The 199,288-nt window shown below is 37.8% G+C and carries 167 protein-coding genes and 2 pseudogenes; 63 read left to right on the forward strand and 106 right to left on the reverse strand.

Features of this window, described 5'->3' with window-relative positions:
* Positions 1 to 333: 333 nt before the first annotated feature.
* On the forward strand, positions 334 to 957 hold the full coding sequence (locus N9R04_RS01070) for a C39 family peptidase (protein ID WP_262853718.1): 624 nt from the start codon (positions 334 to 336) through the stop codon (positions 955 to 957).
* Positions 958 to 1,063: 106 nt separating this feature from the next.
* On the opposite strand, the gene N9R04_RS01075 is transcribed toward N9R04_RS01070, so the two are convergent.
* Both N9R04_RS01075 and N9R04_RS01080 read right to left on the reverse strand, forming a co-directional pair.
* On the reverse strand, positions 1,064 to 1,873 hold the full coding sequence (locus N9R04_RS01075) for a metallophosphoesterase (protein ID WP_262853720.1): 810 nt from the start codon (positions 1,871 to 1,873) through the stop codon (positions 1,064 to 1,066).
* Between the two features lie 346 nt (positions 1,874 to 2,219).
* Positions 2,220 to 2,387 (reverse strand): hypothetical protein, encoded by a 168-nt coding sequence (locus N9R04_RS01080; protein WP_262853721.1) that lies wholly within the window; start codon positions 2,385 to 2,387, stop codon positions 2,220 to 2,222.
* Between the two features lie 365 nt (positions 2,388 to 2,752).
* On the opposite strand from N9R04_RS01080, the gene N9R04_RS01085 reads away from it, so the two are divergent.
* The gene (locus tag N9R04_RS01085; protein WP_262853722.1) at positions 2,753 to 4,777 is read left to right on the forward strand and encodes a cation:proton antiporter; all 2,025 of its coding nucleotides are present in this window, start codon (positions 2,753 to 2,755) and stop codon (positions 4,775 to 4,777) included.
* A 283-nt stretch (positions 4,778 to 5,060) separates the two neighbouring features.
* The gene (gene yidC, locus N9R04_RS01090; protein WP_262853723.1) at positions 5,061 to 5,861 is read left to right on the forward strand and encodes a membrane protein insertase YidC; all 801 of its coding nucleotides are present in this window, start codon (positions 5,061 to 5,063) and stop codon (positions 5,859 to 5,861) included.
* Between the two features lie 619 nt (positions 5,862 to 6,480).
* On the opposite strand, the gene N9R04_RS01095 is transcribed toward yidC, so the two are convergent.
* Positions 6,481 to 6,975: a DUF1440 domain-containing protein gene (locus N9R04_RS01095; RefSeq protein WP_262853724.1), complete on the reverse strand. Its 495-nt coding sequence runs from the start codon at positions 6,973 to 6,975 to the stop codon at positions 6,481 to 6,483.
* Positions 6,976 to 7,708: 733 nt separating this feature from the next.
* Positions 7,709 to 9,091 (reverse strand): MFS transporter, encoded by a 1,383-nt coding sequence (locus N9R04_RS01100; protein ID WP_262854336.1) that lies wholly within the window; start codon positions 9,089 to 9,091, stop codon positions 7,709 to 7,711.
* Between the two features lie 836 nt (positions 9,092 to 9,927).
* Here N9R04_RS01100 and N9R04_RS01105 point away from each other — a divergent pair.
* From N9R04_RS01105 to lrgB, 4 genes are all read left to right on the forward strand, one after another.
* Entirely contained in the window at positions 9,928 to 11,685 is a 1,758-nt protein-coding gene (locus N9R04_RS01105) for a sensor histidine kinase (protein WP_262854341.1), read from the forward strand.
* Between the two features lie 3 nt (positions 11,686 to 11,688).
* Positions 11,689 to 12,450, forward strand: coding sequence for a response regulator transcription factor LytR (locus N9R04_RS01110; protein WP_262853725.1), 762 nt, complete (start codon positions 11,689 to 11,691; stop codon positions 12,448 to 12,450).
* Positions 12,451 to 12,569: 119 nt separating this feature from the next.
* The gene (lrgA, locus tag N9R04_RS01115) at positions 12,570 to 13,016 is read left to right on the forward strand and encodes an antiholin-like murein hydrolase modulator LrgA (RefSeq protein WP_262853726.1); all 447 of its coding nucleotides are present in this window, start codon (positions 12,570 to 12,572) and stop codon (positions 13,014 to 13,016) included.
* Entirely contained in the window at positions 13,016 to 13,723 is a 708-nt protein-coding gene (gene lrgB, locus N9R04_RS01120; protein ID WP_306439781.1) for an antiholin-like protein LrgB, read from the forward strand. The genes lrgA and lrgB overlap by 1 nt, the downstream gene beginning before the upstream one ends.
* 304 nt (positions 13,724 to 14,027) lie before the next feature.
* Here lrgB and N9R04_RS01125 read toward each other — a convergent pair whose 3' ends face one another.
* The 6 genes from N9R04_RS01125 to N9R04_RS01150 all read right to left on the reverse strand — a co-directional run bounded on the left by N9R04_RS01125 (position 14,028) and on the right by N9R04_RS01150 (position 19,160).
* A complete protein-coding gene (locus N9R04_RS01125; protein WP_262853727.1) occupies positions 14,028 to 14,798 on the reverse strand; it encodes an alpha/beta hydrolase in 771 nt (256 codons plus the stop codon).
* 19 nt (positions 14,799 to 14,817) lie between these two features.
* Complete coding sequence (locus tag N9R04_RS01130) at positions 14,818 to 15,498, reverse strand: ABC transporter permease (protein WP_262853730.1); 681 nt, start codon at positions 15,496 to 15,498, stop codon at positions 14,818 to 14,820.
* A complete protein-coding gene (locus N9R04_RS01135) occupies positions 15,498 to 16,436 on the reverse strand; it encodes an osmoprotectant ABC transporter substrate-binding protein (RefSeq protein ID WP_262853732.1) in 939 nt (312 codons plus the stop codon). Before N9R04_RS01135 ends, N9R04_RS01130 begins: the two co-directional genes overlap by 1 nt.
* Positions 16,437 to 16,452: 16 nt before the next feature.
* On the reverse strand, positions 16,453 to 17,088 hold the full coding sequence (locus tag N9R04_RS01140) for an ABC transporter permease (protein WP_262853734.1): 636 nt from the start codon (positions 17,086 to 17,088) through the stop codon (positions 16,453 to 16,455).
* Entirely contained in the window at positions 17,085 to 18,266 is a 1,182-nt protein-coding gene (locus N9R04_RS01145; RefSeq protein ID WP_262853735.1) for a betaine/proline/choline family ABC transporter ATP-binding protein, read from the reverse strand. The genes N9R04_RS01140 and N9R04_RS01145 overlap by 4 nt, the downstream gene beginning before the upstream one ends.
* Before the next feature lie 336 nt (positions 18,267 to 18,602).
* On the reverse strand, positions 18,603 to 19,160 hold the full coding sequence (locus N9R04_RS01150) for a YdeI/OmpD-associated family protein (protein WP_262853737.1): 558 nt from the start codon (positions 19,158 to 19,160) through the stop codon (positions 18,603 to 18,605).
* A gap of 438 nt (positions 19,161 to 19,598) precedes the next feature.
* Here N9R04_RS01150 and N9R04_RS01155 point away from each other — a divergent pair, with 438 nt between their 5' ends.
* Positions 19,599 to 20,969 carry a CitMHS family transporter gene (locus N9R04_RS01155; protein ID WP_262853739.1) on the forward strand — a complete coding sequence of 457 codons (1,371 nt, stop codon included), beginning with the start codon at positions 19,599 to 19,601 and terminating at the stop codon, positions 20,967 to 20,969.
* A gap of 192 nt (positions 20,970 to 21,161) precedes the next feature.
* On the opposite strand, the gene N9R04_RS01160 is transcribed toward N9R04_RS01155, so the two are convergent.
* From N9R04_RS01160 to N9R04_RS01180, 5 genes are all read right to left on the reverse strand, one after another.
* On the reverse strand, positions 21,162 to 22,343 hold the full coding sequence (locus tag N9R04_RS01160; RefSeq protein ID WP_262853741.1) for an MFS transporter: 1,182 nt from the start codon (positions 22,341 to 22,343) through the stop codon (positions 21,162 to 21,164).
* A gap of 107 nt (positions 22,344 to 22,450) precedes the next feature.
* Positions 22,451 to 23,209 carry an ABC transporter permease gene (locus tag N9R04_RS01165; RefSeq protein WP_262853742.1) on the reverse strand — a complete coding sequence of 253 codons (759 nt, stop codon included), beginning with the start codon at positions 23,207 to 23,209 and terminating at the stop codon, positions 22,451 to 22,453.
* Positions 23,206 to 23,856: an ABC transporter ATP-binding protein gene (locus N9R04_RS01170; RefSeq protein WP_262853744.1), complete on the reverse strand. Its 651-nt coding sequence runs from the start codon at positions 23,854 to 23,856 to the stop codon at positions 23,206 to 23,208. Before N9R04_RS01170 ends, N9R04_RS01165 begins: the two co-directional genes overlap by 4 nt.
* Before the next feature lie 666 nt (positions 23,857 to 24,522).
* Positions 24,523 to 25,302 carry a CPBP family intramembrane glutamic endopeptidase gene (locus N9R04_RS01175; RefSeq protein WP_262853745.1) on the reverse strand — a complete coding sequence of 260 codons (780 nt, stop codon included), beginning with the start codon at positions 25,300 to 25,302 and terminating at the stop codon, positions 24,523 to 24,525.
* Between the two features lie 246 nt (positions 25,303 to 25,548).
* The gene (locus tag N9R04_RS01180) at positions 25,549 to 26,370 is read right to left on the reverse strand and encodes an SDR family oxidoreductase (RefSeq protein WP_262853747.1); all 822 of its coding nucleotides are present in this window, start codon (positions 26,368 to 26,370) and stop codon (positions 25,549 to 25,551) included.
* 211 nt (positions 26,371 to 26,581) lie between these two features.
* Here N9R04_RS01180 and N9R04_RS01185 point away from each other — a divergent pair, with 211 nt between their 5' ends.
* Complete coding sequence (locus N9R04_RS01185) at positions 26,582 to 28,120, forward strand: AbgT family transporter (protein WP_262853751.1); 1,539 nt, start codon at positions 26,582 to 26,584, stop codon at positions 28,118 to 28,120.
* A gap of 333 nt (positions 28,121 to 28,453) precedes the next feature.
* On the opposite strand, the gene N9R04_RS01190 is transcribed toward N9R04_RS01185, so the two are convergent.
* The 3 genes from N9R04_RS01190 to N9R04_RS01200 form a co-directional block, all read right to left on the reverse strand.
* A complete protein-coding gene (locus tag N9R04_RS01190; protein WP_262853757.1) occupies positions 28,454 to 29,272 on the reverse strand; it encodes a hypothetical protein in 819 nt (272 codons plus the stop codon).
* A 195-nt stretch (positions 29,273 to 29,467) separates the two neighbouring features.
* On the reverse strand, positions 29,468 to 30,169 hold the full coding sequence (locus N9R04_RS01195; protein ID WP_262853763.1) for an SDR family oxidoreductase: 702 nt from the start codon (positions 30,167 to 30,169) through the stop codon (positions 29,468 to 29,470).
* A gap of 21 nt (positions 30,170 to 30,190) precedes the next feature.
* Positions 30,191 to 30,622 (reverse strand): GNAT family N-acetyltransferase, encoded by a 432-nt coding sequence (locus N9R04_RS01200; protein WP_262853768.1) that lies wholly within the window; start codon positions 30,620 to 30,622, stop codon positions 30,191 to 30,193.
* Positions 30,623 to 30,928: 306 nt separating this feature from the next.
* Here N9R04_RS01200 and N9R04_RS01205 point away from each other — a divergent pair, with 306 nt between their 5' ends.
* Complete coding sequence (locus N9R04_RS01205) at positions 30,929 to 31,198, forward strand: DUF1413 domain-containing protein (protein ID WP_262853772.1); 270 nt, start codon at positions 30,929 to 30,931, stop codon at positions 31,196 to 31,198.
* An 838-nt stretch (positions 31,199 to 32,036) separates the two neighbouring features.
* On the opposite strand, the gene N9R04_RS01210 is transcribed toward N9R04_RS01205, so the two are convergent.
* Both N9R04_RS01210 and N9R04_RS01215 read right to left on the reverse strand, forming a co-directional pair.
* A complete protein-coding gene (locus N9R04_RS01210; RefSeq protein WP_262853776.1) occupies positions 32,037 to 32,783 on the reverse strand; it encodes a helix-turn-helix domain-containing protein in 747 nt (248 codons plus the stop codon).
* Between the two features lie 200 nt (positions 32,784 to 32,983).
* Positions 32,984 to 33,400 (reverse strand): DUF2188 domain-containing protein, encoded by a 417-nt coding sequence (locus N9R04_RS01215; RefSeq protein ID WP_262853779.1) that lies wholly within the window; start codon positions 33,398 to 33,400, stop codon positions 32,984 to 32,986.
* 173 nt (positions 33,401 to 33,573) lie between these two features.
* Here N9R04_RS01215 and N9R04_RS01220 point away from each other — a divergent pair, with 173 nt between their 5' ends.
* Together N9R04_RS01220 and N9R04_RS01225 are read left to right on the forward strand one after the other, a co-directional pair.
* Positions 33,574 to 34,749, forward strand: a complete 1,176-nt coding sequence (locus N9R04_RS01220; protein ID WP_262853785.1) for a hypothetical protein — start codon at positions 33,574 to 33,576, stop codon at positions 34,747 to 34,749.
* Complete coding sequence (locus N9R04_RS01225) at positions 34,742 to 35,923, forward strand: 5,10-methylene-tetrahydrofolate dehydrogenase (protein ID WP_262853789.1); 1,182 nt, start codon at positions 34,742 to 34,744, stop codon at positions 35,921 to 35,923. Before N9R04_RS01220 ends, N9R04_RS01225 begins: the two co-directional genes overlap by 8 nt.
* Before the next feature lie 450 nt (positions 35,924 to 36,373).
* Here N9R04_RS01225 and N9R04_RS01230 read toward each other — a convergent pair whose 3' ends face one another.
* The 3 genes from N9R04_RS01230 to N9R04_RS01240 all read right to left on the reverse strand — a co-directional run bounded on the left by N9R04_RS01230 (position 36,374) and on the right by N9R04_RS01240 (position 40,787).
* A complete protein-coding gene (locus N9R04_RS01230; protein WP_262854347.1) occupies positions 36,374 to 38,260 on the reverse strand; it encodes an FUSC family protein in 1,887 nt (628 codons plus the stop codon).
* Between the two features lie 360 nt (positions 38,261 to 38,620).
* On the reverse strand, positions 38,621 to 39,316 hold the full coding sequence (budA, locus tag N9R04_RS01235; protein WP_262853794.1) for an acetolactate decarboxylase: 696 nt from the start codon (positions 39,314 to 39,316) through the stop codon (positions 38,621 to 38,623).
* A gap of 187 nt (positions 39,317 to 39,503) precedes the next feature.
* Positions 39,504 to 40,787: a pyruvate MFS transporter gene (locus N9R04_RS01240; RefSeq protein ID WP_262853800.1), complete on the reverse strand. Its 1,284-nt coding sequence runs from the start codon at positions 40,785 to 40,787 to the stop codon at positions 39,504 to 39,506.
* Between the two features lie 334 nt (positions 40,788 to 41,121).
* Between N9R04_RS01240 and uptA the strand changes: the two genes are divergently transcribed.
* Positions 41,122 to 41,730 (forward strand): undecaprenyl phosphate transporter UptA, encoded by a 609-nt coding sequence (uptA, locus tag N9R04_RS01245; RefSeq protein ID WP_262853804.1) that lies wholly within the window; start codon positions 41,122 to 41,124, stop codon positions 41,728 to 41,730.
* A 1,073-nt stretch (positions 41,731 to 42,803) separates the two neighbouring features.
* Here uptA and N9R04_RS01250 read toward each other — a convergent pair.
* From N9R04_RS01250 to N9R04_RS01270, 5 genes are all read right to left on the reverse strand, one after another.
* Complete coding sequence (locus tag N9R04_RS01250; protein WP_262853808.1) at positions 42,804 to 43,433, reverse strand: ABC-2 transporter permease; 630 nt, start codon at positions 43,431 to 43,433, stop codon at positions 42,804 to 42,806.
* Positions 43,430 to 44,284 carry an ATP-binding cassette domain-containing protein gene (locus tag N9R04_RS01255; protein ID WP_262853811.1) on the reverse strand — a complete coding sequence of 285 codons (855 nt, stop codon included), beginning with the start codon at positions 44,282 to 44,284 and terminating at the stop codon, positions 43,430 to 43,432. Before N9R04_RS01255 ends, N9R04_RS01250 begins: the two co-directional genes overlap by 4 nt.
* A gap of 333 nt (positions 44,285 to 44,617) precedes the next feature.
* Positions 44,618 to 44,803 (reverse strand): hypothetical protein, encoded by a 186-nt coding sequence (locus N9R04_RS01260; RefSeq protein ID WP_262853813.1) that lies wholly within the window; start codon positions 44,801 to 44,803, stop codon positions 44,618 to 44,620.
* A gap of 177 nt (positions 44,804 to 44,980) precedes the next feature.
* Positions 44,981 to 46,519 (reverse strand): sodium/proline symporter PutP, encoded by a 1,539-nt coding sequence (gene putP / locus N9R04_RS01265; RefSeq protein WP_262853817.1) that lies wholly within the window; start codon positions 46,517 to 46,519, stop codon positions 44,981 to 44,983.
* Between the two features lie 246 nt (positions 46,520 to 46,765).
* Complete coding sequence (locus N9R04_RS01270; protein WP_262853823.1) at positions 46,766 to 46,960, reverse strand: hypothetical protein; 195 nt, start codon at positions 46,958 to 46,960, stop codon at positions 46,766 to 46,768.
* 230 nt (positions 46,961 to 47,190) lie between these two features.
* Here N9R04_RS01270 and N9R04_RS01275 point away from each other — a divergent pair, with 230 nt between their 5' ends.
* Together N9R04_RS01275 and N9R04_RS01280 are read left to right on the forward strand one after the other, a co-directional pair.
* Complete coding sequence (locus tag N9R04_RS01275) at positions 47,191 to 49,143, forward strand: fructose-1,6-bisphosphatase (RefSeq protein ID WP_262853825.1); 1,953 nt, start codon at positions 47,191 to 47,193, stop codon at positions 49,141 to 49,143.
* Positions 49,144 to 49,204: 61 nt separating this feature from the next.
* Positions 49,205 to 49,485: pseudogene (locus tag N9R04_RS01280) on the forward strand (transposase); the annotation flags it as partial.
* 315 nt (positions 49,486 to 49,800) lie between these two features.
* On the opposite strand, the gene N9R04_RS01290 reads toward N9R04_RS01280, so the two are convergent.
* Together N9R04_RS01290 and N9R04_RS01295 are read right to left on the reverse strand one after the other, a co-directional pair.
* A complete protein-coding gene (locus N9R04_RS01290; RefSeq protein ID WP_262853827.1) occupies positions 49,801 to 51,606 on the reverse strand; it encodes a cation:proton antiporter in 1,806 nt (601 codons plus the stop codon).
* A gap of 313 nt (positions 51,607 to 51,919) precedes the next feature.
* On the reverse strand, positions 51,920 to 52,123 hold the full coding sequence (locus N9R04_RS01295) for a hypothetical protein (protein WP_262853828.1): 204 nt from the start codon (positions 52,121 to 52,123) through the stop codon (positions 51,920 to 51,922).
* A gap of 410 nt (positions 52,124 to 52,533) precedes the next feature.
* On the opposite strand from N9R04_RS01295, the gene N9R04_RS01300 reads away from it, so the two are divergent.
* From N9R04_RS01300 to N9R04_RS01315, 4 genes are all read left to right on the forward strand, one after another.
* Positions 52,534 to 53,946: an anion permease gene (locus N9R04_RS01300; protein WP_262853829.1), complete on the forward strand. Its 1,413-nt coding sequence runs from the start codon at positions 52,534 to 52,536 to the stop codon at positions 53,944 to 53,946.
* Positions 53,947 to 54,184: 238 nt separating this feature from the next.
* Complete coding sequence (locus N9R04_RS01305; protein WP_262853833.1) at positions 54,185 to 54,391, forward strand: hypothetical protein; 207 nt, start codon at positions 54,185 to 54,187, stop codon at positions 54,389 to 54,391.
* Positions 54,392 to 54,709: 318 nt separating this feature from the next.
* Positions 54,710 to 54,874 (forward strand): hypothetical protein, encoded by a 165-nt coding sequence (locus tag N9R04_RS01310; protein ID WP_262853838.1) that lies wholly within the window; start codon positions 54,710 to 54,712, stop codon positions 54,872 to 54,874.
* Between the two features lie 78 nt (positions 54,875 to 54,952).
* Positions 54,953 to 55,231 carry a GNAT family N-acetyltransferase gene (locus tag N9R04_RS01315; RefSeq protein ID WP_262853841.1) on the forward strand — a complete coding sequence of 93 codons (279 nt, stop codon included), beginning with the start codon at positions 54,953 to 54,955 and terminating at the stop codon, positions 55,229 to 55,231.
* Positions 55,232 to 55,686: 455 nt separating this feature from the next.
* Here the strand turns inward: N9R04_RS01315 and N9R04_RS01320 are convergent, their stop codons facing one another.
* From N9R04_RS01320 to srtA, 3 genes are all read right to left on the reverse strand, one after another.
* Positions 55,687 to 56,349: an NAD(P)H-dependent oxidoreductase gene (locus N9R04_RS01320; protein ID WP_262853846.1), complete on the reverse strand. Its 663-nt coding sequence runs from the start codon at positions 56,347 to 56,349 to the stop codon at positions 55,687 to 55,689.
* Between the two features lie 276 nt (positions 56,350 to 56,625).
* Positions 56,626 to 57,159 carry an NAD(P)H-dependent oxidoreductase gene (locus N9R04_RS01325; protein ID WP_262853847.1) on the reverse strand — a complete coding sequence of 178 codons (534 nt, stop codon included), beginning with the start codon at positions 57,157 to 57,159 and terminating at the stop codon, positions 56,626 to 56,628.
* 301 nt (positions 57,160 to 57,460) lie between these two features.
* On the reverse strand, positions 57,461 to 58,072 hold the full coding sequence (gene srtA, locus N9R04_RS01335; RefSeq protein WP_262853851.1) for a class A sortase SrtA: 612 nt from the start codon (positions 58,070 to 58,072) through the stop codon (positions 57,461 to 57,463).
* A 274-nt stretch (positions 58,073 to 58,346) separates the two neighbouring features.
* Here srtA and N9R04_RS01340 point away from each other — a divergent pair, with 274 nt between their 5' ends.
* Positions 58,347 to 59,510: an ArgE/DapE family deacylase gene (locus N9R04_RS01340; RefSeq protein ID WP_262853857.1), complete on the forward strand. Its 1,164-nt coding sequence runs from the start codon at positions 58,347 to 58,349 to the stop codon at positions 59,508 to 59,510.
* A gap of 1,478 nt (positions 59,511 to 60,988) precedes the next feature.
* Complete coding sequence (locus N9R04_RS01345) at positions 60,989 to 63,091, forward strand: helix-turn-helix transcriptional regulator (protein ID WP_262853862.1); 2,103 nt, start codon at positions 60,989 to 60,991, stop codon at positions 63,089 to 63,091.
* A gap of 317 nt (positions 63,092 to 63,408) precedes the next feature.
* Here the strand turns inward: N9R04_RS01345 and N9R04_RS01350 are convergent, their stop codons facing one another.
* Entirely contained in the window at positions 63,409 to 65,574 is a 2,166-nt protein-coding gene (locus N9R04_RS01350) for a bifunctional glycosyltransferase/CDP-glycerol:glycerophosphate glycerophosphotransferase (RefSeq protein WP_262853864.1), read from the reverse strand.
* Between the two features lie 401 nt (positions 65,575 to 65,975).
* Here N9R04_RS01350 and N9R04_RS01355 point away from each other — a divergent pair, with 401 nt between their 5' ends.
* Both N9R04_RS01355 and N9R04_RS01360 read left to right on the forward strand, forming a co-directional pair.
* Positions 65,976 to 67,460, forward strand: a complete 1,485-nt coding sequence (locus N9R04_RS01355; protein WP_262853866.1) for a glycosyltransferase — start codon at positions 65,976 to 65,978, stop codon at positions 67,458 to 67,460.
* 18 nt (positions 67,461 to 67,478) lie between these two features.
* A complete protein-coding gene (locus tag N9R04_RS01360) occupies positions 67,479 to 68,978 on the forward strand; it encodes a glycosyltransferase (protein WP_262853871.1) in 1,500 nt (499 codons plus the stop codon).
* Between the two features lie 387 nt (positions 68,979 to 69,365).
* Here N9R04_RS01360 and galU read toward each other — a convergent pair whose 3' ends face one another.
* Positions 69,366 to 70,232, reverse strand: a complete 867-nt coding sequence (gene galU, locus N9R04_RS01365) for a UTP--glucose-1-phosphate uridylyltransferase GalU (RefSeq protein ID WP_262853876.1) — start codon at positions 70,230 to 70,232, stop codon at positions 69,366 to 69,368.
* A gap of 371 nt (positions 70,233 to 70,603) precedes the next feature.
* On the opposite strand from galU, the gene N9R04_RS01370 reads away from it, so the two are divergent.
* Positions 70,604 to 71,941, forward strand: coding sequence for an aspartate aminotransferase family protein (locus N9R04_RS01370; RefSeq protein WP_262853886.1), 1,338 nt, complete (start codon positions 70,604 to 70,606; stop codon positions 71,939 to 71,941).
* 397 nt (positions 71,942 to 72,338) lie between these two features.
* Here N9R04_RS01370 and N9R04_RS01375 read toward each other — a convergent pair whose 3' ends face one another.
* From N9R04_RS01375 to pgsB, 5 genes are read right to left on the reverse strand one after another with little or no spacing between them, the layout of a single operon-like run.
* Positions 72,339 to 73,940, reverse strand: coding sequence for a gamma-glutamyltransferase (locus tag N9R04_RS01375; RefSeq protein ID WP_262853891.1), 1,602 nt, complete (start codon positions 73,938 to 73,940; stop codon positions 72,339 to 72,341).
* 2 nt (positions 73,941 to 73,942) lie between these two features.
* Positions 73,943 to 74,104, reverse strand: a complete 162-nt coding sequence (locus tag N9R04_RS01380; RefSeq protein ID WP_262853896.1) for a hypothetical protein — start codon at positions 74,102 to 74,104, stop codon at positions 73,943 to 73,945.
* Entirely contained in the window at positions 74,094 to 75,164 is a 1,071-nt protein-coding gene (locus N9R04_RS01385) for a CapA family protein (RefSeq protein WP_262854358.1), read from the reverse strand. The genes N9R04_RS01380 and N9R04_RS01385 overlap by 11 nt, the downstream gene beginning before the upstream one ends.
* Positions 75,165 to 75,175: 11 nt before the next feature.
* The gene (gene pgsC / locus N9R04_RS01390; protein WP_262853904.1) at positions 75,176 to 75,628 is read right to left on the reverse strand and encodes a poly-gamma-glutamate biosynthesis protein PgsC; all 453 of its coding nucleotides are present in this window, start codon (positions 75,626 to 75,628) and stop codon (positions 75,176 to 75,178) included.
* Position 75,629: 1 nt separating this feature from the next.
* On the reverse strand, positions 75,630 to 76,790 hold the full coding sequence (pgsB, locus tag N9R04_RS01395; protein WP_262853908.1) for a poly-gamma-glutamate synthase PgsB: 1,161 nt from the start codon (positions 76,788 to 76,790) through the stop codon (positions 75,630 to 75,632).
* A gap of 533 nt (positions 76,791 to 77,323) precedes the next feature.
* Between pgsB and N9R04_RS01400 the strand changes: the two genes are divergently transcribed.
* Positions 77,324 to 77,542 (forward strand): hypothetical protein, encoded by a 219-nt coding sequence (locus N9R04_RS01400; RefSeq protein WP_262853914.1) that lies wholly within the window; start codon positions 77,324 to 77,326, stop codon positions 77,540 to 77,542.
* 791 nt (positions 77,543 to 78,333) lie between these two features.
* On the opposite strand, the gene N9R04_RS01405 is transcribed toward N9R04_RS01400, so the two are convergent.
* The 3 genes from N9R04_RS01405 to N9R04_RS01415 form a co-directional block, all read right to left on the reverse strand.
* Complete coding sequence (locus N9R04_RS01405; protein WP_262853917.1) at positions 78,334 to 79,317, reverse strand: alpha/beta hydrolase fold domain-containing protein; 984 nt, start codon at positions 79,315 to 79,317, stop codon at positions 78,334 to 78,336.
* 332 nt (positions 79,318 to 79,649) lie between these two features.
* The gene (locus tag N9R04_RS01410; RefSeq protein WP_262853923.1) at positions 79,650 to 80,162 is read right to left on the reverse strand and encodes a GNAT family N-acetyltransferase; all 513 of its coding nucleotides are present in this window, start codon (positions 80,160 to 80,162) and stop codon (positions 79,650 to 79,652) included.
* Positions 80,163 to 80,395: 233 nt separating this feature from the next.
* On the reverse strand, positions 80,396 to 80,731 hold the full coding sequence (locus N9R04_RS01415; protein ID WP_262853925.1) for a thioredoxin family protein: 336 nt from the start codon (positions 80,729 to 80,731) through the stop codon (positions 80,396 to 80,398).
* A gap of 143 nt (positions 80,732 to 80,874) precedes the next feature.
* On the opposite strand from N9R04_RS01415, the gene N9R04_RS01420 reads away from it, so the two are divergent.
* On the forward strand, positions 80,875 to 81,054 hold the full coding sequence (locus N9R04_RS01420) for a hypothetical protein (RefSeq protein ID WP_262853927.1): 180 nt from the start codon (positions 80,875 to 80,877) through the stop codon (positions 81,052 to 81,054).
* A 238-nt stretch (positions 81,055 to 81,292) separates the two neighbouring features.
* On the opposite strand, the gene N9R04_RS01425 is transcribed toward N9R04_RS01420, so the two are convergent.
* The 6 genes from N9R04_RS01425 to cidR all read right to left on the reverse strand — a co-directional run bounded on the left by N9R04_RS01425 (position 81,293) and on the right by cidR (position 88,544).
* The gene (locus N9R04_RS01425; protein ID WP_262853931.1) at positions 81,293 to 81,844 is read right to left on the reverse strand and encodes a GNAT family N-acetyltransferase; all 552 of its coding nucleotides are present in this window, start codon (positions 81,842 to 81,844) and stop codon (positions 81,293 to 81,295) included.
* A 169-nt stretch (positions 81,845 to 82,013) separates the two neighbouring features.
* Positions 82,014 to 84,098 carry a glucose-specific PTS transporter subunit IIBC gene (ptsG, locus tag N9R04_RS01430; protein WP_262853935.1) on the reverse strand — a complete coding sequence of 695 codons (2,085 nt, stop codon included), beginning with the start codon at positions 84,096 to 84,098 and terminating at the stop codon, positions 82,014 to 82,016.
* Between the two features lie 520 nt (positions 84,099 to 84,618).
* Entirely contained in the window at positions 84,619 to 86,361 is a 1,743-nt protein-coding gene (locus N9R04_RS01435; RefSeq protein WP_262853937.1) for a pyruvate oxidase, read from the reverse strand.
* 75 nt (positions 86,362 to 86,436) lie between these two features.
* Positions 86,437 to 87,123 carry an LrgB family protein gene (locus tag N9R04_RS01440; RefSeq protein WP_262853942.1) on the reverse strand — a complete coding sequence of 229 codons (687 nt, stop codon included), beginning with the start codon at positions 87,121 to 87,123 and terminating at the stop codon, positions 86,437 to 86,439.
* Complete coding sequence (locus tag N9R04_RS01445; RefSeq protein ID WP_262854363.1) at positions 87,123 to 87,509, reverse strand: CidA/LrgA family protein; 387 nt, start codon at positions 87,507 to 87,509, stop codon at positions 87,123 to 87,125. The genes N9R04_RS01440 and N9R04_RS01445 overlap by 1 nt, the downstream gene beginning before the upstream one ends.
* A 159-nt stretch (positions 87,510 to 87,668) precedes the next feature.
* Positions 87,669 to 88,544, reverse strand: coding sequence for a cidABC operon transcriptional activator CidR (gene cidR / locus N9R04_RS01450; protein ID WP_262853945.1), 876 nt, complete (start codon positions 88,542 to 88,544; stop codon positions 87,669 to 87,671).
* A 210-nt stretch (positions 88,545 to 88,754) separates the two neighbouring features.
* On the opposite strand from cidR, the gene N9R04_RS01455 reads away from it, so the two are divergent.
* Positions 88,755 to 88,970 carry a sterile alpha motif-like domain-containing protein gene (locus N9R04_RS01455; RefSeq protein ID WP_262853948.1) on the forward strand — a complete coding sequence of 72 codons (216 nt, stop codon included), beginning with the start codon at positions 88,755 to 88,757 and terminating at the stop codon, positions 88,968 to 88,970.
* Between the two features lie 675 nt (positions 88,971 to 89,645).
* On the opposite strand, the gene N9R04_RS01460 is transcribed toward N9R04_RS01455, so the two are convergent.
* A complete protein-coding gene (locus N9R04_RS01460; protein ID WP_262853951.1) occupies positions 89,646 to 89,738 on the reverse strand; it encodes a type I toxin-antitoxin system Fst family toxin in 93 nt (30 codons plus the stop codon).
* Between the two features lie 450 nt (positions 89,739 to 90,188).
* On the opposite strand from N9R04_RS01460, the pseudogene N9R04_RS01465 reads away from it, so the two are divergent.
* Positions 90,189 to 90,401, forward strand: a pseudogene (locus N9R04_RS01465) (IS110 family transposase); the annotation flags it as partial.
* Between the two features lie 51 nt (positions 90,402 to 90,452).
* Here N9R04_RS01465 and nhaC read toward each other — a convergent pair.
* The 3 genes from nhaC to N9R04_RS01480 form a co-directional block, all read right to left on the reverse strand.
* A complete protein-coding gene (gene nhaC / locus N9R04_RS01470; RefSeq protein WP_262853956.1) occupies positions 90,453 to 91,907 on the reverse strand; it encodes a Na+/H+ antiporter NhaC in 1,455 nt (484 codons plus the stop codon).
* A 150-nt stretch (positions 91,908 to 92,057) separates the two neighbouring features.
* Positions 92,058 to 93,341, reverse strand: a complete 1,284-nt coding sequence (locus tag N9R04_RS01475; protein WP_262853960.1) for a hydroxymethylglutaryl-CoA reductase, degradative — start codon at positions 93,339 to 93,341, stop codon at positions 92,058 to 92,060.
* A 6-nt stretch (positions 93,342 to 93,347) separates the two neighbouring features.
* Positions 93,348 to 94,496 carry a thiolase family protein gene (locus N9R04_RS01480; protein ID WP_262853963.1) on the reverse strand — a complete coding sequence of 383 codons (1,149 nt, stop codon included), beginning with the start codon at positions 94,494 to 94,496 and terminating at the stop codon, positions 93,348 to 93,350.
* A 101-nt stretch (positions 94,497 to 94,597) separates the two neighbouring features.
* Here N9R04_RS01480 and N9R04_RS01485 point away from each other — a divergent pair, with 101 nt between their 5' ends.
* Entirely contained in the window at positions 94,598 to 95,767 is a 1,170-nt protein-coding gene (locus tag N9R04_RS01485) for a hydroxymethylglutaryl-CoA synthase (RefSeq protein WP_262853967.1), read from the forward strand.
* Positions 95,768 to 95,979: 212 nt separating this feature from the next.
* Here N9R04_RS01485 and N9R04_RS01490 read toward each other — a convergent pair whose 3' ends face one another.
* The 4 genes from N9R04_RS01490 to N9R04_RS01505 all read right to left on the reverse strand — a co-directional run bounded on the left by N9R04_RS01490 (position 95,980) and on the right by N9R04_RS01505 (position 99,728).
* On the reverse strand, positions 95,980 to 96,105 hold the full coding sequence (locus N9R04_RS01490; protein WP_262853971.1) for a hypothetical protein: 126 nt from the start codon (positions 96,103 to 96,105) through the stop codon (positions 95,980 to 95,982).
* A gap of 65 nt (positions 96,106 to 96,170) precedes the next feature.
* A complete protein-coding gene (locus tag N9R04_RS01495) occupies positions 96,171 to 96,686 on the reverse strand; it encodes a methylated-DNA--[protein]-cysteine S-methyltransferase (protein WP_262853974.1) in 516 nt (171 codons plus the stop codon).
* A 677-nt stretch (positions 96,687 to 97,363) separates the two neighbouring features.
* Positions 97,364 to 98,908, reverse strand: coding sequence for an L-glutamate gamma-semialdehyde dehydrogenase (gene pruA / locus N9R04_RS01500; RefSeq protein WP_262853979.1), 1,545 nt, complete (start codon positions 98,906 to 98,908; stop codon positions 97,364 to 97,366).
* A 388-nt stretch (positions 98,909 to 99,296) separates the two neighbouring features.
* Positions 99,297 to 99,728, reverse strand: a complete 432-nt coding sequence (locus N9R04_RS01505) for a DUF4064 domain-containing protein (RefSeq protein WP_262853983.1) — start codon at positions 99,726 to 99,728, stop codon at positions 99,297 to 99,299.
* A gap of 751 nt (positions 99,729 to 100,479) precedes the next feature.
* Between N9R04_RS01505 and N9R04_RS01510 the strand changes: the two genes are divergently transcribed.
* A complete protein-coding gene (locus tag N9R04_RS01510; protein ID WP_262853985.1) occupies positions 100,480 to 101,265 on the forward strand; it encodes a putative hydro-lyase in 786 nt (261 codons plus the stop codon).
* A gap of 183 nt (positions 101,266 to 101,448) precedes the next feature.
* Here the strand turns inward: N9R04_RS01510 and N9R04_RS01515 are convergent, their stop codons facing one another.
* Complete coding sequence (locus tag N9R04_RS01515; protein ID WP_262853988.1) at positions 101,449 to 102,027, reverse strand: sugar O-acetyltransferase; 579 nt, start codon at positions 102,025 to 102,027, stop codon at positions 101,449 to 101,451.
* Positions 102,028 to 102,379: 352 nt separating this feature from the next.
* Between N9R04_RS01515 and cwrA the strand changes: the two genes are divergently transcribed.
* Positions 102,380 to 102,586 carry a cell wall inhibition responsive protein CwrA gene (cwrA, locus tag N9R04_RS01520; RefSeq protein ID WP_262853993.1) on the forward strand — a complete coding sequence of 69 codons (207 nt, stop codon included), beginning with the start codon at positions 102,380 to 102,382 and terminating at the stop codon, positions 102,584 to 102,586.
* A gap of 236 nt (positions 102,587 to 102,822) precedes the next feature.
* On the opposite strand, the gene N9R04_RS01525 is transcribed toward cwrA, so the two are convergent.
* Positions 102,823 to 103,692 (reverse strand): SDR family oxidoreductase, encoded by an 870-nt coding sequence (locus N9R04_RS01525; protein ID WP_262853998.1) that lies wholly within the window; start codon positions 103,690 to 103,692, stop codon positions 102,823 to 102,825.
* A 320-nt stretch (positions 103,693 to 104,012) separates the two neighbouring features.
* Here N9R04_RS01525 and N9R04_RS01530 point away from each other — a divergent pair, with 320 nt between their 5' ends.
* The gene (locus N9R04_RS01530; RefSeq protein ID WP_444544739.1) at positions 104,013 to 106,361 is read left to right on the forward strand and encodes a heavy metal translocating P-type ATPase; all 2,349 of its coding nucleotides are present in this window, start codon (positions 104,013 to 104,015) and stop codon (positions 106,359 to 106,361) included.
* A gap of 34 nt (positions 106,362 to 106,395) precedes the next feature.
* The gene (copZ, locus tag N9R04_RS01535) at positions 106,396 to 106,605 is read left to right on the forward strand and encodes a copper chaperone CopZ (RefSeq protein ID WP_262854003.1); all 210 of its coding nucleotides are present in this window, start codon (positions 106,396 to 106,398) and stop codon (positions 106,603 to 106,605) included.
* A gap of 341 nt (positions 106,606 to 106,946) precedes the next feature.
* Here copZ and N9R04_RS01540 read toward each other — a convergent pair whose 3' ends face one another.
* The 5 genes from N9R04_RS01540 to N9R04_RS01560 form a co-directional block, all read right to left on the reverse strand.
* Positions 106,947 to 107,945, reverse strand: coding sequence for a D-lactate dehydrogenase (locus N9R04_RS01540; protein ID WP_262854008.1), 999 nt, complete (start codon positions 107,943 to 107,945; stop codon positions 106,947 to 106,949).
* Between the two features lie 14 nt (positions 107,946 to 107,959).
* Complete coding sequence (locus N9R04_RS01545; protein ID WP_262854019.1) at positions 107,960 to 109,126, reverse strand: aminotransferase class I/II-fold pyridoxal phosphate-dependent enzyme; 1,167 nt, start codon at positions 109,124 to 109,126, stop codon at positions 107,960 to 107,962.
* Positions 109,127 to 109,359: 233 nt separating this feature from the next.
* Positions 109,360 to 110,124 (reverse strand): aggregation-promoting factor C-terminal-like domain-containing protein, encoded by a 765-nt coding sequence (locus tag N9R04_RS01550; protein ID WP_262854022.1) that lies wholly within the window; start codon positions 110,122 to 110,124, stop codon positions 109,360 to 109,362.
* A gap of 346 nt (positions 110,125 to 110,470) precedes the next feature.
* Positions 110,471 to 110,620: a hypothetical protein gene (locus N9R04_RS01555; RefSeq protein WP_262854031.1), complete on the reverse strand. Its 150-nt coding sequence runs from the start codon at positions 110,618 to 110,620 to the stop codon at positions 110,471 to 110,473.
* Positions 110,621 to 110,670: 50 nt separating this feature from the next.
* Positions 110,671 to 111,714 carry a PTS sugar transporter subunit IIC gene (locus tag N9R04_RS01560; protein WP_262854037.1) on the reverse strand — a complete coding sequence of 348 codons (1,044 nt, stop codon included), beginning with the start codon at positions 111,712 to 111,714 and terminating at the stop codon, positions 110,671 to 110,673.
* A 321-nt stretch (positions 111,715 to 112,035) separates the two neighbouring features.
* Here N9R04_RS01560 and N9R04_RS01565 point away from each other — a divergent pair, with 321 nt between their 5' ends.
* The 5 genes from N9R04_RS01565 (at position 112,036) to N9R04_RS01585 (ending at position 117,171) form a co-directional block, all read left to right on the forward strand.
* Entirely contained in the window at positions 112,036 to 113,628 is a 1,593-nt protein-coding gene (locus tag N9R04_RS01565; RefSeq protein ID WP_262854042.1) for a solute:sodium symporter family transporter, read from the forward strand.
* Positions 113,629 to 113,824: 196 nt separating this feature from the next.
* Positions 113,825 to 114,526 (forward strand): SDR family NAD(P)-dependent oxidoreductase, encoded by a 702-nt coding sequence (locus tag N9R04_RS01570; protein ID WP_262854045.1) that lies wholly within the window; start codon positions 113,825 to 113,827, stop codon positions 114,524 to 114,526.
* Positions 114,527 to 114,714: 188 nt separating this feature from the next.
* Positions 114,715 to 115,725 (forward strand): amidohydrolase family protein, encoded by a 1,011-nt coding sequence (locus N9R04_RS01575; RefSeq protein ID WP_262854048.1) that lies wholly within the window; start codon positions 114,715 to 114,717, stop codon positions 115,723 to 115,725.
* 334 nt (positions 115,726 to 116,059) lie between these two features.
* A complete protein-coding gene (locus N9R04_RS01580) occupies positions 116,060 to 116,161 on the forward strand; it encodes a type I toxin-antitoxin system Fst family toxin (RefSeq protein WP_262854049.1) in 102 nt (33 codons plus the stop codon).
* 716 nt (positions 116,162 to 116,877) lie between these two features.
* Positions 116,878 to 117,171 carry a general stress protein gene (locus tag N9R04_RS01585; RefSeq protein ID WP_262854058.1) on the forward strand — a complete coding sequence of 98 codons (294 nt, stop codon included), beginning with the start codon at positions 116,878 to 116,880 and terminating at the stop codon, positions 117,169 to 117,171.
* A gap of 418 nt (positions 117,172 to 117,589) precedes the next feature.
* On the opposite strand, the gene N9R04_RS01590 is transcribed toward N9R04_RS01585, so the two are convergent.
* Positions 117,590 to 118,378, reverse strand: a complete 789-nt coding sequence (locus tag N9R04_RS01590) for a trypsin-like serine peptidase (protein WP_262854062.1) — start codon at positions 118,376 to 118,378, stop codon at positions 117,590 to 117,592.
* Between the two features lie 222 nt (positions 118,379 to 118,600).
* Entirely contained in the window at positions 118,601 to 119,458 is an 858-nt protein-coding gene (locus N9R04_RS01595) for a fructosamine kinase family protein (protein WP_262854066.1), read from the reverse strand.
* A 240-nt stretch (positions 119,459 to 119,698) separates the two neighbouring features.
* On the opposite strand from N9R04_RS01595, the gene N9R04_RS01600 reads away from it, so the two are divergent.
* On the forward strand, positions 119,699 to 120,778 hold the full coding sequence (locus N9R04_RS01600; protein WP_262854069.1) for a quinone-dependent dihydroorotate dehydrogenase: 1,080 nt from the start codon (positions 119,699 to 119,701) through the stop codon (positions 120,776 to 120,778).
* A gap of 390 nt (positions 120,779 to 121,168) precedes the next feature.
* The gene (locus N9R04_RS01605) at positions 121,169 to 121,591 is read left to right on the forward strand and encodes a universal stress protein (RefSeq protein ID WP_262854072.1); all 423 of its coding nucleotides are present in this window, start codon (positions 121,169 to 121,171) and stop codon (positions 121,589 to 121,591) included.
* Positions 121,592 to 121,963: 372 nt separating this feature from the next.
* Here N9R04_RS01605 and N9R04_RS01610 read toward each other — a convergent pair whose 3' ends face one another.
* A complete protein-coding gene (locus tag N9R04_RS01610) occupies positions 121,964 to 122,758 on the reverse strand; it encodes a Cof-type HAD-IIB family hydrolase (RefSeq protein WP_262854372.1) in 795 nt (264 codons plus the stop codon).
* Positions 122,759 to 123,102: 344 nt separating this feature from the next.
* A complete protein-coding gene (locus tag N9R04_RS01615) occupies positions 123,103 to 123,819 on the reverse strand; it encodes an epoxyqueuosine reductase QueH (RefSeq protein ID WP_262854075.1) in 717 nt (238 codons plus the stop codon).
* Between the two features lie 366 nt (positions 123,820 to 124,185).
* Between N9R04_RS01615 and N9R04_RS01620 the strand changes: the two genes are divergently transcribed.
* Positions 124,186 to 125,619 carry an APC family permease gene (locus tag N9R04_RS01620; RefSeq protein ID WP_262854081.1) on the forward strand — a complete coding sequence of 478 codons (1,434 nt, stop codon included), beginning with the start codon at positions 124,186 to 124,188 and terminating at the stop codon, positions 125,617 to 125,619.
* 287 nt (positions 125,620 to 125,906) lie between these two features.
* On the opposite strand, the gene N9R04_RS01625 is transcribed toward N9R04_RS01620, so the two are convergent.
* The 7 genes from N9R04_RS01625 to yut all read right to left on the reverse strand — a co-directional run bounded on the left by N9R04_RS01625 (position 125,907) and on the right by yut (position 132,654).
* Entirely contained in the window at positions 125,907 to 126,815 is a 909-nt protein-coding gene (locus N9R04_RS01625; RefSeq protein WP_262854086.1) for an ABC transporter substrate-binding protein, read from the reverse strand.
* A 113-nt stretch (positions 126,816 to 126,928) separates the two neighbouring features.
* On the reverse strand, positions 126,929 to 127,624 hold the full coding sequence (locus tag N9R04_RS01630; protein ID WP_262854088.1) for an ATP-binding cassette domain-containing protein: 696 nt from the start codon (positions 127,622 to 127,624) through the stop codon (positions 126,929 to 126,931).
* Complete coding sequence (locus tag N9R04_RS01635; RefSeq protein ID WP_262854091.1) at positions 127,611 to 128,393, reverse strand: ATP-binding cassette domain-containing protein; 783 nt, start codon at positions 128,391 to 128,393, stop codon at positions 127,611 to 127,613. The genes N9R04_RS01630 and N9R04_RS01635 overlap by 14 nt, the downstream gene beginning before the upstream one ends.
* Positions 128,386 to 129,207, reverse strand: a complete 822-nt coding sequence (nikC, locus tag N9R04_RS01640) for a nickel transporter permease (RefSeq protein WP_262854094.1) — start codon at positions 129,205 to 129,207, stop codon at positions 128,386 to 128,388. The genes N9R04_RS01635 and nikC overlap by 8 nt, the downstream gene beginning before the upstream one ends.
* Entirely contained in the window at positions 129,207 to 130,190 is a 984-nt protein-coding gene (gene nikB, locus N9R04_RS01645; RefSeq protein ID WP_262854099.1) for a nickel ABC transporter permease, read from the reverse strand. The genes nikC and nikB overlap by 1 nt, the downstream gene beginning before the upstream one ends.
* Complete coding sequence (nikA, locus tag N9R04_RS01650; RefSeq protein WP_373316332.1) at positions 130,187 to 131,665, reverse strand: nickel ABC transporter substrate-binding protein; 1,479 nt, start codon at positions 131,663 to 131,665, stop codon at positions 130,187 to 130,189. Before nikA ends, nikB begins: the two co-directional genes overlap by 4 nt.
* A 101-nt stretch (positions 131,666 to 131,766) precedes the next feature.
* Positions 131,767 to 132,654, reverse strand: a complete 888-nt coding sequence (yut, locus tag N9R04_RS01655) for an urea transporter (RefSeq protein ID WP_262854107.1) — start codon at positions 132,652 to 132,654, stop codon at positions 131,767 to 131,769.
* A gap of 211 nt (positions 132,655 to 132,865) precedes the next feature.
* Between yut and N9R04_RS01660 the strand changes: the two genes are divergently transcribed.
* The 9 genes from N9R04_RS01660 to N9R04_RS01700 all read left to right on the forward strand — a co-directional run bounded on the left by N9R04_RS01660 (position 132,866) and on the right by N9R04_RS01700 (position 140,065).
* The gene (locus N9R04_RS01660) at positions 132,866 to 133,168 is read left to right on the forward strand and encodes an urease subunit gamma (RefSeq protein ID WP_262854111.1); all 303 of its coding nucleotides are present in this window, start codon (positions 132,866 to 132,868) and stop codon (positions 133,166 to 133,168) included.
* 12 nt (positions 133,169 to 133,180) lie between these two features.
* On the forward strand, positions 133,181 to 133,600 hold the full coding sequence (ureB, locus tag N9R04_RS01665; protein WP_262854122.1) for an urease subunit beta: 420 nt from the start codon (positions 133,181 to 133,183) through the stop codon (positions 133,598 to 133,600).
* On the forward strand, positions 133,597 to 135,312 hold the full coding sequence (gene ureC, locus N9R04_RS01670; RefSeq protein WP_262854125.1) for an urease subunit alpha: 1,716 nt from the start codon (positions 133,597 to 133,599) through the stop codon (positions 135,310 to 135,312). Before ureB ends, ureC begins: the two co-directional genes overlap by 4 nt.
* Before the next feature lie 18 nt (positions 135,313 to 135,330).
* A complete protein-coding gene (gene ureE / locus N9R04_RS01675; protein WP_262854128.1) occupies positions 135,331 to 135,783 on the forward strand; it encodes an urease accessory protein UreE in 453 nt (150 codons plus the stop codon).
* Positions 135,776 to 136,465 (forward strand): urease accessory protein UreF, encoded by a 690-nt coding sequence (locus N9R04_RS01680; RefSeq protein ID WP_262854130.1) that lies wholly within the window; start codon positions 135,776 to 135,778, stop codon positions 136,463 to 136,465. Before ureE ends, N9R04_RS01680 begins: the two co-directional genes overlap by 8 nt.
* A gap of 51 nt (positions 136,466 to 136,516) precedes the next feature.
* A complete protein-coding gene (gene ureG, locus N9R04_RS01685) occupies positions 136,517 to 137,131 on the forward strand; it encodes an urease accessory protein UreG (protein WP_262854132.1) in 615 nt (204 codons plus the stop codon).
* On the forward strand, positions 137,131 to 137,979 hold the full coding sequence (locus N9R04_RS01690) for an urease accessory protein UreD (RefSeq protein ID WP_262854136.1): 849 nt from the start codon (positions 137,131 to 137,133) through the stop codon (positions 137,977 to 137,979). Before ureG ends, N9R04_RS01690 begins: the two co-directional genes overlap by 1 nt.
* A 197-nt stretch (positions 137,980 to 138,176) precedes the next feature.
* Positions 138,177 to 138,644 (forward strand): thioesterase family protein, encoded by a 468-nt coding sequence (locus tag N9R04_RS01695; protein WP_262854142.1) that lies wholly within the window; start codon positions 138,177 to 138,179, stop codon positions 138,642 to 138,644.
* Between the two features lie 128 nt (positions 138,645 to 138,772).
* Complete coding sequence (locus N9R04_RS01700) at positions 138,773 to 140,065, forward strand: arsenic transporter (RefSeq protein ID WP_306439785.1); 1,293 nt, start codon at positions 138,773 to 138,775, stop codon at positions 140,063 to 140,065.
* A gap of 393 nt (positions 140,066 to 140,458) precedes the next feature.
* Here N9R04_RS01700 and N9R04_RS01705 read toward each other — a convergent pair whose 3' ends face one another.
* Complete coding sequence (locus N9R04_RS01705) at positions 140,459 to 141,190, reverse strand: ABC transporter permease (RefSeq protein WP_262854146.1); 732 nt, start codon at positions 141,188 to 141,190, stop codon at positions 140,459 to 140,461.
* Between the two features lies 1 nt (position 141,191).
* Positions 141,192 to 142,064 carry a phenol-soluble modulin export ABC transporter ATP-binding protein PmtC gene (gene pmtC, locus N9R04_RS01710; RefSeq protein WP_262854150.1) on the reverse strand — a complete coding sequence of 291 codons (873 nt, stop codon included), beginning with the start codon at positions 142,062 to 142,064 and terminating at the stop codon, positions 141,192 to 141,194.
* A 392-nt stretch (positions 142,065 to 142,456) separates the two neighbouring features.
* Between pmtC and N9R04_RS01715 the strand changes: the two genes are divergently transcribed.
* Positions 142,457 to 143,455 carry a zinc ribbon domain-containing protein gene (locus N9R04_RS01715; protein ID WP_262854153.1) on the forward strand — a complete coding sequence of 333 codons (999 nt, stop codon included), beginning with the start codon at positions 142,457 to 142,459 and terminating at the stop codon, positions 143,453 to 143,455.
* Between the two features lie 25 nt (positions 143,456 to 143,480).
* Positions 143,481 to 144,809, forward strand: a complete 1,329-nt coding sequence (locus N9R04_RS01720) for a TcaA 3rd/4th domain-containing protein (protein ID WP_262854160.1) — start codon at positions 143,481 to 143,483, stop codon at positions 144,807 to 144,809.
* Positions 144,810 to 144,989: 180 nt separating this feature from the next.
* Here N9R04_RS01720 and nagB read toward each other — a convergent pair whose 3' ends face one another.
* Positions 144,990 to 145,724 (reverse strand): glucosamine-6-phosphate deaminase, encoded by a 735-nt coding sequence (nagB, locus tag N9R04_RS01725; RefSeq protein WP_262854164.1) that lies wholly within the window; start codon positions 145,722 to 145,724, stop codon positions 144,990 to 144,992.
* A gap of 821 nt (positions 145,725 to 146,545) precedes the next feature.
* Between nagB and N9R04_RS01730 the strand changes: the two genes are divergently transcribed.
* Positions 146,546 to 147,778, forward strand: a complete 1,233-nt coding sequence (locus tag N9R04_RS01730) for an ArgE/DapE family deacylase (protein WP_262854169.1) — start codon at positions 146,546 to 146,548, stop codon at positions 147,776 to 147,778.
* A 363-nt stretch (positions 147,779 to 148,141) separates the two neighbouring features.
* Here N9R04_RS01730 and N9R04_RS01735 read toward each other — a convergent pair whose 3' ends face one another.
* Complete coding sequence (locus N9R04_RS01735; RefSeq protein ID WP_262854171.1) at positions 148,142 to 149,782, reverse strand: APC family permease; 1,641 nt, start codon at positions 149,780 to 149,782, stop codon at positions 148,142 to 148,144.
* Between the two features lie 736 nt (positions 149,783 to 150,518).
* Entirely contained in the window at positions 150,519 to 151,655 is a 1,137-nt protein-coding gene (locus N9R04_RS01740) for a CapA family protein (RefSeq protein WP_262854176.1), read from the reverse strand.
* Between the two features lie 167 nt (positions 151,656 to 151,822).
* On the opposite strand from N9R04_RS01740, the gene N9R04_RS01745 reads away from it, so the two are divergent.
* On the forward strand, positions 151,823 to 152,506 hold the full coding sequence (locus N9R04_RS01745; protein ID WP_262854183.1) for an alpha/beta hydrolase family protein: 684 nt from the start codon (positions 151,823 to 151,825) through the stop codon (positions 152,504 to 152,506).
* A 451-nt stretch (positions 152,507 to 152,957) separates the two neighbouring features.
* On the opposite strand, the gene N9R04_RS01750 is transcribed toward N9R04_RS01745, so the two are convergent.
* From N9R04_RS01750 to betB, 3 genes are all read right to left on the reverse strand, one after another.
* Positions 152,958 to 154,262: an MFS transporter gene (locus N9R04_RS01750; RefSeq protein ID WP_262854187.1), complete on the reverse strand. Its 1,305-nt coding sequence runs from the start codon at positions 154,260 to 154,262 to the stop codon at positions 152,958 to 152,960.
* A 789-nt stretch (positions 154,263 to 155,051) separates the two neighbouring features.
* Positions 155,052 to 156,749, reverse strand: a complete 1,698-nt coding sequence (betA, locus tag N9R04_RS01755) for a choline dehydrogenase (RefSeq protein ID WP_262854192.1) — start codon at positions 156,747 to 156,749, stop codon at positions 155,052 to 155,054.
* Positions 156,750 to 156,794: 45 nt separating this feature from the next.
* Positions 156,795 to 158,288 (reverse strand): betaine-aldehyde dehydrogenase, encoded by a 1,494-nt coding sequence (betB, locus tag N9R04_RS01760; RefSeq protein ID WP_262854197.1) that lies wholly within the window; start codon positions 158,286 to 158,288, stop codon positions 156,795 to 156,797.
* A 170-nt stretch (positions 158,289 to 158,458) separates the two neighbouring features.
* On the opposite strand from betB, the gene N9R04_RS01765 reads away from it, so the two are divergent.
* Complete coding sequence (locus tag N9R04_RS01765; RefSeq protein ID WP_262854201.1) at positions 158,459 to 158,665, forward strand: hypothetical protein; 207 nt, start codon at positions 158,459 to 158,461, stop codon at positions 158,663 to 158,665.
* A gap of 739 nt (positions 158,666 to 159,404) precedes the next feature.
* Here the strand turns inward: N9R04_RS01765 and N9R04_RS01770 are convergent.
* A complete protein-coding gene (locus N9R04_RS01770) occupies positions 159,405 to 161,039 on the reverse strand; it encodes a BCCT family transporter (RefSeq protein ID WP_262854206.1) in 1,635 nt (544 codons plus the stop codon).
* Positions 161,040 to 161,555: 516 nt separating this feature from the next.
* Here N9R04_RS01770 and N9R04_RS01775 point away from each other — a divergent pair.
* A complete protein-coding gene (locus N9R04_RS01775; RefSeq protein WP_262854212.1) occupies positions 161,556 to 162,449 on the forward strand; it encodes a fructose bisphosphate aldolase in 894 nt (297 codons plus the stop codon).
* A 495-nt stretch (positions 162,450 to 162,944) separates the two neighbouring features.
* Here N9R04_RS01775 and cls read toward each other — a convergent pair whose 3' ends face one another.
* The 6 genes from cls to N9R04_RS01805 all read right to left on the reverse strand — a co-directional run bounded on the left by cls (position 162,945) and on the right by N9R04_RS01805 (position 170,944).
* Positions 162,945 to 164,426 carry a cardiolipin synthase gene (cls, locus tag N9R04_RS01780; RefSeq protein ID WP_262854219.1) on the reverse strand — a complete coding sequence of 494 codons (1,482 nt, stop codon included), beginning with the start codon at positions 164,424 to 164,426 and terminating at the stop codon, positions 162,945 to 162,947.
* Positions 164,427 to 164,667: 241 nt separating this feature from the next.
* The gene (locus N9R04_RS01785; protein ID WP_262854223.1) at positions 164,668 to 165,612 is read right to left on the reverse strand and encodes a ketopantoate reductase family protein; all 945 of its coding nucleotides are present in this window, start codon (positions 165,610 to 165,612) and stop codon (positions 164,668 to 164,670) included.
* A gap of 114 nt (positions 165,613 to 165,726) precedes the next feature.
* Positions 165,727 to 166,377, reverse strand: coding sequence for a hypothetical protein (locus N9R04_RS01790; protein WP_262854229.1), 651 nt, complete (start codon positions 166,375 to 166,377; stop codon positions 165,727 to 165,729).
* A gap of 946 nt (positions 166,378 to 167,323) precedes the next feature.
* A complete protein-coding gene (locus N9R04_RS01795) occupies positions 167,324 to 167,977 on the reverse strand; it encodes a hypothetical protein (protein WP_262854235.1) in 654 nt (217 codons plus the stop codon).
* Between the two features lie 70 nt (positions 167,978 to 168,047).
* Positions 168,048 to 169,793: a purple acid phosphatase family protein gene (locus N9R04_RS01800; protein ID WP_262854380.1), complete on the reverse strand. Its 1,746-nt coding sequence runs from the start codon at positions 169,791 to 169,793 to the stop codon at positions 168,048 to 168,050.
* 395 nt (positions 169,794 to 170,188) lie between these two features.
* Positions 170,189 to 170,944 (reverse strand): glycerophosphoryl diester phosphodiesterase, encoded by a 756-nt coding sequence (locus N9R04_RS01805; RefSeq protein ID WP_262854239.1) that lies wholly within the window; start codon positions 170,942 to 170,944, stop codon positions 170,189 to 170,191.
* Positions 170,945 to 171,114: 170 nt separating this feature from the next.
* On the opposite strand from N9R04_RS01805, the gene N9R04_RS01810 reads away from it, so the two are divergent.
* Positions 171,115 to 172,512 carry an MFS transporter gene (locus tag N9R04_RS01810; protein WP_262854244.1) on the forward strand — a complete coding sequence of 466 codons (1,398 nt, stop codon included), beginning with the start codon at positions 171,115 to 171,117 and terminating at the stop codon, positions 172,510 to 172,512.
* Positions 172,513 to 172,744: 232 nt separating this feature from the next.
* Here the strand turns inward: N9R04_RS01810 and N9R04_RS01815 are convergent, their stop codons facing one another.
* The 6 genes from N9R04_RS01815 to N9R04_RS01840 form a co-directional block, all read right to left on the reverse strand.
* Entirely contained in the window at positions 172,745 to 172,891 is a 147-nt protein-coding gene (locus tag N9R04_RS01815; protein ID WP_262854248.1) for a hypothetical protein, read from the reverse strand.
* Positions 172,892 to 172,926: 35 nt separating this feature from the next.
* Positions 172,927 to 174,072, reverse strand: a complete 1,146-nt coding sequence (locus N9R04_RS01820; RefSeq protein ID WP_262854249.1) for an FAD-dependent oxidoreductase — start codon at positions 174,070 to 174,072, stop codon at positions 172,927 to 172,929.
* 24 nt (positions 174,073 to 174,096) lie between these two features.
* On the reverse strand, positions 174,097 to 174,639 hold the full coding sequence (locus N9R04_RS01825) for a PadR family transcriptional regulator (RefSeq protein WP_373316333.1): 543 nt from the start codon (positions 174,637 to 174,639) through the stop codon (positions 174,097 to 174,099).
* A 580-nt stretch (positions 174,640 to 175,219) separates the two neighbouring features.
* Positions 175,220 to 176,038 (reverse strand): glutamate racemase, encoded by an 819-nt coding sequence (locus N9R04_RS01830; RefSeq protein ID WP_262854250.1) that lies wholly within the window; start codon positions 176,036 to 176,038, stop codon positions 175,220 to 175,222.
* 170 nt (positions 176,039 to 176,208) lie between these two features.
* Positions 176,209 to 177,246, reverse strand: coding sequence for a YkvI family membrane protein (locus tag N9R04_RS01835; RefSeq protein WP_262854253.1), 1,038 nt, complete (start codon positions 177,244 to 177,246; stop codon positions 176,209 to 176,211).
* Between the two features lie 666 nt (positions 177,247 to 177,912).
* Positions 177,913 to 178,764, reverse strand: a complete 852-nt coding sequence (locus N9R04_RS01840) for a helix-turn-helix transcriptional regulator (RefSeq protein ID WP_262854256.1) — start codon at positions 178,762 to 178,764, stop codon at positions 177,913 to 177,915.
* 137 nt (positions 178,765 to 178,901) lie between these two features.
* Here N9R04_RS01840 and fabF point away from each other — a divergent pair, with 137 nt between their 5' ends.
* Together fabF and N9R04_RS01850 are read left to right on the forward strand one after the other, a co-directional pair.
* On the forward strand, positions 178,902 to 180,143 hold the full coding sequence (gene fabF / locus N9R04_RS01845; RefSeq protein ID WP_262854265.1) for a beta-ketoacyl-ACP synthase II: 1,242 nt from the start codon (positions 178,902 to 178,904) through the stop codon (positions 180,141 to 180,143).
* A 327-nt stretch (positions 180,144 to 180,470) separates the two neighbouring features.
* A complete protein-coding gene (locus N9R04_RS01850; RefSeq protein WP_262854270.1) occupies positions 180,471 to 181,673 on the forward strand; it encodes an MFS transporter in 1,203 nt (400 codons plus the stop codon).
* A gap of 435 nt (positions 181,674 to 182,108) precedes the next feature.
* Here the strand turns inward: N9R04_RS01850 and rbsK are convergent, their stop codons facing one another.
* Positions 182,109 to 183,014 (reverse strand): ribokinase, encoded by a 906-nt coding sequence (rbsK, locus tag N9R04_RS01855; RefSeq protein WP_262854277.1) that lies wholly within the window; start codon positions 183,012 to 183,014, stop codon positions 182,109 to 182,111.
* 626 nt (positions 183,015 to 183,640) lie between these two features.
* Between rbsK and N9R04_RS01860 the strand changes: the two genes are divergently transcribed.
* The 3 genes from N9R04_RS01860 (at position 183,641) to N9R04_RS01870 (ending at position 185,410) form a co-directional block, all read left to right on the forward strand.
* Positions 183,641 to 184,000 (forward strand): hypothetical protein, encoded by a 360-nt coding sequence (locus N9R04_RS01860; protein WP_262854283.1) that lies wholly within the window; start codon positions 183,641 to 183,643, stop codon positions 183,998 to 184,000.
* Positions 184,001 to 184,606: 606 nt separating this feature from the next.
* Positions 184,607 to 184,969, forward strand: coding sequence for a DUF3139 domain-containing protein (locus N9R04_RS01865; protein ID WP_262854288.1), 363 nt, complete (start codon positions 184,607 to 184,609; stop codon positions 184,967 to 184,969).
* A gap of 186 nt (positions 184,970 to 185,155) precedes the next feature.
* A complete protein-coding gene (locus N9R04_RS01870; protein WP_262854294.1) occupies positions 185,156 to 185,410 on the forward strand; it encodes a hypothetical protein in 255 nt (84 codons plus the stop codon).
* Between the two features lie 243 nt (positions 185,411 to 185,653).
* Here N9R04_RS01870 and N9R04_RS01875 read toward each other — a convergent pair whose 3' ends face one another.
* Together N9R04_RS01875 and mqo are read right to left on the reverse strand one after the other, a co-directional pair.
* Entirely contained in the window at positions 185,654 to 186,403 is a 750-nt protein-coding gene (locus tag N9R04_RS01875) for a M48 family metallopeptidase (RefSeq protein ID WP_262854300.1), read from the reverse strand.
* A 796-nt stretch (positions 186,404 to 187,199) separates the two neighbouring features.
* The gene (gene mqo / locus N9R04_RS01880; protein WP_262854304.1) at positions 187,200 to 188,687 is read right to left on the reverse strand and encodes a malate dehydrogenase (quinone); all 1,488 of its coding nucleotides are present in this window, start codon (positions 188,685 to 188,687) and stop codon (positions 187,200 to 187,202) included.
* A 525-nt stretch (positions 188,688 to 189,212) separates the two neighbouring features.
* Between mqo and mbcS the strand changes: the two genes are divergently transcribed.
* Complete coding sequence (gene mbcS / locus N9R04_RS01885) at positions 189,213 to 190,802, forward strand: acyl-CoA synthetase MbcS (protein WP_262854307.1); 1,590 nt, start codon at positions 189,213 to 189,215, stop codon at positions 190,800 to 190,802.
* 243 nt (positions 190,803 to 191,045) lie between these two features.
* Here mbcS and N9R04_RS01890 read toward each other — a convergent pair whose 3' ends face one another.
* The 7 genes from N9R04_RS01890 to N9R04_RS01920 form a co-directional block, all read right to left on the reverse strand.
* Entirely contained in the window at positions 191,046 to 191,216 is a 171-nt protein-coding gene (locus N9R04_RS01890; protein WP_262854314.1) for a hypothetical protein, read from the reverse strand.
* 131 nt (positions 191,217 to 191,347) lie between these two features.
* Positions 191,348 to 192,349 (reverse strand): NADP-dependent oxidoreductase, encoded by a 1,002-nt coding sequence (locus N9R04_RS01895; RefSeq protein WP_262854392.1) that lies wholly within the window; start codon positions 192,347 to 192,349, stop codon positions 191,348 to 191,350.
* Positions 192,350 to 192,409: 60 nt separating this feature from the next.
* A complete protein-coding gene (locus tag N9R04_RS01900) occupies positions 192,410 to 193,396 on the reverse strand; it encodes a choloylglycine hydrolase family protein (RefSeq protein WP_262854319.1) in 987 nt (328 codons plus the stop codon).
* A 14-nt stretch (positions 193,397 to 193,410) separates the two neighbouring features.
* Positions 193,411 to 194,334: an AEC family transporter gene (locus N9R04_RS01905; RefSeq protein ID WP_262854325.1), complete on the reverse strand. Its 924-nt coding sequence runs from the start codon at positions 194,332 to 194,334 to the stop codon at positions 193,411 to 193,413.
* 300 nt (positions 194,335 to 194,634) lie between these two features.
* A complete protein-coding gene (locus N9R04_RS01910; protein ID WP_262854328.1) occupies positions 194,635 to 195,429 on the reverse strand; it encodes a CHAP domain-containing protein in 795 nt (264 codons plus the stop codon).
* A gap of 546 nt (positions 195,430 to 195,975) precedes the next feature.
* Positions 195,976 to 196,194: a hypothetical protein gene (locus N9R04_RS01915; protein WP_262854331.1), complete on the reverse strand. Its 219-nt coding sequence runs from the start codon at positions 196,192 to 196,194 to the stop codon at positions 195,976 to 195,978.
* A gap of 180 nt (positions 196,195 to 196,374) precedes the next feature.
* On the reverse strand, positions 196,375 to 199,288 hold a 2,914-nt coding region (locus N9R04_RS01920), incomplete at its 5' end, for an Ig-like domain-containing protein (RefSeq protein WP_262854333.1).

Consider the following 199,288-nt stretch of genomic DNA (forward strand, 5'->3'; position numbering starts at 1 on the left):
GCTTGTTGGGAGCGGGACAGAAATCTAATTTGAATAAAATGATTTCGTAGTCCCGCCCCGGCAAGGATGACTAGAATTGAAAAAAGCTTGATACAAGCGCATTTTCAAATCAGTCATCTACTGCCAAGATACTGAAAGAGATTGAGACATTACATTATGTACCAGTTTCTTTGTGTTGGGGCCCCCTGCTCAAATCCTAAACGCTATTGTCCCGACCTTATTTGACAGGGAGCCTTGTGTTAATTACTCACTTAAAAAGTCGAATAAATTAAGCATTATTTCGACAATTTCGGTTATAATAAATAAGTATTTTGGAAGAAAGGGTTAAAGCACATGTCAAAAAAATTATTACCACTCAGACCATTAAGTCAGCTGTTCCCTAAACCGATGGTAATGGGGTGTGAAGGTGTCTGTGCTGCCATGCTTTTACAATATAATCAGCAGCAAATAAGTCCTACACACATCATGAAATATTGGCCTAAACATCAGAATGATCCACGTCAAGGCTATGTAGGACATCAACTTATCGTTAAAATAGGTTATCACCAAACAATTTTCCCTCAAGCATTTGTGCCTTACTTGAAACGGTATAATGAAGCGATACAAGATGGCTCGGGTAAAAGCTTAGAAGACCTTGAAACTCTTATAGAACGAGGACAGCCTGTACTAATCTACAACACTGTATTGGGACAAAAGCCTCAGCGTAAATCGTTTAATTTTGATGGGCAAAAGTATACAGTAACTTCAAATATTCACACAACGGTACTTATAGGTTACGATGATGATTATTACTATTATATTGACCCACTGTGGAGCCAATGGTTAAAGCACACATTGACGCTCCCGGCCTTATTTCCTTCCCATCATCAAATTATACGTATTGCTAAATCTACGTTGGAAGAGAGTTACGATGCACCCGGTAGAATGTGTATTTATATAAATAAGAATAGAAGTTGACGTAAGAAGTGAAGCTTCCCTTTAAGAGCTATAGTGAAAATATGTGAACGACATAGAAATATACTACTTTAGTCTTTTATTCATTAGGTCTGGTCCGGGACTAGTCTTATAAATCGATAACTTGCAGCGCATCACTTATTTCCTGAGAAATATCCTGCGTTCTCCATTGACGTTGGTAACCGAGACAAGGACAGATGTAAGTTATGCCTTTCTCCGTCATACGTTTTCTAAAATGCACATGGCCCATAACGCTATACCTTATAGGAAAGCGACGATATAGCGGCTCGATATCTGAAGTGCCTATGTATGCATTATAGAAATCAAACAAACGATGTGGTAAAGGTACTGCAAACGCTGGATGCGTAACGATGTGTGTAACTAGTATAGCTTTACGGTTACCGATGCTTTGCAGGTCGTTCTCGATTAGCTGTGCTGCATGCTTGGATAATTCACGATCTTCGTAAGGCCAATCAATGCGGACTTTATCTTGCCAAGTTGCACCATAGTATTTCCCCCTCGCTAGCCGCTCTACGCTAAATTTATTACTGGCATAACTGTAATCATACCAACCTGTGTGACCTATAATAGCCCATTCATCATCAATGATGTGGGGATGGGCTAACAAACAACCATCCATTCTTTTGTACATTTCTAAGACTTCTAAAGAAGAATAGCTTTGATGATCTGACCAGAAATCGTGATTTCCAGGTATGAAGAGAATGCGTATATTTAAATAGCCTTTCAATTCTTTTAAAAAGTCATTTACTAATTCAAACTGATTGGCGATGTCACCTGCAATAATCAATAATTCTACAGACTTTCTACGCACTTGTAGACTCAAAGCCTCTACGTAATCCTCAGTATAAAGTGTTGGATGTCTATCAATATGTAAATCGGAAATAACACCTATGCGCATAGTTCGCTCCCTTCAACTTTGTCATTAGTTTAATTATAAAAGTCCTCACACGAAATAACAAAACAGGGAGCGGGACAGAAATCTAATTTGACTAAAAAGATTTCGTAGGCCCGCCCCGGCAAGGATGACTAGAATTGAAAAAAGCTTGATACAAGCGCATTTTCAAATCAGTCATCTACTGCCAAGAGGCTGAAAGAGGCTGAGATTTATGTCCCAGCCTCATTAATACTAATGCATACCTCACGCTACAACTCCAACTAATTTAAGTGAATATAGGACACGGTGCAGTAATATTTAATACTGTTTAGTTGACCTCGATGCCTCATATTATGAGCGATTGTAACACTTATACAATATTATCAAAATGTAATAGAGTAGTGTTATGACTAGGAGACGTGATAAAATAAGCGTATCTCAATTCATCACTATCAAGAGGTAAAGACATAAAGATTCTGTGCTCTGGGAAACCGGTTAACGGTGTCCCAAAAGCAGGATTGTCGACAGAAACGTTCACGATTCGGGAGCGGGACAGAAATCTAATTTGAATAAAAAGATTTCGTGGTCCCGCCCCGGCAAAGATGACTAGAATTGAAAAAAGCTTGATACAAGCGCGTTTTCAAATCAGTCATCTACTGTCGAAATGTTGAAGGGAGCGGGACAGAAATCTAATTTGAATAAAAAGATTTCGTAGTCCCGCCCCGGCAAGGATGACTAGAATTGAAAAAAGCTTGATACAAGCGCATTTTCAAATCAGTCATCTACTGCCAAGAGGCTGAAAGAGGTTGAGACATTACATTATGTCCCAGTTTCTCTTTGTTGGGGCCCCCGCTCAGCTCTTAAACGCTTTTGTCCTGACCTCTTCACAATAAGGAGTTCATCATGTATTTATTAGAAGCCTTCTTAATATTTATCTTAGCCGTAGTCATTAGTTCTATCATACATAATCGGTTGCCTCATATTCCCATGGCCTTCATACAAATTATTTTAGGCGTAGGTCTATTTATCTTACCTATACCGCTACACTTCGAATTTGATTCTGAAGTATTTATGATGGCTGTCATCGCTCCATTACTATTTGTAGAGGGTACTCATGTATCCAGAACTAAGCTGCTTGAATATCGTAAACCTATTATATTGATGGCGATGACTCTCGTATTCGTGACCGTTATCGGAGTAGGCTTTTTCATACATTGGATATGGTCTGATTTACCAATGCCTGCAGCGTTTGCGATAGCAGCTATACTCTGCCCTACAGATGCCGTAGCTGTACAAGCTATTACTAAAGGTAAGATCTTACCTAAAGGCGCGATGGCTATACTTGAAGGTGAATCGTTACTCAATGATGCAGCCGGTATTATTTCGTTTAAAATCGCCGTTACGGCACTTGTTACCGGTGCATTCTCGACCTTTAACGCTATCAGTCAATTCATCATATCTACTATTATCGGTGTACTCATAGGGATTATAATAGGATTTATCATTGTTCGACTCCGCGTTTATTTATCAGCCAATAAAGGGTTAAAGGATAGTAATACCTTGATATTCATCCAGTTATTAACACCCTTTATAGTTTACTTTGTAGCAGAAGAGCTTCACGCTTCAGGTATTATCGCAGTAGTTATTGCAGGATTAATACACGGCTTCGAACACGACCGTTTAATTCGAGCTCAAACCGAATTACAAATGAGCTATAACCAAATATGGGATACATTGAGCTACGCATTGAATGGATTTGTATTCGTAGTTCTCGGCTATATCGTGCCTAAAGTAGTGACAGATATTGTGCAACACGAGCCCGAGAATATTCAATTTTTGATCATTACTACCTTACTTATCGCTTTAGCCATATATATATTTCGTTATATTTGGGTATTTATCCTTTTCAAAGATTTTTACTATCCTAAAAATATTCAGTCTTACCTTGATGAAGAAAGTTCAACGCCACCTAGACGTAGCCATTACGCCCTTATCATGACAATGTGTGGCATACACGGTACCATTTCGCTCTCAATGGCTCTAACTTTGCCTACAACGCTTGCACACCATCAGAACTTCACTTTCAAAAATGATTTACTCTTCATTGCTTCACTCATGGTGCTCATTAGTTTAGTTATAGCTCAAATTGTCTTACCTATCATCACACCGTCGGAGGAAAAACGTGTAGATGCTTCAATGTCTTATCAATCAGCCAAAATATTCATCGTAGAACGCGTGATCCTTCACTTTAGAGAAAAAGCGAAGCAACATAAAGACGAGGATTATAATGCGATCATTTCCTCTTACTTTGAGGAGCTGCTATTCCTGCTACAAATTGAACCTGAGAATAAGAATGCTAAGGAAGTTAAGCGGTTAGAGGAGCTCGCATCTGAGGTGGAAACTGAAACACTCGAGCGCTTGGTCGAACAGGATAAAATCAATCATTCTACTTTACAACACTACCGAACTGCAATCGAAAATACTACTCAATACCGAGAATCAACCTATATCCAACGTCTCAAGTTATCGATTAAAATGTTGGCATTACGCTATAACGCTAAACGACGAACCACTTCTACACAAGAAATTGTAGAATTTAAGACCCGCATGAAAGAAGTATCTAAAGTCATGCGAATCGTCCATCACAATATAACACTTCGGTTAAAAGAAGAACAACATAACCATAACGTGCTTGAAGTCAGTATCGTCTTATACGAATACTACAATCGCTTTAATTTGTTAAGACGTCGAAATCGGCGCATCCATAAAGAGTCACCAAGTCAAACAGCTACACAGAAAAAGCAAGGACTATACCTTCAACGCGCATATTTAGACGAATTAATAGAAGCTGGCCATGTTAACAAGACCATAGCAGCTCAAGTACGAGAGAATATTAACTACAATGAGATCGTAGTTGCAAGCGAGTAATGAAACTAAATTCACCTGAAACATAGAATTCTAAGCCATGTTGTAGCGTTTCTAGAGTTTGTTACTAACATTTGAAGTAACTACTTTCAGTTAGACCGCTCCCTCTCATCGTCATGTCGATTGTCCTTACCAAGCGTATATATAATTAGTAAGCAGCAACCTAGAATGTAATATAAAATATTTTTGAGAACTAATACTTTTTCATATAATTTAATCTTCAATATCGAGTATGATAAAGTTAAAATAGTTTTATTAATTAGAACATCTTGGAGGATTTCTATAAATGAGAAAAAAAGGATTCCTACTGATCGTTTGTGCTGCGTTACTCGCAGGATGTAATTATAAAAATCCTGATGACCGCACGGGCTTCTTTTATAATACATTTGTAAGTCCGTTAGACCATTTACTACACGGATTAGGTTCACTGTTTGGTGGAAATTATGGGTTTGCTATTATTTGTATAGTCTTATTTGTGCGGATTATTTTAATGCCATTTATGGTCATGCAAACGAAGAATTTGCATATGATGCGAGAGAAGACTAACATCGTTAAACCACAAATCAATCAGATAAAAGATCGTATGAAACATGCTGAAAATCACGAGGAGAAGAATGAGGCACGTCAAGCTCTTGTTGAAACGTATCAGCAATACGGAATCAGTCCGTGGAAGAGCATGCTAGGGTGCTTGCCTGTACTAATCCAAATACCGTTACTATTCGCGTTAATTGCAGTATTAAAGTATCCCTCTAAAGGTGGAATAAACGACCATCCACATTTCTTGTGGTTTAATCTAACCGAACCCGAAATATTTATTACGATTATTGCTGCTATTATCTATTTCATTCAGCCTATAGCTAATTTAATTCACTATCCTAAGGGGCAGCGAACACCTTACTATATTATGATGGTGTCATCACCTATCGTCATCACATTTGTCGCCTTACATTCTGCTTCAGCTCTCGGTTTATATTGGACGTTTAGCGGCTTATTCTTAATCGTTCAAAACCACTTGTCGCATAAAGTTTATAAGCGCAAAGCTCAAACTGAAGCACAACAACTTGCGTCAAAGCATGAAACAACATAACGATCAGTCACAGAACCCATTTCATAAATCCTGTAGGTTTAGAATTGTATTTATAAGCGTTATTGTGAGGTTTACACGAATGTCGTTTCTAAGACAAAAAAGGCTGAAAAGAAAAGCCTGTTGTGACCTTATGTCAATAAATTTAAAGAAATGAGTAGTACGTTGTGCTACTCAACATCTCATTACAACAAAACTTCGAGAGGAGGCTGGGACATAATGTAATGTCCCGCTCCCTCGAAGTTTTTCGCTTGCTGAGATATTTATGTCTACAGCTCTAAAGGCCTAACGTTTTCAAAGCTGTGACCACTATAAATATAACCTTTCATATGCATTTCAAATTTCAGCAGTAAGTGACTGAATTCTCAATGTATTTTAACAAAATGTAGCTAACCTTAATCCACATCATCGAGGAACCCGAGGAGATCTTTTTTAATTTAACAGATTTCTGTTTCGTCTTCGAGAAGTTGTTAAACGACTCAGGCAAACACGACTAAAAGTGCTGGCTAATACTTATGAAACGCTAATTGCAAATAGTGTGAATGAGCTTGCTATACACTATTACATCTTCTTGGTACGAGGGATCAAGATGCTATCAGAAATTAATACTTGTTATACCACTTTACCTTTTATCTGCAGGTACTTTAATGGATTGACGTACAAGTTCAATGGTATTCGCCCATATAACGTGACCGAAAAATTCTGAAACACGCTCTTGAGGCGGTAAATCTTGAAGTTTAGGCGTTAAGCCCAAACGAGGTAACAATAGATCATGGAAAAGCACGTGAATCGCAATACCGAACCAACTGCCTCGATGACGAGTTATACTGTGATTATATTCTGCAATACCCGCGTACACGAGTGCATTAACTACAGAAAATCCATAGTGAATACCCATCACGGCTACCGGTATAAAATTGCGATTATACACTACTCTATAATCTTTTACTTTATCTGATACATTTAATCGGTTTAATAACGTAAGCGGTGGCGGTTCCTCTTCTCTTTCAGGCGTTCTAGGTGGAAATAGGCCTTCCCAACCAAATTTAACTGCTCCTGCAAGCAAGCCGCCAGCTATCCCGGTTAATACTATTCTCTTACATGAAATTTGTGTCATTATTAACACCTCACTTATTTGAGATTTATAATCCTTTTACCCGTTTATGAGATTTTATATATATCTTAGTCATTTCAGCCTATCAACTTATACTTTCTTTAAAGGTAAAAGGCTATGATGATGAGCATTGAACAATAAGTGCTATAAAGCTGACAATTATTTCAAAGCTCACCAAGCAGACATTTACCGGTAAAAATCAGTATCTCTTCTCTAAAAGCCTTCCTAAGTTTAATCCCAGCGTCTTATTGAGGTTGAGACATAAAGTTTCTGTGCTTTCTGAAACCGACGAACGGCGTCCCAAAAGCAGGATTATCGACAGATACGCTCACGATTCGGGAACGGGACAGAAATCTAATTTGAACAAAAAGATTTCGTAGTCCCGCCCAGGCAAGGATGACTAGAATTGAAAAAAGCTTGATACAAGCGCGTTTTCAAATCAGTCATCTACTGCCAAGATGCTGAAAGAGGGAGCGGGACAGAAATTTAATTTGAATAAAAAGATTTCGTGGTCCCGCCCCGGCAAAGATGACTAGAATTGAAAAAAGCTTGATACAAGCGCATTTTCAAATCAGTCATCTACTGCCAAGATGCTGAAAGAGACTGAGACATTACATTATGTCCCAGTTTCTCTTTGTTGAGGCCCACCCCAACTCGCATTGCTTGTTGAAACTGGTTTAACAGTTTCTCTATGTTGGGGCCCCCTGCTCAAATCTTAAATGCTTTTGCCCCGACCTCACTTGCCTTTCGGCACTAAACACCATATGAGTATCAAAGCGAGCAATGCACAGAGTAAATTAAACCCTAGTCCCGTGGTTATACCTACTTCTGCACTCATTCTAGCACTCATCATAGAAAATAAAGTACTTGAAATAGCTAGACCAAATGAATTACCTAATGATGAAGCCATCTTATAAACGCCTGAAGCAACTCCGACCTTATCATCGGGCGCTGTAGAAACAGCCGTATCCGTTGAAGGCGTAGCATACATACCTAAACCTAAACCATAAATTAAATAGCCTATGATACATGTAGTGACATAAACTGTAGGAGGCAAAAACACCATCATTAAAAGTATGATACCTAGAGCGTTTAAACTTGCTCCTATCATCATTGGGCGTTTAGGTCCCATCACCTGAAGCACCTTCTCACCTACAGGTATCATCAGTAGAACGGAAATGAGGTACGTTAAGGTTATATACCCAGCTTGAGATTCTTTGAAGTTCAAACCAGATTGAAAATAAGTGTTAGCAACGATAGTCGTACCAAAGACAGCATTGAGTAAGAAATTAGACAAAGTAGCACCTGTATAACCTTTATGTTTAAATAAATTAAAATCTATTAATGGATTGGCATATTTATTTTCCCATATGATAAAAGCAATTAATGACAATAGAAACAAACCTGACAAACCCATTATGCTGAAAGAAAATAGACCATAATCTGACGCTTGAGTGATAATCATATTAATGCTTAACATTGCCACAACAAGTAATATTAAACCTAAGAAATCAAATCTTTCGCTTGATGACTTCTCGTCTTTAGGAGCCTTTGACTCAGGAGTATGTTTGATTAGAAGCATACTTAGTAAAGCTACTATTATAGAAATGATAAAGATTGAACGCCATCCTACATATGTCGCCATAAAGCCACCAAATACTGAACAAATACCAGAGCCGCCCCATGAACCTATTGACCAATAAGTTAAAGCACGTTGTCTATGTGTTCCGATATAATAAGTATTGATAATAGCAAGCGTGGCAGGCATGATACAGGCGCCTGAAATACCTTGAATAGCCCTCCCGATGATTAAAAAAGATGAGGAGCCTGGAATAATAATTAATGCTGACCCTATAATACTGAGAATTAGACCGATATAAGTGAGTTTCATTCTACCGTATTTATCAGCCAATCCACCTGCTCCAACTACTAGAAGTCCACACAATAAAGCGGTGAGACTCACTGCAGCGTTAATCACACCCATCTGAGCATCAAATGATTCTTGAAGTGTAGGCACTACATTAACTAAAGAATTAGCAAATAACCAGAACGTGATGACGCTTAAGAAGATCCCTGCTAATAAACGGTTATCCCCTTCAAAGGTTCGTGCTTTATTCATATATTTATCTCCTCCAACAAAAGCCTTAAAATAAATAAAGGTTTTGAAACTATTGAGCACTACATTGCTTCCTCCCATGGGAGTGGGACAGAAATCTAGTTTGACTAAAAAGATTTCGTAATCCCGCCCCGGCAAAGATGACTAGAATTGAAAAAAGCTTGATACTAGCGCGTTTTCAAATCAGTCATCTACTGCCGAGATGTTGAAGAGGGAGCGGGACAGAAATCTAATTTGAATAAAAAGATTTCGTAGTCCCGCCCCGGCAAGGATGACTAGAATTGAAAAAAGCTTGATACAAGCGCATTTTCAAATCAGTCATCTACTGCCAAAATGCTGAAAGAGGCTAAGACATTACATTATGTCCCAGCCTCATTCTCTCTAGTCAAAGACCTTTATGTCCCTGCCTCATTCGCTTATCCTAGTCTCATTCAGTATTTTAAGCTTGGGAGCGCTGTCGCTTAAGCATTTAAACAACTACTGACTCAATAACTTCAAAACGTTAATCTTAACATTCGACGTCTAGATTATTTAATTAATAACTGTCCACATGTTTAGTGATAGTTTACTCAATTTTGACTAAAATTATATCTTTTAGAAATATACTTGAAATAGATTTATCATAAAGGTTGTTCGGAATTTTTTATTATTCTTTATGATTTCCTGACTTCTAAAATAACATTTTAATATAAAAAAAGCTAATAACTTTAACTCTAACTACAATTACTACAACTAACTTTTCATTAACACTATTAAAGTGTAAAATATCAATTATATTTTGCTATAAAATTTTTAACTGTAGTATAATGATGAATAATACATTAAAAAAAGGTGTCGTAATGCTTAATTTATTTATGCTCTTACTTGAGCGTATGGGCCTCATCATACTGCTCGCATATATATTGATGAATATTCCTTATTTTAAAAATTTAATGAATCGCCGTAGCGAGTCTCATTCAAAGATAAAATTAATAATTCTATTCACCTTCTTCTCTATTCTTTCAAACTTTACTGGTGTCCAAATTAGAGGAGGTGAAGTCATCAGTGGTACGCTTTATCAACATTTACCTCCAGATGCTTCTATGGCTAACACAAGAGTCCTGACGATAGGTGTTGCAGGATTAATCGGTGGTCCTTATGTAGCATTAGTAGTAGGTGTAGTATCTGGTCTATTTAGAGTTTATATCGGGGGAGCTGATGCATATACTTATTTCATATCGTCCGTGTTCATCGCACTCTTGTCAGGCTATTTTGGCTATAAAGCATTAAAATCCAACCGCTACCCTACTGCATTTAAAGGTGCCATGGTGGGAGTGGGCAGCGAAGTCATTCAAATGCTATGTATTCTCGTCTTCTCTCATCATCCTGAATTGTCGTGGAACCTCTTTCGTTTCATCTCGATTCCTATGATCCTCATCAATTCAATTGGGACAGCAATATTTATGTCTATCATATTATCTACGATACGTCACGAAGAAGAAACTCGAGCGATTCAAACACATGACGTCTTACAATTGGCTAACGCCACATTGCCGTACTTTCGTTCAGGTTTGAATGAACACTCTGCCAAAGAAGCTGCTGAAATTATTTTAAATTTAATGCAAGTGTCTGCAGTAGCTATCACAAATCGGCATGATATTCTCACACATGTGGGAGCAGGCAATGATCACCATGTAGCTCAGAAAGCCATCATCACTCATTTATCGAAGGAAGCTATTCATACGAATACTTTAAAAGAAGCGTATTCACGTGAAGAAATTGGATGCAACAACCCTCATTGTCCACTGGAAGCTGCCATTGTAGTTCCGCTTCATCTTAACAATAGCGTAGCCGGAACTTTGAAATTGTATTTTACAGATAAGACCATCATTACGACCTCAGATAAACAAATGGCTTCAGGTTTAGCCGAGATATTCTCAAGTCAACTTGAACTGGGCCACGCTGAGATGCAAAGCGCATTATTGCGCGATGCTGAAATCAAGTCACTGCAAGCCCAAGTCAATCCACACTTTTTCTTTAACGCAATTAACACGATTTCAGCTATGATACGCATCAATACTGAAAAGGCGCGTGAACTATTACTACAATTAAGCCAATTCTTCCGATCAAACTTACAAGGGGCACGAGATAATGTCATTACCCTAGAACAAGAACTGGCACAAGTGAACGCATATATATCTTTAGAGCAAGCAAGATATCCCAATCGATTCACTATTCATTTCGATATAGCTCCGCAGGCGAAACAAACTTCTGTTCCACCTTTCGTGTTACAAATACTTATCGAAAATGCTATTAAACATGCTTTTACACATCGACGCAAAAATAATGTTATCCAAGTCAATGCGTCATTTCATGCCCACTACTTAAGACTAAACGTAACTGATAACGGACATGGCATCCCTCCGCATTTAGTCCAGCAACTAGGCAAACAGCAAGTGACTTCCTATACAGGAACGGGCAGTGCACTTGAGAATTTAAATAAAAGGTTAACCGGTCTCTTCGGGACTTATTCTCGCTTACATTTCGATTCAACTGATAAAGGTACGTCTATTTATTGTGACATACCTTGTTTACAACATCGCAACCAGGAGGCATAAATTATGAAAGTCATCATTGTTGACGACGAACCCTTAGCGCGTAATGAACTCCATTACTTATTAAAGGAAATACGATCTTTTGACTTAATATCAGAAGCAGAAACCATCCAAGAAACACTAGAATTATTGCTGTTAAATCAATATGATGTGGTCTTTTTAGACATAAATTTGATGGATGAAAGTGGGCTAGATATGGCTTCAAAGATAAATCAAATGCCTCACCACCCACACATCATCTTTGCCACCGCACACGACACCTATGCAGTTAAGGCTTTTGAGCTTGATGCTACCGATTATATTCTTAAACCCTTTGATAAATCTCGAATTGAGCAAGCACTAGCTAAAGTGACTCGGCGCACTCATACGCGTTCACTCGATGAAGGTTCAAATTTAAAAAAAGCTCACGCTAACTACGATGACAATTACGAAGCACAGTCAGACAAGCTACCGGTAGAAATGGAAGATCGTATACATTTATTAAATCCACAAGACATCATAGCGATATCAGTTCAAAACGGCATAACTACAATCAATACTCTGAAGCAAAATTATGTCACGCACCTACCGTTAAGTCATTATGCAGATCGTTTAAGAAATCCAAATTTCTTGCGTATTCATAGAGCTACGATAATCAATAAGAAACATATTGAAACGGTAGAACACTGGTTTAATTATACGTATCAATTAACGATGACTAATCAGTTAAAGTTTCAAGTCAGTCGCTCATATATGAAAGGTTTCAAACACCAATTAGGTCTAGATTGAGAGTCAAGTTTCATATTGTGCAACTCAGCTCGAACATCTTGCATTTCAGTATGAAAACGCCCTTACATCCCTTTCTTTTCTTATAATTAAGTTGAAATGGAAAAGGGAGGATGTAATCGATGGCAACCGATCAAACTGACAGACACAAACCAGAAGCACGACAAAAAGAGAGCAAAACTTATACCTTCTTACATCAAGTTACCGTGTTAGGTATCATCTTACTCATCTCAAAAGTGATAGAAGGCCTATCCCCTGTGCCGATGCCTGGCTCAGTCGTAGGACTTGTCTTACTCTTCATCGCTTTATGTACGGGAATCGTTAAACTCGGCCAAGTAGAGTCAGTAGGTACTGCTTTAACTAATAATATTGGCCTATTCTTCGTACCTGCTGGAATATCAGTTATCAATTCACTTGGGGTGCTCAGCTCAAGTCCAATTCTCATCATCTTATTAATTATCATCTCAACAATACTGCTATTATTGTGCACAGGATTTACCTCTCAGCTGTTGATGAAGTTCACTAACAAGAAAGAACGAGACTCTATAGTTGAAGGGGGACATAAATAATGCAACACATCATAGATTTAATCATTCACACACCTTATTTCGGGATTTTACTTTCAGTAGTCCCATTCACTGTGGCTACTTATTTTTTTAAGAAAACAAATGGCTTCTTCCTATTAGCACCCCTATTCGTAGGTATGGTAGTGGGTATAGTTTTCTTAAAAGTTACAGGTATTAGTTATGCAAATTATAGGATTGGAGGCGACATCGTTAACTTCTTCTTAGAACCCGCAACAATGTGCTTCGCTATACCTCTATATAAGAAAAGAGAAGTATTAAAACGTTACTGGTTCCAAATATTTGGTAGCTTGGTCATTGGAACGCTTATAGCCCTTCTACTTATTATCTTAATAGGTAAGGTCGCATTATTCTCTGACCAGATTATCAATTCAATGTTACCTCAAGCTGCAACTACTGCAATCGCTTTACCTGTATCTGACGGTATTCACGGCTTGAAAGAGCTCACTTCACTAGCTTGTATACTGAATGGAGTTATCATCTATGCCTTAGGTGCTAAAATGATCCGTTTATTCCGTATTAATAATCCTATTGCTCGCGGCCTAGCTTTAGGAACAAGTGGTCATTCCCTCGGTGTAGCAGCTTCTCAAGAATTTGGCGAGACAGAGGAATCAATGGCTAGTATCTCGCTAGTACTTGTAGGTGTCGTAGTAGTTGTCGTAGCACCACTACTGTCCCAACTCTTTGTTTGAAATAGTAATATAAAATATAGGGTGAAATTAAGCCAGCACTTTGAGTCAAATGCCCATGAGAAAGATTTTTCTCGGCGTCAGACTCAGTGCTGGCTTTAATATTAATATTCAGTTGAAGGAACTATGGAATTGAGTGTGGATGCCAACCCCTACAGTTAATCAAATACTAAAGACTTCATGGTCTCTCACGTTCTCTTAAGACTAACTATAACGGACGATGCTATTCACTAGTGCAGTTAATAATGCAGAAAGTTAGCATGTAAATACTTCATTGTCTACCCAGGCAATTATTCCGAGATTCTAATTATGCTTCTTTGTCAGTGCAACACCATTCAATTACACGAGCAATAGCTTTATCCCAATAAGCATAATCGTGACTTCCTGTATCACTTTCAAACTGATACTTGATACCTAACTGATCTAAATAACGTATCATTCGTTGATTATCCAAGTATAATTCGTCCTCTTCACCACACATGATCAATAATTCTGGTATCTCTTTGTCTAGTCTCTTCGCTTCATTTAGTAAGTGATAAAGATCTAAGTCAGTTCCTGTAATATTGGTGTTCTCACCAGTAATCGCTTCTCCTGAAAAATCATGCCAATCAATATTGATGAGTTGTTGCGCATCAAACACAGCTGACATTGGACAAGCTTTACCAAAGAGCGATCCTTTTTTCAATGCAAACCGCAGCGTTCCATATCCTCCCATTGAATGGCCCGCGATGAAATTATCTTCTCTTTTTAGAGACAAAGGAAGTATTTGATGTGCATAGTTCCACACTTCAATAATGTAATCAAAGTAACTGTGTCCATATACCATATTCGCATAACCGCTATGATCTGCTCGCGGCATAATTATAGCGAGTTGATATTGATTCGCATAACGCTCTATACTTGTATACCTTAGATAAGTCGTTTCGTCACTAGACAAACCATGGAGAAGCATAAGAGTCTTTAAGGGTCTAGCTTTTTGATTAGGATCGAAGTAACTCGCGTCATCCGGAAGAATAATAGTGAGATTTTGATGCATGCCTAAAACCTTGGTGCGATAATTTAAATAAATGAGTGCCATTGATATTTACACCTCTATACTAATTAATGCGTTGTGGTTTGTTGCGCTTTGATGTGTGCGTAGGGTCTAAGCGTTTTTCAAGTATGCGCAGTACAACGTCAATGATAACTGCAATTAACGCTATAGGAATAGCTCCAGCTAGAATAAACGTTGTCCCATCTGTCGCGTTTGTACCTCGAATGACGATGTCCCCCAGTGTGGGCGCACCTATGAATGAACCGACTGCTACGACACCGATTGCCACTACTAAAGCGATTCGCACACCGCCTAATATGACAGAAAGAGATAGCGGAAGTTCAATTAAACGTAAGACTTGATTACCTGTCATCCCCATTCCTTTACCTGCATCTTTGATATTTTCATCAACACCTTGAATTCCTGTATAGGTGTTTTTAATAATAGGCAACAGTGCATATAAGAAGACGGTAAAGACGACTGTATTAGGACCAAGCCCCATAACTAACATGAGTATAGCTAACATGGCAATGACCGGCACGGTCTGAATAATGTTGGCAATTGTAATTACAATCCATGATAGCTTAGAGTAACGCGCTATAAATATGCCAATCGGTATGCCGATAATAGAGGCGAATAACACGCCATAGACCGACATCAGTAAATGTTTAAAGAATAGATCCATGAGGTAGCCAAAGTTTGTAGAATAATATTCGCCTAGCTGTTGTAATAAATTACCTGACATTACGGTCGACCACCTTTCTCTTTATCAAAGTAGTGATGTTTCTTCAAGAAATTCTCAGCTACTACGGCAGGTTCTTTGCCTTCGCCGTCAGCCTCGTAATTCAGTTCTTGCATCTGTTTCGTAGAAATCTTTCCTTCTAGTTTAGATACGGCAGGTTTGATCTCAGGATGTTTCTTCAATACTTTATTTGTTGCAAATGGACTTGCGTCATATGGAGGGAAGAAACGACGATCATCCTTTAATATTTTCAGATCATAAGCGGCAATACGTCCGTCAGTCGAATAACCTACCGCTGCATCTAACTTATTATTATGTAAGGCATCATAGACAAGCCCTATTTGCATAGGTCGTACTGTATCAAAGCTGAAACCATATTCTTGAGTGAACCCTTTATAGCCATCGCCTTCACGTTGCATCCAAGAACTATCTACTCCTAGTCGTAAATCCTTATGATTCTCTAAATCTGATACCGTGTTGAGATGGTACTTCTTAGCTGTTTCTTTGGTCACCATAAAAGCATATGTGTTCGCAAAACCATATGAATTAAAGAACTTTGAATCGTATTTATCTCTAAATCCCTTTTGAGTAGCTTCTAACGCTTTCTTAGGATCTTTAATTGGTTTCTCATTTAATGCTCCTGTTAAATCTGTACCCGTATAACGAGCGCCTGACATGTTGGCATCGCCAGTCGTGATCGCTTTGTGTTGTATCGTACTAGAACCAAGATTGTTCACTAAAGTAGGTCTAACTTTGCCTTTCGTGTCATGTTCTATAATTAGCCTTACCATGTGTGCCATGATTTGCGATTCTGTATTACTTACTGCGGTAATTTTCACTTCATTATCTGAACTGCTACCGCCGAGACCAGGCAAGCTACATCCAGATAACACAGTGAGACACAATAAGGGCACAACTAATAACGTTTTAAACTTTTTCATCATGTTCTCCTCCTCGTTATCTCGATACTTTTAACCCTTTAGGTACAGCCCATTTTTCAATAAGTGAGAGTACAAAATCTACTATAAGTGCTAAGATAGTTACGCCCACTGCTGCTGCGATAATCATGTTAGCGTTATAAAGGTTAAGTCCATTAAATACAAAGTCTCCTAACCCTCCAGCACCTACATAGCTTGCTAATGTAGCCCAACTAATCACGTATACAGCTGATAATCGTATGCCGCTCAAAATGAGAGGCAACGCAAGTGGTAACTCTACATCTTTCATCAATTGATAGCGCGTCATACCCATACTTTTACCAGCTTCTTTTAAATTTTCATCAATATTTTGTACGCCCAATACTGTATTGTTGAGTATAGGTAGAAGTACGTAGATGAATAAAGCGATAATCGCAGCCATTTTACCTACTCCGAAAATAGGTATCATAATCGCTAGAACTGCAAGAGTTGGAATTGTTTGGAGCACACCTGCAAGCGTGAGAACTACGTTTGATGTGCGCTTCATACGTGAGAGCATAATGCCTATAGGAACAGCCACGACTATGGCAATGAGTAACGCAATGATTGAAATCTCTAGATGTTCCCATGCTTTCTTCAACAATTCTTGACCATTATTGTGTAAGAAGTCCATCATGATGGATCAACCCCTATATCATTTGATTCAACAATGCCTGTATCCGGTTGGGAATCCTCACTTTCACCCCAAATGCTGTCATAGACAATGTCGACAAGATTAGCGCGTGTAATTAGCCCTAATAATGTCTTATCGTCACGATCTACAACTGGAACATTGCGCACATTCCGTTTTAATATCGTCCGCACACTATCTTGTAATTTGCTGTCAACACGCACTCGATAGATATCACGTTGCATAGTATCGATTAATTCACGATTTGCACGTAACCCTTGATTAATATCTTCTATGTCTAGATAGCCGAGCAAGCGCTCGTCATCCCCAACTACAAATATGGTATCTACGCGCCGTTCTCTCATGATTTCAACCGCATCATTTAACGAACGGTCAGCATGAATGGTTACCGGTCGTATCATCGCATCTTTAACTGTGCGCATATTAGGTCGATCTTGAATTAATCTGTTCTGACCGATAAAGTCTCTAACGAAGTCATTAGCTGGACTTCGAAGAATATTATCGGGTGTATCATATTGCACAACTTTACCATTCGACATGATACAGATCTTATCAGCGAGTTTAATTGCTTCATCCATATCATGCGTGACGAAGATAAAGGTTTTGCCTAATTTCTGTTGCAATTCTTTTACCAAGTCTTGCAACGTATCACGGGTAATTGGATCTAATGCGCCAAATGGTTCATCCATTAAGATGATGTCTTGCTCTGCAGCTAAGGCGCGAACAACCCCTATTCGTTGTTGCTGTCCACCTGAAAGTTCTGATGGATAACGGTCCAAATAGTCTTCAGGTAAATCCACTAGTTTAATTAATTCCTTAGCTTTAGCTTCCTTTTTTTCCTTTGACCATTTGAGCAACTTAGGAACGAGAACTATATTTTCCTTAATTGTCATATGAGGCATCAGACCTATTTGCTGGATGACATATCCAATACTCCGTCGTAATTCTACAGGATCCATCTTGCGAATGTCTTTACCATCCATCGTGATCTGACCTTCTGTCGCTTCAATCATTCGGTTGATCATACGTAAAGCTGTCGTCTTACCACTTCCACTCGTTCCGATAAAAGCGACAAATTCACCTGAGTTTATCTCAAGTGACATGTTATCGACAGCTTTCTTTTGACCTGAATATATTTTTGATAAGTTCTTAATGCTTAACATGTCTCAAATTCCTTTCTATCGTAATTCTATCTGTAACAATATTACAAATAGTTAAGGGCCTCATGTGAAGTCTACAAATTTTAGAATAAGTAAAAACAAGCACAAAAGACCCTCTCGTAATAGCAATGATCAAATATTTATATGTAGTATAATATGATAGAGCTTACTAGTTGAGGTCAACATAAGTTATTATTCACTACAAAAGTTACTTCTATTGCGTGTTGTCTATCTAATAGTAATTATACCCCTATTCAAGTGAAAAGTCACATCGTCATCGAGTCCAGGCATCATTATCATTCATGTTATCATACCTGGAACATCATTGATTTATCATCTTTATTTATCATTCATCCCTTTACCATTAAGAATATGTTGATAATACTTCTTCACCCTCTTCTCTCTCGTATCACTCTTCTTAGCTTGTCCAATATGATACATGTACTGCCGTTGACGACCAGGTGTAAGATTCTCAAACGCTTCTTTAAACTTATCATCTCTCTCCAAAGCATCTGCTAGTTCTTCTGGCATATCATACTCAGCTGTGGACTTCATAGGTACTTTTTTACCTGATCTTTCAATATGAATGGCTTCTTTAATGTACCATTCAATCTCTTGCTGGCGCGATTCAATTTCCTTAACTGATTCAAATCGCAGTTGACGAGCTGCTTGGACATTTTTAGTTTGTTGAACAAGCGCTCGATAAGCATCATCCATGATAGCACCTTTCTCAAATAATAAAGCGCAATAATGTTTAAATTCCTGAATGATGACTACATTTTTACCATTTAATGTATAACAGGGATGTTTCCATTTATAATCTTCTTCAAGTTCTGTGTGGAGGATGATCTCCCGTAATAACTTTATTTCATCCTGCCACTGCGTTAACTCACTCATATATGGGAGCGGGACAGAAATCTAATTTGAACAAAAAAGATTTCTGTCCCGCTCCCTCTTATTCTCTGTCATCTCAATCACTCCTACCTTGCCTTCTCTTACATTCGTATGACTACATGACCTCATTAGCATTCACTTTATCACACGTGATGAATCCAAAATAGTGTTATTATAATTTCTTGCAAATGAAATTTATAAACTTATCTGAAAATTTTTGATATAATATACAGAACGAGGTTGGGACGAATGCGTTTAGCACTTGAGCTAAACTGAACGATGAGCAACATTGCGTGCCAAATTTTGGCACATCGTAAGCGTTTCTGTCGACAATCCTGCTTTTGGGTCGCCGTTAATCGGTTTCAGAGAGCACAGAAACTTTATCTCTCAACCTACTTAAGGGGTGAACAGTAGTCATTATAACAAAAAGGGGATGTTGTTATGTTTGATAATAGTGTTGGGCTCACGGTAATTGGTATCGCAATCATCGTTTCTATCGTCGGCCTATTGATTGCGAAAAAAATTAGTCCAGTTGTAGGAATGACACTTATACCTGTGATTGGTGCCCTCATTCTAGGCCATACCTTACACGACATTGTGAAATACTTTAACAGTGGTGTAGGACAAGTCATGAACGTTGTAATCATGTTCGTTTTTGCAATTATTTTCTTTGGCATTATGTCAGATAGTGGCGTTTTTAAGCCTTTAGTTAAGCGCTTAATATTATTGACAAGAGGAAATGTTATTATCGTTTGTATCGTCACTGCACTGATTGGTACTTTTATTCAACTCGACGGTGCTGGGGCAACAACGTTCTTACTATCTATACCTGCTTTGTTACCCTTATATCGCGCTTTAAATATGAATCGCTATTTACTTATATTAATACTAGGGCTAAGCGCTTCAATCATCAATATGATTCCTTGGGGCGGCCCCATGGCTCGAACTGCGACAGTGCTGCATGAGAAAGATGTAAATGCTTTATGGTACGGCGTCATACCAGTGCAAATCGTAGGCGTGATACTGGTTCTTATCTTTTCAGCATTTCTAGGTTGGCGCGAACAACGTAGAATTCGCCGACTCATACAACAAGGTGAAATCAAAGATACGCAAAATATCGATATTCATAAGTTAGTTAAAGACTATGAATATGACCAAGATATTAAGTTTCCTGTGCGTGGGCGTGCAGTAAGTCAACCTTGGATCATTTGGGTTAATGTAGTGTTGACACTCGTTGTAATCGTTGCCATGTTAGCGAATTGGGCACCACCAGAATTCGCTTTCTTGATAGGTACTGCCTTAGCTCTTATCATTAACTTTAAAGATGTGGATGAACAAATGGACCGCTTGAAAGCCCATGCCCCTAACGCCTTAATGATGGCAGCAGTTATCATTGCGGCAGGCATGTTTCTCGGCATATTAAACGAAACAGGTATGTTGAAAGCTATTGCAGTCAATTTCATCAAAGTTATTCCTGATGGGGTTGGTCCATACTTACATATCATAGTCGGTATATTCGGTGTTCCTCTCGATTTGTTAACGAGCACGGATGCTTATTACTTTGCACTCTTACCAATAGTCGAGCAGACTGCGCATCAATTTGGTGTAGCTCCAACTTCTACCGCCTATGCCATGTTGATAGGTAACATTATAGGTACGTTTGTAAGCCCGTTCTCACCTGCTTTGTGGTTAGCAATTGGACTAGCCGAAGCCAATATGGGAACTTACATTAAATATGCATTCTTCTGGATTTGGGGCTTTGCTATAATTATGCTAGCGATTGCTATATTAATGGGTGTGATTACCATTTAACTTTAAATTCAAACGTGCTGCCGATAATTAAACATGTGGAAATGGGTAGTACGTTGTGCTATACAGCATATTATTAAAGCACAAACTTCGAGATCCTCGTAAATTTACGAAGACCTCGAAGTTTTTTCGATAACTGGGAGCGGGACAGAAATCTAATTTGACTAAAAAGATTTCTGTCCCGCTCCCATTATATTATTCGAATTCAGAATCGCTATAGTTCAATGTTTGTTTCAAACTAATTGCTATTATTAAGACTAATACACCTATCCCTGCTGAGAAATACGTCGTAGCGTAAACACTTAAATTAGAAACTACCAAGCCTCCAACTATGCTACCGACGCCAATACCAGCATTTAAGCTCGACATATTCCAACTCATGACTTGACTGGTATCACCTTCAACTTGATCAATAATTCCACTTTGCACAGCGGGATTAGTACTCCATTGCATAATATTCCAAATAAATATGCCTAAGATAAGAATAATTGATGTGGCAAGTAGTTGGTTCAAGAGTGACATCATGATGATAAATGAGATAATAGAAATGATAAGCCAGCGTTTACTAGTCAGTCTATCAGATAAGAAACCACCCATTGATGTACCTGCAACACCTGCCACCCCATTGATTAGCAGAACGATAGAAACAAATGATAAAGTATGACCACTTTTAAGCATCAAAGGATTAATATAAATAAAAGTAATAGAATTTGCTACTAAAATTAAGAATGTAATAGCTAAGTATTTGGCAACTTCAGCTGGCCGTAAGACTGTAGCATGGTTAGATTGATTGCTCATCGAACGATTAGCGTTTTTCGATGTTGGGGGTTTGAGGTAAGGGAGATAAAGAAACATTAACACCCCTGCTATCAAGCTAACAGCTACTATAAATACGAAAGTGTAGCGCCACCCCAATGCGCCTCCAATCATCGTTCCTATAGGTACGCCTAACACATTTGCACCACTAAACCCTGAATAGACAATGCCAATCATCTTACCTCGATTCATAGGAGTAGTTAACATGGCAGTTAACGCTAATATCTTTACAATAATTAACGCTGCTGCTGCGGAAGATACTATACGTCCTATCACTAATAAAGTGAAATTCGGCGCTATTGCGATCACAATATTACCTATAATAAAAAATACTAGCGTCCATAACAGTAACGGTTTAGGTCGAAAATGAGTCGTTAAACGCACTAATATCGGCCCGGCAACCGCAAACGTTATCGCATAAAGAGTGACGAGTTGTCCGATAATAGCTTCTGAAACATGTAAATCGTGACTCATTAAGTTCATAATGCCAGCTACCATCATCTCAACCATTCCCACTATAAATGTACACAGTATAAAGGTTACAACACGCATCACTGACATTTTAAAATCCCATCCTTACTCAACCGGAAATTTATCTATAACATTTCTATTATAAATTAAGTATATGCACTTTAGTTATTACTTGCTTGTGAAATCCAAAAGATCACTCAGAGGTTACGCCCTATGAGTTGATTACGATGATTGAAGAATTGCCGGTAGCTTAGATAAGTTGCAATCAAAGCAGAAATAATCGTCGCTGTAGTATGGATGAACACAACTAATAACTGGAATTTAATAGCTTCTAACGGAGGGACACCACCGATAATAAGTCCAGTCATCATCCCTGGAATAGAAACCAATCCATAAGTCTTAACTGAGTCTATCGTAGGCACAATTGCTGTCTTAACACTTTCACGTATTGTCGCTTTAGAAGCTAACTTAGGATCAGCACCCAAAGCTAACTTCGACTCTATCTCATCCATCTGTTTAACAAATTCCCGATCTAAATTTTGATAAGCTAAATTGATAGCAATCAACCCGTTATTGCCTAACATTCCTGCAATAGGTATCACTTCATTGGGTTTAAAGTCAATCGCTCCAGTAATAATCACACCCGCAAGCGGGATAGCTACGCCTACAAAGATTGAAACAAATGAGATCCAGAAAACATGATGCATGACTTGAGAAGCACGGCTTAAAGTATTCCATGAAGCATTAATAATAATGACTAGCACAAAGATAAGTAATAACCACTTTTGATCTACGTTAAAAATAAAGTGTAATATAAAACCTAATATCACTAACTGTATAACCGCTCTTATTGTAGCAATGACTAAATCTTTAATAATATGTAACTTTTCAACGTAAGAGACGATAATGGGAAAGAGCAACAATAAAGCAGTTATCGTTAAGGCAGTTGTGCTCATGATAGATCCTCCTCACTCTCTATTTTTCCATCAACGAGACGTATTCTCTTCTTGAAATATCTCATACTTTGATCATTACTATGTGTGATCCACAAGATGGCTACATCCTGTTTAGCGAGTTCGAAGATTAACTTTTCTATCTTCTCACTATTTTGCGTATCCAGCGCGCTAGTCGCTTCATCTAATAGCAGAATCTTGGGCGTATACATCAACTGTCTGGCGATCGTAATCCGTTGACGTTCCCCTCCCGAAAGCGGTCGTACATCCGTATTGAAATCATAATGCCCTAGCCCCACAGCTTTAAGCAGTTTTTTTGCACGCTTTTTATCGAAACTGTCATTACGTACTTCAGCTGGAAAGGCGAGGTTCTCCCCTATAGTGTGATCAAATAAGTCACTTTCTTGAAGCAAATAGCTAATTTCTTTACGCAATTGTTCAGGTTGAATGTCTTCATAATCTTTCCCTTCGAAATAAATCTTTCCAGATGTCGGGCTAATTAAATTATCGATTAACCTTAAAAACGTACTCTTCCCACTACCGGAAGGTCCGACAATCGCAACTGTATCACCTTTGTTGAGCTTAAAATTAATACTATCAATAATTGTTCGTTTGTTAACTTGATATGACACATTTTTTAATTCCAACATATGGCTATCTCCTTTTTAACATTAATAGCTATTAATTTCTTATTCCCTAATTATACAAAATAAATTATACATAATTTAAATTTCACTGAAAGTGTCATTCAGTGGGTTAAATTGAGAGTTAGCTTTTATCTTTATAACTCTCAATATTAGGGGACAGGGTGAGATTTAAAGTTTCTGTTCTGGGTAATCGATGAACGGCGTCCCAAAAGCAGGAGTGTCGACAGAAACGCTCATGATTCGGGAGCGGGACATAAATCTAATTTGACTAAAAAGATTTCGTAGTCCCGCTCCGGCAAGGATGACTAGAATTGAAAAAAGCTTGATACAAGCGCATTTTCAAATCAGTCATCTACTGCCGAGATGTTGAAGGGAGCGGGACAGAAATCTAATTTGACTAAAAAGATTTCGTAGTCCCGCCCCGGCAAGGATGACTAGAATTGAAAAAAGCTTGATACAAGCGCATTTTCAAATCAGTCATCTACTGCCAAGATGATAAAAGAAGCTGAGACATTACTTTATGTCCCAGCCTCTTTCTCTCTAGTCAAAGACCTTTATATCCCAGCCTCATGTCCCGCTTCTCTTCAATTCCTAAACGCATTTATCCCGATCTTACTCTTAGGTTTAACCTGTTATCTCAGGTTACAGTTGAAGAATAAAGTAAAAGCGTTAACTCCCATTGACGATATTCGCTATACTGGCGATCAAATTACAGAGCATGTGAAAAGTAATACTTACAGCAAGATTACGCTCTGACTTCATATAGACAAACACAATTCCAATTGCAATAAAGAGATACGAGCCAAATTCAAAAGGGGACGTGGCACCAATGACATGCACACTAGTAAAGAGAAATACAGATAATGCTGCTGCAACTTGATATGTAATCTTTTTACCTAACTCATGAATAATTAAATGTCTAAAGATCAACTCTTCAACAAATGGAGTGATAATCGCTACGTTTATCACAGTAATAGGCATTAACCAGCCAACATGAAATAGTTGATTGACCGACTCTTCATTTTGCGTTTCATTAAACTGCAGTGATTTAGGCAAGAACTGAGTTAGCCAGTCGTAGCCAGTTTCTAATAAAATGGTGATGATATAGGTCACTACAATTAAGAAGATATAGTATCTTACAGCTTTAAAACGTTGCCTTGCTACCTTTAACAAATGATGACGTCGGTGCATGAGATAGAAAACTAGTAGTATAAGTAAAAGCCCTAGCGTATCAGCTATCAAACTTGCTGTATTGCTAACAATTGAATCCTCACCAGACTGATTAAACTCGGGTATGAATATACTAAAGAGAAGCTTGATGACGAGTTCGACAATAGCTGGCACGATAAAATAAAGAGGAATCAACCAATAATCGCGTTTCACCATGGAACTTGCTTGCCAAAATGAATAGATTTTCGAAGGCGCTTTATGCTTTTTTGTTTTAAACACGACTGTCATCCTTTCCACATCATATGCTAGACATACCACATTTTAAGATTGAGAACAAAAGTCTCGTAACGGCGTATTATAGATCACCTTAATCCCTCGTGATTATAGTCATACAATAGTCCTAACTCTTGCCTCTATAACACAAATGAGAACCCTCGCCGTGTGATAAGTATGCTTTCACACCAAATCGAGGGCTCGGAACTTTATACTGACTATTTAAATCTCGGATTTACTCGTTAATTTCACTTATTCATCTATCGTCCGCTTCCAGTAGTCATCACTTAACATTTCTCCAGGCCATGTATACGCCATTACACCACCATCTATTCTAATCGTCTCTCCAGTTATAAATGAACTTTCATCTGAAGCTAGAAAAACAACCAGTTTCGCAACTTCTTCAGGCTTCCCTAACCGACCTAGAGGCGTCATCCACTTTTGATTCTCACGGAAAGTCTTGCCTTCTTCATCATCTTGCGTTCCTGTTAGTTTGTCGACTAACGGCGTTTCTATCGTACCTGGTGCTATCGCATTGGCACGTATATTGTTACGGCCGTATTCGATCGCAGTTGAACGCGTAAAGTTGATCACGCCGCCTTTAGCAGCATTATATCCTGAGCGATATAAATCAGCAGCTTGACCTGAAAAAGAAGATGTATTAATGATAGAGCCGCCATTTTCAAGCATAAGCGGAAGCACGAATTTGGTCATCATAAATGTGCCACGCAAATCAACATTCATGATCTTATCAAACACTTCCATAGGGTATTCATGTATGCGTCCTGCGCCATTATCGACTCCAGCATTATTAAACAAAGCATCAACACGACCATATTGTCGTTCTACAGTTTGGACAAATGTTTCAATTTCACTCTGGTCAGAGACATCCACTATAAACGCCGTAGCTTTGCCACCCTCATCCTTAATTTCTCGCACTGTCTCATTAACATCATTAGAAATATCAACAGCTAAGACGTGCGCCCCTTCTAATGCCACTGCTTTCGCCGCTGCTGCACCTATACCTGTATGTGCTCCAGTCACTACAACTATCTTATCTTGTAATCTATTCATCTTTATTCTCCTTTTCAAAGGCAAATTTCTCAGACACTTTCTTCATTCCACCACTGACATCTTTTAAACTCTAACTGATTTAAGTTACGTCGCTAGAAGAAGCGTCGTAATCGGTTCAAATCACTAATATAATTTAAATTTCGAAAAATTGTTTTATTTATGTCTCTATCTTGTTATAATCACTCTAACCTTAAGGGGAGGGTTGTAAGATATGATTGATGAAAGAAAAAAGAAACCAACATTATTTAATAAATTTCTCAACGGGGTTGAACATGTAGGAAATCGCCTACCAGACCCTAGCATTTTATTTTTTCTTATTTGTGTTGCAGTTGCGATCATTACGTGGATAATATCTCTTTTCAATGTTTCAGTAAAACACCCTGGAACAGGTAAGGCGGTAGAAGTTAAGAGTATTATAGGCGTCGATGGCTTTCGAATGATACTCAATGATGCGATTAAAAATTTCTCAGAATTTCCTGCGCTCGGTATAGTGTTAGCTGTCATGTTAGGTGTTGGGATCGCTGAAAAATCAGGCTATTTCGATAAATTGTTAATTCAAGTCGTGCATAAAGCACCGAGGAAATTGATCGTGCCTTGTATTATTATCATAGGTATATTAGGCAATGCTGCAGGTGATGCAGCGCCCATCGTACTACCACCGTTGACAGCAATGGTCTTTATTAAATTAGGCTATCACCCTATAGCTGGATTAGCGATGGCTTACGCGTCATCCCTAGGTGGTTTCGCCGCAAACCTAATGCTCGGAATGTCTGATGCGATGAGCTATGCTTTCACCGAGCCAGCCACACGAATCGTCTCTGAGAGCACAAAGATTAACGTTGCCATGAACTGGTACTTTATTGCAGCAAGTGTCATCATTCTACTCCCAGGGGTGTACTGGGTAACAATGAAATTTGTTATACCACGCCTTGGCAAATATGACGCTGATGACGCACAGATCAAAGTTGATAGTTCAACTCAAAGCTTAACCAAGCAAGAAAGTCGAGCACTGTTCTGGGCGAATCTAAGTATGATTGCCGTATTAGTCGCTATCGTACTGTGCGCCCTTCCTCAGCATAGTTTCTTACGTAACGCTAAGACAGGAAGCTTAATAGATGACGCGCCTTTATTTAATGGGATAGGATTAATTATACTTATTCTCTTCTTAGTGCCAGGACTCATCTATGGCTTTATGATGAAAGAGTTTAAAGATTCAAAAGACCTAGGTAAGATGTTCGCTGATTCCATGTCATCTATGGGTTCATTTATCGTTATTGTATTCTTTGCTGCTCAAGTACTCGCCTTCTTGAAATGGAGTAATTTAGGCGTGGTCATAGCTGTTAAAGGTGCAGAGGCTTTAAATGGGCAAAATGGTGTAGTTATCATTATCGGAGTTATCTTTATTAGTGCGATCATAAATATGCTCGTAGGTAGCGCTTCTGCTAAATGGGGGTTGCTCGCTCCTATATTTATTCCTATGTTAATGTTACTTGGGTTCCACCCAGCATTAACACAAATGCTGTACCGCATCGGGGATTCAATTAGTAATCCAATCACACCTATGATGCCCTACTTACCTTTACTCTTACAATACGCTCAACGTTACGATGAGAATATGAAGCTAGGCTCATTATTATCAAGCTTAATGCCATATACGATTATACTCAGTATCGTTTGGCCTATCTTTATCATTATCTGGTATCTATTAGGGATACCGCTCGGACCTGGAGGACCGCTTCATATGAAATAAATAAAGACAATTGAGTTATCTAGGAATAAAACCAAGAATAGAATAATTATTCGGGAGCGGGACAGAAATCTAATTTGAATAAAAAAAGATTTCGTAGTCCCGCCCCGGCAAGGATGGTTAGAATTGAAAAAAGCTTGATACAAGCGCGTTTTCAGATCAGCCATCTACTGCCGAGATGTTGAAGAGGCTGGGATTTATGTCCCAGCCTCTTCAATCTGAAAGCTCAACTGCCCTCCTCATTATCATATGTTATTAATCAAATGCCTTGCGCAGAGCTCACCTATTAACTACCTCAAACTATGTTTTAACTATACTATTTACTACCCTTGTCATTTACCTACTTTTTGCTTGTTTCTTGCGCAAATAGAATTGAAACCCGTACATAACCATCGCGTGTAATGGCGCCTGAGTCAGCCGGTAAACCCACCATGGTAATTGCGGTTTAAAATTAACTAGTGCTGTAAGAAGCGTTACTTTATTGTCACTGTCCTCTGTCACTTTAAATATAAAATGTCCCGCTGATTCTACCCCTTTTTTCACTAAACAGCCATCTACGATAGATAACCGGACTGCTTTATTACTCATATCGTTGATAGTCATTTTGATCAATGAAGCAAGCTTAAGTAAGGTGATGTCATATTGCTCAGAATCTAACTTCACACGCACTAGTCCTAACGTGATGTACTGTAAATACTGCGCGTAATATTGAAGGTATGCTGTAATATAAGAATGGTTCATACTATCAAACTCTTGGACTGAATGCGCTGTCGAAGAACTTTCCAATAAGCTTTGAGATAACAATAATGGGGTAAATGGAAGTCTTAGCAATTTAAGATATTTGAAATAGCTTTGAGCACGCATTCCTCTGATAACATACACGCATCGTGCACATTGCTGCAATAGTTGAATCGCTAGTCCGTGCATTAAATTAGAACGCCCTTGCTTTAAACCCTTAGGTAAAGTGGACTGCGCTTCAGCATAGATGACAATATCCTTACGACTTATTAGTCCTTCAATACTATGCTTATCAAACACATTGACATCACGAGGTGTTAAATGTTGCACTATTGATCTCGGTGATAATCCTCGTTGTAAGATTGCTGTCACTACTTGAGTATAACGATTGGATTCACCTATCAAGATTACCTTCACATGTTCACTCTCCTTCAAGCTACACTACGATGATTGAATCTATTATATTATACAACATCTCATCTCTATAACTTGTTAAAGTTGTAAAGATAAAAATAGAGTAAGACAGAAATCGCTTTGATTTCTCAGCCTTACTCTCAGAAGCAAATTACGAGTTAGAAGAGCAGTCCAGAAGCTTACTCAATTGCTCTGAATTTATACAGGTCGCACAGTAATTTCATTAACATTAACGTGAGCGGGTTGTTGCAGCGCATAAACTACTGCTTCTGCGATATCTTTAGGTTCTAACTTCTTACGTTCTCCCCAATCCGCACTACCAAGCGGCGTGTCTACCATGCCCGGTGAAATACTTGTCACTCTTACACCTGTGCGAGCAAGTTCTTTCTCAAGTCCCGCTGTAATTGAATGGAGCGCTGCTTTCGTTGCACTATACATCGTACTGGTCTTCGTTACTTCGAATCCTGAGATAGAAGCAATATTGATGATATGTCCTGCGCCACGCGATTTGAAATCGGGAAGAACAGCATTGATTCCGTATAGGGATCCTTTCACATTAACATCTAACATCGTTTCCCAAGCTGCTACATCACCTTCAGTTATAGCTGATGACAACATCTGACCTGCACTGTTCACGAGAATATCTACTTGTCCAAATTCCGCTTTAGCTTGATCGATAAGTTGTTCAACCGCTTCACGCTTCGTAACATCTGTCACTACAGTCAATACTCGACCATTTAATTCGGATTTTATAGTTTCTGCAACGTTACTCAAACGAGATTGATCCCGCCCTGCTAATACGACTAGCACTTGTTGTTGTGCCAGCTCATAAGCTATAGCCTTACCAATTCCGCTGCTTGCCCCTGTTATGACGGCCACTTTATTTTGTAAATTTAACATCGTCTCACCTTTTTAAAAGTTTTATTTTAATGATTTTTTAAAAACATAGCTTACTTTACTATAGTTCATTTTACCTTCAAAAAATTGCTGTGCATCACTCTTGTCAATACTCGAACTCAACATCATATTACTATAACCTTGTTCATCAGCCCAGTTTTCTAAATATGATAACAAACGGGCGCCTATATCTTTAGAACGCCACGCTTCATCTACGACTAGATCAGTCACCCACAAGGAACGACCATGATGTAAAGTAGTTTGCGCTTGAAAAGCTACAATACCCACTATTTCAGTACTCTCAAACATACCGAACATGCGATAACCATCGTCTCTAATTGATTCAGTAACTAAATCTAAGTACTCATCTTTAGTTAAATGTGTACGTAATTGTTTAACTACTTCAAAGGCTTGAGATACTTCATCCTCATTAAATAATTCCTGAATATAACCCATAATCATACCCCTTTGTTTAATTATTAGATATATTATGCTCTTACATTAAATTATATCATGTACAAATTGTTATATTTAATAATATTACTTATATTAGTTTATTTAACCATTTATTTTAGAGAGAACTGCAATAAACTTGACCTATCTCTTCACTATTTAACTCAACTATTGTATTTACAGTTCTTTGCCCACTCGACATCACTGCTTGTACTCTATTGATATGCTTCTCACAGTGCATTCTGCTACAATAATAATTACCAATAACCATATGAACGTAGAATATGAATGAAAAGGGATGATATATAAATGTGCTTTGAAGACCGTATCCACTCTTTGAGAAAGAGAAAAGATAAGACTAGTTTCGATTTCACGTTTGAAGAGCTTTATAGTGAGAGTGAATGGCTAGAAATGAATTTATCCGAAAGAAAATATCAAGAACGTGAGTTTAGGAGATTTATAAGTGAAAGTAGCTATCTACGTATTCCTGCTAGTACTGAAGATAGCATGCGCATGCGTATGTATAATCTCGTTTATTCATATAATGAAATCAAGAAAAACTTTAAATCTTATGTATAATTGTTACGCATAATAAATACCGGCAAGCATTGAGCTTCGCCGGTATTTATCTAGAGTGGTAGCGAGGACTTCAACTCTATACTCACTCTAGCTCATCATTTTAAAGGGCGTTTAACTAAATCATGAATCTTCTACTAGGGGCTAATAGAATTAGGGACTAGTCTAACATGACGTCGGGACCAACGTGACGTTAGACGGGTGACGCTATCGTATTAGCTACACATCTAATTCATTTGTTACGTAAGCGCCAACTGTATGTAGTTAACACTACTGCATCACCTAACATCATACCGAGGGATAAGTGGTATGAAATGTAAATTTCATAACTGTGTTCTTATTCAGAAATTAAGAATCGATAGCTCATTATATAAAGTGTCTATTTAGTCTTTAACTTCATTATAATCTTCAAGACTATCTTACTTATTCCTTTCTAAGTCCAGTTATCCTTTACACTGTATATCGTACTATTTGTATTAAAAATTTTAAATATATATGTGATCATTTTCACAAAAAAGTCATAAAGGATTGAACATTTTGCAAACACTAATATTTTACATATTAAGTTTAATGAGTCATAAACTTTTTTAAGATAGAAATGTAAAGCTTTGGCCCTTAACTCCACTGATTTCTACACTAATTGCATTTCTACTTTCGGTTATTCTGTCCATATGAATGTCTTTTACCTTATGTGCTCACTTGTATGACTACATATTCAACAATCATTTCCCAGGAAATACTTAAGTTTTAAATATACTAAAAAGCCTCCTAAGCTTAACTTTAGTAGAATAAACATATCCTTTTATAAAGACGTTAAGAAGCTCATATGTAGTGACGCAGTTTATTGGTTTGATGGTACAGATATATCCTTCTCCGCTACCTCCAAACAGTCCCCGTATCGCTCACATTGAGAACAGTGTAACTTTCTAAATTGATGTGTATGACGCGCTTTAATGTACTCTCTTATCGATGGTTTGAATTGAGCATGACACTCTAGACAAAAATATTGCGTTTTTAGGTACATAAATCGAGTAATTTGATAAGCGCTCACACACAGATAAGGTAAAGCGATAAGAAAAGGAAATGTTTTCTTTAACGATATTGAAAGTGCTATTGCCATCACTTCTATTATAGCTACAGGTATCAGTTTTTTATAAAGCGCTCGGTATACGTGTTTCATTTCTTTTCGTTGATAGAAAACCCTTTCTAAATCTCTGATGCCCACGAGACTTTCTTCAGATTCATCTAGCTTTAAATATTTTCTGATGTGTTTAATACGTTCTAGTAATTTCTTCTCTTCAACTATATTATGTTCGACTTCATATATTCTTTGACCGAGTATTAAATTCAAACGTTCTATAGACGTGTCGGTTTGTAATAAATCTTTAATTTCCTTTAATGTTAAGCCCCAACCTTTAAGTAGTAAAATAAGTTCTAACTTCAGCTTATCATTTTCATCATATTTTCTATTTATCCCATCGTCATTAATCGCAGGATACAATAGACCTCTTCTATAGTAGAATTGAATCGTTCTCACGGTTACCTGACATGCCTTTGCAAGTTCGCCCGTTGAGTAATAATTTGTCATGTGATCACCTTCCTTGCTTTCACTATATTATGTGACGTTAGGTAACGTGCAAGGCTTTTCTTCGTTTTTTAGTTTATTTTTCCAAAAAAATTGAGCGAGACTGAGCCGAAAGAAGTTAATAAATTGCTCGTCTCGCTCATATTAAACTGCACTACGCTGTGCTATCATTCGTTTACCTATTTCTCAGGGTCTAAACTATTTTAAGATTCGTTCTTATTATGCTCAATAATCTCAGTACCACGATTATCGACAATATTTCGGGCACGCTTCATCGCGTCTTCTTTTTTCTCAAATGTATCAGAGGCTTGCTTCGCTTGATCGGTTTTAACTTTCCACTTTTCATCTTCATAATACACATGGACATCGCGTTCATTGTTTTCAGGGTGAGCGTTATCATCTTCTTGATGCTCAGTTATATGTTTATTTTTCAGTTCTTTTAATTCTTTATCACTAGCATCTCTATACCACGATTCAGCTTGTTCTGTCGCAATAGGTATGGCATCCCCTTCTTTATAACCATCTTTAAGCATAGCATTACCGATATCGATGGCTTTTTTTCGTTCGAGTTCATCCATATTTTTCCAACTTTGTGGGTAATCATTCATAGTCCAAGGCATACATCTACCTCCTCGATCATTTTCTATTTATGTATAACCTTTTACAATTTGAGATAAACGCCGTAAACTTGTTAATCTCATTTATAATTTTTCTTTTAAAAAGTGATTTACTTTTATTTGTAAAGGGAATAAAATACAACGCGATTCTGTGACAGGAAAGGAGGTTCTTGGAGGTGAAACGATTGACAGTCGGCATCATCCCATCACCAGACATGCCAAGTAAGATGGTTAAAAAAGTTCAGCAACAATTACCTGCTGAATTCTCGCGAATTATCGATGATGAGATAGAGTGGCACATCGATACACATATCGCTTCCATGGTAGGAACAGCTGAACATATGGATAAGACGATAGATATTGCTGCAAATATGAAAACACAAAAAGAGTGGGATCTGGCTATTTGCATAACTGACCTCCCAAGTATTTCAGACAATAAAGTGGTGCTTTCGGATATCAACAGTGATAAGCGAGTAGCTTTGCTATCCCTGCCAGCTTTAGGCATGTTGAATGTCAAAACTAAACTGCGTCATTTTATTACTTACTTAGTACATTATATGTTTAAACCTGGAGAAGAGGAGCACCTGATTACTAGAAAGCATTTTCGATTTTCCCGCATTATCGAAGTGCAGCCTAGTGAGGGTAATAATTCTCAAAATAAACGCCTCATACTGAAATCTATCGTAGGTGGGTGGTTTCACTTAATCAGTGGTATGACTTTCGCCAATGAGCCGTGGTCAGCTATCTTCGACTTTAAAAAGATTATTTCTGTATCGTTTGCCACTGGTGCCTACATTACTATTTTCTCCACACCATGGGATATGACACTTTACTATGACTACTGGCGCTTTATATTATTTATGTTGCTATCCATTTTTGGAATGACAGGATGGCTTATTTATTCGTACAAATTATGGGAGTTCCCTACGCCATCAACTCAGCGAATATACAGATACGTCTATAATCTAACGACTGTTACCACTTTGGCTTCGATCACTTTATTTAACTTTATCGCCTTATTCTTATTACTCACTCTGAGTACAATGCTGTTCGTACCCCCACATCTGTACACGCATATGACGTCTTTACAACATCGTTTACCATCAGTTGTGGATTACTTTAACTTAATTTGGTTTATGACGTGTATTGCTATATTAGCAGGCGCGTTGGGTTCTACAGTTGAAAGCGCAGAGAAAATTAAACGTGTGACCTATTCCTATCGTCAATATTATCGATATGAACAGTTAGAAGATGAGAAAGAAGAAGAATCAAAGGGTCGCACTTATAACGAACAGCTAGACTATAATGGTAAGAAACAATCACACAGAGAGGAGGGATCAAACAATGGCTAAAACTATTAAAGTAGGCTTAGTTGCTGCCCCTGGTGTTTCAAAAAATGTTGCCGTACATCTGCAAGATGAATTACCTGACCACTTAGCGCAACACGTCTCACGTGAAGTTGAATGGGAAATTGAAGTCATTGCTGATCCTCTCACAGGCTCTGCTGAGAATGTTACTGAGATCTTTAAAAATATCTCCAATTATCAACAATCTTATGAATGGGAATATACTATAGGTTTAACAGATCTTCCGTTATTCACTAATAATAAAGTCATAGCTATCGACGTAAACCATGATAATGGCGCGAGTCTTATATCCGTTCCCGCATATGGTTGGCGACCAGTTAAAAAGCGTCTTCGCCGTTCGATCATCGGTGTTATTGAAGAAATAAATAAATACCAACCTAATCAGCACAGGACGAATCAAACAGAGGATCAAGATCAGAACCAATCTAGTAAGGAGCGTTTAACACAACAATTTCCACTCTCTAACTTAGAACCTCATACTGATTATCTAGAGAATACGAATTCCAAACATACACGTTATTTCGTAAGCTCTCGCGCAAAAGGTATGATTCGTCTACTCAGTGGAATGACCTTCGCCAATAACCCGTTAAATATGGTTAGCAGCATTAGCAATGTCCTTGCAGTCGCTTTTACTACTGGGGCTTCAGGAATCATTTTTACAACGATGTGGAATTTAAGTTACCTTTATTCTGAGTTGAGGTTGCTCGTAATGATGATAGTGTCGATACTCGGTATGATGTTATGGATTATTATAGCGCATAGTCTATGGGAACCTATCAAACATAGCAAAGACCATCGTATTACACGGCTATATAACTTTACAACAGTGACGACATTGACGGTTGCACTTGCTTTCTATTACGTCCTACTTTTCGTCTTCTTCTTATTAGCAACACTTGTCGTTCTACCTTCAGGTTACTTAGGACAATCAATGGGGCTTGGAGGCTCAGCTACGATAGTGACTTACATCAATTTAGCTTGGTTCGCAAGCTCCATCTCCACTGTTGCTGCTGCTATCGGAGCTGGGCTCAATAATGCGGAACTTATATTAGAAAGCACGTACGGTTATCGACAGAAACAACGCTATAAATTATTGAAACAACGGGAACGTGAAAGAGAAAAAGAGGAAGAAAATGCTGAAGAGAAAGAAAGATCATAAATAATGAACTTAAATTTAAATAGCCCAAAGATGATGTTGAGGTCGTTAATCATCTTTGGGCTATTCTACTCTCTTATAAAAGTGAGGATTGATCAAATTACAGTTGTTCACTCGTGACTACTATGAGGAGGTCGAGACAAGAGCGTTTAGGATTTGAGGAGGGGGCCCCAACAAAAAGAAACTGGTATATCAGTTTCTACAAGCACTGCGAGTTGCCGGGGCGGGACTACGAAATCTTTTTGTTCAAATTAGATTTCTGTCCCGCTCCCAAGAAGAAACACTCAGATGAAATGAATTAAATCATCTGAGTGCTATTTTTTCTGGGATTTATGTCTCAACTTCACTGAGCGAATGACCAAGGAGATTAAACGAAGGTCAAAAAGCTAACTCTGGTACCTATAAAGTCTACTTTAGACGATCTTGAGAGAGCCATTCAACTAGATCTCTATCTCACACTATTTCTCCTTTACGATTACTTTTAGTCTCTTCAGCATTAATACAATTCTTCTGGATTTGAGTTAATGCTGAAGTTATATATGAGTATTGTGGCAACTCCGGTAGCTTGATCTTAGTTATTCTTCCATTACTTTCAAAGTATTTAGCAAGGTTTTCAAATACGACTAAGTAATCACCCAGAATATCTTCACCTATGCGTTTCCGCTTATCATTGTTTAAGGCACGATTGAGCATGAAGCTGAGTTCTTCTAAACCATATATTGTAGGATAATACTCTTGAATCTTACCTTTATTCTTGTTTATTTCACCATTAGCTCCTGTATAGACTTGAGATAGATTGTTTAACTTAACAGTCATACGTAACATGCGATGTTTATCTTCAGCTAGCGAATCACTTTGATTTCTTGAAAATAGATAATGGAACATGATTGCTTCACTGCGAATAGCGTCGGCAATCACATATGGCAACATCGTTGAAGCAGTCTTTCGCCCCAAGATGAGCAAACCAATAATTGCAATGGCTACCCCTACAATGACATCAATTACACGTGGTAAAGCAATAGCGATATTTAAATGTTGAGATGCTATACCATTTAGTAAGATAACTTGAATAGTAATAAATATCACTGCAAATGAATAGTTAGCTCCTACAAAAGTTTCAGTAAAGCCAGCAGCTATAGACAAGAGAATCATCGCTACATATAAAGGCGGATGGAGGAGCAGTATTAATGATAGTACTAGAACCCCTACAATCGTCCCTATCGTCCGACTTCCTGCGCGTTCAAGACTATTAATAGTGTTAGATCCGAGTAATACAGTGTGCGCACTTAACGGTATCCAGTATGCTTTCTCAAAGTTGAACATGAGTGCAAGCGTTATAGCGATGCCGACGATAACTAAATATCTTAGTGCATTTCTAAAAAGGTAGGAATCTAATGTAAAGTGTTGCGTGATACGTCTACCATAGATAGGAATTCTCACATCTACTTCGCGTTTAACATGCTGATGGTCTAAATTGAGAATCTCGTCAACTTTAAAAATATTTGCTACGAGATTATTATACCGTTCATCAACGTTAAGTTGTTTCTTCCATGGCCGATGAGTATGTTGATTTGAATACACACGTTTAATAATATAGTCGACCATTTCTTTAATATCTTGAGGCAATGGTCTTAAGTTGCGCTCACTTAATTCTAATAGTTCAGAGTAGATTCCTAATGCTGCGGTGTGAAGTAAGAGTAACCGTTGAAACTCTGGCGCTTCCCTCGTCTTTGTACCTGAGCTCGTAAGAAGTTGTTTATCACCATTACTAAATGTTTGTACTGCTGTCTTAGAAGCATTACGGAAAGCTTGGCGATCGTCGAAATTATAAACGAGCTGCTTTAACATATTGAAGTCGTTCTTTACTGCTTTTACTTCCGCACTCTCTCTAGTAAACAAGTTAGATATGATGATGACTAACGTAGCAAACATACCTCCAACGAAGACACATGCACCTCTTAACAGTGCCTCTTCCGGTGCAATAGGTAAATTGATAGACAAACTAAACGCCACAATAAAGAATGTAGATGATGGTCCCACCACATGCATAGAACTAAATACGAAGTATGGTATAACTGTAAAGACTAATAAGAGCGCCCCAAAGATAATCGGTTGTTGTATCGTTAAAGTTCCTAACATCATCGCAATAGATAGCCCAAATGTAGAATACACTATAATCCGCAACCTCGATCTCGCAGTTCCACCAATAGCATACGTATGTGTCAAAGTACCAATAGAAATAAGCAAACCAATAGAGAGATGATGGGTTAAATATCCGAGGATAAATGGAATAAACATTAAGAACGCTTGCCTAACACCCTTAGCTTTATCTATTTTCATTTTATCAAATGTCGTTAAAGATTTAAGAAAGGTTAACAAATCTATACATCTCCTATTTAATAACTTACAAATCGCTCATTTATAACATCATTCAAAGAAAATACTTTATTATACTAACATTTTTCACTTACTTATGAGTACATAAGAGTAAAATGATTTATAAATAGATTAAACATAGACACCCAAAATAAAAAAGGTTAAGACATAACGTTTCTGCGCTCTGGTAGAATCGATTAACGGCGTCCCAAAAGCAGGATTGTCGGCAGAAACGCTCCCTTCATGTCCCGGTTCTGCTCACATCCCAAACGCTGTAGTCCCAACCTCATCATATGACGTTGAAATTTATGAGTGAGCAGATCGCTATTCTGTATCCGATATTTCTTGAGCAATATTAGAATAATCTATGTTAGCTGCTAAGAAGCGCTCATTATCGATTGGTAAATGCTGTTCAAGCGTATCTTCATTTTTTATTTCTACTTCCCCACTTTCAACTTCAAAGTCTAGCACGTGGCCTCCGAAGTCCTGGCTGTCACTAATGAAATGAACATGAAATCCTCCAGAAGCTATGCCGTGAAATAATTGTGGCGAATAAAACCCTACAATAGTTCCGTTTATATCTTCGCGTGTATATTCCGGTTGATGTTGTGCAACTTCACTTAAGCGTTTGTAAGGTGGTGTTTGTTTAGGGATCATGCGCACTCGAATATTTTTGAAGTGCCCCGTTATTTTAATAGCGAAAAATAAATTTTCACTCATAGCAATTTCTCTCGCCTTATTAAACACGGCTTCTCCATCCATCATAGATTGAACGTTAAAGCATTGCTGAGTTTCAAATTGAGTAATTGTAGCGAAGGGAGTTAACTCTTCACCAGATAATTTCTGAAACGCTCCATCTGATGAGGCGTGATAAGCTTGATTATCTATAAATATCACTTCCCCATCTGAACCTTCTAAGGTACCAATGCCAAAATCTCCATGCGTTAACACGTCAGAGATAGTTGTTGTGCCTTGAAGTTGCCCAGCGATTAAAGCACCTAATGTCCCGTGTTGATACATGAATATGTTACCTCCTTTAATCATTCTAAGCGTTTAGCCCTTGTTAGTCATTATACAACGATTAGTGCGCTAATCACTTTATAAACTATCAAAGTTTTAACACTCATAGTACTCTTTTAATAAGAAAAGGAGTAGGATAGAAACCAATTAGATCTCCATCTTACTCCTAATTTCTATATATGAAATATTACTTAAGCTTTCTGACTTCTTTATTGCCCACCAATAACGGGCGATCTGGCTTTACGAAGAACCATAAACCGATTGCGAACACTACAGGGATAATCATAAATTGTAATGTGTTAGTCCAGCCGATAACGTCAGCTAGTTTCCCCGCTAGGAAAGGACTTAGCATTGCACCGATATTCCCCCATAAATTCATCCAGCCTGAAACCGAACCAGCGAAATTACGACCTAAATCTGTAGCTGCAGCCCAGCTCATCCCCATGGTAACGCCGATACCACCTAGACTGATTGAAATCCAAGCCACATTAGCATATAAGTTGTCTGTTCTTATCGCTAGGAATAAAGCCACAGCAAAAGTTATAAAGCCTACAATAGCGATTAGAGCACGAGCTACGAAACGTGATTTACCCATTTTAAGCAAGGCATCTGAAACCGTTCCACCAGTTAAAATCAAGAAGAACATCACTAACCACGGTGGACTTGAAAGCCAAGCAGAATCCTTCAGTGTGATATGGTATTGCTCAGTAAAGTACGTCGGTAACCAGATGAGAAATAGCGCTATAATAAATTGAACTACAAAGTATTGACCTGCAATTGCGTAGAAACTGAAGTATTTGAAGAATGCAGACCATGGCGCGCTTGATTTTTCTGTAGCTACGATATCACGATTCGTCATGATATACTGCTTCTCAGCTTCGTTAACCATTCTATGTTGTTCTGGTAGGTCTTTTGCAATAATAGCCCATAATAACGCAAGTAAGATTCCTACAGCTCCAAAGATATAGAATACTGCGTGCCAGCCGAAGAGTTGTACGATTGAAATTGTAATAACTGGAGCGATAACTGGACCAAAGTATGAGCCGGCTAGAAGCATACTTGACGCTCTCCCTTTTTCGTCTTTAGCGAACCAATATGAGTTGAATACCGCGTTTGAAGGATACATAGGCGCTTCACCAACTCCAAACAGGAAACGAACCGTGTACACTAAACCATGGTTCTTAACGACGCCTGTTAAGATAGTAAATGCACTCCACCAAACTAACGCTATCGTCAACATCTTACGAGGACCAAACTTTTCAGCTAAGAAACCAGAAGGCACTTGCATCAAAGCATAACCTGCTGCAAAGAATGAAGCGAGCAAACCAAATTGGCCTTTATCTAAACTCAAATCTTTCATCATATAAGGAGCGATTACCGAGATATTAGACCGATCCATATATGCAATAATTCCAATCACAAAAAAGACGATGGCAAACAACCATCGAACATTAGATTTACGTTGTTTCATGATAGTCCCTACTTTCCTATGTATGCGCATTAATTATGAGATATAGAACATCGATATTTGAAAATCCCCCTATAATTGTATCAGCGCCTAGTATTTTATTTTAGTTTTATTGATATTACCACAATATGAAAGCGCCTACAAGCTCATTTTTATAAGTTTTTTAATATATTTTAACCTTTTATGTAACTTATTGCATGTTGAAGTGCCTAATTTACAACTCTAGACCTAGGACAATGAGACGCCCTAACACTTAAATTAAGGTAAGGTGATCTGAGACTATGTTAAAATATCAACAATTGATTCATTAAGTTGGTTGAATTAAAGGAGCGCGACTATGGAACAAGTTATTACCGAATTTATAAGTAAGTGGGGTTACTTTGCTATAGCTCTACTCGTATTACTGGAGAACATCTTACCTTTTATCCCGTCAGAAATCATTTTAACGTTTGCTGGTTTGTTGTCTGTCAAATCAACACTTTCAATACCTGTTCTATTTACTATATCTACTGTCGCTTCATTCATAGGTTTATTGGTGCTTTACTACATTAGTCGTCTCGTTTCGGAAGAACGTCTTTATCTATTCGTTGATAAGTATGGAAAGTGGATCAAACTCAAAGGGAAAGATGTGGCGCGAGCGAATGATTGGTTCAAGAGATACGGCGAAATAGCAGTGTTCGTTTGTCGTTTCATACCGGTCTTACGCGTGCTCATCACGATTCCGGCGGGTATAAACCGAATGAATGTGGTTAAATTTACCATCTTATCTCTCGTAGGAACAACGATTTGGAACTTCGCCCTTATCTATTTAGGTCGCTTATTAAGTAATAGTTGGGATACACTTATGAGTGGCTTACATACGTACTCATATATTATGTATGTCATCTTATTTATAGCAGTAATTTACGTAATCTATCGTGTTATAAAACGCAAGAGAAATAGTTAACACGAGCCTACTTCTATACAAGATATGTGAGGTCATGACAAAAGCGTTTAGGATTTGAGCAGGGGGCCCCAACACAGAGAAACTGGGACTACAGTTTCTACAAGCACTGCAAGTTGGGGTGGGGCCCCAACATAGAGAAACTGGAACATAAATCCCAGCCTCTTCAACATCTCGGCAGTAGATGGCTGATTTGAAAACGCGCTTGTATCAAGCTTTTTTCAATTCTAGTCATCTTTGCCGGGACGGGACTACGAAATCTTTTTATTCAAATTAGATTTCTGTCCCGCTCCCTTTTCGCTTCTCATGACATTCATTCAATATCCGTTGATTGAGCCAATGCCTGCTGAAAATATGATAATTAGGGATATCTATGATGTTGTGTCAGAGCTAAAAAGAAAAAGTTTAGATGACTGCAACAGTGATGATAAACAATGAGCTCATCCTGATAATTTTTCAGTCTATTTATTAGTAGCTATAGTTGCAGGGATAGGCATAGCATCTCTAATTTATAACTCAAATACTACTAGAGATTAAAGAAAAACCAACTCCAATCACAATTACAAAAGTTAACTTCTTTGTTAAAATCAAATTAATCCTCCGTATTTTAATCTCATAATTTTATTAAAGCGAGGTAAAAGTTTTGAAAGATTCTTTATTAACACAAGTAATTTTTATTTCAATGTTAAGTTTTTTTATTATAACTTTTTTAGATAATCATGATTTTATAATACTTACCTTAGCTATAAGCCATTTTATTATTTGGACATTGATATACAGAGAAACTAAAAGAAATAAGTAGTATAATCATAATATTGTTCTTTATAATCCCTAAAATTAATCAACGACATTAATACTTTATTCCCACTGCTCTATTGAGGTTGACCAACAGAAATCTAAGAAAGCGTAGGTATGGATTAAAAAGAAGCACTCAGATGAATTGAATAAAATCACCTGAGTGCTATTTTTTTGAACATTACGTCCCAGCCCATAATTTCACTCATCGGCTCTATTTAACAGGAGCCTAAATTATAACGCGTTCTAAATACCGATTTCTTGAAGCACATGTTATTGAATTAAAAGTTAAGGGATTTAAATATCTTCAAAGCAATAGTGTAATTGACCAATGCCACTCCTAAACTTATCACAAAGTAAAGAGTACAACCTACAAGGTATATCCCTTTATTCATATTCCCATGAGAATCAATTCCTAAGATACTCAGTATAATAATAAAAATAACAAATATGACGATAGAAGGAAAGAGAGCAAGAAGTTGTATTGCATTTGAATTTTCACTGCCATATTTGTAATTGAGCGGATACATAACAGTCAATTGCACAGTAAGACCGAGCCCTATTAACAGAGCTATTAAACCCGAAAGAACTGACTGAAATACAATTGAAGTGATAATCAACGTTATGAGACCACCAATAGCAGTTAAAATGGTATAAAAAACAAAATGACTTTTGACATACATCTTTCTATTCACTGGCATAGTTAATGCAAATTTGATCCAATCCGACCCAGTTTCATTCTTTATATTATCTAGCGCAATTGTTGATAACAAATAACAGCACATGAAACCACTCATAATTGGTTGAGGATTGATTAAACTGAAGACGAGACATAAGAGCATAGATACCGGTATAAATATGTATAAATTCTTTTTCGCTAACATATATTGCGTTTTGAGCAATGTCTTCATTTGATCTCACCCCGCATAAGTATTTTAGTCACCTCATCAATAGTATGGATAGGTTCAAAGTTAATGCCTTCAATTTCAGCTTTCCCTGAAACGAGCGCCTGAACTTTATCACGATGATATCTATCAGCATGAACCAGCTCTCTCGGAACTGAACTATATTTATCCTCTTCTGTTTCTATAATATAGTATTGATTCATAAGCGTTTCTTTCGGTATGGACATCACTATTTCACCTTGACGCATAAATATTAAGCGATCAGCAATATACTCTAAATCCTCCACAATGTGAGAAGAGATGATTAAGCCTATTCCCTCTTCTTTCAACTGCTCTAATATTTCTAGTATTTGCTCACGGCCCGATGCATCAATACCTGCTGTAGCTTCATCGAGTAAAAGCAATTTGCTATGATGTGATAAAGCGATAGCCATTGATAGTTTCATAGACATGCCGCGTGAAAATTTATCTACTTTCTGATCTTTAGGTAGTTCAAATTCTTCTATGTAGGACCAAAATGTTTTGCTATCCCAATTTCGAAACATATCTTGTAAGAGTCGCTCAATGTGCTTAACATGAAGTTTTTTAGGTAACTTCATCGTATCAAAGACCACGCCAACGTCATTTTTATAATCAAAATCATCTTCGAGAATCTCATGGCCAAAAAACTTAATGACCCCAGAGTCCTTAAGCGTATTGCCTACTACAGTATTTATTGTGGTAGATTTGCCTGAACCATTCTTCCCTATAAATGCAACCGCTTCTCCCTTATTCACTTCAAAGCTGATGTCCCTAAGTTCAAACTCAGAATTTGGATAACACTTTGATAGTTCATTTACTGATAAAAGCTGCTCCATGTTTATCTCCTTTCAAAAAAAGTAATAACACTCTTTACGTAGCATAGTACCTTTACTATAACATTACTTTTCAGTTTGAACAGCTTGACTCCAATAATTACTAAACTATTAATTTATCTTTTGTTGACGTAAAAGAGAGGACTCATTCCTCCCCTTTAGGAATAAGCCCTCTAACGATCTATATATAAAATTTCTCCCTATTACATTCCTAGTACGCCCCTTTATACTATGTACCAGGAATGCTTGCTTGATTGAGAGGTTGAGACGTAAAGCTCTTGTGCTCTGGGAAACCGATGAACGGCGTCCCAAAAGCAGGATTATCGACAACAACGCTCACGATTCGGGAGCGGGACAGAAATCTAATTGGAATAAAAAGATTTCGTAGGGCCGCTCCAACTTGCTGTACTTGTGGAAACTGTAGTCCCAGTTTCTCTGTGTTGGGGCCCCACCCCAACTCGCTGTGCTTGTTGAAACTGGTTTACCAGTTTCTCTGTGTTGGGGCCCTACCCCAACTTGCATTGCTTGGTGAAACTGATGAATCAGTTTCTCTTTGTTGGGGCCCCCTGCTCAAATCCTAAACGCTTTTGTCTCAACCTCGTTTCACACAATTGCTAAGAGTACGCTCTCATTCTGCGCAACCTTCTCTGAAAAGTTTCCCCTTATACTTCAGTCAGTATACTCAGAATAAGATCTGACTTAGGCTTGCTGAATTTCATTCTTCACTTCTTCTATTTCTTTAGCTACGTCGTGGTCTGGTTTCTTAGTTACTTTACTTACTAGAACTGTAACTATAGCACTAGCAATGAAACCAGGTATGATTTCATATAGATTGAACAATTCATTAATATGTGCAAGCGGTTTAATAAAGACGATCCACACCACTACTACAATCGCCCCTGTTAACATACCGCTGACTGCACCAGTACGACTTAAACCTTTCCAATAAAGTGAGAGGATGACAAGTGGTCCAAAAGCCGCTCCGAATCCAGCCCAAGCATTACCTACTAAGTTTAAAATAGTATCATTAGGATGCCATGCGATAACTATGGCAACTGCTGAGACCAGAATAACTGAGAGACGTCCAACGAGAACAAATTCCTTTTGGCGTTTCTTAGCTGCTTCTTCTCCTCTAAACAATTTGTAAAAATCCTCAGTTAAAGAACTAGAAGTAACGAGCAACTGAGAGGATATAGTACTCATGATGGCAGCTAAAATTGCTGCAAGTAAGAATCCACCTACAAGTGGATGAAATAGAATTTGACCCATAAGAATAAAGAGCGTTTCTGGGTCTTTCAATTCAACTCCACGTGAATGTACGAATACAATACCTGTTAATCCTACAAACACGGCACCAATTAAACTAATCGCCATCCAACCTATACCGAAACGTCTCGCTGTCTTTAGTTGTCGTACAGAAGTAATGGACATAAACCTAACAATAATGTGAGGCTGGCCAAAGTATCCTAGCCCCCATGCGAAGAAAGAAATTATACCTATTACAGATGTACCTTTAAGGATGTCAAGATTTGTAGGTTTAAGATCTGCTGCTTGACTAAACGTGTCTAAACCGCTTAACTGAAGCAAAGCAACAATCGGCACCATTATCATCGCTATGATCATAATTACACCTTGAAAGAAGTCAGTTAGCGACACTGCTAAATAACCACCAAAGAAAGTGTAGGCTATAACAATGACGGTAACTAGTACTAATCCAAAGTGGTAATCTAAACCAAATGCACTATCAAATAACTTTCCACCAGAGACCATTCCTGAATGAGTATAGAGTGTAAAGAATATCACGATGATAGCTCCAGAAATGATCTTAATTACATTTGATTTATCATTGAGTCGATTTCTAAAGAAGTCTGGTAAAGTAATAGCGTCTCCAGCCTTCTCAGTATACACACGCAATCTTGGTGCCACGATGAAATAATTCAAATATGCACCGAGTGTTAAACCAATAGTTAGCCACGCTGCTGATAATCCTGTTGAGTATACTTCTCCTGGCAAGCCCATAATCATCCAACCGCTCATGTCAGCAGCTCCAGCTGATAAGGCTGTAACATACGGACCTATACTTCGTCCCCCAAGCATGTATTCACTAACATTACTTGTTGCTTGCTTGTACCCGTAGAACCCAATTCCAAGCAAGATGATAAAGTATACAGCTAGCATGATATATGTTTGCCAATCAGGATTTACTTGCTGTGAAAGTGTCGTCCCTAATTGAAACATAATCTGCTCTCCCTTAATATTGAATTTTGTTACATGCATTTATTATACAAAAACATCTCTATTTTTAAAATACTTTTAAAAAAATAGTGTCTTTTTTTGAGCTTTTCAAAAAAGTAGAATCGCTTATAAATGTTGATAATAAAGCATTTACGGCATTTTTCAAAAGGAACAAGTTCTTTTATAATCTTTGTGAAAATAATCTCATTATATACAATAAGTGAATATAACGAGTAGAAAAAGCTAGCCTCAGACATAAATATTATATTTGAGTAACATTATAGTGAGGTCAAACTTCATTTTTACCTCTTTAAAGGAGGCTGGGACATAATGGTCTTTGACTAGAGAGAAAGAGGCTGGGACATAATGTAATGTCTCAGCTTCTTTCAGCATCTTGGCAGTAGATGACTGATTTGAAAATGCGCTTGTATCAAGCTTTTTCAATTCTAATCATCCTTGCCGGGGCGGGACTACGAAATCTTTTTATTCAAATTAGATTTCTGTCCCACTCCCATTTTAGTGTAAATAGAATAAAAACACAGAGACTCAGCATAAATAATTAATAGATATACATTTTTATACATTTAATCATTTATGGATGTAAGCGTTTCATACGCATGTTAAAATAATAATAAAAATCGTTCTATAACTATATTAGGAGTGACTATAGAGAGATGGCTCATACTGAGGAAAAAAGCTTTAAACAACGCTACCTTAACTTATTAGCAAAGCAATACGATAACAAAGAAGAACTAGCAACTGAAATTATAAATCTTGAATCTATATTAGAATTACCTAAAGGCACAGAACACTTCGTCAGTGATTTACACGGTGAGTTCCAAGCCTTTCAACATGTGCTACGTAACGGCTCTGGGAATGTGAAGCGTAAAATTAAAGATATCTTTGAAGATATTCTAACTGCTGAGGAAATAGATGAATTTGCGGCGCTCGTTTACTATCCAGAAGAAAAGCTAAAGTTAATAAAAAATGCTTTTAAACGTAAAGATGAACTTAATCAATGGTATCATAAAACGATCCATAATCTCATTAAATTTGTCACTTTTGCCTCTTCAAAGTACACACGTACGAAACTACGTAAGACCTTACCGGAAAACTTTGTCTTCATCGTGGAAGAATTACTCTATAGAAGTAATAAGTATAATAATAAATCCTCCTATTACGATAAACTGATGGAACAAATAATAGACCTAGAACAATCAGATGATCTTATTATCGGTTTATCATTCACCGTACAACATCTCGTAGTGAACCACCTTCATGTAGTGGGCGATATCTATGATCGCGGTCCTGAACCAGACAAGATTATGGAAACACTCATCAACTATCCTTCAGTAGACATTCAATGGGGCAATCATGATGTGCTATGGATTGGCGCCTACGCGGGATCTAAAGTCTGCCTTGCTAACTTACTTAGAATATGTGCTCGCTATGACAACCTAGATATTATTGAAGATGCATATGGTATAAATATTAGACCCCTACTCACCTTAGCTGAAAAATATTATGACGGAAATAATGAACCCTTCCAACCGAAGAACGCCGAGTATCTCTCTGATTATGAACGGGCACAAATTACTCGTATTCAACAAGCTATTGCCATCATACAATTTAAGTTAGAAGCCCCTATCATTAAACGGCGTCCGTCATTTGATATGGAGGAACGACTCGTACTGGAAAAAGTAGACTATGAGAATAAAAAGATTACTATTTATGGGAAAACGTATGATCTGAAACATACTTGTTTCCAAACTATAGACCCGCAAGATCCAACTCGCTTAACGGAGGAAGAGCAAGATGTCATTGATAAGTTACTACTCTCTGTACAACAATCTGAAAAGCTCAAACGACATATGACTTACCTCATGCAAAAAGGAACTTTATATTTACCTTATAACGGTAATCTTCTTATACATGGATGTATTCCAGTGGATGAGAATGGTGAGATGGAATCAATGGAGATTGACGGAGTTGAACATCACGGCCGCGACCTTCTCGATACCTTCGAAACTCATGTCAGAAATGCTTTTGATCATAAAGATGACCAAGATGACCTCTCCACTGACCTCGTGTGGTATCTATGGACGGGCAAATATTCCTCTTTATTCGGTAAGCGTGCTATGACTACTTTCGAACGTTACTTTATTAATGACAAAGCTGCTCATAAAGAGGAGAAGAATCCTTACTACCACTTACGTGAAGATGTCGCCATGTGCAAGAAAATGTTGAAAGACTTTGGTCTTGATCCAGAGCAAGGACACATCATTAATGGTCATACACCTGTTAAAGAAATTAAGGGAGAAGATCCTATTAAAGCCAATGGTAAAATGATCGTTATTGATGGCGGTTTCTCTAAGGCTTACCAATCAACAACTGGCATCGCAGGTTATACGCTCCTTTATAATTCATTTGGTATGCAACTCGTAGCTCATCAACAGTTTAATTCTAAAGAGAATGTCTTAAAAAATGGTACAGATGAGGTTTCTATACGCCGTGTTGTTGACGAAGAGCTCGAACGTAAAACGATTCGAGACACTAATACTGGTGAACGTATTCAAGAAGAAATAGATACGCTCAAAGAACTGATGCATGACCACTTCTTAAAATAATATATGCTTGAGTCGTATTACTTACAGGCGTTCCAACAATGTTAGGCGTAAATGTTTTCAAATAACACGATATCAATCTGGAGGAACTCAATTCAGAGATACAATTAATAAAAGAGGTCATAAAAAAGCGAGAAGATTGTTATTTTGCGTTGTAATGAATATCATTCGAGGACAGCGACACTATAACAACCATATTATAGATTATTACTATAAATTAAAAAGCAGCCTAATGAGAAATCTCATAAGACTGCAGTAGTCGCCTGTATCAACCGACTATTAAAAACAATTCATGACCTAATAGTCAATCATAGATTATACGATTATCAAATGGCCCCTCATTAGCCAACCGTACAATCAAATACAGTTTAACACCTTATTTAAAAAAATAAAAATTAAACGGTTGAGTTAAGTATGCTTATTTTATTGTAGAAGCGCTTGACTAATCGTAGGAAGGGAGCGGGACAGAAATCTAATTTGAATAAAAAGATTTCTGTCCCGCTCCCAATTTTAGATTCCAATAGTTCTTTATTTCACTTTCATCAAAACTATATAATTGAAATCCAGAGACAAAATGTATAAAAAGTTCTCCACTATTATTCACGATTCCATCATCGTAATTAGTAACTTTACCAAGAAATTGTTTACCATCCAACAGATTTAATTAATATCTGTTTCCTCTGAATAAGCTCCCTTAAGATAACCAATAATGCCTGAATCTTCGTGGGCAAACTGGTTTCTTTTATTTCTAAATGTAACTTCTTTATCCGAAGAGATATGGTAGATGAGCATATCTTTATCTGTTAACTCCTCAATACGATGAGCCTCTATTTCACTAATATCATTATTGTTAATGTAGCGATTATACCAGTGTGAACTATAGTTAGAATCAAAAAGGATGTGGTTTCTTATAGGACCACTTACATTACTTTTCATCTTTTCGTCGCGAAAGGCTACCGGTATCATATTAACATGATTCAATCCAAATTCAGGTACTAATTCGTTAAATGCTAAACTATTAAAGACAAACGATTGAGTCATTAAGATGCATTGATGATAGCGTGTTAAATCAGCATAGATTCGGTCGTTACTTGATAATAAATTCCCTTCAAATACTTCTAAACCTAACTCCTTCGCTCTGTCAGAAGCATTTGAAAATAAATTAAACGTCATAACTGGAATATTGTGTTCTCTTAATTTAGTGCCCAACCGAAATGAAAAGTCACTTTCACCAACGATAATTACGCCTGGAGGTTCAGTACTTGCCACTTTCATCAATTTACTTAGAGGGACAAAGCTAAACCCGTAAATGACTACTGTAACGATCACTAGTCCAAAGGTTACTGGTGTAATATATTCTGCCATAGGCGCATTTTTATTCATAAATAACCCTGCGAAAAACTGAGCAACGGTCAAGACGACTATCCCTCTAGGAGCCATTATAGAAACCATCGCACGTTCACGCTTCGATATCTCTGTATTCATCGTAGCAAATAATATAGATATCGGACGTACGAGAAGAATGATTACCGCACAAAAAACGACGAGCTTCCAAGAAAGTATTCCTTTCAAGACGTCTAACGTAAGAGAGGACGTAATAAGTATAAAAACAGTGGAGACCATAATAGACGACATGTTCTCAATAAAGTGATCTGACTCTTTGAATATTAAGTCATGCCGCTTCATCCGTGCCATGACAAGTCCAAATATGGTCACCGACATTAATCCTGATTCCGGTAAGATTTCATCACATAAAGCAAAGACCAGCAAAATGAAAATGAGTTGCACTGGTGGCATTAAATTTTGCGGTATTAAATCCTTTTTCAAGAACCACATAAATACATAAGACGAGAAAAATCCTATACAAACTGCTAGGAATAAACGCAAGATGAAACTTAGAATAATACCTATCTGAAATCCCTGTTCAAAGATTTCGAATAGATAAAAGACACCTAAAGCTAGCATAGGACCTATCGGGTCTAAGATAATACTTTCCCACCGTAATATTGAATCTACGCTCTTACGTACTTTCGCCTGTTTCAATAATGGTTGAATAACTGTCGGGCCGGTAATTAAGAACAATCCGCCCATAACGAGAGAAACTTGAATAGAGAAATTTAGGATATAATGTAAGGCGATGGCTCCTAGAATCCAAGCTATCACAGCGCCAATAGTAATGATTCGCGCGACTGCTTTAGATATCCCTCTTAATTCACGGAAATCTAGATTACTGCTCCCTTCAAATAATATAATTGCTACTGCCAGCGAAACCAAGGGACTAAAGACCTCGGAACCTAGCGCATGTTCAGGGTTTATCAGTTTGAACACAGGTCCAACTAACAAACCGACTATTGACATGACGACAATCGAGGGCCACTTAATCCGTGAGGCTAACCACTGACTAAAGATGCCTAATGCTAAGAATATCACTATCACCAGAATAAGGGGTAAGTTGAGTAGTGACACAAGCACACCTCCAATATTAAGTACATTCTATTTTTTTATACAATTTCATATTATAACACTTATAAGTTTATAAAGATGACTTTAGAGGCTGAGACATTACACTATGTCCCAGACTCCGACTTCGCTTTTATAGGGCCTCCCCAACCCGCATTGCTTGTTGGGAGCGGGACAGAAATCTAATTTGAGTAAAATGATTTCGTAGTCCCGCCCCGGCAAGGATGACTAGAATTGAAAAAAGCTTGATACAAGCGCATTTTCAAATCAGTCATCTACTGCCAAGATGCTGAAAGAGGTTGAGACATTACATTATGTATCAGTTTCTCTGTGTTGGGGCCCCGCCAACTCGCATTGCTTGTGGAAACTGTAGTCCCAGTTTCTCTTTGTTGGGGTCCCCACCCCAACTCGCATTGCTTGTGGAAACTGATATACAGTTTCTCTGTGTTGGGGTCCCCACCCCAACTCGCATTGCTTGTGGAAACTGGTTAACCAGTTTCTCTCTGTTGGGGCCCCTGCTCACACCCTAAACGCCTTTGTCCCGACCTCTTCGCTTTTCTACTTTTTGCTTTACCATTTAAACCGTACAGGCGAGTAAATGATTAAACTAATTTAGTTTATTGACACAAATTTTTGTTCTGACTATATTTTTATTTGAAAATTATTTAAACTCAGAAGTGGGATAGATATCTGATTGCTTTCATTGTCGTACAAATACTTGACTAACTAGAATCTTAAAAAGCTATTCACGAGCATACTTGTCATTCAGGCCACTACTATATCATTACTTCTTTACAATGCTTAAGTAGACTATAAGATTGATGTCCCAGCCTCTAAAGGTAAAATATAGCAACTTTGTAATTAGAAAATATAACTTTCTATAACGCTACTTTTACCCTTAACAAAACACTTAAATAAGAAAGGTGAAGTAAAATGGAAAATATAAATTATAAAAAATTTATTCTTCCAATTCTCGTCGGGGTTATACTCTGGCTTCTCACCCCAATTCGTCCAGAGGGATTAGATGCGACAGCTTGGCATATGTTTGCCTTATTCGTGGCTACAATTATTGGCTGCATTACGCAGCCCCTGCCTATAGGTGCAGTCGCAATGATTGGTTTTACGTTAACCATACTCACAGGTACTGTAAAGGTGGATACTGCTGTTAAAGGTTTCGGTAATAGCAGCATATGGTTGATTGCTATGGCTTTCTTTATTTCAAGAGGATTTGTCAAGACAGGTTTAGGTCGCCGTATCGCCTTACAATTTGTCAAGTTATTTGGTAAGAAGACACTAGGTTTAGGCTATTCACTGATAGGTGTTGACTTAATCTTAGCTCCTGCAACACCAAGTAATACCGCACGTGCTGGCGGCATTATGTATCCTATTATTAATGCTTTGTCTAAATCATTCGGTTCCAAATCAGATGACGGAACAGCTCGTAAGATGGGAGCATTCCTTATCTTTACCGAATTTCATGGAAACTTAATTACGGCTGCGATGTTCTTAACTGCAATGGCCGGCAATCCGTTAGCCCAATCACTCGCTAAACACGAACACATTCACATCACATGGATGAACTGGTTTACTGCTGCAATTGTCCCGGGTATAATCTCGTTAATCGTCGTACCATTTATCATTTACAAAATGTACCCACCCAAAATCAAACGGACACCTGACGCGAAGTCGTGGGCAGAAAAAGAGCTAAATGATATGGGGCACATGTCTAGGGATGAAAAGTTCATGGTCGGCATCTTTGTTATTGCGCTTATATTATGGATTATGGGAAGTGTGATCAATATGGATGCTACGCTAACCGCATTTATAGCTTTATCCCTACTACTCATAACAGGTGTGCTTTCATGGAACGATATTTTAAAAGAAACGGGTGCTTGGAACACATTAGTGTGGTTCTCAATTTTAGTTATGATGGCTTCACAATTGAATGAAGTCGGTTTTATACCTTGGCTAAGTAAGACTATTGCAGGTAGTCTTGGTGGATTAAGTTGGCCGATTGTGTTGGTACTCCTTATCTTATTTTATTTCTATTCACATTATCTCTTCGCTAGTTCAACCGCTCACGTCAGTGCGATGTATTCAGCACTTCTCGGAGTAGCTATTGCGACGGGAGCACCTCCGTTATTCAGTGCATTAATGATTGGATTCTTTGGTAACTTAATGGCTTCAACTACGCACTACAGTAGTGGCCCAGCTCCCATTCTATTCTCCTCCGGTTACGTTTCTCAAAGACGCTGGTGGGTGATGAATGCGATCCTAGCTATTGTCTACTTTATTATTTGGCTTGGAATAGGTTCTGTATGGATGAAACTCATAGGTGTTATGTAACTGATAAGCCTAGTATTTCTTATACCTATATTGATTTTAAAGGATAAACAGGAACAGCCATATTCCTCATTACGGTACATTTACAGTAGCTGACAGAACTCACGTAGAAGTGTGTTAAGCATTGTAGGATGCTAGACATCCTTCTAGGGTACAGAAGAAGAGGTACAAAGGCGTTTAGGATTGAGCAGGGGCCCCAACACAAAGAAACTGGTTCATCAGTTTCCACAAGCAATGCGAGTTGGGGTGGGGCCCCAACAAAGAGAAACTGGAAAACCAGTTTCCACAAGCAATGCGAGTTGGGGTGGGGCCCCAACAAAGAGAAACTGGTAAACCAGTTTCTACAAGCACAGCAAGTTGGGGTGGGCCCCAACACAAAGAAACTGGTTCATCAGTTTCCTCCAGCAATGCGAGTTGGGGTGGGGCCCCAACAAAGAGAAACTGGTAAACCAGTTTCCACAAGCACAGCAAGTTGGGGTGGGCCCCAACAAAGAGAAACTGGGACATAATGGTCTTTGACTAGAGAGAAAGAGGCTGGGACATAATGTAATGTCTCAGCCTCTTTCAGCATTTTGGCAGTAGATGACTGATTTGAAAATGCGCTTGTATCAAGCTTTTTTCAATTCTAGTCATCCTTGCCGGGGCGGGACTACGAAATCTTTTTGTTCAAATTAGATTTCTGTCCCGCTCCCTCTTCAACATCTCGGCAGTAGATGGCTGATTTGAAAACGCGCTTGTATCAAGCTTTTTTCAATTCTAGTCATCCTTGCCGGAGCGGGACAGGAATCTTTTCATTCAAATTAGATTTCTGTCCCGCTCCCGAATCGTAAGAGTTTCTGTCGACAACCCTGCTTCTGGGACGCCGTTAGTCGGTTCCTCAGACTACGGAAACTTTATGTCTCTACCTCTCACCCATAAACTTTACGTTTAATTATGTTGTAAATTGTCAATATATTAATAAATTACAATACAATAGAAGGTTCGAATCAATTCGAAGGAGTGATAAACGATGACTAACATTAAGCAAGGAGACCATAAATTCTATACAGGGGATGATGAGAACAATCCAGAAACAGTCATTACTTTTGAAGACAAAGGCGATGACGTACTAGACATTACCCATACTGGCGTTCCTTCAGAGTTAGGTGGACGAGGACTCGGTACTTCATTAGTTGAAGCTGTAGTTAAACATGCAAGAGAGAATAATAAAAGCGTAGTCGCTACGTGTCCTTTTGCTGCTACAGTGATTGAAAAGCACCCTGAGTTTCAAGATGTCTATAAAAAATAATTGTAATTGAACAGCTTAATTGGATTTGGACTAGCACTGAATACATGTAATACTTTTCGTAAACAGCTGAGGCTGGGACATAATGTAATGTCTCAGCTTCTTTCAGCATCTTGGCAGTAGATGACTGATTTGAAAATGCGCTTGTATCAAGCTTTTTCAATTCTAGTCATCCTTGCCGGGGCGGGACTACGAAATCTTTTTATTCAAATTAGATTTCTGTCCCGCTCCCAAGAAGAAACACTCAGATGAAATGAATTAAATCATCTGAGTGCTATTTTTTCTAGGCTTTACGTCTCAACCTCATGAGTACTAGGTCACGTACCAATTAAAGTAAAAACTTCGAGATTTCTCGTACACTGTTACGAAAATCTCGAAGTTTTTTCGGTTACTAAGATAGTTATATTCTGGCGCTTTCTAATAATTAAACACTAAGGTAGATGACTCTAAACCCTTATTTACAGCCATTCAACTACGTCTTGTTGTGCTTGGCGAACTTTAGGTTTAGGATCTTTCTCACGGTAACCGAAAGCTACCATAACTGATGGTGCGAATTCTTTAGAATCTGCTATTCCTTCTTCATCTAATAATCGTTCCATCGCATCAATATCGAAGCCTTCCATTGGGCAAGAATCTATACCGAGTAAAGCTGCAGAAGTCATCATATTCCCTAACGCAATGTAAGTTTGCTTACTTGCCCAATCAAGTAAAGTGCGCTCATTATCATTGATGTGGAAGCCAGTTTGGAAACCTTCGACTTTTTCACCAAATGACTTAATGCTGTCTTCATCATACTGTTTTAATTCACTAAGTATACGGTGCACATGGGGTGATGATTTTGTTACGTTTTTACGCGCTAAGATTAGCACGAAGTGACTTGCTGTCTCTAATTGGCCTTTAGCGCCACCACTAATTTTGTGAAACTTATTACGTAAATCTTCGCTTTGCACTACTAAGAAGCGCCATGGTTCAAGACCTAGTGAGCTGGGTGATAAGCGCGCAGCTTCAAGAATTGTATTAAAGTCGCTCTCCTCTATTTTTCTAGAAGCATCAAAACGTTTCGTTGCATGTCTAAAGTTGAATGCCTCGATAATTTGTTGTTGCAAATCTTTATTCGCCATAACTATTTTATTTCCTCCCTCTAACACTTTGAATTACTCTCATTATAGTTGAATACTTAATTCGTATTAAAGTAATCTGATTAGCAGGATAACGTAATAGTGATAATTATTGATGTCATCAATCTAGAATATAAATACTTAAATACACACCTAGATATCAAAAGAAACACCTGTAATTTCTGACTGGCTTTCAATTATGCTCATACACATTATTTAGAATTCTAGTCAATTTTACCGCGAGGGGTAATAGAAAGCGATGACCTACTCACAATCTATCTATTCAACTTCCATTCCTTTAATAAATTCAATATACGATGCTACGCTTTGTTCAAGATCTTCTTGAGTTGGGTTTAAGGCACCAAACAGAGCGTGATAACCATTGTAATTTGCGCCTACAAATTTCGCAGTTGCAATGAAAGGACTGAGTAAGGTTTCTAAGGAAAACCCTAACCAGCTTTCCGAATGGTATTGCTCTTCAGTTGCACCTACAGAGATGGCTGCTGCAAATGTCTTCCCCTTTAAAGCATGACCATTAGATCCATAAGCCCACCCGTAGGCTAACACGTCGTCAAAATATTTCTTCATTAAAGGCGGATAACTATACCAATAAAGAGGGAATTGAAAGATGATTTGATCGTGTTCTGATAGCAATTTTTGCTCATACTCTATATCGATATCAAGATCAGGATAGGTTGCGTAAAGCTCATGGACAGTGACGATATCCTCATGTTGTTCCAACGTATCACGCCACGTTCTATTCACTGTAGATTGATTTATATTAGGATGTGTTACAATAACTAAGGTTCTCATAATGACTCTCCTTATTTTCTATTCTATTATTATTTTAGCATTGACCATTAGAAGACGTGTACCCTAATGTCATTGCTGGAAGAAATATAATTACTCCTGAGCTATTTCAAATCGTTACACACTTGGGCGTACACTCTACAGTTGTAAGTGGAGTAATTACACGCCCTAAAGAAATAACGCAGCACTTGGCTAATATTATAGTTGAGTACAATTAATTCTACTATAAAAGAGCGAGAAAGTCAGAGAAACAGATATCTAATTGATCTTGTGTCTCCTCACAATCTCACTCTTTTCAATTAATTTAAACTGCTTTCGCTACAAAGATCTTTCTTTTTTCCCATTCCCCTGTTTGTGAATTGTATTTATCACAAGTAATTAAAGTTAGCTGTTGTGTTGCAGACTTATGCTCATTTAGCACTTCAACATTATTCGGATTCACGTCGTAAATCTTAGTGATTTTGTAAGTGCGTTTATGTCCATCTATCGTTAAATAAACCTTACTGCCCTTATGTGCCGCTGGTAGATTGGTGAATTGATAATGAGGGCGATCAGTGTACGTATGCCCTGCTATTGAAACATTCTGGTCAGACATCGACTCATCTTTCTCAGCGAAACTCACACCGCGATTCAACTGTTGGGGTGTCGCCGGTCCAGGATACACTGGTGTCTTAATCTCCGCGTCGGGCACTGAAATATAACCGGCCATCTTAGACGGGTCTTTAGGTATCTGTGGTACCTTTTGAGAATTTCTACTCGAGTCACTAGCCCTTTCTTTGTCATAGTGTTCAATCTTGTCTTCATTATCTTTTTTTGTAAAATAGTTATCTATGTGTGGTTTCATAAATATATATATAGCCCATAAGATTAATACTACGCCTATTATAGTTAATAAGCGATTTACCCACTTGTTCATCTTGTTCCTCCACTATCAGTTATTCTCTATGACAGCTATAGTAAATCACATACTGTGTGATTATCTGTCATCTTTATAAATACAAACTCAGTATAGCACGTTTATGAAATAAGTAATATACAAAATAAATGAGCCCTTATAGAGTATGAACACCGCTATAATGTGCTCTACCGTTTTTCACTACATTTGAGGTACGATGAGCGTTAAGTTATAAAAATTACGACTTAGGGTAGAGAAGAACGTGTCACAATATTTACAAAAGGATGTGTTACGTATGAGTATATTCTCAGACGAAGATAAAGTGAAAGTATTGTCGGACATAATAGAAATTCAAACTATAAATGACAACGAAATAGAAGTGGCACAATACTTCCAACAATTATTTAATAACTACGATATCGAATCAAAGATTATTAATGTAGAAGGCTCAAACACTAGAGCGAACCTCGTAGCGGAGATAGGCAGTGGTTCTCCTGTATTAGGCGTATCAGGACATATGGATGTTGTTACTACGGGAGATCGAGATAGTTGGAATTACGAACCATTTAAACTCACAGAAGATGAAGATGGTAACTTACATGGTCGTGGTTCTGCCGACATGAAGTCTGGTACAGCGGCACTTGCTCTAGCGCTCATTGAAATTAAAGAAGCTGGCACGCTTAATAATGGTACGATTCGTTTCATGGCTACTGCTGGTGAAGAGATAACAAGTTCAGGTGCTGAAACATTTTATAAACAGGGTTATATGAATGATGTGGATGCCTTACTTATAGCTGAACCTTCACAAGATGGACCTGTTTATACCCATAAAGGTACGATGGACATTCGTGTAACATCCAAAGGTAAATCTGCACATAGTTCCATGCCTGAACTTGGCTTTAACGCGATAAACCCTCTCGCTGACTTTATACACTATCTCAATGAAGCTTATAGTAAAGTAGATGTGAAAAGCGATATATTGGGGACACCGACGATGAACGGTACAGTCATAAATGGCGGTGACCAAGTCAATTCAATCCCTGACCACGCGGAAGCCCTTTTCAATATGCGCACAATTCCCGACTTCGACAATGAAGACTTTGAGAAATTGTTTAACCAAATCAAAGAGCGAGTTGAACAAGCTAAAGGTGTACAATTATCAGTAGAACCTTATGTGAATCGTGTCCCTGTTTATACAACAGCTAACAATAAACTGATTAAAGACACGCAGTCTTTTGCTCAAACATTCTTTAACAAGGAATTTAATTTAACTTCCACAACAGCTACAACAGATGCCTCATTCTTCATGAAAGATAAAGATGAAGACTTTTCTTTCGTAATGTTCGGGCCTGGTGATCCTGGACAAGCCCACCAAGTAGACGAATATGTATCCAAGACGGTATACACACAGTTTGTAGATTTTTACACTGAGCTTTTCCCTAAGTATTTAAATCGATAACTTTCTCCTAGTTAGCCATTAACGTTATTAATTTAGCACATAGATCGCACCGGTGGACTTAAGATATGATGTGTTAAGCATCTCTCTATTTACAAAAGTGAGTTACTCTATTACGCATTACCTAATTTTATCGTTAAGTCCACTTGCTTTAATGGATTCGGGACATAAAGCCTAGAAAAAATAGCACTCAGATGATTTAATTCATTTCATCTGAGTGTTTCTTCTTGGGAGCAGGACAGAAATCTAATTTGAACAAAAAGATTTCGTCGTCCCGCCCCAGCAAGGATGGCTAGAATTGAAAAAAGCTTGATACAAGCGCATTTTCAAATCAGTCATCTACTGCCAAGATGCTGAAAGAGAGAGCGGGACAGAAATCTAATTTGAATAAAAAGATTTCGTAGTCCCACCCCGGCAAGGATGGCTAGAATTGAAAAAAGCTTGATACAAGCGCGTTTTCAAATCAGCCATCTACTGCCGAGATGTTGAAGGGAGCGGGACAGAAATCTAATTTGAACAAAAAGATTTCGTAGTCCCGCCCCGGCAAGGATGACTAGAATTGAAAAAAGCTTGATACAAGCGCATTTTCAAATCAGTCACCTACTGCCAAGATGCTGAAAGAGGCTAAGACATTACGTTATCTCCCAGCCTTTTTCTCTCTAGTCAAAGACCTTTATGTCCCAGTTTCTCTGTGTTGGGGCCCCACCCCAACTCGCTGTACTTGTAGAAACTGAATTAACAGTTTCTCTTTGTTGGGGCCCCACCCCAACTTGCATTGCTTGTAGAAACTGATATACCATTTTCTCTGTGTTGGGGCCCCCTGCTCAAACCCTAAACGCCTTTGTCCCGGCCTCGTGGTACTAATATTCTGAACTTTATATTGCTATTTATTTATCTGCTCACTATAATAAGAGTCATCAATGAGGTGAGGTTGAGACATAGAGTTTCTGTGCGCTAAGAAATCAATGAACAGCGTCCGTAGAGTAGGATTTGCGACAGAAACGCTCATGGTGCGACTTAATTTGAAAGCAATTGTGCTCATCGTTCGGTTCTGCTCACATCCTCACAGCTTTAGTCCTGACCTCACGCTATTTCTTACAATAGTACTCACCTTCATCAATAATATTATAATTCACCTCATTGAAAGATCTCGTACGAGTGAGACAGTCATTGATTATGCATTGAATCATATCGGTCTCAAACTCTATAGATCTCACTTTCTATCGTCATTTCAATATCTTCCAACTTTCTTACGCTCCATTTTTATCAATAACGGTAATATTATCTCCTATTTAATAAAAAAACTACTATTCTGTCTTCTATTTTTTAAAATAAGTTTTATTTTGGTATACTTTCATTAAACAAATCACACATTTACCTCCACTAAACATTCAATTTATAAATTATTTATAGATAACAGACTTTTAAAATAAAGAATCGTGTACACTGAGTGCAAATACGCTTTATTGGGGAGTTATGTAATGGAAATAACAACGTTAAATATTCACGAAGAGCTAACTACTGGCATACAGCGTTGTATCGATGAAGTGATCATCTTATTCCCTCTTTCCGAACCTTTCACTTTACAGTTAAATGGTCAAAAAATAAATATATATTCGGGTATTATTATTAACAATGCCGATCTATATCAAGTGGAAGATGCTCAACATATAGTCGAATTGCGTTTACCTTTATCTTTATTACTAAAGCGTGAGGACTATTCACCTTATTGCTACTTTGACTACAGCCGAATCACATCTTCGCGCGAACTCAAGAAACTCATCTTACGCGATATAGACAACACGAGTGTTAACCGTATTATACCTACCACTACCGTGTTGAAATTAGTTGATGTGCTACTCATTGAAGCGCGTGTGGAATTACAGCACCCTTATATACCTGAAATCGTTTCTGATACGCCTATTTTCAATAAAATACTAAAGTTTACTAATAACAATATTTCATCCAATCTATCTACTAAGATGTTGGCCCAAGAATTTTATATATCCCAATCCTATATCTCAATACTGTTTTCTCAAAAGTTATCAATGAATTTTAAACAATACTTAAATTCTCTACGGGTCGCGCTAGCGCTATTAGATTTAATTCAACCTAACCAAACAATTCATACAGTTGCTGCTAAGTATGATTTCCTTAATTTAAGTACTTTTACTAAGCAATTTAAACGCTACCTTAATCAAACACCTAAAAAATTCATTAATAACTATAGAACCTTAATGATCAAAACTAAAAATCCTCTTAAAATTTCAGTGGAGAATCTCCCTAAGTTAATCGAAGAGATTGAAGTTTACACACAAAACGTCTTTACTAATCACTTTGAAGTTCTTAATTTGGAAAATGTAAAGAGTCATCAACATATAGAGGCACTCGAAATAATGATTAACGTTGAAGATTTAAATCAACTCTACTATTACACTGACAAACTTTTTCTAAACTTTACTTCAGAAATTTTTGATAAACCTAACTTAGTGATACAGAACTTTGATACTTTTGGCGTCCAACGTTTCGATAGTTACCAGAATGTTCAATCATTGTTAAAGCTATTAAACAAAGGTTGTCGTATCACTTTAAAGATTGATAAAGCTAGCACCTATTACGCCTTAGAAGAGAAGCTCAATCAGCTCATATGGGCAGGAACCTTAACTAATGACATCGTTAAGAACCTCATCATTTTATTAGATAGCAAGATGCTGTCTTTAAGAACTGTTTCTTTATTACGTCATCGTGCTACAATGAACTTTCCTGATTTACAGTTCGCGCTGATTATTGATTATTATTTATTTCATTCAACACAACAAGATTATTTCTTAGACACCCTTCAGTCTCTCAACCTTAGTTATTACTTTATCGAATCAGAACTTACAACTTTAAAAGACAGGATATGTGAAGTCGATCGCTCATTTAAATCGGACGCTAGCTTACAAACTACAGTAGCACAGTTTACAGAATTATTCGCTAAAGACAGTAGCAAGCTCGTGTTAAACAACCTCACTCACAGTTCATTTAGAGACTATTATCAGTCAAGTGTGGATACTTCCTACACCCACTCTGCTAAGTTCTATATTGAAATGTGTCGTAAGGTGGGAGGTTTAGGTTTCTATCTGCATAGCACTAAACCGGACCAAATTAAATTACTGACGAGTTATGAGAGTTATCGTCCTATCGTTCATATTTATAGTTTGCTCAAACCGTTTATTGGTCAGAGAGTCACAGTGTTACCTTATGGCTTAGTTTGTAAGATCAATAAGAAATATCATTTATTATTATATGGTGGCTATCGCTTTGAAAATGATGAAAACATCTCTTTAGCAATCAAAGTTCAACATACTTTTACCAAAGACTTCCTATTATTTAGCAGAACCCTAAATTACAAGTATGGTACGATAGATCATATTATCTCTAATAAATTAAAGAATATCCATATCAACCCTCAAATGTTGCGTCAATTAAACGATTCAAATTATCCGAGGGCAGAGCTCGTATTGTACAATTGGGCTAAACCTCTAGAAATTAACTTGTCTTACCAAACGTTGAAATATATTTCATTAACTATTAATGAGTAAGGAAGATACTGCTCTGCTCGACCATAGTTAAACGTTGAAATAAATAAACTGTAACTTCAGCAGCTATTCACTCATCCAATTAGCAGACATAATGATGGAAGTTACCGACTAACCACGAGTGTATTAGTAACTTTCACAATATTAAAAAATTTATCAGCCTAAATCGCTATTTAAAATCTAACACTACGCCTGTGAAGTACTAGTAGCTGATTATATTTGAAAATGAATAATTATAACTCTATACAATTATAAAAAGAGGGCGCGGGACAGAAATCTAATTTGAATAAAAAGATTTCTGTCCCGCTCCCTTATTTTAACTATTGTTCTATTTCATCAGCTATCTTATCTCCGATTACTTTAGAAGCATTGCCTTGTTCTATAGAACAGAACTTATCGTAGAACTTATCAATCTTACTTTGATACTCTTCTTGAACTTTATCTAAGTCTTTAAGACTTTCGGTGAGCTGATAGGCATCAGTGTAAATAGGCCCTGGAAGTTCTGATTCGTAATCCATGTAGAACCCTCGTAAGCCTTTGTCGTATTTCTCAATATCATAGGCAAAGAAGAATTGTGGGCGTTTCAAAATACCGTAATCGAACATGACAGAAGAATAATCTGTAATTAAAGCATCACTGATTAAGAATAACTCAGAAACGTCATCGTAACTAGAAACATCAATAGCAAAATCCTCGTAACCAGATAAATCTAGCGCGTTTGCAATTAAATAGTGCATTCTAAGTAAGATCACAGTATCGTTACCTAGTTGTTCATATAGATTTTCTAAATCTATTTTCAAGTTGAATAGATACTGGCCTTTTTTAACGAATTCATCGTCACGCCAAGTTGGAGCATACATGATTACTTTTTTACCTTTAGTAATGTTTAATCTCTCACGAATCTTATCGCTAAACGCTTTGTCATTGCACTTATTAACTAAGATATCATTACGTGGATAACCTGTCTCTAAGATTCGGTCTCTATCCATCCAAAATGCTGACTGGAATATTTCAGTTGAATATCGATTTGGAGATATCAGGTAATCCCAGCGATCAGTTTCCGATCTGAAATTGAGCTTATATTTCGCGGTAGTAGTTCCAGGCATACGTACGAACTTTTGGTCACCAGCTAAACGTTTTAAAGGTGTACCGTGCCAAGTTTGGTAGTACTTTTGGTTTGGTTTTTTATCTACGTATAACGGTAGCCTTGCGTTCGCTACCCAATGACTTGCTTCTGACAGAGCATCAAAATAAGCGCGTGAACCTTTCTTCACAACTTCAGCATTACCAGGAATGACTGCTTTACTAGGATTTTTCAATACCCATTTATAGTTATAATTGGGATAACGACTGGCCATGTATTCGTAAATATATTTCGGACTATCACTGTAATTCTTGCCACCAAACGCTTCAAAAACTATTGTTTTGTTATTTACGTTCTCTGGTTTATCCGTCAATTTATAACGTGACAGTTCTTTTCCTTTTTGACGTAGTAAGACACGTTTTAAATGTCTTAGCTTATATCTAAGACGATTAAACCTTTGAGCTTTTGCCGGTTTACCTAATGCTGCGAGAATCATTTCAATACCGAATAATGGCTTTTTGCTTTTAAGAATTGTAGTTAGTATAGACTTGCTTATCTTAATTAAATTAGAACTATTATGAGTATAGCGCTCATCGATATCTATATGAGATGGATCAAAGTCATTTAGTAACCGTTTAACCATGCGTTGCTTCATAAATTCTTTATTCTCTTTGTACTGTGCAACCTTTAAGCTTTTATAGAAGCTATTTAAATAATCATCAAAGCGTAAATCAAAAGCTTGCTCAGTGAGCTGCAAAGTGTTAAACGGATCTAATAGTTCACCTCTAAAATAGAATGGAAAACCAAATAGTCGAACAAATCGATCAACGTAATTGATATACTGCAGTATAAAAGTCTGATCAGCATAAATTTGTAGGTCTTCGTCAAATTTAAGGTCATGTGCTCGTACGATTCCAGTTCTCAAAATGATATTACATACTGAATTTTTACGTAGGAAGGAATTGAGATTTTTTCTTCCCTCGTAATATTTAACTTTAACTTTGTTTAAATCTACATATTGAGGCGTTTTAACTGAAAATTTATGAATTGGTGCAATAAGCGCATCAGATTGATTTAAGTGTTCAATATAAAATGTAAGTGCGTAGGAAGCTAATGTGTCATCAGCATCTACGAACATGAAGTACGGTGTTTCTACGTAAGACATGCCTACATTCCTCGCATGGGCATGGCCGTTATTAGTTGTTAAGTTAATATGTTGCACTCTTTTTGAATCGATATCCGCTGTGGCTTTATCTACAATTTCTGCAGACTTATCACTAGACCCATCATTAACGAATATGTAGTTAAATTCTTGGTAGCGTTGAGATTTTAAACTATCAATACAATCTAAAATCGTATCTTCTGAGTTATAATATGGAACTATAACTGTTAAATTATTCATATCTCTTTCACCCTTCAAAGTTTCCTTTTCACTAATATTATTTTGGGAGCGGGACAGAAATCTAATTTGAACAAAAAGATTTCGTAGTCCCTCCCCGGCAAGGATGACTAGAATTGAAAAAAGCTTGATACAAGCGCATTTTTAAATCAGTCATCTACTGCCAAGATGCTGAAAGAAGCTGAGACATTACATTATATCCCAGTCTCTTAGTCTTAAATTAATATATCTAATTGTAGTCTCCAAAAATATTATTTTCAAATAATTATGAGTTAGCTATATTCTAAGCTATAAATGGTTAACTTAAATTATTTAGTGAAATATTCAATATATGATATATTGGATGACACATATTTAACTCATGTCTTAAATACATACCATATTAGGATTAGAGGGATATATTAATGATTTACTCCATTACTTCTATCTTACCACGAAGTCACGGTGGTCGCACGAAATCTTTATTACGCCGAAATAAACTGATCACTATGAATTCGGGGAACAACATTACTTTAGTAACTTGTAACTACAATGCAAATTATCCTCAAATTATTGCTAATTATAGAGAGCGAGAGCTAATTACTTCTAACATTGCGCATTTAAATATATACCATTGGTTATCTGGTAATCGCCTCTTTCAAAATCATTGGGATGATAATATAAAAAGAACGAGAACTAAGCTAAAGGTTAAAAAATTAAAACGAAAGAAGATAAATCATCATCTATATGATTACTACGATAAGAAAGGAACTCACGTTCTACGTCGCTTATATTACAAAAATAGCGATGTTTTAAAGTCTGAAAGGATAATCGATTCGCAAACTGAGTCCCTCTCTCAACTTAAGGAGTACAATTTCTATGGACGCTTGCATAAAGTGACGTATTACCATCCACAGACTGAAAGCAAACTTCAAGAATGTTTTTATGACACTCGAGGTGCGTTATATTGTGAGAAGTATTTTACTAACACTGAGACTAACGATTTACATCTCATTAAGGTTTACTGTGAGAATAGCTTACCTCTTTACTTCAAGACTGAAAAACAACTTTTTACCTATTATTTCAATCATTTATTGGAAGATGGCGATATCGTCTTTAACGATGCAAGAGTCTTAGATAAACCGCTAATAGAACAGTCTCACCAAGTGAAGAACATCCACATTTTACACAGTTCTCACTTAGATGCCGAGAACAATCTTAAAGGATCCTTTAAATATGTACTCAAACATTTTAATAAAGTAACCAAGATATTACTCTTTACCCATCAACAAGCTGAAGGTTTAAGAAAAAGTTATGGTGTGCCTGATGAAAAGCTAGCTATCATCCCTCATCATATTGATAATCATCTAAATGACTATATTGATGATAAGCGAAGTAATTATTTTATCTACATTGGACGCTTTAGCCCTGAAAAACAACTCATACATTTATTAGAAGCCTATAAACGTGTGGTAGAATCAGGTTACGACACCCCGTTATTACTTTATGGCAAAGATGAACATAATCAGCTTTCTCTAATGAAAGACTTTATTACAGAGCACAATTTAGAGGATTATGTAACTATTAAACCATTTACACATCATCCTTTGAAAGCTTTTAGTCAAGCACTTGCGTCACTATCAACTAGTCAGTATGAAGGGTTCGGTTTATCTATCATGGAAAGTTTATCCGTAGGTACACCGGTCATTTCATACGATTATAATTACGGGCCCCGGGAAATGATTACTTCAGGACAAAATGGTTACTTAGTAGAAAAAAATAATGTAGACGCTTTCGCACAAAAAATGATAGCTATGGTGGAAGCTCCTCTTCGAGATGTTCACTTAGATTCGAAATTCTATACCGAGCGAGCGACCATAAACTACTTGAAACTACTACAAAACATTTGATGCTATGGGAGTTATCATATGATTTATTCAATTACAACTTCTCTACCAGAGAAACATGGAGGGCGTACGCAAGCCCTATTAAGAAGAAACTTGTTACTAAACGAACAATTAAAGAAGAAAGTCGCGATACTCACTACAAACTATAATGCAAACTATCATCGCATTTACGAAGAGTATTTAAACGAAGGAAAAATAACGGAACAGATTAATATTGATAATATGTACGACTGGTTGTCAGGTTATAAATTAATAAAGTCCCCTGCTAAAAGGGCAAATAAAGAGATTTCCGTCAAGACTACCCCAGTTGAAATGAAGGGTTATACTCATAAAATCAATTCTAAGACACACGTGGTTCGTTATTACAACAACGGTGATTATGTTTTGTACAGAAAGTACTATGCTCATTCACAGGTAGTAAAATTTGAAGACTACATGAGCCCTATTCACAAGAAGCGAATAGAACGCTACCACTATAACCGTTATGGACAATTACACAAACAAACAGTATATTCCCCAGTGAGCTGGGGTCGCTTGTGTGAAAAGTTTTATGATACCGAGGGTAAACTATATTGTAAGAAATACTATTCACGAGAGGACAAAGAGTTAACACTCATCGAATTATTCAGGGGCGGCGATGTCTATCAAACCTTTAATACTGAAAACGAGCTGATAGCCTTTTATTTCGACCATCTCTTAAAGAAAAACGCTATCGTTTTTAATGATGCACGAGCTCTAGACATCCCTCTCCTATCTAAGAAAGTTAATACTAAGAATATATTATTCTTCCATAACTCTCATCAAGCGGTAAACAAAGACTATAAAAGTTATGAGTACAGCCTAACGCATCCCGCTCAAGTAAGTCGTTATATTGTGCTAACTGAAGCTCAAAAGCAAGATATTATAAAAAGTTATGATATAGTCCCAAGCCAAATACAAGTAATACCTCATTACTTTAACAAGCTTTCATTAAATAATGAGGAAGAGGATGAAAGACATAGCTTTGTTTACATCGGTCGCTTTAACGCACAGAAACAGTTAACGCATCTATTAAACGCCTATCAATTGTTCTTAGAAAAAGGCCATAACGTCAAATTAAAATTATACGGGCCTAGCGAACCAAAAGAATTAAAAAAAGTACAGGAAACTTTAAATCAATTTAATATATCTGAGATGGTCGAGATACACGACTATATTGATGAGCCAGCTCCAATATTTAAAAAAGCAAAAGCCTCGTTATTAACTAGTAAGTTTGAAGGGTTTGGACTATCTATAGGCGAAAGTATAAGTAACGGCTGCCCAGTAATTGCTTATAACGTTAATTATGGTCCTAGCGAAATGATTTCCGACGGTGAAAATGGACTCTTAGTGGAACCTGATAATATTCAATGTTTTGCAGAGAAGATGGAGAGACTTATTAATAAACCATTAAAACACGTTTCTCTAAGTCCTCATTTAGCTAAAGAAGCAGCAATAACAAACTTTAAATCATTGTTGAAAACAGTTAGAAAAGCCCGCTGAAACCAATAAATATTATGTGTCCGGGGCCCCAACAAAGAGAAACTGGTACATCTATTTCTACAATCAATGCGAGTTGGGGCGGCCTTATAAAAGAGAAGCCGGATGCTGGGACATAAAGGTCTTTGACTAGAGAGAAAGAAGCTGGGGCATAATGTAATGTCTCAACCTCTTTCAGCATCTTGGCAGTAGATGACTGATTTGAAAATGCGCTTGTATCAAGCTTTTTTCAATTCTAGTCATCCTTGCCGGGGCGGGACTACGAAATCTTTTTATTTAAATTAGATTTCTGTCCCGCTCCCAAGAAGAAACACTCAGATGAAATGAATTAAATCATCTGAGTGCTATTTTTTCTGGGATTTATGTTCCAACCACCAAATAAGTATGGTTCTATAATGATTTCTCTTTTATAAAGTCATTAATTTCATCCTTCATGGCAGGATCACGTAGAGCATATTCAATTGTAGTCTTCACAAAACCAATTTTTTCTCCAACGTCAAAACGAGTTCCTTCGAAATCATAAGCTAATACTTGTTCTTCTTTATTCATTCGTTCAATAGCATCTGTAAGTTGAATTTCATCTCCTCTCCCTTTAGGTTGATCCTCTAAATAATCAAAGATACGTGGTGTGAGTACGTAACGTCCCATAATCGCTAGGTTAGACGGCGCTGTACCTTGATCTGGCTTTTCCACAAATTTATTAACTGAATAGAGGCGACCCTCATGTGAAGAGGGATCTATTATTCCGTAGCGTGAAGTTTCAGATTCAGGAACTTGTTGCACGCCTATAATTGATGACTCATGTTGCTCATACTGCTCAATGAGTTGTTGTATGGCAGGCGTTTCAGAATCAACGATATCATCACCCAATAAAACGGCAAATGGTTCGTCACCTATAAATTGTTTACCTGTGTAAATTGCATGACCTAAACCGAGTTGTTCCTTTTGACGAACGTAGAAGATATTTGCTAAATTAGTCGCCTCCTGCACCTTTTGTAAATAATCATCTTTACCTTTACTTTCTAGATTATCCTCTAACTCTTTCTGATTATCAAAATGATCTTCAATTGCTCGCTTATGTTTACCCGTAATAATAATTACATCTTCAATTCCTGCCTTAGACACTTCTTCAACAATATATTGAATTGTGGGTTTGTCTAATATAGGTAACATCTCTTTCGGCATCGCTTTAGTAGCAGGTAAAAAACGCGTTCCTAGACCCGCAGCTGGTATTAATGCTTTCTTTATCTTACGCATTTGTCCTTACTCCTTTCATACCATATAAACAAATTAAAATTATTTAACGAATAAGTATAAAAATAACTAATTATCTTAATTATACTATATTCAATCTAAACTACAACTTAACTTACAACTAACTTTATTGGTTTATTATTATTTGTTTTATTCCACAAAATAACCCTTACTATTCAGCTTTTAGTCGCTTTAATATAGTTATCAAAATTTATTAATCCTCTTAATTCAATCATTTTTTTACTTTTTATAGTAGTAAATTTAAAATTATAATTCTGAAAATATTTACAATTCTGATATTAATTAGTATATTCATAGTTATAACTACTTTTAACAAACAATAAAGTATGCAATTACAATAGGGGATGATGACAATGAGCAAGACTGAAGCTTTAATCAACGAAGATAAACAATATTTCGCTAAACCAGGGAGAATCACTTATTACCCACTCGCTATTGAGTCAGGGAATGGTGCCTTATTGACCGATGTAGATGGCAAGACCTACATCGATTTATTAGCAAGCGCGAGCTCACAAAATGTTGGTCACGCGCCTAAACGAGTGACAGAAGCGATCAAAGCACAGGTAGATCGTTTCATTCATTACACTCCTGCTTACATGTACCATGAACCGTTAGTTAAGTTAAGCAAAAAGCTATGTGAGATCTCACCTGGTAACTTCGAGAAAAGGGTCTTATTCGGTCTGTCTGGATCAGATGCGAATGACGGCATAGTTAAACTAGCTCGTGGATATACAGGACGGCCTTATATCATTAGTTTCACTAACGCTTATCACGGCTCAACGTACGGTTCTTTATCAATGTCTGCAATCAGTTTGAACATGCGCAAGAAGTATGCGCCCCTTGTTCCAGGATTTTATCATATACCGTTTCCGGATAAATATAGAGGGCTATACGGTAATAGTCAACCAAATACTGTGGAAGAATATCTAGCCCCCTTAAAAGATATGTTTGAAACTTATGTGCCGGCTGAGGAAGTTGCTTGTATCGTTGTCGAAACGATACAAGGAGATGGAGGCTTAGTTGAACCCGTTGATGGGTATTTCAGCGCCCTCCAAGATTTATGTCACGAGCATGGCATATTAATTGCTGTAGATGACATACAACAAGGATTAGGTCGCACAGGAACTTGGAGTTCTGTTGAACATTATGACATTGAGCCTGATCTCATCACTTACGGTAAATCTCTAGCTGGCGGTTTGCCGATGTCAGCCATCGTTGGACGTGAAGAAATTATGAATACTTTGGAAGCACCGGCACACCTATTTACAACTGGCGCGAACCCAGTGAGTTGTGAAGCAGCGCTCGCTACGCTCCAAATGATTGAAGATGAACAATTATTAAAAGCTAGTGAAGAAAAAGGGGCCTATGTCCGAAAACGCATGAACGCGTGGTTAGAGAAATTTGACTGTATAGGAGATGTACGAGGCAAGGGGCTTTCCATAGGAATTGATGTTGTTTCCGATCGCGAAAGTAAAACGCGAGATAATGAAGCAGCGCTCAAAATATGTAACTATGCTTTCGACCACGGCGTAATTATTATTGCTGTAGCTGGCAATGTATTGCGTTTTCAACCGCCTTTAGTGATAACTTATCAACAGCTAGACCAAGCGTTAGATGTACTCGAAGAAGCTCTAAATCAATTAAGTCAAGGCGCTTTAGATCATTATGAAATATCTGGACAAGGCTGGTAATCGTAGGAGGAATAAGCGGTAAAAGTATGCCTGCGAAATGTAATCAAACTTTGTGTAGCTTATAATGCTTATCTTACCCGTTCCGATTTGCTACAAGATACGAGGCGTCGTGCCATTTTTCTCTTACGATACTCTGTATGATTGTGATAACTATTGCAAATACTGGAGTAGCCGTAGTTAGGGGTCTAGCTATGCTGACGCCTTCTCTTAAATATGCGCTGAAGATGTGCTAGTGGTGTTTATTGATGAGAGGCTAGACTTTGCGGCGCATTCAATGTGCTCTATAAATTCTTGCATGGCATTTACTTATACTAATTACAGCAATAGCAAAGAGAGGAGCGGGACAGAAATCTAATTTGAATAAAAAGATTTCTGTCCCGCTCCCTTGTTCTTTATATTATCTATTACCTACGTCGTGACCAATTTCTACACGGTGATCTTTCTTATTATAAGATGCAGCCTGGATACTACCAAAGTTTGGATCGTTACGTTTCTCTTCTGTTTGATAACCTAAACGTTTAAACGTCTCTATGTCACTTTTATCAGTCGCATTCTCATAGTAGATCTTATTACCATCATTATAGAAGCGTGGTTTATTAATGGAATCTTGTAGCGTACCTTTACCTCTGAGATAGTCAATTAGTACTTCATTCTCGGTAGTAGGAATCTTGTTACCCCCTGGCGTTCCAATACCGAGGTAGAAATCAGGACCAACGACTATAGATGGTGCTGTGAATGAACGCGGTTGTTTATGTTTCTCTCCGTAGTTAGGGCTTGTTGGTGTCTTTGAAAAGTTAGATAGGGAATCATTCATGTAGAAACCTTCTTTCATGAATTTACCTGAACCGAAGAAACTTGAAAGTGTGTTAGTTGTACTAACTAACTTCCCTTTCTTATCAATAACTACGAAGTGTGTTGTCGACATCGTATCTAAGTTATTAGAGAAACTATTTTGAAAGCCATTTCCTGCTTTAATCTTCTGCAGTTCACCAGAAATGTAATCTGGAGAAAGGTATTTATCATAATCTATATCAGTACCATTAACGATATCACGGTTACGATACATTAAGTCACGACCGTCAATAATACCTTGAATGTAGTCACTTCTATCGTTTAATGACGGAGAATCTCCGATGCCTTCATCAATTTTTAACCCTTGTAACATTAGCGTTCCCCCCACTGGGTTGGAACCACTATAGACTTTATTATTTAGATAACTCGTGCTTACTGGTGCTTTTTCCTCTGGTTTATAATTTTTAAAGTCCTTCTCACTTAACTTATTATGCAATTGTTTAGAAATACTTTTACCTATATCGTTGTAGAAGTAATCAGGGCCATGATCTCGAATACCTTTCAGCGTCTTGGCTAACTCTGGTTGTTTGACTACATCGCCTTGACGTTTCGTCTTACTACCATTAAAGAACGGCGTATTGCGATCAATCTTGCCACCGAATAACTTCAAACTACGCTCAAGTTCAGAGTCTATTTCAAAGCCATCTTCTGCAAGTGGTATAACGTGATTAAGTATATCTTTTTCACTCATCTTACCTTCTTTAGAATGTACTTCGTGCATACCTCTCACAAAGCCAGGTGTACCTATTTGATCTCCTTGCTTAAAGCCATATGAAGAAATATCTTTATATTGATATTGATTCGGTTCTTGATTTCCTTTACCATCATACGTCAACATGGCTCCACCACCACCAAGACCTGAGGAGTGGGGTTCTGTGACAGCGAGTGCATACGAAACACCAATAGCAGCATCTACTGCATTTCCGCCGTCCTTAATTATCTTTTCTCCTACACGTTGCGCTATAGGATTATTTGTTGCTACGCCATAATTTTTCTTCGAATAATTTTGATTATGCTTTGCTATCTTATTCTCGTATAAATCGTCTTTATTATAATTATCAGGTTTAGTTAGAAAGTAAAATACAAAGGACACAACGATAACTAATACGAGTATAACGATGAGTACTTTCTTATTATATATCGTCATGCTTAATTGGCTCCTTTAGATAAATATTGTTGACGTTCAATCTTAATATCTTCTTTCTCATAGTGATCTAGATTTTCATTTGCTTTTGCAAAAGTAATCATGAGAAAGATAACTAATATAACCGCCACGATGACTACAGTAACCCATTTCTCTTTAGTTCTCATAGACGTACCCTCCGTTCTCTTTTTTCAGACCTACATTATTACTTTGTAGATTATTTAGGAGTTTCGTTTCTTCGACTTTATTTGGATGATCTTCAGAAATGATACCGCTTTTCGTCTTAATAGGCGTAAGCTTAAACTTAGAGTCCTTACCATTCCAATTCTGTTGGACGACGAGGCCGTGTTTTTCTTTCGATAAGAAACCTTCTGAAGTAACATTACCTATGCTATAAAAGATGTTTGTATCTTTATACTTTTCAGCTTCTTGAATGACCCCATTGTGACCGATGATGACGTCAGCGCCTGAATCTGCTATAGCATGAGCAAACTCTCGTTGTCTGGAAGTAACTTGACGTTCATTAGGTATCCCCCAATCAGCATTAACCACGACATAATCGTTTTGTTCTTTAAGCTTCTTGATAAGGGGTATAAAGATTCGAGGTTCCATGCTTACAGAAGTAGTACTTTTTAGAGAGTTGGTGTAATCAGAGCGTGTATCTGTTAACGACAACGTTGCTATTTTCTTCCCTTTCACAGTTTGTTGCACAGTTTTACTATTGATGAGATTAGAGCCATTTCCAGTTAAGAAGTTATAACTTGTCTGACTTTCAACATCCTTGCTTAAATCTTGAATTTGTTTATTATCAAGCTTGTCATTAACTAAATTTAAACTCTTGATGTTCAATCCTTTTAAGAACATGATATTCTCGATGTTCTTTTTTATATTTTCTGTACGGTTATCTGAAAGTTTACTCGTTTCTAAACTTGCTGTTGAAAAATCACTGTGTTTCAACACGTTGGAAAGTGCATCAAAGACGTGATTTAAATTTTGGACACGCATATGTTTGTCCATATTTACATCGCCAAGGTAAGTCATCTGTATGTCATTCTTCTTCTTCGCCATTCCTTTCACAGCCTCAGTCTTTTGTGTGGACATCGCTAGCGCAATTAATAGAATAGCTACAATCGTGATAACGAGCATAATGATGAAGTTATGCTTTTTCGTTTTTTTAGTCCATTTTAAAATTCGTTCAGATATTGTAAATCGTTGTTTACTCATAATTTAGCCCCTCACTAATTAATAAAGCTATAGAAGAATAGAATGACATAAGTGATACACGTTAATAACATACATGTTGATAGTGTAATGACTGCACCTTGTTTTTGAATTGTATTGGCAATAATACCTGGGATAACGACACCGATACCTGACATTTCTACCATTTCGAACGGGGTCAGAGGATAAATTAAATCGAAAATAAATTTCATGACCATTCCTGTTAAGATCATAGCGGCAAACTTTCTACGACCGTACAAGATAACTAGACGGCTAATACCGTGATTGACAACGAAATATGTAAGACAACTGATGATGAGCACCGATAGTAACATTATCGGTTGATCAAATATAAGAGCTAAATAGCCTGGTACTACTAGCCCCGCTGGACTAATTCCAAATTTCTCGGCAAAGAGTAAACTGAGTACAATGCCGACGAATAGTGAGAAATATAATTCTGAACCTATCATGTTATTTTCCTATCCTTTCTATATATTGTGCTATTTGTTTACCATGACCATGAATGTTACCTACACAGAAAATCAATGCATTCTCTGCTTCATTCATGACCGCTTCTTCAACATCGTGAATGTCGTGTCCTTCAAAGTTCATGTACTTTTTATCGGATTGTGATCTCATTACTTCAGTAACGAGCTGTGTACTTTTACCAGTACAAATGAGCGTATCGTAATCGACATCTGTGATGAAATTCTCGGCAAACATTCGCGTACGATCTACCCTATCGCCCCGACAATTTAAGATGACTACTTTTTTAGAATAAGGATAGTTGTATGATTCAATCTTGTTTAATATAGCTTTCGTGGATTGAGGTTCGTTCGCTGCAAAGGCATTAACGTATACATTTGTCGTGTTATTCGCAGTAAAGTATTCAATGTTTACTGCGCCAGAATCAGGCGGCGCGTTTAACATTCCACGTTCAGCCGTTTCCTGATCGATACCTAACGCCTGTGCAACACCGATAGCAATGGCCACATTATCTGGAAAGACTAAGTAATCGAATCGACGTAAGAAATCTTCAGAAATCGTTTCTTTATCGATGACAATTGGCGTGGTATTGCGTTTCTTCGCTTCTCTGACAAAGAATTCTGTATAATCATCTTTCATTAACACGAGATGACCATTTTTAGGAATCGATGCGGTGAAAGCTTGAGCGACCTCATCTAATGTAGGCCCAAGAACGTCCATGTGGTCTTCCATAACATTACAAATAACCCCAACGTTCGCTTTGACTAAATCCTCTTGGAACGTAATTTGATAGTCAGGATTAACTGCCATACATTCGTTGACGAGCGCATTCGCATCTTGTTTAACTACTTTACGAATAATATCGCGCTGTTCCCCTATGTTAGCGCCTTGTGGTTTTCTATATACGGGATATTCTTTAGGTGTAAACCAATACATCATACGTGCATCTGTTCCTGTCGTCTTTCCAATCACACGGTAATCATCTTCTCGTAACATCCCGTAAATGAGACGTGTAATGGTCGACTTTCCACGTATGCCGTTTATATTAATACGCACAGGAATTTTCTCTAGTCGTCTCGCATGTTTACGCTTATCAATAATACCGAGCCAGAGTATTAATCCTACGCAAATAATAATTAATAGCAAGTCGGAGTCCCTCTTTTCATATACAATTTTCTGTGACTGACTAGATTATTAATTTAATATGTATAAAATAGCATAAAAAAATCTAGTGTCAGTCTTTAATTTATTGGTGATTTACACCGTATTTATAATGCAAAGGTTAAAGTATATAGTGCTATTACGCATAAAAGCATGTAATGTCTATACTCTAAATCCCTATTAAAGATAACACTAGCATATCGTTGTTAATTCAATTTTAATTTTTTGTATCTTACGTAAATTTTATTTAAATTTTAAATCATAACCAAACGACGTTCCCCAAAAACTTATACAATAAGTTTAAATTATTTCAGAACTATTTACAATACTGAATTAAATATAACTATCCTTAAATTTAGATGATTTTATATTTCGAAAATTAAATACATTTTTAACTCTTAATTTACATTGAATTAAAATTACTATGGTACGTTATAAATGAGCAAAGGATATTGCTCATTAACCTTGAATCTGAACAGTCTATTCAAATTCACTTGATGTAAGGGGGACAATACTTCGTGCGTAAACCCGTAAAGATGGCTATTGGTATCTACCTCACAGTAATGTTATTAGGATGCAGTACTTATCTCGTCCTTATCCTTATCGGCAGCTTACAAGGCAATGATATGCGTGGTGCTGTACAAGACGCCGATAATACTAAGAACGTTAAACACATTAGCTCATTATCCTCATACTCCCAAAGCGATTTACATCTTTATGATCAACTATGCATGTAATTATTTTACAAAAACTATCCCGATTAACTAACCCATCCCTTAACTTAATCCGCTCACCCTTTTGAATATTGGGACATTTGTCCCCTAGTCAAGCGCATCGAGTACATTCACTCCCTAATGTCTCGATGCGTCTTTGTTAGCTATAAATGGCTCAACTATTTTATTATAATCTTCCACAATATAGAGCTGTAACAGACAGTACATCATTTGAAGTCTAGAGGGCACGACGCTCTAATAGAAATGATTAAGTGCTGGATCAGTTGTCATAAATCTGTTGCTGCAACTATTCGTAGGAGAAGGTCTAGGACCTAAAGCCTAAAAAATAGAGGCTGGGACATAATGGTCTTTGACTAGAGAGAAAAAGAGGCTGGGACATAAATCCCAGCCTCTTTCAACATCTCGGCAGTAGATGACTGATTTGAAAACGCGCTTGTATCAAGCTTTTTTCAATTCTAGTCATCCTTGCCGGGGCGGGACTACGAAATCTTTTTATTCAAATTAGATTTCTGTCCCGCTCCCTCTTCAACACCTCGGCAGTAGATGACTGATTTGAAAATACGCTTGCATCAAGCTTTTTTCAATTCTAGTCATCCTTGCCGGGGTGGGACTACGAAATCTTTTTATTCAAATTAGATTTCTGTCCCGCTCCCGAATCGTGCGCGTTTCTGTGGCAAACCCCACTTTTGGGACGCCGTTTATCAGTTTCCCAAAGCACAGAAATTTTACGTCGCAACCTCAATATCATACTTAGTTAATTCATTTTTAATAACTTTAATCTCAAACAATGACGTTTAATGTTTGTTAATAATTTGCTTTAAGGTGCGCAAGAAATGATAACGTTCTGGTAATGAGAAAATAGGATATATATGATACATGTTATAACCAGGGATGAAATCATGATTTATTCCAAGCTCTTGTAATTTGTACGATAACTTAAGCGCTTCAGGGAAAAGTGTCTCTTTAGTACCTACATTAAGTGTGATATGTCCTAAACCTGTTAGATCACCATTTATTGGCGAAATTTGCCAATCAGTTAAGTTGCGATCGCCCGCCCACAATTCAAGAAAGAATTTACTACCTTCAATACCAATCATTGGATCAATTTGTTCATATACTTTCGCTTTAGGATCACTAAATGTACCGTCTAATACTGGAGAATTTAATACGATATTGCTTGGTTGAGGTAGCTTAAGTTGCTTTAAATACTGAGCGAAAGATAGCCCAATTTGTCCACCTGCTGAATCACCGCTGATTATTAATTTGTGACTGTGTTCCACACTTTTAAGCAATTGTTTATAGATCGTTTCAAGCAAGTCAAATGTAGCGCGGTAATCAGCGTGTGGAACCTTAGGATAAATCGGCATAACCACTTTAGCATTTAAAGTCCCAGCAAGCGCGTCAATATATTCAAAGTGAGACTTTAACGGATCTTGAAACCATGCGCCACCATGGATATAGAGAACGACAGGTTGTTGTCTATTTTCTTGATTATTAACTACATATACCGTTGAATTTTTAACTTCTAATTTATCCGCTTTATGTTTAAATTTGTAATCTGTCCCCTTAAATAATCCTTTAGTGTGCGGACTCACTTTATCTAGCGCAACTTGTGCGTCTGATATATTGGTGAAAGGCTTTTTCATACCTGAAGCACGCATTTTAAGCTCTAATAAAAAGCTAGCATAGCTGCGTCTTTCTTTAAAGCGAACATAACAATATGATGTTAATGCTATACCAGCTATCGCTGTCGTTACCGTCGTTATTTTCTTTAACAATTCAATTAACCTCCTAGCTTGCACTCTTACTATTAGTGTATCTTATTTATTAGTAAAATTTTAGTAAAATACACCCTTTTAAACTTTAAAAATTATGTAAAGATGTAATGTATAAAAAGTATACTCGCCTAATCATTTTAACGAGGGAGCGGGACAGAAATCTAATTTGAATAAAAAGATTTCTGTCCCGCTCCCTTTCTCTCTAGTCAAAGACCTTTATGTCCCAGCCTCTTAACACAACTGATTTGAATTTAGGGTGATACTACAATAGTTCCTTTACAATGGATTTGAATTACGTCTTATAAACGATTCGAGATAAAACACACATCAGTTTAGAATTGAAGTATAGTTTCCGGAGACTCGTCAAGAAGTAAAGCCATATATAGCTCATCATGGTACAGCCCATCCATGTAAATAGATTGGCGCTTGATGCCCTCAATTTTAAAACCAATTTTTTCATATAATTTGATAGCGGGATTATTGTGAGTAAGTACTGTTAATTCTAATCGCCTCAAACCTTTTCGTTTAGACCACTTAATAATCTCATCAAACATCTGTGTCGCATAACCTTTGTGATGGTAGGCTTGCTCTATACCAGTAACAATATACCCGATATGTTTAATCTTAGATATAGAACTAATATGCACCAGTGAATAGCCTTTAATATCCCCGTCATCCGTCTTTAAACCTATATAGAAATTATGCTTTATTCGATCGCGCAAGCTGTCTTCTTTATAGTCTCGCTCATCAGGCGTGTAGAGCATAAACTGACTTTCACTATCAATTTGTTTCATACAATGATATAAATTTTTTGTTTCATCTGGACTAATTCTCTCGATACGCATTTAAAGGCCCCCCTTTTTATAAAAATAATTATTTCTATCATACATGATATAACGACTCTCGTCACATTCAATTTTCAATTTAATCTAATTTTTAACTTATTTTTACTAAAGGGAAATGGACAACATTTAATAATTCTCTAAATAAGTTATTCGCAGTCGCCTCTTAGTTTGGCTACAGTTCAACCTTCAGTGCAATCAGCTAGTGAGAACGAGGTACTATGTTTAGCCTCTTCTTAAACTCCTCCATCTACCAGTTGTTGTAAGCGATATTCGAACTCTTGCATGTCGATAAAACGGCCTTGCCGGTGCATTTCCTTTCCATCTAAATATATGATATCTACAGGAACTGTAAAGATAGATAACTCACCAGCTATCTCCTCTAATTGCGTTTGATTAATGATGCCCAGTGCTACCTCTGGATAATCCTTCAACATCATTTCAATCTGAGGCAATACAGCATGACAAACACTGCAGTTTTCTCTCATAATATGAACTAACGCTAGATGATTATTATCAATAAAGTGATGAAACTGTTTAATACTTTTGAGTTCTACCACTGGTTCATTCACCCCATTTACAATTGCATGCTTTTCTTTTTATTGTAAAACGCCTGTAGATAAAAGCAAAGTGTCTAAATACCAAAAGGTACTGCATCAATATCTAACACTCATCATTAATTATATTTAGAATAGCTTATAGGCAAACAAATTAGATGAGGTCGGGGCAAAAGCGTTTAGGATGTGAGCCGGGCCCCAACACAAAGAAACTGGTTCATCAATTTCCACCAGCAATGCGAGTTGGGGTGGGGCCCCAACACAGAGAAACTGATAATTCAGTTTCTACAAGCACTGCGAGTTGGGGTGGGACTACAAAACCTTTTTGTTCAAATTAGATTTCTGTCCCGCTCCCAAGAAGAAACACTCAGACGAAATGAACTAAGTCATTTGAGTGCTATTTTTTCTGGGATTTATGTCCCAGCCCCATTACGTACACTACTACCCTACGCATGTTATCGTAGTGGATCAGGGCAACTCTTCAACTGAAGCTGGCTACATCTCACATTATTGTAGCTTCACGTCAGTGTAGGGAAGATGGCTCTGAATTTAATAAGATGGATGTGTTTCTTGGTATTATTCACTGTCACTCATGTTCAAACACTCAAATATATTTAGACTTCTATACATACCGTGAACGAGTATGTGCTGCTTTAACTCACCTACGTGTTTAAAACCCGCTTTTAATGCAACACGGCCACTCGCTAGATTCTCGATATCTGCGTAGATAATCAGTTTGTTTAACCTCAATGTAGAAAAGGCAAACATTTTGACAGTTTCCAAACATTTAGTGATGATCTGTTTACCACTATATTCAGCAGCAATCCAATAACCAACTTCTGCGTAAGCGTGCTCTTTATCAATATGATGAAGGTCAATTGTTCCGATTAACTCGTCCTCATAATAAATAACAAATAACCTGCCTGTACCTTGGGCTTGTTGTTCAATCATCATCTTAAGATAATCTTTCTCCTCATCTAATGACATGTCCTCATGTATAAAGCTCAAATACGTCTTTAAGTATGACAAATTCGCTTGAATAGTCTGAAACAATTGTTCTGACATGGTCATTTCTGGTTGAACTAAGAAGATATGATCATCTACTGCAATACTCAAATATTTCTTCACACCTCTCCCCCCCTTTAAAAACTTATTTAATTTTAATTCTAGATTTAATTTCAGAATTTTTCAATAAATATTGGCAGAAAATAATAAGTATCGACTTTATTATTAGAAATAGTTCGTAAATAAGTCGATACTTATTGTTTAATATACCTAAGATAGAGGACGAATTGAGCTAGTTATTTGTAGTTAAACTCATAATAGATTGTCCCTCTCTAACCTCGCCTGTAACTACTTGAGTTAGTTGATAGTGTTGTAAATTTGTAAAGATAAGCGGTGTCATCTCGCTCTTTGCATTATTTTTAATATAATTTAAATCAAAACGCACGAGAGGTTGACCTTGTTGGACCTGTTCTCCTTCTTGAACTAACACTTCAAAACCTTGTCCCTTGAGTTTGACGGTATCAATACCTATGTGAATGAGCAGCTCAACACCCGCTTCATTCGTAAGTCCAATTGCATGTTTAGTAGGAAATACTGTCTCTACTGTTCCATCAAATGGAGCATGTAATTCTTCAGTGGTTGGTATGAAACCTATACCGTCGCCCATCATCTTATCGCTAAAGACTGGATCTGGCACTTCTTCTAGTGGGACTACTCGTCCATCACCAGGTGCGTTAATTGTAATCTCGTCTTGAGTCTTTTGATCATCAATATGGACAACATTATCATCTACTGAATCCGTTACAGTGGTTTCACTAGGTTTCGTTATCTCACCCTTGATGATTAAATCCATGTCATGTTTTAGCTGATCAGATTTCGGCCCAAAGATAGCTTGCATATTATTTCCTACTTCAAGTACTCCTGATGCTCCGAGCTTTTTAAGTTCACCCACATCTACTTTTCCTTTGTCTACCACTTCGACACGTAGGCGTGTAATACATGCATCTAAATGTTTAACATTCTCTCTTCCTCCCATTGCATCCAATACATCAAATGGTAAGGTTGCTACTGAACTATCTCTTGTTTCTACTTCATTATCTTCACGACCAGGTGTTTTTAAATTCATCTTCTTAATAATAAAGCTGAACAAGAAATAATAAATAACTGCATAGGCTAAGCCCACCGGAATAACCCAAAGCGCATGAGTACGGTCTGCATGCAAGAGCCCATATAATATGTAATCTATAAAGCCACCTGAAAATGTCATACCAATCTTAACATCTAACAGATGCATAATAAGAAAAGAACTACCTGCCAAAATGACATGACAGACATATAAAATAGGTGCTACAAAAAGAAACGAGAATTCTAACGGTTCAGTAATACCCGTTAAAAATGATGTTAACGCTGCAGAAAGCATGAGGCCTCCTACTACTTTTTTACGCTCAGGGCGAGCTTGGCGGTAAATAGCAAAAGCGGCGGCTGGTAATCCAAACATCATAAATGGATATTTACCTGTAGTGAAAGCACCAGCAGTAAATTGCACACCGTCTTTCATTTGTGCCATCCAGATGTGCTGATCACCACGTATAATTTCCCCTGCCTTGTTTGTGTATTGCCCAAATTCGAACCAGAATGGAGCATAGAAGATATGGTGTAAGCCAAAAGGAATAAGCGATCTTTCTATAATTCCAAATATAAACGTTGTGAGCGTTAAATTCTTATCTAATAAGAAACTTGATAATGTGTTAAGCCCGTGTTGGATGGGCGGCCAGACAAAACTCAAAGCAATACCAGTCACTATAGCTACTGCTGAAGTGACTATAGGTACAAACCTTTTACCTGCAAAGAACCCTAAAAATGCTGGAAGTGTAATATTGTAAAACTTATTGTAGCACCAGGCAGCAAGCGCCCCCATAATAATCCCGCCAAATACACCTGTTTGAAGGCTAGGAATACCTAATACTAAAGCGTAGTCAGGCGCTTTGTTCGCTTGAGATAGCTCGTGTGCTCCTTTAGCATAACTAAAGATATCGTTAATTGTGATTGACATGAATTGACCCATAGTTGCATTCATGATGAGATAACCTACGAGCGCCGCTAATGCAGCAACTCCATCCCCACCTGCTAAACCAAGTGCTGTCCCAACTGCAAATAAGATAGGTAAGTTATCAAATACAATTTGTCCTGATACTTCCATGATACCTGATAACGATACAAAGAACCCTTGCTTTAACCAAGGGGCGATTTCTACTAACTGTTCGTTGTGCATAGCGTTACCGAGGGCGAGCAGAATACCTGCTGCGGGTAATATGGCTACAGGGAGCATGAGTGCTTTACCGATACGCTGCAGCATTCCAAAGAATATCTTGAACATGTGATGTCTCCTCTTCTATTTAAAGTTGCACATAGAAAAAGACACGAGCAAATAAAGATGGTTTGAAGTATTATTCTGAGTTGTGGATTCTTGTAAGTGATCTATTTGCTCATGTCTTTACGGTCTATATTTTTCATGTGCTTAGTTTTTTCTTATTATACCTAGTTCTAAGCCCTTTCCACAAGAGTTAATTTAGATATCAGATCTCTAATAAGTTGTAAATGAAAGCATACAGAGGTTAAGACTTTAAGTTTCTGGGCTCTGGGCAATCGAGTATCGGCGTCCCAAAAGCAGGATTGTCGACAGAAACGCTCACGCTTAGGGAGCGGGACAGAAATCTAATTTGACTAAAAAGATTTCGTAGTCCCGCCCCGGCAAGGATGACTAGAATTGAAAAAAGCTTGATGCAAGCGCATTTTCAAATCAGTCATCTACTGCCGAGATGTTGAATAGGCTGAGACATTACATTATGTCCCAGCCTCATATACGGGAAAAGATAGGTTAAATCTGTCCTTCTTAATTAGAAGAAACGTTTAGCTGCAGTTGATAATGGTGGAATTTCATTCCAATCTAATTTTTTGTCTTCGGTAATTGATCTATAAGCCCATTTACCATAGTTTAACGCTTCATCTTTAACAATCTTACCTGGTAATGGTGCTGCTGTAGGATCGACATAAACGTTAACGATTGTTGGGCGATCTTGTTCAAGTGCCTCAGCCACTACATCGTCTACACGGCTAGGATCTTTAAGCGTATAGCCTACTCCACCGCAAGCTTCAGCGAATTTAGCTAAGTCCATATCAGTGAAGTCGATGGCATATTCTAATTCACCAGCTGCTTGTTGTTCATATTTGATGAATGATAATTGTTCGTTGTTCAGAACGAAGATAGTCATCGGTAAATCGTATTGCACAGCAGTCGCAAAGTCTTGCATAACCATTTGGAAACCGCCATCACCTGCTATACCGATAACTTGACGATTAGGCCAAGCAATTCTAGAAGCAAGCGCACCAGGTAAAGCACAACCCATTGTGCCTAACCAGCTTGAAATAATAAATTTATTATTTACTGTACAGTTCAAGTAACGTGTAGACCAAACTGTTGAAGTACCTACGTCTACTGAGAAGACAGCATCGTCTTTTCTTACTTTATTAATAGCGTCCATTAAGCGTTCAGGTCGGATAGGCTTGCTTTCACTTGCTTTATCTGCTGCCATCCAAGAATCCCAAGTTGCTTTACGTTCTAACGTCTTAGTCAAGAAGTCACGTTCGCCAACGTGCTTGATTGATTCTGTAAGTTGAGTTAAAGCAACTTTACTATCGCCTACAATTCCCGCATTGATATCGAAGCGATGACCAATAGCTTCAGGATTTGTATCAATTTGAATAGCTTTAATATTTTTCTTAGGTAAGTAGTCTACATAAGGATAGTTAGTACCTACCATGATTAACAAGTCAGCTTCTTGCATCGTTTGATAAGATGGCTTAGTACCTATCTTACCTAAGTTACCTAAATTATAAGGGTGAGAGTCAGGTAGAATACCTTTAGCTGGTAATGTTACCACTGTTGGTATTTTAGCTGTCTCGATAAAGTCACGTAGCTCATCTTTAGCGTTTTGAGCACCAATACCTACTAGCGCTACTGGACGTTTACTCTTATCTATAAGTTTAGCTGCTTTCTTGATACTACGTGGTTTAGGAGTCATACGTGCTGGTGGAGCAGTGTCCACTTTTTTACTAGTAGTATCTTTAACTTTACGTGTTAATAAGTCATTTGGCAGTACGAGTACGGCTGGCCCTTTTTTCTCATATGCAGTACGGATAGCTTCGTTTACAATACCGAAGATATCTTTGTCATCTTTAGTGATTTGGTGACTGTAGACCGCAACACCGTCCACCATTTTTAAGATATCTGTTTCTTGGAACGCTTTAGTACCTAATACTGTACTATTTGATTGTCCTGCTAAGATAAGTTGCGGTACATTATCCATTTGTGCATCATACATACCATTTAATAAGTGAACAATACCAGGTCCACCGATACTTAAAGCAACACCGATTTTTCCTGTTAATTTAGTGTAGCTTGCAGCTGTTAAACTTGCTACTTCTTCGTGACGTACATGATAGAACTTAAGATCTTCACGCACTGTTCGTAAACTATCTACAACTGCATCAATTGAGTCACCTGGAATACCGTACAGATGATCGATATTCCATGCTTCTAATGCTTTTACGAGTGCTTTATTTGCTTTGATTTTTGCCACTTTGAAAAGCCCCTTTCGAATTGTTATTTCTATTAGTTAACGGATGAGTTACTATTCAAACACAAATACAACAACCTAATATAGTAGCAGGATGAATATTGGGATAAGGATTGAACTGAGTATTGCAGTTAATATCATTCCAATTGAACTAAATGCACCTGATTCGATGTCTAGCTCAAGTGCTTTTGCTGTTCCAAAAGCGTGTGACGCATTGCCATAAGTCAGCCCTTTCGCTATTGAACTCTCAAAACGTCCAATGCGAAGTAAATAGGAACCTATCATGCTACCTAACAAGCCAGTAGTAATAATGAATAAGACAGCGAACGTGTCAGTACCTCCTAGTTGATGAGAGACTTGGATACCAACTGCCGCCGTGATAGACCTCGGCAAAACTGTAACGATAACTTCTTTCGAATAGCCGAGTAATTTCAACGCTATAAATACTAACAAAAAATTAAAGAGTACTCCAGCGAAGACGCTTGTGAAAATGATCTTAGCATGAGCCCAAATTTTATAGCGATTCTGATAAAGCGGAAATGCTAAACAAACAACGCTCACATTGAGTAAATAATTGATCCATTTACCGCCCACCATATAATGCTTATATGTTATGCCGCTAACTAGAAGCACCGCGATGATTGCGAGTGAAGCAATTAAGGCTGGGTTGAGCAATGGAGAGCGATATTTCCGTTGTAATTTTTGAGCTCCTGCATAGACTACAACAGTTAATGCGATCATCAGGAGGGCATGAATAAATTGCATTAATTATCACCCTCTTTTCTATGCACCTTTTTAACCATCTTTTCAGCTATATAACCTGAGACAAGCGCTACAGAACACGTTCCAAAGATGATGAGTATAAAGAAAACTATGAAGTTTAAGTTTATATCTGAAGCCACGTCCATAATGCCCACAACGGATGGTACAAAATAGAAAATCATTGTCGCAAGAAAAAAGTTTGCTCCTGAACTTACGAATTTTTCTGGAATAATCTTAAATTGTAGAAGTAAAAAGAGAAGTATTAAACCCACTATACTTCCAGCGATAGGTATATGGCAGATGCTTTGGATGAGGCTTCCTAAATACGTTATCCCCATTAACAACAGTATTTGAAGTAGCGTCCGCACTACTTTCCAAGCAAACTGCATTTTGTGTTTCATCCCTCTCAAAAGATTTAGTTAAACTTTATCTCTTTTGTACACTATATATTTTAATTCATACCACGCTTGATTAAAAATATTGAATTTAAATAAGACTTATTACTTTTTTCTATGGAAGCGCTCACTTTCATAACTTATTTTCATGTGTTATAAATGTTTCTTCATAAACTCAATCCATTGTCGCGTGGCATAACTCAAATACTTATCTTTTTTCCACACAACACCGAGCTCCCAAGACATTGATTTATCATCAATTCTTATATTTTTAAAGTTACTATCTAACATTTTCACTATATTTTCAGGTAAAATGCTAACGCCTAGGTGAGCATTAAGCAGATTTTCTATAAAATTCCACTGTGAAATTTTAGAAATCGTGTTAGGAATATAGCCAGCATTCTTTGTCGCTTCAATGATCTTATCATTAAGATAGAAATCTTCATTAAATAAGATAAAGTCTTCATGTGCCAACTCTTTAAGTTGAACGGAAGGTTGTGCAGCTAAGGGATGATTGGCATGCGTTACTAATCTGAGTTCTTCTTGATATAACGGTAAGGAGTTAAAGATCGCTTTGTCCACCGGCAAAGTAGTAATTCCTATATCTATTTCATCATTTATTAACTGTGATTCAATCATCTTACCGCCATTTTCAACTAAGTTATAAGTAACATTCGGGTAGCGCTGATGAAATTCTCCTAACACTTCTATGAATTGATTCATGTTCATTACTGCGGATAACCCTATACTAATGTGACCCGTTTCTAATCCTAATAAGCTATTAATCTCTTTAGGTAAATCATGAAATAAATTGATGATTTCTTTACTTTTTTGATAGAAGACTTCTCCTGCATCAGTCAACGCAAGTTGCCTTTTACTCCGATCAAACAAAGGCATAGCGAGTTCACTCTCTAAATCTTTGATCGCTTTACTGATTGTGGGTTGGGCGATATATAAATGTTTAGAAGCTTTAGTCATACCGCCATGCTCAACTACTTCCACAAAGTAAGTCATCTGCTTAATATCCACATTCTCGCTCCTTTGCCTTTCATTTACTTTCTATATTACCCTCATTACAAACAGTTAATAGCTTTTGCTTAACCTCAAATACAAATCATTTACAATTGTCGATTTATCATATTTATTATAAATAACTATTAAATTCAAAGTCTAGAAAGATAGATTTATTAGAGCAATTATTTTATGGTATAATAATTCTGGCTATAAAGAGGTGATGTATTGACTTTTTACGATTTTATGCAGAATTTTCTAGGTGACGATACGCCTTTAGGTGAATTGGCTACTGCGATTAATAAGGATGTCAACTTCCCTAAAAATGTGTCGGACCCAGAAACAATATTGACATATTGTCGTAGTCGTAAGTGGAGCGATGCTAACTTGATGAGCATCACTAAACGAGCCCTAGACTTATTTAGCCAATTCGTCCTCATGTAAGTAGCAGTTTGTTTCTTCTCATGTGTAAAGGCTTGTAATCACCTCATTTTTTGAATCTGGGATATCAATCCCTAAAAAAGCGGGACAGAAATCTTTTTATTCAAATTAGATTTCTGTCCCGCTCCGGCAAGGATGACTAGAATTGAAAAAAGCTAGATACAAGCCCATTTTCAAATCAGTCATCTACTGCCAAGAGGAGGCTGGGACATTGCCTTATGTCCCAGCCTCGTTTCTTTCTATTACAATATTTCGTATGATATGACCGTTATGGTCATCCACTCCATAATCAGTGTAGAAAATTTAATTCAAAAATAACTAAAACGCAAAGTTATAACTGGCCTAAGTCAAAGCTCAACTTAATCAACAGCTTGCTAAACCAGAAACAAAATCTACAAATGTTAGTCGCTCAACAGTTTATCGTCTAGTAAAAGAAATGGGGCCTACTAATAACTATCCACACATTTAAATGCACTTTAAGTTTAAGTCTCTTACTTGGCTATTTAAATGAGTTCTATTTAGTTAAACTCTCGTTTGTAGTAAGAAACTTTTTTTGCATTCACTTACATAGAGTGATATAATGAAAATAACAAGAATATCTGTATTTGATGCACCAATCCCCTTACTATGCCGGTAGTAAGGGGATTTTTGTTGGTGTGGCTTAATGTCGCCTAAGGATTATTTGTTGCGTTTACTAAGCCAATAAGTAAAATATGCAACAATACAGCCACTGATGACTGCGGTCGTGATGTGAACAAGAATATCTGTCATTTTAGCACCTCCTCTCTACGTCAAAATTGACGCCTGAGGGATAGGCGACTTCATCATTATATCATCTTTAAAAGTACCATGAGTCATAGCATTTCCAAAATATCTTTTCTTTTTTCTATTGAATAAACTACGAAATACAATATATGCCTCAGTATAAAGTTCTATAAGTAATATAGCTGGCAAATACAAACAAACTAAGATGGGGCGGGACTACGAAATCTTTTTATTCAAATTATATTTCTGTCCCGCTCCCTTTTTTATAGTTAAAGAGAGAAGTAGATCGTACGGTCTCTTGGATTTTAAATCCGTATTCAAAACCGATCAGCTTTACTCTAGCCTTTTGAAATTCGATTGGAGTATGTTGGGTTCTTGAAACCGTGTATAGGAAAGTGAAATGAAAAAGTTAAGTAAAGTTCTTGCTTCTCAAAAACGATATAGGAGGTTTGACTTATCAATTATTTAGGCATTGATATAAGTAAGAAAAACAGTGTCATCGCTCATTATAACCATGACAAGCTCCAAAAGGAATTTACTATTCAAAATAATAAAAATGGTTATAATTATTTACTCAAGTATTTAAATAAAATGGACAATCCAACACTCATTTTTGAATCTACAGGGATGTATTCAAGAGGTATGGTTCGATTTTGCCGAGTCAAAAAATAGGAGTTCGAGACGAGTGATATCTCGCTTCGAACTCCATATGTGCACAGCTTATGACTCTTGTACTTCATTTACAATTCCCTTACTTTCATCTACCTTAGCACTCTCATCTTTGATGATCTTGAAACCTGTATAACCGTAAATAATTGAGATAATCGGACAAATAAAGTTGAGTATTGCAAATGGCGCGTATTGACCTACTGAAGCACCTAAAGTTGTTGCAATAAATACGCCGCATGTATTCCACGGTACAAATACAGATGTCAACGTACCGCCATCCTCTAAAGCTCTCGATAAGTTCTTCGCGTGTAGCTTCTTAAGCTTAAACACATCAGCAAACATGCGTGAAGGTACGATGATTGAGATATATTGCTCTGAACATGTAATGTTCGTACCAATACAAGAGACAATCACAGAAGCTATCAGTGAACCTGAACGTTTCGCAAACTTAAGGATAATGCTAATCAAAGCTGAAAGCATACCAGAATACTCTAGGACCCCTCCAAATGTCATCGCAACTAAAGTTAATGAAATAGTATAGAACATACCTTCTAAACCACCACGATTAAATAATTCATTAACCATATCGTTGCCTGTGTGTAATTTGTATCCCGTTTGTAGAACGGATAGGGCCTTTGTTAAAGAGTCACCTTGAATAACTATTTGTGATAAAAATCCTAAGATAACCCCTGCACATATCGCTGGAATAGCGGGCACTTTCAGAACGACTAGCACAATTACGACAGCTGGAACGATTAACAGCCACGGCGTAATTGTAAAGTTGTGATCCATAGTCGACAGGATTGCATTAATTCGGTCACTATTAAAGTTTTTATTACCGTATTGTAATCCGATAAAGAAATAAACAATCAATGTGATTATTATAGCAGGGACAGTAGTATAGAACATATGTTTAATATGCTCAGAAAGCGGCACATTGGTTAACCCTGATGCAAGATTGGTCGTATCAGATAACGGACTCATCTTATCACCGAAATAAGAACCACAAATGACCGCTCCTGCTACCATACCTGGGGACATACCCATACTTATTCCTATTCCCATTGCTGCCACACCAACTGTAGCCATTGTTGACCAACTACTACCTATAGCTAGCGCTACAATACTACACAACAGAATAACAACAACTAAGAAATATGTCGGATTAATAAGTTGCAAACCGTAATAAATCATTGTGGCAACGATACCGCCGCCGATCCATGAACCGATAACTAATCCTACGAGCATGATGATTACTATAGCAGGAAGTGCATGACGTATCCCTTTGTACATCATCTCTTCAACTTCTTCAAATTCATAACCATGTAACATAGTGATGATGATCGCAGCTGCTGTACCAATCATTAGTGGTATGTGCGGTTCTCTCCCTAACACTGCAACTGAGAATAACATCGTTCCGATCATGATCATTAAAGTGAGTAAAGCAGCAGGCACACCTATTTCCTTCTTTACTTTCTCACTTTCGCCATCATTTTCACTTGTCATTAATTCCACCCCTTTGTTTTGCGCTAACAGCATGTTAACGCTTACAGAACATTATAGTTTATTTATTTAATATTGCAAATTATGTTAGGGGCATTTAATAACAATTACATTATATGAATTTGATTGTGGTTACTTCCTGTAAGGATTATATTAAATAGATGACTTGCGTAACTCTTGAAGTATTTCTTGTGCTCGCTGAGTATTCACTTTATCTTCAACCTTTAATTTGTCAGCCACTTGAGTAATTTCTTCTCCTTCAGCTCCAACACTTATAGCTAAAGATTTATATTGTAAGCTCATGTGACCTTGTTGAATTCCCTCTGATACGAGTGCGCGACATGCTGCAAAATTTTGAGCCAAACCCACTGCAGCTACGACTTCTCCAAGTTCTTTCGCAGAGTCAACAGCAAGTAATTCTAATGAAGCTTGTGCTATAGGTAACACTTTAGTCCCTCCACCAACAGTTGCCAGTGTCATAGGCACTTTAATATCACCTATCAACTTACCGTTAGTTCGATCATATTTCCAAGTAGCTATGCCACGATACTTGCCATCTTTAGCCGCATAGGTATGTGCGCTAGCTTCCACCCCACGCGTATCATTACCAGTAGCTAACACGACGGCGTGTATCCCGTTCATAACTCCTTTGTTGTGTGTAGCTGCACGATGAGGATCTACTTGCGCCAATACTGAAGCACGTTCCATTCTATATGCTACTTCTTCACCGCTTCTTTCTCCTCTATCAAGATCTGCTACATCAATCTCTCCTCTAACGTGTACTACTGACGCTGTCGCATGGTTGGACAATATACTCATCAAAATATCCGTACCTGCAATTTCTGTTTTTAAGTAAGCAGCTATACCTTCTAAAATAGTATTGAGCATATTAGCTCCCATTGCATCCTTAGTATCCACATATACCTTTAATGAGAGTAATTGTTCCTCAGGGAAAGTATCGATTTCGAAACGACGATAACCGCCCCCTCTCTTTAAAATAGATGGGTAAGCTTCATCAGCTATTTTTTTAATTTGATCACTATAAGATTCTATCTCGTGTGTTAAACGTTCGGTATCTTTGACTCCATCAAAGACTATTTGTCCAATCATCAACCGTTCACTTGATATGACTCTAAAGCCGCCCGTTTGATTCACAAGCTTTGAGCCATAACTAGCTGCTGCAACTACTGATGGCTCTTCAACCATCATCGGAACGACATAGGACTTACCCCCGACTATTATCTCGGGTAATAAGCCTACTGGTAATGCGCCTTGTGTAATCACATTTTCAATTAAACTATTGGCTACATCCTCATTTATTAACGCGTGGTTAATAAGTCGAGAATAACCTTCTTCAGTCAACCACCCATAATCTTTGAGCATTTCTAGTTTATCTTCGCGAGAGAGATGTCTAAACTCTTTGCTTAAGGCTTTCATAAATGATTATCCTTTCTCAATATATAATGCAATACCTTGGCCTCCACCGATACATGCAGTGGCTATACCATTACGTTTATCTTCTTGTTTGAGAATGTGCACTAATGTCGTTGCTAATCGTGCACCGCTTGCGCCTATAGGATGACCTAACGCAATCGCACCACCATACAAATTGAATTTATCATCCGGTATATCCAGATGCTTTTTCACTGGAATGCTTTGCGCTGCGAAAGCTTCTGTCATTTCAACTACCTCTATATCATTCATATCTTTATTTGTCTTCTCTAATAAGTTGCTAACCGCATGATACGGTGCGTAACCCATAAGTTCAGGATCACATCCTACTTCTGAGTATTCACCAACGATTCCTAATATTTCATAACCCTTATCTTTCGCGTAATCAGCGTCCATCAGAATAATTGCTGAGGCACCATCGTTAATACTAGAGGCATTTCCTCCCGTTACAGTACCATCTTCTTTAAATATAGTCTTTAAAGTTGAAAGTTTTTCAACGGTGCTATTACCGCGAATACCTTCGTCAGTCGTCATTATTTCACCATCTGCATCTATCAAAGGAACTATTTCATCATCAAACTTACCTTCTTGAGAAGCTTGAGCTGCTTTTTGTTGTGAATGATTAGCGAAGATATCTTGTTCTTCGCGAGATACCTCAAATTTTTCTGCTATTTTTTCTGCAGTCACACCCATTGGTACATTGTGAAACGCATCAGTTAAACCATCATACATAAAGCTTTCTACTTGCTTTTCCTCTTCTCCTAATAACAGTTTAGGAGCATTCGTCATGCTTTCAACTCCACCCACTGCTACTACTTTAGCTTCACCCAGCTGAATTAATTGCTTTCCTAAAATAATTGCCTTTAATCCTGAACCACAAACTTCATTAATCGTCATAGCTGGGGTAGTATCTGGAATCCCTGAATGAATTGAAATTTGACGTGCTGTATTTTGACCATTACCTGCTTGAAGAACGTTCCCCATGATGACCTGTTCAATCTCTGAAGGCTCTACGTTCGCAGATTTAATAGCTGCACTGAGAGCTTTCGTACCTAACTCTACTGCAGAATAATTGCGTAATCTCCCTTTAAATCTTCCCACTGGTGTTCGTTTAGCACTGACAATTGCTATTTGTTTCATAATAAATCCTCCTTTGTTTAGTATATAATTACTGTATTAGTAGATTGCATTTTGATATGATAAAAATGATATTTTAGATATGAGAAAGGGGTCGATACATTATGACAATCGGTATTGATCAGATCAATTTTTACATTCCTCAATTTTACGTAGATATGGCAGATTTAGCTGAAGCACGCGGTGTAGATCCAAATAAATTTTTATATGGAATAGGACAAACTGAAATGGCAGTAAGCCCAGTGAGCCAAGATATTGTATCAATGGGTGCTAATGCTGCTAAAGATATAATAACTGAGGATGATAAACAATCTATCTCAATGGTCATCGTTGCTACAGAATCTGCAATTGATTCTGCTAAAGCTTCCGCAGTGCAAATTCACAACTTGTTAGGCATTCAACCATTTGCTCGTTGTATAGAGATGAAGGAAGCTTGTTATGCCGCAACACCAGCAATCCAGCTAGCACAAGACTACTTGCATCAACGCCCAGATGAGAAAGTATTAGTCATCGCAAGTGACACTGCACGTTATGGACTCGAATCTGGCGGTGAGCCAACTCAAGGCGCTGGAGCAGTCGCAATGTTAATTTCCCATAAACCACGCATATTAGAATTGAATGACGATGCTGTGCCGTTCACAGAAGATGTTTATGACTTCTGGAGACCGAATGGGCATATGTATCCACTCGTTGCTGGTAAACTATCTAAAGATGCTTATATCCACTCTTTCCAAGAGAGTTGGAAAGAATATGCTAAGCGCTATAACAAATCTCTCGATGATTTCGCAAACTTATGTTTCCATGTTCCATTTACTAAAATGGGTAAGAAAGCGCTTGATTCTATCTTAACAGATGAGATTTCAGATGAAACTAAGAAGCGGCTAACTGAAGGATACGAAGCTGCAACTTACTACAACCGCTACGTCGGTAATATCTATACAGGCTCTCTCTACTTAAGTCTAATTTCCTTGTTAGAAACGCATAACTTAGAAGGTGGCCAAACAATCGGTTTATTCAGTTATGGTTCAGGCTCTGTAGGTGAATTCTTTACTGGTAAACTTGTCGAAGGTTACCAAGATGTGCTTGATATCACTTCACATAAAAATTTACTCAATGAGAGAAAAGCGCTGACAGTAAACGAGTACGAATCATTCTTCAAGCGATTTGATAACCTTGAATTTGATCATGAGACAGAACTTGCTCATACGATCCCAGGTGCATTCTACCTTGAAAATATCAACGATCATATCCGCTCTTATAATACCTTAAAATAAATCTATATTCACTGAATAAGGTAGAAAATTGAGCTATTTTGAATTTGAATTTTTAATATAATTGTATAAACTACTTAAGTAATTCCAATAATTAATGAAAAAAGCGGTATTTAAGAAAAAGCTGGGAGATAGATCCCTAAAACACGGGAGCGGGACAGAAATCTAATTTGAATAAAAAGATTTCTGTCCCCCTCCCGTTCTCTATTTATACACTACTTCGTATTGAATGGCTCCACTTTTCTAGCATGCTGATTGGTCAGTTTCTTTGTGTTGGGGCCGCCCCAACCTGCTGTGCTTGTCGAAGCTATGTTCTCAGTTTCTCTGTGTTGGGGCCCCACCCCAACTTGCTGTGCTTGTCGAAACTGTGTTCCCAGTTTCTCTGTGTTGGGGCCTCACCTCTTCTTTATGGTAGAACGAATTGAGATGTATCGACTCGCTCTAAATCGAGCAGAACCACTTTAGTATCTAACCCGCCACTATAACCGATAAGACTTCCATTCTTACCTACAACGCGATGACAAGGTATTAAAATAGATATAGGATTCTTACCCACAGCACTACCTACAGCTTGTGCTGCCATCTTTTTAATGCCTCTCTTTCTTGCAATAGTTTGAGCAATAGTACTATAGGTCGCAGTTTGACCATAAGGAATCGAGCGCAGTTGTTCCCACACCTCTTTTTGAAACGGTGTTCCCTCTGGTTTGAGAGGAAAGTCAATCTCCTCATTCTTTCCTTTAAAGTAGCCGTCAAGCCAAGACTTCGCTTTATTAAACAAGACTAGATCTTTCTCCACTAGTGCGCTACTAAAATGTTGATCAAAGTCTTGTTGGTTAGGTAAATACAAACCAGTGATCGCTTTACCATCAGAAATTAAACCTAACTGCCCTATCGGAGCTTGATAATATGTCTTATATAGCATTTCTTACCTCATTCTGTTCTATTGATTTTCTTTATCTTACACCACACTACAAGCCAAAGTAAAATTTCACTTTTTCAACAAAACAAGTCCCTCAGTAGTAGAATAGAAATAACTAAGCAGGCACAGTAGCTTTAATTCTCCAATCACTTAAGTGCACTATCATATAAAAACATGTCCTAGCAGCACTATAAGATCGTTACGGAAAGTATGCTAGTTCCGATACTTTACATTGGTTTCATACATTACAACTTGGCACTCATCTAAAAAATTTTATAAACTGACTAATTTTATTGTTTAAAACTGTCATACAAAACAGAGGCTGGGACATAATGTAATGTCTCAGCCTTTTTCAGCATCTTGGCAGTAGATGACTGATTTGAAAATGCGCTTGTATCAAGCTTTTTTCAATTCTAGTCATCCTTGCCGGGGCGGGACTACGAAATCTTTTTGTTCAAATTAGATTTCTGTCCCGCTCCCAAAACAGAGGCTGGGATATAAATCCCAGCCTCTTCAACATCTCGGCAATAGATGACTAATTTGAAAACGCGCTTATATCAAGCTTTTTTCAATTCTAGTCATCCTTGCCGGGGCGGGACAGAAATCTTTTTATTCAAATTAGATTTCTGTCCGCTCCCTTATACTCACAACGTTGACTCTATTATAACCTATACGCCCATTTATAACATTTCTGAAGCGACTTTTTGCTCTAAGAAGTTAATGAGGTAATCTGGACCTCCAGTTTTCGCATCAGTACCTGACATTTTGAAACCGCCAAATGGGTGGTAACCCATAACCGCTGCTGTACAGCCACGGTTCAAGTATAAGTTACCAACATCGTATTCTTCTACCGCTTCTAACCAGTGTTCGCGAGTGTTCGTGATAACTGATCCTGTTAAACCATAATCAGTATCATTAGCTACCTCTAGGGCCTCTTCCCAACTATTCACTTTGATAAAGCCTACGACAGGACCAAATATTTCTTCTTGCATAATTTGGTCTTTTGACTTCAATCCAGAGAAGATAGTCGGATGAACGAAGTAACCTGTTTCATCTTCTGTTTCGCCACCGTATTCAAGTTTGCCTTCTTTTTTACCAATTTCAATATAATCTTTAATCTTATCGAATTGTTTTTGATTAATTACTGGCCCCATATCAGTGTTATTTTCAGTATTTCCAAATGTAATATCCTTCGTTAATCTAACTGCTTTCTCTAACACTTCATCGTGTACATCCTTATGAACGATAGCGCGTGAACAAGCGGAACATTTTTGACCTGAGAAGCCAAATGCTGAAGAAACGATTGATTCAGCTGCTAAGTCCGTATCAGCAGTGTCATCCACCACGATAGCGTCTTTACCACCCATCTCTACCGTTACACGTTTTAAAAATTGTTGACCTTCTTGAACTTTCGCGGCGCGTTCAAAAATACGTGTGCCTGTTGCTCTAGAGCCTGTAAAAGTGACAAAGTGCGTATGCACGCTATCTACTAAGTAGTCACCTATCTCTTTCGGATCACCTGGGACAAAGTTCACTACGCCTTGAGGCAATCCAGCCTCTTGCAACACTTCGACAAGCTTATACGCTGTAAGCACTGTATCTTCTGCTGGTTTCAATAGAACCGTGTTACCAGCTATAACTGGTGCCAACGTAGTTCCTGTCATAATGGCAAATGGGAAGTTCCAAGGTGGAATTGTTACCCCTGGCCCGATTGGTTTATAGAAATAGCGATTGTGTTCGCCTTCTCTATCTAATACTGGTTTACCATCAGCAAGTTCCATCATTGAACGTGAGTAGTATTCAATGAAGTCAATACCTTCACATACATCGCCTACTGCTTCATCCCAAGGCTTACCTGCTTCATAAACCATGACCGCTGCGATCTCTTCTTTACGACGACGAATCAATGCAGCTACACGTAACATAAACTCAGCACGATCTTTATGAGACCACCGTTTCCAAGATTTATACGCTTCGTTAGCTGCTTCAAATGCCTCATCGACTTCTTTAGTTGTCGCTTTTGAAATTTCTGCTATAACTTCTGATGTATTCGCTGGATTAATTGAAGTGAAAGTATCTTTAGTGAACTTCTCTTTACCGTTAATCCATAAAGGAACTTTTTGACTGAAGTATTCCTTTACTCGACTTAGTGTATTTTTAAATGATTCGACGTTTTCTTGTTGTGAAAAATCAATACCTGCTTCGCTTCTATAACTTCTTACCATCGTAATACCCCCAGTGTTTGTGAATAGAAAATTCTAATGGAAATCTCCACTCTCACTTTCCATTTTATCTGTATTTTCTAATAATTGCAATCGCTTACAATTGTTCTTTTAAAAATTTTCAAAATTTACATTTCCTATTTGCAAATTTAAACTCTACTAAATACTAGAAGTACAATAGGTCAAGATAGACAGACTAGGCCTTATTTTTGTCATTCATACTTTTTATACGATGTAGTAAACAGAATTTTAAACCTTAAGATACCGTATTCGTTTCTATCTGGTCGAATGCGATATACTATCTCCTAGTTAAACATCAACTAAAAAAATAAAGGTTAAGCGCCTCTAACACCTACCATTATAGGCAAGTGAGGCACTCAACCCTTTCATACTATCTTCGTGTACGCGCTTTTTTATTTGCTTTCTTTCTGTTTCTGACAATCAACATGATTCCTGCAATCAGCCAGCAAATAGTCGCAATCCAATTGAAACTGATGACAACTACAATAGCTAATATAATAAAGATACCGCCTGTGGTTTTAGGGAATTTATTTATAAACAATGCTGCAAGTAAGGCTATGATAGCAACCACGATAGCTATACCGATTAGGTAGATGATCCACTGGTTTAATGAGCTTACTATATTATGAATTTGACTATTGGATAGTTGGTCTGAGCTCACTTCTCGTTTCACATCTTTTACTATATCTTTTTTGAAACTCTTATCATTTAGAAATGGTGCTATGACTCCTAGAATGAAGATCAGAGCAAATTGTAAGAGCAGTCCAAGCCATACTAGGATCTTTTCGCCGACTCTACGCATCCGAGTTCCTCCTACTTTCCAAATTATTTACTTGCAAATACTATTTATTTCTATTGTATAACACAAGGATATCGAAAACAATTCTATATTCATTTGAGGTAAAATGCATTGTAACTTTCACTTAGTAATTTATGTGATATTTTAATAATTAGTTTAGTAAATTGAACTTCTTATTATCTATACTGAAGAGATCGGAACAATGCGTTTAGGATTTGAACGGAACCGGGACATGAGGCTGGGACATAATGGTCTTTGACGAGATAGAAAGGGAGCGGGACAGAAATCTAATTTGAATAAAAGATTTCGTAGTCCCGCCCCGGCAAGGATGACTAGAATTGAAAAAAGCTTGATACAAGCGCATTTTCAAATCAGTCATCTACTGCCAAGATGCTGAAAGAGGGAGCGTTTCTATCGACAATCCTGCTCATAGAACGCCGTTAATCGGTTTCCAGAGCACAGAAACTTTACGTCTCAACCTCTTGCGACTAAGAGGTAGGAGTCATATAATTTTCAAACAACAACCACGCCCATAATTTATTTTTTATTTAAACTCAGACTTGGAGATGAACGTCTAATCTCTAACCTCCTCAATTTACTCTAATCTATCCTCCCTCTTTCTATTCGAACTTATATTGAAACAAGAAAAGTTTATCGTCTTAGTATACGACATCAGTTATAATAGAGAAGAGATAATTAAACGTTTAATTATTAGATAATTCACACATTTTACAGTTAGAAAAGAGGGGATTACATGAGTCTAAGTTCAGCTAAACCAGATAAAATACGGGAGTTAATTAGAAATGAGAAATTATTTGGTCATACGAGCGGCATGGCAAAAGGCTATGTGCAAGCTAATGTGGTCATCTTGCCAGAAAAGTATGCCTTTGATTTCTTAAAATTTTGCTTTAGAAATCCAAAGACGTGTCCTTTACTAGATGTTGCAGAAACGGGAAATGCTTCCTTTCCAATCTACGGCAAGCATGCAGATATACGCACAGACGTCAGTCAATATCGCGTCTACCGTCATGGCGAATTGGTTGCAACACCTAATAACGTTAGAGATTTATTTACAGATGAGATGGTCAGCTTCCTCATTGGTTGCAGTTTCACCTTTGAACACGCGCTTTTAGAAGCGGGGCTACCTGTGCGACATATTGAAGAACAACATAATGTGCCTATGTACGTAACTAATATTCAAACACGACCAAGCGGTATCTTCCACGGGCCTTTAACTGTAAGTATGCGCCCTATGTTAATGCAAGAAGCAATTAAAGCCACTGAAATCACCGCTCGTTACAAGCAAGTGCATGGGACACCCATTCATATAGGTGACCCAGCTGCTATCGGAATTAACGACTTGGATCGACCAGACTTTGGTGAAGCTGTCCAAATCAAAGAAAATGAAGTGCCAGTATTTTGGGGCTGTGGCGTCACACCACAATCTGTCGCATTAGCTGCTAAACCTGAACTCGTGATCACTCATGCGCCGGGACACATGTTTGTGACAGATGTGTTAGAAAGCCAAATGGGAGATTAGTGATTAAGTTATGCTGTTACCATGATAAAAGAACTAAGGCAATCATGAGATTGTATGTTACGTCTAATAGAGAATTAAAAAAAGAATGACGGAAATAATCAGGTACTCGTCTATAAGCACCTTGTTACCCCGTCATTTTTATCTCAGCATCTTTAGATTTGCTGCCTGAGCTAAATTAACAAATTAAAATATTGTATCGTCGTTCTCATGAATCGACTTAATAATTTTGGCTGGTATTCCAGCAACAATTGCATTTTTAGGAACGTCACGCGTAACTACACTACCTGCGCTTATCACTGCTCCTGATTCAATCGTTACTCCTGGAAGCACAGATACATTTGCTCCAATCCACACGTTACTACCGATCTTAATTGGTAAAGCTTGTTCCAGACCACGATTGCGTTGTACATGAGTTAAAGGATGTTTCGCCGTATATAAGCCTACATTGGGGCCGATAAAGACGTTATCACCAACGATTATACGATTAGCATCCATAAAGTAGCTGCCGTGGTTAATGAATACATTCTTACCTAAGAAAATATTACTTCCATAATCAACGTAGAATGGCGGCAACAATTCAAGATTTGTCGGATGATAAGTAAACAATTGCGTTATAATATCTTCGATCTTTTTACTATCGCTAGGACGAGTGTGATTTAAGTCAAAACAAAGCTCTTTTGCTTTCAAGCGCTCTTTCTCAAGTTGTTCCTTATCGTTTGCGTTATACCATTCTCCTTCTAACATCTTATCTTTTTCAGTCATATCGTTCCCTCAATCCTTTCTGTTTCAAATATCTTTGTAGTATTAAATAGATCTTCTTTGTTCGTTCTTATCCCTCAAAATAAGCGCGATACTATTATAAAATAAAATCATACATCATTCGCAAATATTTGCAACCTCAACTATTAGAAATATATCTACAAAAATGAAGCCACTCTATATTAGAATCTACAATAGTTAACTATTAAACCTTTATCATCTCTACACATAGTGATTAACCCTATCTTTATATAACTAATACTAAAGTACTATAGTAAAACGCTACTATGGACTAATGTCATAACGTGACAATGAAAGTATAATAGCATTACAAACTATTAAAGGAGTCAGATAAATGAAACGTATCTTTAAAAGTATAATAGCTATTCTCATACTGCTTGGTATTGTGAAAACGTTCCATGACTATGATTTAGAAAATACTATAGAACATTATGTTAACCGAGCGAATCAAGGAGATGTACTGCAATCTATTGAGAATGTCAACTTCGATAACTTAAAACACTTTAACTTTGAGGACCTACACTTATCTGACTTCTTTTAGTTTTAATATAAATCCAACGATAGACCTTCCTAAATGTGGAGAGGTTACCTCCTTCTAACTACCTTCTCACTCTTCACATTAAATGGGAGCGGGGCAGAAATCTAATTTGACTAAAAAGATTTCTGCCCCGCTCCCTCTCTATTTAAATGATTAATTAACCAGTGCTCTAACCTTTTCTACATCTAACAATTATTGTTGCTAATAAATTGTAATAACACTATTTACCCCATCACTGATTAAGAAGTGATATAATCTCCACCGTTAACGTGAATAACGTGACCTGTAATATAAGAACTGTCTGCATTTGAAGCAAGGAATACGTACGATGGCGCTAACTCAGCTGGTTGTCCACGTCGACCCATAGGCGTTTCTCCTCCTTGCCCTTCGACCTTTTCTTCATCGAAAGTAGATGGAATTAAAGGAGTATAAATTGGGCCTGGTGCAACTGCATTCACGCGAATACCTTTTTCAGAAAGTACAGTAGAAAGTGAACGTGTGAATGAAACGATAGCACCTTTAGTCGCGGAATAATCGATTAAGTGTCCTGATCCACGATAAGCCGTCACACTAGTAGTGTTGACGATAGCGTCACCTTCTGACATGTGTGGAACTGCTGCTTGAGATAAGAACATCATGCCGAAGATATTAGTTTCAAATGTTTTCTTCACTTGTTCCGGTGTCACTTCACTGAATTCATCTTTAGGGAACTGTACCCCACCGTTATTAACTAAGATGTTTAATTTGCCAAATTCGCCGATGACTTTGTCTACTAACTCTTTAGATTGTTCTACATCCCTCAAGTCATGCGCAAATGCTTTAGCTTTAACACCAATTTCTTCCAAACGTTTAACAGTATCCTCAGCATCTTCGTGTTCATCGTAATAGCCTATAGCGACATTAGCACCTTCTTTAGCGTAAAGTATCGCTACAGCACGACCAATTCCTGAATCGCCACCTGTTATTAACGCGACTTTACCTTCTAATTTACCACCTGCGCGATACTCATCAAATTCCGCAATAGGTTGCGGGTCCATATCTTTTTCAATACCTGGTTGTCTATCTTGAGTATAACCTTTAATCTTGTCATGAAATTCTTTCAAATTCATTCTCAAGACCTCCATCATCTTTAGTTTGTGATATTGAATTGTACCACTTTACAAGCAATTTAAACATTTATGCTACTGAAATAGATTGTAAAATACTTTAATTCTTTCATATCAAAATACACCGTAAAAAACCTTACAGTTCAAACTACGAGTTTAAAATTTCCACCCTTTGTCATCGACGCTTCCATTTTACACTTAAACACAACAGTTGAACTTAATACCTATAGGGGGTATATTGAATGTGTATTGTAAAACTAAGAGGAGAAGGTGGTGAGCACATGAGTGAAGGTAACAACCAGATCACTTTAGGAATCAATGGTATGAGTTGTGCGGCTTGTGCTCATAGAATCGAGAAGGAGCTTAATTCGTTAACTGAAGTAAAAGCAAGTGTCAATCTTTCTACTGAACAAGCTACAGTTATCTATCCTAAGAAAGCATACGGTGCGCAAGATTTCATCACTACCATAAAGAAGACGGGTTATAATGTTAAACTGAACAAAGTTGAACTTCATATTATCGGAATGACTTGTGCTGCTTGTTCAAATCGTATTGAAAAGGTTCTATCTAAACTACCTGGAGTAATTAACGCGGCGATTAATCTAACCACTGAACAAGGTACTATCACTTATCTGCCAGATAACCTGGACGTTTCAGATTTAATTCACAGTATTCAGAAACTCGGTTATGACGCCGAAGAGATCAGAGAGGATACCTCGCAGCATGATCATAAGCGACGTGAGCTTAATCATAAACTTCTTAAGCTTATCATCTCATCAATCTTATCGCTCCCTTTAGTGCTGACAATGTTCACACACTTATTAAATATAAACCTACCAAGTTTACTAATGAATCCCTATTTTCAATTCACGCTAGCTAGCTTAGTACAGTTTGGTATAGGGTGGCAATTCTACGTAGACGCTTATAAAAGCCTGAGAAGTGGTTCAGCTAATATGGCTGTTCTTGTCTCTTTGGGGACTAGTGCAGCGTATCTGTACAGCGTTTATCAAATGATCTTGTGGGCAAGAGAAACCCATTTCGAACCCCACCTTTACTTTGAAACTAGCGCAGTGCTTACTACCCTTATATTGTTTGGAAAATATTTAGAAGCTCGTGCTAAATCACGCACTACGCAAGCGTTAAGCAAATTACTCAATTTACAAGCTAAAAAAGCACGCGTCATAACTGAAAGCGAAGAAAAACTCGTTGATATTAACAAAGTAAGGGTCGGTCAATATATTAAAATTAAGCCAGGAGAAACCATCCCGATTGATGGTAGAGTGATTGAGGGCGAAACTACTGTAAACGAATCTATGTTAACAGGTGAATCTATGCCTATTCATAAAGTGAATGGAGCTGAAGTTATCGGCGGTACACTTAATCAATATGGCACCGTTGTGATTGAAGCTACTCACGTCGGAAACGACACAGCGTTAGCCTCTATAGTGAAGACTGTAGAGGCTGCTCAAGGCTCTAAAGCACCGATTCAAAGATTAGCTGATACCATTTCCGGGTACTTTGTCCCAATTGTGGTGATCGTAGCGATTCTCACATTTTTAATTTGGATTACACTCGTCCAAGTCGGTCACTTTGAACCTGCGCTGGTAGCAAGTGTATCCGTTCTTGTCATCGCCTGCCCATGTGCTCTAGGGTTAGCTACGCCGACTTCAATAATGGTAGGTACAGGAAAAGCTGCTGAAACGGGCATTCTATTTAAAGGTGGCGAATTTGTCGAACAAGCTCATAATATAGATACGCTCGTCTTAGATAAGACGGGTACAATTACGCATGGTGAACCTCAAGTGACGCATATGGAGGGGGATAAGCAAACTCTTAAACTAATAGCTAGCCTTGAGAACCACTCTGAACACCCACTCGGTAAAGCCATCGTTAAATACGCTAAACAATTCGAACTTCACTTAGAACATGCAGATCATTTTCAAACCATCCCTGGGCAAGGGATTATCGGTTCAATTCACGAGCAAGATATTATAGTAGGCAATGCAGCATTTTTAGAAGAAAATGAAGTACACATCCCTCAAGAAGTTGTGAAAGAAACATCTTCTGTAGGAACACAAGCACAAACTGTCATCTTTAGCGCAATTAATCGAGAATACACTGATTATATTACAGTATCAGATCAAGTTAAATCATCAGCTCGAACTGCAATAAGCCAACTCAAATCATTAGGCATTTCCGTTGTTATGCTTACTGGAGATAATTACAACATAGCTCGCTCTATCGCGCAGCAAGTAGGTATTGACGAAGTGATAGCAGAAGTCAAACCAGAAGATAAAGCACATGAAATCATTCAATTACAACACACCGGAGCTAAAGTAGGTATGGTTGGAGATGGTATCAACGATGCACCCGCTCTCGTGCAAGCAGATATCGGCATAGCGGTGGGAACAGGCTCTGATATAGCCATAGAATCAGCTGATATTACCATCTTAGGTAGCGATCTTATGTTACTTCCAAAAGCGATACAATCGAGTCGTTATACTATCCGTAATATTCGCCAAAATTTATTCTGGGCTCTAGGATATAACGTCGCCGGCATCCCTATTGCGGCATGCGGTATACTTGCGCCATGGGTAGCTGGACTAGCTATGGCTTTAAGTTCGGTTAGTGTGGTCACTAATGCTTTACGATTACGACATATGAAATTATAGTTACTCATAGCAGTAATTTAAAGGAGGAATATCAATGGCTAATCAAACTATACAAGTAGATGGAATGAGTTGCGAACATTGTAAGAATGCCGTGGAATCGGCATTGGTAGATTTAGAGGGTGTTTCAACTGCTGAAGTTGACTTAGAACAAGGTTCCGTCACTGTACAATACAATGATACTAAAGTACAATTTGACGATATGGAAGAAGCAATTGAAGAACAGGGTTATGACGTAAGATCATAAGATAACCATTACGAATAGGACGTCATACCTCGTAAAACTCAAGAAATCTTCAAATATAGATTCCTACAATTACAACCAGCACTTAGTCATAGGGCCTCTCTAGGGGTTCAGACTAAGTGCTGGTTCTTTATAAAGTATTATTAGGAAAATTAGGTGCTGATTCATTGTACCTATTTATAAAACATTCATAGTACCTTTAAAATTCGCTTTAAAACATCACTGTTCTGCGCCTTACATAAATTCGAACAACAAATTAATAAAAAGTATCCGGTTCAAACATACGTATGATGAGAGAGTGTGTTTCAATGTAATTTTATTATATTTATCCTGACCTGATGCTATTAATTTACTCGGAGTTGAGTATCGCCTGTGTTGATTACTTCCAATGTAGCGTCAAGTGCATCTACTATCAGATTCTTCACGGCAGCTTCCGTATAAAAGGCGATATGAGGTGAGACACGAACATCCGGTCGTCTGATGAGAGAAAGTAGTGTAGCATCCTCGATCTGTTGTCCTCGTTGATCACTAGGGAATAGTCCCTTTTCACCTTCATAAGTATCTAAAGCAGCGCCGCCAATGTGCTTATTATCTAAATACTTGAGCAATGCTGGAGTGTCAACCACCACTCCTCTAGCACAATTAATGAAGTAAGCGCCTGGTTTAAATTGCCCAAACACCTTATCGCTAAAGAGGTAATGATTAGCTTCATCACCTGGCACGTGTACGGTAACGATGTCTGCCTCTTGAACCGCTTCTTCCAAACTATCCTTATAGGTCACGACATTCTTTAATGCTTCATTAGGCTGGATATCATAAGCGACTACACGCGCATTAAAACCATTTTTAAATATCTTCGCTACCTCACTACCGATACGTCCGACTCCAACCACAGCAATCGTAAGATCTTCTATTGACCGCGACAATATAGATGGTTCCCATCTAAAGTCGAACGATTCAGTCTTCCGCTCGATAGCGGTAGTGTGACGCACAAGGTTTAGCGCTTGCATGACTGTATACTCAGCTATTGAGCGTGGTGAATACGAAGGAACGTTAGAAATAATTAAATCATACTTCTTCGCTAATTCTAAATCTAGAAATTCATACCCAGCACTTCGTTGTGCAATTTGTTTAATACCATAGTCTTGCAGTTCACGAAATACTGCTTCACTTAAAGGTATTTGTTGTGAAATCGAAACTCCATCGTAACCTTTAGCTAATTCTACAGTTTCTTCATTTAATATCTCGGTTGTAGTATCAATCTTAACATTATTTTCTTCTGCCCATTCATCTATATATGAGTAATCTTCTGGGCGGACTCCAAACATTTTAATCGTTGTCATATCTTCTCCTCATTTCATATATTGTTCTTATACATAGGCGCTAATGTCTTAAGGCGTCTCGCTGCTTCTTCTAACTGCGCATCATCTAGAGCGAGTGAGACTCGTACGTAATTTCTACCATTCTCACCAAACGGTATACCCGGAGCTACAAGAATTGACTGATCTCTTAATAAGAATTCTACAAATTCTTCACCATCATAACCTGTAGGCGTCGCTATCCAAATAAAGATACCGCCTTTCATAGGCTCGTACGGAATACCTGCGTCGTCAAGTTGAGTTTGAAAGAAATCTCGACGCTTCTTGAAGGTATCACTCTGTTGAACTAAGAAATCATCGCAATTATTTAAGGCATAAGTCGCTGCATCTTGCAGTGCTCCAAACATACCTGCGTGCGTATGCGTTTGATATTTCTTTAAAGCACTAATCATATCTTTATTACCTACCGCGAACCCTACACGAAAACCTGACATATTAAAACCTTTAGATAATGAATAGATTTCTACAGCGAGATCCTTAGCATCAGGCGTTTGCAAAATGCTAGGGTTCTTATGATCAAATCCAAAAGCGCTATAAGCAAAATCATGAACAATTTTAGTCTTAGTGCCTTTAAATTGATTTACTGCTTCTTCAAAGACCTCGTGCGTTGCTGTCGAGCCAGTCGGATTATTAGGATATGTTAAATAAACTAAGCGCGTTTCCTTCAGAGTCTCCTTACTTAAAGTAGACCAATCGGGTAAATAGTCAGGTGGCTCTAAATTCAATGATACAGGTTTAGCATCAGCTAACATCACTCCTGCTAAGTAGTCAGTGTAACCTGGATCAGGTAGCAATACAGTCTCTCCAGGGTCAACGATGCTGGTAGGTAACCCTACTAGACCATTCTTAGTACCGTAAAGTATACACACTTCTTCGTCTTTATCTAACGTGACATCATAATGTCGTTTGTAAAAGTCAACAATAGCTCGTTTAAAGTCTTCTTTTCCATGAAACGCTCCGTATTTTTGATTATCAGGTATGTACAAAGCTTCTGCGAACGTATCAAGTATTCCCTTTGGTGTCTCACCATCCGGGATCCCTACGGCCATGTTTACTAATGATAGGGGTCCATGTATAATCTTTCGCCCCATCGTCTTACCGAAATAGCTATCAGGCACCTGTTTAAGTCTTTGTGAAATTGTCACGTTAAACCTCCTATCATCAATTGTTGTTTCGAATATAAAATGAAATTAAGGTTAATTTTATCAGAAAATTCAATCACGTCAAGATAATAAAAAGTTGAGTAATATAAAAATGGGCGAAACCCAGTTCAATCAACCTCATGGTTTGAACCTTAGTTTCGCCCTCGTTTAGATGACAAGTTATGAACTTCTCTTAGATAAGTCGACGGTCATATCAGAACGCCTGAGCTATCGACTTACCACCAACCGTGACTTTGACGGAAAGCAATTGCGTTATTTAAAGAACCGTAGCGTGAATTAGCATAGTTGACTAACCCTTTAGTTTGTGAAGCTACTGAACCTTGACCCCAAGATTCTTTAGTTTGACCTAAGCCTCTGTAACCACCAACTGGGTTAACAGCATTTGGATTTCCACCAGATTCTGGTAATACGATCGCGTTCCATGCTGCTTCAGTTCCACCATTAGCTAAGAATTGAGATTTAACTGAACCACCTGTTGAAGCTGATGATGATGAAGTTTGTGCAGTAGAGTAACCATGGTATGAGTGAGAAGCACCTGAGTTAGAACTATAATTTGAAGTCGTAGGTGCTGATACAGCTTTAACATGAGTATGATTAGATTGTTGAGTTTGAACATTAGACTGAGTGTTTGAAGCTGTATACGCTTGAGTAGTTTCGTTAGATGATGGTACAGCGTAGTTAGATGAAGCTACTTGATTGCTGAATGATGATTGTGAAGCGGCTTCATAACTCCATGACCAAGTTGAACCGTTTGAAGTAAAGTTGAAAGTATAACCATTGTAAGAGAAATGATAATCATAAGCACCTTCTTGAATTGGCGCTGCATTTAATTGCTCAGGGTGATTTAAAGCTAAGTCTGCTAAATGAGCTTTGTCGATGTTTAATTCAGAAGCATGTGCTTCACTATGTCCGTCTACTAATGAGTATCCTGCTACGCCTAGTGCTACTGTTAAAGATGATGCTAAGATTGTCTTCTTCATAATAAAAAAGTCCTCCAAGTATTTTATCTTTTATATTTTAAGTATTTATATTCGTTGTGCGTGTTTTTATAATTTACGTCTAGTTTGACCACAATTAATATACCATAATAATAAGGCAGTTATATTACGAGACCTTAACAAAAAATTACAAAATAATTTTTATACTGTAACAATCAAATCTTTTGGTGTAGCAATGTGATAATGAGATTAAGAGTTAACCTTTTTATTTTTATCGCTATTTCCTTTAATAAAGGGTGGAGGAGAAAAATACCTAAAAAAAAGCAGTAAGATATTTTCAAATCGAAAATAATCATACTGCTCTGGTCTGTTTATACAATATTTCGTACTACTTGATTTCACTTTCCTGGGGCCTCCCCAACTTGCTGTGCTTGTGGAAACTGATATCCCAGTTTCTCTGTGTTGGGGCCCCACCCCAACTTGCTGTGCTTGTGGAAACTGACTGGTCAGTTTCTCTGTGTTGGGGCCCCACCCCCAACTTGCTGTGCTTGGCGAAACTGGTTTACCAGTTTCTCTTTGTTGGGGCCCCTAGACTTCAAATTTGTAGACGTCGTTTGAGAACACTTTAAAGACTTTAGTAAATAAGAAATTAATCAACCAACCTGAGATAAATGGAACGACAAAGAAAGCGACTGTTACTAATATCACTGACACTACTGGTGAAGTATCTAAGAACCTAAAAGCATTAATAGGCCCAACTAAACCGATAATACCAAATCCAGCAGATTCTTTAGTTCCACCTGTTCCTATTAAAGCACCACACAGTCCTGTTATCACTGCATTGGCGAAAATAGGTAATAGAATGATAGGATGTTTGATCATATTAGGTAACATCATCTTAACACCGCCTAAGAAGATAGTTAGCGGCACACCTGGTCTATTAACTTTCATTGTACCCCACACGAGCACAGCCTCACATGCCACAACTCCCATTGAAGCCGATCCAGCTGCTAATCCATTAATTCCTATAGCTAAAGAGATAGCTACCGTTGATAGCGGTGAAATAATGATGAAACTGTACGCTAAAGAGATTAATATCGCCATTAATATAGGTTGTAACTCAGTAAAGTAGTTAATCATGTTACCAATTTCAGTAGTAATCGTACGAACATAAGGCAAAGTCATTAAACCTATTAAACCAGCGCCGGCTCCCCCTACAATAGGTAGAATGATAAGTCCTAAGCTACCTACTCGCTTGCCGAGCCAAAGGATAATAAGTACTGATAAACCAGCTGTCAGAATCGCATTAATTAAGTCACCAACACCCATTAAGATCCATACCCCATCTTTAAATTGCGCTACACCACTACCCACAAACGAAGCAGTAGCAACTACAACAGTCCATAAAGGGGTAAACTTAAATTTCATAGCTATTGCCGTTCCTAATAAGACCGGTATAGTGAACTGTATACTTTGCACCACGTGTAATAACGTGACAAACATTGGATACTTAGGCGCTAACGCTTTAAATATTTCTCCTAAAATGGCGTTAGGAATTAAGCCTACTAAAATCGCTATAGCTACCCCTGATAATAAATTATTTCCGAACGTTTTAATGCTCATTCTTTCCATCGTTGTCCCTCCCAAAAGTAATAAGTATAAATATATCACAAGGTCACAATTTTCTGAATATTAAATTTTACTCTTTTTCATATTTTTTTTCATATCTATTTGTACTATTTAAACTAGTGGTATTAACTATTGATGCTTTAATTCGAGTTTAAATGTTTTACAATTTCTATAAAGTGGAAAACATATTTAGCAGTTAAACGACTATAAAAGACAAACTTCTTGTTCAACATCTCTACATTCTGCCATTTAAATACTGCAACGTAACATGACTTCCTATATTTATCTACATTCAAGTTACATTTAAGTAAGGAGCGTATGAAAGTGAACTGGATATCGATTATATTATTCCTCATCGTTGTCTGCGGTGTTTCAGCCTATGCTTATAGGCGCTCGAAACGACTAAAGACTGACAATGCTGACGGTTTCTTTATGGGCGGTAGAAGTCTTACAGGATTTACGATTGCCTCTACTATTATTATGACTAACCTCTCGACCGAACAAATTGTAGGTCAGAATGGCCAAAGTTACTCTGTAGGAATGGAAGTTATGGCTTGGGAGGTTACCGCTGCTGTAGCAGTCGTTCTACTAGCGTGGGTCTTCTTACCTAAGTACTTACGCTATGGGGTAACGACGATCTCTGAATTTCTAGAAATGCGTTATGATAGCTTTACTAAGAAACTCATCTCTATCCTATTTATAGTAACTTACGTCCTTTCCTTTCTTCCTGTTGTCTTATATTCAGGTTCCTTAGTGTTTAATAAAATGTTTCACGTAAGTGATTACTTAGGGATTAGCGATAATACAGCAGTGATCATCATTTCATCAGTTATAGGTATAGTTGGCATTATCTATCTATTTGTCGGTGGCCTTTCGCTCAGTGCCTTCAGTGACACACTATACGGCATAGCTTTAATTATAGGTGGATTAGTCATCACCATACTCGGTTTAGGTCACCTTGGTAATGGTAATTTCTTACATGGTTTCGATCATATGGTCAAGCATACACCTGAAAAGCTTAATGGTTGGGGTGCGCTTGATTCGAGTGTCGTTCCTTGGCCTACTCTTTTCTTTGGCATGTTCTTTAACAACTTATTTTTCTGGTGTGGCAATCAGATGATTGTGCAAAAAGCACTAGCAGCTAAAAACCTCAAAGAATCACAAAAAGGCGCTATTTACTTGAGTCTATTTAAAGTCTTTGGCCCTATATTCACTGTTATACCGGGCATCATCGCTTTTAATATGTTCGGTAAAGACATCAGTACTTCCGATAATGCTTTTCCGAAACTCCTAAGCGAGGTTCTGCCAAATTGGGGATACGGCTTATTTGGCGCGGTTATCTTCGGGGCTATACTCAGCTCATTTGTCGGTTCGTTAAATAGCACTTCCACTTTATTTACAATTGATTTCTATAAACCGCTCGTAGGTCGTAAAGCCTCTGACAAACATATCGCTATTGTAGGTCATATTGCTACAGTATTAATTGGAGTGATCGTCGTTATTCTTGCTCCATTCATTTCGTTATTCCCTAGCGGCTTGTATGCGGTAGTTCAACAATTCAACGGTATTTACAGCATGCCGTTATTGGTTCTCATATTAGTCGGTTTCTTTGCACGGCGCACGTCTAAATTAGGAGCTAAAGTTGCGTTATTTACTCATATTATCTTATACGCACTATTAACTTACTTGTTGCCTCATGTTCATTATTTATATTTCTTCAGTGTGTTATTCTTCGTAGATTTATTTATCGTGTTAATCTTTAATAACATTAAACCATCTGATCATTTAGATTTAAGATCCAACTACGCCAAAGTAGATATGACTCCTTGGAAGTATCGCTATACAGCTGGAGCGATCGTTCTGTTACTTGTCGTTATCAGCTATATTATCTTCTCCCCGATAGGATTGGCTAAATGATCAGTCCGGAAGATAGAGTTCTTGAACCAACAGAAGGGAGCGTTTCTGTCGACAATCTTGCTTTTGGAACGCCGTTCATTGATTTCCTCGAGTACAGAAGCTGTAGGTCTCAATCACCTAGCAAGTAAGTACATTAACTTATTGTTATGATGTATAGTTAAATAAGTAATTACTACTACCCTAAAGGAGGAGAACCATGAGAACTGTATTAATTTCAGGTGGAAATAAAGGTTTAGGTTACGAAACTGCACGTCAGCTTAGTGAACAAGGCTATCAAGTTATCATTGGATCTAGAAGTATAGAACGTGGTCAACGTGCAGCAAATCAACTTAATGTAGAGTTAATCGAACTCGATGTGAGCTCTGACGAATCCGTCCGTCAAGCTGCTGAGTTGATCGCAAAGAAATATGGACGTCTGGATATTTTAATCAACAACGCTGGAATTTCCGGAGGTTTTAAAAAGCCAGCAGAAATGACTACCGATGACATTTATCCAGTTTATAACACTAATGTATTCGGTATTGTAAGGATGATGCATGCATTCACTCCCTTATTGAATAAATCCGGACAACCAGTAGTAGTCAATGTGAGCAGTGGTTTAGGCTCCTTTGGCATGGTTACCAATTCAGACACAGAAGAATCTAAAGTAAATTCTTTAGCTTACTGCTCTTCAAAATCAGCAGTGACTATGCTAACGATTCAGTATGCGAAAAGCCTTACTCATATGCAAATTAACGCCGCTGATCCAGGGCCTACAAATACGGATCTAGTAGGAGACTTTAGTAATAACTCTAAACCTGCTTCCGATGGCGTTATTCCTATTGTGAAACTTGCTACCATCGATAAAGATGGTCCAACGGGTACCTTTATCAATCAAGAAGGCACTATGCCATGGTAATGATTCAATGTAATTGAGATCGTAAATTACATCGACCTAGAAAACAGAGAGCTTGCGATGAATTTAGCCACGTCTTTAACGAGTTGATCCTAGCCTTTTTTAGAACCTAAGGTGACCTTATGGAGGATACTCAACCGTCACCTCGAGGGCTATCTCTAGTACTCAGCCATCAAATGAGGAGGAATATTATGAAATCTATTACGCTTGAAGAACACTTCATAATTGATGAAATACAAGAGGAAATATTAAGTCATCTTGAACCTGATCCGAACGGTGTCCCAGCAGAAGCTACCCTTGAAGCACTATCTGAAAAAACTGGCTTTGATCATGATGATAGTTTAAACAGTAAAGAGAAACATGAAAAACGCATCCAATTTATGGATCAGCAAGACGTACAGTATCAAGTCTTATCATATGGCAGCATGCCGCCTTCTTTACTTAAAGGGGATAAATCAATTGAATTGTGTCGTAAAGCCAATGATCAATTGTACGACTATATTCAACAATATCCCAACCGCTTCCTTGGCTTTGCCACTCTACCGATCAACGAACCTCAAGCTGCTGCTAAGGAGTTAGAACGCTGTATTAAAGATTTAAATTTTAAAGGTGCCCTCATTGCTGGTCGCACAAACAACCACTTCTTTGATACACCTGATTTTGAGATAGTCTTTGCAGCTGCAGAGCAATTAGATGTTCCAATTTACCTTCATCCTTCGATACCACCAAGCGAACATTATCAAGCTTACTATAGCAGTAATACTTATGACGACGCGACAGCTGGAACATTTGCCACTTTTGGCTTTGGTTGGCATATGGACGTAGGTATACAAGCAGTGCGTCTTGTATTAAGTGGTCTGTTTGATCGACATCCTCACCTTAAATTAATCATCGGCCATTGGGGTGAATTCGTGCCGTTCTTCCTCGATCGATTTGACCAAGCACTCATAACTAAAGATTTAGAGAAACCTGTCAGTCAGTACTTTAAAGAGCACTTCTATATTACACCTAGTGGAATGCTGACCACACCTCAATTTGAAATGGTAAAACACTACTTTAGCCTAGAACATATACTTTATTCCGCAGATTATCCTTATATACAACCTGAGACACTCGGTTCGTTCTTAGAACAACTTGATATTGACTCTGAGGCCCAAGAGGCTATATCGTATAAAAACGCACGACAGTTACTCAAAATCTAAAATATATAAGTGACGGGTAAGTTATATTATCTTAGCTAACATAAATCCGCATAGCTTTAGCATCTTCCTATTTTACTTTCTAAATAAAAAATAATTAGCTATAACCAAATTGACACGTAAATCGGTTCGGGATATAGAGTTCTTGAACCAACAGAAGCACTCGGATGAAATGAATTAACTCATCTGAGTGCTATTGTACTGAGATTTATTTTCCAGCCCCAGCATATTTCAACCTATCACAAGTTATCTATAATCACATATTCGTAGATGATATAATAAATAGGTCGCCTATCTCTCTCGGGCGTCAATTTAGACGCAGAGAGGAGGTGTAATTATGCTTGATAACTTTGTTCACATCATGACCACAGTCATCAGTGGTTGTATCGTTGCATCATTTGCACATTGGCTACGCAATCGCAACGATAAGAAAAATTAGGCGACTATAGCCGCACCTAAAAAACCCCTCACTATCGCCGTAGTGAGGGGTTTGGTACATTATACTTAATAACTTTGTTAAGTAAATTATAACACCATAATTAACGGAAATGCAAAGGAGGTAGTTACATTATAAAGAGCAGATCATTCTATTAAACAAAAGTGCATCTAAAGGTTCGTTCCCAGAGGATGTCAATTTCTATATCTCAAAAGAATATGAGCATCGCTATTGTGAAGAGACCAGCCATTTAAGTTATTACCAAGGACACTCCAACCTATTGTCGCTTAGACCCTACCGTAGACTCCGACTGATTTAAATTCTATCGTAACAGTCATACTGCTATATTCAGTTGTTGCAACGCTCTTAACTCTAACGCAAACATCAAATATGGGGGGTTTAGCGTTCCGAAGCACTAGAAGAGCTCTATTATCCTTTAAAATATTGACGGTTTATCACAGCTCATTTTACCTTCAAATATTGTACTTGCTACTCAGTTTTCTGAGAGAATGATTATAAAGAATTCACGAGTCATTTTTCATAACCCCTTTTCTCACAATCTTTTATATGCATTCTATACAATTCAATTTAATTAGAAATCTTTTTCTTCTCTGAAATCGAAAATTATTTTTCCTTTTATGTTTAGAATACGATTCACCGGGCATATGACTAATGTAATCGACGAGCACATAAGAAATCTTGATAAGGAGGTATTTAACATGGCAGACAATAATAACAAAATGAGTTATGAAGAAGCAGGTAAAAAAGGTGGAGAAACTACTGCTGAAAACCATAGTAAAGAATTCTATCAAGATATAGGTGAAAAAGGCGGAGACCGCTCAAATGATAAAGCGACTAAATCAGAAGCGGGCCAAAAAGGTGGTTTACATGCAAGTGGTAAAATGACAAAAGAAGAAGCAGGACAAAAAGGCGGAGAAACTACTGCTGAAAACCACAGTAAAGAGTTCTACCAAGATATCGGAGAAAAAGGCGGAGACAACGCTAACAAATAAACGATATCCCGTGTGGTATGTTATAACCTAAATTGATATTTAACTTTCATAACCTAACCATTCTATTTCATAATAACCGATCTTCAAATCTGTAGCGAGGTCGAGACAAAAGTGTTTAGGATTTGAGTAGAACCGAGCGATGAGCAAAATTGTGTTCCAAATTTTGCCGAATCGTGAGAAGTTCTGTCGACAATCCTGCTTTTGGGACGCCGTTCTTCGGTTTCCCAGAGCACAACAACTTTATGTCTCAACCTCGCTTTTTTTCGTTAAAGTGTGAATGAATTAAAAAACCCCATTACCCATTTGGAAAGGATAATGAGGTTTGTTTCTTACTTAAGGGAGCGGGACCACGAAATCTTTTTATTCAAATTAGATTTCTGCCCCGCTCCCTACATGCTAATTGTGAAACCTAAACACTCTATTGAATGTTGTTCTTCACGAACTGTAACGTATTACCAGTTAGAGGAACAGCGCCATTTGCTGTCTTACTTGCTCCACCGAAGTGGATACCTATAACTTGATTTTGCTTGTTAAATACGGCAGAACCTGAGTTGCCTCCGTATGTACTAGCATTATATTGTAATTGGTCATTGTTGTTTTTCGTTAACTTTCCGAAACTTTCCCACATAGTGGCTACGGGCTTATCAGCAGGATAACCAGTGATTGTCACTTTATCCCCTTTATTAGATTGTGCTGAATCACCTATTGTCGCAGGTTGGACTACATCTCCAATAGATTGCCCTTGCTTGTTCTTATTGAAATGGACAACTGCTAGGTCTTGTTTGCCTGAATACTTCACAATCTTATTAGATTTAAATTGACCTTTAGGATAATTATTTTCACCATTTGCTCCTGGCATAGCTTTGATTTGTCCAGCTCTCACTACGTGTTTATTCGTTAGTAACGTATTCTTACCAACGACTACTCCTGTGGCGATATGACCATCAGCCATGACCACATAACACAGAGATTGATAATGTCCTGAAGTCGTATTTGTTATACGATGACGGTCATTATTAGGTAGTATTATACGATTTTGAATATGATTACTAACCTTTGGACTATTTGTCGTTTGATTATTCGTTGTGGAAGCCTTAGAAGTTTGGTCTTGCTGAGTTGTACTTGCTGCTGATGCGTTCGGTAAACTAATTCCTACAATGCAGGCTAAAGTAATTGCAAAACTTGAAAATATTTTGTTTATTTTCATATCTTTCAACCTCCTTTTCTGTTTACAATATATAACAAAAAACACTTTTATACAAGTTTTGTTAGATTTTTATAAATAATTATTGCAAATAATATCTATTGTTTAGATAACTTTTTTACAACACCATATATTAGTAAAAGACTTAAGATTGATAGAAAAGGAGAAAATTAAGATACGATATTTTAACTCACTCGTTGTCCTTTCTTTAAATATTAAACCTGGCTAATAATTCAATATTTTATTCATTGAACGATCCACACTACCTCGATACATGCCACCAAATTTCAATAAGTGGACCATTAAGATGTATAGCTTATAGAATTCGATACGTAGTTCTGCCCCCTTACTTAAAGGATAAGATTGATGATAAGCCTCGTAAAAATCATTGCTAAAAGCTCCGAAAGCTTTAGTTATACCTATATCAAACTCGCGATCTCCATATAGAGGTGAAGGATCAAAGAGCGCTGGTTGACCATCTGTTAAAAACATATGATTACCTCCCCACATGTCGCCATGTAACAAGGAAGGTTTACTTGTGTGACTTGCTAAGGCTTGAACCATAACATCTCGAACAGCTTGATAAGTGTCACGATCCGCTTCAGTCCATTCACCATTGGCTATTAAATTATCGCATAGTACATCCATGCGCTGATTTATAAACAATTCACTCCATGTATCACACCAATCATTATCAAACGAGTGATCTCCCCCTTCATGAGGTAATTCAAATCCAAATTTACCATCTGGTTGATGATGACTGTGCATCTTAGCAACTAATTTTGCTAGTTCTCGTTGATCTCCTCGTCCACCTTCTTCAAGGTAACTAAGTAGTAAGTAAGCATCACTATTAATTTGTCCAGAACTAATAACTCGCGGAGCAGTAATTCCGGCTTCTTCAAACTTCTCTAGACCTACTATCTCTGCTGCATAGAACTCTTCAGAACGATGGGGCTGGACGAGTAGAAAATATGTCTCTTGACTTGTAGTAACCTTATAAGCTTGATTTACGTCTCCGCCACTGACAGGTTTAATCTGTTTAACATCATCGATTGGCAATTGTTCTTTCCATTCTTGTTTCATTTCTGACCCTCCTCAACTTATTTCATATTATAGTCATACCTTATTTTCAACCATCTTAATCCTTGCTAGCACGCATGCTCACTTCACCTACCTCAGTTTAGCAATATATTAAATCATGGTAATATACCTATGAAAGCACCTCATAAAGTGCTAATCTAAAAGAGATATTAGGAAACGCTATCCTACATACTTTCTCGATAAGAACGATAATTATAATCTAATCAAGATGGAGCGATAATTATGTATCAATTAGTTAAACCCTTGCTTTTTAAAATGGACCCTGAAGAAGCGCATGGTCGAATGATTAAGGCTTTAAAGTTTATTCAAAAACACCCTGCTCTTTTAACACTGACCAATCGTATGTATAACTTTGAGCATCCTAGTCTGACTCAAACTATTCAAGGGATATCCTTCCCTAACCCGATTGGTTTAGCTGCTGGTCTCGACAAATCATGCGAAGTTCCTAAAGCTCTACAATACAGTGGGTTTGGTGCTATAGAACTCGGTGGAATCACACCTAAACCACAGCCAGGTAACCCTAAACCTCGCATGTATCGGTTACCTTCTGACTACGCGCTCATTAATAGAATGGGCTTTAATAACATCGGTATGAACAAAGCACTGAGTAACTTAAGACGCTTTAGTTATTCTCTCCCCATCGGTATCAACATCGGGGTGAATAAAGACACACCTTATGAACGCCGCTATAATGATTACATTAGTGTGCTCGATACCTTTAAATATGATGCTACTTTCTTTACGATAAATATAAGTTCACCAAACACAGCAAACTTACAGAATTTCCATGATAAAGACGAGTTCTCAATGCTATGTAAAGCTATCAAGGATTATCGACAAGAAAGCGATTTAACCCAACCTATATTCTTAAAGCTAACGTCAGATCTCGACTTAGACGGCTTTAAGAACATTCTGCCAGCTATCACTGAAACCTTTGATGGCGTTGTATTAGCTAATACCACACAACAACGAGAGGGACTTAAATCGACTCACAAAAATGAAGGCGGCGGCTTAAGTGGAAGACCGCTTTTTGAACGCAATCGTGAATTAGTGCGTTGGGCATATCGTCAAACTGATGGGCAATTTCCTATCATCGCTACTGGTGGTATCTTTACAGCTGAAGATGCGATTTCGATGTTAAGAAGTGGAGCTTCTTTAATTCAAATCTATAGCTCGCTCGTATACGAAGGACCTGGCCTTACATCTAAGATTAATAAAGCTATTGCGAAGTATCTCAGAGACCATGGTTACGAGAATGTCAGTGAACTCGTCGGTTTAGACCATAAGAATACATCAAATTAAATATCTTAGTTTCACAAATAAAGATTCATGAAATTTTTCAGCCGGCACTTCTAAGTTCTGCCTAACTGAGCGCCTTCTAACATTCTCTTTCTCATTGCTCTCTAGGCAACAGACTAAGTGCTGGCTTTTACATTTCTTGGAAATAAAGAAGATGGATAGTACTTTTTCTGCCCAGTAAAGATTATTTTGTAACACTATTTACTAATAAATTAACCCACTTATGGGAGCGGGACAGAAATCTAATTTGAAAAAAAGATGTCGTAGTCCCGCCCCGGCAAAGACCATTATGTCCCAGCCTCAGCCCTATCCACACTTATTAAAACCCAAGCTTAATATATAATTAATTTTCTAAATATTAGGGTATATAACTAATGAAAGGAGTAATCGTTTATGTATAGTAACATCTTACTCGCGTATGATTTTGATAACTCATTTAACAATGTACCTAAGGAATTAGAGAATTTAACCGCACACAATAACGAGGCTCGTGTAACTATTTTCAATGTTATACCCGAATCTGATTTACAAGCTTCTGTACGTTACGAAGATAAACACTTTGAAGCTCTAGCGGAAGAAAAAGGAGAAGCGCTGACCCCTTTCGTTCAAAAGCTAGAAGACCTAGGTTTGAAAGTTAGGGTCCGTTTTAGCACTGGTAATATTAAAAATTGCATTCTTACTGAAATTGAACAAGAGAATTACGACATCGTTGTAATGAGCAATAAACGTGCGAAACCAGACATTAAAAATGTGCTAGGTAACGTCACACATAAAATCGCAAATAGCGCTAACGTACCAGTTCTCATCGTTAAATAAACTGTGATCGCTTCCTATTCGAAACATCCCCAGTGCCTCTTTCATAGCTATCAATAGAAGCGGACGTCTTGAACGATGCCTACTTATGCATAATATTGGGATGTAAAAAGGTGCACCTTACATAGCTAGAGTTCTAATCTAACTATTAGGTGCACCTCAGTTATTAATTCATCGTTCTACTTCGATTTAATCAGTCCGATAGACTTTGAAATTTTCACTTCTGAGAGGCTTCTTTACCTTGTAGTTCTCCTTAAGCAACGCGCTCTATATTCTTAATCATGTCTAGGCGATTCCTCGCACGATTAGGAAGGGTTCTAAATTCATATTTCCAGCATTTTGTACGCATACCGAGTGGAGTTGAATCTAAATCGCTTATTTCAAATAGGACTCAATCACTTGCAAGACCCCAGAATCATCGTTTGAAGGCGCGCGATGTTGAGCTACACGAGCCACATTGTCACTACATGACTCCATCGCATAACTATGCGACGTCATTTCTAACATTTCAATATCATTATCTGCATCTCCAAATGTTAGTAATTCACTACTCTCAAAGCCCCATTTCTCTAATAATTCCGCTAGTGCATGTCCTTTATTCACTTCAGTTAGTATAAGGTCAATACTATTGTTGCCGCTTGTGACTGGGCGGACAGAATCAAATTTCTCCTTAATGATTTTAACTACGCGCTCGACTTCATTGTCAGGTACGCGCAATGCAATTTTGACAATTTGGTTATCATTAACTTGGTGCAAATTAGGGACACGTTCTTTGTGATAATAATATTTATCTACGTAATGATAGAAGTCTTCAGATCTATCCTCTCTAACATAGGCACATTCAAGCGCGCTCACTACGATATCAAATACTCCTAATTCCTCTTGAGCTAACGTCAATAATGAGGTTACCGTATTTTCCGGGAAATAATGTGCCGTAATCAATTCACCACCATCGACTGTGACTGCCCCGTTTTCAGCTACGTAAGTGATATCATCTTTATAATTAGGGAAGAAAGATTGTAATTGGGCAAGTTGATTCCCACTCGCTACTATAAATTTAATATTGTGTTCTCTCATAGATTGATAGACTTTATCGAAATAAGCTTTATCAAGTGTGTTATCAGATTTGAATAGTGTTCCATCTTTATCTGTCGCTATTACCTTAATCATATATTTCACCTTTCTTACTCTTCACATTTACAGATAATACACCTTACCCTATTTTCCAACCCGTTCACACATTGAAACGAGAAGTTAATCGCGGTTAACGATCAGTAAAAGCTGCACAGCTGTAAATCATTAAGACAACATTGATCGATTTCAATCATTTTCTATGTCTTCTCTACGCTCTAAAGAGGTCGGGATAAAAGCGTTGAGGAGTTAAGCAGAACCGAACGATTAATAACATTGCTTTCCAAATCTTGTCGACTCGAGAGCGTACCCGTCGACAATCTTGCTTCTGGGACGCCGATAATCGGTTTCTCGGAGCACAGAAACTATATGTCTCATCTTCTTTAGAATTGTTCCAAGAAGGCTTTAGCGTCTTTGTTAATTTGCTTAAAGTCTATACCTTGATCCATAGCAGCAAATACGCAACCACAGTAACACTGTCTAAAAATATTGTAGTCGTTACACATTTCAATAGAGCGTTCGTAACCTTTATTCTTTTTGAAGTCTCCAGGTAAATAATTTACATCGTATATCTTTTGAACGTCCATACCTATTTCATTAATTAACTGTGCATTCTTCTTAGGAGATAAAGTTAGAGCACTACCGAAATAATCATATCCGTACTTAACTGCAGCTTCAGCTACGTACTCTAATCGCATCTCAAAACATGCTGTACAACGTAATCCCCCTTCAGGCTCGTCTGTTAAACCTCGTTCTTTAGCCATTTTCATAAACTCATGTGGTTTATACGGTGCCTCAATATATTTAACATGTGCGCCGGTTCTCTCATTAAAGTCCTCCACAAATTGCTCTTGAACTTTAGCGCGTCTTAAATATTCATTTTTGGGATGTATATTCGGATTAGCAAAATAAATGGCAACATCAGCATATTGTGTTAAGAATTCTAAGGTATATGTACTACAAGGTGCACAACAACTATGGAGTAGAATACTAGGACGTTCCCCCTTGCGTTCCCAGTCGTTTATCATTTTTCTTAGGACCTTATCATAGTTAATCTTCTGATTCTTCATCTTAGCTACGATTCCATCCATTTCTATCATATAATCACCCTTTTATACTGTATTCCAATAAATTATAGCAATTCTTATTTATAACTTGTAGTGCGATTTTAATATTAATGATAAAATCTGTAGTGCTATTCAATTTGAGCAATGAACTGGTTGCTCTATTCAAGCCAAATATGCGTTTTCAATCTCAGTTTGTATTTCTCATCCTGGCTAAATGACGTTTCGTTTCCTTCATTATTCAAAGAGACGACTGCCATTCTACGATACATACCGATACTTTTATAAAAATTTATTTCATAACATTGAGAATTGTCTAACTATTTTAAATAAAATATGGTATGATATACATTATCTTCTCTGTTCGAATTGAATAGAATTAAATTATTAGGAGGTTTACTCATGGGAGGGTTTACTCAAAAGATCTTTAAAAAGGAAGATCCATCAGTCTATCAAGATAAAGATTCTCATCTTGAACGTACTTTAAGAGTACGGGATGTTATTGCTCTAGGTGTAGGGACGATTGTGGGAACAGCTATCTTTACTTTGCCAGGTATTGTGGCTTATCAACACACTGGCCCAGCAGTAGTATTGTCATTTATTTGTGCAGCTATTGTCGCAGGTCTTGTGTCCTTTACTTACGCTGAGATGTCTTCAGCCATGCCATTTGCAGGTTCCGCATACTCTTGGATCAACGTCATCTTCGGTGAGATTTTCGGTTGGGTTGCCGGTTGGGCACTTCTAGCTGAATACTTTATAGCGACCGCTTTCGTTGCATCAGGTTTCTCAGCAAACTTACAAGGATTAATTTCACCATTAAATATCCACCTACCTAAGATGCTGACCACGACGATGGGGAAAGGTGGCATTATCGATATCATTGCTGCTCTAGTAATTATAGTGACAGCACTTGTCTTAGCTTACGGTGTTTCAGAAGCAGCACGTGTTGAAAATGTACTCGTTATACTTAAAGTTTTTGCGGTATTACTGTTCATTGTTGTAGGTCTTACTGTGATTCATCCAGAGAACTACGTACCATTTATCCCGGAATACGTTGAAGGTAAAAACGGTGCGTTTGGTGGATGGCAAGGTATTTATGCAGGTGTCTCTATGATCTTCCTTGCGTATATCGGATTTGACTCTATAGCAGCCAACTCTGCCGAAGCGATCAATCCACAGAAAACGATGCCTAGAGGTATTATAGGCTCATTACTCATTGCAGCGGTCCTGTTCGTTTCTGTATCTCTCGTCCTTGTAGGTATGTTCAAATATACCGAATACGGTAATACTGCTGAACCTGTAGGTTGGGCTTTACGTCAAAGTGGTTTCGGTATTGTTGCAGTTATCGTTCAAGGGATTTCAGTCATCGGTATGTTTACAGCGTTAATCGGTATGATGTTAGCTGGTTCACGTCTTGTTTATTCTTTCGGACGTGATGGCTTACTACCATCCTGGTTAGGTAGACTGAATCAAAAGCATTTACCGAACAATGCATTGTTATTCATTACAATTATCGCTGTACTTATCGGTTCAGTATTCCCGTTTGATTTCTTAGCACAGCTTATATCAGCAGGTACTCTAATTGCTTTCATGTTTGTTTCAGTAGGTGTATTTGCACTGCGTCGACGTGAAGGTAAAGATATTCCAATGCCAAGTTTCAAAATGCCTTTCTACCCAGTCTTACCTGTACTTGCGTTAATAAGTACAATGGTCGTATTCTGGGGACTTAGTTCAGAGGCTAAGTTATATACACTCGGTTGGTTTATACTTGGTTTAGTGATTTACTTAGTATATGGTGTACACAATTCGAAAAAGCATAAGCAAGATCGATCTTAATACAACTAAGTGAGCCCTTAATTATGATAAGGATCAAAATAGTGAGAGGACAGACAGCACTAATCTAAGTGATTCAGTGTTGATGATGGGATAAAGACAACGATATCCATTAAATGTCTGTCTTGACTTCTACACTAGAGCTTTCACAATTTAATACAAAGCTAAAAGCCAGCACTTAGTCTCATACCTCAAGGGTAAATCCGACTAATCAGTGCTGGCTTAAATATTTTATAAGCTTAATTGTAACTGTTTGAAACACCGCGGGATGATGCCCTAGTTTCTCTCAACTACTTATGACCTAATAATTTGTTCTTTAGGTCTTTGCGTTCATACTCTAGTGAATATGGATCATTTAACCAGTAAATCCCTTCATCCACTTTAATATTATGTCCTTTTTTTACCGCTTTAGTATTTTTCCAGAAGTCTTTATCTTCAAATGATAACTTACTATTTTGTGCTACCGGTGTAATGACATAATCGCCTGTCATATCTGGAATCTCTTCGTCTGAAATTTGAGCTAAATCATTCTTTTTAGTTTCTTGCTCAACTTTGGCTGGCATCTTCATTCCAAATGAATCATAGAGTACTTCGCTTCCATGTCCATACGTTTTACCTAAAGCATAAACTTTCTTATTAAAGTCTTTAATAATTGAAACTGTAGTATTGTCACCTAAGTGATCTTTAATCTCTTTACTATCGTTCTTCGTACGTTGCTCCCATTTATCTACCCACTGTTGTGCTTTATCTTCCTTACCTACCAATTTACCTAATTCTTTATGTTGTTCTTTATAATTATGTTTTTGATAATCATAACTCACAGTTGGGGCAATTTTATTTAGCTTTTTAAGATTTTTATCTGTATTATAAGTAACAATTAAATCTGGTTTTAATTTAGCTACGCTTTCTACTTTTTCAGGATTAACTTTCTTTACGTCTTTGAATTTTTTCTTCAACACTTTACTGTCATCAACTAAATTCGCCACACCGACTATGTGAGTATCTAATTGCTTTAAACCACCTGCATATGTAGTACCAAGCACAACGACGCGTTTTGGATGCTTAGGAACCTTTATTTTTTTACCGTCGTCTTGCTTATATGTCTTCATATCTTTTTTATCAGATTTATCGCTGTTACTCGTTCCACATGCTGATAGAACGAGTACGAGAATAATTAAGGGGATGAGTAACTTTTTCATATATATACTCCTTTTTCAATTAGTTTAGTTTATTTTCAATTATACATCGTATAAAATATTATTCAAGATAATTGAGAATCTTTTTCAATAATTAAAGGAGATTATCGTTATATTCAATAGTCGTAAACAGAAATTAATTCCTTAGTATACTCATGCCTGTCCTCATTAAATAATTCTTCTCGTCTAAAATGATCTACGATCACTCCTTCTTTCATGACGATAAAGCGATCAACCAGTTGTTGTAAAAAAGCTAAATCATGAGAAATAAGTATAATACTTTTATGAAACTGTTTAAAATAAGATTGAATTAATCTAACAATACGCTGTTCAGCTACAACATCCAAATGAGCAGTTATTTCATCACAGATCAATAAATCAGGAATAAATACCATAGATCTAATGATATTCAGTCTCTGAAGTTGACCCCCACTCACCTGATCAGGCCTTTTACTAAATAAATCATGCGAAAGATTCATAATGCTCATGAGTTCATCTAATCGCTCCCAGGTCTCCTCTCTATGCCCCTTAGCATGATATTTAATAGCCTCCTCAAAAGATGTTTGCAAACTCGTCTCGGGGTTGAAACTTTGAGAGGCGTGTTGAAATACAGGTAGAATATTTCGAGTTTGAGACCGAACTGTACCGCCTTGGGGTTGCAACAAACCTAGGATGAGCTTACTCAACGTTGTCTTTCCTGAACCGCTTTCGCCTACTATACCGACCACTTCAGAAGTTCCGATATGCATTGAGATTTGACGCACTACGCTATTATCCTTGTAACTATACGAAACATCATTAAGTTGAATCATTGGCATCATCCTTTTTCAACTGACTGCGCATCTCAAATAAATAAGCACTATAGTCACTCAACTGACCTGCTTTGATATCATCTTGAGATAAATGTTCAACCATCGTACCATTCCTCATAACATGAACATAGTCACTATGCTGTGATGCATGAGTCAAATCGTGCGTGATTAGCAATAATGTCTGTCCGTGTAATCGAGTTAAATAATCTAGCAAACGTATGAGCTTATATCCTGTTAACACATCTAAAGAGGCCAGTGGCTCATCAGCTATAATAAGTCTCGGGTTCAGCATGAGGACACTCGCTATTTGAACGCGTGCTAATTGACCACCAGAAAGTTCGAAACGATAGCGATCGATAATATCCGGAGAGAGTTCAACGCTCTCAACGGCTTGTGTGACAAATTGGCAAGCTTGACTTTTCCCTACATCATAATGTTGACGATAAATTGCTATAAGCTGTTTACTTAATTTAGTATGAGAGTTAAAGCTATGCATATAATCTTGCGTAATCATCCCTATTTCATTACCTAATAATGAAGTGATGTCTGTTACCTTTTGTTGGTCAAAGCTATAACTTAGATAATCGGCCTTTAAACCTGGCGGTAGCGCATGTATTAGTGACTGCGCGGTTAAGCTTTTGCCTGACCCACTTTCACCGATAAGTACGTGGCTCTGACCTTCAGACAAAGTCAAATCTATGTGATGTAACAGCGACTGGCCTTGTGCAGTTGCTACTTCTAATCCTTTAATCTCTAACAACTTATTCACGATGACCACTTCCTTTTTTTAAAAGGTTATCTCTCAAGGCATCTCCTACTAGATTGAATAGGATAATCGTCACGGTAATCATCGTAGCTGGAGCAATAAGTAATATAGGATGAGAGCTCATATAATTTCGTCCTGCATTAAGCATAGCGCCCCATTCCGGCGAAGGCGGTTGTGCACCTAATCCTAAGAAAGATAATGATGAAATATACAGTATAATCTTACCGAAATCCACAGTCATGATTACTATAATCGATGGTAGAGCCTTTTTAAGACAGTATCTCCAGATAATGAGGCGATGAGGTACAGAAAAAAACTTCGCCATTTGAACATAGGGTTTATCAACTTCGCTTAGAACGATTGAACGCGTTAAACGAGCGTAATTCATCCATTTTATCAATACGATAGCCACTACAAGATTCCAAATACTAGGCTTAAAGAAGCTAGCTAACGCGATCATCACTATAAACTCAGGAATGCTTAGACCTGTATCTATGATGCGCATAATGATAGTATCCATTCGTCCTCGAAGATAGCCTGAGACTAAACCAATGGGCACACCGATTATGACAGTAAGGGATAAAGTAAGTAAGGTCACGAGTAAGGTGTATCGCGCTCCGATAATGATGCGAGCAAAGAGATCACGACCATAATCATCCGTACCTAACCAATGTGTTTCCGTAGGATTTAGCAAAGTTTGACTCAAATTCACATTAAATGCTTGGTGTTTACTTACAACTAATTGAAGAACAAGTAAGAGTGAAACAAATATCAGACATGTGACATAAATAAGTCGTCGTTTTATATATGGTTTCATCAAAGGTCACCGCCTTCGTGTCTGATTGTTTCATGCTCATCACTCTTCTTGATAGAGTAACGGCGTTCAGGATCTAGCCACAGAATAAACAAATCGCTCAAAGTGTTTGCTAGCACCACAAAGCACCCAATCATGATAACAGCCCCTTGTACTACTGGATAATCTCGCGCGCGGATACTATCCACTAGAAAGCGACCTATACCCGGAATTCCAAATAAGTTCTCGATCACTACGGTGCCTCCGATCAGACTCCCTACCGACATACCAAGCATTGTAACCATTGGGATTAATGTAGGTTTTAACATATCTTTCATAATAATGTAGCGTTCACTCATTCCTCTATTTCGCGAAGCTCGGACTTCTTTAGATTGATAGAGAGTTACGAGGCTTGAGCGTATGAGTCTTACATAATAAGCACTCATCCCCATGCTCAATGCTATGATGGGCATGATATAGGAAGTTGGAGATGCTGAGTCAGAGGAGGACAACCAGTGTAATTGTTGATCAAATAAAAATATAAGTACTGTACCTATAAAAAATGAAGGGATACTGACTACAAATGATGACAACAGTCGAATTAAAGTATCAATTACTGTTCCGTGATATTTAGCCGCTAACATACCGAGCGGAATAGTAACTATGCTGACAACAATCATCGTCCCTAGAGCAAGCGTTAAAGTAGGTGGTGCATAGTAAGTGAGCTCGTGTAACACCGGCTCTCCTGTTTGGTAGCTATTACCAAAGTTCAAGTGTATTATTTCCCCTAACCACTGCACATATTGTAACCATATCGGTTGATTTAGCCCTAGTTTCGATTTCGTTGCGTCAACTTGAGCTTGAGAAACATTAGCTTCATCTAAATGCAACACCTTGTCCACTGGATCACCTGGCGTGAGTTTCATAAGGATAAATGTGATAGTAGAAAGGACAAATAATACGATGATCATTTGTCCTATTCTAGAGAGTATTCTTTTCATTATCATGATTTCTTGTCTACCTTATAATCAATCAAATAGATATCTTCTGGTGTTGCTTTAAGATGCTCAACTTTATCGTTCATACCTACTAGATTGTCATTATATGCTATATAACTGTTAGCATAATCTCGATTAGTAGCTTGAACGATTTGGTTAGAGATGTGGTGACGCGCTTTAACATCTACTGTCGTGTTAAGTTGTTGTATTAAACGTTCTATCTTACCGTTGTGATAACTGCCTTTGTTGATTGCTCCATGAGGCATATAAGCTTGGTTAAAGAAGTAACCCGTATCGCCACGAGGAATAGTGCCAAAGCTATACATTGAAGCATCCCATTGATTTTTATTTTTTAAATAACCTTCAATATCATCTACATTGCGAATATCTAAGTCGATATTAGCCTTTTTCGCATCAGATTGTAGCACTTGAGCTATCTTAGGCAATTCCGGCCGACCATTATAAGTAGCGACATTCAGCTTGAGTGGATGCTTAGCAGAATATCCCTCGTGGCTGAGTAATGCTTTCGCTTTGTTAATATCCTGTTGAGTGGGTTGACGAGCAGGTATGAAGTCTAAATTAGTATTAAACGGACCAGTTGCTTCTGTCGCATAACCTTGGTAGACGTGATGTGCAATGCTATTACGATTAATTACTTTATCGAGTGCTTCTCTAACTGGTTTAGTCATTTTAGTACTCGTGTGGTTGTACAGCAGCAGACTAGTGCGGAAACCTGAAACAGTTGAGACTTTAGTTCTCGCATCATTCTTTAACGACTCGACGTTTTCGACAGGCACATCCGATATCACATCAGCTTTGCTCGACTTCAGATCTCTTGTCCGTGTGTCACCATCCTCTTGATAAGTAACGTTGACATGCGCCATTTTAGGTTTACCTTTCCAATAATCTTTAAAGCGATCTGCATGAATAGATTGAGACTGATTGTACTGTTTAATTTGATATGGCCCAGTACCTACGGGGGTATTTTTCACATTACTAGCTGCATGAGTATCATAAATTCCAGCAAATGGACTGGCTAGTTCCGACTTGAGTTCAGGATACGGGCGTTTAGTAGTAATATCTACATATTGACCATGCGCCTTGATATGATTGATAGGCAAGGAGCCTTTGACTAAGTCACTTTGTTTCAAACTTTGCTCTAAACTATCTTTTACAGCTTGTCCAGTAAGCTTTTTTCCATTTTGAAAATGAATATTCTTCTTTAATTTGAGCTTTAATTCTTTTGCGGAAGGTTGACTGTATGATTCTACCAATTCTTTCTTCACTGTACTTTGCGGCGTAGCTTTGAACAGCGACTCAACTGCCCCTATCTTTACTGGCACATCAGTGTCATACGGAGCTAATGAAGTAGTCTTTAGTGGCAGCTCAACACTGAGTGTACGCTTGCTATCTTGCTTACTTGCTGAACCACACCCCGCTAATATCAACAGACATGAAGCTACAATGACTAAAAGCTTCTTCATCATTATTCCTTCTTTCTCTTATTTGTTCTCCATGTTTTTTAAAGCAGCTGAATTCATTAATACTAAACAATTAATCTTTATGCCTTTCGCTAAGTTTCCACTTATAGACGTGAACCAGCAAATAACATAATCCACGTTGCCACAATAAATGGCAAAGTAAACACCGGCACGCCAAATGGTGTAAGCAATGTGGTCAAACCTGCGTGCAGAATGATGGTGAGGATGACACCCATTACTACAGCGATGAACCTATTTATGCGTGTTTTAAATGCAACACCTAAAGCAATAGCTGTTAAGACGATGTTATAACCGAAGAGCCCTTGGTTAACTTGATCATGGTTTGCACCCATCAACATCACTACACTTATTCCTATGAGGTTAGCAAAGATAGCATATAAACCTGTCTTCCGTGATGCTATAAATATTCCAATAAGAATGAGTCCACCTGACACGATACTTTTTAGCAAAAATATCTCACTGAACCCAGTTAAAAAAGCTAGTATGATATGTATCGGGTGATGAGAATACGTTATTTCTTGTACCTTATCCGGTAATATCGTGACATCTGCATTAATAAATTCGAACTGAAATGACATGAGTAACACTAACCAGCTCATAAACACGTAAGGCATCGTTAGCATGGGGACACTGAATGGCTTCAGAAATTCTCTAAAGGCTGATCCAATTGGCAGAGTAATGATTATAGCTATAAATATCACGACATAACTATACCATTCATCACTTAAAAAGAGCGTTAGCGCAATAGCTGTAAGCACGGGATTAAATCCGGCTAACCCATCCTCTATCTCTCTAGCAGAATAATTGGTAGCGTCAGCTATGAACAGAGCGAGTATACTGGCAATGAGTGTCATCACTCCTACTTCTATCTTGCCGATAAAAAGGCCAACTAATATACATAGCCCCGTCCATTCATTGCGAATGAGGAGTACTTGCGAAATATTACGCAGAACGATACGCACGTTTAGCAAACCTTCACCTTCCTATTTCAGCTTCTAAAACAATGCTATTATATAACGCTGCAAATATAAAGTAATACATATTTCATATTTTCACTATTAATATTATATGTAATATTTTAATAACGCGTATTTCTTGTTATTGATTTTTATTAATCTTAACATATTAATTAGACATCATTTTTATTTATAGATTATTCTTTTTGAGAAAGTAGGTAATGCTGTGCATTTTACTCAACGTGAACAAGATAAACTGATGCTCGTCATCGCTGCTGATGTAGCGCGCAGACGACAAGCCCGAGGCCTTAAGTTAAATTACCCAGAAGCAATGGCCATCATTAGCTACGAATTACTTGAAGGTGCTAGAGATGGTAAAAGCGTTGCAGAACTCATGAGTTATGGTAAACAAATATTAAGCGAAGACGATGTTATGGAGGGTGTCGCTGATATGTTAACTGAAATGGAAGTTGAAGCTACCTTCCCTGACGGCACGAAGTTAATCACAGTCCACCATCCCATCGTTTAAGGAGGTTACGAGATGAAGCCTGGTGATATTAAAGTAAAAAATAGTGAAATAACCATTAATCAAGGTCATCACGAAACGCGTTTAACAGTTAAGAATTCAGGCGATCGTCCTGTACAAGTAGGTTCTCATTATCATTTCTATGAAGCTAACCCCGCATTGCAGTTCGATAGAGATAAATCGTACGGTAAACATCTTGATATACCTGCTGGAGCAGCTGTACGCTTCGAACCTGGAGATGAGAAAGATGTTCAACTTATCGAATATGGAGGACAACGCAGAATTTACGGTTTCCACGGTGTTATAAACAGTGAAATTGATGAGTCTAGAGTAGTCAAACCTACAGATGATGATAATCAAGAGGATTCTAAAATTATCTCAGCTAAGAACGAAGGAACAGAAAATGCTAATAAAGAAAGCGGGTATAATCAATGAGCTTTAAAATGACGCAATCACAATATACGAGCCTCTATGGCCCGACTACCGGTGATTCCGTAAGACTAGGAGATACTAATTTATTCGCGCGCGTAGACAAAGACTACGCACAATATGGAGACGAAGCTACATTCGGTGGCGGAAAGTCTATACGTGATGGCATGGCGATGAACCCCAATGTTACGAGAGATGATAAGAACGTAGCTGACCTAGTCATCACTAATGCCCTTATCATCGATTACGATAAAATCGTCAAAGCCGACATCGGTGTGAAGAATGGCTACATCATGCAAATAGGTAAAGCTGGTAATCCAGATATTATGGATCATGTAGATATCATTATTGGTTCAACTACAGATGTCATCGCTGGTGAAGGCAAAATTGTCACAGCAGGCGGTATTGATACACACGTCCACTTCATCAATCCAGAACAAGCCGAAGTGGCACTTGAGAGTGGTATTACTACCCATATTGGTGGCGGAACTGGGGCTTCTGAAGGCGCCAAAGCAACCACGGTGACACCCGGCCCGTGGCACATCCATCGCATGCTACAAGCTGCCGAACAATTACCTCTAAATGTAGGCTTCACTGGCAAAGGGCAAGCTGCGAATCATACAGCACTAATTGAGCAAATCCATGCAGGTGCGATTGGCTTGAAAGTTCATGAAGATTGGGGCGCTACACCTTCAGCTCTCGACCATGCTCTTTCAGTAGCTGACGATTATGATATTCAAATCGCTTTACATGCAGACACTTTGAATGAGGCTGGATTTATGGAAGATACGATGAAAGCCGTCAAAGATCGCGTCCTCCATATGTATCATACGGAAGGTGCAGGTGGTGGACATGCTCCCGATTTAATTAAATCCGCTTCATACTCCAACATACTACCCTCGTCTACGAACCCAACCTTACCTTATACCCATAATACGATAGACGAACACTTAGACATGGTTATGATCACTCATCACTTAAATGCTTCGATCCCTGAAGACGTCGCTTTTGCAGATTCTCGCATTCGTAAAGAAACTATTGCTGCGGAAGATGTACTGCAAGATATGGGCATCTTCAGTATGGTGAGCTCCGACTCACAAGCTATGGGTCGAGTAGGAGAAGTCATCACGCGTACTTGGCAAGTTGCACACCGCATGAAAGAGCAACGTGGCAGTCTGCAAGGTGACGGTGATTATAACGATAATCAACGAATAAAACGCTATATAGCGAAATATACTATTAATCCAGCAATCACCCACGGCATTTCAGATTATGTCGGCTCAATAGATAGCGGTAAGCTTGCTGATCTCGTGATATGGGATCCTGCATTTTTCGGTGTCAAACCTGAAATAATCGTTAAAGGCGGACTCATTAACTCAGCTGTTAACGGTGATGCCAATGGCTCAATACCGACATCAGAACCGATGAAATACCGCCGTATGTACGGACAATACGGTAGAAATATCAATGGCACATCAATGACCTTTGTCTCAACTACAGCCTTTGAACATGATATTGCTCAAGTACTTGGACTTCAAAGTAAAGTTCGTCCAGTGCATAATATTCGTCATTTGACTAAGGCTGATATGAAGAACAATGATGCAACACCTAAACTCGATGTCGATCCTCAGACATATGAAGTGTTCGTAAATGACGAAAAGATTACAAGTGAACCCGCTGAAACCTTACCACTCGCCCAGCGTTACTTCTTATTCTAATGTGGAGGAATGAATCATATGATCATAGAAGAAATACAAGGTAATATTGCTAACTTATCTGCTGAGGAGAAAAATAAACACATTGAAAAGGTTTATTTAGAAAACTCAGATCTCGTTAAAAGGATTCAACGCGTAACGACAGACCACGGCAATGAAATCGGCATTCGGTTAAAAAATCCTATTGACCTCGAATACGGTGACATCCTTTATCAAGATGCTGACAACATGATAGTAGTAGACGTTAATGCTGAAGATTTATTGGTGATTAAACCACGCTCTTTAAAGGAAATGGGAGATATCGCACACCAATTAGGGAATCGTCACATGCCTGCTCAATTTACTGAAACAGAAGTGCTTGTTCAATATGACTATCTTGTAGAAGATCTATTAATAGAACTAGACATTCCATACAGTCATGAAGATCGTAAAGTAAACAAGGCATTTCGACATATAGGTCATTCTCATGATTGATCACGCAGAGCTGAGATTATTTCAATTTTGTGATTCTCAATTTCCTACAGGGGCATTTAGTCACTCATTAGGACTGGAAACCTATATTCAACGGCAGACCGTTCACGATGAGCAAACTTTTTATCAATGGTTAAAGTTATTTCTAAACGAACAGCTCACTTATTCAGACGGTTTAGCTATGCGCTTAACTCATGAAGCTATAGTGAATAACGATACTGATAAACTACTCCATCTTGATCGATTAATTTATGTACAAAATTTACCAAAAGAAACCCGTCAAGGAACTAAGCAAATGGGTCGACGTATGGCGAAGCTTGCACTCGAACTCTATGATAGTCAATGGATCGATTGGTATCATCAACAAATGCTTGATAAGAATGCTCAACTCCACCCAGCCATCGTCTTCACGATGCTAGGCCACCATCTTAACGTAGCGTTAGAATCTATCATAGACTATTATCTCTATCAAAACGTTTCAAGCTTGACACAAAATGCTGTACGTGCCATCCCTTTAGGTCAAACTGCAGGTCAGCGTATCGTCAATCGGCTTTATCCAATTATCACAAGTGTCCGAGAGCGTATTTTTGAAATTAAAGAATCAGAGCTAGGCATCACCGCACCTGGTTTAGAGCTCAATCAAATGGAACATGAACACGTTAATGTGCGAATATTTATTTCTTAAGCATTTAGTTAGCTAACACTTTACTTTATAAGAAAATAGGAGGAATTTTCGATGACTGACACAATTAAGATAGGTATTGGTGGTCCGGTCGGCGCAGGTAAAACCCAATTAGTTGAGAAAATTGTAAAGCGCCTATCACAAGAGCTGAGCATCGGCGTTATCACTAACGATATCTATACGAAAGAAGATGAAAAGATCCTGGTAGATACAGGTGTGCTACCTGAAGAGCGCATTATTGGTGTAGAAACTGGAGGTTGCCCGCACACAGCGATTCGCGAAGATGCTTCTATGAACTTTGCAGCTATCGAGGAATTGAAAGAACGAAATGACGACATTGAGCTCATCTTTATCGAATCGGGTGGCGATAATTTAGCAGCGACATTCAGTCCAGAGCTCGTCGATTTCTCTATTTATATTATCGATGTGGCTCAAGGTGAGAAGATACCACGTAAAGGTGGTCAAGGTATGATTAAATCTGATTTCTTTGTGATTAACAAGACAGATTTGGCGCCATATGTAGGTGCTTCATTAGAACAAATGGAAGAAGATACCCGTACATTTAGAGGCGACCGCCCCTTTGCTTTTACAAACCTTAAGACAGACGAGGGCTTAGATCACGTTATAGACTGGATAGAGCGCGATGTCTTCCTCAAAGGATTAGCCTAATGCCACGTGAAACAAATCAACGTGCTTGGACAGGACAGCTTGATATAACTGTGTTCCATAACGGACGCCGTTCTGTAGCTCGTGACATCTTCTTCGAAAAAGCACTCAAAGTCATGCGCCCTATTTATCTAAATGGATCCGCTATCCCGACATTCTACATTGTTAATGTCGGTGGCGGTTATTTAGATGGCGATCGTTATAAGATGAACTTTAACGTGGAAGACGACGCCCACGTCACACTCACTTCACAAGGTGCCACCAAAATATATAAGACATTAGAAGACCACGTTGAACAATATCAAACTTTCAATTTGGAACATCATTCATACCTTGAATATGTAGGCGATCCTATTATCGCTTATGCAAATGCTAATTTCTTTCAATTTAATCGCTTTAATCTGCGCTCTACAAGTTCACTCTTCTATACTGACATCGTAACTCCAGGTTATGATAGAAATGACGCCAATTTCAGTTATCAACAAATTCATTTACTCAATGAAATTTACATCGACGATCAACTTGTTGTTTTTGACAATTTACGCTTAAATCCAGACAAAGAATGTGTAAGTGGCATCGGTTATATGGAAGGCTATACCCATCTCGGCTCATGTTACTTTATCCATCCAAAAGTATCACAAAAATTGATTGATCGTGTTTACGAGGTGATGAAGTCTAGTGCTCAACATGATGACTGTCGTTTGGCGATCTCACAATTGCCTACTCATGGTTTTAATATTAGAATACTCGCTTTCAAGACTCAGGTAATTGAACAGGTGCTCAACGCAGTTCAATCCCATGTAGTCCAAACACTTTATAATCGTTCAGTAAACTTTTTGCGTAAATATTAATACCAATTGTTGAAGGAATCGCAATGATCACGTCTAACACTTAGCTTACGCTTTCTAAAAAAGCCTGACTGGAGTATGACTATCATAATCAAAGTATTGGGCCTTGCTCCATTATTTGAAACAGAAGCTTAGACTTATATTTAGCAACATTGCTACAATAAATGCGTTAGGCATATATTAAGATGGGGGGAATGGGTATGGATTTAGAATTTATCGCAGAAAATAAAGTTAAACCTGAATGGATTGACCATAATAATCACTTACACGATGCTACATATTATGCTATATTTAGCGATGCGGTCGTAGAATTGTTTGAAAACATGGGGTTTACTATTGACTATCGCCAAAATAATGAGTGTACAGTATTCTCTCTAGAATCGCACATTTCATTCTTACGAGAGTTACAAGTCCACGAGAGTTTCTATATAGATCCTTACATATACGACTATGATCACAAGCGGATCCATCTATTTTTAACGATGTTGAATGGAGACAACGAACGGGCAGCCACTTATGAAGTGATGATGATGGCAGTAAGTAATTATCAACGTAAAAGTATGAATTTCCCGGAAGAAGTATTGGAGAAGATTAAATCAAGATATGACAAACAAGAAGCGCGAGAAATGCCTCCACAATTCGGACATGTGATCGGCATTCCTCGTTAAACACGGTGATTAACAATAGGGAGCGGGACTACAAAATCTTTTTATTCAAATTAGATTTCTGCCTCGCTCCCTTAGTCATGCCCGTTATTACATGCTAAGCTTGTAACGTTAAGGAGGTAAAATAAGATTTGATATGGTTCGCAACTACAATATTCATCCTGACACTTATATTTGTTATTTGGCAACCTAAAGGATTAGATATTAGTATCTCAGCGCTAATAGGAGGTTGCTTAGCCCTTATTACTGGCGTTGTTACTGTGTCAGATGTACTAGACGTCACGCGGATAGTATGGAATGCGACCTTAACCTTTGTGGCACTCATCATCATTTCAATTATCTTAGATACAATTGGCTTATTTGAGTGGTCAGCACGTCACATAGTGAAAGCTGCTCGTGGTCATGGTTTAAAGATGTTCCTCTATATCTTAGTCCTGGGCTCGTTAATCAGCGCTTTTTTCGCTAATGATGGGGGCGCTTTAATACTTACACCTATTGTTCTAGCTATGGTGCGACACTTAAATGCAAGCAACAGGGTCATCTTCCCCTTTGTCATCGGATGTGGATTTATCGCTGATGCTACGTCGCTCCCTTTTACCATTAGTAATTTAGTGAATATCATCTCAGCTGATTTCTTTCACATCAGTTTCATAAACTATTTCATACATATGATGATTCCGAATTTATTTGCGTTAGTGAGCAGTCTCATCGTCTTATGGCTATACTTCAGAAAATCCATTCCTAACAGTTTTGACCTTGCCCGTCTTCAAGAACCCCAGCGAGCCATAAAGGATATCAAACTATTTCGTTGGTCATGGGTTGCGCTTGCTATTTTGCTCATAGGCTACATTGCTAGTGGCTTCACTAACATCCCGGTCTCTCTTATTGCCATAGTCGTTGCAGTCATCTTACTCTTCCTATCTAAGCGCTCATCAGCTGTTCACACAAATGAGGTATTGAAACAAGCACCTTGGAATATCGTGCTCTTCTCTATCGGTATGTACGTTGTCGTCTTTGGTCTGAAGAATGCAGGCATTACACATCTGTTAGCAAATGTTATTCATCACTTCACTCAACATGGTACATTCTCAAGCATTATCGGTATGGGATTCTTATCAGCGATACTTGCCTCAGTGATGAACAACTTACCTACTGTCTTAACTCATGCACTGGCTATCCAAGAACTCCATACTAGCGGCATCTTGAGAGAATCTCTCGTTTACGCGAATGTTATCGGCTCAGATCTAGGTCCGAAGATAACACCAATTGGTTCCTTAGCAACTCTACTTTGGTTACATGTGCTTGCTAAAAAAGACGTCAAAATAAGTTGGGGGACGTATTTCAAGACGGGGATTGTAATCACCCTCCCCGTGTTAGTATGTACTCTATTGGGCTTGTATATATCTTTGTTATTATTCACATGAAATATAGGCTGAATTTAAGAAAGTGTGTTGAGAAGTCAGCGACTGAACTTACGCTCAAATCTCGTTACGGAAGAATAGGTTAAGTGAGCTATAAGTCAAATGCGCAACGCCTCACTTTCCTTTGCTTCATACAATTAATTCAAAAGCTAACATGTACGCTAATACCTAGAGGTACAGCAATAAAAAATGAATTCGCTCCTCTATAAATACAAAAGAGATAGAACTATTTAAGATTCAGATAAACAATTTCATAGTTTAAATACTATATAAAAAAGTAGGTGCAAGAATGAGAAGCAACATTCTAACGTCACGCTCATTTTTACACCTACTTTTTTAGTCTTGCAAAACCTCACTGCATTAGTTTCTAAACCTCTTTTATCATATCCATTTGTACTATATATTTCGTCTTTGAGTTATCCAAGTAGAACCAATAATTAGCAAGACGATTAAACCAATAGAAATGAGCCCCTGTACCGCTGTTAAATCACCACTACCTTTGTAAAGATTGATCGGGAGATAGACGTAAGGAACGTAATGAGTCATAAAGTTTATAACTTCAGAAATTTTAGGGGAGACAAGCCCTAACAGTGGAAGTATAGGGCTACCCAATAAAACTAATATCGTTAACGTATATATCAATGACGGCTGTTTAACTAACATGATTAAAATATAAAATAAGAGACCCAAACAGAGATACATCAACATACTAATAAGACAATTATGCCCACACGTTGTCCAATCGAGACCTGCACCTTTATTTAAGAATAAATATAACACTCCACTTATAACATAAGGAAGTGGCGTAAAAATAAGAGCTATTAATGTAATTGACAATAATTTACCCACCAAATATCTTAAACGGTTATCTTTCTTATTTAAGATCAACTCTATCGTTTCTTGTGAAAAATCACGAGTGATCGTCTTAACAATAGCCAGCATTCCAACTATAGAAATTAAAGGGGTGATAATTACAACTAAGCCGTCAGCAGGCGTTTTATTCTGATGTATTAACAAGATTATAAATATTATGATAGCTGGAGCTGATGCGAGCAGAATTCCAATGTAAGTCCACATACTAAGAAACATTCGTTTAAGATCGTATCGAGTTAAAATTGAAATATCCATCTTAACGCTCCTCCTTGTTCAAACTGAAGTAAGTATCTCTTAGGGACTTGTACCGATTATCTATCATCATTGGGTAAATGTGATGTTGTGCAAGCTTTTCTAACATATTTGACAAGTCCTGTTGTAAATCAAGGTAAAGTGCATGTTCAGCGTCAATCACTGTATGTATCGACATCTCATCTTTTAATAAGTCCTGCGCTTTTGTAAAGTCCGCTTTCTTTAATTGAAGCATCGTATACCCCTCAACCTTACCTGATTCAGTAAGTTCCTTATCAGCTACGATATTAGAGTTTTTAAGAAATATAGCTCGATCACAAATTAGCTCTATATCTTCTAACTTATGGCTTGAGATCAATATTTTAATATTATAGTCTTGCGCAAACTCCTTAAGTGTGGTTAATATATCTATCGAACTATCTGGATCCATCCCATTAGTTGGCTCGTCCAGAATAAGATAATTCGGTTTACTCATGAGAGAAATCGCAATAGCCAAGCGTTGTTTCATCCCCATGGAATACTTACCTGTCTTCTTATTAATAAAGCCTTTCATATCGAACCGCTCAATAATCTTTTCAGTAAATGAGCTATCAAATCCTTCCCCTAATAAACGGCTAAAGAATTTCAAGTTATAGAGACCCGTCTTATTACGGTAGAATTTCGGCTGTTCGATAAGATAGCCCAGTCGCTCATCGTCATCGTATTGGACCGTTCCAGAATAGTCAGTAATATTACCATTCATCACTTTCATTAGAGTGGTCTTGCCTGCCCCATTCTTTCCTATTAAGCCAACAATATGACTTTGATTAAAGGAGAAACTAATATCATTTAGCACAGTATTCTGATCAAACTTCTTTGTTACATGCTTTAATTCCACTTATTGTCCCACCTCTCACAAACGAAGTATTATCACTCTACCAATTAAATTCAATCACACTTGTGAATATTATTCAATGTATCTTATATCTAATTTTATTTTATTACAAATTTTTAAAAAGGCTGAGACATAAACTTGTATTCACTGAGAAACCGATGATCGATTTATTCTGCTAACCATCACTTCCGTCATTATCTAACTTTAAAAATTGTGACATCACCGATATCACACTAATGTCTTTCAGTAATGTTTCACTGCAGAGCTATTATTACATTTGAAAACTACATAATTTTGCCAAATCTTCTAAATTTCATAATATTAACATCCTAAATACTAAATTTTATGATACTATATTGTAAGATAACATTTTGTAACGATAGGAGGAATCAATTATGCAGTGTCCAAATTGCGGAAACTCAGTTGAATCTAACGATTTATTCTGCGGCGAATGTGGCACAAAACTTACAAACAACACTCCCGGGACAACAGAGCGCGCTCACAATTCTATTCATGCACAGGATTTATCCCCAACACAAAGTAAGATTAATACAGAGCGGTCTACGAGTAATAATGACGACCCTCGAGAATTATCTCATGGTGCTAAGGAAAATCAGACTGAGTCAGTTGAAAAGACAGACGGTGTGCCTGACGATCAACAACATACATATATCACGAGAGCACAGCATATTGAAAATGAGCCACAGCGACAGCAAGATGCACATGATCAAAAAGGCAACGATCAAACGAGCGATCAATTTAAGCAACAATCACTTCATATTCTTAACGAAATGAAGCGTTTCTTTAGCACGGCTTTTCGCTGTCCAGATCATCACATCTCAAGCCGTGATTTCTTTAGTTTTAAGACGATAGCAACCTTAATTATTCTAGGTCTAATCATCACGACAATTTGCTTAACTATCGCAACACCTTCAGAAATAGGTTATTTCACTAGTAATGGCACTAAGTCTCCCTTCATTCTTAGAACTATATTATTTATCATTATTGGAATAGCGATTAACTTCTTCCTTACTTATGGCTTAGTACGCTTATTAAATATTAATATTTCACTTAGTAAGGCTATCTCAGACTATATATTAATAAACACATATTCTATCATCTTCTTTATTATCGGATTTCTATTGGGAGCTATAAATGCGCCTGTACTCGCATTATTCATCTCATCATTAGCCCTGCTCTTATTCTTTGTAGCACCGGTATACTTATTTGCTAGATATAGCGCTGATCATGAGGTACGCTTCCCTGTCATCTTTGCGATAATTATCTATATCATCGTGTTATTAATTGTTATGCGTCTCTTTATAGAGAGTATTGTTGGCCCGTTAATTGGCAATATGACTTCTTCATTTACGAACAATTTCTTCAGAGAATAAACTTTAATTATAGAGGAGTATGATTATGAACTTTTGCTCAAATTGTGGTGCTCATGTTAAAGACAATCAAAAGGTATGTACCCAGTGTGGCACACCTATTCATCAAACAAGTCACAAAGATCGAACTGAACCGAAAAATATAAATAGTTATCCACAAAGAAGACCTCATAAATCAAAATTACCATGGGTGATCACGATAGCTATAGTTTTAGCGCTCATTTTATTATTTATAACTTACAAGATAGTAGATAACCAATTATCAGTTAAGAAAGAAGGAGAAGCTATTGCTAAAGACTTAAAGAATGGCAAAATATCCAGTCTTTCACAACATTTAACTTGTGATGGAAAACACCTTTCTAAAGAAGAAACTCAAGCTTTCTACGACTATATTAAAGAAACAGATAACCCTACACGTGTTGCCAATGAGATTGAATCAAGTGCAAAAACTGTACATAGAGATAAATTAGGCTCGAAAGCTGTAACTACTTCAGAGCATACGTTAGTTGATATTCAACAGAATGGTAAAAAGTTAGTTATCTTTAAGAACTATGACTTTGAAGTACCAAAGCAACCTGTTTCTATCACTCCAGAGGACACAGGTGAGTTACATTATAAAAGAAACGGGAACACTGAAAAAGTTAAGCTTGAAAAAGATAAAACAAAAGTATTAGGTGATTTTCCTCTCGGTATTTATCATTTAGACGCTACAGAAAAGATCAACGGAAAGAACTTTAAAGGTGAGCTACTCATCGATATGTCTCACGATAATTCAGCAACTACTAACTTTAAACAGAAACGTTTCACTGTCTCAATCGACTCTTTATATTATGATAATGATTCTCTCAAATTATATATCAATGGTAAGGAACAAGGTAAATTTAGCGCTTATAGTGATAAAGAATTTGGCCCATATGCACCCGATGATAAAGTAGAAGTTTACGCTACGACGACGGTAGAAGGTAAGACATTTAAGTCTAATACACTAAATGTTCCAAGCCCTGAGAAAGGTGAACAGGTATCTAAAGTCAAGCTAGCTTTCAACGATGATGATATTGAGGATCACTCAGAGAGAGAGATTGATAAAAAATCGAAAAGTGATGACACTACCAGCCACACTTCTGAACACTCTAAAGTAACACGTAGCAACGTGATCGATAAAGTTGAATCATTTGAAGGCAAAACACTAGATACTAGTAAATACACCTATAAAGAACCTGAGAAAAAAGGGAATACTTGGGGGTTCTCCTTCACAGATAAAAAAGGTAACCTCGCAGGTTCTTATATTATTGATGCTGACGATGGCTACGTTACAAAGTATGATGAAGATGGCAAAGAAATAGATTCTGGCTATTAAAAAATAAGGAAGCGGGACAGAAATCTAATCTGAATAAAAAGATTTCTGTCCCGTTCCCAAGATGAAACACTCAGATGAAATGAATTAAATCATCTGAGTGCTATTTTTTCTAAGATTTATGTCCCAGACTCATCTTAGTATGTTTAAGATCTCGGTATCATTTCACTGCTCTATTGTGGATTAAATGTTTAAATACTTATAAATTTCATCATCAACCACCACTTCAACATCTGGATGATGATGTAGTATCGAGGCAGGTAAGTCTTCCGATATTTCTCCCTCGACTAATCTTTGTATCGCTTCTCTCTTTTTCTCTCCAAAGGCTAATAAGATAATACGCTGAGCTGACATAATTGACTTCAGGCCCATTGATATTGCTTGAGTAGGGATATCCGCTTCGTTATTAAAGTGTTGCCTATTAGCGTTCAGAGTCGACTTCGTTAAGTTCACTACACGCGTAGTGCTATCGAAAGAAGCGCCTGGCTCGTTAAAACCAATATGACCATTCTCTCCGATACCTAGTAATTGAATATCAACTGGCCCGTCTTGACTTAAGTGAGTTTCGTAATTCTTTATTTCCTCGGTAATATCTCGTACTTTCCCATTAGGAATGTGGATATTGTCTTTATTCCATGTCTCATTATGGTCGAAAAGGTAGCGATACATATAGGAGTGATAGCTTTCTTTATCACCTTTACCAAGCTTCATATATTCATCAAGATTAAAAGTATGCACAGAACTAAGGTTAAGTTGATTGAGGTTGATCAGTTTAACGAGTTCATGGTAGACATTTATCATTGTATTTCCTGTCGCTAGACCTAATGTAGTTGTAGGCTTGTTAATGATTGCTTTAACGATTTCTATCGCAGCGTATTCACTGGCTAATCGCTCTGCTCCTAAATTAATTATTTTCATAGTATACACCCACTTATATTAAACGTAGTTCTACCATTTTATAAATTCGTCAGAAATAATGTAAGTTTAATATACAACTTAGAGTAACAATATTCAACAAACAACTGGGTATACACCTTTAATTTCGAAAAATTAATTATCTTTACTAAAATGAATACACTCAGGCAATTATTTTATATTTATTTTAACAGTTAAGCATTAATAACGACCATCTAAGCAATTTTCAACACATTTTCAAGAGATGATGTTAATTTACAAGTGTAGTTGAAATATCCCTACGGGAGGTGACTGATGTGCTAGATAAAATTATCGCAGTTATCAAAGAAATTGTTTCTCAATTTGTATCAGGTGGCTTCCAAGAAAAATAATTTCAACATAAGTGACTTATAACTCTTTTTCAAAAATTATGTATGTACAGTCGAGGTTTTTCCTTAATCCATGTTTCTTCCTCGACTGTATTTTTATGTTTTCATTATGCTTCAAACCTTAACTACATATGTAATAAAGTGCGCTGTAGTCGCTCAAATAGCTGAGGTTGTGACAAAAACGTTGAGGAGTTGAGCGGGACAGAAATCTAATTTGAATAAAAAGATTTCTGTCCCGCTCCCTGCTCGTGAAATTGTCTGTCGACAATCCTGCTCTTAGGACGCCGTTAATCGATTTCCCAGAGCACTGAAACTTTATATCTCAACCTTATCCCCACTCTACCTCCTTTTATTTTTTATAAAATTATTAGTTCACCCTTTATAAAAGCAGTTTGTTTAACATTTAAATTTTTTGAGTAGTATAATTTAATTAGTTATACAAAGGAGTGATAGGTTATGAGCACATTTTCTAACGAGGAAAAAGTGCAAATATTATCTGATATTGTGGCAATGAACACAGTGAATGATAACGAAATTGAAGTAGCTCGATACTTGCAACAGTTATTCAACAAGCATGGAATTGACTCTAGAATCCAAGAAGTCGAAGAGAACCGTGCGAACTTGATTGCAGAAATTGGAGAAGGATCTCCTGTGCTAGGTATCTCTGGACATATGGATGTAGTCCCAGAGGGGAAACATGAGCAATGGAAGTATGACCCCTTCACTTTAACTGAAGACGATGGCATGCTTTACGGACGAGGCGCAGCAGATATGAAATCAGGATTAGCTGCTTTAGCCATCGCATTAATTGAAATTAAAGAAAACGACTTATTACCTAAAGGTCGCATTAAATTCATTGCTACTACTGGAGAAGAAAAAGCACAACTCGGCTCTCAAAAAGCATATGAAGCTGGAGAAATGAACGACGTTGATGCGCTTGTCATCGCAGAGCCTTGTCAAAACATGTTAGTGATTGCTCATAAAGGCTCCATGGATTATCGCATTATTTCTAAAGGTAAAGCTGCTCATAGCTCTATGCCAGTCATAGGTAAAAATGCCATTACACCGCTCATTGACTTTATCAAAGACATAGACAAAGAATACGAGGAAATCTTAAAAGACAACCGCAGTCAATCATTGAACTTAAGCGGTATGTATCACAAGATAGAGCCACAATTACCACAATCTATAGACCCAGAATACATTAAAAACGTGCTCGAAGGATTAGTCATTAGTAACACCGTTATTTCAGGTGGTACACAAGTCAATTCAGTTCCTGATAATGCAGAGGCTGAATTTAATATTCGCACTATCCCAGAATACAATAATGCACGCGTGAAACAACTTTTCAATCAGACATTAGAAAAACACAATCAAAACGGCGCTCAACTTGAAAGCGATCTCTACCTCGATTTAGAGTCCGTATTAACTAATGGTAAGAACGCTCTAGTAGATTATGCGAAAGCTCTCGCAAATGAGAAATTTAATGATGAGTTCGAAGCAGCGCCTACTGTGGCAATCACCGACGCATCTAATTTATTACGTGACAAAGATGAAGATTTCCCATTTATAGTATTTGGCCCTGGGGAGAACCCACATCAAATTAACGAATGTGTAAGTAAAGATAAATACCTCGACTTTACTGAGTATTACGTTGAACTCTTCACTACTTATTTAAAGAATAGCTAATACTTCGCTTAAACCCAGAACAACTTAATACCAAATCAAAAGCCAGCACTTCATCTGATGCCTAGAAATAGCATAGCTGAGAAGTGCTGGCTAAAGTTGGTTGAAGCGAGTTAGTGACAGAAGCGTTGAGAATCTGATCACAACCGTACGATAAGGCTGGGACATAATGATCTTTGACTAGAGAGAAAAAGGGAGCGGGACAGAAATCTTTTTATTCAAATTTGATTTCTGCCCCGCTCCTCAAATTTTGTCGAACGTCGCACGTTTCTGACGACACTCCCACTTTTAGGACGCTGTTAACCGGTTGCCCAGAGTACAGAAACTTGTGAGATGTCCATTTCCAGTCTTTGAGTCATTCCCTCTTTAACTCTCTGATTGAGACGCTTTACGTTCTTCACGCAATTGTTTGCGCATTTTCTTATTAAGCTTTTGCGCATTTTTATAATATTTACTTTCAAAGTAACTTGATGAACCAATGTAGTAGAATATTAAAGCAACAATCGCAATAACGATAAAGTCATAAGGATAGTGAATAAGGTTAATACCTTTAAATTCTTTACTACCTATAAACGATAAGCCTGCAAGTACAATGAGGTAAACAATGATCCATAAGCTTCCACCAATCTGTTTCGTCGTATTCTTCCAATTCATCTTATACTCATAGAAGAAATAAATTGGTAAACCGAGAATGATAATAAAGATAACTTCTGCAGTCGTAGGCCACATCGCCCAATATATGGCTAATGAAGCTAAGACGAATGAGAAAGGAGCCATGAATTTCAACATACCTGCTCTAAATGGTCTGTGTAATTTCGGCCCCATTTTACGTAAAGCAATGACCGTCGTTGGTCCAGTAAGATATGCAACGAGTGTGGCTGTTGAAATAACACTTGCTAGCGTGCCCCAATCACGAAAGACTGTAACCATGACCATACTAATCACTGCATTAAAGATAATAGCTACACGTGGTATATTGTATTTTTTATTCATTTTGCCTAAAAATTTAGGAATATGTCCATTTTTCTCCATCGCGCGTAATACTCGGCCAGTCACTGCAACGAATGACACGCCAGTACCGAATGGTGAGACGACCGCTTCTACGTATAGAAGTATAGCTAGCCAATTCAAACTGAGCAGTATAGCCATATCTGCAAATGGAGAGTTAAAGTTAATACCGCTCCATCCCCCATGGCTATGCAAGTAATCCACTGGCATAGAAGTAACGAAAGTACTTTGTAATATAATGTATAAAAGCGCGCTTAACGACAAGCTGATAACTATACCACGAAGAATATTCTTCTCAGGCTTCTGTATTTCAGACCCCATATTGATAATAGTCTGAAAGGCATTAAATGAGAAGATAATACCTGAAGCTGTCGTTGCTGCAAATACCGGTGCACTTCCGTAAGGCATGAATTCATGTATACTATGCCCATAGTTCTCACTGTGGAAACCAGAAACGATGAGCATGATAATCGTTACGAGAGGTACGCCAAGTTTAAATACTGATATTAAGCTAGTGAAAGAAGTCAATAACTTGACTGACCAATAATTTAAAAGTGAAAAAATAATGATGATGATATAAACAGTGAAGAGACCGATGTTACTAATTTGTCCATCGTTCATTAAACCACTCGTGAATTTAGCCCACTCCCACGGCCAAGAACTCATATATTGAACAGCAGCTACTGCTTCTATCGGAATAATAGTTACGAGAGAAACCCAGTTCGCCCATGACGCGATAAATCCGAGTAAAGAGCCGTGTGTGTATTGAGCGTAGTTGCTCATCCCTCCTGACTGCGGAAACATCACACCTATCTCTATATAGTTGTAGGCAATAGTTCCAATGACTATGAAACCTATAATCCATGAGATGATAGCGGCTGGTCCTGCGATTGAAGATGCTTCCCAAGCACCAAATAGCCAACCGGAACCGATGAGTGAACCTAGACCAAGTAAAACAAGTTGCGGTAAATTAATCTTTCCTTTTTGATTTTGTGACATAATAACTCCTAATTTCTTTTATATTCATGTTTCTTTAACGTAGTAAAAAGTTATGGCAAATAATTTAATTTCCAATTTATCGTCTATATATAGAATATTGAGCTCAATTTCAGACAGCTAATAACTTTAACTATGTTATACAATATATTGCATACTCCGCTATTATACTCTTTTTTAAATTGTCGTCAAATCAATATTTTACTAACTTTAATATACATTATATTGTATATTCATTCTTATAGTTAGTGAATTTTGTATATCACAGTTCACACCATAAATTTAAATAGAAGTCGACCTAACAAGCAAACTAGAGATATTTTACATGCAACTTAAATATACAAAATATTGTATTTTTTGTAAGCGCTTAAAATAAATGAATTTTTTAAAATTACTTTAATACCAGTAGTTATAAAGTTTTCACAATATTATTTTGTAAAATTTTACACTTTAACTTAACTACTATTAAAAAAGTAGTATACGCAACAAGCAGGAATTGTGCTAACGTATACTACTTAAGGGAGCGGGACAGAAATCTAATTTGAATAAAAAGATTTCTGTCCCGCTCCCTCTTTCTCTCTAGTCAAAGACCATTATGTCCCAGCCTCACTCAAGGTGATGTTACTTATTTAATCATTTTAATTTTAAAGGCGAGTACGAAGCTTCTGGACCTATTCTTAATCTCATCCTGATGATTAATTTAGGACGCTTTTCATTACTTGATTCCTTCGTTTATTTACTATTTCCGAAATTCTGGAGAAATGGTGTCTTCGTTAATTTGCTTCAAGCGAGCCACTGAGACAGTGCTTCCTTGTTTATAATTTAATTTATGTCTTTGCGCAAGTTTATCATTGTACTTCTCTAATGGCAGTTCTTTAAAGTGCGCTTTACCTTCACCTGTCTGAGGATTTTTCGGTTCATAGTGCGTAACTACTGCTTGCCAATGCACATGTTTAATTTTAGTCTTGTTCCCATCTTTAGCTATATCGAAATGTAAATCTCCACCAAGCACATTATTCTCATCACCTGTAGCTTGACCATTTAAGAAATTGCCGAGGGAATAAGCTACAAGTGTTTTGTGACCACTCTGTCCTTTTAGCCATTGAACTGGTTGGATGACGTGGGGATGAGTACCTATGATCACATCAGCACCTTGATTGGCAATATATTGTGCATATTCTTTTTGCATAGGCGTTGTTTTATGAGTACCTTCTTTTCCCCAATGCGTTGAAACCATGACGACATCACTTAATTTCTTAGCTTTCTGTATATCTGCTTTAATCTGATCTTTATCAAAGCGATTAATATTATAATTATGTGCAGGTTTCAGCCCATTTGTACCATATGTATAGCTAATTAAAGCGACTTTAACGCCTTTTACATTTTTAACTTTAATATGATCTCTTTCTTTTTGACTCCGATACGTACCTGTATAGGTTACTTTATCTTTAAAGTGATCCCAAATACTGAGTTCATTCTTCAAACCACTCATACCTTGATCAAGCGCATGGTTGTTTGAACCATTGATCATATTGAAACCTGTATCTACGATGTCGTCTGCTACCGCACTCGGTGTATTGAACCTCTTGAAACCATGATACGGTTTATCGTCACCTCCTATTGGTGATTCTTGATTAATAAAGGCGATATCAGAGTGAGACATACGCTTCTTTAATGGTTTATACATCGATTTGAAATCAAACGAGCCATCTGATTGTCTCGCTTCGTTATAAATAGATGGATGAATTAAATTATCTCCTACCGCTTCTACGGAAACTGTTTGATGAGCCGGACTTTGGGAGACATTACAAGCGGTAAGCAACAGCAAACAGGGAACAACGACACGTATTAACTTTCTAATCACTCTCCACTCCATTTCTTTAAAAATATTTCACAATAAACATCTTAATTTAAATATAACAAAAAACTTTTAATAAAATGTTAATTCTCTTAAATTTTATAATATATTTTATTAGTTTTTGCTACTAAATCTAGGGGTAACGTATATTATGATTAAGTTTGAGAGGAAAGGAGTTGTCTCATTTGGCGAAAGAACTCAAATACGGGCAGAGTGAAGAACAGTACATGCAGATATACGACCATAGTGATAATGAAGACTGGATAGTGATCGTCCACGGAGGGTATTGGCGACAACGTATTAGTGTTGAGATAATGGAGCCCTTTGCTGAGCAACTCTTTCAGCAAGGTTATAACGTGGTTAATATCGAATACCGACGGGGCGATCACCGTTGGCCTATCCCTGAAGAAGATGTAGCGTTAGCGCTTGAAACCTTCAAGTCTTCTGACTTTTTCAAAGAGAGTCAAGCCCTTATTACACTGGGACACTCAGTTGGAGGTCAACTCGTACTTAATACTCAACAATACGCTGATCGGATCGTTGCATTAGCACCCGTTACAGATGTGAAATTTACTAAAGATCAGCATCTGGGTGAGGACGCCGCTTTGGAATACTTTGGTGAAGCTTCTGACGATGCATTATACGCCGCTTCTCCACTAAGTAGACTTCCAATTGAGAAGCCAACTTATATTCTTCACGGTATAGATGATGAGAAAGTACGCATTGAAACTACATTTGATTTCATCGCAAAGAATAACAGTGATCTAATAGAATTGTGTGCTCCTGCTCAATTAGATCACATGTATTGTATCAATCCTCAAATGCCTTACTTTAATACGGTATTAAAATGGATTGAGGAGAAGGCTTGAAATTAAAGGTCTACGCTTAGAACTTCACGTACGCTAAACAAATATACTAATAAATAAAAATTGGTGTAGAAGCAGTTTAAATTGATGAGGTCTCATTTAAGGGTCAATCGATTATCTTTGCGAGGACTAATTATGATATAACGAGACATAGATTTTACGCTTATAGTCGTAAATATACGGAAATAAGCACACATTGAGCTACTCCATATATTATTAAACTCAAAGGGAGCGGGGCAGAAATCTTTTTATTCAAATTAGATTTCTGTCCCGCTCCCAACTAGATATTTCAATTTGTCGTCTACCACTAAAATCTTGACTAGAATAGAAGTTAGCATATGTTCCTTTGCTCGTATTCTCTCTTAGTTCTTAATTTGTTGTACAATAGCTCATCCTGCATTCTTCGTTGCTAAATAGACTTATACGTGGTTGAGTTGTGCTCTACATCATCTTATTAAGAACTGTGCTTCATCTTCTTATAACCTGGTCGAACAAAGGTCATTGCTATAATTCCTATAACCGCTGATACTACTGCAGAAATAAACATTGATGAGTAACCGTATGATGCAACGAGTATACCTGTTAAAGTTGGAGCGATGATAGTCGCGCTGTTAACAAAGAAATGCGTTATACCGCCATACGTTCCTGCGTTCTTAGGTGCAGTGTCGATAACAACAGCCCAATAAACAGCATTAGGTAAGAATAAGAACGCGACACCAAGCATCATTAAGAACATGATCAACGGAATACTATTAGTTGTAGGAATGATTAAGAAACAAATAGCTGCTAGAACCATTCCGAAGATTGATAGACCTGAACGTGCTATCCATAAACTACCTGTCTTATGTCGCAACCAATCAGATAACTTACCACCCAAGTAAGCAGTAAATACCGCTCCAATCCATGGAATCATACCTAAATACCATAGAGAATGAATTTCGAAATGGTATTCATCCTGTAAATACTTTGGCGTCCATGTTAATACGAGGAAATTAATATATTGGAATCCAAAGTAGCCTATAGTATTGAAAATGAGAGTTGGACTTTTAAAGAAATGATACCAACGTTCGTTGGAGTCATCTTCAGTTTCAACTGTTTTTTCGCCAGAAACTGTATCATCCGTTGAACGTATAGCTGCTAATTCTTCTTTAGATACTTTAGGGTTATCTTCTGGGTAGTTGGTAAACATCTTATTCCAAATCACAACCCAAACTAATCCCACTGCACCCATGACGATAAATAATACACGCCAAGAAGTTACAGACAGCATGAATGATGCGATAGGGGCAGTGATCAATGCACCTAGAGGCACGCCGATGAGACCAAGAGCTGATAAGAAACCGCGCTCTTTAGGCGCTGCCCAGTTCGCATTCGTCTTATTCATAGTTGAAAATAAAGGTCCCTCAGAGAACCCGAATAGCACACGTAAAACAGCGAAACCGGCGATCGCAGACCCTCCAAATACAGCGAGTCCTAACTCACCAGCAAAAGCCATACACATTTCAAATATGGACCACGCAGTTCCCGCCAATATCCAGACGAATTTCGGTCCCTTTTTATCTGAAGTTATACCCCCAAAAAGTGAACCGAGCATATATCCATAACCGAAATAACCTAATATAGAACCCCAAGCCACTTTATCAAAACCGAATTCTTTAATAATATCAGCTTGAGCGTATGAGATTGAACCACGGTCTATATAGTTGATCATAGTCATGATAATAATCATTGCGATTATGTAATAACGATATCTCTTCATCTTCCCCACCCTTTGCTTTATGTATTTACAGACAATTCGTAATAATCTTTCTAAATCAAAGATAAACTGAATTGAAAGCGCTGTCAATTTCGAATATGTTATTATGTTTTATTATTTTTAAGTAAAAGCACTTTCATACTTCAATGACCCATGAGTTAAAATCTAAATTTTCCGTCAATTCATTCTATCATAAGTCTCCTTGAAGCCTCACCTCACGTAACGGTATCTAAGTCGACTCTAGCATACTACAATTATACATCATCAATTCTGTTAATTTAACTATTTATGCGAAGTAAAAAGTTAAGCGCTAACTCAAAGGCGATGTCTTTGTTAATAGAACGAGACTCACTTGAAAAATGGTCGTCCTCCAGTTGACTACACTACTCTGTAGCATTAGATTCTGAGTCACTCCGTGCTTAATACTTCAATTATAATTCGAAACATCAATGCTAGACTTTCTCTTTCTTAGCCATATCTATACCTTAGCACACGAATTGATAAATGAGGTAATATTTTCATAAAAATATGATTGATGATAATAAAAGAAAAAGCGGGACAGAAATCTAATTTGAATAAAAAGATTTCTGTCCCGCTCCAGCAAGGATAACTAGAATTGAAAAAAGCTTGATACAAGTGCATTTTCAAGTCAGTCATCTACTGCCAAGAGGCTGGGACATTACATTATGTCCCAGCCTCTCGCTATCAAAACATTTAATTTCTATCTATTAGCCAGACTTATCAATTTATAACACTCGGTGCGGTCACTTCAATTAATATGGGCACGAGCAATTATTTTACCGTGCCTGCATCCTCGTCGTGCACACCATGTTTATAATAATCAACGTATTGCGGTGCTAATGGTTCTTTGCCTAGAATAATATCAGCTGCTTTTTCAGCTAACATTAATACAGGGGAATGAATATTACCGTTTGTCGTTCTTGGCATAGCTGATGCATCGACTACTCGTAAGTTCTCCATTCCATGAACTTTCATAGTTAGTGGATCAACGACAGCCATCGGATCTGAAGCTGGTCCCATCTTCGCACTACAAGATGGATGCAGCGCTGTTTCTCCGTCATTTTTCACCCATTCTATAATTTCTTCGTCAGTTTGAACTTCTGGTCCTGGTGAAATTTCTCCAGCATCAAATGGTTTCAATGCAGGTTGAGATAGAATATTACGCGCAACTCTAATCGCTTCAGTCCACTCTTTTTCATCCTCTTTAGTAGATAGATAATTGAAGACGAAATCTGGATGTTCAAATGGATCTTTAGATTTAATCTTCAAGCTACCACGAGAATTAGAGTACATTGGACCTACATGGACTTGATAACCATGTTCTGTTTTCGCTTTTTGACCATCATAACGAACCGCTAAAGGCAAGAAGTGGAACATGAGATTAGGGTAATCAACTTCATCGTTTGAACGGACGAAACCTCCACCCTCAAAGTGGTTAGAAGCTGCTGGTCCTTTGCGTCCTAGTATCCATTGTAAACCAATCCATGGCATCTTTAATTTATTCAAGCTTGGTTGCATCGATACTGGTTTCTTACAAGCATGTTGAATATATACTTCAAGATGATCTTCGAAGTTCTCACCTACACCAGGTAGGTGTATACGTGGTTCTATACCTACTGAACGCAAGTGTTCTGAATCGCCAATACCGGATAGTTGAAGTAATTGTGGCGTGTTGAAAGCACCGCCTGATAAGATGACTTCTTTCGCATTCACAGTATGTTCTTTACCGTTCTTCTTGTAAGTTACACCAGTTACTTTTCGACCTTCAAAATTCAAACGCGTTACAAATGCACGCGTTTCAACTGATAAATTCTTGCGCTTCATAGCAGGGCGTAAGTAAGCTCTAGAAGCTGACACACGACGACCTCTGTGAACTTGGCTGTCAAATGGTCCGAACCCTTCTTGACGGAAACCATTGACATCTGGCGTCTTCTTGTATCCTGCTTCAACAGCAGCGTCGAAGAATGCTTGGAATAATGGGTTCTTAGCTGGTCCTCGTTTAAGTTTAATCGGCCCGTTTAAACCTCTGTACGGGTCATTATTTTCTGCGCCAAATGTTTTTTCCAATCGTTTAAAGTAAGGCAAACAATGGGCGTAATCCCACGTTTCCATACCTTCAGGTGCGCCCCAGCCTTCGTAATCCATCGGGTTACCACGTTGGTAAATCATGCCATTAATTGAACTTGAGCCACCAAGTACCTTACCACGTGCATGTGAAACCTTTCTGCCATTCATATGAGGTTCTTCGTTAGTGGAGTAAATCCAATCATAGAATTTGTTACCGGATGGATACATAAGTGCTGCAGGCATTTGAATAAGCAAGTCCCATGGATAATCACTTCTACCTGCTTCAAGTACTAGTACCTCTTTCGTTCCATCGGCTGTGAGACGGTTTCCGAGCACTGAACCTGCGCTACCTCCACCAATAATGATGTAATCGAATTGTTTATCTGTATATTTATTACTCATCTTTCTATAACCCTCCTAAAACATTTACGTCTACTGTAGCTTTGATCAGTCGTTATTGAACCAATTTACGGGTTCTGGAGATTGATTTGTCAGAATGTGTTTAGTGTTAAGGTATTCTTCTAAACCTTCTTTGCCTAGTTCTCTACCAATACCTGATTGTTTATATCCACCCCATGGCGCTTGTGCAAAGTAAGGATGGAAATCATTAATCCATACGGTGCCCATTTTAAGTTTGTTTGCAACTCTTTGAGCCTTACCAATATCTTGTGTAAACACTGCGCCTGCTAGGCCATAAATAGAATCGTTTGCTAATCTGATGGCTTCTTCTTCATCTGAGAATCCTTCTATTGTGACCACTGGGCCAAAGACCTCTTCTTGGACGATACGCATTGACGTATCACAATCTGTAATCACTGTAGGTTCAAAGAAGAAACCGTCTTGCAAGTCCTCTCTGTCAGGACGTTTACCACCTATCGCTATAGTCGCCCCTTCTTTCTTAGCAACTTCCATATAACTTTCTACTTTGTCACGATGCTCTTTAGAAATGAGCGGTCCTACTTCAGTCTCTTCATCGAAACCATTACCTAATTTAATCTTAGCTACACGAGCGAGTAAGGCTTGTTCGAACTTATCTTTGATATCGTTGTGGACTAATATACGGGATCCTGCTGAGCATACTTGACCGGCATGGAAGTAAGCTCCGTTTAGTGCTTGATCCACTGCTACATCAAAGTCTGCATCATCAAAGATGACATTAGGATTCTTACCACCGAGCTCTAAGGCGATATTAGTCACGTGATCAGCAGCTTGTTTCATAATGTGCTTTCCTGTTTCAATTCCACCAGTGAATGACACGAGATCAACTTCTTTATGAGAAGACAGAACTTCGCCTACTTCTGCCCCTTTACCTAGAACTAAATTAATTACACCTTTAGGGAAGCCCACTTCTTCCATCAATTCAAATACACGAATTGTCGTTAATGGTGTGATTTCACTTGGCTTCATCACTAAAGAACAACCAGCAGCTAGCGCCGGAGCAATCTTCCAAGATGCCTGTAATAAAGGATAGTTCCATGGCGTGATCTGTGCTACTACACCTAGAGGTTCTTTGACCACGCGACTCTCTGTACCTTGAATAGGAGTGTTGATGATCTCGCCGCCTTCTTTATCAGCTAAGCCAGCGAAGTACATAAATACATTATGAATGTCATCCATATCCGCAAGTGATTCTGTTAATGTCTTACCAGTATCTAACGTTTCTAAATGCGCAAGTTCTTCTCTATGCGCTTTAATTTGATCTGCAATAGCACGTACTTTCTTACCGCGTTCTTCAGCAGTTTCGTTCGCCCATTCTCCATCTTCAAAAGATCTTCTTGCTGCTAAGATGGCTTTCTCAGTATCTTGTTTAGTACCTTCAGCAACTTCAAAAATCACTTCTTGGTTATACGGGTTAATAATATTTCTCTTTTCATTATTTGAACTATTGACCCATTCTCCGTCTATAAATTGTTGATGAGATAAGTTCTTAAGAACATCCATAGGAGCACCTCCGTTAAGTTTGTTAAATTTTTATTTAACGAATTTTTCAAGACTATAGTAGCATATACTAATGTAAAATGTCAATTCCACCTCTACAAGGGCGCTAAAGTTCCTTAATAGTAATAGTTCATAGTGCAGAAAGTAGAGGTCAGGACTAAAGTGTTGAAGATTTGAGCAGGGGCCCCAACACAAAGAAACTGGGACTACAGTTTCCACAAGCAATGCAAGTTGGGGTGGGGCCCCAACACAAAGAAACTGGGACTACAGTTTCCACAAGCAATGCAAGTTGGGGTGGGGCCCCAACACAAAGAAACTGGTTCATCAGTTTCCACCAACAATGCAAGTTGGGGTGGACCCCAACAAAGAGAAACTGGTAAATAATATAATGTCTCAGCATCTTTCAGCATCTTGGCAGTAGATGACTGATTTGAAAATGCGCTTGTATCAAGCTTTTTTCAATTCTAGTCATCTTTGCCGGGACGGGACTACGAAATCTTTTTTGTTCAAATTAGATTTCTGTCCCGCTCCCTTCAACATCTCGGCAGTAGATGGCTGATTTGAAAATGCGCTTGTATCAAGCTTTTTTCAATTCTAGCCATCCTTGCCGGGAGGGGACAGTAATCTTTTTATTCAAATTAGATTTCTGTCCCGCTCCCAAATCGTGAGCATTTCTATCGACAATCCTAATTGTGGGATGTCGTTCATCGATGTCCTAGAATACAAAAAATTTATGTCTCAACTCATAGTAGCCATCTGTCTTATCACTATGTGAAACGAGAAACATATTAGTCATCAGCATACATATAGATAGTGCCTTTAGCTGACTGACTCTAACAGTAACCTCAATGCATGAGTTGAGCGAAGTTTGCTCAGCGATACTTATGATTAGTGATACCTATAAGATGACTGCCCTGGGTCACTAGAACGCCCTCAACCAAGCACCACTAAAGGTTCTGGCTTAAATTACCTGCGTGTGTGGAACGCGTTGACTAACAAGGGTGACCCTCTTTTCTAAACTGCCTCACTCAATATAAAAATTGCACTGAGATGCATTCTCGTTGAATACATCTCAGTGCAATTCGAGTCAGAGTGAGATTGAATGATATAAACGCTACTCTACAAATTATCGTCACGTTCAGTATCTTCTTTATCTTCAGCAACTTGTACAATTCGTAAGGATCGCCGTTCGACCTCTTTATGCTTATCTGCACGTTGTTGTAACCGAATGCGGTCATTTCCGAGTGTTTGCATAAAGGAAATCATCATGATTATAAATATGACGATTAAAGGTACACTTGCTAGGATGGACGCAGTCTTTAATACATCCAGCGCTCGCTCACCACCGACAAGCATAAGTGAGAATGGCAGTAAACATAAAGCAAAAGCCCAGAATAAACGATTTGCTCTTAATGGCTCACCTACTACTACCTTTTGAGAAGCAGCCGCGAGAATATAAGAACCTGAGTCAAATGTTGTTGCTAAGAACAAGAATGCTGAGATTAAGAACAACACTATCGTCGTATTAGATAGCGGTAAGTGATGCATCACTTCAATGATCGTTGCCTCAGTACTGTGATGGTTTAAGAAGTGAATAACATCAAATTGGTGCGTAATTTGTAAGTACACAGCATAGTTACCGAAAATACCGAAGAATAAGATACATCCTAATGTGCCGTAGACAATCGTGCCCAGCACAACTTCTTTAAGCGTGCGCCCTTTTGATATACGGGCTATAAACAGTCCAATAAATGGTGCGTACACGATCCACCATGACCAGTAGAAGATAGTCCACTGTTGAGGGAAATTTGTTTCTTTACGCCCTTGAATTCCTCCAAATGGTTCTAACCAAGTAGCCATGTGGAAGAAATCCCTTAGCATGTTACCTATGCTCGTTACTGTAGTCTCCATCATGAAGACAGTCGGTCCTACGATAAAGACGAAAGCTAAGAGTAAGAATGACAGCCATACGTTCACGTCACTTAACTTCTGAATCCCTTTCTTCAAACCTGTATAAGAGCTAACCGCGAAGATAACGGTTATTGTAAGTAATATAATGCTACGCATGACCATGTTTTGACCATCTAGTCCGGTTAACTTTTCAATACCAGCAGAGATCATAGGTACGCCGAGAGCTAAAGACGTCGCTGCTCCACCTAGTAAACCAAATATAAATAGAATATCTACTACTTTACCTAAAAGTTTATCTGTTTGACCTTTAAGTATGGGGCGACAAGCCTGACTAATCTTATAAACCGGCTTCTTCTTAACGAAGACGAGATAACCAATAGGTAACGCTGGAAGAACGTATATCGCCCACGCTATAGGCCCCCAATGAAACATCCCGTACGTAGTGGCATAAGATAATGCTTCATCAGTCATACCTTTAGCGCCATTAGGGGGCACCTGGTAATAGAACGCCCATTCTATAACGCCCCAGTATAAGATGTCTGAACCGATACCCGCACAGAAGAGCATGGCAGCCCAACTGAAATTATTAAACTCAGGTCTATCCGTTGCCTTACCTAACGTTACATTACCGTACTTGCCGAAAGCGATATAAAGTACAAATCCGAATATGAGTAGGCCTAGTGCAAGATAGACTGCACCTATAGAGCCTGAAATCGCATTGTTGATTCCAGTGATGACGTCTTGACTTGCTTTAGGAAATACCATCATAGGAATCACTGCTAACAACAGTACGATTACCGTTCCTACAAAGGTCGTCCAGTCCATGACCTTACCTTTCTTCACTTAAAACACCCCTCTATATTATTACCTGCGTACACATTTCTTTTATAGATATAGCTAAATGAAAGTAAAAGAAATCGCAGAAATATTGTTTCTATGTACAAACAAGAGAGTAACTAATCTTTGATAATAATGCAAATTGCATACACATTCTTTACTATCTTACAATGAATATTTATATACCTTTTCTCTACAAGTAGTCTTTACATTTATTTAGTTAATCGCTTTGTTAAGTTTTAATTTTACAAATTAAATATATTTAACAACTGCTAGTTAGTGAATTTTTATACTTTTAAAGTGTATAAATATAATTTACTAAGTTTATGTACTAATCATTATCTCCAATTTTAAACATAAAATAAAATAATTATATGAACGACATTAAAACGCTTTATCAAAAACAGTCAAAATCGCTACAAAGCAGTCAAATTTTTTAGAGAATTTAAGTGCTCCTAGTTGCGTTATAACCGAATTTTTATCATACTATACTTGAGATCAACTAAAGGAGTGAAAGTAAGTATGAATCAAGAACAATTAGACAAGATTAAAAACGGCAAAGGCTTTATCGCAGCTTTAGACCAAAGTGGCGGTAGTACTCCTAAAGCGTTAAGAGGTTATGGTATCGAAGAAAGTGAATATGATAACGATGATGAAATGTTTAAACTCGTACACGATATGCGCTCTCGTATCGTTTCTTCACCTGCGTTTACAGGCGATAAAATCATCGGTGCCATCCTATTTGAGCAAACGATGGATCGTGAAGTTCAAGGCAAACACACTGGGGATTTCTTAGCTGACAAAGGCGTTGTACCTTTCTTGAAAGTCGATAAAGGTTTAGATAAAGAAGAGAATGGCGTACAGCTTATGAAACCGATTCCTGATTTAGATGAATTATTAAATCGCGCTAATGAACATAAGATCTTCGGTACTAAAATGCGTTCTAACATCTTAGAATTTAACAAAGAAGGTATTGACCAAGTCGTTGAACAACAATTTGAAGTAGCTAAACAAATTATAGCTGCTGGCCTCGTACCAATCATTGAACCGGAAGTAAATATTAATGCTGACAATAAACAAGAGATTGAAGAATACTTAGCTCAAAAAGTGTTAGAACATTTAAACCAATTAGACGAAGACCAACTCGTCATGTTAAAAATAACTATTCCAACTAAAGCGAACCAATACGAAGAAGTAATCAACCACCCTAACATGGTGCGTGTCGTTGCGCTTTCAGGTGGTTATAGCAGAGCACATGCGAACGAAGTGCTTAAACAAAACAAAGACTTGATCGCGAGCTTCTCCCGCGCACTAATTAACGACTTACGTGTCAGTCAATCTGATGAAGAGTTCGATAAATTATTAGCCGAAACAATTGATTCAATTTACGATGCTTCTGTCAACAAAGTTCAGTAATGAGTACCACGGTATGCGACTGAATGTGTAATTTAAAAACTTCGAGATTTTTCGTTAATTTTGCGAACATCTCGAAGTTTTTTCGGTTACAGAGGTTGAGAGATACAGTTTCTCTTTGTTGGGAGCGGGACAGAAATCTAATTTGAATAAAATGATTTCGTAGTCCCGCCCCGGCAAGGATGACTAGAATTGAAAAAAGCTTGATACAAGCGCATTTTCAAATCAGTCATCTACTGCCAAGATGCTAAAAGGGTCTGGGACATTACATTATGTCCCAGTTTCTTTGTGTCGGGGCCCACCCCAACTCGCTGTGCTTGTTGAAACTGGTTTACCAGTTTCTTTGTGTCGGGGCCCCCTGCTCAAACCCTAAACGATTTTGTCCCGACTTCGGTCTCTTACTACTTTTATCACTTCACTATGCACTTATAGTTATTAAAAACCTTCTGTAATGTGCATCTTTAGAACACAGTACAGAAGGCTTTTTATGCTGACTAGCTATAAAATTGGGGAAGCTAATTTCGCAATCGATTGCTTAAATTTAACCCAATTAGAGCGGTTTTCATAACGTTCTTTCGTTAACTCTTTAGATACTTTCAAGTCTTCGTTAAATTTACTAATTAAATGCTTAGCAATATCTTCGTTGTAAACGAATGCATTACATTCAAAGTTAAGTTCAAAGCTGCGATGATCCATATTAGCTGAACCGACGCTAACAACTTCTTCATCAATGACCATCATCTTAGAGTGGATGAAGCCATTTTCATAAGTATAAACTTTGACACCGTCATTAATAAGCTGTGCTACGCTAGTGATAGTTGCCCAATATACAAGTATGTGGTCTGGCTTACAAGGTATGATGAGGTTTACGTCTACCCCAGATTTGGCAGCTATTCTCAAAGCATTAATGTAACCGTTGTCAGGTATGAAATAAGGTGAATGCATATAAATGGATTTCTTAGCATTCATGATCATTTTCATATAACCAAATTCAATTTGATGCCAGTTATCACTTGGTGCACTTAAAGCGATTTGCATGGATTTATCGCCATCTCTATGTGCATTTTTAGGAAAGTATTTATCATTAAAGGAGAGTTGCTCCCTGTGTGCTTGGGAATTCCAATCGTGGATAAAGCTCAATTCAAGGGCGTCTACACCATCACCTTGCACCTTAAAGTGCGTATCTCTCCAGTAACCTAATTTACCTTTACCAAGATAATCATCACCCATATTGAATCCACCGACGTAGCCTATTTGACCATCGATCACAGTAATCTTGCGGTGATTGCGGTTATTGACTCTAAAGTTCATAAAAGGGATCTTGGCCTTAAAGAAAGCTTCAACTTGGCCACCTAAAGATTGGAAGTGGCTGAATTTCGATTTATGAATCGTCTTAGAACCTACCGCATCATATAGAAGTTTAACCTCTAAACCTTCGCCTAGCTTCTCTTCTAGGACGTCGATAATCTTGTGCCCTAAACCATCAAGCTCAAGTGTATAGATCTCTATATGTATGAAAGATTTAGCATTTCTTAAATCCTCTAACATTTGGTCATATAAATCATGTCCATCAGTAAACACTTCAATATGGTTATTATTACTTAAAAATGAAGCTTCTTTATTCAATAGTGTCTTAACCATATCACTGTGTTTGCGCACAACCCTATTATTAGCTTCCTCGATATACTTCTCAGGATTTTCAACTTGTCTATCTTTACGATGATGATCGTCATCGATTGGATTGTAATAAGTATTCGTTTGACGTTTCTTTCTAACTGCTCTGCCAAAGAAGATGTAAGCGATGAAACCTACTATTGGCATAATGAATAATAGAAAGAGCCACGCCCACGTAGATGTCGCTTCACGTCTATCTCTATCTAAAAACACAATAATAAATGCCAGTACGACGTTAATAACTAAAAAGAAGCCCAGGACCCCTCTATAAATAGGACTCACTGCAGCATCAAATAGAATTTGCATAATTTCACCTCTTAAATTTAACTAACTATATAATAGTATATTATCATCTCAGTTAACAATATTCTTTAAATTCCTTTTAATAAAAAAGTACTCGTTAACTCGTTGTGAACATGAGACTGGGACATAACTATTACCTCTACTCTATCAATAAAAGTGTAATATTAAACCTAAAACACAAAATTAGAGAGCCATCTGTCTTCGGGCAGACAACCCGTAGACTTCCAGCTCTCCCTATCAAAATCTAGCTCTCTTGTGTTACATACTGCATCTCTAATTGATGAATCATGTGTGTTAACAATTCGTTAGTTGGAGTCGATATACCTAACTCCTTACCATATTGAGTGATCTTACCGTTAAGATAATCAATTTCCGTATAACGACCGCTATGCAAATCTTGATGCATAGAAGGGTAGTGTAATCCCTGTAACTCGTCTGGGTAGGAACCTTCTACTTTAGCTACTAGAGCGTCGAAGTCAAGTTTCACTCCTCGTGCTTCTGCTACTGCAATAATTTCATTAATGATTGGTGTAATCATCTCTCTCGCTTGCTCATACTTCGCAAACTCACCGATTCTCTTATCCAGAATAGTACATAATGGGTTGAGCACACTATTTAAAGTTGCTTTAGACCAAACCGATTGAAAGACATCATCTGAGATTCGTGAATTTAACTTCGCGTCGTTGAATATTTGGTTAATAGCACGAGTGCGTTCATCATCTAAACCGTCCGCGCGTTGTAGATCTATCGTCCCATCACCTTCTAGAAGTAATTGCCCAGGTCCTCTCATTCCAGCCGTCCACATCGTCACAGCCAAGAATATTTGAGATTTAGGTACGACTTCAGCAAACGTTTCATCATGTCCTAGGCCATTCATCATAGTGAGAATGGCTGTATCTTCGCCAATGGCTCCTCGTTCATTCAACACTTTGATCATTTCTCTCGACTTCATCGCTTTAGTTAAAATAATGATGAGATCGAATTGTTCATTAACTTCCTCAGGAAATTGAGCCTTGATATCTAAATGATAAGTGTCTGTCTCAGTTTGGATCTCAATCCCTTCACGTTTAATCTTCTCTACATGCGCTTGCCAATAATCAAGCAACGTAACATCGTAGCCGGCTTCTTGTATTTGAGTACCTATACGTCCTCCCATAGCTCCAGCTCCGGCTATAGCTATCTTCTTCATCATTCAAGTCCCCTTTTCTAATCATTCATCTACACATTTAATTATGACATAAAAGGTTCTGTCTTTACTAGTTATTTATTTAATTATTCTGAATAATTTAATTCTATTTTATATCTATTGAAATGGCAGTCCCTTTAAATAGTTAAACTGAAGCGTATGAGAAGCAACGCCGTACAATTCATTATACACTTCGCCAAAGTGACTTCTTGTTGTCGGATGTAATTCACGGTACAATGTCACAACTTGTTCTCGTAAATTACCCTCTCCAATAATGAGATGAGGTCGACGCTCAAAATGGATCGGTACTTCACAGCTTAAATGTCTCGTTCTTTTTAAAATATTATGTAGCTCATTCTTATTTCGTATATCATAATCTCTCATTAAGTTTAGTCTGTTATTGTAAATAATCTCTGTTGAAATATGCTTGTCCTGCCAATCAGTTAACTTTAACTTATGATAAAACGTGTACCAATCATATTGAACGAAAGGATAGTAGCGTATTTGACAGCGATTAGATTCGACTAGGTTCGGTAGACTTTTGACAAGCGTGATCAAATATGAGGATTGAATGTGATACGTCGTTCGACTGAGCATATAGTGATGCACAAATTTACGATATAACGGCATCAGCTCGCGTATAGCTCGCTTCTCCTGACAAAATTGCTCTACAATATATGCTAATATCGCTAATTTCGTCTGTTTAACATTATTATGATCAACTATGATTTCGGATTGTTTAGGAAAGGTAATAAGATTGAAAGACATAGTGGGTTCCTCCTTGATGATTGTCTATGATGGGTGAGATGAAGCGATAGGTGTGGACACTAAATTTCTCGACAGAAGTGCATGATTGGTAATGGTAGGCGAAAAAGAGGATGAGACATAGAGGTTCTGTTCTCTGGGGAAACCGATTAACGTTAACGGCGTCCCACGAGCAGTATTGGCGACAGGAATGCTCACGCTTCGGGAGCGGGACAGAAATCTAATTTGAATAAAAAGATTTCGTCGTCCCGCCCCCTCCTCAAACCCTAAGGGCTTTTGTCCTAACCTCCTGGGTTTCGGGAGATAAATATAGGGGGTAATAATAGTACATAATTTAGGACTTCTTTACTATGAGTAGTACAGAAAGAGTAATAAAAAGAGCAGTTAGAGCGTATAAACAGTCGAATTTTTAACTCTTTAAACGCAATAACTTTACATTATTATATAATTGTCCTTAAATTCACACAAGTTTTATACTAGCTAAATCACTCGTTTATGAAAAAAATATTATGGATTGAAGATTTATTATAACTATTCTGTAATACGGCTTAGCGGATATATTCTTTTAATCACTCCTCCGTTGAATCACAGGTATAAATCCCACAACAAGGAAACTGAGACGATGTACTGACGTATTCTTTCATATTAAGATTCTAAAAATAGGAGCCAGCACTTCATAGTCATTATTTCGTGAGAACGTTTTCTCGATAAAAACAGACTAAGTGCTGGCTTTTGCTTTTTATATTAGATCAAGAAAGCTGTGCTATGAGGTAGGTGCTTGTTCGAGTTGATTTATCTCACGCTCGAACACCTAACTACATTCTGCTGTGACTTTATTCAAATCTAGTCCAGCTTAGTGAATGGGCGTACTTAAACTGCAATAACCTGGGAGCGGGACAGAAATCTAATTTGAATAAAAAGATTTCTGTCCCGCTTCCCTCCTATCAGCTTATTTCTTATAATCTTTAATTTTTTTATCCCAAAACTGTGCTAGCGATCTATTTTTAGTTACCTTAAATATAACGTTAGGGCTTAAATTAGGGTCTTTGTCCGTATGATCTTTCGGTGCAAAGCCAGTAGATAAAGTAGGTTGCTCTTCTTTAAAGTGAGCCTCGTAAACCTTACCATTATCAGCAAATAAATATTTTCTCACGGTAGTATTCCGCTTCTTAATACGAGCATATCCTTCTATATTAGAGAGGTTATTCCCCTCCTCACTTAAACCTTTATGACCTTTAGCACTCTTATAACTCGTGATCCCAACCAAGTTGTGTATACCAAATTTGTTGAAGCCTGGCTTGCCTTGATTGCTGACTTGAATTTGACCTTGGGGTGTTAAGGCATACCAATCGCCCGTAGTTATTTCACCACCCCCAAAGTAACGCGTCGTCATTGCATCTGATGAATGCATAGGATGCTTTTTAAGATAGTGTAAGACATCATGTCTGAGTTGCTTTTTGTGTTGGGTGAGCTCATGTAGCTGTTGCTGATTTTGATCGTGCGATAATGATTGTGCTGAAGTTTGATCTGCAGAACAACCTGTCAGCAACCCACAAATAGCTATTGTAATACAGATGATGACCCCTAAACTTTGTCGTCTCACTTTCTCCCCCCTCGCTGATAAATTGATGCGTTAGAAGCAGGGGCTGGACTACGAAATCTTTTTATTCAAATTAGCTTTCTGTCCCGCTCCCTTTTTTTATTCCAAATTTATCGATCAATTGCGTTCTACGTGGCTCCCCTTTACTAATATCTCCATGTAATTGATAAATCTTGACTATCAACTTATTACCTTTGACTTCATATACTGAGAAATTTTGATCAGAAGAATCACGATCGTTTGAATGTTTATCCTTAAACGCGTCAGTCTTTTGCGGTTGACGACCTAAAGCGAATAAACTATTGTAGTGATCTAGGTCTTTTTGTTTTAACCAACTTAATTGTGGTTCTACCTTTTTAATATGTTTCAGTGAACGATCGTATATGTCATCATAAGCTTTAGTACCACCTGTATTAGGGAGAACGTAGACTGACCCTTTAGGATGATCGTAGTATTTCACATTATCTTTACCTGTAAATTGTTTAACATGTTCTTTCTTAGCATTAACGAAACTATTTTTAGTCGACGTATGTTGTAATACCTTCGTTCGGGCAAGTACGTGATCGTGACCTTGAAGGACGAGATCCACTCCTAGATCATCTATTTCTTTAGTCAGATCTTTACGTACCTTCTGAATATCCTCATCAGAAAGCGCATGGTATGATTTAGAGTACATAGGCTTATGCAAATTCAAGATAACCCATTTCGCCCCGTTGCGACGTGCTTTTTTAATATCATTTTTAATCCATTTCATTTGTTTGTTGCCAATCGCCTTACCTTCAGGATTATCCTTACACTTCTTATTATCATTTGTATTTGCGACAACCATGTGCGCCCCATTATAATCAAATGAATAGTATGAACCACCATTTACAGCATGGTTCGCCTTTGGAACGTTGACATGCCGATTAAATCTGTCACGTAATTTATCTGCGTTATCATCAAGTGGACTTTCGTCGTGGTTGCCAGGTGCCGGCGCAATAGGCTGACTTAAGAAAGAAGGTCTAGATTGATCATATAAATCTTGCCATTCATCCTCAACATCGGCTTCTTCAATGAAATCCCCAGTATGCAGAGCAAAGTCGGGATTCCCAGCTGTTTGCCTAGCTTGTTGTAAGGTATTCGCCCCAAATTGTGCTTCATTTCTAACATGTTCATTCCAGAAGGCATTCTGAGTATCTGTATATTGGACGAATTTAAATGGATCCCCTTTTTTACCGGAAGTTTTAAAGTGACCTACTTCGCTTTTAGGACCCGCCTCACTGCCTACTCGGTAGTAGTAAGTTGTATTGGGTTTTAACCCTTTAGCTCGAGCTTTATATGTATATTCGTTGACTGACTTCAAGTTAACCTTGCCCTGTTGGTCGCCACTTGTCCATTCCGGCCCTGAAACGTGCTGATCAGTATAATACCCATTGCTCTTTTCATGACCTTCTTTATCTTTTATCAGCTTACCATCATTATCTTTTTTTATATCTTTGAAGATGAAATAACCGTTCTTGTCTCGTTCGACAAATTTCGACTTAACTTTTTTAGCAGTCGCCTTGAAAGATTGAGATGTGGAGAAATTAGGATCTTGAGAAATCCACACTTTAGCATCTTTGAAATGATGAGTGGTATACCAGTTGAAGCCCATACGATGTTGAGTGTTTCCATTAAAATTAGCGATGATTCTATTGGGTTGATCTTTAGTGGGCACAGGGGCAACTTGAGGTTTATTCTTGAGTAAATGTGGCTTTTGTGAAGCTTGATTGTCAGAATCTGCTTGTGCATCGTCGGAATCTAAATTCGCTATAGGTAGCGCTATCCCCACCGTCATAGCAATTGTAAGTGCTTTAATCGATAAGCTTTGTAACTTGTTTGACGCTTTTTTCAACTTTACCTACACCTTTCTATCTCGCGTATTAAGATACTTCTATCCTAGCAAGGAGATATTAAGTAGCCGTTAAATTAGTGTAAGGTTTAGTTGAACTTCAATCTTATGTTTATACAACATTCAATAAGTGGATCAACAAAGTGGGAGCGGGACATAATGTAATGTCCCAGACCCTTTCAGCATCTTGGCAGTAGATGACTGATTTGAAAATGCGCTTGTATCAAGCTTTTTTCAATTCTAGTCATCCTTGCCGGGGCGGGACTACGAAATCTTTTTATTCAAATTAGATTTCTGTCCCGCTCCCTACAACGACTGTAACCAGCTTATCCAGTGAACATTTAATTGTCTTCGCGTTGTTGTAAATGTATGAGTTGGTCTATCTTATCAGTAAAGATACCGTCCACTCCCCAGTTTGCGAGTTGGTTTGCACGCGTATCTTTATTGACGGTCCACACGTTTAATTCGTATCCCGCTTCTTTAATCATCTTAACTTTAGATTCTGTTAGTTTAGCATTCTCTATATTGACTATCTTAGAATTACAGAAATCCATTACAGTACGAAAGTCTTCTTTAAAATAAGCATTTTTAAATAAAACTGCACGCGTGTACTCTGGCATGCGTTCTTCACTCATTTTAAGCAACGGTAAATTAAAACTTGAAATGACAACCTGAAGCCCATCATCCAAAGCTTGGAGCTGCTCGCGTACTTGTGTGACCATTGAATGTGATAACTCTGTACCTCGAGGGCCAGTAACGCCTTTTAACTCTACATTCAAGTTCATTTGATAGTCATTGGCTAATCGAATGATTTGTTCAAAAGTAGGGAGTTTCTCTTCTTTAAATTCAGATCCATACCATAAGCCTGCTGAAGTATCTTTCATCTCAGCGTAATTTAATTGCGTTACTTCTCCTGTCTTATTAGTCGTTCTATCTAAATAATCGTCATGTATAATAACAAGTTGTTGATCTTTAGTTATTCCCACATCTAGTTCAAGCCACCTTGCTCCTTCTACTTCTGAAGCAGCTTTAAACGACGCCAACGTATTTTCAGGTGCTTTCGAAGGCAGTCCTCTATGACCATAAATTGTAAACATAACTTCAACTCCTCAATTAAGGGTTTAATAGTTTTAGTCGTAATTCATATTACTCCATTGTATACTTGCATTAGATAACGGTTATACTGTATCGCCATTATTACATGTAAAGTTCTATTATTTCCATTCAAAACTATTATTTTAATTACATTAAAATAGGAGGAACGACTATGTCATCATCTGCAGTAACCATACAGACAAAGCAGGACATCATCGATTATGTGAATGGTCAAAAAAACACGAAACGTATAGCATTACTGCTCATCATTGTGCTCGGAACTATATTCTTAGATGCCTATGATTTAACTATCCTCGGAACAGCTACAGACCAACTCACTTCTGAATTTAAGCTTTCAAAAGCCTATCTCTCCTACATCATGACTGCTATGCCTTTCGGGGCTTTATTCGGTGCAGCATTAGGTGGATTTTACGCGGATAAACTAGGAAGAAAGCTAATTCTCTCTGTTTCTTTAATCTCACTTATTATAGGGTCGATAGGAGCTGCTTTAGCACCTTCTCCAATCATCTTACTTTGCTTTCGGTTACTGATGGGGTTTGCGATAGGAATGGATAGCCCAGTTGCCTTTACCTTTGTAGCTGAAATTAGTAACCAAAAATCGAAAGGACGAAATGTGAATTACTGGCAAGTTGTATGGTACATAGCAGTAGTCAGTTCTGCATTAATCGTCATGTTCTTCTACAGTTTAGGTACGGGTGCCTTACTCTGGAGATATTCAGTTGGAATGGGCGCTATATTTGCAGTCATCATTCTCATTCTACGCTTAATCTACCTCAGCGAAAGTCCTACTTGGTCTATGAAGAACAAGACATTGACAGAAGCATGTCATGAACTCGAACAGAATTATAATATTTCTGTCCATCTAGATCCTAAGCAAGGTGAAGAGGCACTGTATGATAAGAGAGAGGTCAAGCACCCGATGCGTATTTTATTCAACGCGCGCTATCGTAAAAGGACTATACTAGCTACTGCCATCGCTACACTTCAAGGTATGCAATATTACGCTATAGGCCTCTACATCCCTTTAATTGCGACTACGATCATGGGAGAAGATAAGTTACAATCTCTTTCAGGGACTGCTTTAATTAATATTGCTGGAATCTTCGGCGGTTTAATAGGTGCTTTGCTCACGCCTAAAATAGGTGCCCGACGATTAACGATTATCGGATTTGCGCTTGTTGCGAGTATGATGCTCCTCATCGGTAATCTCTACGGACATGTCTTCACGTGGCTTATCGCTGTAATGGTCGGGGTCTTTCTATTCGGACATGCAGGTGGTCCAGGCACCCAAGGTAAAGCCATTGCTTCTTTATCTTACCCTACCATTCTTCGCGGAAAAGGTACTGGATTTGTCGAGTCAGTAAGTCGTTTCGGCAGCATGTTTGGTACATTCGTCTTTCCAATTATTTACGGTAGCTTCGGTTTGAACAACACCATGCTTATCTTAGCTCTGTTCCCTATACTCGGAGTTATTATAACCACGGTAATACGCTGGGAGCCAGTAGGTAAAGACCTTGAATACGAAGATAAATATATTGAAAAAGTATAGAGTCTAGGATAAAAAAGCTGAGATATAAATCCTAGAAAAAAAGGGGAGCGGGACAGAAATCTAATTTGAATAAAAAAGATTTCGTAGTCCCGCCCCGGCAAGGATGACTAGAATTGAAAAAAGCTTGATACAAGCGCATTTTCAAATCAGTCATCTACTGCCAAGATGCTGAAAGCGGCTGAGACGTTACATTATGTCCCAGCCTCTTTCTTCTTGGGAGCGGGGCAGAAATCTAATATGAATAAAAAGATTTCGTAGTCCCGCTCCCCTCCGGCTTCGCTTTTATAGGGCCGCCCCAACTTGCATGGCTTGCGGAAACTGATTTACCAGTTTCTCTGTGTTGGGGCCCCGCCCCCAACACTAAGAGAGGGTTGAGCATGCTCCTCCGTTTATCATGTCATCCCGACTCACATACTATTCAAGGTCAGATTTAAAGAAATCTCCCATTTTACTTGCTGCATGGTCAGAAAACATGAATTCTAAATTATCTTGTGACTCTTGAGCACTCTTACTTGAAGATAGATACATAGCCTCTTCATATTCGTGAATGACATCTTCAATACGTGTATTATGCTCTATAGCTTGATCAAACAAGAAAGCATCATAAAGTGCAGTGTTCACACCTTCACCAGCAAATGGACTCATTAGATGGGCTGCATCTCCTAGCAAAGTAAGGCGTTGATCGCTCTTCCAAGTCAGTCCTATAGGAAGTTTGTAAATACGGCGATAATATACTTCTTCACCTGCACATTTAATATAATCTTGTAACTCAGGTGCCCAATCAGCAAAGTCGTTCAATAATTGGTCTTGCAGTTCAGCCAACGACAAGCTCTTGTAGTAATCTAATTGTGTAGCATCTGTTCTAAATGAGACATATACCTTGATACGTCCGTCACCATTGAGTTGTGCTAATAGAGCTCGATCTCCACCAAGTGCCATCATCTTGCCGCGTTGGTTGTACTCATACAGCTGTGGATAGTCTTCTTGGGCCCGGTCAATATTCAACTCCACCATAGAGATACCAGTGTACTCTATGTCGTGTGATGTAAGGTAAGGTCGTACTTTTGAGAATGCGCCATCTACACCGATAACTAAGTCTGCTGTTATACTGTCACCATTCGTAAAGTGCACTATCTTCTTACTATCAGCAGCACTTTCCATACGCTCAAATTGGTATTGATAGCGAATATTCCGCTGATCAATGTGTTTCATTATGAGGTCACATAACTCTCCGCGGTCTATTTCTGGTCGCCCACCTTCTTCGTTTGCATCGACAACTTCTTTATAAGTGACTTGTCCATCGGGTGCAACGACCTTCGTATCCTCGCCCTCAAAACGTACGAGGGACTTAAATTCTTCAGTCAAATTAGCTCTGTGTATGGCTAATTGACCACTCTCTTCATGAATATCGAGTGAACCTCCTCTATCTGTATTAACGTTTTGTGCGCCTTTTTCGTAAATGGTAAAGGGTATATCACGTTGCTGGAGAAGCAGACCGAGCATTAATCCCCCCGGCCCTCCACCAATAATTGCGACTTTATCTATCTCTTTTATATTCATCAACATTCACCTTTTACTTTTTTATTATAAATTATTTAATTTTTCTTGAGTTTCTTTAATGATTTGATTGAGTTGCTCTTTTTTCTTCTCATCTGACATGGCTTCTTTACTGGCTAACATAAATTGCTTAAATAACGATTGTAATTCTTCGCGTGCTTTCTGCATTGCTTGAAAGTCGACGTGTTTAAACGCTTCCATGCGTTCTTGGAAAGCCGCTTGTTCAGGGCTACTCTGTAAGAAATCCCTCCCTTCTTCAGTGATGGTATAGACTTTTTTCTTACCGTCTTTAGTCGTGGAAACAAATTCACGATCTTCTAACATTTGCAAGATAGGGTAGACCGATCCAGGACTAGGAGAGTAGAATCCTTTAAACTTTTCTTCTAATTCTTTAATAATTTGATATCCATGTTTAGGCTCATCTCCGAGCATTTGTAATATGACGTATTGTAAATTGCCTTTCTTGAAGAAGCGATCGCGTCCTCCTCGTGCCATACCGAAGCTAAATTGATCGCCACTCATATGTCGCTTGCTATTGTGCATTCTTCTATTAAATATTTGATTAAACATTTATATCACCTTTCTTTATTTCGATATATCGAAATTATAAACGATATATCGGAATTCTGTCAACGATATATCGTTATTATTTTTAAAAGTAGCTTCTAAACTGCTTTTAAGCGATTAAATTTAAATGTTTCACTACTAATGCTGTCCTTCGTTGATTCGTTATAAGAAAAAGTTCGAAGTAAATAAAACAAATGAGTTTGTAGTAAATACTATAGTGGATGCATCGTAGCTAACTGAATCTGAACGACTGTTAGGTCGACCATCGAGCTATTCTTACCTGGAATTTGACATACGAAACGAGACGCTTGGGGCAAGCTCAGACTGTACTATCAGAGAGGCAGTCCTGTATTACGAAGTAGTGTCATAAAATAAAGAAGCGGGACAGAAATCTAATTTGAATAAAAAGATTTCTGTCCCGCTCCCCAAATTTTGTCGCATCATGCGCGTTTCCATCGATATTCCTGACTTTGAGACGCCGTTAATCGGTTACCCCGGAACACAGAAGCTCTATGTCTCAACCACATCTCTCCATGTATAACTTATATTTATGAAGATCGGAAATAAGAAGTATCATCTCAAACTAATCACATTTAATATCTACTTCTTCAATGTCCATTTTAATATTAAGCTTATTTAACGTATCTTCAAAGTTTTCTAAAGTGTAATCATCGCAAGTTGAAACGAGCGCTTTCACTTGCCCTTTCCCTTTAGTCATTACATCGTTCAAAGCTTCTATGATGTGTTTAGCTGGGTCTAAGAACTTAAATTGTGGATATAGAATCGTTAAATAGGGTTGTATCCACGGCAAATGAGTAGATGACAGTGTAAATGTATCTACTTCGGGATCACGCTCTCTAATCTGCCGTATAAAGTCTTTCAATTGTTCCTTTACTTCAGCTGGATGATTTATGAAAGCCCCGGATTCTACTAGCTGGATAATATCTGATGCATTAATTGCACTAACTAAAGCTTCAGTTCCTTCTTTCTCTTCTTCAATATAATGATGAATGCGCTCGCTTTCCACCAGTGATTTAGCACCTAGTACAGCCACGTGCTTTGTTTTTGAACTCTCTATTGCTTGTTTCACTGGTGGTTTAATACCATAAATCGGGATTTCATACTGAGCTTTGACCTCATCTAATACCATAACAGAAGGTGCATTTGACGCCACAATAATAGCTTTAGGTTGATATTGCATGAGATAATCAATCGTACGCGTAATGATATGACGCAGTTCACCTTTAGTCTTATTACCATATGGAAAATGCGCCCGATCAGCGAAATAAATAATATTTTGTTTAGGATAATAAGCTTTTATCAATTCTACTACAGCATAACTACCTATACCTGCATCAAAGACTGCAATACTGTTAGCGAAATCTTGCTTATTCGCTTTCATCGTAGCACCCTCATTCTTAAATATGTTCTCACCTACTATAACACTTATCTCATCATTCAGCTAGCATGCCTAAGATAAACACTCTGACTTGAGCCAGTTATCCCATGTGTGATTTATTCCTGTATAAATGCTGATTCTATTGAGTTGCACGCCTCTTCTATACGGGGACCTTACATCAATGTCTTATCAGCGCGTTTATTATAAATCCAGCGTAGTAATAACGCTCCAACGATGATGAGACCGATAATCCCAAAGATAGGAAAGACAACATTCACGAGTTGGACGAAACCGACAAAGCTAAGCAAGAAAGCTGCTACTAGGGAAATTGTTAATAAGAGCGCGTATTTTTTAGTTTTATGCTCACTAAAACGCGTTAAGAAAGGATAAAGCATGCCTATACAGCTATTGAATATAACTCCAAACATTACCGCAGACATTAGTATACCTAGCCAAGGATGGATTTCGTTAGCTAATAATAACGTAGGTATATCTACACTGTTCGCTGCTTTAATATTAGCTAAAAGGCCTGCAACCATGAGCAATAATAGTAAACTAAATACGAAACCGCCATAATAAGCACCGCGTCGCGCCGTCTTATGACTCATAGCATTACTACCGACTATCGTTAGGAAACTAAAACTATTTCCTATTATGAGTCCTCCATAATCAATCGCATCCCACCACCAGTAATGCGAGGAAGCTTTATCAGGTTTAACATATGCATGTACTTGATCAAATGAAATGGAAGGATTAAGTATATTGTAGCCAGCTATCACTAGCACTACAACGACGAGAAATGGCGTTACGAAACCTAAGAGTGCAAGAATTTTATTAAACCTTAGTTGCAATACAATAAAGAGAAGCACAACTATAGCTAAAGAACCGACCCATTTAGGTACGTCGAAACCCTGGTTAAGTGCTGATCCCCCGCCAGCAATCATAATAACTGTCAATCCAAATAAGAAGAAAATAGTGATATAGTCAATCAGGGTTCCAACTTTTTTACCGAAAAGACTATGTAATGAGACCTCATAAGTATCCGCATTTAAGCGATAGCCTACCTTTGAAATCTGCCGAGTACCGAACGTAACTATCACCCCGGTAACGATAGCACCTAAATAGGCATAATTACCGTGGTTGACGTAAAATTGTAATAGCTCCTGACCAGTGGTGAATCCCGCGCCAACAATGAAACTAAGATAAGCCAAAGCGATACCAAAGGCTGCTTTATTGTGTTGATTAAACAGAATAATTCATCCCCTTCATAAATATGACATAACAATGTAGCATTATAACATAATGGCCAAAACGTTAATTTCACATTAGTAGTGAAGCTGGGGAATTAATCACTAAAAAACAGCAGCAAGCTATTTTCTAATTGAAAATCATCTTACAGCTGTTCTCTGTTTATATATCACTTCGAAATGCATGACTGCGCTTTCCTCGGAATACCATCTACTCATAAATATTACATATTTACATGTCATTAGACTTTTGAATATTTTAATTATACAGTATAGTGAATCTTATTATTATTAATCATGCGCTAATGTTTGAGTCATTACGCACGTATCATTGTTATACAAAGCGAGCTTAGATGTGGTACTTCCTAGATTTAAGACAAGTATCAAATTCACTCACCTACTGCCCCGATACTCCTATGTTAATTATCGCGTAGCGCTAGTATGATTGCTGCTCGGGAGCGGGACAAAAATATAATTTGAATAAAAAGATTTCTGTCCCGCTCCCAATTGCTTCTGACCACACCTTTCGTCCAAGTCCATCAAATCATTAACGGTGTAATTAGAGCGTTAATAACATGTTACCGCACTGCTTAAAATGACTGATTACGTTTCACATGAAACAACTCTCTTTCAGTGAGAGGAAGAAAGTTTACGCATCAATTTCTGTAATTTTTCCTCTGTACCCGAACCTTCAGCAGGTGTATAAATACTACAGCGTAAATCTGCTTCGCCTTGTACACGCATGGAAGTTAAATCAAATAGCATCTTACCTGCTTTGACGTGACGAAATTCTATTTGCATTTCAGGCGCTTTACTGACCTGACTTTCTTGCCATAAACTTCTGAATTCCGGGTAAGTTTCACTCATGTCATCTATAAATTGGTTATACCATTCATCACCAAGATAGTGACCGTAATAAGAGCGGAATATAGCTAAAAACCCTTTTACAAAGTGATTCCAATTCGTCGCTAATGCTTTGAATTCTTTGCGGGCAAACAACAGTCGAATCAAATTGCGCTCTTCTACTGGGATCTGATTAAAATCTATGAATACGTGTGAAGCCGCCGCATTCCATCCTACAATAAAGCAGCGACGATCAGTAACAATACTCGGACAATAGGTGAGTTCATCTAATATATGCTTTAACGAGTGGCTAATTTCAGGTTGTTGATCATTCCACACCTTGATTTCAGTGGTCTTTTCATAAGCTAAATCATACAGATAGTCTTTCTCATCACGATTTAACTGCAGTGTCTTCGATACAGCCTCTAATACGTCAGAAGAGACCGTTATATTACGCCCTTGTTCTAGCCAGGTATACCAAGTCGTACTCACTCCTGATAACCTTGCCACTTCTTCTCTTCTTAACCCTGGTGTTCGTCTGCGATTACCCGGAGGCAAACCGATTGACTCAGGTTTAATTTGAGCACGCTTGATCTTTAGAAACTCTGATAACGTGTTAAGTCGTTTTTGATCCTCCATCACCTTTCACCTTCACTACATATAATAATTGTTAGTCTATTACCTATTAGTAATTATACCATGATAAATCAAACTATTGTAATAGGATAAGATACTTTTTACAATGTGAATAAAAGAGTTTATTTGGAGGAATGGATATGGAGAGAGTTGTAATCACTGGTATGGGCGTAGTTTCTCCAGTAGGTAACGATGTAGATACGTTCTGGAATAACTTAACTGCCGGGAAATCAGGCATATCAACTATTGATAAATTGGACACCTCACAGCACAAAGTGTCATTTGGAGGTGTCGTGCGTGATTTCGATGGTGAAGCGTTACTCGGGAGAAAAGCAGCACGACGCATGGACAAATTCGCACAGTTCGCTCTTGTCGCTGCTCAACAAGCATGGGAGCAATCTGGACTTTCATCTACTACTATAGACACTGAACGTTTAGGTGTATATGTTGGGTCCGGCATCGGTGGTTTCGAAACACTGTTCCAAAATTTTCTTAAACTTCAAGATAAAGGGCCTAAGCGCGTAAGCCCTACCTTAGTTCCTTCAATGATGGCCAATGCGGCTTCAGCTCAAATTAGTATTAACTTTGAAGCAATGGGACCTTCTATGGCACCCGTTTCAGCATGTGCTACAGGCAATCATGCAATCGGTGAAGCTTTCCGTTTGATACGTTCTGGTGAAGCAGACGCAATGTTTGCTGGAGGGACTGAGTCAGCAATTAATGACATTTCATTAGCTAGTTTCGGTAATGCGCGGGCGCTTTCAACGCGCAATGACGATCCACGACGAGCTAGCCGTCCTTTCGACGTCAACCGTGATGGCTTCGTCATTGCAGAGGGTGCTGGCATTCTCATGTTGGAATCACTGTCTCATGCGAAAAAACGCGGCGCTCACATTATTGCAGAAATGGCAGGCTATGGCGCTAGCTCAGATGCCTATCATATGGTTGCTACTCATCCTGAAGGTCGTGGTGCTTATCTAGCCATGCGTGCTGCGTTTAGAAGCGCGGGCATTGACCCAACTGAAGTCGATATCGTTAACGCACATGCTACTAGCACACCAGTAGGTGATATCTCAGAAACCAAAGCGCTGAAACAACTCTTAGGCGACCATGCTTATAAATTACCGATTACAGCCAACAAATCAATGTTTGGACACATGCTAGGTGCAGCAGGTGGCGCGGAAGCTATCTCACTCGCTATGAGCTTAAACCACAATACCGTCCCACCTACAATTAACTTAGAAGAACAAGATCCAGAATGTGATTTAGATTATGTACCTAATGAAGCACGAGAATTACCACTTAACGTAGGTATCTCAAATTCATTTGGCTTCGGTGGTCATAATGCTGCATTAGTCTTTAAGAAGTATAACGGCGATTAACACTTACTAATCAAAGTAAACGGTTTACTGCTATCACCTTTAGTCTTCTATATACGTAAGTTAACTTGTGAAGATCACGTAAGTCACTGCAGTGTGGTACGTGGTCTTCTTGTGTATTAAGAGCAGGACTGTTTCCGTAATCCCTTCCAAGCTGTTTATAACTATGGCTTCCTACGACATTAAGCAGCTATTCTAGTCCATGGTTACTGCAGACATTTCTGTCTTACAACCATCAATATCAATCTTCGTATGTTATCATTGTGCAAAAGCAAAGATTTTTCTACTCAATAATGAATATAGGGAAATACTATCTAAAAGAGGGATAAGATGAATGATATACGTCCGGGAGAAATACAAAAGGGGACAAAAGAATATACGAACATTATTATCGCATTATTTATAGCAGGCTTTACTATCTTCTCGATCTTATACAGTGTCCAACCGCTCATACCTGCGTTTTCGAGAAACTTTCACGTTAACGAAACGCTAGCAAGTATACCATTATCTATAGCTACGTTAACGCTAGCTATTGCTATGCTGTTCTTTGGAGCTATCTCCGAAGTTATCGGTCGCAAACCGATCATGTTCTTCTCAGTCATCTCCGTCTCATTGTTAGCTATTATCCAACCTTTCATAACTAACTTTAACGTCTTTATAGCACTTCGCTTTCTTCAAGGTATTTGCTTAGCTGGATTACCTTCTATAGCGATGGCTTATATCGGCGAAGAAATTGCGGAAATAAGCCTACCCCAGGCTATGGGTACTTATATTAGTGGTAATGCTTTCGGAGGCGCTTTTGGTCGCGTGTTTACAGGGTTTATAGCAAGCTTGTTTGGCTATAAGGTGGGTATGATTGCGGTAGGTATCATTAGCTTGGTCGCTGCAATCTTATTCATCTTCCTACTACCTAATTCTCGTAACTTTACAAAGCAACACTTTAACCTTGTAGAGTTGCTAAAGAGTTACGGGGAACACTTGAGAAATCCACGTTTATTAAAACCTTTCATGCTTGGCTTCTTACTGCTCGGTTGTAACGTTGCAGCATTCAATTATATTAGTTTCGAACTTGCTTCAGCACCCTATCACGTGCATAAAAGTCTCATTAGTTTCATATACTTGCTCTTCTTACTCGGCATGCTATCCTCAATGCTTAATGCGAAGTTGCGTGCTAAATTAGGTACTTTACGCGCCTTAAAGACCAGTTTACTGACGTTAATGATAGGTATTTGTATAACGCTTCTTCCGTTTATCGCATTTAAGATTCTCGGTTTAGCATTTACAATCTATGCGTTCTTTAGCGGACATGCTATTTCAAGTGCAGTGGTAGCAAGTCGTGCTGAACATCATAAAGCACAAGCTTCAAGCCTATATTTACTTTTCTATTATATCGGTTCCTCTGTAGGTGGGACATTAGCTGGGTACTTCTTTGGATTAATGCACTGGCCTGGTGTCGTGTTAATGATCGTGCTCTTTATGATAGTTGGCTTAGTGATAGCTATGACGATTAAAAAGGATAAGTTTATTCGCTAATAATGCAATATCGACTTGTGAACTAAATGATATACTTTGAGTGGGTATAAGGAACTTTAATCGTCCTAAAAAAGCATACAGAAACTAAAGCTATTCATAGTCTTTCACCACCTTTTAAATCATAATAAGTTGCACCAACGCGATTGATCTTCAAGAAGAACACAAGACTAGATAGAGATCGTTATTCTACATGAATGTTACGATGATGCAGGAACATCATCCCTCAATAAGACAGCAGTAAGCTATCTTCTAATTGAGAATGCACTTACTGCTGTGCTCTATTTATATGGGAGCGGGACAGAAATCTAATTTGAATAAAAAGATTTCTGTCCCGCTCCCTTTCTCTCTAGTCAAAGACCATTATGTCCCAGCTTCTATTTATATGACATGGCTTCGTTTTTCAGGGGGCATTTTGCAGTGCTTGGGGAAACTGATTTACCAGTTTCTCAGTGTTGGTATAGAAGCTTGCGCCCCTCTTTGTTGAACGGTTAAGGAAGCTGCTTTATTCGCAAAATCTATCGCTGAGGTTAAGTTAGACATGTCTGGATCTAGATGACTTACTAACGCTCCTATAAACGTATCGCCGGCAGCTGTCGTATCTATGCTTTTCACTTGGTATGCAGGTATGATTCTAGCTTCATTAGGCGTATGATAATACGTTCCTTGTTCACCTAAAGTAATGAGTATAGTATGAATACCGAGAGACTGGAAATACTCTGCATTTTGTCGCATCGTTAACTCATCAGAGACCGAAATTCCTGATAATGTTTCAGCTTCAAGTTCATTAGGGACGAGCACATCAATGAGCGATAGCAACGTATCAGGTAATGGTTTAGCTGGCGCGGGATTAAGAATGGTAGTGACTCCGTTCTCACGCGCAATCTTGAAGGCTTCTATAATAGCAGGGATAGGTACTTCTAATTGAGCCACTAGAAAGTCAGCATCCTCGATTACACTACTCGCTTGATTAACATCTTCCTCGTTCAATGTCATATTCGCGCCACCATACACGTTAATCGTATTACGTCCCTCGGCATCAACCGTGATATATGCTTGACCTGTCTTAGCCTCATCCGTTGTAAAAATGTATGTTGTATCAATATTGGCTTCTTTAAAGTCCTCAAACATGAAATCTGCAATACCGTCTTGACCTACCTTTGAAATAAATGTCGTCTCAGCTCCTAGGCGCGCAGTAGCGATCGCTTGATTAGCTCCCTTACCCCCACCGTATGCTTGTTGCGCTTCTTCTACATGTAACGTTTCGCCTGGCTTAGCAAACCTCTCAACTTGAAGAAATTGATCTACGTTCGTAGACCCGAGTACTACTACTTTATTCATCATGCTTCTCCCCCTACTATATTGATAGGTTATAGTCATTTTATTTAAAATTAATAGAGCGCAATACCTTCTACTTAAAAGACTGTAACTGTTTCAAGTCCTACTCTAAGTATTACCCCCGCCTCCAGTATACATCACCTCTTTCGACATCTTATGGTGATTTAATATACAGATACTCAACGGACTCACGCTGATGACAGAAGTTGCCGAAGAAATGCTTCCTGTGACTGAACCCTTTCTTTCTGTGCAACAATCACATAAATGAAAGTACTTAGTATAAAGAAACATTCAAGTATAAGATGCATCGAAATTACGGGTTAGTTCAAAGTATTGCCATCTGTCATAGCCATTCATCTATAAATAATAGTTGCTTAAAAAATGCACGAATCGTTTTTAAACACTTTACACTTTTCAATATCAAAATATCAATAATTTTAACTGCATAGGTGTTATAAGATGAAAAAACAGCTAGTCCTATACTCGATACTAAAATACTTATAGAAATTAAATTTAATAATAGTTATCAAATCCAACATCTACTTAAAAATAATTATATTATACGGGAATTTTATACCTATTTGAGTTATCATAAATTAGTAGAAAAATAATTAATGATAGAGGTGAAATTTATGAAAAAATTATTATATATAACTGGCGTCATCCTCTTCTTAGCAGTTTGTTATCTTTTTGTAAATTTTCTCTTTTTTGATAGTTGGGCATGTTATTCGAGTGAAAAAGAAATAAATAGTTATATTTCAAAACATGATACAAACAAGTTGAAAGATATATCAGCTAATAATAAAACTTATGAGTATTTAAAGCATTCTAAACACATAACGATAAAAATGATGGGAGATAACCAAGGTAGCGGACATATCGGATATTATCCTATTGAATTAAATCACAAAGAAGCTAGTCTTTATGTTAATATAAAATATGACTTTTTACCTGAAAAACCAAAAGTAAAAAATATTAAGTTAGAGCAATAATAGCTATTGTTGCGACAGTGTATAAATGAACACAAATGATAAAAGAGGTTAAAACAAAAGCGCTTAGGATTTGAGCAGGAGCGGGACAGAAATCTTTTTATTCAAATTAGATTTCTGTCCCGCTCCCATTTTATTACCCCTTTTCCTAAATAGATTGCATCATGTCCTGATAACCCTTTTGAACTAACACTATTTGTGTTGAAATAATCGCCTTTTTTCAAATAAAATTTCTTTTTACGCTTTTCTCTATCTATTTAAACTTGTTTTTGCTGTTCCTGCCATTTTTTGTTCAGCTCTTCTTTCAAATTCTGCTTTATCTCTACGCTCCTAAACTTTGATTATTTCCATTGTGATTCAGTGATTGATCTGGATACAATCCCTTCATCCTGAAGTCCTTTTAACGACTCAGAGTGAGTTGAATTGTTACATTGTACATTTACACTTCCTGTAGTGAAAACTGCGTCACATAATAAGCTAATTATTAATTTTCTATTAACTTACACCGTTAATTTGACTTCATTGCATTTAAAAACTTATCATACAAATGTATTATTATATTTGAATATATCAAATATTAATTCTAAAAATTTACTTAAGGAGTTTGATATGAAAAAGATTTTTAAAGTAACAGGAATTATCATCATTATTTTAATTATTGCTTTAGTAATAATTTTTAATATAGGAAAATATATTTATTTAGGTTACCAAAAATATGAAGAAGACAAAACCAAAGCAAAAGTTCATCGTGAACTTAAGAAAAGAGGTTGGGAAAATAAAATTAAAACAGAAGAAGGGGTTTTTACATTAAATACCGGAAATAATTATACAGAAGTTACTTTTAAAGATGATCCATATAATAATTATCACTATGATTTTGAAAAGAATGGTAGAATCACTGGTGATGCTATCTTAAAAGATAAATATGATGAAAAACCAAAAGATTATAAAAAACCATATGAGATAAAATAAGCAAAAGGATGCTAGCACGAAATTGCTATTCATCTCAAAAGGTAGACTAAAATCTAACATTTATTAAAACACGAAAGTCAGCTTCACAACTAACAAGAGCTACGATAGGATGGGACTGACGCCCGTTCACTAACTCAACATGAGTTGGGGCGTTGTTAATAGATTAGTTTGAAAGGAGCAACACTTATGGAAAGCATTATACACTGGATACAGAGGATATTACCATTTGTCATCGTAATAGCTATTCATTACTTTTTTGTTAAAAAGGCTAGAGGTATTTTACGCTACACGGTTCCCATCGTTCTCCCTTTCGTCTTACTTGCACTCGTATTATTAGATTACATGAATTGGATCACAGCATTAATTGATTTGATCTTAGTCGAAATCTTTTTGGGTATAGAGACGTCACAAGCTAAGCAGAATGGTCGAAACTCTTCATGAGACCAGCGTATTTCTATGTACATACTTTAAAAAGCAACTCTATACTTAATGAGCCTAGTACATAAATCCTAATAATCAAGAGGTCGGGACATAATGGTCTTTGACTAGAGAGAAAGAGGCTGGGAGATAAATCCCAGCCTATTCAACATCTCGGCAGTAGATGACTGATTTGAAAATGCGCTTGTATCAAGCTTTTTCAATTCTAGTCATCTTTGCCGGGGCGGGACTACGAAATCTTTTTATTCAAATTAGATTTCTGTCCCGCTCCCTTAAATTTTTTAATCTTTCTTCAAGAGGGGGATGACTAGATAGCAAACTCTTACTTTTTCTATCAAAATCATTTAGCTTTATGAGCTTTTGGAAAGAGCTAATTACATCTTCTTTATCTACATAATTTACAGCATATTTATCAGCTTTAAGTTCTCTTTTTCTTCTATATTTAAAGTTAAGTATTATACCTACCCAGTATATAATTACAAAAATTAATACAAATAGTATTATCACAAAAGGATAACTTGATAAATTGATGTTAGCAACTAAAATAGACATAACTAAAGGTACGACAGTAAACGCTAAGAGCATCGATAATTTGTTTTTAAGTCCATCATTATCTTTTATATGGCTATATTCATGAAATAAAATGAACCTAAGCTCAGCATTAGATAGATTATTAATAATTTTATTATCAATAAATATAGTAGGTTTCTTTTTATTTAAAACAAAAGCATTAGGCTTAAAAATCATATTAGCAGAAAAAAATACTATATCTTTCTCTGCTAATTCAGGCACAATATTATTAATATAGTTGTATTCAAGCTCTTTTTTATCTAAAAATAATAAATCAATATGTGGCCCTAAAAAGGCATAGATAAACAAACCAATTGCAAAGCCTAACATATATTTTATTGAATGTTCGTTGATGAATGAAAGATGAATTAATTTGAATTTTAATGCAAGTGAAAAAATAATAAATATTAAAGAGATTGTTCGCATAAAAGTAATCCTTTGGCTAATTTAAAAATATGGGTGTTACATAACTTTCTAAAAATCCAGCTATTACAATTAAGATACACCCTAATATACAATATGTAATATATATCTTTTTATTAACTTTAATAACGTTCCAACAATAATATATTCTTAATTATTTCTATCATATATTATATCCTACCTCAAATCATATGACATAAGACATGCTAGAAATGTACTGACAAAGTAAAACGCAATAATAGATACAACAATTTATTTCTTCGTCACTCAAACTCGTTAATTATAAAAGTAAGATTCTTAATATTAACCAATGATAGTACCATTTATCATCGTAATAGCTATTCACTACTTGTTTGTTAAAAGACTACAGGTTTTTTACGCTACACGGTTCCCATCGCTCTCCCTTTCGTCTTACTTGCACTCGTAGTATTAAATTACATGAGTTGAACCACAGCATTAATTAATTTAATCGTAGTCGAAATCTTTATGGGCATAGAGATGTCACGAGCTAAGCAGAATGAGCGAAACTCTTCTTGAGACTAGCATATTGCTGTGTAAATATTTTAAAAAGAGGCTGGGACATAAATCCCAGCCTCTTTAACATCTTGGCAGTAGATGACTGATTTGAAAACGCGCTTGTATCAAGCTTTTTTCAATTCTAGTCATCTTTGCCGGGGCGGGACTACGAAATCTTTTATTCAAATTAGATTTCTGTCCCGCTCCCTTCATTATTAACTATACGTGCTTACCTGTACACGAACCAGATAGCTTTTCTGATTGTAAATTTCAGTTGTGCTCTCTATTTTTGATCTAACTTAAGTGTTTTATCTGTTTCTTTACGGATTTTCTTCATTAACTCATGATCATTAATGAGTGATTCACCGTATGAAGGAATGATTTTCTTAATCTTAGGTTCCCAATCCTTAGTATATTCAGGGAAGTTCTTCTCTAATACTTCTAACGCAACTGATACTGAAGTAGAAGCTCCTGGAGATTCACCTAATAAGGCGATAACAGAATGATCTTCTGAGTTAACCACTTCTGTACCGAATTGAATATAACCGCGACCGTGTTCTTTCGTATCTTTAATGACTTGTACACGTTTACCAGCGATGTGTAAATCCCAATCTTCATCTTTAGCATCAGGGATAAAGCGACGCAATTCTCTCATGCGATCGTCTTTTTTCATAAGTACTTGTTGTACAGAGTACTTAACTAATGGGAAGTTCTTCACTGCTGAAGCAAGTAAAGTGATAAAGTTATTAGGTTTAACTGATTTAAAGAGATCTAAGTTTGAACCGTTTTTCAAGAATTTAGGTCCAATTGCTGCGAATGGCCCAAATAAGAGGCTCTTCTGACCGCCTAAGTAACGTTTATCTAAATGCGGTACTGTCATTGGTGGTGTGCCTGGTGGTTCTTTACCATACACTTTCGCATCGTGTTTCTCAACCACTTCTGGGTTGTTACATACTAAGAACGCACCACTAATTGGGAAACCACCTAAGTGCTTACTTTCAGGGATACCTGTTTTTTGTAATAGTGGGATTGCCCAACCACCGGCACCGATGAAGATATAATCAGCGACTTGTACGTCAACTTTATTAGTTTCTAAGTTACGTACTTTCACTTCCCATTTACCATCTTTACGGCGATTGAAGTCTATTACTTCGTGACGATAATGCACATCAACCTCATCGCTCTTCTCTAAATTGTGCGCGAGTTGACGCGTAAGTTCACCAAAGTTTACATCAGTTCCGTGATCTATCTTACTTGCTGCGATCGGTGAAGCAGCATTGCGGTGTTCCATCATCAGTGGAATCCATTTTCTAATTTGATCATGATCTTCTGTGTATTCGATTGTTTCGAACATTGGATGTTGCTTTAATTTCTCATAACGTTTCTTGAGGAAATTCACGTTGTTCACACCTGCTACGAAGCTTAAGTGTGGTAGCGGATGGATGAAACTACGTGGATCCTTGATGACGTTATTCTTAACTAGATGAGACCAAAATTGTTTAGAGATCTCAAATTGTTCGTTGATTTGTTTCGCTTTCTCCACATCAATTGAGCCGTCCGGTTGTTCTACCGTATAGTTTAATTCACAAAGCGCTGCGTGGCCTGTACCAGCGTTGGAATTATCATAAGAACTTTCCAAACCAGGACGATCCATACGTTCAAATAGTTTAATATTCCAATTTGGCTCAACGTTCTTTAATAAAGTACCAAATGTAGTACTTAGAACGCCGGCACCAATGAGAATAACATCTTTAGAGCTAGAGTTACTCATAGATATCCACCTTCCTTGACTTCAATATAGCCATAAAAAAGCCTAGCGAAACATTAAACAGGGGTAGTTGTTTAAGTTAAATTCATCAAGAATTTAGTTTCGCTACGTTTCACAGAGCCAATTGAAACCTTATCATTATTCAACTCTATTACATCATTAACAGTTGTTATAATGGAGTTGCTTTCAGTTCTATTTTACTACTTTGCAGAGCATACTACAAAGGTTTAAATATAATATTTTCATATTAATATAACTGATTTCAATTAATATTATAAAGCATACAACTTCAATTGTAAATCATAATAATTACGTGTTACTTGTTTGTTTTTGCTCTTTAATATTTATTACTATGTTGTTCTAAATATCTTTTGTTAGTGTTGACAATTTGAGTATGTTATAGTTCTTCTGTAATAATAAATAACCGTTGATTTATACTTTTACGTATTCATTAAATTCTGTGCAATATTTTTAAATTTTTAAATATGTAACAGCAATTTTATCAACGTTCTTGAGGAGATTTTGACAATGAATAATAGCGACTTAATAGCTCCTGAGAGTTACAATCTCATCTCAGAGATAGAGCAATACGCCTCACATCAGGAGAAGCAGGCGATTATTTATCAAGATAATGAAAACAACCAAACTTCAATAACTTACTCTGAACTGATTAGACAAGCGAACAAAATGGGGAATGTGTTCAGACAATACGGTCTTGAAAAAGGCGATAAAATACTTATACTTATGCCACGCTCCATTGAAACTTACTACCTTTATATCGCAGCTTTAAAGTTAGGTCTGATCATCATCCCTAGTTCAGAAATGCTTAGGACTAAAGATTTACAATATAGAATTTCACATGGTGAAGTTAAAGCGGTCGTTTCTATCGATACCTATAGCGATCAATTTGAAGGTGTTAGAGAATATGACGAGCTCACTAAATTCATCATAGGTGATGCTAAGACTTCATGGATCAATTTATTAAATGAAGCCCGTTCAGAAGACGATCAATTAGAAATTACTCCTACTAAAAGGGATGACGTCGCTTTCTTACCTTATACTTCAGGTACGACTGGCAACCCTAAAGCCGTCATCCATACACACGGTTGGGCTTATGCGCATTTGCAGATGGCCCCGAAACATTGGTTAGGCATTCAAAGTAACGACCTCGTATGGGCTACTGCAGCACCTGGTTGGCAAAAATGGGTGTGGAGTCCATTCTTGTCTATTCTAGGTTCTGGCGCTACTGCGTTCGTTTATAATGGGCGCTTTAAACCAGAAATTTATTTAGAGCTACTACAAGATAATCAAGTCAATGTCCTTTGTTGTACGCCAACAGAATATCGTTTAATGTCGAAGCTTCCTCATCTTAAAGATTACGATTTAAGCCACTTGCATAGTGCCGTATCTGCTGGGGAACCACTCAACCGTGAAGTAATTGACCGCTTCAAATCCTATTTCAATCTATCTGTCCGAGATGGCTACGGTCAAACCGAAAGTACTTTGCTCATAGGCTTCTTGAAAGAAACGCCGTTACGTCCAGGCGCAATGGGGAAAGCGATCCCCGGCAGTGGTGCTACGATAGTCGATGATGATGGCCAACCTATCGAGCGTAGTCAAGTAGGTAATATCGCTGTACCTCTAGATTTACCTGCTCTATTCAAAGGTTATTACAAAGATCCTGAACGCACAGCTCAACCTCAACGTGGTGAGTACTATATCACAGGTGACCAAGCACATATGGATGAGGATGGTTACTTCTGGTTTGAGGGTCGTAATGACGATATCATCATTAGCTCAGGCTATACTATTGGACCTTTCGAGGTTGAAGATTCACTGATTAAACATCCTGCAGTTAAAGAATGTGCGGTAGTCGCCAGCCCTCATGATATACGAGGAAATATCGTAAAGGCTTTCGTCATACCTCAAGAAGACGTCGCTCGTAATGAGGAAACTATTAAAACACTACAGAATTACGTTAAAAGCGATGTTGCGCCCTATAAATATCCAAGAGCTATCGAATTTGTGGACACTTTACCTAAGACACATTCTGGTAAGATTCGCCGCGTTGAATTACGTCAATTAGAGCAACAACGTTACGATCAGAACCACAAATAACATTAAAGTCATTCCAAACTTTGCTTATAAGGCTTGGTAAAAAGGTGCATATCACCTCTAGCTCAAACATACTAAGATTAGCCTGAGACATAAATCTCAGAAAAATAGGAGGCTGGGACAAAATGAAATGTCCCAGCCTCTTCAACATCTCGGCAGTAGATGGCTGAATTGAAAACGCGCTTGTATCAAGCCTTTTTCAATTCTAGCCATCCTTGCCGGGGCGGGACGACGAAATCTTTTTATTCAAATTAGATTTCTGTCCCGCTCCCTGTTTGTTGGGGCCCCACCCCAACTCGCTGTGCTTGCGGAAACTGATTTACCAGTTTCTCTGTGTTGGGGCCCACCCCAACTCGCTGTGCTTGTTGAAACTGGTTTACCAGTTTCTCTGTGTTGGGGCCCCACCCCAACTTGCATTGCTTGCGGAAACTGGTTTACCAGTTTCTCTGTGTTGGGGCCCCCTGCTCAAATCCTAAACGCTTTTGTCTCGACTTCCTACTTCTGGCCTAGCAAATAACTTGGAATGACTTTTTTAATAGCTTAACTTCTTATGTATTTGTCCGTATAACTACCTTACCTTTAGCATGCCCTTCTTCAGAATACTCTAAAGCACCTTGCGTTTCTTCAAAGTTAAATACTCGATCTACAACAGGTTGGATCTTACCATCCTCAATCAATCTCTTAATTTCTGTCAGCTGCTTACCACTTGGGTGCATAAATAAGAATTCGTAATGCGTCTCTGTCTGTTTCGCTTTCTTCGTTAACTTGCGTGACGCAAGACGAAACATCCATTGTTTCATTCGACCTAAATTCATTTGTTGAGCGACTTTTTCGGTTGGCATTCCAGAAATAGAAGCTACAGTACCTCCTCTTTTTAAAATGTGGAAAGCCTTATCAAGATTCTGACCACCTAAAGTGTCAAAAACACCGTCGTAATGACTGAGTATTTGAGAGAAGTCTTGTTCTTTATAATTAATGATCTGGTCAGCGCCTAATTCTTTGACTAGTTCAACGCCTCGATCACTTACAGTAGTAGCAACCTCAAGTCCCATCGTCTTAGCTAGTTGGATTGAAAATGTACCGACACCGCCTGACCCTGCTTGAATCAGCACTCTACTACCTGGCTGAAGTTGCATCACTTCATTTAAAGCTTGGTAAGCTGTTAAACCTACTAGCGGTATACTAGCCGCTTCTTCAAAGGACAAGTTTCTAGGCATGTGTGCGATTTCATCCTTGTCAATCGCTATAAATTCTGCAAATGTGCCAATGTTATCTTTGCTTGGTCGTCCGAAGACCTTGTCACCAACTTGGTAATCTCGTACGTTAGCACCTACGGCCGTCACTACTCCTGAGAAATCATTACCTAATATCAATGGAAATTTAAACTTTAATAACGGCTTCAGCTTCCCATCACGGATTTTATAATCTATAGGATTCACACTAGCAGCTTTAATCTTCACTCGTACATCATTATCGTTGATTTCAGGTATAGCCACTTGTGCCTCCCTTACCGGACGCTTACCATATTTGTCTATAACCATAGCTCTCATCTGTGTCATCATGTCACCTCTTTTTACTTTTTCCTATCTTATAACCGCTTTGTACTGCGGTTAATCATTAAGCTTGAATGTATTAACCCGCTCTATAGGCGAGAATAAAGTTAAGTGATCTCGATTTAACAAATCTTCACTCATTTGTAATTCTGCTATCTGATTAGAAGTATAATGTCTGACATATAACGTGCGTGTACTCAGATTAATAACAGTTTGATATAGCGTATAAAGGTTAACCCCATCATCTGTTCTTACAGCTCCTTGAGGGATACTAACCGCATCCAACAATTTAAACGCATTCCAAAAATCTTGCCCTGCTGTAGCGTCTTCTGACAACCAATGCTTGAGATAGGCAGCGCGAACAAAACGCTCTCTTGACGTATAACCGCCTGGCAACCCATATGTACCACCTTCGACCCCTAAACTAGAAAAGGTCGTATTATACATTTGTACCGCTTCTGAACTTAAAGGGCTTAACGCGGTATAGTTTCTCAAATTCTCATAGTGCCAATTAAGATCTGGATCATTAGTAAGAACACCGACTGGATTATCTTGAATAACGATTCGACCGTCGTCAAAAGTTAACTCTGCAGAACGTCCTGTAGCATCGATGAGGTGATAATGTAATGGAGGCACCTCGGAAATATCAGAGAGATAATAAGCGACTACATTTACTTTAGATGTGTTTTGTCTAACCTCTTCAATATCTTTATTGTTCCCTAGTACCCACATCAGCACTTCACTTGGGGTAATGTTGATCAAACCTTCTTGGGCCTCTGAAGCATATGAACTATAACCTCTGAAATATTGATTTGACATCGCTAGCCCATGCTCATTTACACCATCGCCGAAAATGAAACCATCCATATGGCAACCCGTGCCCATTATTCCATGCTCATTCTCCCCTGTATAATCGATATGCGATTCCCAGTAATAACCACGTGGAGCAATGGCAGGTTGTCCTTCCAATGGATAAGCGAAATCCATAGTTCTACCAAATATAACTTCATTGCTTTGCGTAATGTAAGAAAAACTTGTACACATCCCTGCTCCTCCTTTTAAAATATTATATTAGATAAGTATATGACGATTACAACAGTGAGTGTGCTCAATAAAGTTGACAAGAAAACGAGCTGAGCAGCAAGTTCAGGATAATTGTCATATTCTTGAGCGATAACTGAACTATTCACTGAAGTCGGCATGGCTGAAGCAATAAATAATGCTTGAGCAATCATTCCATTGAAACCAAGTATTTTAATAATCAGCGCAGCAACTACAGGTCCTATGATCAGTCGAATGATAATGTAAATATATGCAGATGACCATTTAAAAGAAAACTTGAATTGCGCAATTTGGCCTCCGAGTAATAGGAGCGCTATCGGAATCATAGCGCCGGAGAGATACTTAATAGTAGTCCAAGCAAAATCAGGTACTGGTAAATGACCGTAATTAAAGACGACTGCTAATACCAATGCGTAGAGAATAGGCATCTTCAAATAGCCTAGTAGCGCACGCAGTTTCCCTACCTGTACCGATTGAATTGCGAAAATACCGTAAGTAAATGTAAATAAGTTCTGCAAAGTGAGTACAATCACTTGTACTGACATCGCGACAGGGTCTCCTTTGAACACCATGTCATTGACTGGAGCTCCGTAATTACCTGAATTGAAGAACAGCACGCTATTATTTAACGTCGTAGCTTTAGCTTTATCATGATGTAAGAAGAGAGAAGTGACTTGAGCTATGAGATACAGTGCTAGTATGTAAAGCAGAAAGAAAGTAACGATATAGCCAAACATTCTTAGATTGAGCGTCGTTTTGTAAAACTTAGCAAAAATAAATGCCGGTATGAACACATAAATGTTGAGTTTGGCTAGGGCGCCAAGGTTCATTTGGAACCGTTTCTGCACAGTAAACCCTATGATGATAAGCAGAAATATTGGAAGTAATACGTCGATGAGTATAGTTATAAATGCTATCATCGTCTCCCACCTTTCTGTATTATATGTAGAAATACTTATATCATACGCTTCTTATCTTACTTTGAATACCCTTTTAGAATGGTATGTGTTAGGAGAGCCCACATAACGATATGGGAATGAGTTGTTTAATGAAATTAAAACATAACATTTTTGTATTTTGCGAAACCGATAAACGGCGTCTCAAAAGCAAGGTTGTCGACAGAAACGCTCCCTCTTCCTATTAAAAAATCCACTAACCTAAGTCAGCAACTTAAGTTAGTGGAAGATATGATAAAGCTCTAAACCTCTATAGATGAGAGCTTATTTGATGTAGTTGTATGAACTAGCTTGACTAGCTGAAATTGTACGAGAAGTTACAACGCCAGGACCGTGACCGTAGTTCATTTCTGAAACTTTAACTGAACCATCGCTATTAACGCCTTCAACGTATGCCACGTGACCAAATGCACCTTGTGAAGTTTGCATAATAGCTCCTTGTTTAGGTGAATTATCTACAGTGTAACCTGATTGAGCTGCAGCGTTAGCCCAGTTACGAGCGTCGCCCCAAGTAGATCCAATCTTGCCACCTACTTTATCGAATACGTAGTAAGTGCATTGTCCAGAAGTGTATAAGTTTGAACCTGAAGCAGATCTACCTGCAAATACATGACCACCTTGATTGTGTTGTGGCGCGCTTTGAGTTGTTACACGTACGTTATGATTTGAAGTTTGGTTTGTATTATAAGTTGCACCTTTACCGCCAGTGTAAGTATTGTTAGCTGTGTAAGATTGTGGTTGGTAGTTAGAATAATTACTGCTAGTATAATTGTAGTTATAGTAGCGATTGTTATTTTGATTTACGTTATTGTAATTATAGCCAGTTGCTTGTTGCGCTTGACCTTGTTGTTGAGGTGCTTGGCTTGGGCTCCAGTTACCTTTCCAAGTGTAGTGGTAATTACCTTGTTGATCAATTGTATAATGATAGCTATATGACGTTGGGTCATTTGGATTATATCCATTATTTGTGTTTTCCGCTGCGTCAGCGTCATGGTGAGCAAGTGCGAAAGTTGCAATACCTGCAGTAGCAATTGATGCTGTAGCGATTTTTTTCTTCATAATAAAATATCCTCCTAATGATTAGTGAAAAATTGTTTCGTTTCTTGCTTTAACGTCTATATACAATAAGTAATCTTTCTTCTGCTTAATTAACGACAAGCCATACTCTAACAAAGATTCAATGGTTTGTGGGCGATGTTATTACATTGTAATTGACTCATAATAATTCATGTCTCCTTGTAATCTTTCTGTCTATTTTTAAAAATTCTCTAACCCCCGTTATCATGCCTTTAAAAATATATGATATATCACTTCACTCAACGCCGGTTGTAACATTTTTTCGTTCGGTACCGAGCTTTATAACTTTCACGCATTAAACCTGAACCGGTTTATAAAGATTAATTTAGATATCTACACGGGAGCTCTCTTATCTCAATAGATCCTCCCAAACAGTTGTTTCTGGTTCGTAAAATAAAAAAATTTGCTTAAGGTAATTGAGACATAATTTTTTGAGCATTAAGAAACTGATGAACGGCCTCCCAAAAGCAGTATTGTCTATAAAAATGTTCACGATTCGGGAGCGGGACAGAAATCTTTTTATTCAAATTAGATTTCTGTCCCGCTCCCTCTTTGTTGGGGCCCACCCCAACTCGCTGTGCTCGTTGAAACTGGTTTACCAGTTTCTTTGTGTTGGGGCCCCACCCCCAACTCGCATTGCTGGTGGAAACTGATAAACCAGTTTCTTTGTGTTGGGGCCCCACCCCAACTTGCATAGCTTGTGGAAACTGTTTTACCAGTTTCTCTTTGTTGGGGCCCCCTGCTCAAACCCTAAATGCTGTTGTCCCGACCTCTTAACTTTCTCAAAATCAAACACCCTGTTATAAAACAAAAAACTTCGAGGCTTTTCGTAAATTTTACGAAAACCTCGAAGTTTGTCAGTTATTGAGATACTTATATCTCAATTTCTTTATTTGCGTAGCACATATTTCTCACGACGACGTATGTTTATTTATCTTCTTTTTCTTTACGTCTTCTGCCGACTAAGAACAATGCACCTAAAGCTGCGAATAAGCTACCAAAGATTGTACCGCTATTTTCTGTATTACCTGTATCTGGTAATGCTTTAGCTTTGTTATCTGATGACGTTGGAGCTTCAGATTGAGCTTTAGCAGCTACTTCTGCTTGATCTCCATTAGAATTAGATGTTGCTGTCATTCCAACTTGATCATTTGAAGTCACTTCAGAAGCTGGAGCCTCGTTCGTAGGTTCTTGTGCCTGGCTACTGTTATCGCTAGGTGTTTGAGCATTACCTTTATCTTTACCTGTTGCAGGAGTATCACAGTTGTTACCGCTCATATCTTTATCAGTAACTGTTACTACTGTTGCTGTAGATTCATGACCATTTGGATCTACTTCTACAACTGTAACTTTATCTCCAGCTTTGAGATGTACGTCTTTCGGTAACTCAACTACCCAACGACCATCTTTACCTACTTTAGTTGTAACTGTTTGGCCACATGGTGTAGTGACTTTAATTGTATTACCTGGTGTGCCATGACCGCTAACTGTAGTATCTCCAGTATAGATCGGATCTACTTGTGGTTGATGTGCTGTATTATCACTATCTTTAACAGTAACGTCAACTGGAGTAGATGCATGTCCATATTGATCTTTTTCTACGACACTCACTTTATCGCCTGGGTTAAGTTTAGTGCCTGCTGGTAAATCAATGTGGAACTTACCGCTGTCGTCAACCTTACCTGTTACTTTCGTACCATCTGGTAATGTGACCTCTACTGTGTTGCCTGGTGTACCTTTACCTGTGATTGCTTTATCACCTGCTGTTACTGGGTTAACAGTTGGTTGTTGAGCCGTGTTCGGATAGTCTCCGACAATGACTTCCGTCGCTGGTGATGTATGACCATGCTCGTCTTTTTCTACGACACTCACTTTATCACCTGGGTTAAGTTTAGTACCTGCAGGTAAATCAATGTGGAACTTACCGCTGTCGTCAACCTTACCTGTTACTTTCGTACCATCTGGTAATGTGACCTCCACTGTGTGACCTGGTGTACCTTTACCGTTTACAGATGTATCTCCACCTTTAATTGGATCAACCTGTGGTTGTTGCGCTGTATTCGGATATTCTCCGACAATGACTTCCGTCGCTGGTGATGTATGACCATCCTTGTCTTTTTCTACAACGCTGACTTTATCACCTGGTTTTAATGTTACTCCTTCTGGTACATCTATACTGTAGTTGCCGTCTTTATCTGCTCTACCAGTTACTGTTCTACCATCCGGTAATGTTACTTCTATTTTATTTCCTGGTGTGCCTTTACCACTTATTGATGTATCTCCGCCTTTGATTGGATCAACCTGTGGTTGTTGCGCCTTATTCTCTATGTCATTTACAGTGACTTCTGTCGCTGGTGACACATGATCATACTTATCTTTCTCTACGACGCTGACTTTATCGCCCGGTTCCAATACTGTACCTTCTGGCAAGTCAATACGGTAGTTGCCATTGTCCTCAACTTTGTCAGTGGCTTTCGTACCATCTGGTAATGTCACCTCTACTGTGTGTCCTGGTGTACCTTTACCTGTAATAACTTGATCGCCTACTGTTACTGGATCAACAGTTGGTTGTTTCGCTGTATTTTCTGTGTCATTTACAGTGACTTCTGTCGCTGGTGACGCATGATCGTATTTATCTTTCTCTACTACGCTCACTTTATCGCCTGGTTTCAATGTTGTACCTTCTGGTACATCTACACGGTAGTTGCCATCATCGTCGACTTTACCTGTTACTTTCGTACCATCCGGTAATGTGACCTCTACTGTGTGTCCTGGCGTACCTTTACCTGTGATCACTTTATCATCTACTGTTACTGGGTTAACAGTTGGTTGTTTCGCCGTGTTCGGATAGTCTCCGACTGTTGTTTCTGCAGCTGGTGATGTATGACCTTTATCGTCTTTTTCTACGACGCTGATTTTATCGCCTGGTTTTAATGTTTTACCTTCTGGAATATCAACGTGGTAGTTACCATCGCCATCTACTTTACCTGTTACTTTCGTACCATCTGGTAATGTCACTTCTACTGTGTGTCCTGGTGTACCTTTACCACTCACTGATGGGTCTCCACCTTTAACTGGATCAACAGTTGGTTGCTTCGCTGTGTTTTCTGTGTCATTTACAGTCACTTCTGTCGCTGGTGACGCATGATCGTATTTATCTTTCTCTACTACGCTCACTTTATCGCCTGGTTTCAATGTTGTACCTTCTGGTACATCTACACGGTAGTTGCCATCATCGTCGACTTTACCTGTTACTTTCGTACCATCCGGTAATGTGACCTCTACTGTGTTACCTGGCGTACCTTTACCTGTGATCACTTTATCATCTACTGTTACTGGGTTAACAGTTGGTTGTTTCGCCGTGTTCGGATAGTCTCCGACTGTTGTTTCCGCAGCTGGTGATGTATGACCTTTATCGTCTTTTTCTACGACGCTGATTTTATCGCCTGGTTTTAATGTTTTACCTTCTGGAATATCAACGCGGTAGTTACCATCGCCATCTACTTTACCTGTTACTTTCGTACCATCCGGTAATGTGACCTCTACTGTGTGTCCTGGCGTACCTTTACCTGTGATCACTTTATCATCTACTGTTACTGGGTTAACAGTTGGTTGTTTCGCCGTGTTCGGATAGTCTCCGACTGTTGTTTCCGCAGCTGGTGATGTATGGCCATCCTTGTCTTTTTCTACGACGCTGATTTTATCGCCTGGTTCTAATGTTTTACCTTCTGGAATATCAACGTGGTAGTTACCATCGCCATCTACTTCACCTGTTACTTTCGTTCCATCTGGTAATGTCACCTCTACTGTGTGTCCTGGTGTACCTTTACCACTTACGGAT

The sequence above is a fragment of the Staphylococcus marylandisciuri genome (assembly GCF_025519785.1).
Classification (GTDB): Bacteria; Bacillota; Bacilli; order Staphylococcales; family Staphylococcaceae; genus Staphylococcus; species Staphylococcus marylandisciuri.

Excerpts from the sequence above, each read along its gene's own strand:
- N9R04_RS01345 (WP_262853862.1), top strand. The coding sequence starts at position 60,989 with ATGGAAATAACAACGTTAAATATTCACGAAGAGCTAACTACTGGCATA.
- N9R04_RS01195 (WP_262853763.1), bottom strand. The coding sequence starts at position 30,169 with ATGTTAAATTTACAAAATAAAGTGGCCGTCATAACAGGGGCAAGCAGC.
- N9R04_RS01895 (WP_262854392.1), bottom strand. The coding sequence starts at position 192,349 with ATGAGAGCTATGGTTATAGACAAATATGGTAAGCGTCCGGTAAGGGAG.
- ureC (WP_262854125.1), top strand. The coding sequence starts at position 133,597 with ATGAGCTTTAAAATGACGCAATCACAATATACGAGCCTCTATGGCCCG.
- N9R04_RS01255 (WP_262853811.1), bottom strand. The coding sequence starts at position 44,284 with ATGGAGCAGCTTTTATCAGTAAATGAACTATCAAAGTGTTATCCAAAT.
- N9R04_RS01690 (WP_262854136.1), top strand. The coding sequence starts at position 137,131 with ATGCCACGTGAAACAAATCAACGTGCTTGGACAGGACAGCTTGATATA.
- N9R04_RS01200 (WP_262853768.1), bottom strand. The coding sequence starts at position 30,622 with ATGGGTTATATTCAGGAATTATTTAATGAGGATGAAGTATCTCAAGCC.
- ureE (WP_262854128.1), top strand. The coding sequence starts at position 135,331 with ATGATCATAGAAGAAATACAAGGTAATATTGCTAACTTATCTGCTGAG.
- lrgA (WP_262853726.1), top strand. The coding sequence starts at position 12,570 with ATGGCAACCGATCAAACTGACAGACACAAACCAGAAGCACGACAAAAA.
- N9R04_RS01180 (WP_262853747.1), bottom strand. The coding sequence starts at position 26,370 with ATGAATAGATTACAAGATAAGATAGTTGTAGTGACTGGAGCACATACA.
- pgsC (WP_262853904.1), bottom strand. The coding sequence starts at position 75,628 with ATGATAGGTTCAGAATTATATTTCTCACTATTCGTCGGCATTGTACTC.
- N9R04_RS01785 (WP_262854223.1), bottom strand. The coding sequence starts at position 165,612 with ATGAAGAAGATAGCTATAGCCGGAGCTGGAGCTATGGGAGGACGTATA.
- N9R04_RS01585 (WP_262854058.1), top strand. The coding sequence starts at position 116,878 with ATGGCAGACAATAATAACAAAATGAGTTATGAAGAAGCAGGTAAAAAA.
- N9R04_RS01590 (WP_262854062.1), bottom strand. The coding sequence starts at position 118,378 with ATGAAAATAAACAAAATATTTTCAAGTTTTGCAATTACTTTAGCCTGC.
- N9R04_RS01735 (WP_262854171.1), bottom strand. The coding sequence starts at position 149,782 with ATGTCACAAAATCAAAAAGGAAAGATTAATTTACCGCAACTTGTTTTA.
- N9R04_RS01360 (WP_262853871.1), top strand. The coding sequence starts at position 67,479 with ATGATTTATTCAATTACAACTTCTCTACCAGAGAAACATGGAGGGCGT.
- N9R04_RS01070 (WP_262853718.1), top strand. The coding sequence starts at position 334 with ATGTCAAAAAAATTATTACCACTCAGACCATTAAGTCAGCTGTTCCCT.
- N9R04_RS01100 (WP_262854336.1), bottom strand. The coding sequence starts at position 9,091 with ATGAATAAAGCACGAACCTTTGAAGGGGATAACCGTTTATTAGCAGGG.
- N9R04_RS01800 (WP_262854380.1), bottom strand. The coding sequence starts at position 169,793 with ATGACGGTGGGGATAGCGCTACCTATAGCGAATTTAGATTCCGACGAT.
- N9R04_RS01560 (WP_262854037.1), bottom strand. The coding sequence starts at position 111,714 with ATGGAAAGAATGAGCATTAAAACGTTCGGAAATAATTTATTATCAGGG.
- N9R04_RS01300 (WP_262853829.1), top strand. The coding sequence starts at position 52,534 with ATGGAAAATATAAATTATAAAAAATTTATTCTTCCAATTCTCGTCGGG.
- N9R04_RS01445 (WP_262854363.1), bottom strand. The coding sequence starts at position 87,509 with ATGCAGTTTGCTTGGAAAGTAGTGCGGACGCTACTTCAAATACTGTTG.
- N9R04_RS01595 (WP_262854066.1), bottom strand. The coding sequence starts at position 119,458 with ATGAAACAAGAATGGAAAGAACAATTGCCAATCGATGATGTTAAACAG.
- N9R04_RS01695 (WP_262854142.1), top strand. The coding sequence starts at position 138,177 with ATGGATTTAGAATTTATCGCAGAAAATAAAGTTAAACCTGAATGGATT.
- N9R04_RS01615 (WP_262854075.1), bottom strand. The coding sequence starts at position 123,819 with ATGATAGAAATGGATGGAATCGTAGCTAAGATGAAGAATCAGAAGATT.
- N9R04_RS01370 (WP_262853886.1), top strand. The coding sequence starts at position 70,604 with ATGAGCAAGACTGAAGCTTTAATCAACGAAGATAAACAATATTTCGCT.
- N9R04_RS01540 (WP_262854008.1), bottom strand. The coding sequence starts at position 107,945 with ATGACAACGATTAAAATGTTTGGAGTCCGCCCAGAAGATTACTCATAT.
- N9R04_RS01110 (WP_262853725.1), top strand. The coding sequence starts at position 11,689 with ATGAAAGTCATCATTGTTGACGACGAACCCTTAGCGCGTAATGAACTC.
- lrgB (WP_306439781.1), top strand. The coding sequence starts at position 13,016 with ATGCAACACATCATAGATTTAATCATTCACACACCTTATTTCGGGATT.
- N9R04_RS01810 (WP_262854244.1), top strand. The coding sequence starts at position 171,115 with ATGTCATCATCTGCAGTAACCATACAGACAAAGCAGGACATCATCGAT.
- N9R04_RS01525 (WP_262853998.1), bottom strand. The coding sequence starts at position 103,692 with ATGAATTTGAAAGAATTTCATGACAAGATTAAAGGTTATACTCAAGAT.
- N9R04_RS01230 (WP_262854347.1), bottom strand. The coding sequence starts at position 38,260 with ATGAAAATAGATAAAGCTAAGGGTGTTAGGCAAGCGTTCTTAATGTTT.
- uptA (WP_262853804.1), top strand. The coding sequence starts at position 41,122 with ATGGAACAAGTTATTACCGAATTTATAAGTAAGTGGGGTTACTTTGCT.
- N9R04_RS01630 (WP_262854088.1), bottom strand. The coding sequence starts at position 127,624 with ATGATTCAACTTAATGATGTTTCGTATAGTTACAAGGATAATAGCGTA.
- N9R04_RS01375 (WP_262853891.1), bottom strand. The coding sequence starts at position 73,940 with ATGACGATATATAATAAGAAAGTACTCATCGTTATACTCGTATTAGTT.
- N9R04_RS01625 (WP_262854086.1), bottom strand. The coding sequence starts at position 126,815 with ATGAAAAAGTTACTCATCCCCTTAATTATTCTCGTACTCGTTCTATCA.
- N9R04_RS01505 (WP_262853983.1), bottom strand. The coding sequence starts at position 99,728 with ATGCGTAGAGTCGGCGAAAAGATCCTAGTATGGCTTGGACTGCTCTTA.
- N9R04_RS01860 (WP_262854283.1), top strand. The coding sequence starts at position 183,641 with ATGAAAAAATTATTATATATAACTGGCGTCATCCTCTTCTTAGCAGTT.
- N9R04_RS01865 (WP_262854288.1), top strand. The coding sequence starts at position 184,607 with ATGAAAAAGATTTTTAAAGTAACAGGAATTATCATCATTATTTTAATT.
- N9R04_RS01605 (WP_262854072.1), top strand. The coding sequence starts at position 121,169 with ATGTATAGTAACATCTTACTCGCGTATGATTTTGATAACTCATTTAAC.
- N9R04_RS01355 (WP_262853866.1), top strand. The coding sequence starts at position 65,976 with ATGATTTACTCCATTACTTCTATCTTACCACGAAGTCACGGTGGTCGC.
- N9R04_RS01910 (WP_262854328.1), bottom strand. The coding sequence starts at position 195,429 with ATGAAGAAAAAAATCGCTACAGCATCAATTGCTACTGCAGGTATTGCA.
- N9R04_RS01225 (WP_262853789.1), top strand. The coding sequence starts at position 34,742 with ATGGCTAAAACTATTAAAGTAGGCTTAGTTGCTGCCCCTGGTGTTTCA.
- N9R04_RS01790 (WP_262854229.1), bottom strand. The coding sequence starts at position 166,377 with ATGTCTTTCAATCTTATTACCTTTCCTAAACAATCCGAAATCATAGTT.
- N9R04_RS01600 (WP_262854069.1), top strand. The coding sequence starts at position 119,699 with ATGTATCAATTAGTTAAACCCTTGCTTTTTAAAATGGACCCTGAAGAA.
- N9R04_RS01620 (WP_262854081.1), top strand. The coding sequence starts at position 124,186 with ATGGGAGGGTTTACTCAAAAGATCTTTAAAAAGGAAGATCCATCAGTC.
- N9R04_RS01815 (WP_262854248.1), bottom strand. The coding sequence starts at position 172,891 with ATGCTCAACCCTCTCTTAGTGTTGGGGGCGGGGCCCCAACACAGAGAA.
- yidC (WP_262853723.1), top strand. The coding sequence starts at position 5,061 with ATGAGAAAAAAAGGATTCCTACTGATCGTTTGTGCTGCGTTACTCGCA.
- N9R04_RS01410 (WP_262853923.1), bottom strand. The coding sequence starts at position 80,162 with ATGCGTATCGAGAGAATTAGTCCAGATGAAACAAAAAATTTATATCAT.
- N9R04_RS01575 (WP_262854048.1), top strand. The coding sequence starts at position 114,715 with ATGAAATCTATTACGCTTGAAGAACACTTCATAATTGATGAAATACAA.
- betA (WP_262854192.1), bottom strand. The coding sequence starts at position 156,749 with ATGAGTAATAAATATACAGATAAACAATTCGATTACATCATTATTGGT.
- N9R04_RS01840 (WP_262854256.1), bottom strand. The coding sequence starts at position 178,764 with ATGGAGGATCAAAAACGACTTAACACGTTATCAGAGTTTCTAAAGATC.
- N9R04_RS01250 (WP_262853808.1), bottom strand. The coding sequence starts at position 43,433 with ATGAAGACATTGCTCAAAACGCAATATATGTTAGCGAAAAAGAATTTA.
- N9R04_RS01315 (WP_262853841.1), top strand. The coding sequence starts at position 54,953 with ATGACTAACATTAAGCAAGGAGACCATAAATTCTATACAGGGGATGAT.
- N9R04_RS01320 (WP_262853846.1), bottom strand. The coding sequence starts at position 56,349 with ATGGCGAATAAAGATTTGCAACAACAAATTATCGAGGCATTCAACTTT.
- N9R04_RS01905 (WP_262854325.1), bottom strand. The coding sequence starts at position 194,334 with ATGATAGCATTTATAACTATACTCATCGACGTATTACTTCCAATATTT.
- N9R04_RS01580 (WP_262854049.1), top strand. The coding sequence starts at position 116,060 with ATGCTTGATAACTTTGTTCACATCATGACCACAGTCATCAGTGGTTGT.
- N9R04_RS01160 (WP_262853741.1), bottom strand. The coding sequence starts at position 22,343 with ATGTCAGTGATGCGTGTTGTAACCTTTATACTGTGTACATTTATAGTG.
- N9R04_RS01550 (WP_262854022.1), bottom strand. The coding sequence starts at position 110,124 with ATGAAGAAGACAATCTTAGCATCATCTTTAACAGTAGCACTAGGCGTA.
- N9R04_RS01140 (WP_262853734.1), bottom strand. The coding sequence starts at position 17,088 with ATGATGGACTTCTTACACAATAATGGTCAAGAATTGTTGAAGAAAGCA.
- budA (WP_262853794.1), bottom strand. The coding sequence starts at position 39,316 with ATGTATCAACACGGGACATTAGGTGCTTTAATCGCTGGGCAACTTCAA.
- N9R04_RS01170 (WP_262853744.1), bottom strand. The coding sequence starts at position 23,856 with ATGTTGGAATTAAAAAATGTGTCATATCAAGTTAACAAACGAACAATT.
- N9R04_RS01850 (WP_262854270.1), top strand. The coding sequence starts at position 180,471 with ATGAATGATATACGTCCGGGAGAAATACAAAAGGGGACAAAAGAATAT.
- N9R04_RS01145 (WP_262853735.1), bottom strand. The coding sequence starts at position 18,266 with ATGTTAAGCATTAAGAACTTATCAAAAATATATTCAGGTCAAAAGAAA.
- nikB (WP_262854099.1), bottom strand. The coding sequence starts at position 130,190 with ATGATAATGAAAAGAATACTCTCTAGAATAGGACAAATGATCATCGTA.
- N9R04_RS01085 (WP_262853722.1), top strand. The coding sequence starts at position 2,753 with ATGTATTTATTAGAAGCCTTCTTAATATTTATCTTAGCCGTAGTCATT.
- ptsG (WP_262853935.1), bottom strand. The coding sequence starts at position 84,098 with ATGTTCAAGATATTCTTTGGAATGCTGCAGCGTATCGGTAAAGCACTC.
- N9R04_RS01210 (WP_262853776.1), bottom strand. The coding sequence starts at position 32,783 with ATGACAAATTATTACTCAACGGGCGAACTTGCAAAGGCATGTCAGGTA.
- N9R04_RS01275 (WP_262853825.1), top strand. The coding sequence starts at position 47,191 with ATGGCTCATACTGAGGAAAAAAGCTTTAAACAACGCTACCTTAACTTA.
- N9R04_RS01570 (WP_262854045.1), top strand. The coding sequence starts at position 113,825 with ATGAGAACTGTATTAATTTCAGGTGGAAATAAAGGTTTAGGTTACGAA.
- N9R04_RS01420 (WP_262853927.1), top strand. The coding sequence starts at position 80,875 with ATGAGGTCGGGGCAAAAGCGTTTAGGATGTGAGCCGGGCCCCAACACA.
- N9R04_RS01805 (WP_262854239.1), bottom strand. The coding sequence starts at position 170,944 with ATGTTTACAATTTATGGTCATAGAGGACTGCCTTCGAAAGCACCTGAA.
- N9R04_RS01205 (WP_262853772.1), top strand. The coding sequence starts at position 30,929 with ATGTGCTTTGAAGACCGTATCCACTCTTTGAGAAAGAGAAAAGATAAG.
- N9R04_RS01530 (WP_444544739.1), top strand. The coding sequence starts at position 104,013 with ATGAGTTGTGCGGCTTGTGCTCATAGAATCGAGAAGGAGCTTAATTCG.
- nagB (WP_262854164.1), bottom strand. The coding sequence starts at position 145,724 with ATGAAAATAATTAATTTAGGAGCAGAGCGATTAGCCAGTGAATACGCT.
- N9R04_RS01775 (WP_262854212.1), top strand. The coding sequence starts at position 161,556 with ATGAATCAAGAACAATTAGACAAGATTAAAAACGGCAAAGGCTTTATC.
- ureB (WP_262854122.1), top strand. The coding sequence starts at position 133,181 with ATGAAGCCTGGTGATATTAAAGTAAAAAATAGTGAAATAACCATTAAT.
- N9R04_RS01440 (WP_262853942.1), bottom strand. The coding sequence starts at position 87,123 with ATGCAATTTATTCATGCCCTCCTGATGATCGCATTAACTGTTGTAGTC.
- N9R04_RS01750 (WP_262854187.1), bottom strand. The coding sequence starts at position 154,262 with ATGAAGAGATATCGTTATTACATAATCGCAATGATTATTATCATGACT.
- mqo (WP_262854304.1), bottom strand. The coding sequence starts at position 188,687 with ATGAGTAACTCTAGCTCTAAAGATGTTATTCTCATTGGTGCCGGCGTT.
- N9R04_RS01475 (WP_262853960.1), bottom strand. The coding sequence starts at position 93,341 with ATGAAAGCCTTAAGCAAAGAGTTTAGACATCTCTCTCGCGAAGATAAA.
- galU (WP_262853876.1), bottom strand. The coding sequence starts at position 70,232 with ATGCGTAAGATAAAGAAAGCATTAATACCAGCTGCGGGTCTAGGAACG.
- ureG (WP_262854132.1), top strand. The coding sequence starts at position 136,517 with ATGACTGACACAATTAAGATAGGTATTGGTGGTCCGGTCGGCGCAGGT.
- cls (WP_262854219.1), bottom strand. The coding sequence starts at position 164,426 with ATGCAAATTCTATTTGATGCTGCAGTGAGTCCTATTTATAGAGGGGTC.
- N9R04_RS01680 (WP_262854130.1), top strand. The coding sequence starts at position 135,776 with ATGATTGATCACGCAGAGCTGAGATTATTTCAATTTTGTGATTCTCAA.
- N9R04_RS01485 (WP_262853967.1), top strand. The coding sequence starts at position 94,598 with ATGACAATCGGTATTGATCAGATCAATTTTTACATTCCTCAATTTTAC.
- N9R04_RS01130 (WP_262853730.1), bottom strand. The coding sequence starts at position 15,498 with ATGTCAGGTAATTTATTACAACAGCTAGGCGAATATTATTCTACAAAC.
- N9R04_RS01875 (WP_262854300.1), bottom strand. The coding sequence starts at position 186,403 with ATGCGAACAATCTCTTTAATATTTATTATTTTTTCACTTGCATTAAAA.
- N9R04_RS01215 (WP_262853779.1), bottom strand. The coding sequence starts at position 33,400 with ATGCCTTGGACTATGAATGATTACCCACAAAGTTGGAAAAATATGGAT.
- N9R04_RS01610 (WP_262854372.1), bottom strand. The coding sequence starts at position 122,758 with ATGATTAAGGTAATAGCGACAGATAAAGATGGAACACTATTCAAATCT.
- cwrA (WP_262853993.1), top strand. The coding sequence starts at position 102,380 with ATGAAACGTATCTTTAAAAGTATAATAGCTATTCTCATACTGCTTGGT.
- N9R04_RS01495 (WP_262853974.1), bottom strand. The coding sequence starts at position 96,686 with ATGCTATATAAGACATATTATCAAGCTCCGATAGGGCAGTTAGGTTTA.
- N9R04_RS01165 (WP_262853742.1), bottom strand. The coding sequence starts at position 23,209 with ATGAGCACAACTGCCTTAACGATAACTGCTTTATTGTTGCTCTTTCCC.
- N9R04_RS01075 (WP_262853720.1), bottom strand. The coding sequence starts at position 1,873 with ATGCGCATAGGTGTTATTTCCGATTTACATATTGATAGACATCCAACA.
- N9R04_RS01720 (WP_262854160.1), top strand. The coding sequence starts at position 143,481 with ATGAACTTTTGCTCAAATTGTGGTGCTCATGTTAAAGACAATCAAAAG.
- fabF (WP_262854265.1), top strand. The coding sequence starts at position 178,902 with ATGGAGAGAGTTGTAATCACTGGTATGGGCGTAGTTTCTCCAGTAGGT.
- srtA (WP_262853851.1), bottom strand. The coding sequence starts at position 58,072 with ATGAACAAGTGGGTAAATCGCTTATTAACTATAATAGGCGTAGTATTA.
- nhaC (WP_262853956.1), bottom strand. The coding sequence starts at position 91,907 with ATGACAAGTGAAAATGATGGCGAAAGTGAGAAAGTAAAGAAGGAAATA.
- copZ (WP_262854003.1), top strand. The coding sequence starts at position 106,396 with ATGGCTAATCAAACTATACAAGTAGATGGAATGAGTTGCGAACATTGT.
- N9R04_RS01715 (WP_262854153.1), top strand. The coding sequence starts at position 142,457 with ATGCAGTGTCCAAATTGCGGAAACTCAGTTGAATCTAACGATTTATTC.
- pruA (WP_262853979.1), bottom strand. The coding sequence starts at position 98,908 with ATGGTAAGAAGTTATAGAAGCGAAGCAGGTATTGATTTTTCACAACAA.
- N9R04_RS01155 (WP_262853739.1), top strand. The coding sequence starts at position 19,599 with ATGTTTGATAATAGTGTTGGGCTCACGGTAATTGGTATCGCAATCATC.
- N9R04_RS01890 (WP_262854314.1), bottom strand. The coding sequence starts at position 191,216 with ATGCAAGTTGGGGTGGGGCCCCAACACAGAGAAACTGGTAAACCAGTT.
- N9R04_RS01325 (WP_262853847.1), bottom strand. The coding sequence starts at position 57,159 with ATGAGAACCTTAGTTATTGTAACACATCCTAATATAAATCAATCTACA.
- betB (WP_262854197.1), bottom strand. The coding sequence starts at position 158,288 with ATGGATGTTCTTAAGAACTTATCTCATCAACAATTTATAGACGGAGAA.
- N9R04_RS01185 (WP_262853751.1), top strand. The coding sequence starts at position 26,582 with ATGATTGATGAAAGAAAAAAGAAACCAACATTATTTAATAAATTTCTC.
- N9R04_RS01340 (WP_262853857.1), top strand. The coding sequence starts at position 58,347 with ATGAGTATATTCTCAGACGAAGATAAAGTGAAAGTATTGTCGGACATA.
- putP (WP_262853817.1), bottom strand. The coding sequence starts at position 46,519 with ATGTTTCAATTAGGGACGACACTTTCACAGCAAGTAAATCCTGATTGG.
- N9R04_RS01515 (WP_262853988.1), bottom strand. The coding sequence starts at position 102,027 with ATGACTGAAAAAGATAAGATGTTAGAAGGAGAATGGTATAACGCAAAC.
- N9R04_RS01240 (WP_262853800.1), bottom strand. The coding sequence starts at position 40,787 with ATGAAACAACGTAAATCTAATGTTCGATGGTTGTTTGCCATCGTCTTT.
- rbsK (WP_262854277.1), bottom strand. The coding sequence starts at position 183,014 with ATGATGAATAAAGTAGTAGTACTCGGGTCTACGAACGTAGATCAATTT.
- N9R04_RS01740 (WP_262854176.1), bottom strand. The coding sequence starts at position 151,655 with ATGGAGTGGAGAGTGATTAGAAAGTTAATACGTGTCGTTGTTCCCTGT.
- nikC (WP_262854094.1), bottom strand. The coding sequence starts at position 129,207 with ATGAAACCATATATAAAACGACGACTTATTTATGTCACATGTCTGATA.
- N9R04_RS01480 (WP_262853963.1), bottom strand. The coding sequence starts at position 94,496 with ATGAAACAAATAGCAATTGTCAGTGCTAAACGAACACCAGTGGGAAGA.
- N9R04_RS01830 (WP_262854250.1), bottom strand. The coding sequence starts at position 176,038 with ATGAAAGCGAATAAGCAAGATTTCGCTAACAGTATTGCAGTCTTTGAT.
- N9R04_RS01900 (WP_262854319.1), bottom strand. The coding sequence starts at position 193,396 with ATGTGTACAAGTTTTTCTTACATTACGCAAAGCAATGAAGTTATATTT.
- N9R04_RS01460 (WP_262853951.1), bottom strand. The coding sequence starts at position 89,738 with ATGACAGATATTCTTGTTCACATCACGACCGCAGTCATCAGTGGCTGT.
- N9R04_RS01260 (WP_262853813.1), bottom strand. The coding sequence starts at position 44,803 with ATGCAAGTTGGGGTAGGGCCCCAACACAGAGAAACTGGTAAACCAGTT.
- N9R04_RS01135 (WP_262853732.1), bottom strand. The coding sequence starts at position 16,436 with ATGAAAAAGTTTAAAACGTTATTAGTTGTGCCCTTATTGTGTCTCACT.
- N9R04_RS01820 (WP_262854249.1), bottom strand. The coding sequence starts at position 174,072 with ATGAATATAAAAGAGATAGATAAAGTCGCAATTATTGGTGGAGGGCCG.
- mbcS (WP_262854307.1), top strand. The coding sequence starts at position 189,213 with ATGAATAATAGCGACTTAATAGCTCCTGAGAGTTACAATCTCATCTCA.
- N9R04_RS01510 (WP_262853985.1), top strand. The coding sequence starts at position 100,480 with ATGAGTCTAAGTTCAGCTAAACCAGATAAAATACGGGAGTTAATTAGA.
- N9R04_RS01870 (WP_262854294.1), top strand. The coding sequence starts at position 185,156 with ATGGAAAGCATTATACACTGGATACAGAGGATATTACCATTTGTCATC.
- N9R04_RS01350 (WP_262853864.1), bottom strand. The coding sequence starts at position 65,574 with ATGAATAATTTAACAGTTATAGTTCCATATTATAACTCAGAAGATACG.
- N9R04_RS01705 (WP_262854146.1), bottom strand. The coding sequence starts at position 141,190 with ATGGATATTTCAATTTTAACTCGATACGATCTTAAACGAATGTTTCTT.
- N9R04_RS01125 (WP_262853727.1), bottom strand. The coding sequence starts at position 14,798 with ATGGCACTCATTTATTTAAATTATCGCACCAAGGTTTTAGGCATGCAT.
- N9R04_RS01095 (WP_262853724.1), bottom strand. The coding sequence starts at position 6,975 with ATGACACAAATTTCATGTAAGAGAATAGTATTAACCGGGATAGCTGGC.
- N9R04_RS01105 (WP_262854341.1), top strand. The coding sequence starts at position 9,928 with ATGCTTAATTTATTTATGCTCTTACTTGAGCGTATGGGCCTCATCATA.
- N9R04_RS01825 (WP_373316333.1), bottom strand. The coding sequence starts at position 174,639 with ATGTTTAATCAAATATTTAATAGAAGAATGCACAATAGCAAGCGACAT.
- N9R04_RS01380 (WP_262853896.1), bottom strand. The coding sequence starts at position 74,104 with ATGAGAACTAAAGAGAAATGGGTTACTGTAGTCATCGTGGCGGTTATA.
- nikA (WP_373316332.1), bottom strand. The coding sequence starts at position 131,665 with ATGAAGAAGCTTTTAGTCATTGTAGCTTCATGTCTGTTGATATTAGCG.
- N9R04_RS01730 (WP_262854169.1), top strand. The coding sequence starts at position 146,546 with ATGAGCACATTTTCTAACGAGGAAAAAGTGCAAATATTATCTGATATT.
- N9R04_RS01150 (WP_262853737.1), bottom strand. The coding sequence starts at position 19,160 with ATGAGTGAGTTAACGCAGTGGCAGGATGAAATAAAGTTATTACGGGAG.